The following is a 224,263-nucleotide window of genomic DNA, read 5'->3' as shown; positions in this document are numbered from 1 at the left end:
GGCGCAGGCGGATGCGCGAGCAGTCCACCACGAAGGACTGCGACAGGCGGTCGGCCAGGTCGCCGCGCCCGCCGGCGCGCAGGCTGCCGGCCAGGAATTTCTGCGGAAAGGGAAACAGCCCCGGGCGGCGGCTCTGGCCCCCGCGCATCATTTCCACCAGCTCGGCGACGGTGGGGGGCTCCTCGTCCGCGAGCAGGAAGGTCTCGTCGCCGGCGGCCGGGTGCCCGCGCACCAGGAGCAGCGCGTCCACGAGATTGTCGACCGAAAGCACGCTGCGGCGCGAGTGAAGGTTGGCGAAGGGAAGGGGCAAATGGCTGGCCGCCAGCCGCGCCAGCGCCGCGATGCCCCCGCGCGCGCCGGCGCCGAAGACCGGCGCCGGGCGCAGGATGGTGAAGCGGGTGGCGGTGCCGGCGAGCTCGGCCCGCACCATCTCCTCCGCGCGCAGCTTGGAGCGCGCATAGGCGTCTGCGGGGGCGGGTTCGTCCTCCTCCACCACGGGGCGCTCGCTATGGGCGCCGTGAATCTTGGCGCTGGAAAGGAACAGGAAGCGCGAGACGCCGCGCGCGGCCGAAAGGCGCGCCAGCGCGGCGGTGCCTTCGGCATTGGCGCGCATGAGCGTGGCCTCGCTCACGCTCATGCGAGTGCGCCGGTCGGGGTTGCGCGCCGCCAGATGGATCACCGCCTCGATGCCCTCCGGCCATTCGGCCGTCTTGTCGATGGCGGCAAGGTCTGCCGGCGCCGGCACGGGCACCGCCCCCGGCCGCTTCTCGCTGGCCCCTTCGCGCGCCAGCACGAACACCTCGTCTCCCTCATCCAGGAGGCGGGGAACCAGGTAGCGGCCGATGAAGCCCGAGGAGCCGGTGACGAGAACGCGCATGGATTTAGAACAGAACGAAAAACCTTAACGGCTTCCTTGCCCTGTCGCAGCGTTTGCGGCAATCGCTCGTTTGGATGAAACGGTGTGCTTTGCGCCACACGAGAACGGCCGATTCAACGGTCCGGGAGAGAAGATGCCCATCATCGAGCCTATCGGATTTGCCGCCGACCTCGCGGCGTGGACGGCACGGCACGGCCCGGTGACGGTAGGCCTTGCCGGCGCCGGGCAGATGGGCACCGACATCGTGGTGCAGGCGGCGCTGATGACAGGCATCCGCATCGGTGCCATCGGCGCGAGCCGCCCCGCGCGCCCGCTGGAGGCCATCGCCATGGCCGGCCACGGCGAGGGCCACGGGCGCATCGCCTCGAACGCGGCGGGGATCGACGCGGCCATCGAGGCGGGGCGCATCGCCGTCACCGACGATCTCGACGCGCTGTGCGCGGCGGGGCGAATCGACGTCGTGATCGATGCGACGGGCAGCCCGGAGATCGGCGCGCGCCTGGCGCTCCAGTCCATCCGCAACGGCAAGCATATCGTGATGCTGAACGTGGAGGCCGACATCACGGTGGGCCGGCACCTGAGCGCGGAGGCGAAGAAGGCCGGCGTCGTCTACACCGGCTCGGCGGGGGACGAGCCCGCCGCCACGCTGGAGCTGATCTCGTTCGCGCAGTCGCTCGGCATGGAGATCGTCGCCGCCGGCAAGGGCAAGAACAACCCGCTGGACTTCGCCGCCGTGCCCGAGAGCTACGAGGAGGAGGCGCGCGCGCGCAACATGAACGCCCGCATCCTCGTGGAGTTCATCGACGGTTCCAAGACCATGGTGGAGATGACCGCCATCGCCAACTGCACCGGCCTGGTGCCCGACGTGCCCGGCATGCACGGGCCGGAGGCGACGCGGGAGAATCTGGCGCAGGTGCTGTGCGCGGCCGAGGACGGCGGCGTCCTTTCCGCGCCGGGGCGGGTGGACTACACGGTGGGAAAGGGCGTGGCGCCGGGCGTGTTCTGCGTGGTGAAGCCGCGCCATCCGCGCGCCATAGAGCGCATGGCGGACTTGAAGGTGGGGCCCGGCCCCTGCTTCTCGCTCATCCGGCCCTTCCACCTCACCAGCCTTGAGACCCCGCTTTCGGCCGCGCGGGCCGTGATGTACGGGCGCGCCGACATGGAGCCGCTGGAGCGGCCGGTGGCCGAGTGCGGGGCGCGCGCCAAGCGCGACCTTGCGCCCGGCGAGGTGCTGGGCCGCATCGGCATGTCCGATTATCGCGGCTTCGCGATGACGTGGGCGGATGGCCGCGCCCGGCGCGCCCTGCCTCTGGGCCTGGCGGAAAAGGCGAGGGTGGTGAAGCCCGTCTCAAGCGGCGAGCTTCTCACGCACGACAATTGCGAGGCGGACGCTTCGCTCACCGTCACCAGCCTGCGCCGCGCGCTCGACGAGGCCGATACGCGCTTTCTTTGAGGTTTGGAGCACAGCCAGCTCAGCGGCCGATCCATTCCAACCGCAGACAACGAAAAAAGGGCGAGGAATTTCTTCCTCGCCCTTCCAGTGACGCTCCCGAAGGGAGCCTCGTCTTACTGGGCCGGAGCGGCCGGGGTGGTCGCGGGCACACCGCTGTCCGTATCGTCGGCCATGTCCTCGGGCTCACCGTAAGCGGGGGCCGCCTCGAGTTCCTCGCGGGTGACGTTGAGGACGATGCGGTCGGGCAGGTTGTCGTCACCCACCGTCGGCGTCGCAGGCGCGGCCGCTGTGTCCGCGGCAGGCGCGGCCGTGTCCATCGTGGCCGCCGGCGCGGTCGTGTCGGCCGCCGCTGCGGACGGCAGCGAAGCGGCGTCCAGCGGGCCGAACTCGAGCGATTCCATGGACACCGCCACGTCCTTCTGGCCGATGCCGAGGAAGCCGCCGACGCCCACGAGAACCGCGATCACCTGGCCGTTCTCATCGACGAGCGTGTCCGAAATCGAGCCGATGCTCTCACCGTTCGCGTCCTCGACCGACTTGCCTTCGAGGTCGGAGGTGCGCCATGCGCCCATCGGCGGAACGGTAACGAACGGGCCGTCGGCCGTAGCCGTGGTGCCCATCGCGGTTCCGGTGGGCGCCGTCGTCTCGGCTTCCTCACCCATCGGGCCGGTGTCGGTGGCGGGGGCGCCGCTCTCCGGAGCGTCGGAATCCATGGTGCCCGTGGCGGGCGGCGTGGTGCCCATTGCGGGATCGGTCGCTTCCCCGGTGGTGGCCGGCGGGGTGGTCTCCGGCGTGGCGGTCTGTGCGCCGGCCGCGAACGGAATCATCGCCGTCGCGAGCAGGGCGGAATAGATCGTCTTCTTCATCCTTGAGGTCTCCCGATCAAAATGCTGATGTCGGATAAATGGCCGGCTCAAGGGATCGTTCCGCTTTTCGTGACATTTCTGGCACGCTTTTGTCTCCCGGATGCATCGTCCAGCGGCATTTGATGGGTTTTTTCAATGGAATGGCGTGATCGCGCCCTTGTCCTGGGGGTGCGTCGGCATGGCGAGACGAGCGTCGTCGCGGAGCTGATGACGCGGGAGCGCGGGCGCCATCTCGGGCTGGTGCGGGGCGGGCGCTCGCGCCGCCAGCAGCCGGTGCTCCAGCCCGGCAACGAGGTGGAGGCGACGTGGCGCGCGCGCCTCGACGAGCATCTGGGAACGCTGACCCTCGAGCCGGTGACGCTGCGCGCCGCCCAGCTCATGTCCGATCCGCTGGCTCTCCATGCAGTGCAGCTCCTGGCCGCGCATCTGCGCCTCCTGGCCGAGCGCGAGCCCCATGCGCGGCTCTACGAGGCGCTGCGCTTCCTCCTGGAGGAGATGGGGGATGCGCGCGTGGCCGGGGAGGGCATCCTGCGATTCGAGGCCGCGCTTTTGGAGGAGCTGGGATTCGGCCTCGACCTGGAAAGCTGTGCGCTGACCGGCGCGCGCGAGGGGCTGGCCTATGTCTCGCCACGCACCGGCCGCGCCGTGACGGCCGCCGCCGGCGAGCCCTGGAAGGACAAGCTCCTTCCGCTGTCCTCGGTGCTGGCCGGGCGCGGGGGCGCCGTGGAGGCACGGGACCTGGCCGCCGGCTACCGCGTGACCGGGCATTTCCTGGCGCGGCACTTCTGGGAGCCGCGCGCGATGGAGGAGCCGGGCCCCCGCCACGCCTTCCTCGCCGAGCTTGCGCGGCGTTTGGCGCGGGAAGGGGCGGAAGCGCTTGAAAGAGGCGCGGCAAACGATTAATTGGGGTGCAACGCGCCAATACACCGGTGTGTTTTCTTCGGGCCGACTTTTGCTCTTTTTGAGCAAAATAGGTCCGGGCCGGCCCTTGAAGGGAGTGCCGCTATGTCCAGTCTCGCCCGCTTCGCCTCCGTCGTAGGGGAAGGCCGCAGCCCGGCCGTGCCCGCCTGGCTCTCCCGGCCCGCGCACCAGGCGGGGCCGAGCGCCGCCGAGCGCTTCGGCGTGCTGGAGCGCCCCTCGCTCGACTTCACGCCCGAGGTCGCGGCGGAGGTGGAGCCGATCTACGCCAAGGTGGCCCATCACATCCCGCGCATCGAATGGCCGATGCACGCGCCCTACATCGCCGCCATCAACCGGCTGAAGAAAGAGCGCGGCGCGGTCATCCTCGCGCACAACTACCAGACGCCCGAGATCTTCCACGGCGTGGCCGACATCGTGGGCGACAGCCTGCAACTGGCGCGTGAGGCGGCCAAGGTGGAGGCGAAGATCATCGTCCAGTGCGGCGTGCACTTCATGGCCGAGACCTCCAAGCTGATGTGCCCGGACAAGACGGTGCTGATCCCGGACATGCGCGCCGGCTGCTCGCTGGCCGAATCGATCACCGGGGCCGACGTGCGGCTGCTGCGCGAGGCGCATCCGGGCGTTCCCATCGTCACCTATGTGAACACCTCGGCCGAGGTGAAGGCGGAATCGGACATCTGCTGCACCTCCTCCAACGCCGTGCAGGTGGTGGAGAGCCTGGGCGTGGACACCGTGCTGATGATCCCCGACGAGTATCTGGCGCAGAACGTCGCGCGCCAGACGAATGTGAAGATCCTGACCTGGAAGGGCCATTGCGAAGTGCATGAACGCTTCACGGCCGAGGAGCTTCTGGCCTACCGCCGGGCCGACCCCGGCATCCGCATCGTGGCGCATCCCGAGTGCCCGCCGGAGGTGGTGGCCGTGGCCGACTATGCCGGCTCGACCAGCGGCATGATCGACTATGCCACGGCCCAGGCGCCCGGCTCGCGCGTGCTGCTCGTCACCGAGTGCTCCATGGCCTCCAATGTGGAGACGGCGGCCAAGGGCGTTCAGTTCGTCAAGCCCTGCAACATGTGCCCGCACATGAAGCGCATCACGCTGCCCAAGATCCTCGACACCCTGCTCACCATGCGCGAGGAGGTGACGGTGGACCCGGCGCTCGCCGCGCGCGCCCGAGCGGCGGTGGAGCGGATGGTGAACCTGAACAACTGACGCCCTTTCCGGAGCCGTCCCCATGAGCGCCCCTACCGAGGCCGCCGGCCGCCTGGCCCCTGTCGTCATCGTCGGCGGGGGGCTTGCGGGCCTCTTCTGCGCGCTGAAGCTCGCGCCCCGTCGCGCGGTGGTCATCGCCGCCGCGCCCATCGGCCAGGGCGCCTCCTCGGCCTGGGCGCAAGGGGGCATCGCCTCCGCCATGGGCGAGGGCGATACGTTCGAGAAGCATCTGGCCGACACGCTGGCGGCGGGAGCGGGAATCGTGGACGAGGCGATGGCCGCCGGCATGATCGCCGAGGGGCCGGACCGCGTGCATGACCTCCTCTCCTACGGCGTGCCCTTCGACCGCGACCTGGAGGGGCGCCTGAACCTCTCTCGCGAGGCGGCGCATTCGGAGCGGCGCATCGTGCGCGTGCGCGGCGACATGGCCGGGCGCGCCATCATGGAGGCGCTGGTGGCGCGCGTTCGCCAGACCCCCTCCATCGAGCTTTGCGAAAACGCCGTCGCGCAGGATTTGATCGTGGAGGGCGGGCGCGTCACGGGCGTGCGCTTCGCCCATGACGGGCACCTGAACGAATTGCGCGGCGCGGCCGTGGTGCTGGCGTCCGGCGGTATCGGCCAGCTCTATGCCGTCACCACCAATCCGAGCGAAGCCTGTGGGCGGGGGCTCGGCATGGCGGCGCGGGCGGGCGCGCGGATCGCCGATGCAGAATTCGTTCAGTTCCATCCGACCGCCATCGACACGGGGGCCGACCCCGCGCCGCTGGCGACGGAGGCCCTGCGTGGCGACGGCGCGACGCTGATCGACCGCGCCGGGCGGCGCTTCATGTTCGACGTGCACCCGGATGGCGAGCTGGCCCCGCGCGACATCGTGGCGCGCGCGATCTTCCGGCAGGTGGCGAGCGGCGAGGGCGCCTTCCTCGATTGCCGGCAGGCGGTGGGCGCCGAGTTCGCGCAGCGCTTTCCCACCGTCTACGCCTCCTGCATGGCGGCCGGCATCGACCCGGCGGTGGAGCCGATCCCGGTGGTGCCGGCGGTGCATTACCATATGGGCGGCGTGCTGACGGACGAGCACGGGCGCACGTCGCTGCCGGGCCTGTGGGCGTGCGGCGAGGTGACATCCACCGGCGTTCATGGCGCCAATCGCCTCGCGTCCAACTCACTGCTGGAGGCGGTGGTCTTCGCCGCCCGCGTGGCGGCCGACCTGCCGGCCGACCCGGGCATCGGCACGCCGATCTCGCGCATCGGGGCGGCCGAGGAGGGCGAGGGCGACAAGGCCCCGCCGGCCTTGCGCCGGGTGCTGAGCCGCCATGTCGGCGTGGTGCGGGACGCGCAGGGCCTGGCCGAAGCGCTGCTGACGATCGGCGAGTTGCGCGCGGCGCACGGGGCCGGCGCCCACGCCAACGCCACCGCCGCCGCGCTGCTGATCGCGGCCGGCGCCTACCAGCGGCAGGAAAGCCGGGGCGCGCATTACCGCACCGATTTTCCGCAGGCCGAGGAGGGCTGGCACCGGCGCACCGTCATGACGCTGGCCGAGGCAGAGGCGGTTCTCGCCGCGCTTCGCCAAACACGAGGAACGAGCCTTTGAGCATGGCCTACAGACCCGAGCTTCCCGGCCCGATCGTGCGCGAGGCCGTGCGGCTGGCGCTGGCCGAGGATATCGGCCGCGCGGGCGACATCACCAGCCTTGCCACCATCGCGCCGCAGGCACGGGCGCGGGCCACGCTCTCCGCCCGGCAGGACGGGGTTCTATGCGGCCTGCCCTTCGCGGTGGAGGCCTTCGCCCAGATGGACGGCGCCCTGGTGGTGGAGGTGCTGAAGAGCGACGGGGACAGGCTGGCCCCCGGCGAGATCGTGGCGCGGATCGAGGGCCATGCGCGCGCGCTGCTGACGGCCGAGCGCACGGCGCTGAACTTCCTGATGCACCTTTCGGGCGTGGCGAGCCTGACGGCGCGCTACGCGGGCGCTATCGCCCACACGCCGGCGAAGGTCGTGTGCACCAGAAAGACGATCCCCGGCCTCCGCGCGGCCGAAAAATACGCCGTGCGCTGCGGCGGCGGGGCCAACCACCGCTTCGGCCTGGACGACGCCATGCTCATCAAGGACAACCATATCGCCGTGGCGGGCGGCGTGGCGAAGGCCCTGAGGGCCGCGCGGGCCTATGCCGGCCATCTCGTCGCCATCGAGATCGAGGTGGACACGCTGGAGCAGCTCGCGGAGGCGCTGGAGGCGGGGGCGGATGCGGTTCTGCTGGACAATATGGACGCGGGTACGCTGCGCCGCGCGGTGGCGCTGAACGCGGGCCGCGCGCGGCTGGAGGCTTCCGGCAATGTGAGCATCGAGACCATCGCGGCCATCGCGGAGACGGGCGTGGACCTCATCTCGACCTCGAAGATCACCATGTCCGCACCCGCGCTGGATCTGGGGCTCGATATCGCCGTGGACTGAGCGGGTCGGTCCCGGCAGGGACCTCGACACTCCTCCTCACGCCCGCCCGAAGCGGATGCCGGGCGAGGGGCGCTCGCGTGTGACTTCCGGGCGGAAGCGGAAGAGCGCGGCGGGGCGGCCGCCGGTGGCGGCGCTGACCCCGCCGGTGGGCTCCACCAGGCCGGTGTTCTCCACGAAACGGCGGAAGTTCTGCTTGTGCACGGGCCGGCCGGCGATGGCTTCGGCCGCCTTCTGCAATTCGCTCAAGGTGAACTCGGCGGGCAGGAGCTCGAAGATGACCGGGCGGTATTTCAGCTTGGCGCGCAGGCGGGCGATGGCGGTCGCCAGAATGCGGCGATGGTCGAAGCGCATGGGCGTGCCCAGCCTGTCGCATCCCGCGCCCGCCGCCCGGCCGTCGCGCGCCGCCTCTTCCACGAGGCCCGCCTCGTAGAGCATCTCGTAGCGGTCGAGCGCCCGCTCCTCGTCCCAGCCGACGCCGTCCTGCCCGAAGGCGACGGAGAGGCGATCCGTCCACGCGCCCGGGCGCGACGGGCCCGAGGCCGGCGAGGGGGAGAAGGCGGCGAGCGCCGGCACGATCAACTCGTCGATCATCGGCGGGCGTCCCTCGCGCCAGTCCTCCCATGGCAGGTAGCGGTAGAAGGGCTGCCAGCGCGCGCCGGTGGCGGCGAAGGCCTCGTCCTCCTGCGCGTCCGGCCGGGTGAGCGCCAGATAGCCCACCGAGACGACATGCGGCCCCCGGTCGCCCGCCATGCGGTGCCGGCCCCGGTCCCCGAAGGTGTAAAGCTGCTCGACATAGCCCAGAGACAGGCCGGTCTGCTCCCCGACCCAGGAGCGCAGGCCCGTTTCGAAGGTGCGGTGGTTGAGCGGGTCGAAGGGGCCGAAGGGCAGGCCGTCCTCCCCGCCGTCCCCCTTGGGGGCGATGAGGATGCGGGGCGCCGCGCCCGCGACCGAGACGATGGCCGCGTTCAGCCCGACCTCGACCGCCTGCGCGCCGAGGCTCACAGCGCCAGCGGCAGGACGAAGGGCGTGCCGGTGAAGGCGTTCTCGCCCCGCCCGATGCGGCGGATCGCCTCCACCATGCGCCCGCCCCGGCCCAGCCGGAAATCGGCCAGGGCGACGATCAGCGGATTGGGCGTGGCCGAGGGCGCGCGGGCGCGCAGCTCGCGGGCCAGCGCTTCCTCGTCCAGCTCGGGATTGATCGACAGGGCCAGCACATAGGCCGCGGCGGTAGAGCGGGAGATGCCCGCCCAGCAATGGACCGCCAGCGGCGCGCGCCGGTCCCAGCGATGGCCGAACGCCAGCAGCCGGTCGAGATGGTCCTCGCCCGGATGGGTCATGCCGTCGATGGGCTCGGCTATGTCGTTCATGCCCAGGAACAGGTGGCGCTCGGGCCGGATGCTGGAGGGCCGCTCCACGGCGGTGCCCTCGTTGATGAGGGTTACGACATCGAGCGCGCCATGCTCTGCCACGGTATCGGACAGGGCGGCGAGGGAGGAGACGACGAGATAGGTCATGGAAGCTTGATGGCCTTTGTGAAGGAGAGGGCGCAGCCTGCCGCTTCAGCGCGGATGCAGGAGGGCGTCGATCTCCTGAAAGCGGCTGAGATAGGCCTCCTGCGCGCGGCTTGCAGCCAGCGGAGCGAAATCCTGTGGTTCCATGCCGTTGGCCGGGCCGAAGAACGAGGCCGCCTCGGCGGCCGAGAAGCCGGCCAGAAGCACCGCCTCGTAGTAGGCGGAAAGGCGGTCGGCCTTCTTGATGCGCCTTTCCAGCGCGGCCGGCAGGTCGGGGCTGAGGCCGAAGCGCAGATGGATGGCGCGCTGGAGCCGCTTCTCCACGCTCTTGTAATGCTCGCCCAGCACGCTCTTGAATGGCGAGATCATGTCGCCGATCACATATTCCGGCCCGTCATGCAGAAGCGCGGCGAGGCGGCAGCGCGGGTCCGGCTCCTCCTGCGCCACGATCCGCTCCACGATCAGCGAGTGCTGCGCCACGGAGAAGGCGTGGTCGCCCTTGGTCTGGCCGTTCCAGCGCGCGACACGCGCCAGCCCGTGGGCGATGTCCTCGATCTCGATGTCGAGCGGCGAGGGATCGATGAGGTCCAGCCGGCGGCCGGACAGCATCCGCTGCCAGACGCGGGAGGTCTTCGCCTTCAGGGCGCGGCTCACGAGGCGTCCCCGGCCGGGGCCTCCTCCGGCAGGGCGTAGCCGGCCCATTCGGGAATCTCGGCCTGTGCCGGCACGCCGTCCACCACCAGCTCCTCGCCGGCCCGCAGCGCGCCGGCCACCTTGTCGATCCGCACCAGCGCGGCCGCCACGGTGCCGGCGGCGGCCAGCACCGTGCCCACGGTACGCCCGCCAACTTCCACATTGGCGCCGGGCGTGATGTGGCTCTCGGCCCGCAGCACCATCACGCGCCGGCGCGCCGTGCCGCGATGCTGCATGCGCGAGACGACCTCCTGGCCCACGTAGCAGCCCTTCCTGAAGGAGACCCCGTCGTTCTGGTCCAGAAGCACGTCATGGGGAAAGACGTCGGAGGCGGGGAAGTCGGCCTCCGCCTCCATGATACCGGCCGCGATGCGCAGGGCATGGAAATCCTGCGCGTCGCCGGCCAGCGGCTCGCCATAGTGCCGGCGCACATTGCCCTGCGTGAAGCGCCTGTCGACGAGGCCGTCCTCGCCCGCCTCCTCCCATGAAACGCCCACCGCCTCCTCGCCGGGCGCCAGCGCCACCTTGGAGCGCAGCTTGTAGAGGGTGAGACGCTTCAGAAGATCGGCGCGCGCCACGCCGGCTACATCGAGCCGGAAGCCGCCCTCGATGCGGCTGACGAGGAAATCGAACAGGATCTTGCCCTGCGGGGTGAGGAGCGCGGCCGGGCGCGCCTCGCCCTCGCCGAGCATGTCGAGATCGGCGGTGATCAGGTTCTGCAGGAAGTGCCCGGCATCCTCGCCGGTGACGGTGAGGATCGCGCGGTCGGGCAAGGGGGCGGAGGGCATCGGGTGCGACCTTCGGATTCGTTTGTGCATGTCCTTGGGCAGAGATATGCGCGCGCGGGCTTGCTCCCGCAACCGCACCGCCTTATCGCCACCCCAGCGGAAGGGGATCGGCATGGCACAGACATTCGAGCGCGTCCTGAGAGGCGGAACGGTCGTCAACCAGGACGGGGCGGGTCTTCGCGACATCGGCATCGCGGGCGGGCGCATCGTGCATATCGGCGAGATCGGGGCGGGCAGCGCGGGCGAAGTCGTGGACTGCACGGGCCTGCACATCCTGCCCGGCGTGATCGACAGCCAGGTGCATTTCCGCGAGCCGGGGCCGACGCACAAGGAGGACCTCGAATCGGGCTCCCGCGCGGCGGTGCTGGGCGGCGTGACCACCGTGTTCGAGATGCCGAACACCGACCCGCTGACCACCAGCGAGGCGGCGCTGGCCGACAAGCTGGCGCGCGGGCGCCACCGGATGCATTGCGACTTCGCCTTCTGGGTGGGCGGCACGCGGGAGAACGCGGCTGATGTCGCGGAGCTGGAACGCCTGCCCGGCGCGGCCGGCATCAAGGTGTTCATGGGCTCCTCCACCGGCTCGCTGCTGGTCGAGGACGACGAGGGCGTGCGCGAGATCCTGAGGCGCACCCGCCGGCGCGCGGCCTTCCACTCCGAGGACGAGTTCCGCCTGCGCGAGCGCCTGGGCGAGCGGATCGAGGGCGACCCCGCCTCGCATCCCGTGTGGCGCGACGAGGTGGCGGCGCTGCGCTGCACGCAGCGCCTGGTGCGCATCGCGGAGGAGACCGGCGCGCGCATCCATGTCCTGCATATCTCGACGGCCGAGGAGATCGCCTTCCTCGCCGGCCACAAGGACCTCGTGACATGCGAGGCGACGCCCCATCACCTGACCATGGACGCCTCGGACTATGCGCGGCTCGGCACCAAGCTCCAGATGAACCCGCCGGTGCGCGAGGCGCGCCATCGCGAGGGCCTGTGGCGCGGCCTTGCCGAAGGCGTGGTGGACGTGCTCGGCTCCGACCACGCCCCCCATACGCTGGAGGAGAAGGCCAAGCCCTATCCGGCCTCGCCCTCCGGCATGACGGGCGTGCAGACGCTCGTGCCGATCATGCTCGACCATGTGGCGAACGGCCGCCTTTCCCTGGCGCGCTTGGTGGATCTGACCTCGGCCGGCCCGCAGCGCCTTTTCGGCCTGGCCGGCAAGGGGCGGATCGCGCCCGGCTACGATGCCGACTTCACGGTGGTGGATTTGAAGCGCCGCGAGACCATCCGCGACGGCTGGATCGGCTCCAAGTCGCAATGGACGCCGTATGACGGCAAGCCGGTGACCGGGTGGCCGGTGGGCACCTTCATCCGTGGCCGCAAGGCGATGTGGGAGGGCGAGTTGGTGGAGACCGCGACGGGCGAGCCGGCGCGCTTCGCGGAGACGGGGGCCCGGCGCGTTTAGCGCGCCCGGGGCCGCCCCTCACGGGCGCTCTCAGTCTCCGGCGAGGAAGAATTCCAGGCGGCCCTCCGGCGAGATGCCGACGCGGTAGAAATCATAGGCGCCGTTGGCCACCATGTTCTGGTAGTCGCCGGCGGTAACGATCTCGAACAGCTCCACGAGCTGCGGGTTCGTCAGCTCCTCCAGCGGAACCTGCGTGAAATAGGGCCAGACATAGATCTCGTTCTCGCCCCCGGGGTCCATTCGCACATGGCCCGAGAGCAGCACTTCCAGAAGGATCGCCAGGATTTCGACGCCCTCGCCATCGCCGGACGCCCGCTTGAGGAAGGCGACGGGGTCCTCGTCCACCGGCACCACGGACAAGGCGGTCGGCCGGGAGCCGGTCTCCAGATAGGGGCGCAGCGCCTCGATCTCGCCCGCCCGCGCGATCTCGATCAGACGCTGGCGAAGATCGCGCGCGGGCGCGCTCAAGCCCTCGTCGCCGTAGCGGACGGGAAGCGGCGCGGTATCGGGCGCGGCCGCCTCCGCGGAGTCCGGCTCGCCGGGAGCTACGTCCGGTTCGGCCGGGCTCTCCTCGCCGGGGAGGGGCGGCAGGGGGACGGAGAGAATGCCGTCCAGGCTGCGGGTGCCGCCGTTCTCGCCGGATATCTGGGAGAAGGCCAGAACGGACGGAACCGCCGCTGGCGACAGGTGCGCCACGGCGGTGATCGCGGACAGGGAAGCGGTGCGGATGAGTCTCATCACGCCTCGAATGCGGATTTCGGGCCGGGGCTACTGGAGGGTTCTGTCGGCGATGAATTCGCCCGCGACGATGCGCTGGCGAAGCTGGTCGAGAAGCTGCAGAACCTCGTCCTCGCCATGCCGGCGCACAAGCTCGGTCAAGGCCGTCGAAATGGCGGTCTCGGCCAGAATCTCGGCCTCGATGCCGTCCGAGAATCCATCGGCCCAGGCTTCGCTGTGATACTCGAACGCCACCTGCTTCTTCTCGGCGGCGATCATCTCGTCGAGCTCTGTGCCCTGCATGTCGATCATTCGCGAAACCTCCAATTGAGCCGTCGCGATTCACGGCCCGTTAAATGTTTAGCACGTCGCAGGCCTGTTCGCGCGGGGGAGCGCGGCGCAACCTTAACGAAATCTTAATTCCCGTACCTTGCGGCAATATCGCGCGAGAGCTGCTCGCCTTCGTCGAGATAGCGGCGAATCGCGACGTTCGCCGCAGGCGTACAACTGCGGTAAGTCGATTCGAAGGCACGATAGCCGCCGTTGAACCGCGAGATCAGGATGCGTCGGTCCGCCTCGTTGGGATTTTGCGCCGCGATCAACTCGTTCATCTTGTCGCGCCACAGATCCGCGTCCTCCTCCTCGCACAGCCGGCGCAGGAAGTGCATGGAGCCCAGAATGCTGGACAACCGGCCGAGAGGCTGCATGAAAGCCGCGCCGGAGGGGCGCGTGGGCGAGGTGGCGGCCGCCTCGCCCTCCTCGGCCACCGGCGCCTCCGCGGGCGCCTGCGCGTGCGCGGGCAGGGCGGTGGCCAGAAGGCCGGCGAAGAGGACCGGTAGAAGCGTAGGGCGGCGAGGCAGGAGCATGGTGTGACTCTGACGCCTGCATGCCGTCATTTCAAGGCAAGTTGCGCTTTATGGTTGCCGCGCGGCCTCGGCCAGCGCGGCCACGGCCGCCAGCCCCGGTGTCGTGCGCCCCGCCGCCTCCAGAGCGCGGACCTCACCGGGGGCGACGAAGCGCAGCGAGGCGGCGTCGTCGCCCGCCCGAGGTGCGGCATCGGGCGGAAGCTCGCCCTGGAAGACGGCAATGACGGCGTGGGAGCCTTCGGCGAGGGCGATGGCCTGATGAAGGTGCAGGAAGGAGAGGCGGCGCGGCGCAAGGCCGGTTTCCTCTGCCACTTCCCGCAGGATGGCGGCGTCCAGCGTCTCGCCGAACTCGACCCGTCCGCCCGGCAGGCTGAGAAGGCCGGCAAAGGGCGCGCGGCCGCGCTCCACCAGAAGCAGGTCGCCGCCGCGGAAGAGGCAGGCCGAAACGGCGAGGACGGGACGCGGCGAATTCATCGCGGCAGACTGCACGGCGAGCGCGCGGGCGCAAGCTTGACACGGGGACGCGGCCAGCCGAACCAGAGGCCATGTGCGGACGATTCACGCTGACGAGCCCGGCGCAGGCGCTGGAAGAGCTGTTCGAGACGGAAGTCGAGCCTTTCCCGCCGCGCTACAATATCGCGCCGACGCAGCCGATCCTGATCGTCATCGGCGCGGAGCGCCGCGCCATGCTGGCGCGCTGGGGGCTGATCCCGGCTTTCGCCAAGGACCCGTCCAGCCTGCCTCTCATGTTCAACGCGCGTTCGGAAACGGCGGCCGAGAAGGCCTCCTTCCGCGCCGCGATGCGCTATCGGCGCTGTCTGGTTCCGGCGGATGGCTTCTATGAATGGCGCAAGTTGGGGAAGGGGCGCTCGCAGCCCTTCTTCGTCCGGCCGGCAGACGGGCGACCGCTGGCCTTCGCCGGCCTGATGGAGACTTTTCTGGCGCCCGATGGCAGCGAGATCGACACGGCCGCCATCCTGACGACGGGCGCGAACGAGACGCTGCGGCCGATCCATGAGCGGATGCCGGTGGTGATCGGGCGCGCGGACTTCCCGCGCTGGCTGGACTGCCGGGAGGTGGGGCCGGCGGGCGTGGCAAGCCTGCTGCGCCCGGCCGAGGAGGCGTTCTTCGAGGCGGTTCCGGTTTCGGCGGCCATCAACAAGGTCGCCAATATGGGCCCCGAGGTGCAGGCGCCGGCCGTCGAGAAAGGGGAGCGGGCGCAGGAGATCGCGCCCGCCGCACAGGGAACCCTGCCGTTCTAGCCGTGCGCGGCCGCCGGAAGCGCTTTCAGTCCGCGTGGCGGAAGGTGAGGGCCTGCGGCTGCATCAGCGGGCGGGAAACCTCCGTCCGGCGGCGCACGGCGGCGCACGCGGCGGCGATCGAGGCGATGCCGATGGCCTTGTAATGGGCCAGAAGCTTGGTTTCCTTCTCGCGTTCCCTCTTGGAGCGGAAGGCGATGTTGTGCGGGGCCATTTTCGTGCGTCCTGTCGATGCGCGGTGCGATGAAGAGAAGATGGTGGCCGAATGCGGCGGTTCGGCGACGATTTAAGGTAAAGACCATGGATTTATACTTAAGAAAATATGTCCACGCCGTTCATCCTGGCGACAGGATTCGCCTAATAGCTGTCAGAACCCCTGGTTGCCGGCCTTGTGCGCCTGCGGCGAAGATGAACGCAACAAGAAGCGGTTCTCATCGGCCCACCGATACACGACGGCCTGTTTCCTTTTCGCCACAGAGCCGGTTTGTGGATTTCGGGAATTGCCGTTAGCAAACGGCTCGCAGGCGGCAGGAGCATTCCACGTTGGACGACGGTTTTCGCGGACTTTCCCTCACCAACACCCTCACGCGGCGCAAGGAAGCCTTCCGGCCGCTCGACTGGGCGGACGGTGCGCTCGCGCCCGCCGACCGGCGCGTGCGCATGTATGTGTGCGGGCCGACGGTCTACGACTTCGCCCATATCGGCAATGCGCGGCCGGTCATCGTGTTCGACGTGCTCTTCCGCCTGTTGCGCCATCTCTACGGGGAGAGCCATGTCGTCTATGCCCGCAACATCACGGACGTGGACGACAAGATCAACGCGCGGGCCGCGCGCGACTTTCCCGGCCTGCCGCTGAACGAGGCCATCGCGCGCGTGACGGAAGGCACGGCCGCGCAGTTCCACAGGGATGTCGCCGCGCTCGGCAACCTGCCGCCCACGCATGAGCCGCGCGCCACCGCTTTCGTCAGCCCACGCGCCGACGGGCTGCCGGACATGATCTCGATGATCGGCACGCTTCTGGAGAAGGGCCACGCCTATGTGGCCGGGGGGGAGGTGCTGTTCGACGTATCTTCCATGCCGGCCTATGGCGCGCTGTCGCGCCGCCGGCTGGAGGAGCAGCAGGCCGGCGCGCGCGTGGCGGTGGAGGCCCACAAGCGCGACCCGGCCGATTTCGTGCTCTGGAAGCTTTCGAGCGAGGCGGAGCCCGGCTGGGAAAGCCCCTGGGGCCGGGGGCGGCCGGGCTGGCATATCGAATGCTCTGTGATGAGCGAGGCCTATCTCGGCCGCGTCTTCGACATCCATGGCGGCGGGCTCGACCTCATCTTCCCGCACCATGAGAACGAGCTGGCGCAATCCTGCTGCGCCCACGGCACGGACCGCATGGCGCAGGTGTGGATGCACAACGGCTTCCTCCAGGTGGAGGGGCGCAAGATGTCGAAGTCCGAAGGCAACTTCCTGACCATCGCCGATGTCCTGGAAAAGGAGAGCGTCGGCGGGCGGCGCTGGCCGGGGGAGGCGGTACGGCTGATGATGATGAAGACGCATTATCGCGAGCCGATCGACTTCACCCTCGCCAGGCTCGAGGAGGCGGTGCGCGAGCTGGACCGGTGGGAGCGCATGGCCCGCGCCGCGCCCGCCGCACCGGCGCGCGCGCCGGACGAGGCGTTCCTCGCCGCGCTGTGCGACGACCTCAACATCGCCGCCGCCATCGCGCGGGTGCATGAGCTGTTCGACGCGGGGCAGATCGCCCCGGCGCTGGCGAGCCTTGCTCTCCTCGGCCTCGACCCCGTGCGCGAGGAGGGGCTGGACGCGGGCTCGCTCGCCCGGATCGAGGAGCGGCTGGCGCTTCTCAAGGCGCGCGACTTCGCGGCCGCGGACGCCATCCGCGCCGAGCTGGGTGCGAAGGGCATCCAGCTCAAGGATGGCAAGGACCCCGCCACGGGCGAGCGGACCACCAGTTGGGAGGTGAGGCGATGAGGGGAGACGAGGCGAGGCTGTATCCCTCCATCGAGCCCTTCGCCTCCGGCCGGCTGCCGGTGGGGGACGGGCATGAGCTTTACTGGGAGCTGTGCGGCAACCCGGAGGGCAAGCCGGCCGTGTTCCTGCATGGCGGGCCGGGCAGCGGCTGCGGCCCGGTGCATCGCCGGCTGTTCGATCCGGCGCGCTACAAGGTGCTGCTCTTCGACCAGCGCGGCTGCGGGCGCTCCACGCCGCTGGCGACGCTGGAGGCCAACACGACCTGGCATCTCGTGGCCGATATCGAGCGGCTCCGCACGCATTTCGGCGTGGAGCGCTGGATGGTGTTCGGCGGCTCCTGGGGCGCGACGCTGGGCCTCGCCTATGCGCAGAGCCACCCGGAGCGGGTGAGCGAGATGGTGCTGCGCGGCGTCTTCTCCGGCCGCAAGGCGGAGCTGGACTGGTTCTACCGCGCCGGGGCAAGCCGCCTCTTTCCCGACGAATGGGAGCTGTTCCTCGCCCCGCTGGAGGAGGGCGAGCGGGCGGACCCCATCGCCGCCTATCGCCGGCTGCTGACGCATGAGGACCCGGCCGAGCGCGGCCGCGCAGCGCGCGCATGGACACGCTGGGAGGCCCGTACCGTCTCCATGCGCACGCTGCCGGTCCTGCCGGTGGACGGGACGGCGGCCAGCGCCGCGACGCTCGCCTTCGCGCGCATCGAGAACCATTATTTCGTGCACGACCTCTGGCTGGAGGAAGGCCAGCTCCTGCGGCAGGCGCACCGCCTTTCCGGCATTCCGGGCGTGATCGTGCAGGGGCGCTACGACGTGGTGACGCCGCCCATCACGGCCTGGGAGCTGCACAAGGCGTGGGCCGGCTCGCAACTGACCATCGTGGAGGATGCCGGCCACGCCTTCTCCGAGCCGGGCACGCTGAAGGCGCTGGTCGCGGCGACCGACAGGCTTGCCGGTTGACCCGAACGGGCGCTCGCCCATTCTTCGAAGAACGAAACGCCGGAGGGAAGCGCCATGAGCCTCGACAACAAGCCCGTCTATGCCGGCGGGTGCCAATGCGGTGCGGTGCGCTTCCGAATCGAGGGCGCGCTTTCCGCCTCCATCTGCCATTGCCGCATGTGCCAGAAGGCGTTCGGCGCCTTCTACGCGCCGCTCGTCTCCACCCGTGGCGCGCGCCTGGAATGGACGAAGGCGGAGCCGAAGCGCTTCCGCTCCTCTTCGCTCGCCGAGCGCGGCTTCTGCCCCGAATGCGGCACGCCGCTGACCTACGAGACGCCGGCGGGCCTCTCCCTGGCCCATGGCGCGTTCGACGACCCTTCGGCGGTATGGCCGGACAGGCAATACGGGCTCGAAGCCAAGCTGCCCTTCGTCGACGAACTGGGCCACCTGCCGGGCACGACGACGCAGGAGGACGCGGAAACGGACCCCGCGCTGCGCGATCTGCGCTCGTACCAGCACCCGGACCACGACTGATCCATCAGCGCGGTGAATGACTGGGATCAGGGAAATCGGGTGTCCCCGGCCGCGCGCGGCTGGTAAAAGGGGCGCCTGACGAAGCGCGTGCCTTGCGGCCTTCTTCGCGCTTGACCTCGATCACGGCGAACGCTTGCTTGTCCGACCCTGCGATCCCCCGTCCCGCCCCGGCCGAGCCGGTGCGCGGCTATGTCTTCGCCGGCGGCGCCTATCTCATCTGGGGCCTTGTCCTGCCGGTGTTTCTCAAGGCGCTGAGCGGCGTGGATGCGCTGGAAGTGGTGGCCCACCGCATTCTCTGGGCGTGGCCCTTCGCGCTCCTCCTGCTCCTGCGGCTGTCGGGGCGCCACGCTCTGCGCCCCTATCTCAACGCCCGGACGCTGGCGGTCGCGGCGCTGTGCGCGGCGATCATCTCGGTGAACTGGGGTGTCTATGTCTACGCCATCGCGGCGGGGCACGGGGTGGATGCAGCGCTCGGCTACTATATCAATCCACTGCTCAGTCTCGCGCTGGGAGCCATCTTCCTGAAGGAGCGGCCCAGCGGCCTTCAGCTCGTCGCCATCGCGCTCGCCTGCGTCGGCGTCGTATTCCTGACCGTGGCCACAGGCGGCCTGCCATGGGTGTCACTGATGCTGGCGCTCTCCTTCGGCCTCTATGGGCTGTTGCGCAAGGTGACCCCCTATGGCGCGGTGGAAGGCTTCTTCCTGGAGGTGACGATCCTGTTCGCGCCCGCGCTCGCGCTGGCCCTGTGGGTGGGCAGCCGGGGAACGGCCCATTTCGCCAATGACGGCTGGGAGACGCTGCTTCTGGTGCTCTCCGGCCCGCTCACGGCGATTCCGCTCATCCTGTTCGCCGCCGGCGCGCGCCTGCTGCGGCTCTCCACCATCGGGATGCTGCAATATCTGACGCCGACCCTGCTGGGGCTGACGGCGGTGTTCGTGTTCGGCGAGCCGTTCGGCCTCGAGCAACTCGTGGCCTTCGCCTTCATCTGGACGGCGCTGGCGATCTACACAGCCTCGCTCCTGGGCGAGCGCGGCAGGCGCCGCGCGGGGAAGGTCAAAGACGCTCGATGATCTCGCCGGCCCCTTCGCGATGCGCGGGGGCCGTTTCCAGGATGGCGGGCAGGATATCCTCGACGCGGTCGATCACCAGCGGGCGAACCTGATGCTGGGTGTGGATGAAGCCCTCGTCGCGCATGTGGTCGAGCAGCCCGGCCAGCGGATTCCAGAAGCCGCCCACATTGGCGATGACGATGGGTTTCCTGTGCCGGCCGAGCTGGCTCCATGTCATGATCTCGATCAGCTCCTCCAGCGTGCCGATGCCGCCGGGCAGGGCGACGAAGGCGTCGGAGCGCTCGAACATGGCGTGCTTGCGCTCGTGCATGTCCTCGGTGACGATCAGTTCGTCCAGCCGCTTCAGCTCGCTCTCGGTCGCCTCCATGTCCACCAGGAAGCGCGGGATGATGCCCGTGACCTGGCCCCCGGCGCGGATCACCGCGTCGGATACCGCGCCCATGATGCCGCGTGTGCCGCCGCCATAGACGAGGCGGATGCCGGCCTCGCCCATCGCGGTGCCGAGCGCCTCGGCGCTGGTCATATAGTCAGGATTGCGCCCGGCGGAGGAGCCGCAATAGACGCAGACGGATCGAATCGAACTCATGGGTGGAAAGTCGGATTTCGAAGGCCGCCGGTCAAGCATCGAGGCGCGATTTATCGTCTCGCGGGCGTCAGCTTCGCGCGTCGATGGCGTCGGCGATCTCGTCTGTCATCTTCAGGGCCCGCAGGATCACCGGCACGGCGAGGGCGAATGTGCTGCGCTCCGCGCCGCGCGCCTTCTGCGCCTCGCGCACCTCCTCCAGCACGCCGGCCAGAAGCGGCACGAAGCGGATCGTCATGGACAGGGCAAGGCCCACCTTCGCCGGATCGACGCCGAGCGGGCGCAGGGGCGCCATCGACCATTCGATCGTGTCCACCATCGCGGCCGTGCGCGTGGTCAGCGTCACGAGGCTGGCGAGCAGAAGCAGTGCGACAAGGCGCAGGACGACGGCGAGGGCGGCGGCAATATCCGCCATCCAGACCTGCGCGGCGAAGATCGCGAGAAGCAGAAGCAGCGCGGGGCGAAGCTGAGTGGCGGCCAGGCGCATCGAAAGGCGGGCGAGGGGGAACAGCGCCAATGCGCCGAGGAAGGCGGCCCCAAGGACGAAGAGGTCGGCGGTGAGGAACAGGAGCGTTGCCAGAACGGGCAATGCGAGGAGCTTGGCCCCCGGCCGCAGCCGGTGCATCGCGCTGTCTCGATGGGCGTAAAGGCCCCGGATCACGAAACGAGCGCCCGGTAGAAGGCGAGGGCCTCGGCGGGCTTTCCATCGAAGGCGAGCCGGCCGGCCTCGAAGACGAGGACACGGTCGAACGCCGGCAGAAGCTCCAGATCGTGCGTGACCAGCACCACGCGCCGTGCGGTGGCCTCCACCGTGTCCATCACGCGGCGGCGGTTGCGCAGGTCCAGAAGCGTCGTCGGCTCGTCGAGCACCAGAAGCTCCGGGCGCATCGCCAGGATGCCGGCCAGCGCGACGAGCTGGCGTTCGCCGCCCGAAAGCTCGTGGACGAGCCGCTCCTCGAAACCCCGCAGGCCGCAGCGTTCCAGCGCGGCCCCGACACGTGCCCCGATCTCGCCCTTGCCGAGCCTTTCGCGCTTGAGCCCGAAGGCCACGTCCTCGCCGACCGTGGGGTAGACGATCTGGTTGTCCGGGTTCTGGAACAGGAAGCCGACCTTGCGGCGCACGTCCTTGCCCTGCGTGGCCGTATCCAGCCCCGCCACCGTGACGGTGCCGGAACTGGGGCGGACAAGGCCGTTCAACAGCCGCGCGAAGGTGCTCTTGCCCGAGCCGTTGGCGCCGATCACGCCGACGCGCGGCTCGTCCAGCGATAGCGAAAGGTCCGACAGGGCAGGGCGCTCTCCCCGGAGGACGCTGACCCGATCGAGAACGATCATCGGCGCAGGAGGGGCGCCTGCGGCCGGATGAGCGGATAGGCGCGGCGCACCGCCACGACCACGGCCGCCGCGACGCCCGCCTTCACCAGGTCGCCCGGGATGAAGGCCACGGCCGATGCGCTGAAGGCCTGGAGCAGCGGAACGCCCGACAGCGCGGCGAACCAGGGCACTCCAACGCCGTAGACCACACCGACGCCCCCAAGGACGGAGAAGGCGAAGGAGTGAACGAGGCCGAGACGCGCGAAGAAGCGTTCCGTCAGCCAGCCGATGAGGAAGGCGGCCAGGACCCAGCCGAAGATGAAGCCGCTCCACGGCCCCATGAGTGCGCCGAGGCCGCCGCGTCCGCCCGAGAGGAGCGGAAGACCGACCGCCACGAGCGCTACGAAGAGCAGCATGGACAGCCCGCCACGCCTGGCACCGAGTATGCCGCCCGCCAGCATCGGCCCCATGGACTGGGCCGTGACGGGAATGCCGAGACCGGGAATCATCAGCGGCGGGAAGATGCCGAGAACCGCCATCAGGGCGGCGAAAAGGGCGATCTGCACGATGTCGCGTGTCGTCACTGGAAGTTCCCCCCGGCTGGCGGCGCGGTCTGCCCCGCCCCGCGATTTGCGCCTGTTTAGCGCCCGACGCGCCGGAGGAAAAGCGGTGGCGCGAAGCCAGGCAAGGGAAAGCCCCGGCGCGCGGCGCCGGGGCTTGCGGAAGGTCGGCGTGCCTTTACTGGGCGGGCGTTGCCGGCTCCACGTCCGCCGCGGCGGTCTCGACATAGTCGTAGGTGCCGTCGGACCACTCGTAGACGACATAGCCCGGCAGGGTGACGTCGCCCACATCGTCGAAGGCGAGCTCGCCGATGACCGTGTCGAAGGTGCCTTCGTTCAGCGCGGCGACCACCGGCTCGAAATCCGTGGAGCCGGCCGTGTTGACGGCCTGCGCCCAGGCCTGGATGGCGGCGTAGGTGTAGAGGGCGTAGCCTTCGGCCGACTTGCCGGCGGCCTCGATCTTCTCCACCACCGGCGCGGCCACCTCGTTGCGGCGCGGGTCGGGCGAGAAGGTCATCAGCGTGCCTTCGCCCGCCTCGCCGGTGATGGCCCAATACTCGTCGCTGACCAGCGCGTCGCCGGACATGATGAGCGCGTCCATGCCCTGCTCGCGCATCTGGCGCGCGATGAGGCCGGCTTCGGTGTGGTAGCCGCCGATATAGACGAGGCCGACATCCTCCTGGTTCATGCGGGTGACGAGGGCCGTATAGTCACGCTCGCCGGCCGTATAGGCCTCGACCACGGTGGGGTCCTTGCCGGCCGCGCGCAGCACGCGCTCGGTCTCCGCGGCCAGGCCCGCCCCGTAGGCCGTGCGGTCGTTGAGGATCGCCACGTTCACATCGGCGAAGTTCTCCGCGATGTAGGCGCCCGCGACCTCGCCCTGCTGGTCATCGCGCCCGCAGACGCGGAACACGCCTTCACCCGGCCTCTCCTCGGTGAAGGCGGGGTTGGTGGAGGCCGGCGAGATCATGACGATCTCCTCGTCGGCATAGACCTGGCTGGCCGGGATGGAGGAGCCGGAGCAGAAATGGCCGGCCACGAAGGTGACGCCCTCGGAGGCGAACTGGTTGGCCACCGCCACCGCCTGGCGGGGATCGCAGGCGTCGTCGCCGATGGACAGGCGCAGCATTTCGCCGTTCACGCCGCCCGCTTCGTTGATGTCGGCCACCGCCTGCTCGGCGCCGGTGCGGAACTGCTCGCCGAAGGAGGCGTACTGGCCGGTGATGGGCCCGGCGACGCCGATGGTGATCTCGGCCATCGCCATGCCGGACATGACGAGGTTGAGGGCGACACCGCCCAGGAGGACTTTCTTCATGACGACCTTCCCGTTTGACTGACCAGCGCGACGGCGGCGTTCTGCCTATCGGTTAAGCGCTGCTCCCAAGTGATTAAAGACGAGGATGATCCCGGAGGGAATGGGGTCCGGATGAAATCTTTCGTTGCACGGCGCGTATCGTCAACAACCGAGGCGAAAAGACCTTGGCGCGCGCGAAAACGCGCCCGCATGCAAGGCAGGCGGGCATACCGGAGAGGGCGCCCGGGCCTCAGGCCGCGCGGTCGAGGAAGCCGTATTGACGCTGCGTCTGGAGCTTGCGGGTCCACATGCGCCCGGCCGCCGCGAAGGCCATCAGGACGATGAAGTCGATTCCCGCGTAATAGGCGGCCGTGCCCAGTGTCTCGAGCGGCAGGAAGAAGGTGCCGTCGAACAGGCTGAAATGGATGAAGCGGGCCGCGATGGTGAGAAGCAGCGTGTAGAAGGTCATGAGGCCCCAGCCGCTCCATGTCAGCGCCGTGGAGCGGCCGATCATGTAGGCGAGGGCGCCGCCCAGGACCATGGTGACGAGGACGAACTCGAAGACCGAGACCTCCCAGAGAAGCGCCATTTGCGGCTGCATCAGTGCCGTCCTCCCTCGAGATAGGCCGCCCGCACCTCCTCGCGCGACAGAAGCTCGCGCCCGGTGCCGCTCATGGTGATCGCGCCGTTGACCATCACATAGCCGCGATGGGCCAGCCGCAGCGCGTGGAAGGCGTTCTGCTCCACCAGGAAGACGGTCAGCCCCTCATTGACGTTCAGCTCCCGCACCACCTCGAAGATCTGCTTGACGATGAGGGGCGCCAACCCGAGCGAGGGCTCGTCGAGAAGCAGGAGCTTGGGGCGGCTCATCAGCGCGCGGGCGATGGCGAGCATCTGCTGTTCGCCGCCCGAGAGCGTGCCGCCGCGCTGGTTCGCCCGCTCCTTCAGGCGCGGGAAGAGCGTGAAGACGCGCTTCAAATCCTCGTCGAAATGGTCCTGGCCCACAAGGGTCGTACCCATCTGGAGGTTTTCCATCACCGTCATGCGCCCGAAGATGCGGCGTCCCTCCGGCGACTGGGCGATGTGGCGGGTCATGATGGAATGGGTGGGAAGCTGGGTGATGTCCTCGCCGCGATAGAGGATCTGGCCCGAGCGGGCGCGGGGACTGCCGCAGATCGTCATCATCAGCGTCGACTTGCCGGCGCCGTTGGCGCCGATGATCGTGACGATCTCGCCTTCGTACACGTCGAGATCGACGCCGCGCAGCGCCTGGATCTTGCCGTAGAAGGTCTCGACCCCGCGAATCGACAGGAGCGGCGCGGCGGCCGGGGCGCCGGATGGCAGGGCGCTCATCGTGCGCCTCCTTCGCCTGGCTCCGAGAGCGGGGCCGCGACGCCGGCCACCTCGGCGGCGCCGGCCAGATCGCCGTGCTCCAGCTTCTCCTCCACCGCTTCCACCTCCTCGTCGTCCACGCCCAGATAGGCGGCGATGACGCGCGGGTCGTTCCTCACCTCCTCGGCCGTGCCGTCGGAGATCTTCTTGCCATAGTCCAGCACCACCACGTGGTCGGAAATCTCCATGACGACCCCCATGTCGTGCTCGATCAACAGGATGGAGACATCGTCCCGGTCGCGGATCGAGCGCAGGAGGTCGTTCAGCTCGGCCGATTCGCGCGGGTTGAGGCCCGCCGCCGGCTCGTCCAGGCACAGGAGCGCGGGCTTGGTGCACATGGCGCGGGCGATCTCCAGCCGGCGCTGGTCGCCGTAGGAGAGGTCGGCGGCCGGGTCGTCCGCCCGGTCCAGAAGCGCGGTGCGCCGCAGCCAGTCGACGGCCAGATCCTGCGCCTCCTGCCTGGCGCGCCGGTAGCCCGGCAGGCCGAAGAGGCCCGCGAAGGTCATGCCGGAGGCCACCATCAGCTCGTTGTGCTGGGCGACGAGAAGGTTTTCGAACACCGTCATGCCGCCGAAGAGGCGGATGTTCTGGAAGGTGCGCGCCACGCCCGCCTTGTGCGTGATGCGGAAGTCGGCCATCCGCTCCAGCAGGAACAGCTCGCCGCCGTCGGCCCGCGCGCTCTGGCGGCCCGAGCGGGTGAGCTCGGCCACCGATTCGGGACGGATGCCGCGGCCGCGCCGAAGGGTGATGCGCCCCTCCGTCGGCTTGTAGAAGCCCGTCACGCAGTTGAAGACGGTGGTCTTGCCCGCGCCGTTGGGGCCGATCAGGGCGGTGATGTCGCCGCGCCCGACCTCAAAGGAAAAGTCGTTGATGGCCACGAGGCCGCCGAAGCGCATGGTCAGGTGCTCGACGGTCAGGACCGGATCGTGGGTCCAGCGCTGCTCGGCCGTGGCGGGCTTGGGGGCGAGGTTCGACATCGGCGTCAGTGTCCCTCGCCCTGGGCGACCATGTCGGCGCCGATCTTCTTCTTTTCCTTGTAGATCGCCGAGGGCGTTCGCGAGGAGACCAGCCCGCGCGGCTTCCACACCATGATCGCGACCATGGCGAGGCCGAAGATCAGCATGCGGTACTGAACAGGGTCGAAGCCCTGGCCGAAGACCGCCTGAAGGAAGGTGAGGTTTCGAAGAAGCTCGATGCCGCCGATCATCACCACCGAGGCGATGACCACACCGATCTGCGAGCCGAGGCCCCCCAGCACGACGATGGCCAGGATGATGGCCGACTCCAGGAAGGTGAAGCTTTCCGGCGAGATGAAGCCCTGGCGGGTGGCGAAGAAGGAGCCCGCGAAGCCGCCGAACATGGCGCCGGTCGCGAAGGCGGTGAGCTTGACGTTGGTGGTGTTGATGCCGAGCGCGCGGCAGGCGATCTCGTCCTCGCGCATGGCCTCCCACGCCCGGCCGATGGGCAGCTTGCGCAGGCGCAGGGTGACGAAGTTCGTCAGGAGCGCGAGCGCCAGGATGATGTAGTAGAGGAAGATGAAGCGGTGGATCGAGGAGGGCTCGATCCCGAAGAAGTCCGCGAACGAGCCTTCGCCGCGACCGAAATCCAGGCCGAAGAAGGTGGGGCGGGGAATGCCCAGAAGCCCGTTCGGCCCGCCGGTGAAGTCCGACCAGTTGAGCAGGACCACGCGGATGATCTCGCCGAAGGCGAGCGTCACGATGGCGAGATAATCGCCACGAAGCCGCAGGACGGGAAAGCCCAGGATCACGCCCCAGCCCGCGGCGAACAGCCCCGCCATGGGCAGGCAGACCCAGAAGCCCAGGTCGAAATTGATGGCCAGAAGCGCGAAGGAATAGGCCCCCACCGCGTAGAAGGCCACATAGCCGAGATCGAGCAGGCCCGCGAGCCCGACCACGATGTTCAGCCCCCAGCCCAGCATGACGTAGGTGAGAATGAGGATGGCGAGGTCGATGAGGTAGCGCTCGCGAGAGGGCACGAGGCCGCCGACCACGAACGGGAAGGTGAGCGCAAGAGCGAGGAGGGCGACCCCCAGGCCCCTGGCGAAGAGGCTGCCGGCGCGGCCGGTGCCTCCCCGGGCTGAACGCAGCCCCTCGAACAGCGGGCGCTCCCGCTGGAAGACGAAGTAGGAGAGCAGGAAGCGCACGCCGAAGGCGATGGCGATGGCGGTGAACCACAGGCCCCAACGCGGCGTGAGGGTAAGGCCGCGCGAGGCCGTGTCGGAGCGCACGGCGAGGAAGAAGAAGGTGAGCCCGGCCACGATGAGGGCGGTGACGACGGATTCCTTCAAAGCCTTCGCGAGGCGGGCCCCGGCGGTGGGCGGCTGGCGGAACGGCGGCTCGCCGCCCAGCGCCTCGGCGCGCCGCTCGGCTTGCCCCTGCGCGCCCTCGGGCGTGACGGCGGTCGGCTGGATCGTGCTCGACATGGGGCTTCAGACCTTCTCGACGGCGGGGCGGCCGAGCAGGCCCGAGGGGAGGAAGATGAGGACGATGGCCAGGATCGAGAAGGCGGCCACGTCCTTGTATTCCACCGAGAAATAGCCGGACCAGAAGGTTTCGATCAGGCCGATGAGAAGGCCGCCCAGCATGGCGCCGGGCAGCGAGCCGATGCCGCCGAGAACCGCCGCGGTGAACGCCTTAACGCCCGCGAGGAAGCCGATATAGAAGTCGATCACGCCGTAGTAGAGCAGATACATGAGGCCCGCCACGGAGGCGAGCGAGGCGCCCATGATGAAGGTCAGCGAGATGGTGCGGTCCACGTTGACGCCGAGCAGCGAGGCCATCTTGGCGTCCTGCTCGCAGGCGCGTTGCTGGCGCCCCAGCGCCGTCTTGCCGATGACGAGCGAGAAGCATGTCATCAGCACAAGCGTCGTCACGATGATGACGATCTGCATGTAGGAGATCTGCGCCCCATCGGTGAGCTGGATCGCGCCCTGGACCTGCGGGGGCAGGGGCTTGACGCGGGCGCCCTGCGTGACCTGCACGAAATTCTGCAGGAAAATGGACATACCGATGGCGGTGATGAGCGGGGCGAGGCGGAAGGAGCCGCGCAGGGGCCGGTAGGCCACCCGCTCCACCGTCCAGCCCCATATGGCGGTGAAGAGCATCGCCACCACGAGCATGAGAAGCAGGACCAGCGGCAGGAAGGTGAGCCCGAGCCCGGCGATGATGAGAAAGGTCGTCAGCGCTATGAACGAGCCCAGCATGAAGATCTCGCCATGGGCGAAGTTGATCATGCCGATGATGCCGTAGACCATCGTGTAGCCGATGGCGATCAGCCCGTAGATCGATCCCAGCGTGATGCCGTTGACGAGCTGCTGAACAAAATAATCCATAAGGTCGCTGTCCCCGCAGGCGTGTCATCCTCGCGCCCCCATTGCCGAGGATGACAGCATGTTCGGTTTATTAGCAATGGCGCGGCGGGAAGCCAATCCTTGCGATTGAAAGGCGGCTGATGATCACTCTCTTCGCGTGTGGTGGCGGTGATCCGGGCCGGAGCACCCTTTTCCTGAGATTGGAATTATTCTAATAAGGTGTCCGCCCTTTGCGGGCCAAGGCACCCGGAGACGCCCCATGCGCCTGACACGCCAGACCAACTACGCGTTGCGAATGCTGATGTATTGCGCGGCGAACGAGGGGCGTTTGAGCCGGGTGGGCGAGATCGCGGCGGCCTATTCGGTTTCCGAGCTCTTCCTTTTCAAGATTCTCCAACCCTTGGTGGAGGCCGGCTTCGTGGAGACGGTGCGCGGGCGCAATGGCGGTGTCCGGCTCGCCCGCCCGGCGGGCTCGATCACGCTTCGCGCGGTGGTGGAAGTGACGGAGGAAAGCTTCGTTCTGGCCGAATGTTTCGAGCCCGGCGCGGCGGACTGCCCGCTGATCGACAGTTGCTCGCTGAATGCCGCGCTCCGGCAGGCGCTGGAGGCGTTTCTGGGCGCGTTGGGCGAGCACACGATCGCCAGCCTCGTGGGGGGCAGCAACTCGATCCACCATCGGCTGGGTCTGGCCGAGCCGACCGGGGCCCCCGCCGGGCCGGTGCCCGGCACCGCGCGCTTGCGCAGCATCGCCTGACATTCCGCCCGGCGAATCGGGCCTGCGCGCGATTCGAGGCGACCTTGTTCTTGATCGCATGGCTGCCATGCATCTGCGCCGCTGGCGCGAAGGGCGGGGCCGTGCGACATCCATCCGCGCAGGCATTCCTCCCAATGGCCTGCATCTTTAAAACCCGCTCGGTCCTCCCCCGAGCGGGTTTTTTCGTGCCCGCTCGATCTATTTGACGACCAGCACCGGCACGGGGCTGTGGGTCAGAACCTCGACCGTCTGGCTTCCGAGGAGAAGCCGGCCGAGGCCGCGCCGGCCGTGCGAGGTCATCACGATGAGATTGCACCCCTTTTCCCGTGCCGTCGCCAGAATGCCATCGGCGGCGCGGCTGTCAGGCACGTGCACTTTTTCGCACGCGACGCCCCATTGCGCTGCCTGGTTATGGGCCGCGTCGAGGATGGCCCCGGCGGATTTCTCGCACCGCTCGTTATAGACCTCGATGGCGTTGCGGGCGGCAAACGAGCCCTCGCTCGGCACGGCGTGGATCGGGAAGGGCTCCGTCACGGCGACGAGGGTGACTTTCGCGTTCGTCTCCTTGGCAAGGGAAATCCCGTGATCGACGCCCTTCTTGGCGAGGTCCGATCCATCCGTGGCAATCAGAATATGAGTGTACATGCGCCCTCCTTTCAGCGCCCCCTCGATACACGGTTTCGCGCGCGGATGCCTTGATCGCGATCAAACGCGCCGATGCCGGCGGGAGGCGGGGCGCGCCGGCCTTCATGCGGGCGCGGAAGGGCGGGAAGCCGAGCGGCCCGGCGCTCAGGAGCCCAGAACGCGCACCTGCTCCGGGTTTTCGTTCTCGGACCGCCAGGCGAGGTGGAAGAAGGGCTCGAGAAACGCCTGCCATTGCGGCGATGAGACCTTCACGATCAGCGTTCCGCGCTCGTCATGCAGGGAATGGACGATCGTGGCGGGCAGGGGGCGGTGCTCGACGGTGAGGAAGAGCTGCCGGGCGGTGCCGTAGACCCGCGCCAGACGTGGGAGCCGCCATTCCTGATCGGTGCCGTTCAGGGCCGAAAGCTCCGGAACGTATTCGCGATCGTCATGGCGCTGGTCCCACGAACTCTCCTCATCCATCCATCGATCGAGGGACGTAGGGCGCGCGGCACTGCGAGCTGTCATTTCCGTCTCCCTGAATACCGCAATCGATACTTGCACCGATTAATCGTTTTGGCGAGCCCGGGGGCCGGCTGTGCGCTCCCTCGGGTCGTTCACCCATAAGCCTCGCGGGTCGCCGCAAGAACACGTCGGGGTTAATTCCCCGGCGCTCTTCTAGGCGGGAATGCCTACCCGCCGATGATGCCCTCCGGCACCTCGCCATGCTGCGCCAGGATGACGGGGTCCTCCAGCGTCTCGCCCGTCTCGGTGTCCACCGTCACCGTCACGGCGACCACGCCGGCGAATCGAACCGCATCCCGCTCCGCGCGCGCCACCGCTTCCGCCGCGCTCCGGAAATCGAGCGCACGCCCCTTCACCAGCTTGCGGCCCTGCTTCTCGAACTGCTGAACGATGTAGAGGGTCTGTACGGGCAAGGCGCTTCCAATCAGGTTGTTCGGGGACCGGGCAAGGGCGGCGGCAGGGAGCGACTTCGCGCCGCGGGCGGGTTCCCCACCGTCAACGCGTTTTCCGGACCTTGCTCATTCTGTTCGAAAGAGTGCCTGTTTCCCCCAAATGCGTGCCTTGCCTGCGCGAAAGATGCGCTCGGGCCGCTGGAGGAGAGGAAGGGATTCGAACCCTCGAAACCATCGCTGGTTTACTCCCTTAGCAGGGGAGCGCCTTCGACCACTCGGCCACCTCTCCACGGCGCTCCTACTACCACGTGAAGGCCAGAGTTCAAGCGGATTTCCGGCGGCAGTCCAATTTCGGGCCGGCGGCATCGCGGCGTGTCCAGGAGGGCGGAAAATCGCGGCGGGGCCGGCCTTGCCCTGGTGTTCGGTCCCAGGTCCGTGGCTTCGGCGAGGGGGCTGGCCGAAGGGCAGGCTGGCCCCATCTTGCAGAGGCGACAGGAGATCCGCACCGTGCCCGAGACCCTGACAGCCTACATGATCTCCGCCCCTCCACGCGAGGACGATCCTGAGCCGCGCGAGGGAACGAGGATGTTCGCCGTGCTCGCGCCGTCCGCCTCGGAGGCGCAGGAACTGGTTCGCAAGGCGATGGGAGAGGGAGAGGTGCCGCTCGTCCTCCATGACGACGCGGGTGCCAGGGCCTATCTGGCGCTGATAAAGCTGCGGCCGGGCGAGCCGCTGGAGTTCTCCGTGAACGCCGCCGCGCGCATTCCGCGCTGACGGCGGCCCGGGCCCTCGGGGGGCCTCCTTGAACTTGCCCCTTGCAAAGGCTCGCGTCCCACCCATATGATGGTCGTGTTGCGCGTCCCCGACAGGGTCGATGCGCGAAGGGCTCTCAAACCCTCGACCGACCACGGATGTACTGGCGCGTCGACGGGTGAGAGCCGCACATCTCGAAAGAGACGCAGAGCCGTTGGGTGTCATGCCCGGCGGCTTTTTCGTGCCGGCAAGGGGGCGGCCTTTCCTAGACTTGCCCCTCCAGCCGCTCGCGCAGCCCATCCGCAAACAGGCGCAGGGCCGCCGCCACGTCTGCGAGATGGCGCTCCTCTCCCTCGTAGCCGGAGCGCGGCGCGTCTTCCACCGAAGCCACGATACCGTGGATCTCCTCCTCGGCCTCCTTCGGAAAGATCGCCCGTTGCGTGGCGCGTTCGGCATAGAGCGCTTTCAGCAACAGGTCCTGCGCCTGCACCTGGCTCTGAAGCTTCATGATCGCGCCAGCCATGAATTTAAGTGCCGTCTCGTTCTGCGACATGCGAAAGACCTCGTTCCTCGATCGAGGTGTTCTGTCACATGTCCGGCGCGCAGGGAACGAGATCAGGCGCGAGGCGCTGCTCGAGCGGCAATACATCACAATAGAGAATGGCTGGGGCGCCTGGATTCGAACCAGGGAATGGCGGTACCAAAAACCGCTGCCTTACCGCTTGGCTACGCCCCAAAATGCCAAGTTCGATCGGCGCTCCCTATAGCCTTTCGGCTCGGCAGGCGCAATCTGGATGGAGGGGAGATAATTTCGCTCGGCGCAGGTCGGCATGGCTTGCGGCGGGGGATGTGGCCCGCTATACAGCCGGCGGCTTCGGAGTGTAGCGCAGCCTGGTAGCGCACCTCGTTCGGGACGAGGGGGTCGCAGGTTCGAATCCTGCCACTCCGACCATTCTTTCAGATCAAAGATTTTATCGGGCGGCTTTCGTAGCCGTGCCTTGGGATGGGCTCTGGCGAGCCTGTGAGGGCCTCGTTTGCCGGCTCGGCTTCCTTGCCGAGGCGGTCGCTCTGCCAGGGTTCGGCCGCAAGACGCGTTGTGAGAGCGACCTGTTCGGGAGCCCCGGAATCAGCGGTGGATCTCGTTCACCGTGTCCGAAAGATCGAGATACTCGTTCGCCACATCCTCCAGAATGCTGGCAAGCTCGCGGGGCGGGGTTCCGCCGCTGGCGATGAAGGAGGAGAGAAGCGAGGCGAAGGCTTCGGTCGTCGAGCGAACGACGCGCTGGAAGGACGGCGCGTCGAAATGCTCCTCGTCAAGTGTCTCGGCAAGGGAAACGATCACGGTGTGGGGCATACACGTCATCCTCTTGTTCGTGCCCATAATAGTAGACGCTCTCTAAGCTTGCGCGGGCCATTAGGCATACAAAGGCAATCGTTTGGATCAGCCCGTAATGTTGCTCCACGCTCGTCGGAGCACGTCTCGAAAGGTGTTTCGCCAAGATTAACGCGCTGACGGCCGATTTGTGCCACATTGCCGCGTCCTGCTTGAGAAACTACGCGCGACGGCATCGGGTATGCGAGGCTGGCGCGTGAGGAAGGGCGCGCTTGGGCTGGCCGCTTTGCCCCTATTCACCGCGGGCCCGCGGGGCGGGCGGTTTACAGGCTGCGCGCGGTCGGCTAGGTCGGCGGCAGAGCAATCTCCGGTCGCAGCCTACCCGGTCAAAACAAGGACACTCGAATGAAAACCCTCGTCGTCTGCTCGGGCGGACTCGACTCCGTTTCGCTCGCGCACATGATCCATGCGGCCGGCTATCTCGCCGGGCTCGTGACCTTCGATTACGGACAGCGGCATCGCAAGGAGATCGGCTTCGCCGCGTCCTGCGCGGCGCGGCTTGGCGTGCCCCATCACATTATCGACATCGGCTCCATCGGCGCGGTGCTTTCCGGCTCGGCGCTGACGGATGGCGTGGACGTGCCGGACGGGCACTACGCCGAGGAGACGATGAAGGTCACGGTGGTGCCGAACCGCAACGCCATCATGCTGGCCGTCGCCTTCGGCCTTGCCGCCGCGCAGAAGCTGGACGCGGTGGCCGCGGCCGTGCATGGCGGCGACCACTTCATTTATCCTGACTGCCGCCCCGATTTCATCGACGCTTTCCGCGCCATGCAGCGCAGGGCGCTGGATGGATACGCGGCGGTCGATCTCCTCGCGCCCTTCGTCGAGCGCTCCAAGGCGGACATCGTGGTGGAGGGCGCGCGCGTGGGAACACCGTTCGCGGCGACATGGTCGTGCTACAAGGGCGGCGAAAAGCACTGCGGCCGCTGCGGCACCTGCGTGGAGCGGCGCGAGGCCTTCCATCTGGCGAAGGTGGAGGACCCGACGGAGTACGAGGACCGCGACTTCTGGATCGGCGCCGTTGGCGGGCGGGCCGGCTGATGTACCGGATCACCAAGGAATTCCACTTCTCGGCCTCCCACCAGCTCTCCTCTCTGCCCGGCGACCACCCTTGCGCGCGGCTCCACGGGCATAATTACGTGGTCGAGGTGGAACTGAGCGCGCCGGAGCTGAACGAGCACGGCTTCGTTCGCGACTATCGGGAGTTGACGGTGCTGAAGGCCTATATCGACGGCAGCTTCGACCACCGCCATCTCAACGACGTCCTGGGGCACGATCGCGTCACGGCCGAGTGCCTCGCCCGGCACTTCTACGAGTGGTGCCGCGCGCGCCTGCCCGAAACATCGGCCGTGCGGGTTTCGGAGACGGCCAAGACATGGGCCGAATATCGCCCGTGAGCGCCGCTCCGACGCTGCGCATCGCCGAGATCTTCGGCCCGACGATCCAGGGAGAGGGCGTCCTGATCGGCGAGCCGACCGTGTTCGTGCGCGCGGGCGGGTGCGATTACCGCTGCGTCTGGTGTGATACGCTGCACGCCGTGGAAAGCCGCTTTCGCGACGAGTGGGCGCCGCTCTCGACCGAGGCGGTGTGGGCCGAGGTGGTCGCGCTTTCGGGCGGGCGGGCGCTCACCGTGTCGCTGTCGGGCGGGAACCCCGCCATCCAACCCTTCGGGCCGCTCATCGCGCGGGGGCGGGCGGAGGGATACCGCTTCGCGCTGGAAACGCAGGGCTCGCTCGCCCGCCCCTGGTTCGCCGAGCTTTCGACGCTGGTCCTCAGCCCGAAGCCGCCTTCCTCGCGAATGGAGACCGACTGGTCGGCCCTGGACGACTGCCTGAAGGCTGCGGGCGCGGGGCCGAGGGTGGTTCTTAAGTTCATCGTCTTCGACCAGGCCGACTACGAATATGCAAGGGACGCGGCGGCTCGCTACCCCCGCCTGCCGGTCTACCTGCAACCGGGAAACCATACCCCGCCGCCCCCGGAGGCCGAGGACGCGCCGATCGACATCGACGGCCTGATGGAGCGGATGCGCTGGCTGGTGGACAGGGTGATCGAGGATCGCTGGTTCGAGGCCCATGTGCTGCCGCAGCTTCACGTGCTGATCTGGGGCAACAGGCGCGGCGTCTAGGTCCGGCGGGCAAGGAGGGCGGCAGCCTCACTCCTGTGCCGGAGCCGGCGGCGGCGCGCCAATACCTTGCGCGGGTTCCTGCGCGCCCTGCATCCTGTCGGTCTCGCGCGCCTCGCGTCCGTCGCTGGCATCCCACCAGAACAGGCGGATGAGGGCGGCGGCCATCAACAGGCAGGCGGCCAGCAACGCCCACCGGATGGCCACGCTCGCAGTACGGCGCTTTTGCATCGTGCCATTTCCTCCAAGGCGAGAGCATAGCATCGCGCGCGGCCTGTCGGGGCGCATTTTCCGGGCGATGTGCGTTTTCGCGTGAGTCGAAACTTCCCGGGCCGGAGGCTCGTTACCTTTCATTCGGGAGATGAGGGCTTCACCTTGGCAATCGATCTCGGCAGCGGGCAGGCGAAAGGCGCGCGACACGGCCCCCGATCCGCCCCGTCGCGCCTGTGGAGCTTCTACGTGAGACATCGTATCGGCATACAGGATCTCGGGGCGCTTGCCGGCCTCCTGCTCGTCCTCGCCTACGTCGCGTTCGAGATCGAAGTCTTCCGCACCGAAGGGGCCATGAGCGACGCCCAGAGGCGAATCGCGCTGAACGAGAGCCTGCTTCTGGGCGGCATCCTCGTCCTGGGCCTGCTCATCTTCGCCATTCGTCGCTATCGCGACCTGCGAAGCGAGATCGCGCGGCGCAGCGCCGCCGAGTGCAAGGCAAGGGAGCTTGCCTATCGTGACCCGCTGACCGGACTTGCCAACCGGCGCGAGTTCGAGGACTCGCTGCGCCGGGCTGCTGCCGCGCCGCCCGAGGCAGGGTGCAGCCATGCCGTGTTCCTGCTCGACCTCAACGGCTTCAAGCAGATCAACGATACCTATGGGCACGGCGTCGGCGACGAGGTGCTGGTGATCTGCGCGCAGCGGCTGATGAGCGCGGTCCGGCAGGACGCCTTCGTAGCGCGAATCGGGGGCGACGAGTTCGTCATTCTCGCCGAGCATCTCTTGGGGCCGGAAGCGGCCGCAAGCATCGCGATGCGCATTCTCCATCGGTTCGAGCGGCCTGTCGCCACCGGTCATGCCGAGCATCCGGTGAGTGTGGGGATCGGCATCGCGCTCATGCCGGGTGATGCGCAGGAGGCGGAGGAGGCCCTGCGCAAGGCGGATGTGGCGCTCTACCGGGCCAAGGCGGAGCGGCGCTCCGCCTTCCGCTTCTTCGAGGAAGAGATGGATAGGCTCCTGCGCGAGCGCGAGGCCATGGAGCGCGATCTGAAGCGGGCGATGCAGGGTGGCCGCATCGAGCCGCGCTACCGGCCATCCTTCGATCTGGGCACCGGAGGCGTGGTGGGCTTCGAGGCGGTGCCGTGCTGGACCGGCGACAGCGGGGAGGAAATCCCGCCCGAGCGCTTCCTGCCGATCGCGCAGGAAACCGGGCTGATCCACGAACTGGCCGCCCAGGTGCTGGAAGCGGCCTGCCGCGCGGCGACCCGCTGGCCCGACGCGATCACCCTTTCGATGGACGTCCTGCCCGGACAGATCAAGGATCGCAATCTCGGGCAGTCGATCCTCGCCACGCTGGAGCGCACCGGACTCGATCCGCGGCGGTTCGAGGTCGAGATCGCCGAAAGCACGATCGTCCATGATCTGGAGGCGGCCAAGGCCGCGCTCGGGCCGCTGAGATCGGCGGGGGTGGGCATCGCGCTGGACAATTTCGGCACCGGCTACTCCAACCTCTACCACATGCGCGAATTTCGCATCGACAAGGTCAAGATCGCCCGCCGGCTGGTGGAAAACATGGGAGAGGAAGAGGCGGACCGCATGGTGCGGGCGCTGGCGGGGCTCGGCCACGGCCTGGGCCTGGCGGTGAGCGCGGACGGGCTGGACAATACCGAGGAACTGGGCCTCCTCCTGGCCTCGGGCGTGCGGGAGGGGCAGGGAAGCGGCGAGCTGGTGACGGGCGCCGAGGCCGACCGCCTGGTGTCCCGCGTGCCGGCGTGAGGGGCGCGTCTTAGTCTGGCACGTCCCACGCCTCTCCGGGCCGTAGCGGGCGGAAGCGGTCCGGCTCGATCCGCGAGGAGGCAAGCGCCGCGCGCAGGGCATCCAGCGGACGGGTGATGCCCTCGTCGGTCAACTGGAATGTGCCCCAATGGTGCCCGGCCGCGAAGCGCGCGCCGGCAAGCCGCATCCCCTCCACCGCCTCCGCAGGGTTCTGGTGCTGGCCGCTCATGAACCAGCGCGGCTCGTAGGCGCCGATGGGCAGAAGCGCGAGGCGGAAGCCGCCGTGCTTTTCCCGAGCGTCCCGATAATTGCTTCCGCCGCCGAAGCCGGTATCCCCGATATGGTAGATCTTGCCGGCGGGCGTCTCGATCACGAAGGCCGCCCATAGCGCCATGCGCCGATCCGTCAGGCCGCGCGCCGACCAGTGATGGGCCGGCTCGCAGTGGATCGTGGCGCCGCCGTGCGAAAGGGCGCCGCCCCAGTCCAGCACCTCGATGCGCATGCCCGGCGCGCGGGCGCGGATGATCGTGTCGTTGCCCAGCGGCGTGACCACCAGCGGGTCGTGCCGCGCCGCAAGCCTTGCGAGCGTATCCACATCCAGATGGTCGTAGTGATTGTGGCTGACGAGGACGATGTCGATAGGCGGCAGGGCGTCGAAGGCGATGCCCGGCCGGTTGACGCGCCGGGGCCCCGCGAAGCTGGCCGGCGAGGCCCTTTCGGAGAAGACCGGGTCCGTCAGGATGTTGAGGCCGGCCGTCTGGATGAGCATGGTCGCGTGGCCGACCATCGTCACGCGCAGGCTCTCGCCCTCCACCCGCGCGGCCGGGCTGGCCTCCAGCGCGTCCTCCGGCCAGCGCGCGGGCCATGTCTCCCGCTCGCCCGAGAGGCGCCAGCGCATGAGGTCCGCAAAGCCGAGCGGCTCCTCGCCGCCGGGATTGAAGAAGACGCGGCCGTCGAAATGGTCGCTCACGGGCCCCTTGTAGTAGCGGTTGCCCGAAAAGACGGACCTTGCGGCCGCGCCGCCGGACAGCGTGGCAAGCGCGCCGGCGGTCAGGAGCCTGAGGATGCGTCTTCTGTCCATGTGGTGCTCCCATGCCTGCGGCTGGCGGATCGGTCGGTTCGTTACCGGATGGCGTCGTGGCGCACCATGGCGAGGTTCTCGAGGCCGTGGGTGAAGGAAGACAGGAGCTGGGCCACGAAATCCTCCGTGAGGGAGGACACGGGCGAGAAGTTCGGCACGATCATGGACCACTCGAAGGTGATGGCGGGGCGGAAGGGGCGGGCCTGGAGATTGCGCCACGGCATGTAGGAAGCCGTGAACGGATCGACGATGCCGCATCCGAAGCCGGCATCCACCAGGCCGCAGATAATGGTCGTGAGCGGGCTTTCCATGCGAATCTTCGGTGCGCATTTATGCGTGATCATCACCGCATCGAAGCGCCGGCGCATGGAGGAGGCGGAGGCGAGCGCGACGATGTCCCGCTCGTGCAGGTCCTTCGGCTCCACGAAATCCCTCTCCAGCAGGGGATGGCCGGAGGGGGCGATGAAGACGGCTTCCATCGCGGGCAGGTCGTAGGTGGTGATGGCGGAATGGGGAATGCGCTCGTGGACGATGCCGAGGTCGCACCGCCCCGCCGTCACCCAGTCCAGCACCGAGGGCGAGGTCATGCCGTAGAGGGTGATGTCGACGGCGGGCCTGGTTGCGACGAAATCCGCCGTCGCCTTCGGCAGGAAGCTCGTGGCCAGGGCGGGGAGGGCCGCGACCCGCAACGTGCCGCCCCGCCGCTCGCGGATATCCTTGGCCGCCTTCTCGATGCGCTCCAGCCCGATGAAGGAGCGGTCCACCTCGCGATAGAGGGTCACCGCGTCGGCGGTCGGCAGCAGCTTGCTGCCGCGGCGCTCGAACAGGCTGAAGCCGAGATGGAATTCCAGATCGCCGAGGAGGCGACTGACGGCAGGCTGGGTGATACCGAGAAACTTCGCCGCCTCTGTCGCCGAACCGCTCAGTATCACGGCACGGAACGCCTCAACCTGCCTACTTTTCAGCACTCCTGAACACCATTCATTCGATATAACATTTATGCATGAGAGGCTCAAATAAACGCATTTGACGAATGGGAGCAAGTTTCGAAAGGTTACAGGGTGACTGGTTTTGGACAGGGGTCGAAAGATGAGCAAACCACGCAGCGCCCTTCTTGCATCCGCCGCCATGTCGCTCGTTTGGGCCATCCCCGCGAGCGCTCAGGACAATGTCCTCTACGTTGCCGCCTATGGCGGTTCCTATGAGGAACTCATGCGCCAGCAGGTGTTTCCAGCCTTCGAGCAGGAGCACGGCGTTCGCATCGAATACACCGCCGGCAACTCGACCGACACTCTCGCCCGCCTGGTCGCGACGCGCTCGAGCCCGCAGATCGACGTCGCGATCATGGATGACGGGCCGGCCTACCAGGCCATCGCGCTCGGCCTGTGCGGCGACCTGGAGGCGGCGCCGGTCTATGACGATCTGTACGACATGGCCAAGATCAGCGGCAACCAGGCGGTCGGCCTCGGCGCCGTGGCCACCGGCCTCATGTACAATACCCAGTATTTCGAGGAGCAGGGCTGGGAGCCGCCGACCTCGTGGGCGGACCTGAAGGACCCGAAGTTCGCCGGCAAGCTGGTCATCCCGCCGCTGTCGAACACCTACGGGCTGCACGCTCTGGTGATGCAGGCCGAACTCGGCGGCGGGGACGAGCGCAACATCGACCCGGGCTTCGAAGCCTTCGTCAACGAGATCGACGCGAACGTCCTGGCCTACGAGGCCTCTCCGGGGCAGATGACCGCGCTGTTCCAGAGCGGGCAGGCCGTTCTGGGCGTATGGGGCTCGGCGCGCGTCAACTCGCTGGCCAATACCGGCTTTCCGGTGGAGATGGTGTATCCGCAGGAGGGCGCGGTGTCGCTCGGCATCGTCGGCTGCCCCGTCGCGGGGCGGGACAATCCGCTTGCGCAGCAGCTTCTGCAGTATCTCGTGTCTCCGGAGGTGCAGGAAACCGTGGCGCGCGGTTACGGCTACGGGCCGGTGAATCGCAACGCCTCGCTCACCGAGGAAGAGGCGGAGGGCATTCCCTACGGCCCCGAGCAGGTCGGCCAGTTGCGCGTCATCGACTGGGACTACGTCAATCCGGTTCGCGAGGAATGGAACACGCGCTGGACGCGCGAGGTCGAAGGCTGAGCCGAACCACGCCAGAAACCAACTGCGTGCCCCGCCCCGCCGGGGCGGGGCACATCCAATCGAACGGTTTTCCGCCATGAGCTTTCTTACGATCGAACGGCTGACCAAGACCTACGACCAGATCACGGCGGTCGACGCCATCTCGCTCGATATCGAGCGCGGCGAGTTCGTTTCCCTGCTCGGCCCGTCCGGCTGCGGCAAGACGACGACGCTCCAGATGATCGCCGGCTTCGTGGAGGTCACGTCGGGCCGCATCCTCCTCAACGGCCGCGATCTCTCGCAAGTCCCGCCCGCCGAGAGGGGCCTTGGCATCGTCTTCCAGAGCTACGCGCTGTTCCCGCACATGACCGTGGCGCAGAATGTGGGCTTCGGCCTGGAGATGCGGCGCGTGGGCCGCGCCGAGCGCGACAGGAGGATCGCCGCCGCGCTTCAGCTCGTCGGGCTCCAGACGATGGCCGACCGCTACCCGCGCCGGATGTCGGGCGGCCAGCAGCAGCGCGTCGCGCTTGCCCGCGCGCTCGTGATCGAGCCCGATCTCCTGCTTCTGGACGAGCCGCTTTCGAACCTCGACGCCAAGCTGCGCGAGGAGATGCAGGGCGAACTGCGCGACATTCAGGAGCGCACCGGCCTGACCACCATTCTCGTGACCCACGACCAGGCCGAGGCGATGGCGCTTTCGGACCGCGTGGTGGTGATGAACAAGGGCGCGATCGAGCAGGTCGCCCCGCCTGAAACGGCTTACCAGACGCCGACGACCCGGTTCGTAGCCGATTTCCTGGGCCGCACCAACACGCTGGAGGGCCTGTGCGACGGACGCAGCGTCACCGTGCGCGGGCAGGTCTGGTCGCTTGCGGAGGCGCGCGAGGCGGGGCCGATCTTCGTCGCCGTTCGGCCGGAGCGCGTCGCCTTCGGCGGGACGGGGCTTGCCGGGAAGGTGCGCAAGCGCGTCTTCCAGGGCAGCCAGTGGTTCTTCGCGGTGGAGAGCGAGGCCGGGCCGATCTTCGTCCTGGCCCCCAATGGCAGCGGCACGCTGCCGGCGGTGGACGAGGACGTTCATCTGGCGTGGAGCATGGAGGACATGCGCCTTCTCTCCCGCGAGGAGGCAAGGGTCGGATGAGCGTCGTCGCAACCGAGCCCGCCAAGCCGGCGCCCGCCTCCGCGCCCCGTCGCCGCCTTCTTTTCGCGCCTTACCTCCTGAACCTTCCCGCGCTCCTCGTCGTCGGCACGCTCCTGCTCGTGCCGCTGGCGATGACGCTGATCCTCTCCCTGCACTCCTTCGGAATGTACACGGGCGTCTCCAGCGACATCTCGCTCAAGAACTATGCCGAGATCGTCCGCGACCCGTATTTTCACGAGATCTTCCTGCGCACGCTCAGGATATCGTTCCTGACGACGCTTCTGGCCGCCGCCCTGGGCGCGCCGGAAGCCTATATCCTGCACCGCATGAAGGGGGGCTGGCGCGCCTTCTTCCTTCTCGTGATGCTCGGCCCGCTTCTGATCTCGGTGGTGGCGCGCACGCTCGGCTGGGCCATGCTCCTGGGGTCGACGGGCGTCATCAACCAGATGCTGCTCGGCCTCGGAATCCTCTCCGCTCCCGTCCAGTTCATGTATACCGAGACGGGCGTGGTGATCGCGCTGGCCCATGTGCTGATGCCCTTCATGGTCATCTCGGTCTGGGCCGCGCTCCAGAGGCTGGACCCGCAGGTGGAGAATGCGGCGATCTCGCTGGGCGCCTCGCCCTTCACGGTCGTGCGCCGCATCGTGCTTCCGCAGATCATGCCGGGCATCCTCACCGGCTCCATCATCGTCTTCGCCCTTGCGGCCTCCGCCTTCGCGACCCCAGCCATCATCGGCGGACGGCGGCTGAAGGTGGCGGCGACGCTGGCCTACGACGAGTTCCTCTCGACGCTGAACTGGCCGCTCGGCGCGGCCATCGCGGTGCTGCTGCTCCTCGCCAACATCGTGATCATCCTCGGCTGCAACAGGCTGGTGGAGCGTCGCTACTCGCAGGTGTTCCAATGAACCGAAACGGACCGCTGGCGCTCGCCTTCCACGCCTTCGTGGTGACGTTCACGCTCGCGCCCATCCTCATCGTCTGCGTGGTGGCCTTCACGCCCCACGGCTACCTGTCGCTGCCCACCGACGGCCTCTCGCTGCGATGGTTCTACGCCATCGCCGACCGGCCCGAGTTCCTGGCTTCGTTCCGCACGAGCCTGTGGCTCGCCGCCGTCGCCTCGACGATCGCCGTGGTTCTGGCGATCCCCGCGGCCCTCGCCATCGGGCGCATGCAGTTCGCCGGGCGGGGGGCGCTGCTCAGCCTGTTCCAGTCGCCGTTGATGATCCCGCATCTGGTGCTCGGCATCGCGCTGCTGCGCTTCTTCACCGAGGCCGGGCTCGGCATCTCGGGCTGGACGCTCGTCGCCGGACATCTCGTCGTGGTGTTTCCCTTCGCCCTCAGGCTGATCCTGACGACGACCGTGGGGCTCGACCGGCAGATCGAGAACGCCGCCGTCTCGCTGGGCGCCTCGCGCTGGACGACCTTCCGCCGGGTGACGCTGCCGCTGATCCTGCCGGGCGTGGTCTCCGGGTGGATCCTCTCCTTCATCCAGAGCTTCGACGAGGTGACGATGAGCGTGTTCATCTCCACCCCGCAGACGACGACGCTGCCAGTGCGCCTCTTCCTCTACATCCAGGACAATATCGACCCGCTGGTCGCCTCGGTCTCGGCCATCCTGATCGTTCTGACGGTGATCGTGATGGCGGTGATCGACCGCATCTTCGGGATGGAACGGCTCCTGGTCGGCCCCGGCCGCAGCTAACGGACGTGATGATGACCAAAGACTACGACTTCGCCGTCGTCGGCGGCGGGCTGGTCGGCTCCGCCATCGGCTACGGCCTCGTCCAGCGCGGGCTCAAGGTGCTGATGCTCGACGAGGGCGACGTTGCCCGGCGCGCCTCGCGCGGCAATTTCGCGCTCGTCTGGGTGCAGAGCAAGGGCCTCGGCATGCCGCGCTACGCGACCTGGACGCGCCAGTCCTCCGACGGCTGGGCCGCCTTCGCCTCGCAGCTCGAAGGCCATGCGGGCTTCCCGCTGGCCTACCGGCGGCCGGGCGGCTTCCATCTGTGCCTGTCCGAGGACGAGCTGGAGCGGCGCGCGGCCAACATCAACCGCCTGCACAACCAGGCCGATGTCGAGCCCTATCGCATCGAGATCATGGACGGCGACGAAATCCGGCGTCATCTGCCGGAGGTCGGGCCGCAGGTCGTGGGCGGCACCTATTGCGCGCTGGATGGCGACGTGAACTCGCTGAAGCTCTTCCGCGCCCTCCATGCGGGTTTCGCCGCACTGGGTGGCACCTACCGCCCGGGCGCGCTGGTGGAGGCCATCGCGGGCGGGGCGGGCGGTTTCGCGCTGAAGACGGCGGAGGAGACCTTCCACGCCTCGCGCGTGGTGCTGGCGGCGGGCCTCGACAATCTGCGCCTCGGCAAGATGGTCGGCCTCGATGTGCCGGTGCGTCCGTTGCGCGGGCAGGTCATCGTCACCGAGAAGACGGAGCCCTTCCTGGACGTGCCCCTCTCCACCGTGCGCCAGACGGACGAGGGCGGGGTGATGATCGGCGACAGCCAGGAGGAAGCCGACGATCACGGTGTGATGCGCCCCGGCATCAACGCGGTGATGGCGGACCGGGCCGTGCGCATGTTTCCCCGCCTCGGGCGCCTGAACGTCGTCCGCTCCTGGTCGGCCCTGCGCGTCTACAGCCGCGACGGCTTCCCGATCTACGAACAGTCGCCGAGCCATCCGGGCGCCTTCGTCGCCTCGTGCCACTCCGGCGTCACGCTTGCCGCCGCCCATGCGCAGGTGCTTGCCGGACATTTCCATGATGGCGCCCTGCCTGCCGATTTCGATGCCTTCTCCACGAGACGCTTTCATGTTCCAACGGCTTCCTGACCTTTCCGGCGCGCCGGTTTCCTTCACGCTCGACGGCCGAACGGCCGAGGGGCGGGAAGGGGACACGGTGGCGGCCGCCCTTCTTGCCGCCGGTGTCGAGACCTGCCGCACCAGTGCCGTCGGAGCAGAGCCCCGGGCGCCCTACTGCCTGATGGGCGTGTGCTTCGAATGCCTCGTGACCATCGACGGCGTGGGCAACCAGCAGGGCTGCCTCGTGCCGCTGCGGGCGGGAATGGCGGTGGAAACGCAGATCGGACGCGGAAAGAGGGAGCTGGCCCGATGACGCCGCTCGGCCATGTGGGCGAACTTGCCGGAACCTATGACCTCGTCGTGATCGGCGCCGGGCCGGCGGGCATGGCGGCCGCCACCCTCGCCGCCGAGGGCGGGGCCTCCACGCTTCTGGTGGACGAGAATGCGGCGCCCGGCGGCCAGATCTACCGGGGCATCGGGGCCACGCCGCTTCAGCGGCGTGAATTGCTCGGCGAGGACTACTGGAAGGGAGAGGCGCTCACGAAGGCCTTCGCCGCGAGCAAGGCCGCTTACTTCCCGCGTGCCTCCGTCTGGCAGCTTTCTCCCGATCTCGAGCTCGGCATCTCCTCCGGCGGCCGGACGGCGGTGGTCCAGGCGCGGCGCGTGGTGATGGCGACGGGCGCGATGGAGCGGCCGTTCCCCGTCAAGGGCTGGACGCTGCCCGGCGTGATGACAGCCGGGGCCGCGCAGATTCTCCTGAAGACGTCGGGCCTTGCTGCGGACGGCAAGGTCGTCCTCGCCGGCAGCGGCCCGCTCCTGTGGCTCATCGCCGCCCAATATCTGGAAAGCGGCAAGCGCTTCGAGGCCATCCTCGACACGACGCCCGGATCGAACTGGGCCGGAGCGCTTGCCGACCTGCCGCGCTTCCTCGCCTCGCCCTATCTGGCCAAAGGGCTGAGGCTGATGGCCAAGGTCCGGCGCAAGGCGCGCGTGCTGACCGGCGTGACCGCGCTGGAGGCTCTTGGCTCGGGCCGCCTGTCGGGCGTGCGATACACGCGCGGCGGCAAGACGCGGGAGATCGAGGCCGACCACCTCTTCCTGCATCAGGGCGTGGTGCCCAACATCAACATGGCGAGCGCGAGCGGTTGCGAGCTGGACTTCGATCCCCGCCAGCTCGCCTGGAAGCCGAAGCTGGACGAATGGGGCCGCACGAGCGTCGCCGGCATTTCCGTCGCCGGGGACGGCGCCGAGATCGCGGGGGCGGAAGCGGCTGCCGAGCGGGGGCGGATCGCCGGGCTCGACGCCTTGGCGGCGCTGGGGCGGATATCGGCCGCGGAGCGCGACCGCCGTGCCGGCCCGGTGCGGGCCGTGCTCTCCCGCTACGACCGGGGGCGCGCCTTCCTGGACCGCCTCTACCAGCCGGCGCAGCATTTCCGAGTGGCGGGCGACGACACGTTGGCCTGCCGCTGCGAGGAGGTGACGGGGGGCCAGATCCGCGACGCGGTCAAGGCTCTCAACATCACCGGGCCCAACCAGCTCAAGTCCTTCCTCCGCTGCGGCATGGGGCCGTGCCAGGGCCGGCTTTGCGGCCTGACCGTTTCGGAGACCATCGCCGAGGCCCGGTGCGTCTCTGCCGAAACGGTCGGCTACTACCGCCTCCGCGCGCCGGTAAAGCCGATCACACTGGCCGAGCTCGCCACGCTCGAGAAGAGCGAGAGCGACGTTCGCACCGTGGCCCGGGGGTGAGCGTGAGCGACGTCCTGATCATCGGCGGCGGCCTGCACGGCTGCTCGGCGGCTCTGCATCTGACGATGCGGGGCGCGTCTGTGACGCTGGTCGAGAAGGACTATGCGGGCCGTCATGCCTCCGGCGTGAACGCAGGCGGGGTGAGGCGTCTCGGCCGTCATCTGGCCGAGGTGCCGCTCTCCGTCGCCTCGATGGAGCTCTGGCACCGCATCGAGGACCTGGTGGACGACGATTGCGGCTTCGAAAGCCACGGCCAGATCAAGCTGGCCGAATCCGAGGCCGATCTCGACGCGTGCCGGCGCCGTTCGGCCGAGCTGCGGGCCGCGGGCTTCGACCATGAGGAGGTGATCGGCGAGAAGGAGCTGCGCGAGCTCGTGCCGGCCGCCGCTCCCCATGTCGTCGGCGGCCTGATATCGCGCGCGGATGGCGCGGCCTTGCCCTTCAGGACAGTGCAGGCCTTTCGCAACAAGGCCCGGAAGCTTGGCGCCCGCATCATCGAGGGGACGGCGGTGGACGACGTGCGCCGGGAGAGAGCGGCCTTCGCGGCGCGCCTTGCGGACGGGCGCACGCTTCGCGCGCCGGTTCTCGTCAATGCCGCCGGCGCATGGGGCGGCCGGATCGCGGCGCGATTCGGCGAGACGGTGCCGGTCGATGTCGTCGCCCCCATGCTGATGATCACGGAGCGGCGGGCGCCCTTCCTCAAGCCCGTGGTGGGCGCCACCTCCCGGACGCTCTCCTTCAAGCAGTTTTCCAACGGCACCGTGCTGATCGGCGGCGGCTATCTCGGCCACGCGGACCCGGACACGAACCGCACTGTGCTGGACTATGCCAGGCTCGGACAGAATGCCCGCACCGTGCGCGAGCTCTTTCCGGCAATGCGCGACGCCCAAGTCGTCCGGGCCTGGGCGGGCATTGAGGCGCGGACGGCCGACGGCATTCCCGTGATTGGGCCGAGCGCCACCGAGGAGGGCCTTTTCCACTCCTTCGGCTACTCGCTGCACGGCTTCCAGCTCGGCCCGGTCTGCGGGGCCATCCTCGCAGAGCTCGTCTCGACGGGCCGCACGAACCTTCCGATCGCGCCCTTCTCTGTCGAGCGCTTCCGCACCGCCCGCACGGCGTGAACGCGCCCGCCCGGTTCCACCCACGCGCCGCGCGTCCGCCTGGCGCGCCATCCACCGAAAGACCCAAAGGAGATTTCCATGGTCAACCGCATTCTCCAGACGCCGATCATGCATCGCATCGTGGAGCACAACGGCATCGTCTTCCTCGGCGGCCTCATCGCAGATGACCTGTCGCAGAGCATGGGCGGGCAGACGGCGCAGATCTGCCAGAAGCTGGACAAGCTCCTGGCCGAGGCGGGCACGGACAAGAGCAAGCTCCTCTCCGCCATGCTCTACGTTACCGACATGTCGCAGAAGGGCGAGATGAACGAAGCCTGGACGAGCTGGATCGAGGCGCCGGACCTTCCGACCCGCGCGACGATCGGCGTTGCCGATCTGGGAAAGAACGTCCTGATCGAAATCGTCGTCACCGCCGCGCGCTGACGAACGCGCCACGAAGCAGGCCGGGCTCCCCGGCCTGCTTCCGATCACCGTCGCGTCCGCCGCCAGGCTGGCGCCATGGGGCGCGAGCGGAGCCCGGCTTCGGCTCTCTCGATGGCTGGAATCACCTGCATGACAGGCCCTTTGTCCGGGGCGACGTCGCAGGGCTGGCGGACGCCCCGGCCGCGATTTCACGCGCGGGCCGCCAAGGGCCCGACGAGGCAGGTGGCCCCGATCACGATCCGGCCGAGAACTTGAGAAGGAGTGGCTGGGGGACCTGGATTCGAACCAAGACTAACGGAGTCAGAGTCCGCTGTTCTACCCTTAAACTATCCCCCAGCAGGGGCGCCGAAGCGGCGTGCCGCCCGGACGAGGTCTACATACTGCCTCGTGCGGGCGATGCAAGCCCAAAATGCATCGACATGCGCCATGTGCTTCGCCCGGCCTCGCGAACGCGCCTTGTGAAAGCCGGGCAGCTTGCTAAACTCATCGCTAACGAAGAACTTCGCCTCCTGCGCGCTGCAAGGGCTGCGCACGAGGCTGATATGCGAGCGGCCATGTACGGGAACGACACAGCCCGGCCTCGGCGACCGTGAGGGACAGCGGATCGGGGCGGGAAGGCAGCCTGCCGTCGACGACGGCGCAGGGGGAGGGCGATTCGAAAACGCGCCCTCGCCCTGACGGGAGACCGACACGAAAGCGCAAGAAGCGCGCGCGTTCGTGCGCGGCCGAGAATCGGACCGCAACCCAGCGTGCGCCGAAGCCGGCGGGCGACGAGATGCTCGTTTCGGATTCGAATGCGGCCATATCGGGGCAGGAAAAGGCGCGCGCCTCCAAGCGTCGCCGCCGGCGGCGGCGGCGAAAGGGCGAAGGCGTTCCGCCCCATATGCCGGAGGGGCGCGAGCTGCCGGCCGAACTCTCCAGGAAGCTTCGCCAGGCGGAGGAGGCTCTCGGCCGGGCGGTGCGCCGGTCGTCCGAGCCGGAGAGGGCGGTGGCCGGCCGAGGGGCGGTTCCGGGGCAGGCGCGCGCCGACGCGGCCAACGGGCCCGCGCGCGACGGCGGCCGTGCGGGCTGCGCCCCGGCGGCGGGGCGGGCATCGCTGGCCGCCTCCCAACGGGGCGGCGGGCAAGGCCGGGAGAATGGCGAGCAAGGCCCCGCGCCGGTCTATGCGGCGCTGGATCTGGGCACCAACAATTGCCGGCTGCTCGTGGCGGTGCCAACGCGGCCGGGGCAGTTTCGGGTGATCGACGCGTTTTCGCGCATCGTGCGGCTCGGCGAGGGGCTGAGCCGCAGCGGCAGCCTCGGCTCGGCCGCGATGGACCGGGCGCTCGGCGCGCTGGAGATCTGCAGCCAGAAGCTCTCGGCGCGCCAGATGGCCGGCGCGCGGCTCATCGCAACGGAGGCGTGCCGCGCGGCCGCGAACGGGCAGGAATTCCTGGACAGGGTGCGGCGCGAGACGGGGCTGGAGCTGACCATCGTCAGCCGCGAAACGGAGGCGCGGCTGGCCGTCTCCGGCTGCGGCTCGCTGGTCGACCGCTCGGCCCGGGGCGCGGTGCTGTTCGACATCGGCGGAGGCTCCTCCGAAGTCGCGCTGCTCGATTTGCGCGAGGGCCATACGCGCCGGCTCTCGAACCATATCGTGGCGTGGACCTCGCTGCCGGTCGGCGTGGTTTCCCTGGCTGAGCGCTTTGGCGGGCGACATGTCACGCCCGAGCTTTTCCAGGCCATGATCGACCATGTGGGCGAGAAGATCGAGGCCTTCCCCGAGCGCAACCGGCTGGCCGACATCGTCGGCAAGCCCGGCTTCCACCTGCTCGGCACCTCGGGAACGGTGACGACGCTGGCAGGCGTTCAGCTCGGCCTGGAGCGATATGACAGGCGGCAGGTGGACGGGCTTTGGCTGACCGAGCCGGAGGTGGACCGGCTGGTGAGCACGATCGCGGGATGGAGCTTCGAGGAGCGTATCGCCAATCCGTGCATCGGCAGCGAGCGGGCTGACCTCGTGCTGGCCGGCTGCGCCATCCTGGAGGCCATCAGGCGGGTCTGGCCCGCGCGCTCCCTGCGGGTGGCCGATCGCGGGCTTCGCGAGGGGCTGTTGACGGAAATGATGGTGGCCGACGGCGTGTGGCGCCGCGGCGCCCGGACGAGATCGAAAGCAGGCGCATGAGTGGACGGGGTGATGACCGTGGACTGACCGTCCGCGTCAAGAAGAAGCGCGGGATCAAGGAATCGTCCCGCCGCTGGCTGGAGCGCCATCTGAACGACCCGTATGTGCGCCGCTCCAAGGCGGACGGCTATCGCTCGCGCGCGGCCTACAAGCTGATCGAGATCGACGACCGCTACAAGCTCCTGAAACCGGGGATGCGGATCGTGGATCTGGGCGCGGCGCCGGGGGGATGGTGCCAGGTGAGCGTGGAGCGCACGAGGAAGGGCGCCGAGGAGCCGCATGTGGTGGGGATCGACTATCTGCCGGTCGAGCCCATTCCCGGTGCGACCCTGCTGGAGATGGATTTCCTGGACGACGCGGCGCCGCGAAAGCTGCTCGACGCGCTGGGCGGGATGCCCGACATCGTTCTCTCCGACATGGCCGCGCCGACCACGGGGCACCGGCGCACCGACCATTTACGCACCATGCATCTATGCGAGGTGGCCGCCGACTTCGCCGTGCGCACGCTGAAGACCGGCGGCCATTTCCTGACCAAGACCTTCCAGGGCGGCACGGAGGGCGAGCTTCTGGCCATGCTGAAAAAGAATTTCACCAGCGTGCACCACGTCAAGCCGCCTGCCTCGCGAGACGGCTCGGTGGAGCTTTACCTTCTGGCCAAGAGCTTTCGCGGGGCGCGTGGGCGGGCAGTGGACGAGAACGTGGGAGCGGGCGGCGAGGCGTAAGGGCTCGGGCGCCGCGCGACACCTCGCGGGGCCGGCCTGTCGTCGAGCGGGAGCGGCGGCCCGGCCCGCTCACCCGACCGGCACCTGCCGGCCGGCGATCTCGGCCCCCGCATGGGGCGAAAGGCGCAGGAAGAACAGCGACGCCAGCATGGTCAGCCCGCCGACGATGTAGAAGGCGATGGCGAAATTCTCCACGCTCGGAACGGTGCGTCCTTCCAGAACCAGGCCGGCCTCCAGAATCGCCCCCGCCACGGCGACCCCCGCCGCGACGCAGACCTGCTGGAACGCCGCCAGGATCGCCGTCGCATCGCCGGTGCGCGGCCCGGAGACGTCCGCGAAGGCGATGGCGTTGATGGAGGTGAAGACGAGCGAGCGGAAGAAGCCGCCCACCAGCAGCAACATCACCAGAAGAGCCACCGGCGTCTCGGGCCGGACGAGCCCGATCATGCCCATGAAGGCCCCGCCGATGAGCGATGTGGCGACGAGCGTGGAGCGGAAGCCGAAGCGCTTCAGGAGCGGCTTGGCGCACAGCTTCATGGCAATGGCCCCGCCGATGGAGATGGATGTGACGAGGCCGGACTGGAAGGCGCTGTAGCCGAAGCCGAGCTGGAGCATCAGCGGAAACAGGAACGGCACCGCCCCGGCGCCGAGGCGGAAGACACCGCCGCCCGTCACCGCCGCCCGCAAGGTGGGAATGCGAAACAGGGAGATGTCCAGCAGCGGGCGCTCGCGCACCCGCGCGTGGCGCACATAGAGGAGGGCGAAGAAGGCTCCGCCCGCCGACAGGAGAAGGCCGGTGATCGGCGGCAGGGCCGGCAGGGAGATCACCGAAAGGCCGAACACCAGCCCCGCGCAGGCAAGGCCGGACAGGGCGAAGCCGGGCCAGTCGAAGCGCACGTCCCGGACCTTCTCGATCCAGGGCAGGTATCGCTGGGCAAGCAGGATGCCGACGAGCCCTATCGGCAGGTTGATGACGAAGATCCAGCGCCAGTCGGCATAGGTGGAGATCGCGCCCCCCACCGGCGGGCCGACGAGCGGGCCGATCATGGCGGGGATGGAGAACCACGCCATGGCGGAGACGAGCTCGGACCGGGGCGCCGCGCGCACCAGCAGCAGGCGCCCCACCGGCGTCATCATGGCCCCGCCCATGCCCTGGAGGAAGCGCGCGGCCACGAAGCCCTCGAGCGAGGTGGCGACGGCGCAGGCGAGCGACCCCAGCATGAAGACGCCGATGGCGCACTGGAAGATCGCCCTGGCACCGAAGCGGTCGGCCATCCGGCCGGAGATGGGGATGAAGATCGCCAGCGAGACGTAATAGCTCGTGAGCGCCAGCTTGAGGGTGATGGGGCTCGTTCCGATGTCGTCCGCGATGGTGGCCAGCGAGGTCGCGATCACGGTCGAATCCATGTTCTCCATGAACAGGGCGACGGCGAGGACAATCGGGACGATGCGTTTCAAGAAGGCGGCCGGGCGGCTGAATGGGAAGTGCCCCTTATTATCCGGCTCGCCCTTCTCCTGCAACGCCCGCGCGCCAGTTGCGCGTGAAACGGCAACGGAGGACCATCGTCATGGCGCGCAACTCGATCGACCGGCGAAATGCCCTAAAGGCCGCCGCGGCAAGCCTGGCCATCGGCGGGCTCTATCACACGCAGGCAAATGCGCAGGAGGGATCGCAGGAGGCGGCCATGGCGGACGACAATCCCTTCGCACCCGGCTGGCGGCGCTTCCGGATCGGCGAGATCGAGGTGACGCAGGTGCTCGACGGCATCCGGCCCGGCGAGGGGCCGCACCCGACCTTCGGCGAGGACCGGAGCGCGGAGGAGGTGGCGGCCCTGATGGCTGAAAACCTCTTGCCGGAGAATCGCTTCGTCAATTTCTTTCAACCGACGATTCTGCGGATCGGCGGGGAGGTGATCCTCGTCGATACGGGGTTCGGCGCGAGCGGGCGTGAGAACGGCATGGGCCTTCTCGTCCCGCGCATGGCGGCGGCGGGCTTTCGCCCCGAGGACGTGACGATCGTCGTCCTCACCCATCTCCATGGCGATCATATCAATGGCTTGATGGAGGACGGCTCACCCGTTTTCTCCAATGCGACGCTGGCCGTGGGCCGCGTGGAATACGAGTTCTGGACCTCCGACGAGGCGCGGGGCGGTCCGGCCGCCGGCAATGCCGAGGCCGTGGCCGCGCAGGTCGTGCCGCTGGAGCAGGATATCCGCCTGCTGGAGGACGGCGAGGAGGTGGTGCCCGGCCTGCGGGCCCATGCCGCCTTCGGGCACACGCCGGGCATGCTCGTGTTCGAGGTGGGCGCCGGGGCAGACCGCCTGTTTCTCACCGCCGATGCGCTCAGCCAGTTCGTGGTCTCCTTCCAGCGCCCGGACTGGCATGTGCGATTCGACATGGACAAGCAGGCCGCCGTCGATACGCGCCGCCGCCTGCTGGAGATGCTGGCGGAGGAGGGAGTGCCGATGACCGGCTATCACCTGCCGTTCCCCGCGCTCGGCTATGTGATGGCGGAGGGCGAGGCCTACCGCTTCGTGCCCGCGAGCTACCAGCTCGAGGTCTAGCGCCGCGCTTGCTTCCCAAGGCGGCGCGGAAGTGCTAGCAGCCCTTGCCATTCCTTGTCCGGCGGGCGCCCGATGCGCCCGCCCTTTGCCTGCTTCAAGAGGACTGGCCATGGCGCGCATCATCGAAACGGCTACCGGCGCGACGGCGCTCACCTTCGACGACGTGCTGCTTCAGCCGGGTCATTCGGAGGTCATGCCCGGGCAGGTTGACGTGCGCACGCGCATCACCCGCACCATCGACCTCAACCTGCCCATCCTCTCGGCCGCCATGGACACCGTCACGGAGGCGCGGCTCGCCATCGCCATGGCACAGGCCGGCGGCATCGGCGTGATTCACCGCAACTTCACGCCCGTGCAGCAGGCGGAGGAGGTGCGGCAGGTCAAGAAGTTCGAGAGCGGCATGGTGGTCAATCCCGTGACCATCGGCCCGGAGGCGACGCTGGGCGACGCGCGCGCGCTGATGGCCGCGCACCGCATCTCGGGCATTCCCGTGGTGGAGAACGGCGGCGCGGGCGGGCAGACGCGCGGCCGGCTCGTCGGCATCCTCACCAATCGCGACGTGCGCTTCGCCTCCGACGACCGGCAGAAGATCTTCGAGCTGATGACGCGCGAGAACCTCGTCACCGTGCGCGAAAGCGTGGATCAGGACGAGGCCAAGCGCCTGCTGCATCGGCACCGCATCGAGAAGCTTCTGGTCGTGGACGGGCAGGGCCACTGCATCGGCCTCATCACCGTGAAGGACATGGAGAAGTCGCAGCTCAACCCCAACGCCTCGAAGGATGCGCAGGGGCGGCTTCTGGCGGCGGCCGCCACGAGCGTGGGCGACGACGGCTTCGAGCGCGCCGAGCGGCTGATCGAGGCGGGCATCGACCTGATCGTGGTGGACACCGCGCACGGCCATTCGCAGAAGGTGCTCGACGCGGTGGCCCGCGTGAAGCGCCTTTCGAACGAGGTGCAGGTGATCGCGGGCAACGTCGCCACCGGCTCGGGCACGCAGGCGCTGATCGACGCGGGCGCGGACGGCATCAAGGTGGGCATCGGCCCGGGCTCCATCTGCACCACGCGCATCGTGGCCGGCGTAGGCGTGCCACAGCTCTCCGCGATCCTCGACGCGGTGGCCGTGGCCGACAAGGCCGGCGTGCCGGTGATAGCCGACGGCGGCATCAAGTTCTCGGGCGACCTCGCCAAGGCGCTGGCGGCCGGTGCCTCCGCCGCCATGGTCGGCTCGCTGCTGGCCGGCACGGAGGAGAGCCCCGGCGAGGTCTACCTGCATCAGGGCCGCTCCTACAAAGCCTATCGCGGAATGGGCTCCGTGGGCGCCATGGCGCGCGGCTCGGCCGACCGCTACTTCCAGGCCGAGGTGCGCGACACGCTGAAGCTCGTGCCGGAGGGCATCGAAGGGCAGGTGGCCTACAAGGGCGCGGTCTCCACCGTGCTGCACCAGCTCGCGGGCGGCCTGCGCGCCGCCATGGGCTATACGGGCGCGGCGACCCTGCGGGACTTCCGCGAGAACGCGACCTTCGTGCGCATTTCGAACGCCGGCCTGCGCGAGAGCCACGCGCATGACGTGACCATCACCCGCGAGAGCCCGAACTATCCCGGCTTCGGCGCCTGAGGGGCCGAGGGCAGGCACTCGCGGATCATCTCGGCCAGGCGCTCGAAATCGCGCCTGCGCCCGGAAGAGGTGCGGAAGGTCAGTGCCAGCGTACGCGAGGGCGCCGGATCGGCGAAGGGCAGGAAGGCGATGCCCGCATCGCGCCCTTCCGCCTCCAGCGCGCTGCGGGGCACCAGCGTGACGCCGAGCCCGCCCGCCACCATACGGAGCAGCGTCGTCAGGCTGGTCGCGCCCAGCGTGGCCAGGTCGCGCGACTCGGCGATGCGGCACACGTCCAGCGCCTGATCGCGCAGGCAATGGCCTTCCTCCAGGAGAATCAGGCGCTCTCCCTGCAATTGCTGCGGCGAGGCCGGCGTGGCGATCCGCGCCGCCTCGGCCTTCGGCACGGCCAGCAGGAACGGGTCCTGCGCCAGAGGGATCGTCTCCACGCCCTTGCGCTCCACCGGCAGGGCCTGCACCACGCAGTCCAGCTCACCGCGCGCCAGCTCATCTCCCAGCACGGCCGTCACGTTCTCGCGCACGCCGATGGTCAGGCGAGGGTAGGAGCGCGACAACTCCTTCAGCAGGCCGGGCAGGAGATAGGGCGCCAGCGAAGCGATGATGCCGAGGCGCAACTGGCCCGAGAGCAGCTCCTCCCCCGCCTGCGCCAGCGCCTCCAGGTCCCGCACCTCCATCAGGATGCGCCGGGCGCGCGCCCGCACCGTCTCGCCTTCGGGCGTGAGCGCGACGCCCGTGGGGCGCCTTTCGAACAGCGTGGTCCCGAAATCTGCCTCCATCTGCGCGATCTGCGCGGAAAGGGCGGGCTGCGAGATGTTGAGCTTGCGGGCGGCGCGGCCGAAATGCAGCGTTTCCCCGAGAGCCTCGAAATAGCGGAGCTGGCGCAGTGTGAGCATGGCGATAGGATAAACTGATCGGCTCGGCTTGGAAATACGATTGGAAATTATCAAAAGAATCGGTTGGAATGGTTCTGAACTCAAGTCCATGGAGACCGTTATGACCGATAGACCGCGGCTTACGACAACCGCTGGCGCGCCTGTGTCCAGCAACCAGAACTCCAAGACGGTCGGCCCGCGCGGTCCGGTGCTTCTCGAGGATTACCAGCTCATCGAGAAGCTGGCGCACCAGAACCGCGAGCGTCTTCCCGAGCGCGTCGTCCACGCCAAGGGCTGGGGCGCCTACGGCACGCTGACCGTGACCGAGGACATCACGCGCTACTCGCGCGCCAAGGTGTTCTCTGAGGTCGGCAAGAAGACCGAGATGCTGGCCCGCTTCTCGACCGTGGCCGGCGAGCAGGGCGCGGCGGACGCCGAGCGCGACGTGCGCGGCTTCGCGCTGAAATTCTACACCGAGGAGGGCAACTGGGACCTCGTCGGCAACAACACGCCGGTCTTCTTCGTCGGCGACCCCTACAAGTTCCCGGACTTCATCCATACGCAGAAGCGCCATCCGCGCACCAATCTGCGCTCCGCCACCGCCATGTGGGACTTCTGGTCGCTCTGCCCCGAATCGCTGCATCAGGTGACGATCCTGATGTCGGATCGCGGCATCCCGACCGACCCCAGCCGCATGAACGGCTACGGCTCGCACACCTTCTCGCTGTGGAACGACAAGGGAGAGCGCTTCTGGGTAAAGTTCCACTTCAAGACCCGGCAGGGCCACGCCCATTTCACCAACGAGGAGGCCGAAGGCGTCATCGCCAAGTCGCGGGAGAGCTACCAGGAAGCGCTCTACGGCATGATCGAGGCCGGCAAGTTCCCGCAGTGGGACTTCTTCATCCAGGCGATGCCGGAAGCCGAGGCCGAGGAATTCGAGAAGAAGACCGGCTGGAGCGCGTTCGATCTCACCAAGGTGTGGCCGCACGGCATGTATCCGCTGATCAAGGTCGGCGTCATGGAACTGAACCGCAACCCGGAGAACTATTTCTCCGAGATCGAGCAGTCCGCCTTCAACCCGTCCAACGTGGTGCCGGGCATCGGCTTCTCGCCGGACAAGATGCTGCAGGGCCGCCTGTTCTCCTACCCGGACGCGCACCGCTACCGCATCGGCACCCATTACGAGCAGCTTGAGGTCAACAAGCCGCGCTGCCCCGTGGCGCACTACAACCGCGATGGAACGATGCCCTTCGGCCTGAAAACCAACCCGGATGCCTATTACGAGCCGAACTCGTTCAACGGCCCGGTGGAGGACCCCAGCGTGGAGGAGCCGCCGCACCGCTATGCGGGTGAGGTGGGCCGCTACGACTTCCGGGGCGAGGCGGACCATTACAGCCAGCCGCGCGCGCTGTTCGAGCTGTTCGACGACGGGCAGAAGCAGCGCCTGTTCGCCACCCTCGCGGGGGCGATGCAGGGTGTGCCGCAGTTCATCGTGGACCGCCAGCTCGCGCATTTCGACAAGGTCCATCCGGACTATGGCGCGGGCGTTCGCAAGGCTATCGAGGTGCAGACGCGCGACGATGCCGAGCAGAGCCTGACCACCAGCCACAGCGCCGCCGCCGAGTAACGAAAGCGCGATCCATCCGCGAAGGAAGGCCGGGAGCGATCCCGGCCTTTTCTCATTCCGCCCTTGGCCGCTTGTGATCGGACGCGTCCGAAACTACCAAGCGAGGAAACGGGGGCTGAAGAGACCATGCGACTTGGAGGGCGGATCGCGGCTGCGGTCGAGGTGATCGAGGATATGGACGCGCGCCGCAGGCCCGTGGCCGACGCGCTGAAGGACTGGGGCCTGGCGCATCGCTTCGCCGGCTCGGGTGATCGGGCGGCCATCGGCAACCTGGTCTACGACGTGCTGCGCCGTCGCCGCTCCCTGGGCTGGCGCATGGGGGCGGAGGATGCGGCCAGCCTCGTCTTCGGCACGCTTCTGGATGGCGGCCGGGACGCCGGCGGCCTGGCGGGGGAGCTGGAGGGCGACCGCTTCGCACCTGCCTTGCCGCCGGAGGAGCGGATCGAGCGGTTTCTCACCGCCGATGTCGAATGGGCGCCAGCGGCCGTCCAGGCGGACGTGCCGGACTGGCTGGTTGAGCCGTTGCGCGCCGCGCTGGGCGAGGAATGGATCGAGGAAGCGCGCGCCTTCTCGGCCCGGCCGCCGCTCGACATGCGCGCCAACCGGCTGAAATCCTCGCGCGAGGCGGTTCTGGCCGCGCTCGCGCCCTTCGGCGCGGCGCCGACGCCCATCGCCCCGCAGGGCCTGCGCATCCCGCCGATCGAAGGCGAGGGCCGCCATCCCAATGTCCAGGTCGAGGGCGCCTTCCAGACCGGGCTTTTCGAGATCCAGGACGAGGGTTCGCAGATCGCCGCCGAGCTGTGCGGGGCGCGGCCCGGCGAGGCGGTGCTGGACTACTGCGCCGGCGCCGGGGGCAAGACGCTGGCGCTCGCGGCGGCCATGGGCGGGGAGGGAGCCGTCCACGCCTTCGATTCCGACCGCCAGCGTCTGGCGCCGATCTGGGAGCGGCTGAACCGCGCGGGCGCCGCGAACGTCACCGTCCACTCTCCGCGCGACGACCTGTCGCCGCTTGCGGACGCCATGGACCGCGTGGTGGTGGATGCGCCCTGCACCGGGGCCGGCACCTGGCGGCGCCGGCCGGACGCCAAATGGCGCCTCGGCGAGAAGCAGCTCCTGCGCCGGCAGGAGGAACAGGACAATGTCCTGGACGCCGCCTGCCGTTTCGTACGCCCCGGCGGCCACCTCTTCTACGTCACCTGCTCGCTGTTGCGGGCCGAGAATGCCGAACGCGTGGAGGCCTTCCTCGCCCGGCATACCGGCTTCGCCCTTCTCGACGCGCGCCTTCTGTGGGCGGACCGTTTCCCGCAGGCCGGGCCGCGCTATCTGGCCGAGGAGATCGGGGAGGGGGCCGTCCTCACCCTCACGCCGCGGCGCACGGGCACCGACGGCTTCTTCTTCGCCGCGTTGGAGAGACGGGGATGAGCAGGAAATACGGGGTTCTCGCGCTGTTCCTGGTGGTAAGCGTGGGCGGCGGGCTGCTGATCGGCTCGCAGACGCAGACGGCGGGCTGGTATCGCTCCCTGCGCAAGCCCGCCTTCACCCCGCCGGACCTCGCCTTCCCCATCGCCTGGACGATCCTCTACGTGCTCATCGGCTTTGCCGGCTGGCGCGTCTGGCGCTCGCGCAACCGGCCGGCGCTGGCCGCCTGGGCGGGGCAGCTCGCGCTGAATTTCGCCTGGACGCCCGTCTTCTTCGTCGCCCACGCCATCCTGCCGGCGCTGGCTGTCATCCTGACCCTGCTCGGCACCATCTTCGGCTTTCTCGCCACCACCGCCAGCCGCGACCGCGCTGCCTTCTGGAGTTTCGTGCCCTACGCGCTCTGGGTCGCCTACGCCACGCTCCTCAATGCCTCGATCTGGTGGCTGAACTGAGCACCGGTGGCCATGCGCCGGTCATGCTCGCCGGGCGGCGCGTCCTGTTCGTCATGGCCGCGCCGGCCGAGTTCGGCCCCGCCCTCCAGGCGCGCGTCCGCCCGCTGATCACGGGCGTCGGCCCCATCGAGGCGGCGCTCAACACGGGCATCGCGCTCCAGCGGCTGGCCGTTGCGGGCCAGGCCCCCGATCTTGTCGTGTCGATGGGTTCGGCCGGCTCGCGAACGCTGGAGCAGGGAGCGATCTATCAGGTCTCGTCCGTCTCCTGGCGCGACATGGATGCCTCCGCGCTCGGATTCGCCAGGGGCGTGACGCCCTTTCTAGACCATCCGGCCGAGATGGCGCTGCCGGTTCTCCTGCCCGACATGCCGGCCGTGCGCCTTTCGACGGGCGGCAATGTCGTGTCCGGCGCGGGCTATGACGGCATCGACGCAGACATGGTCGATATGGAGACCTTCGCCATCCTGCGCGCCTGCCAGACATTCGGCGTGCCGCTCGCCGGCTTTCGCGGCGTTTCGGACGGCGCAAAGGAGCTTGCCCACTACGACGACTGGGCCAGCCTCCTGCATGTGATCGACGAAGGGCTGGCCCTCGTCGTGGACCGCCTTGCCTCGGCGGCTTCCGGCTTCGCTTCTTCCGCCTGAAAGAGGCTTGCAAATTGCGGGCCTTGGGGCAAAAAGCCTCCATGACCCAGCATCCCGACACCATCCTCATCGTCGACTTCGGCAGCCAGGTGACGCAGCTTATCGCGCGGCGCGTTCGCGAGGCGGGGGTCTACTCGGAAATCGTGCCCTTCCAACTGGCCGAGGAAGGATTTGAGCGCCTGAAGCCGAAGGCGGTGATCCTCTCCGGCTCGCCCGCTTCCACCATCGAGGAGAACAGCCCGCGCGCGCCGCAGGCTATCTTCGATTCGGGCCTGCCCGTTCTGGGCATCTGCTATGGCCAGCAGACCATGTGCGCGCAGTTGGGCGGCAAGATCGAGGGCGGGCTGCACCGGGAGTTCGGCCGTGCCTTCGTGGAGGTGCAGAAGGCTTCGCCGCTCTTCGACGGCATCTGGGCGGAGGGCACGCGCCATCAGGTCTGGATGAGCCACGGCGACCGCGTAACCGCGCTGCCCGAAGGCTTCGAGATCATCGGTGCCTCGCCGGGCGCACCCTTCGCGGCGATCGCCGACGAGCAGCGCCGCTTCTACGGCGTCCAGTTCCACCCTGAGGTGATGCACACGCCTGACGGGGCCAAGCTCCTCTCCAACTTCGTCCACAAGATATCCAGCCTGCCCGGCGACTGGACGATGGCCGCCTTCCGCGAGCAGGCGGTGGCGGAAATCCGCGCCAAGGTGGGCGATGGAAAGGTCATCTGCGGCCTTTCGGGCGGCGTCGACTCCTCCGTGGCCGCGATCCTGATCCACGAGGCAATCGGCGACCAGCTCACCTGCATCTTCGTGGATCACGGGCTCCTGCGGATGGGGGAGGCGAGCCAGGTCGTCGGCATGTTCCGCGACCACTACAACATTCCGCTCGTGCATGTGGAGGCGCAGGACCTGTTCATCGGCGCGCTGGAGGGCGAGAGCGACCCCGAGGTCAAGCGCAAGACCATCGGCCGCCTCTTCATCGAGACCTTCGAGGCCGAGGCCGAAAAGCTCGGTGGCGCGGACTTCCTCGCGCAGGGCACGCTCTACCCGGACGTGATCGAGAGCGTCTCCTTCACCGGCGGCCCCTCCGTCACGATCAAGAGCCACCACAATGTCGGCGGCCTGCCCGAGCGGATGAACATGAAGCTCGTGGAGCCGCTGCGCGAGCTGTTCAAGGACGAGGTACGCGAGCTTGGCCGCGAACTCGGCCTGCCGGAGCAGTTCGTGGGCCGCCACCCATTCCCCGGCCCCGGCCTCGCCATCCGCTGCCCCGGCGGCGTGACACGCGAAAAGCTCGACATCCTGCGCCAGGCGGATGCGATCTATCTCGACGAGATCCGCAAGGCCGGCCTCTACGACGCCATCTGGCAGGCCTTCGCCGTGCTTCTGCCGGTGCAGACCGTCGGCGTGATGGGCGACGGGCGCACCTACGAATTCGTCTGCGCGCTGCGGGCCGTGACCTCGGTGGACGGCATGACGGCCGACTTCTATCCCTTCGACATGGACTTCCTCGGCAACGCCGCAACCCGCATCATCAACGAAGTCCGCGGCATCAACCGCGTCGTCTACGACGTAACATCAAAACCGCCCGGCACCATCGAGTGGGAGTGAATTAAGGTCGTTTCAGACCGTCTCGCTCCGTGCCGAAAATCGCACCAACTCTTTGACTGACAAGGATTTTTCTTCCTACCCCGTATCACTGCATGTCACCCCAGCCGAGCCACTTTGTTGGTATCGATGATGGTATGGCGCAGGATGGTCGAGAAACGGGCTTCCGGTACCAACAGCGCCTGTTGATGGTATCCGTTCGCCCCCTGACCGGATGCGGATTTATGAGCGAACTCACTGATAAACAACTGAAAAATCTGAAGCCAAGGGCCAAGCTCTACAAGGTGGCGGACCGCGACGGGATGTATGCGGCTGTCACCCCAACCGGGGTCATCTCGTTCCGGTATCAGTACCGGGTGAACGGGCGGCAGGAGGTCTTGACTATCGGCCGGTATAGCGCCGACGCGGCGCGCAAGCTGACACGGGCGCCCGCCGCGCTGGAATACGGAATGGAGGTATCGCTTGCGGAGGCGAGAGCGCTGCTGGCGCGGGCGCGGCGTCAGGTCGAGCGGGGCGAGTCCCCGTCGAAAGCCAAGGTGGAAAAGCGCACCGCGTCAGCCGCAGCGGTCACGTTTGGCGGGTGGGCGGAAGCCTATTTCAAGCACAAAGCCGATCCCAAGTCGGGAGCCGAGAAACTGGCTGACAGCACCTTGGCGATGCGCCGATCCGTCTATAATCGCGCCATTGCGGGAGATTTGTCGAAGCTCAAGCTGGCGGAGGTGACGCCACAGCGTCTCAAACGTCTGTGCGACGAGGTTAAGGAGAAGCGCGGGCCGGCCGTCGCCGTGCATGTCCGCGAGGTCGTATTGCTGGTGTTCCGCCATGCGCAAGGAAGTGGGCTGGATGTGAGCAACCCGGCCGAGTCGATTCGCACCAGCGCCATCGCCACTTTCGAGCCGCGCGACCGCGCCCTGTCCCCGTCAGAGGTCCGCGCGGTCCTGACGGCGTTGGATCATGTGGCGGCGGCTCCCACGTTACGTTCGGCGGTGAAGTTTGTCCTGCTGACCGGCGTCCGTAAGTCGGAGTTCATCGATGCAACATGGAAGGAAATCGACTTCGCCGCCGCGCGGTGGACTATCCCGGCCGAGCGCATGAAGGCCGGCAAAGCGCATATCGTCCCGCTGAGCGATCAGGCGCTCGACATTCTGACGGCGTTCCGCACCATGTTCGGTGCCAGCCGATACCTCCACCCCGGCCGATATGACGGCGATACGCCGATCAGCAACGCCACGCTCAACCGCGTGATCGACACGGTCGTGGAGCGCATCCGGGAGACTGATCCTGATTTTCAGAGCTTTGGTGTTCACGACCTGCGCCGCACGTTCTCGACCGGCCTAAATCGCGCCAAGTTCGACGATCGTTGGATCGAGATGAGCTTGGCCCACGCGCCCCGGAACCGGATCGCGGCCGTCTATAATGTGAACCGCTACCTCGCCGAGCGGAAGATCATGCTTCAGTGCTGGGCTGACATGCTCGACGCTTGGGTGAAGGGGGAATCCGCAAAAGACCTGATCGCCGACGCGAAGCGACGTGCCGCCGAGGTCCACGACGACGAACTGGACGACGATCTCTGAACGCGTTGTCTCTCGCGTCCAGTCTGTCAGGCGTTGTCATTGGTGGCCGCCAGCCGGCGGGATCGGCGATCCAGCGGTCGATGTCGGATTCATGCCATCCCGCGCCGTTGGTGCTGATCCTGAGCTGGGCGGGAAAAGTGCCCTCAGCGATCTTGCGGTAGATAGTGGAACGGGACAGGCCGGTGCGGGCGAGGACGGTCTTCAGGCGGACGATACGGTCTGGTTCACGCATGGTTGCGCTACCTCCTGCTGGTTGTTTCTGACGATTGCAGAGACCAGTGAGAGCAACGAATTATCGTTGTGCAATAGATATTTAGCTGGCGTAGTGCTGTGGCGTAGAATCGGCGGTAAAAAGGAAAATCCTACATGCCGATCCCGAGACCCCGGCCCCTGCCGAGGCCGTGGCTGAGGGCGAGGTCGCGACGGATTCCCACGCCTGATTCGAACGAGATGCCGAGGTCTTTCTTGCGGCCTTCGAGCAGGGATTCGAGCTGCGGGTCGCGCTTGAGGCTGGCCACCATGTTGCCCATCTCCACCCGCGCTGGCCTGTAGCCGGAATAGTCGCCCGCCGCATACTGGCGCTCGCCGGTCTGTTTGAGGTCGCGAAAGCGTTCGACAAAGCGGTCGGCGCGGCGCTCCGGGCTGGTGCGAATCTCCGTTTCCAGTTGCAGGGCTCGGATGGCGCGATTGACCTTGCCCGATCCCGCCTCATCGGCAAGTCTCTCATCCTTGGCATAGGCCGCTTCCGCGTCCTGCCAGCCATAGGGCCGCACCGCGTCGAATGTTCTGCGGGCATCGACCAGTTCATCCCACTGCGCGGGGCTTGCCTTGCTCCCGGCATCCTCGGCGTTGAAGACTTGGCCAACGGCATGGGCATGACGAATGAGCGCCATTCTGCGGGCGTGGCGCATGGCATCCTCCGAATCTATTCCGGCATCCCGCGCCACCGCCCCGATCTCCTGCCTTATCTCCCTGCCGGCCGTCTCCCTTTCCGGCCCTTCCGCGCGGTCGCCGGGCGCGCGCACGTTGAAAGTGATGCCGTCGATCCGGTCGAGGGCATTGCCCGGCGCGCGTGAATGTTCAACCGCGACATCGCGCTCGCGGACGGTGATGCCGCGCCGCTCGGCGTAGCTCTGCGTCGGGTCGGCGCGGTCGTAATCCGTCGCCATGTCCTTCGACCTGTCACGCGATAGGGTGCTGACGAGCTTGTCCTGCGTGGCGAAGTCCTCACGGCCATAGTGCAGGTCCGTGCCGTCACGGTGCCGTGACAGGGCAACATAGCTGCCGTGGGCGTCCATGCCCGGTGTCGCCAGCACATGCGTCCGGTCCACGGTCATGCCCTGCGCCTTGTGGATGGTGGCGGCATAGCCGTGGTCGATGCGGTCGTAGTCCTTGAGGTCGAACCTGACGCCGCGCCCGTCATCGGTGCGGACCGACATGGATTGTTCGCTGACCTCTTCGATGGTGCCGAGCGTGCCGTTCTTCACACCAAGTCCGCGCTCGTTTTGCAGGAACATCACGCGATCCCCGCTGGCGAAATCTCTCGCGCCCCGTTCGACCGTCACGCGCATGTCCTCGCCCAGATCGCCCGCCGCCCGCATTCGGTCGCGGGCGGCCTCGTTCAACTCTCGCACCTCGGCATTGGTGTGGGTGAGGATGATGCGGCTGCTGTCCGGTGCGGCCTGCCGGTCGCGGTCCCAACGGTCGATTAGATCGTCGCGCGCCTGCTCGCGGGATGCGGCCTCATGCACCATGTCGTGCACGTCATAGGCGCCGATCGCCGCGCCGGTCCTGCCGCTTGCCAGATCGCGCGTGGCGTCGCGCTGCCAGTCCTCGCGCTGGCGGCGCACCTCGCCGATTTCCGCGCCGCCGTGGCGGTCATGGATCGAGCGGAAGGCTGCGCCCGCCTCGATGGATTGCAACTGCTGCGGATCGCCAACCAGCACGACCTTGGCCCCGGCCTCGGCGGCATGGGACAACACGCGCTCCAACTGCCGCGTGCCGACCATACCCGCCTCGTCAATGACAAGCACATCGCCGGACGTGAGCATGTCGCGCCCGTTCTTCCAGCCGTGTTCCATGCTGGCGATGGTGCGCGATGCGATACCCGAGCCGCTTTCCAGATTCTCGGCGGCGATACCGGACAGGGCAACGCCGCGCACCTCGAAGCCTGCCGCCTCCCATGCCTCACGTGCCACGCCGAGCATGGCGCTCTTTCCCGTCCCGGCATAGCCGACGACGATGCCGAGATCGCGCCCGTCCGTGACATGCGCCAGCGCGTCGGCCTGCTCGCCCGAAAGAACAAGGCCGCACTGCTCTGCGCGCGCAAGTGCGGCCTCTCTGTCCCTGTCGCTGACCTCATGCAATTCCTTCTCGGCCATCAATTCCGCCGCGCGATGCAAACGCTGTTCGGCCTCGATCATCTCGCGGGTGGTGAACCGATCCTCGCCGCGTCCGTCTTGACCGAGTTCGACCAGGTCGGGCGAGCCGCGCATCGCGCCCATGACCTCGTTGAACTGGTCGATGCCGTCGCTTTGGCGATGGGCGAACTTCGCCATGTCGCGGCGGGTGAAGGTTGATTGCTGCTGTGTGATCGCGTCCAGCGCCACGGATGGATCGGCGATGATGCGCGCGCCGTTGTTGCGGGCGATCTCCCGGTGCATGTCGGCGCGGTCGGCGGCCTCGATGCCTTCGCCCTCGATACGCTGCGCTGGTGCGCCGATCTGGCTCTGCGGCTCAAGCCCGATGCCCTGCGCTTCAAGGCTGCGATGGTCGATACGGGCGTCGATGTCGAGTTCGGCCAGCCGCTCGTTGACATGCTCGGCCCAGCGTTCGCGCCAGCGCTCGATCATCTGGGTCGCATTCCAGTCCCGCACCTTTTTGCCGAACCCGTCTTCATCGACTTCGCGCATGGTGAGCATGACATGGGCATGGGGTTTGGGGCTTCCGTCCTCGCCGATGTCCCAATGTACGTTGAGATCGGCGATCATGCCCTGATCGACGAATTCGCCCTGCGCGAAGTCGCGGGCAAGCTCGATGCCCTGCGCCTGTGTCATTTCGCGCGGGATTGCGAACTCCACCTCGCGCGCAAGCTGCGCGTCTTTCCTGACCTCGAACGCCTCGACATCGTTCCAGAGCCGTTCGCGGTCGCTCCATTGCTCGGGTGCGCTCTCCGGCAACAGCACCTCGGAATGGACGACGCCGCGCTTGTTGGAGAAATCCTGCACGCGGTCGATGCGTTCGTCGCGCATCCGCGAGGCAGAGCGATAGGCGGCAGAGGCTACCGCGCTCGATCCGGCCTTGCGGCCAATGACCTTGACGTGAAGATGATAGATCGCCATAGCGATCAAGCATTGCCATGGCCAAGCGCACGTCGGAACGACGTATAAGCGCGCCCTCCCTCGAAAAATTCTCGGGATGGACCAACCCGTGCCAGACCGTCCCGGCAACATTACAGCATTCGGTGAAGCGCTCAACTATCATCGCGGCATCAACCACTTGCGACCGGGAAAGGACACGATGATGCGCAAGCCACGGGACTTTGATGCGGAATTGAAGGCGTTGGAAGACAAGGCGCTGGAACTCAAGATGCGCAAGGTGCAGCAGCTTGGCGAACTGGTGATCGCCACCGGGGCGGACAACCTCACTGTCGAGGAACTGGCCGGTGCGCTGGTCGCGCTGGCCGAGACGAAAGATGCCGGAAAGAGGGAGGCATGGGCGAAACGCGGTGCCGCGTTCTTTCGTGGGAAATCACGGCGATCTGCTCCGGCACCTGACCGCAACGCTGGCGGCGCTACGACGCAACCGGGCAGCGCGCAACCGGCTTCAGGCGCAACGGGCACGGAATGATATGCGAAGCTGGCAGGTCGAGCGCCGCAAGCGCACACGCCACCTCATCGAACTCGGCGGCCTCATGGTCAAATCGGGCATCGTGGACCTGACAGGCGACGACCGCGCCCCGATCTACGGCGCGTTACTATGGATGGCCGACAAGCTCACAAGCGAGGACGGCGAACGGGCGCGGGAACTGTGGGCCGGAAAAGGGAAAGAGGCGTTCGCGGCCGAACAGGAAACCAAAACGCCAACGACATCGCACCCGCAGCAGGATCGGCCGTGACCGATGGCGGGCGGCGCGGAGACATCAAATATCGCAGCGCCGCCCGCCATCGCGCGGCAACGCCGCGCAAAGACGACGAAAACGAAGCGGGACAAGCAGGAAATGTGCCTTTGTGGCCGGTCATTGAGCGGCAGTTCGCGCTTCCTCCTCCGCGATCATCTGCGCAACGAACTCTCGTAACAGAGGAACCCTGTGCGGCCGGAAACTCTCGCCGGTCGCGGTCGCCTCGGAAATACGGTCGATCCTGAATCGGCGGAAGGCGTTGCGCTCGCAGCATCGTGCCAGCAGGATGAGAGCACGTTCCAGATAGACGATGGAGAGCGGCCAAATTTCCCGTTCCGTCTGCTGCCGCTCGCCATCAATATAGACGATCCTCAGCACCTGTTCCTCCCAGCACACCCGCCGCAGAAACGGCATGTCCACGGCAGGTTCTGCTGGCGGCGAGGGCTTGTAGATGCGGTTGACGGCATGGACCGCCTGCAGTTGCAATCGCTCGGGCAGAGTGGCGGTAATTTTGGCGAAAGCGGTTTCGGCTGCCCTCGCCAGTTCCCTGTCGCCGGCATGTCTAACTTCGCCGAGACCGAGCACCAGCGCCTCGATCTCGGTGCGCGTGAAGGTCTGCGGCGGCAGGGCCATGTCCTCGACCAGCCGATAGCCGAACCCGGTTTCGCCGTCGATGGTGGCGCCCGCCGCGCGTAAGCCTTCGATGTCGCGATAGATGGTGCGGATGGAAACGCCGGTTTCTTCCGCCAACCGCTCGGCCGTGACTGGCGACGGCAAAGTGCGGAGGGTCTGGAGCAAACGCAAAAGCCGGTCGCTGCGTGCCATTGGAAATGCCCTACTGCCGATTTTTGTCAGTAAGGGTAATCTATATTCCTATGCGGCTCCATAGCCCGTCTGCCACGAGGCAGGCGCACCCTCCGAAGCAGATCAGGAGAACCGATGACTTTCCGTCCAAGCAGCCTCATTCTCTATGTCGATGACGTCGATGCCAGCACGGCCTTCTACAAGGCAATTCTGAACGCCGATCCCATCCAGACCTTCAAGGACTTTTCGGTCTTCGCCCTGAGCGGGGATTTCGTGGTCGGCTTGCAGTCGAAGCACACGATCGACCCCAAGCCGCAACCGGCGTTCGGCGGCTTTGAGATTTCCATGAGCTACGCGACAAACACCGAAGTGGACGACCTCTATCGCGAATGGAAAGCAAAGTGCATCGCCATGGTGCTCGAACCGACCGTGCTGGATTTCGGCTACACCTTCGTTGCAACCGACCCGGACGGCCATCGGCTCCGCGTCTGCGCCACCGACACCACCAACGTCACCTGAAACACGCGCGGCGTGTCACATTTCCGGGGCCATCGTTGTCATGTCTTTCGTAACGGCAGTTCCCGAAGGAGATGACGATGGCCGACAAGACGACAGCGACGATTGACTCCCAGGCAGAGCGCCTGACGCTCATCAATGTGTATGAGGTCGAGCCTGCAAAACAGGCCGAGTTGGCGAAGGCTCTCACGGAAGTGACCGAAAGTACGATCCGACATCAGCCCGGCTTCATCTCGGTCAGCATTCACAGCAGTTTCGACGGCCAGAAAGTCGTCAACTACGCGCAATGGGTGTCGAAGGAGCACTTAGAGGGCTTCATGAAGAAGCCCGAGACGCAGGAGCAGCTCAAGCAATTCGCCGGGTTGGCGAAGTCCGTAGCACCCAGCCTCTACAGGGTGAACTCGGTTATCGCGGAGTAACAACAGAACGGTGTTGGAATGAACGACATACAGTCAGAACCCTCATTCGCCGATTTGCGACCGCGCCTTGTCCGGCTGGCATATCGGATGCTGGGATCGGTGGCGGACGCCGAGGATGTCGTTCAGGATGCCTGGGCACGGTGGCTGGCGACGGATCGCGATGCGGTGCGTGAACCGGCTGCCCTGCTGCGAACCATCGTCACACGCCTTTGCCTCAACGAGTTGAAATCCGCCCGGCGTAGGCGCGAGACCTATATCGGGCCATGGCTCCCCGAGCCCATATTTGACGACGGGGAGCCAGACGCCGGCGACGATATCACGCTTCCGCTGATGATCGCGCTGGAACGGCTGTCGCCACTGGAACGCGCCGCCTTCCTGCTCCATGACATTTTCGGCATGAGCTTCGATGATGTAGCCAGCGCCATCGGCCGCGAACCGGCGGCATGCCGCAAGCTCGCCAGCCGGGCGCGGGAGCATATCCGGGCCGCCCGGCCGCGTTTCGCGATGACGAAGGAACATGGGCTGGAAATTGCCGCCGCGTTCTTTGCTGCATCCCGCAATGGCGACATGGGCGCGCTGCGGTCGCTTCTGGCCGAAGACATTACCGCCTGCACGGATGGCGGCGGCAAGGTTCCGGCCTCGCCGCGTCTGCTGATAGGCATCGCCGAGGTCATGGCGCGGCATGTCCAGCTGGCGCAGGAGTTCAGCCAGTCGCCGTCGCTTCTCATCCGCTACGCGGTCATCGACGGACTTCCCGGCTTCATCAGCATCGAAGGCGGTGGGATCGTCCAGACCACCGCGCTGCTGATCGCGGAAGACAAGATCGTCGCCATCTATATCACCAGAAACCCGGACAAGCTTCAGCACTTGGACGGCGTCTCAATGCAGTGAGCCGGAAGGCGCGGCATGGAGGGCGCGACGCCATGCTGAATATCGAATGGTGGCACCATGCGGCCTACGGGTACATATGGCAGCTTGCCGCTTCCGGTTTCGCTTGGGAATATCTGCGCCGCAACGACGATTATCGCCATGACTACCAGACGCTGGCGCTGGCCCGCAGGCAGGACGCGGAACAACTGGAATCGTTTGCGGACCGCTGGGGTTTGCTCTTTCCCAAGCGACCCCGACACGGCGGCTGATTTGCAAGCTCCGCTCTGGTCGCCGCGCGTGCATCCGAATACCTTCATGCTGTTGCCTGTCGCGCATATAACCGACGCCAGTGGTCCGACGATCAAGCTCGCCCATCTCGACGGCTTCGACCTGCGCCGCGCGGCCGATGGCTGGCACGGCGTCTGGCGGGCCGATGGCATCGCGCATCAATTGTGGCTGCCCCGTGCCGCTCCTGACACCACGGCTTTCTACGGCACGTTCCTGCCGTTGGATGCCTTCTACGAACTGCGATCACATGCCGCCCGGCGGTTCTGGCGCTCCGTCGAAGGCCGCCGACCGGGGCCGGAGTTTCGGGTCATGCCCGACCAGCTCCGGCAATGGCACATGCTGTCGCTACGCGCCCTGGATGCACGGCTGCACGGCGCGAGCTATCGCACCATCGCCGAAGTGCTGCTCGGATTCAGCGGCACCAAGCAGGATTGGGAAGTCGATCCGCGCAAGAACAAGGCCCGTCGCCTCGTCGCCCACGGCATCAAGATGATGCGGGGCGGTTATCGTCTCTTGTTGCATTATCCCATAAAACCCGACGCTCAATGAGTGCGCCCGGTTTTGGCACGGAATCGTCGGACAGGCGGCTGCCCTCCATCGCGTGGCAACGCCGTGCAAGAGCAACCTGTATCAGGGTATTTGTGTTTCGCGCACCTCGCGCAAGGCCCGGCTGAAGAGGTGGTTGAAGATGCGATCGCGATCTTCTGCATTCGTCATGATGATGCTTTGAAGGCTGCTGTCGCGCTGATATTGCTTGATCGTCTCTTCGAGAAGGCGGCGCACGAAGGTCGGGCGGGAGACATCGGGCGGATTGTTCCGCAACACCGCCGCCATTTCCTCATCAAGCGCCTTGCGCTTCACCTGTTCGAGGCGGATGAAATCCTCTTCCGTGAACTGCGTCCCGTGCCGGTCATTGAAGGACCGGACAATCTCCGAAAGAGCCTTCGCTTCATCTTCAGTATAGGGCTTGGCCCCAAATTCACTGATCGCGGTGAGCGGCACGGTGTCGCCCGCTGCAAGCGACGCGGAGCCAACTTCTTTCTGTTGAACGCGGAAAGCGCGCAGGCGCAGCATTTCATCCGTGATCTCGACTTCCGGCGGTTGTTCCCGATTGGGCAACATCCGGTCCAGCCAGTCGGTGTAGGCATAGAGCTTTTCCAAGCTGGTATCTCCCAGCCGGACAATTTGCGCGACGAAGCTGTAGAACCGCTTGTAGCTTCTCAAAAGCTGCCTGAACTCTTCCTGCCGGCCTTCGTCGTCCTCGGCTTCAAACCGCGCCACGGCGTTGCGGACCAGAGATTCCAGCGTTACGCGATCCTGAGTGGCCAGCGTTCCCTTGAAGAAGGTCGTGGCAAATCGCTCGATCTCGCTGCTGTCGAGATAGCCGAACGTACGGATGCGCGTCTCCAACTGATAGATCTGGTTCTTGTCTGAAACCGCTTCGAGGCTGGATACCTCGTAGAAGGGGCGGAACGCTTCCTTGATATCATCCATCGTGTTCTGGAAATCGAGGATGAAGGTTCGTTCCTTACCTTGGTAAATCCTGTTCAGCCGGGACAGGGTCTGGACCGCCTGCAACCCCGCCAGCTTCTTGTCGATATACATCCCGGACAATTTCGGCTGGTCAAAGCCGGTCTGATATTTCTCCGCGACGATGAGGATTTGATATTCCGGGGTATCGAAGCGCTTGGGCAACTCGCTTTCGCCGAATCCGTTCAACTCAGCCTCGGTGTAGGTATTGCCATCGACGTGCAACTCGCCGGAGAAGGCGGTGAGCGCCCTGAGGTCGCTATATCCCTTGTCTTCGATGTAGGTCTTGAGCGCGAAATAATAGCGAAGGGCGCTTTCCCGGCTTGAGGTCACGATCATGGCCTTCGCCTGGCCATCCAGTTCCGGCCTGACATGGCGCTGGAAATGCTCGACCATCACCTCGACCTTCTGGCTCAGGGCGGTCGGGTGCAGGGCCGCGAACCGTGCGACTTTCCGTTGCGCGCGGCGCGTATCCAGTTCGGGGTCATCGTCGATAGTCTTTTCCAGGGCGTAATACGCCTTGTAGGTCATATAGTTCTGAAGCACGTCCAGGATGAAACCCTCCTCGATTGCCTGCCGCATGGAATAGAGGTGAAACGGATGCGGGAGGCCGTCCGTGCCGGTCGAGCCGAAACGCTCAAGCGTGACGTTGCGGGGCGTCGCCGTGAAGGCGAAGTAACTGATGTTCGCCTGCGGGCCACGTTGGCGTTGGTATTCCGCGATCAAGACTTCGATCTCATCGGGCGTCCCGGCCTCTTCATCGCGGCTGAGGGCGTCGCTTAACGCCTGGGCGCTCTTGCCGGACTGAGAACCATGCGCCTCGTCGATCAGCACGGCGAACCGCCGCGTTCCCTGTCCACTGATGACGCGAAGATGCTCGGTCGAAAACTTCTGGATCGTGGTGATGATGATCTTCGCCTGCCCCTCGATCGCCGCCTTCAACTGCCGTGAGGTTCCGTCGATCTTGCGGACGACGCCGGGCGTCTGCTCGAACTGGGCAATGGTATTCTGAAGCTGGCGGTCGAGAACGACGCGATCCGTCACCACGATCGCGGTGTCGAAAATCGGCTGGTCGGACGGATCGTGCAGCGTCACCAGCCGATGCGCCGTCCAGGCGATCGTGTTGGATTTTCCCGATCCCGCCGAATGCTGGATCAGATAGTTGTTGCCACTACCGTTGACGCGGGCATGGGCCAGCATTTTCAGAACCGCGTCGATCTGATGGAAACGCGGAAAGATCAGCGCTTCCTTGCCGTTCGTGCCGTCGAGGTGGAGAAACCGCCCGATGATATCCAGAAGGATTTCGCGGGAGAAAATCGCCCGCCCTTCGGGCTGGTCGGCCCAGAGATAGGCAACGCGAAACTCCCCGTCGACATCCGGGTTACCCGCGCCGCCATCATGCCCACGATTGAAGGGCAGGAACCGGGTCTTGCCGTTCTGTAGGCGGGTGGTCATGGACACGTTGTCCTGATCCACCGCGAAATGGACCAAGGCCCCTCGCTTGAACGTCAGCAGAGGTTCATTGGCGGGCGCTCGATCATGGCGATACTGGCGCTCGGCATGACGGAAATTCTGGCCGGTCAGGGTATTCTTCAGTTCCAGCGTCGCCACGGGCAAGCCGTTGACGAACAATCCCACGTCTATAGCGTTCTCGTTCTTCGCGCTGTAGCGGAACTGATTGATGACGCTGAGGATATTGCTCTCGAACAGTGCCACCAAAGCCGGGTTGACGCCGGACGCCGGTTTGAAGGCGGCAAGGAAGAACTTCAGGCTTGGAACCAGCTTCAGCCCGTTGCGCAACACATCCAACGTGCCGCGCTGCTTCAATCCCTGCTCAAGCTGCTTGAAGAACTCGGTTTCGGCGGAAGGACCGTAATGGCCTTCCAGCTTCGCCCATTCGTCAGGTTGCGTCGCCTTGACGAACTCGATCACCAGGGTCTTGTCGAGCGCGGAGGCGCGGTCATAGTTCTCGGGACGGCGCGAACGATAACCTTGGTGTTCCACCAGCGCCTTGCACAGATGAACCTCCAGCACTTCCTCCCGGTGGACGTTGTCTTCGTAAAATCCCTTGGCGTAAGGGTGGGAGATAGATGGCTGTTCGTAATTCATGCTGACGCCGCCGCAATCTTGGCTGGGTCGATCTGAAATCCACCTCCTTGGAGGCGCTGGGCTAGTTTTGGGACGATCTCGCGCACATGGTCGTTGAACTCAATGTAGAGAATTCCGTTCGCATCTGACGGCAATTCGAGCGCTCCCTTTTTCAGGATCACCATGCGTGCGCGACCGAGCGCCGCCATGATCATTCCCATTTCAAGAATTACGTTCTGTCGAGCGCGAGGCTGTCTGTCCGCTTCGCCTTTCGTCTTTGGGTAGCCGAAGTCATCGGGCGTCAAAAGAACGATGCCGAAGGCAGCTTCTTCGTAGATATGCTGCTCCAGCGCCTCAATGATCGTCTTGCTGCCTCCGTCTGCATTCTGAAGGATAAAGGGCTGAAGCCCAAGGCGCATCAACACCAATTCAAGCTGGTCGCGGGCTTCTCGATCATGCCCATGAACAAGGAAAATCTTTGCGGTGGCCGTGGTGGAGACTGGTTTTGGCGTAATCGGAGCACCTGAAGCACTCGCGAGCTTATCGCGAAAATCATCCGGGTTTTTACCCTGAATCTGCACGGTCCCCTTTGAAGGCCACCAGTTAAGTATTTCGCCAGTCTTGGCCCGGTAGCAGTGCAAGCCGTTTTCGGGCCTTTCCGACCACTCTCCGGCCAATCCGCAGGTTTCGATCAATGCCTTCAGCTCTTCAATGGTCCCATGGAATTGCTTCATCGAAATCACCTCACACGAACAAGCGTCCAGTTGTTGTTCTTGGCCCTTGGCCGCGCGGAATCAGGTTACGGCGTCTCATCCATGCAAGCCAAATGTTCAAGTCGGCGGCGGTGAACTTCTCGCCCTTCTCTGTATGCCACTCGTGCAGCACACCGTTGATGATCGCTGCGTCGTCAGGTGTTTCGCCGTCAATCAAGGCGTCGTTCCAGACAGCGTAGAGCGTGGCGACAGCTTCGGTTGCGCGGCGGTCAAGGTCGGCGAGCATAGCGATCAGTTTGCGTAGCGCCTCGGCCTTGGAGCCTAACAAGGTGGCAAGTTCAGCTTTGTGCTGCCCAGCCTTCGCGAGCGGCGAATAAGTAACGGCGGTGCCAGTTCCATCCGTCTGATTGGCTCGATAGTAGCCTGCGGCTTCAAGGCTGCGTTCCGTTTCTTCTCTCAAAGCACGGTCGAGCGGCCCCGCTGCCTCGCGGAGATAGTTCCCCCGAAGCGCGTCGATGCCGAGATGCGTTTCGGCAAGGTAGGTGATCTTATGCACCTTCACTCGCGCGCGCTTCGGATTGTCGGGTAGTCGGTGGATGATCTCCGCTCCAACGACGAGGCGGAATCTGTCCCGGTCTGACGTGGATGTAACGGCCGGCAGATTTTCGCGGATGTCGATCTGGCCCGCGACGGCTGCGGTAATGAGGGCGGCGCGGTGTTCTCTCAGCAGGGACAGCGATTGGATAATGGCCTCGCGGCCGTCTTCAATGCACTTTCTTACTGTCAGATAGGTTCCGATGGCCTGATCCTGAATCTCAATCGGCGGCACGAGAAGGCGGAACGTGCCGATTGTCTCACGATTTATTTTCGGCATCGCCACACGCATGGACTCAGTCGTTGCCCAGTCGGTGAACTTTCGTGAAAGAAGCTGCATCAGCAGGAACATTGGCCGCAAACGTGCGGCAGGAATGATGGGATACATATCCGCGCTACACAGACCTGCGTGAGGCACAATGCACGCTTTGGCCAAATTAGGTCTGATCTTACTGTATACAACGGTGTCAGCAGGGAACGCATATTTCCCACTATCTGCACCCTGCTCGCGAGCTGTTTCGGTGTAGAGGAGGCGCCCGGTTCCTTGCTCAATGTGATTTGGAGCGACAAGTGGGAGATCAGCCCAGTCGGGGTCGGTTGGATCAACCTGACCATTCGGGATTCTGCATATCCACTTGAATGGGACGAGTTGACCCGGCGTGGCCGTCCGCGCTCCAAAAGTCAAATCGTCAAGCCAACTGGCTGATTTTTGAAGAAGAAGTTCGACTTGGCGCTCCTTCTTCGCGATCAGCTTGTCGATGCGGGCGGCTTCGCGGTCGAGGAAGGCGGCAATGGCCTTCTGGGTGGCGAGGTCGGGAAAGGGAACCTTGATCGCCGCAAGAGCCGAAGGGTTGATCGCTGGATAGCTCACGCCCGTTGATCGGGCCTCTACGTCTGAGACAAAGGCATTTGCTTGGCAAAGCCGATAGAGATAACCCGCATCAACATCGGCGTTCGGTCGAAGCACGGCGAAGCCGGTGGAGACGATTGCACCGTTATGGGTTTCGTCGATCCTGGCGACGGCCTTGAGGTATGTTCGGACGGTGGAAACGATCACATCGCCCGAGCGGACTGGCTTTCTCGCCCTGCTCGGCGCAGTTTCAAAGCGCATTGTCTCCTTGTGGCGCACACCGTCTTCGAGCGTAACGCCTCCAATGTCGATATAGTCGAACTCGAAATCCGGGTTTGTATCCTCGGACAACACTTCGGGATTGAACCGCGCCAGGTATTTGAGCGGCCTCAGTTCCGTTGTCTCTTTCGCTGACCAGAAGCTCATCCCGCCACCTCCTTCAAGAGGTTGGCGATGTCCGTCTCCAGCGTCTTTAACTCGGCGTCGATCTCCGCCAGCGGGCGCGGCGCGACATAGCGATAGAAGTAGCGGTTGAAATTGATCTCATAGCCGACGCGGCCCACGCCCTTGTCGGCGTTATCCCGATAGGTCTCGTCAACCCATGCGTCCGGCATGAACGGCGTCACCTCGCGGGCGACATAGTACTTCCAATCCGTCTTGAGCGGCACAAGCTCATGGTCGCGCAGTTCCGGGTCCGGCTCCGGCTTACCGTCGCCATCGAGGCAGATGGCGGCAGTTTCGTCCCGCTCCGACAGCGCGGAAAGGATGGCTTTTCTGACCGGTGCGCCGATCTTCACGCCCGCGCCCTTGAGCGCCTTGGTCAAGGCCGCCTCGAATGCAGGGCGTTCCTTGAACAGGGTGGTCGGCAGACGATTGGCGATGACGTTCAACACGTCATCCTGGTCGGCAGGGTCCAGCTTCAGGAACGCCTTGGCGAGCTTCAGCCGCTCGATGCGTTCGGGGCTGGACTGGAAATTCAGCCGGAGCGGCCGCTCGACCCTGATCTCGCGATAGCCAAAATCAGTGGCGTCGAAAATCTTCGACACCGCGCTCCACGGCCCACCCCCGTTCGCCATCTCGTGGAAGATATGCGTGATGGTCTCGCGCCCGTCGTCGCGGATTTCTCGGCGCTTCGAGCCAAGGCTCTTGCGCATGGGTGTCCAGAACCGTTCGCCCGACGCGTCGATGAGTTGGACCTTGTCGCGCCGCTCCCGCTCCTTGCGGTTGGTCAGCAGCCAGACATAGGTTTGGATGCCGGTGTTGTAGAAAAGATCGGTCGGTAGCGCGACGATAGCCTCGATCCAGTCGTTTTCCAACATCCAGCGGCGGATTTCGCTTTCGCCCGATCCGGCCCCGCCGGTGAAGAGCGGCGAGCCGTTCATGACGATGCCGATGCGCGAACCGACCTCATCGGTCCGCATCTTGGAAATCATATGCTGGAGAAAGAGAAGCTGGCCGTCCGAGATGCGCGGCAGGCCTGCGCCGTAGCGGCCGTCCTTGCCCAGAGTCGCCTCCTCCTCCCGGATCGGCTCCTGATACTTTTTCCAATCCACGCCATAGGGAGGATTGGACAGCATGTAGTGAAAGCGCCGGTCCTTGTGGGCATCCTGCGTCAGCGTGTTGCCGAAGGCGATGTTTTCCGGGTCGTGGCCCGTCACCAGCATGTCGGACTTGCAGATGCCGAAGGACTCGCCGTTCAGCTCCTGGCCGAAAAGCTCGACGCGGATATCGGGGTTGAACTCCTTCAGGGCTTCCTCTGCGAGCGCGAGCATCCCGCCTGTGCCGCACGCCGGGTCGTAAATCTGCCGGATGATTCCTTGGCCCCGGAGTTTTTCATCGTCGTTGACGATGATGAGGTCCACGATCAGCCGGATCACCTCGCGCGGCGTGAAGTGCTCGCCAGCGGTTTCGTTGGAGATTTCCGAGAAGCGGCGGATCAGGTCTTCAAACAGATAGCCCATCGCCAGCGTGGAGACGGCTTCCGGCCGCAGGTCGAGCGCGGCGAACTTCTCGAACACCTTCCATAGGATGGTGGCGTCGGCGAGCCGCTTCAGTTGGTCCGTAAAGAGGAACTTGTCGAGAAATACATCCCGAACCGAGTCCGAGAAGGCCGTGATGTAGGCAATTAGGTTCTTGTGAACGTCGCTCGGGTTCTGCGCCCTGATTTTGGCAAATGTCAGCGGGCTGGTGTTGTAAACGCGGATGCCACCACCGATGGCGCCATACAGCATCATATCGCGGGTTTGTTCGTCGATGCCGGGCGGCAATCCGGCATGAGCCTTCAGGACGGCATCTTTGGTGGGTTCGAGGATGCAATCGAGGCGGCGCAGAACAACAAAGGGCAAGATAACCTTGCCGTACTCCGACTGCTTGAAGTCACCACGAAGGGTTTCGGCAATCTGCCAAACAAAATTCGATAGAACTTTCGCCTTCGATGCTACGGCCTGATCCACGCAAATCACCCACCCTTTGGCCGATTCGCGCGGAAGTGAGCATCGGGACGACGATCGCCTCGGCCCGACCGGACTTAACGCATTCTACAATAGCGCGCCAATGCTTAACAAGCCGGAAATGTCAAGTGGCGCGGCGGGGTCGAGCACACCTTTCCGGTGGGCGGGCGCTTCAGGCAGGATGGTGATTGAACTGTGCCAGAAGTGTGTTCTGGCAGAAGGCGGCGTCTGGACCGTGAAAGGGAAGCAGGCATTCGACGATGACTAGACCCCAAACCGCTCCCGCATTTCCCCGGCCTTCGCCCATTCTTCGCCGGGTATCCGGTCGATCAGTTCGTTCATCACCCTGACGAAGGTGGCCTTGGTCCAATAGCGGTCTGATGGGACCGGCCGTCGTCCGCACAAGGTCGATGTCTTCCGAATAGCGCAGCGGCGCGGGGAAATGCAGCTTGTTGAGCGCCGTGCCGCCACGGAAGCGCAGTTCACCGCGCAGGAACGGATCGGAGAAGATGGCGACGAGCGCGCGGCTGATGATGAGGTCTTGCTCGACCTGCCGCTGGCTTGCCCACGGCGCGACGCGGCTCCAGGCGGTAATGTAGTCCTGCGGGATCATTCGTCGATCTCCGGCGGCCGGCGAACGATCACGCGCCAGCGGTCATCGCGTTCGGATGGCGGCGGCGACAAATCAGGATCGCCCGCCTGTTTAGGATCGAATTCGACCCACGGCAGTTTGCCGCGCGCCGACAGCGCGGCAAACATTGCTTCAGCTATCTGCGGGTGCCCCAGCCTTCTAAGAAGATGTCCAAGGCGCTGCACGACCGCTTTCTCGAAAGCGCCCGACAGGGAGGCGAGCTTTTCCGGTTGCAGCCGTTCGGCCAGTTCGGAAAGCACCGTCGCAATGTTGTCCAGGCCCGCGCCGGATTGCGGGTAGCGCACCAGATCGAGCACCGTTAGCTCCGGCGAGGACAGCTTCATATAGCCCGATTGCGTCTTGCGATCCTCGATCCCCGCCGACACCGTCGCCATGTCCTTGCGATAGGAAAAGGCGATCCGCGTCCGTCCGGCCTCGATGTCGGGCAGGAGCTTGTTCGTGATGACCTGAAACTCCATGACGGCCTGATGGGAAGCTCCGTGGGCCGCCGCTGCCGCCAGCAGCCCCACATAGTAGGGTCGCTTTTCATGGCGCATCAGGGCGTCGATATACCACTCCGGTGGCGGCGCTCCCGTCGTGGCGTGCTGAGGCGGCACGACCACGTAGAAGCCTCGCCGGGGTCGTATGAGCTGGCCGCGGCGTTGCAACCGCTCGGCGGCGTCGAGGAATGCGCCCTGGCTGATGCCGATTGCCTTCTGCGCTTCGTCTGCGGAAAAGACCCCTTGGCCCGCAGCAAGCAGGCTGGAAGCGTAGGAGGACAGGGCGGATCGTTCGACTCGGATCATATCTTATTATCCGCTCTTAGTGCGGAATTTTCAATATGATTCCATCGTCTAATCATCCTCAAAAATCCGCTTTTAAGGCGGACTTTTCCATATGATGCGGTGGCTGCTCAGACTCTTTTGGTCTGCATTCTCGCGACGCTTGTTTATGATGCGCGCGCGTTTATGGCGGGAAGGATCGCCATATAGAATCCGAGAATCCTGAGCCCTTGGCTTGGTGGTATCGCAGTTGGTATGAGTTTGGAGCACGAGCGGAAAGCCCAACAACTACAATGCGAACTCAAGCCTATTGACCATCGAGTGGGAGTGATTTTTGCCCCTCCGGCAGTATCCGTTTGTACGCTACAGCACACCATAAGACATTGAAAAATAACAATGATCATATCATTGTCTATCGCCCCCCGTTGGTCAGCAGCCCCCTGATCTCGAAGTCGAAACCGGCGAGCCAGGTGACGCCGACGGCAGTCCAGCTCGGATAAGGGGCTTGCGGGAAGGCTTCACCCTTCACCGCCATGATGGTGTCGAACTGTGTCTCGGGGTCCGTGTGGAAGGTCGTGACGTCGATGACATCGTCGAAGGTGCAGCCGCCTGCCGCGAGCACCGCCTTGAGATTCGTGAACGCCTGCTGGACCTGAGCGGCGAAATCCGGCTCGGGTGAGCCATCTGAGCGGCTGCCGACCTGGCCGGACACGAACAGCAGATCGCCGGAGCGGATCGCGGCCGAATAGCCGTGCGCCTCGTAAAGAGCGTGGCGGTCCGGGGGGAAGATGGCGTCGCGTTGGCTCATGTCATGCTCCTTTCAAATGTTTTCGCGCCGCGCGAAGGGGATCGCGCCCTTGCAAGTCACGGCTTCACAAGGAGCGGCGGGATTTGATATACGCTGCGTATGTAGAGGTAATTCAGATACGGCGCGTATGTCAACTCGCATGCATCCCGTATCCAGAGATCAGGTGAGCCATGGCCGCGAGGCGCCGTATCGAAACGATGGAGGAAAACCGCGCCAAGCTGATCGCCGCGGCACGCAGGGCTTTTGCCGAAAAGGGCTTTGCGGCAGCGTCGATGGACGAACTGACGGCGGATGCCGGCCTCACGCGCGGGGCGCTCTATCATAATTTTGGCGACAAGAAGGGGCTGCTCGCCGCCGTGGTGGCCCAGGTCGACGGTGAGATGGCCAAGCGTGCTCAGGAGGCGGGCGCGGCATCGGGAGGCGGCTGGGAGGGGCTGCTTGCAGAAGGGGCCGCCTATATCGAGATGGCGCTCGAATCCGAAGTGCAGCGGACCGTGCTCCTGGACGGGCCGGCCTTCCTTGGCGATCCGTCGCAATGGCCAAGCCAGAACGCCTGTCTGGAAGCGACGAAGCAGGCGGTCGCCAAGCTGATCGGCGAGGGCGTCCTGAAGCCCGTCGACGTCGAGGCCGCCGCTCGCCTTCTCAGCGGCGCGGCGCTGAACGCGGCCCTGTGGGTGGCGGCAAGCGAAGAGCCGCGGTCAGCCTTGCCCAAAGCCGTAGAGGCGTTCCAACTCATGGCGGCAGGCTTGCTGGCCGATCGCGGATAGTTGCCTGTCCAACGGGTCAGTCCATTCCGAGCGGAAATGACGGTCCGCAGCGTCAATGGCCCGGCCAAGCGGTGAAACGTGCTGCGGCGCTGACCGCGGCGATCGCGGCCCAGACAAGCCGGCTTCGGCGTTATCCGCCTCTTCCTGATGCTCGTAGAGCGCTATGAACAGCGTCGACCCTCTCCCAAGCGGCTGGCCAGCGATCCATCTCGCCATGGGTCGGTTCGCTTTCAGTTCGGAATGGCACGATACCGAACGTTAAAACGGGTTTTTCAGGAGGATCGACAACACACCGTCCGACATCAACAGGCGAGCGCCCGCGCAAGGGCGGCCCCGAATGCGACCCGGAAGCTGTCGGCATTCGCGCCAGCAAACATGTCGAACCCGTGGATCGCGCCTGGATAGACATGTGCCTCGATCGGCACGCCGACGCGCGACAGGCGCTGGGCATAGGCAAGGCTCTCCTCGAGAAAGAGATCGAGCGAACCCACGGCGACGAAGGTGGGCGGCAGACCGGAAAGGTCATCAGCCTCCGCCGGCGAGAAATAGGGCAGGCTCTCCGACGATGGGACAGCCTCCCCGCGCAGCGCGGACCATCCGAACCGGTTGGACTCGCGCGTCCAGCCGAAGGCGCCCGTCACCGGATTGTCGATCGGCGCCTCGGGTGTGCCGGTGCGTTCATCGAGCATGGGATAGAGCAGGAACTGGGCCTTGAGCGCGGGCCCACCGCGATCGCGCGCGAGCAGCGCCGTGGCCGCCGCCAGACCGCCACCCGCGCTCTGGCCGAAGATCACGATGCGCGTCGGGTCGATCCCCAGGGCGTCGGCCTCGGCCTCCATCCACCGTAGTGCAGCGTAGCAATCCTCCACCGGCCCGGGAAACACGGTCTCCGGCGCAAGACGATACTGCACGGCGACGACGACGGCCCCCTGCTCACGCGCCAGCTTCGCGTTGTCGGCCGCCATCATGTCCGGCGTCCCGGCGATGAAGCCGCCGCCGTGGAGGTACAGGATGGCCGGAGGGGCGTGCCCGTCCACCGGCGGCCGGTGAACGAGGACCCGCACCTCGGGTGCGCCCTCGGGGCCCGGTATATGCCGCTCCTCGAATGGCGTATCCGCCGGTGGATAGAGCCCGACCACGGCCTTGCGAAGCGCTGGCAGGCTTTCCCGGGTGGGGGCTAGCGGCGGAAACTGCGCGACGATGTCGCGCATCTCGGGATCGACCAGATGCAGCGTGTCCATGGTCAGGCGAGTTCCTCCGCTGGATAATCGGTGGAGAATGCGATGGCGCGCTGAGCGTCGAGCGCCTCGATGCGCGCGGTCAGCGCCTCGCGAATGGCATCGTAGGATGTGCCTCCCAGCGCCAGCCGCAGCGGCGGATGCGTCTTATCGGCGACGGCGATCATCGCGTCGGTCATGCGATCGGGGTCGCCGGTGATGATCCAGTCTCCGCCCAGCGCCGCGTCGCGCGTGATATGCGCCGGCGTTCCGTCATAGGCCGCGATCGGCTCCGGCTGCACAACGCCGTGGACGAAGTTGGTCCGTGCCGGACCGGGCTCGACCAAGGTGAAGTCGATGCCGAAGGGCGCCACTTCCTTGGCGACCGCCTCGACGAAGCCCTCGATGCCCCATTTCGTCGCGTGATAGAGGCTGAACCCCGGATAGGCGATCTGGCCGCCTTCGCTCGACACCTGAAGCACGCGACCGCCACCCTGCGCGCGCAGATGCGGCAGGGCCGAGCGGATCAGCGCGATGGAGCCGAGCAGGTTCGTGTCGACGATATCGCGCAGGAGTTCGTCGGTGGTCTCCTCGGCGGCGCCCAGCACGGCGTAGCCTGCATTGCTGACGAGGATGTCGATGCGGCCGAGGTCGCCGAAGGCCCGGTCGACCGTCGCGCGGACCTGATCCAGATCGCGCACGTCGAGCACCGCGGTCCACAGGCGATCTCCGTATTGCGCGCGAAGATCGTCCAGCGCCTCGGATCTGCGGCTGGTCGCCGCGACGCGGTCTCCGCGGGCGAGCAGCTTTTCCGTGAGCCCCCGGCCGAAGCCGGAGGATGCCCCGGTGATGAACCATGTCTTGGTCATATGTCATTCCTCAGGTGAGTGGCCGAAGACAGGCGCTTCGGCCAAGAGCTGTTACGATTGCTCGACCGGACCCAGCATGTAGCCGCCGTCCGCCAGCCATTCCGCGCCGGTGGTGTACGCGGCGTCGTCGGACGCCATGAACAGCACGTACTTGGCCACTTCCGCGGTTTCGGCGTTTCGGGGGATGGCGAGTTTGTCGGTCGGAGCCCACTGCTCTCCGGTCTCGGGATTGTATGCGAGCGGCGTTTCGATGATCCCGGGATGGAACGCATTCACGCGAATCTTGTCCCGCGCTAGTTCCCAGGCCGCCGTTCGCACCAGCCCTCTCAGGCCCCATTTACTGGCACCGTACGCGACAAGACCTGGCGCCTTTCCGAGGGCGGCGACGGACGACACGATGGTGATAGAGCCACCGCCAGCCTTGCGCATCGAGGGTGCAACCGCGCGGATTCCGAGGAAACTTCCCGTCAGGTTGGTCTCGATCGACTTCTGCCACTCCGAAGTCTCGACCTTCTCGACACCTCCGTTCGCCGCATAGGCCGCGTTGAGAACAAGCGCCGATATCGGACCGAGGCGATCCTCGATGCGGGCGACGGCGTCCGCCCAACTCGCCTCGTTCGTCACGTCGAGCGAAACGAACAGGGACTTGTTGCCGATCTCGGCCGCCAGTCGGGAGGCCTTCTCCTCGTGGTGGTCTCGCGCCGCCAGCGCGACTCTCGCGCCTTCATCGGCAAATGCGCGAGCCATGGCTTCACCCAGCGCGCCAGCGGCGCCGGTGATCAGTACGACTTTGTTTTCGAATCGAGACGTCATCGCAACGATCCTTTCTTTGTTTCAGGCAATGGCGAATTGGCGACGAATATCGGCGAGGAAGGTCGCTTCATCTTCCGCTTTGCGCTTGGCGACCTTGGCGACGGAATCTTCACCCGCCGGATAGCGGAGCTGGTCCGTGCCGTCGGTTGCCGCTTTGAAGATGACCTCGGCGATGACGATGGGCTCGGAACCTGCCGCCTTGATCGGCTTGTAGCCTTCCGCGAACTTCTCGATGACCGGTTGGTACTCGGGCATCGCGTCGTCCGCAGCGAAGTCGACCTTGAAGTCCGTCAACGTGTCGCCCGGCTCGATGATCTTCACGGTGACGCCGATTTCGCGCATCTCGAAGCTCAGGGCTTCCGAGAAGCCTTCGATCGCGAACTTGGTGCTGTGGTACATGGTCCCGAGGGGGAAGGTGAGGATTCCGCCGATCGACGACACGTTGAGGATCATGCCCGCGCGATTGTCCCGGAAATGGCTCAGTAGGGCCTTGGTCGTCTCCATGACGCCGATGACGTTGGTGTCGTATTGCTTGCGAATGGCGTCCGCAGACACAGCTTCAAGCGGCCCCCAGACGGCGTAGCCGGCATTGTTCAACAATGCGTCGACGCGCCCGAAGCGGCTGAGGGCAGCTTCCACTGCTGACCGGATGGACGCCCCGTCCGTCACGTCGAGCCGGGTTACGAGGACGTTATCGAACGCGCGCAGTTCAACTTCCTTTTCAGGGGTGCGCATCGTGGCAACAACGTTCCATCCGCGCTCCGCGAAAAGCCTGGCGGTTGATTTTCCGATGCCGCTGGAGGCACCCGTAATAAGAATTGTCTGGGGCATGATGTTCTCTTTTCAGATTGGGTCATGGGCGGAACTTACTGATCATACTGATCGGGGTTCCGTGGAAACTTCGAGCACCACGTCCGTCCCTCGGGGATGCCATTGCGGCGTGGAGGAACAGTTGGGTTTTCTTCGGCGACAGGGTTGGAGACGGCGCAGGTGCCGACGGCATACCGCCGTTCACTTCATGGCGAAGGCATCGATTGCCAACGTGATGGGGGGTAAAGATCCGTCAGCAGAGCCGTGTTTTGTCATGCGGCATTCCTTCCTTGTTCCCGACTAAGGTAAGGAATCGATTTGCTGGCATTAGAGGCTGGAATCAGCATGCGGTGCTGTGTATTTTTCAGCAATGAACCGACCGACCTTCAGTGATCTGACAGCCTTACTCGCCGTCGCCTCGCACCGCAGTTTCCGTCAGGCGGCGGACGAACTGGGGGTAGCGGCCTCGACTCTCAGCCATGCCGTTCGCGGGCTGGAGGAGGAATTGGGTGTCCGTCTGCTCCATCGCACCACACGCAGCGTGTCTCCGACCGAGGCAGGGGCTGAACTCGTTTCGCGCCTGGGGCCGGCGCTCGAGGGGGTGGACGCCGCCTTACAGGCGGTTGCCGCGTTTCGTGGAAGCGTGGCCGGAACGGTGCGGATCAACGCCCATCGGTCGGCGGCGCGGCTGCTCGTCGCCGAGGTGGTCCCGCAGGTGATCGCTCGCCACCCACAGATCGTGGTCGACATCGTCACCGAGGGGCGGCTCGTCGATATCGTCGAGGGCGGCTTCGACGCCGGTGTGCGGCTGGCCGAGGCGGTGCCGCGCGATATGATTGCGGTTCCCCTGGGCGGGTCGCGGCGCTTCGTCTGCGTGGCGGCCCCGGCCTATCTCGATAGCGCGGGCGCACCGCGGGTGCCGGAGGATCTGAAGGATCATCGCTGCATTCGCCACCGGATGCCCGGCGGCAAGATCTATCGCTGGGAGTTCGAACGGCACGGCAGTGAAGCCGCGGTGGATGTGAACGGCAGCATCGTCCTCGACGATCACGATCTGATGCTCGAGGCCGCGCTCGCCGGCCTCGGCATCGCCTATGTCGTGGATCTGGTCGCCGAGCCGCATATCGCGGCGGGTCGGTTACGGACCGTGCTGGACGAGTGGTGCGTGCCGATCGACGGGCTGAAGCTCTATTACCCCGGCCATCGGCGTGTGCCGCCGGCGCTGCGCGCCTTTCTCGATGTGGTGCGGGAGATGCCGAGAGTCGATCGGTAAATCGCCAAGGCTTCGTACGCTACAGCAGCTTTTCGGCCATGGCCTGATGGACGGTCCTGACCTTGGGCTGGAAGCCGAGGCTGCGGGCAAGCGAGCCGTCCACGTGGAGATACCATGGGTTGGAAAGCGGCTCGGATGACGATTCCATCGTCTCGCCGACCAACTGTAGCAGCTCATAGACTGAGGTCGGGGCCTCGTCGGAGATGTTGACGACGCGGCCGTCCATCGCGCCGGAAAGCGCTAGGTTCACGGCGGTGGCGACGTCCAGATGATGGATCGTGCTCATGCGCTGGGCGGGATGCCATTTTCCCGCGACCACATGCTTGGGAAGCTCTTCCAGATGCCCGTCGCCGTCGCCGTAGACGAAAGGAAACCGCAAGACCGACCAGTTGAGACCGCTCTCGCGCAGTTCCTTCTCGACCGCGACCTTGCTGGCCGGATAGGCATGCTCCGGGTTGACCGCGTCATCCTCGCGGCCCGGGTGCGGATTGTCCTTGTCATAGACGTTGCTGGTGCTCGCGAGGATGAAGCGCGCGTCCGGCGCATTCGCCTTGACCGCGGCGATGAGACTGCGCGTGCCCTCGAGATTGCTTTTCCAGATCAGATCCTCGTCCCGCGTGCGAAACACCGCCGCGAGATGGATGACCGCCGACACGCCTTCCAGCGCGGGCGCGAGCGATGCGGGATCGAAGAGGTCGCCTTCGACCGCCGTCGCGGGGGCAGGAACCGTCTTTCCGTCGCGCACCAGCGCGCGGCAGTCCGCGCCCGCGAGGCGCGGCAGGAGGCGTGAACCGACAAGGCCGGTGGCGCCAGTGAGCAGAATCGTCATTCTTTCGTTTCCTTCTCTGAATGTTTGTTGAGCCGCTCGGTCGCGACGCGCAGCACCCGGACTGCGGTTGCGATGTCGGCATTGTCGATGCCAGCGAACGCCGCGTCGTGGATCAGGGTCGCCAGGTCGGGCAGCTCCTGCCAAAGGCTCGCGCCTGCCGGCGTCATGCGAAGCAGCTTCTGACGCTGATCGACGCGGTCCGGAATTTGCTCCACCAGACCCTTCCGGACGAGCGCGCCGATGATGGCGCTCAACGTCGCGCGTTCGACCTCGAGCGTCCGCAGCAGATCGCGCTGCATCGTCGGTCCGTCATGGGCGAGCTGGTAAAGCACGTACCATTGGGTCGCGCCGAGGCCGTATGGCCGAAGCGTGGTCTCCATCATCGCGCGACCGGCGAAATAGCACCGCTTCGCCCACGCTCCGACCGCACCGTGATTGGATGTCTTCATTTTGCTAGGCACCTGACAATCATGTTAGGTTGCAGACAAAATGTCAAGGCATGCAGGCCGAGGCCGGTAGCTAAGTTCAGCTTGCCGCAATGGGGGGTATCAGAGTGACGCCGCATCGGGATGTAGCCTTCATCGCCTCTGCATGCCGTCAGACGTTCGCGAGCAACGGATATAGTGTGCTTGTCCTATCTGGAGTCGGCGAAAACCGTCCGCCCCGACACGGTGGGGGAAGCCCGTTCCGACAACCAAGCGTCTTTTACAGATGGCGGTTCAGCGTCCTGAGATAGGCGCAGAACATGTCGGCCATGGCGTCGGCGTAGCTTTCGATCTCCCCCGTTGTTCGAGGCTTCTCCGAGAAGCGTTTCCCCGCCGAACTCATGGCGGTGAAGATCAGACTGCCCGCCAGCCTGCGCGTTTCTTTCGGCGCATCGGGCAACGTCTCGTGCATGAAGTCCGAAATCGCCCGGTCGCCGTCTGCCCGCGCTTCCTTGGTCTCGGGGGCGTCGCGGTAAAGCGGCGCGGCGTCATCGAGCGCGACACGGATGGCGGCTTCGTCGCATTCGGAGCGAATGAAAGCGTGGACGAAGCGCCGCAGCCGCTCCAGCGGATGCCTGGTCGCATCGCCAAGGATCGATCCCATCTGGTCAGTCGTTTGACGCCACTCGTCGCTTTGCAGCCGGAACAGGATGGCCGCCTTGTTCGGGAAATATTGGTAGAGCGAGCCCACGCTGACGCCGGCCCTCTCGGCCACCCGCGCGGTGGTGAAGCGCTGGGCGCCCTCCGTCGCCAAAACCTGAACAGCGGCTTCCAGAATCGTCGCAACCAGTTCCGTGGAGCGGGACTGCTTTGGCTGCTTTCGCGAGGAAATCCGCGGTGTTGCGCGATCGGTCATCTGGGCTTCCGGGAATGCGATTAGAAAATGCGACGAACTCATCGTATTTTCATTTGGACCACTGAACAACGTTTTTCGCCGATCGGACCCCCGTTGATGACCACCCTGACGACCGCACCGCTCGCGCCTCTCCTGGAGCGCTTGTTCGCACAGGCCGGCGCGGCGACCAGCCCCGCGCTGGCCGAGATATCCGCTGACGAGCGCGCGCGGCTTGTGCGCAGCAAGACCGAGTATCTCGACTTCTACGAGCGCGTGAAGGACCTCTGGCTGCCGGTGTCGCGGGAGACGGGCAGGCTGCTCTACATGCTGGCCCGCGCTTGCCGTGCGCGGACGGTCGTCGAGTTCGGAACGTCGTTTGGCATTTCGACCCTGCATCTGGCCGCAGCCCTCAGGGACAACGGTGGCGGTCGCCTGATCACCACCGAATTCGAGCCCGGCAAGGTGGCGCGGGCGCGCGAACACCTGATCGAGGCCGATCTCGGCGACCTGGTGGAGATCAGAGAGGGCGACGCGCTCAAGACACTCAGCGCCGGCCTTCCCGAAACGATCGACCTGCTGCTGCTTGACGGCGCCAAGGCGCTCTACGGCGATGTCCTGACCCTTGTCGAAAGCCGGCTCAGGCCGGGCTCGATCATCATCGCCGACAACGCCGATTTCAGCCCGGACTATGTGGAGCGCGTGCGCTCACCGACAGGGCCGTACCTCTCGCTCCCCTTCGCCGAAGACGTCGAGTTGTCCGTCCGGCTCGGCTGACGCCGATCGGTCCGGGCGGTCAACGGACTACTAAACAAATTTGCGCGGATCGCCATCCGGTCTCGCGGATGAATAAGGAGACAAAGCCCATGCCCGGAATCCTTGCCGAAGCGAGCCGGATAACGCTTGCGAGCGCGCTCATCTTCCATCTCGGCCTAAGCGGATGCAACGCCGCCGACAGGCCCGACCAGGCGGAGCGCTCTTCAACGTCATCGCCCGTGGCCGGGACAGCCGCCCTTCCGATCAGCGACCCGTCCGCGAACTCCGGGACCGTCGTGCTGGAGAGAGCGAACGCCTTCATGGCAGCCCTCAGCGCCGAACAGCGCGCTAGCCTTCTCCAGCCCTATACGTTCGCCAACGCCGCCCGGTGGCACACCTATCCGCAGTGGGGGCTTCGTGGGAACCAGGCGCGGATCGGTCTGGCCCTGGGCACTCTGTCCGCCCCCCAGTGGGAGGCCTTCAATGCGCTGCTCGCGGCCGCCACGGGCAGCGGGCGGAACGAAGGCTTTGACGAGATCCAGCAGCACCTAGCTGCTGATGACTGGATCCGGCAGAATGGCGGTAGGTCCGGCTACGGCCGCGGCGCCTTCTATATCGCTTTCCTCGGGGAGCCTTCGAACACGGGCCTGTGGCAGCTCCAATTCGGCGGCCACCATCTCGCGGTGACCAACACCTATCGGGACGGGTTCCTGGTCGGAGCCACGCCGTCCTTCCGAGCCATCGAGCCGCAAACCGAAATTGAATTCGAGGGCGGGACCCTGCGGCCCCAGCTTGACGAGTGGGAAGCATTCGTGGCGCTGCTCGCCTCCCTCACGCCGGAGCAGGTCGCGTCGGCCAGGCTTCCCCGCCGCCAGAATGCGCTTCTGCTTGGCCCCGAAGCGTCGAACAAGGACTGGAACTTTCCGGACAGGGCCCAAGGCGTTCCGGTGTCATCGCTGAACGACCAGCAGCGCGCCCGCCTGATGCGGGCGATCAGCCTTTACGTGAACGACATCTCCGAGCCGGAAGCCGCAGCGATCCTCGCCCACTACGAAAGCCAGCTTGGCTCCACCTATCTTGCATTCTCCGGTTCGACCTCGCTGACCAATGAAGGGGATTACGTCCGCATCGACGGACCTTCCGTGTGGATCGAGCTGGTCATGGATCCGGCCTATTCCACCGACCGGCCTCACGTCCACGCGGTCTGGCGGGACAAACAGACGGATTACGGCGGCACCAGACGGTAGCGGCGGCGGCCACGGCCAGCTTCCCTCCTTCCCGGGACATGGCGGCGCCGGCCGACTGATCCGGCAGGATCAGTCGAAACCTCCACTCCTACGAACTTACCGGAGACCCCGACCATGCACGTATTCCTGACAGGCGCCACCGGCTGGGTCGGGTCGCGGAGCGCTGGCAGAAGCTCGACCGGGCCAGCGGCACAGATATGCGGCGGGAGACTATTCCGGCCACCGGGCGGCAAGGGCAGAGATGGGCAACATGGCGATGAACCTCGAACGCGATCCGCAACTGGAATCCATCCTCGCCGGACGCAGGCAGCAACTCGGCATCACGATGGATTTTGCGCCGGGGAGGAGACTCGGTCAGGCCCCGGCCGATGTGCCGGACGTGCACCCCAACATCGCCGCCGTCTAACGTCGGAACGTGGAGCGGTTCACCGAAGCCCTCAATGATCCCGATGGCGGGAGGCAGGCCGCCGAGGCGCTGCGCTCGCTTATCGGCGAGATCGTTCTGGCCCCCGGCCCGAAGCGCGGCGAGGTCCACGCCGAGCTACGCGGCGAACTCATGGGCATCCTTGCCTTCGCCACCGATCAGAAGCCCAAGCAGAACATTCGTTTTATGTCGCCAGTAGCATCTTCGTGCGTAATCGGAAACGCACACCAGACGCTGCATAGACAGTTCCTCATCTGCGATGGCGGCTTTCGGGACATCGAGACTAAATGCCGATGTCGGAATTCGTCGGAGAACGAATCCGCTCAAGCGGGATAGGCGGCGGCTTCTCCGTCTGCGGAATGAGGCGTGCCGTAGACGATGGCGCCACCTTATGGGGAGTTCATATGTCGGGCGGCTCAGGTAGTCGCCCCCGAATGAGCCGCTCTGGAAAGGCCTATACTTTCGCCGCGTTGAGATACGCACGTGACATCCGAGCAAGCTGCTCACGGAAGATCGGTAAGCGCTCGATCGTTTCATCCTCCTCGAAGATTTGACGTGTACCGCCCGTCACCACCGCGACCCAACTGAAGACCACGCCGTCGAGATTTTCAAACCGGCTGTCCTGTGCGCTGGCCAGCAGATCGCGTGCCGCACCATGCAGCCGCTTGATCGTCGTATCGGTGAGGTCCTTCATATCGAGCGCGGTTGAGGCGTGATACAGGGCACGGGACGCCTCCGGATCACCGATCTTGGCATCGATGTAGGCATTGACGAAAGCGTCACTGCAATCCGCCAGCGGCATCGACCGATGGGCTCGGCAAGCCAGCTCCACAGCGGCACTCGCCTTGTCGAGGTGTCGGCCGACCAGAGCATAGAGCAGGGCCTCTTTCCCCGGATAATATTGGTACAGCGTGCCGATAGAGACCCCGGCCTTCTCGGCGATGCGGTTTGTCGTCAGCGCACGCGCGCCGCCCTGCAGCAGAACCTGAATGGTCGCCTCGAATATGGCCTCCACCGTCGCCTGCGAGCGCGCCTGAGACGGCTGTTTGCGGGACTTCAGCCTGCCCGGCGGGAGCGCCGTCATATGCGAGTATCGAACCTGAGCATTCATTCATATAATCCAGAGAGACCAACAATCTCAACAGGAAAGCTTCATGACAGACCATGGAAGCCACATTGCCTTGATCACGGGAGCCAACAAGGGGATCGGATTTGAAACGGCGCGCCGGATCGGCCAGCAGGGACATGTGATCCTGCTGGGCGCGCGCGATCCCTCGCGCGGCGAACCGGCCGCCGTGAAGCTGAAGGAGGAAGGGATCGATGCCCGTTTCCTTCATCTCGACGTCACGGATCGCACGACGATCCGCGCCGCCGCGCAGGAAATCGAAAGCAGCTTCGGCAAGCTCGATGTTCTCGTGAACAACGCCGGCATGGGCTCGCCATCGGACGGCCCTGTCGGCAAAGCGGATCTTTTGGAAGTCCGCCGCATCTTCGAGACCAATTTTTTCGGCGCCCTGGAGGTCACTCAGGCGATGCTGCCCCTTCTGAAGAAGGCGCCCTCGGCCCGGATCGTCAACGTTTCAAGCGGCCTCGGCTCGCTCGCCCGACACAGTGATCCTGAATGGGAGTTCGGGGCGGTGCAGTTGACCGGCTACAACAGCACGAAAGCGGCCCTCAACATGGCGACCGTTCTTTTGGCGAAGGAGTTGAAGGACACCGGCATCAAGGTGAACTCGGTGGCGCCCGGCTTTACGGCGACCGATCTGAACGGCGGGGGACCGGGAGCGCAAACCGTGGAAGAAGGGGCCGAGGCGTCCGTGCTGGCGGCGCTGCTGCCGGACGATGGCATGACAGGCGGCTTCTTCGGCCGGGAGGAGCCTGAACCCTGGTGATCGGCCGGGAGACCATCGACCGCTGAGGCAGTTCGTCAATGCGCCAGCGCCTCGTCTCGAAGTTTCGGCCTTCTCCGCCTTCGTATTGCGCTGACGCGGAGCGGAAACCAGCGAGGCGTCGACGATCTGCCCGGACATCGGGATGTAGCCGGCCTCTCGCAGCATCCGGTCGAAGCGCTCGAACAGCGGTCCGATCGCGTCCGCTTTCGTCAGCCGCTCGCGAAACAGCCAGATCGTCTTGGCATCGGGCATCCGATCCGACAGCCCCAGCCCGAGAAAACGCATGGTCAAAAAATCCCGGCTGCCGCATTCCGATCTCCACCAAAATCGTCGGAAAACGGAAACATGCGACGGCCCTCAAAGAAAGAGGCTTTTCGAACCCTCCAGCTGGCCGCAAACTTCCTTTCAGCCGTGGCAATCGCTACCGCCGTCGCATTCTGGTTCTGATTGAGTCTGAGCCCTAGCGTTCGATAGACTCGTTCAATTCGCTTGTCGTCTGGCATTTCAGGAAGGCCCAGTCGATCAATGCCTCGAGGGATGGACCGAGCGCCAAACCCATCTTGCTCAACGCGTACTCCACTTTCGGTGGCACCTGCGGATAAACCGTGCGGATGACGATACCATCTTTCTCCAGCTCTTTCAGTTGCTGGATCAGCATCTTCTGATTCACCCCCTCCACCCGTTTTTCAAGTTCGGAAAAGCGCAAAGGCGACTTGGCGGCAAAGAGCTGGCAGATGATGACGATCTTCCATTTACCCTCCAGCACCCGCAGCGTCTCGCTCGTCGCGGTTGCCCAGATGAGCTGCTGCTTCGAGTCCTCGCACCGCCAATCCCGGTCCATTATACTTGCCTTTTGGTGGGTTACCCACCTCCGGGTGGGTTCTTGCTCGTTTCTCCGTTTACCCCTAATCCCGACGGTGAAGCAACAATTGGTTGAAGGGCTATCGAATGAAGAACGGCGCCATCGGAACCGATGATATTGACCGCGCGCTCGCACGCAAGCCGAGCGCATCGGGACACGATGTCCACGTTGCGAAACTGGAAGGTGCGGATGACGCGCAGCCTTTCGGCAACGAGATCCATGCCATTGCCAAAGAGGGCATGTTGTCCTTCGAAGAAACAGCACGGACACGCCGGTCTTTTCGCGGCTTTCAGAGGACGCCCGTCCCGGAGAGCATCATTCGCGAGGTACTCGAAGACGCCCAATGCGCCCCTTCCAACTGCAACACCCAACCGTGGAACGTCCACATTGTCTCGGGCGCAAAGCTCGAGGGCCTGTCTCGGGTGCTGCACGCCAAGAGCGACGCGGGTGACTTCACGCCCGACTTCCCCTTCGACATGGACGAGTTCTACGGACCCTATGAAGAGCGCAAGAACGCACAGGGCAAGGCCTACTACGAAGCCATGAACGTCATGCGGGATGACAGGGAGGGCAGGCAGCGGGCGGCTGCAATGAACTACTCGTTCTTCAACGCACCGCATGCCGCCCTGCTGTTCATGCCTTCGTTCGGCGACAACGTGCGCGTCGCCGGCGACGTCGGAATGTATGGCCAGACCTTCTTGTTGTCGCTGGCGGCGCGGGGGCTAGGCGGCGTCCCGCAAACGGCGCTCGGGTTTTTCGCGGGCGCGATCCGTGACTATCTCGGCATTCCAGAAGAGTTGAAAATGCTGTTCGGCATCTCGTTCGGCTACCCGGATGAAGAAGCGCCCGGGAATCGAATTCGCATGGATCGCGCGCCCATTTCGGAGAGCGTCACCTTCCATCGGTGATGGTTGGTGCACCTTCTCAGGCATGAGAAGCAACGTCTGCATGATCGGCCGGTCTCTTTGAAGCCGCAGTCAGCAGACGACTATGCATTGTCTTCCGACTATAGACCTATTTTGGAAAGTCTGAGAGGGCTATGGCGTAGACGTAGTTTTCCGTTTCTTCGTTCTCAGCCTGGCGTGTGGGCTCGCGCCCGTCGCCTATCTCGTCCTCGGCACAAGGAGGCCGCGCATCTGGAATCGCTGTTCGGCCAGAAGATTCGAGACTATGCCCGCCAGACCCCCGGCTTCTGGCCAAAGCCGTCGCTTTACCGCGATGTCGAGGAGGTCACGTTTTCACCTGCCGCGCTCAAACGGACGCTCCGCGACGGATTGCTCTTCATCGCGGCGCTTCCGGCGATCGAATTTTTGGAAAAGGTGCGGCACAGCGATTTCGTTCCGGTCCTCTTTCCGCTGCTCTGACGCCGTGTTTCACTGGTGAGGCGGAACGCGGCGCGGAAAGTGGATGCCATTCAGCCGAGCGTAGTTTTCGCCAGCGCGCCTGCCTGCGTCGGCTGTGTGCCGGCATCAGGCAAGTGTAATCGAGTGTCTCAGCCGGCGTGCAACAGGCCGAATTACACTCCGCTCCGGGAACATTCTGCCAGCATGGCGCTCAAGAGCTCAGAGCGCTGGCACATGTTCCACATTTGGCCGGCGGCGCCCCCGGGATGATGCGCGCTCGACCAGGACATAGACCACCGGAATGAGGAACAGCGTCAGCAAAAGTCCGAAGCTCAGTCCGCCGGTTATGACAAGACCGACGGCGCGGCGGCTTTCGGCGCCGGGACCGCTCGCAAGCGCGAGCGGCAGCGCGCCGAGCACCATGGTGATCGTCGTCATGATGACCGGCCTCAGCCGCGTGACGGCGCCCTCGAGCGCGGCGTCGTATAGTGAACGGCCTTCTTCCCGAAGCTGATTGGCGAACTCCACGATCAGGATGCCGTTCTTCGCCAAGAGCCCGACCAGCAGGACGAGGCCTACCTGACTGTAGATGTTGATCGACGCGCCGGCGAGGAAAAGCGTGCCCACCGCTCCCGCAAGCCCGAGAGGAACGGTCAGGAGGATGGTGAGCGGTGTCGTGAAGCTTTCGAACTGCGCCGCGAGGACGAGATAGACGATCACGAGCCCGAGCGCGAACACCATGACGATGCCGGAGGACGCCCGCAGATAGTCGTCCGCCTGTCCCTGCCATGCTATGGTCGCGCCGGCCGGCAGCTCCCTCGCGGCAGACTCCACCGCGGCGATGGCGGCGCCGAGATCCGCGTCCTCGCCAAGGTCGGCCTCCATCTCCACCGAATGCGCCCGGTCGAAACGGATGATCTCGGGGACGGCGGCGCCGGTCTCGACCGATACGAAGCTCGACAGGGGAATGAGATCGCCGCGCTCGTTGCGGATCTGCACCCGGTCCAGCGCCGCAAGCGAGGCGCGATCCCCGGCAGCGGCCTGGAGAATGACCGGATACTGGCGTCCGTCCCTGGCATATTCGCCGACACTGTGGGAGGCGAAAAGCACTTGCAGCGTCTGCGTGACGGCATGCGCATCCACGTCGAGATCCTGGGCGCGCGCCCGATCGATGGTGATCATCGCCGCCGGCTGGTTCACGGCATAGTCGATCTCCACCTCCTCGAACCTGCCCGTCTCCTCCAGGAGCTCGGCCAGCTCTTCCGCCCACTCCGCGGCCGTTTCCACGTCAGGCCCGCCGAGCATCCACTGCAAGCCGTCCTCGGCACCGCCCCCCAGGCCGCCGGTCACGCGCGTCATGAGCATGGCGTCGGTGACCGCGTCGAGCTGCGGGCCAAGCTCGGCGAGAACGTCCTCGACGGTGACGCTGCGCTCGTTCCACGGCACGAGGTTCACCTCGATCTGGGCGCGGCGGATGTCGCCGGTATGACCGACGATGGTCGACACGCTTTCGATGACCCCTTCCGGCGACCGGGTCCGCCGCAGGGGGTCGAGAATGGCCTCGACCTGCGCGGTGATGACATCCGTTCGTTCGAGACTGGTGCCCTGCGGCGCGGCGAGATAGATGCGGAACTGGCCGCGGTCTTCGTTCGGGATCAGCTGCTGCGGAAGCTGGCCGTAGACGACCCAGGCCATCCCCATGACGAATCCGGTCAGTGCGAGCAGGGCCACGGGCGCATGGAGAAGGCGCGACAGGATTGCGCGATAGGTCCGCTCCAGCGCGCCGAGCACCCGTTCGCTCGTCCGGGTGAGAAGATTGGCGCGCTCGTCGTCGCGCATGACCAGGGATGCAAGCACCGGCGACAGGGTCAGCGCAACGAAGCCGGACACCAGAACCGCGACGGTGAGAACGATCCCGAACTCCGCGAACAACTGGCCGATCTCGCCTTCCATGAAGCTGACCGGCAGGAACACGGCGGCGAGCACGGCCGTGATCGCGATGACCGCGAAGTTCACCTGGTTCGTGCCGCGCCGGACGGCCTCGATCGTGGTGACACCCTCGCGTTTGTGCCGCTGGATGTTCTCCAGCACGATGATCGCGTCGTCGACCACGATCCCGATGGCGAGAATGAGCGCGAACAGGGTCAGGATGTTGATCGAGAAGCCGAGGATGAGCATGCTGATGGCGGCGCCGAGCAGCGAAATGGGGATCGTCACCACCGGGACGAGCGACAGCCGCACCGAACCGAGGAAGAGGAAGATCACGACCATGACGAGCACGATGGCTTCCACGAAAACCCGCAGGACCTCCGCGATCGTGCTTTCGATGAAGACCGCCTCGTCGGAGGTGATTTCGAGAGTCATGCCGTCGGGCAGGTTCGGGACGATGCGGTTCACCTCGGCGCGGACCGCTTCGGAGATGAGAACCGTGTTCGCCTGAGCCTGCGCCTGTATGCCGATCCCGAGGCCCGAAACGCCGTTCGTGCGGAAATTGCTCTCGGTCGCCTCCGGCGCGACTTCCACGCGTGCCACGTCGCCGAGCAGGAACGGGCGCGCGCCCTGATCCCGCACGACGATCTCGCTGAATTCCTCGGGCGTGCCGAGACGGGTTCGGGCCAGAAGCTGGATCTGGCGGGCGCCCGTCTCGATGTCGCCCGTGGGCAGTTCGAGATTCCATGACCCCAGCGCGGAGATGACATCCTGTGCCGTAACCGAATGCTCGGCCATGGCGCTCGTATCCAGCCAGATGCGCATCGCGGGATCGCGTGCGCCGAAGATCGACGCGCGCGCCACGCCGGGCAGGCGCGAAAGCCTCTCCGTGAGGTTGCGCGAGGCCCAGTCCGTCAGCTCCATCGGGGTCATGGACGTCGACGACAGGCTTAAGCGAAGCACGGGCTCGGCCTGGCTGTTGTTCTTCTCGACAACCGGGGGATCGGCGTCATCGGGCAATTCCGCGACGATGGTGTCGATGGCCGAGCGGACGTCGTTCGCCGCGAAATCGATATCGATACCCGGATCGAAGGTCAGCACGGTCCGCGTGCTGCCTCGTTCCGTCTCGGACATCATCGAGCGCAGGCCGGTTATGCCCGCCAGCGCGCCCTCGACGACCGAGGATATCTGGGCGTCGATCACCTCGGGCGAAGCGCCGGTATAGGCGACGGTGACCGTGACCTCGGCGGAAATTATCTGGGGAAGCTCCCGTACCGGCAGGCGCGTGAGCGCGACGACGCCGATCAGGACGATGAGCAGGTTGAGGACCGTGATGAAAACAGGGCGCTTGAGCGAAAGCTCGGGGAGCGTCATGGCTGGTCCCCGAGTGTTTGGCGTCGCGCGGCCTCCAGCCTTTGCGCGGGCATGCCCGGTTCGACCCGGTGAAAGTTCGTGACGATCACATCCTCGCCCACAGCGATTCCCTGAAGGATTTCGACATGGCCGCCGACAGTGTCGCCCGCCTCGACGGTGACGCGCTCGATCGTGCCGTCACGCAGCACATGCAGAAGGGTCTCCATGCCCTCGACGGTCAAAGCATATTCCGGTACGGCCGGACTTTCCCGGTCGTCCAGAAGCACCTCGATCCGGACGAACATCCCGCCGGTGAGGACACCATCGGAATTGTCGATCTCGGCGCGGACGGCCAGCGAACGCGTGCTGTGATCCACCCGGCCGTCGATCGCCGTCAGTCTCCCCTCGAATGTACGGTCCGGCCAGGCCGACGAGGTCAGATGAACTTGCTGCCCGATCTCGATCTGCGTCATGAGGTTTTCGGGAACGTGGAAGTCGACCTGTATGGTGGATGTATCGTCGAGCGTCGCGATCACCGCGTTCGCCTCGATCCGCGCACCCACCGTGACCCCTGAAAGGCCGACCCGCCCCGCGAACGGCGCCGTCACGCTTCGATTGGCGAGGTTTGCGGCCGCGATATCGCGTTCCGACGCAGCGCGCAGCAGCGCCGCCTCAGCCTCATCGAGACTGACACGGGATGTGGCGTTGTTCGCATGCAATCGGGAAAGGCGGTCGAAGGCCGTCTGCGCTTCGGTCAGCGTCGCTTCCGCGGCGTTCAATGCCGCGATCTGGCTTCTCGCGTCGAGTTCCAGGAGGAGCGCACTCTCCTCGACATGCTCTCCGGGCTCGAAATGGATGCGGGTGACGAGCCCGGCGTCCTCCGGGCGCAGCTCGATCGCCCGGTGGGCCCGGGTTGATCCGACAGCCCGGACGCGCGTCGAGAAGCGCCGGACCTCGGCCTGAACGGTCTGCACGTCCGTAGCTTCCTCGTCGTCCGGATCATCACCTGCCTGGTCGGCCGGCTCCGCGAAGAAGGACGCAGCGAGATGCTGCCCCGCGAACGGCATACCCGTCACGAACACAACGGCAAGAAGCATCCTGAGCAGTCTCATTGCGTGCCTCACGTCGTCTTTTCTTCGCCCGTTGCGGTGTGCAGACTAAGGAAGGGTGATGGCGGGAAGATCGGGCACCCAGGCCCGCACAGTCCCGAGCGACCGGACAAGCGGCACCAGAAGCAGGAACCACATGCTGTCCAGCACCGTGCGTCTCCAGAGGAACGGGTTTATCGTTATCTCCCGTTCTTCATTCCATAGGCCGAACCGTGGCAAGAGACGGGGAACGGTTCGACAATGCTCCTCGAAGTCTGCACCGTGGACATGTCGCAGAACCTCTTCTTCCCGGCGGATGACCGGTGTGAAGATTGCATAGGCGACCAACACCACTATGAGAGTGAGGACGAGGCTGCCCGTTTGCATGCCGACTCCGGCAGCAGCCGCTAGGGAGATCAGGTAGAGCGGATTTCGCGTGACCGAGTATGGTCCCGCTCTGACCAGCCTCTCGACCTTGCGCCCACCGATGTAGAGCGTGCACCAGGATCGGCCGAGAATTGCGAGCACGATAAAAAGGACGCCGGTCGCCTCGATCCAGTCGCGCTGCCAGGAGCCTGGTTCGGCCGCCGCCTCCGTGACAAGAAGCAGCGGCAGCATGAGAGCCAATGCGATACGGATGGCGATCTTGCGTCGTGATTGGGTTAGTCCAAGGGTCTGCTGCCCCCGAAACCGTATCCAGCATAACAACTCCAGCAGCTATGTGCCGGGACACCACTGGAGCGGTCTCGGCAGCACCTTTCGTTGATCGCGGTTGGCGGCTCTTCAAGCGAACGGATCGGCGGGAACACCGACGCGTTGCCTCTTGGCCGGCGTGTTGCCGCGACGTACGACGCAAGCTGGGGGAGCAGTGTCGTGTCTGTGTGCCAGCAAAGTGCTTAAGTGTAATCGACTGTCGCAAAATCGCCTTGCGGGACGGTGGGTTACAACGAGACGACTTCGACAGACGCAGGCCTTGCGGTAATGTTTGCTCCATGAGCACCGCACCGAACATCCTGATCGTCGACGATCACCGCGAGATCCGCGATGCGCTCAAGCGCTATCTCGAGCGGAACGGCTTCCGGACCAGCGCCGTGGACAGCGCCAGGGCCATGGACAAGGCCATGTCCGAGAGCCGTTACGATCTGGTCGTTCTCGATGTCATGATGCCGGGCGAGGATGGCTTGTCCGCCTGCCGGCGCCTGCGCGTCGAGAGCGACGTCGCCGTCCTGATGCTGACGGCGCTCGGCGAGGACACGGACAGGATCATCGGCCTCGAGGTGGGTGCCGACGACTACCTGCCCAAGCCGTTCAATCCCCGGGAGGTGCTGGCGCGCATCAAGGCGATCCTGAGACGAACCGAGCGCGCGCCTGTTTCCCTCGGCGGACAGTATGGCGGCAAGAAGCTGCTGTTCGACCGCTGGACGCTCGACGTCGATCGGCGAATCCTGATCGACGCCGGTGGTGAGGAAGCGGTCCTCACGACGGGAGACTATCAGCTTCTGGTGGCGTTCCTCGAGCGGCCCAGGATCATATTGTCCCGCGACCGCCTGCTCGACCTGACGAGCGGGCGCGAGGCGGCTCCATTCGACCGGGCCATCGACAATCAGGTCAGCCGCCTCCGGCGCAAGATCGAGCGGGATGCAGCCAGTCCCGAACTCATCTCGACGGTCAGGGGCGGCGGATACTGCTTCATGTCCGACGTCACGGAGAGCGCGTGAAGATCCTGTCGGCAGCGCCGCGCACCATCCGCGGCCAGTTCATCGTGCTGTTGATGCTGGCATTGACGGTGGTGCAATGCGTCAGCATCGCGCTGTTCATCCACGAACGCCAGCGTTCGATCCTAGCGGCTTTGGCCAAGGACGGCGTGAGCCGGATCGCGTCCGTCGCCGGTGCAGTGGACGCTGCACCGGACGGGGCGATCGCCTCGATCCTGCGGTCTGCGGAATCGATCGATTTCCGGCTGAGCGTCGACGGCGCGCCCCTCACAGATGCCGACGGCGCGGATGCGCTCGACTACCTGTCCGGACACATCCAGTCGGCGCTTGCGAGCGTCCCCGACCGTTCCGTCGGTGTGGCCCTGATCGACAACGAGGTGGCATCGTCGCCCCGTCCGGGTCCGGACGGGGACGAGGACGGTGATCCGACACACCTCGCCATTTCCACGGAGCTGCGCAACGGATCCTGGCTGAATGCGCGCGTCGACACCGGCGGGCCGCCCCTGCAATGGGCCTGGCCGGCTTTCGTCTCGATCCTCCTGACGATGGCAGCGGTGATCGCCACGGTCTGGCTTCTCGTCGGCAGGGTTTCACGTCCGATGCGACGGCTTGCCGAAAATGCCGAACGTCTCGGCCGGGGGGCAGCGATCGAGCCGCTCGACAGCACCGGGCCGGACGAAATACGCCGGCTGACCACGACATTCGAAGAGATGGCGCAACGGCTGACGAAACTGCTTTCGGAACGTTCGAACATGCTGGCGGCGCTCGGCCACGACCTTCGCTCGCCGATAACCGCCATGCGGCTCCGGCTCGAGATGGTCGACGACGAAGAGACCCGCGAGCGCATGAACAACTGTCTCGATGAAATGCAGACGCTGGTCGAATCCGCCCTGGCGCTGGCGCGCGGGGCCGATACGGGCGAACCGGTCACGGTTGTGAACCTTGGCCGGATGCTGCGGACGCTCGCCGAGGAAATGCAGGAGGCAGGCGGCGATATCAGTATATCCCTGGAGGGCGACCTCAACGTCAAAGCCCGGCGGACCAGCCTGAAAAGAGCACTGCGCAACATCGCGGAGAATGCGATGCGCTACGGGGAAGAGGCGCGCATTACGCTTCAAAGCGCCAATGATGTCGCCCTCATCATCGTCGAGGACAATGGGCCCGGCATTCCAGGCCATGAGCGCGAGCGGGTCTTCGAACCTTTCGTGCGGCTGGAAGCGTCGCGCAGCCGGGACACCGGTGGTTCGGGACTCGGCCTCGCCATCGCAAAGGTCGCAGTCGAGGCCAATGGCGGCTCGGTGAGGGCCGAAGATGCCTGCACCGGCGGGGCACGTCTCGTGGTCAGCCTCCCGGCTGTACACAGTTGAGCATTCGTCCAGTCACTGTCCGCCAAGCTACGGTCAGCGACTTGAGGTCGCTCATCATACATTTCTTATAGTTGAGGTTCGATTCCTTCAGCAGCCTACCGGGTTCGCTTTGTAATCGAGCGTCCCGGACGGCGATTTTGCGACAGTCGAATACATTTGAGCGGCCCGTCAGCATACGGCTGCGACACTGCTTCTCCATCCTCGTGCGGCGATGAAAGCAATCCAGTCCAGGGGTGTCGCATGACGAAGAAGGAATCCGATTCCGTGGCCCATCAAGGGCCATATGGCATCGATCGTCGCCGCTTTATGATTGGCGGCCTCGCGCTTGGCGCGGGAGCGTCCGCCCTCGGGGCGGGCACCCTTGCCGCCAGGGCGCAAGACGCCGTCTCGACGGCGGACCGGCGCACGATCGTCGTCACCACGCCCACCGGGAAGATCGGCCATCGGGTCGTTCGGCACCTTCTCGACAGCGACGTCAACGTCCGGATCATCGCGCGTTCCCAGTCATCGCTTCCTCCCGAATTGCTGGTCCGGCGGCTCCCCCCGTACATTCTCGAGCGCGTCGAAGTCGTTCGGGGATCTCACAGCGAGGCCGACGTGGTGAACCGCGCTTTCGAAGGAGCCGATACGGTTCTTTGGATATGCCCGCCGGAGGACACCGCCGAGAATCCGATGGCGGCCTATGTGGATTTTTCCCGCCCCGCCAGCGAGGCGATCGTCAGTCAGGGCGTGCAGCGCGTCGTCAGCGTCACCGGGCTCGGTCGCGGCACGCCGATGGCGGAAAACGCCGGTTTCGTCACGGCGTCGCTGGCGATGGACGATATGATCGCGGACACCGGCGTTGCGTTCCGGGCGCTGGCCATGCCCGCCTTCATCGACAACATCGCCGAACAGGCGCAATCCATCAGGGACGACGGCGTCTTCTTCTCCGCGATCGACGGAGATCTGAGAGTTCCGGCCTGTGCGACCCGGGACATCGCCGTCAGCGCGATCCGCTCGCTGCTCGATACCAGCTGGACCGGCCGGGATCAGCTCGCGGTGCTCGGGCCGGAAGACATCTCGTTCAACGAGATGGCGCAGATCATGACCGAGGTGCTCGAAAGGCCGGTTCGCTTCGATCGGATCACTTTCGAGGAATACGAGGCCCGGTTCGAGAGCTTCGGTTCGTCCCCGGGAATGGCCAGGGGCCAGACGGACCTCGCGCGGGCCAAGAACGAGGGCCTCGACAACGCCGAGCCTCGAACGCCCGAGAACACCACGCCCACCAGCTTCCGCCTGTGGTGCGAGGACGAACTGCTCCCGCTCATCCGCACCTGAAGGACGTCGCTGCCGGACCGGGCAGCGGGTTCGGCTGAATGCTCGGTCGACACCGCGCCCGCTTTGAGCGCAGCCAGTTTTCGTCTCGATGCTGCTGACGACCGTAGCCATCAACCAAAGAGCAAACGAAGGACAGCGTATGGATTTCGACCCGGTCGGTGCAGCCATGGCATGGATCAGCGCCTATGGTCTCATCGGCCTCTTCGCCGTCGCCCTGGCCGAGCGTTTCGTGCCGGTGATGCCATCCTACGGACTGCTTCTGGCGGTCGGCATCGGGGCAGCGGAGGCGGTGTGGTCGCTGCCGGCGGCGTTCATCGCGACCACCCTGGGCAGCATGCTCGGCTGTACGGTCTGGTTCTGGGCGGTCCGCGGCCTGGGCGACGTGCGATCCATGCGGCTCCTCGGCACGGTCGGCCGCCTCTTCGGGATGTCCGCCGATCGCATCGAGCGCTGCATCGCCTCGTTCCAGAGGAACCAGACGGCCCTGAGCTTCTCGCTCCAACTCGTGCCCGTCGTCAGGTTGTTCGCGCCCGCTTTCGCCGCCCTTCTTCGCGCGACCTCGCGCAGCTTCCTGATCGCGTCGGCGGCGGGCGTCGCGGTCTGGAACGGCCTCTTTATCGGTGTCGGATACGCGGCTTCGCACGCGATCGAGACAGCGAACACGACCGTGCTCGCGCTGGCCGCTCTCGGCTGCCTGCTTGGTGCGGAGGCGTCCCTGTTCTGGATCGGGCGGCGGGTTTCGAGCCGGCAGACTGGAGGCCGTGTCATGCAGGATGTGAGGTCTCCTTGCGACGGCGGTCAATCGGCGGCGCTGCCGCCTCAATTCAAAAATGTTCGAGATCGTCTCCCATGAACCAACAGCGTATGGCCGAGACGTTCGGCTTCTTCAAGGCATGGCTTAGAAACCCGCTGCGCGTTGCCGCCGTCGCGCCTTCGGGGCGCGCGCTCGCGAACCTCATAACTTCCGAAATCTCGCATGAGATCGGGCCGGTCATCGAGCTGGGACCGGGAACCGGCGCGTTCACCCGCGCGCTGATCGCTCGTGGCGTCAGACAGGAAGACCTCACCTTGGTCGAGTTCGGATCGGAGTTCGCCGCCACGCTCCATTCTCAGTATCCCGAAGCGGACACGATCTGCATGGATGCCGCCCGCCTGCGGAAGCTTAACCTTTTCAACGGGAGGCCGGCCGGCGCCGTCGTCAGCGGACTGCCGCTGCTGTCGATACCACAGCGCAAGGTGCACGCGATCCTGAGCGGGGCGTTCCGGCAGATGAGACCGGACGGCGCCTTCTACCAGTTCACCTATGGCCCGCGTTGCCCGGTCCCGGTCAGGTTGCTGGATCATCTCGGGCTCGAGGCGGAGCGGATCGGCGGGACAGTCGCCAACATTCCTCCTGCGGCGGTCTACCGACTCCGCCAAAGGGCTCCGAATACGCGTTTCCGGTCGAAGCGTGAGCGCTTGCTCCTGACCTCGCAGTCAGCACCAATTTCCGCGACAGAGAACGGCTGACAAATGCCTGCCACTCCGCTGACAATCGAGTTGCGGCATCTGCGCTACTTTGTTGCGACGGCGGAGCATGGCACCTTTCGCAAGGCAGGGATCGTCCTTGATCTCGACCACTCGGCGGTGAGCCGCCGCATCCGGGACCTCGAAGACCATCTCGGCGCATCTTTGTTCAACAGGTATAGCGGCGGCGTCTGCCTGACGCTCGCGGGCGAGCGATTTCTGCGGCGGGCACGGCGAGCGCTCAGAAGCATTGGTGATGGCGAGAGGGACGTCGCAAGTATCGGTCGGAGTGAAGAAGGGCTTATTCGGATCGGTATCTTCACGTCGCTGGCTTCGGGCTATCTGACCGATCTGGTGCGGGTATACTCCGAGCGGCATCCGAGGGTCAGGATCGAGTTCTTTGATGGCGACCCTGCCGAACACGTTGCTGCGGTACGCCAGGTTCGCATCGATGTGGCTTTTGCAACGGGCGTCATCGAACGAGCGGGATGCGACATGACGCACCTTTGGTCCGAACGTGCGTTCGCGGTGCTTCCCGAAAGCCACCGTCTTGCGTCGAGGTCCGAACTCGACTGGGCCGATCTGTCGAGGGAAAGGTTCATCGTCAGCGACATCGCGCCTGGACCTGACGTTCGGGACTATCTGGTTCAACGGCTCGCCGATCTCGGGCATTGACCTGACATCGAACTCCAGGCTGTGGGGCGCGACAATCTTCTCCCTCTGGTCTCCCTGGGGCGCGGACTAACCCTGACCAGCGAAGCGACGACTGCCGCGCGTTTTCCAGGCATCGTCTATCGACCGATCCGCGGTGAAAGCCTGCCATTCAGCGCAGTCTGGTCGCCGGTCAACGACAATCCCTCGATGCGACGGCTTCTCAGCCTGGCACGGACGATGGCCAGCGCGAGAAAGAGCGGGCAGCAATTGAATGGCGCCGCTGTCACCTCCTGAGCCTACTGGCACCGTACTGACACAGGCGGCTTAGCCGACTGACGGAGTTCGCCGCGCCTTGGCGAAACCGCGATCCGTGGCAACGAAGCGTTCCAGCATCGGCACGATGAGCTTTACCGGCCAGCTCCGTGCCGGCTGCAAGCAGCGTGGACAGCGCTGCGGCCTTCATCAGATCCCACCAATGATAATCGACGCCATCCTCAAGGCCGGCGTAGCCGCTGGTGTCCGCGCCCGGCAGGCGCTCCAGAACGATAGAACGGCCGCCCGGCAGGATCAGGCGGTTCCAGACAAGCAGCCCCCGGCGCTGGCCGAAGGTCACGCCATCATCATACTGGCCGATGACAAGGCATTTGACGCCAACTGGATCGTCGAAGAACTCAGTCAGCGCGGGGCAAAGGTCGTCATTTCCCAGCGCAAGAACCGCATAGCGCCGCTCGAAATCGACAAGGAGATGTACAAATGGCGGCGCCTCATCGAAAATTTCTTCCGCAAATTCAAATAGTTCAAGCGCATCGCCATGCGCGCTTGCAAAATCGATCGGAGCTTCAAGGCCATGATCTACCTCACCGCCGCCGTTATAAACTCACAATGAATCCCCACAATCCCTAGTTGTTTGATCCCGGGCTTTGATGGTGCATTATTTTCTTCAGAATGGAGGGATGCGCTATGGGCCAGATTTTGCACGGGAGCGCCACGACGACAGAGGCGGTGCGTCGAGCGATACAAAATAGTCAAGAGAGCTTGAGAGCTCTGGCCAAGCGCTACGGGATCAACCAGAAGACTGTCGCCAAGTGGAAGAAGCGAACTTCAGTAGCCGACCTACCCACTGGGCCGAGAGACCCGCATTCGTCGGTGCTCTCGCTTGATGAGGAGGCGATCATCGTCGCCTTCCGCAAGCACACGCTGCTGCCGCTTGACGACTGCCTGTATGCGCTCCAGCCGACGATCCCGCACCTGACGCGCTCTTCATTGCACCGCTGCCTGCACCGTCACGGGATCAGCAGGCTTCCCGATGTCGAAGGCGACAAGGAGCCGAAGAAGAAGTTCAAGAGTTACCCGATCGGCTATTTCCACATCGACATTGCCGAGGTGCAGACGGCCGAGGGCAAGCTCTATCTCTTTGTAGCGATTGACCGCACATCCAAGTTCGCCTTCGCTGAGCTCTATGCCAAAGCCGGCAAGATGAATGCAGCCCAGTTCCTGCGCAATCTCATCGCAGCGGCTCCCTACACCATCCATACAGTGCTGATCGACAACGGCATCCAGTTCACCAATCAGGCCCGCCACAAATACGCTTTCCACCACATCTTCGATCGGGTCTGCGACGAGAACGGCATCGAGCACAGGCTCACAAAGCTCAAGCATCCTTGGACGAACGGACAGGTCGAACGCATGAACCGGACCATCAAGGACGCCACCGTCAAGCGCTTCCACTACGACGATCACGCGCAACTGAAAAAGCATCTTGCCGACTTCATCGACGCCTACAACTTCGGGCGAAGATTGAAGACGCTCAAGGGTCTCACGCCCTACGAGTTCATCTGCAAGCAGTGGACATCCGAGCCGGATCGATTCATCATCGATCCAATCCATCAAATGCCGGGACTAAACACCTAGTTTTGAAACTTCGCCCAACAGTCGCCAATCACAAACCCTCGCTCACCGGACGCTTACGCTTCGATGGCGGGGACATGAGGGGCGGAGGGGCCTAGACTGGGCGGGCGGGTACGAGTCGGCTGGGTGCGGGCTGGGGCCGCTTTTTGCGGGAAGGTCTTGGCATGATGTCGAACGAGGATCGCCATAACGCGCATGATCATGCGGCCCATGGCGGGGGCTCCGGGCATGAGGAGCCTGCGGACGGCATGGCTCGCGACCCGGTCTGCGGAATGTCGGTCGATCCGAAGACGGCGAAGCACAGCCTCGTGTACGAAGGGCAGACGCAGTATTTCTGCTCGGCTGGCTGCAAGGCGAAGTTCGAGGCCGGGCCGGGCCGCTATGGCGCGGCCGCCGCGTCGGTGCCAGACGCGGCCGGTCATGCGCATCACCATCATGATGCGAACCATGCCCGTTATGGGAGGGCGACGGCGGTCGATCCGCAAGCCGTTCCCGACGGTGCGATCTGGACTTGCCCCATGCACCCGGAAATCCGCCGGGACGGACCGGGAAGCTGCCCGATCTGCGGCATGGCGCTGGAGCCCTTGGTGGCGACGGCGGACGTGGGGCCCAGCCCCGAGCTGAAGGACATGACCCGCCGCTTCTGGATCGGGCTGGCTCTCGCGCTGCCGGTGTTCCTCCTGGAGATGGGCTCGCATCTGGTGCCGGCGCTGCATCACCTCGTGCCCACGAATGTCTCGACCTGGATTCAGTTCGCTCTTGCGACGCCCGTCGTGCTGTGGGCGGGATGGCCGTTCTTCGAGCGGGCATGGGCATCGCTCGTCCATCGCAGCCTCAACATGTTCACGTTGATCGCAATGGGGACGGGCGTCGCCTGGGCCTACAGCGTTGTCGCTACGGTAGCGCCCGGTATCTTTCCCGCTGCCTTCCGCGCAGGGGACGGGACGGTCGCGGTGTATTTCGAGGCGGCGGCGGTCATCACCGTGCTGGTGCTGCTCGGCCAGGTTCTCGAGCTGCGGGCTCGCGAGCAGACCTCCGGGGCGATCAAGGCGCTGCTCGATCTGGCGCCGAAGGTCGCGCGGCGGATTGGCCCGAACGGCGCGGAGGACGACGTGCCCGTCGAGGAAGTCGCGCTCGGCGACCGGCTGCGCGTGCGCCCCGGGGAGACGGTGCCGGTGGACGGCAGTGTGGAGGAGGGGCGCTCCTCGCTCGACGAGGCGATGGTGACGGGCGAATCCATGCCGGTGACGCGCGAGGCCGGCGACCGCGTCATCGGCGGCACGTTGAACCAGACCGGCGCTCTGGTGATCCGTGCCGAAAAGGTGGGGCGGGACACGATGCTGTCCCGCATCGTGCAGATGGTGGCCGAGGCGCAGCGTTCGCGCGCGCCCATCCAGCGCATGGCGGACCAGGTATCGGGCTGGTTCGTGCCGCTGGTGATCGCCGTTGCGGTACTGGCCTTCTTCGCCTGGGGGTTCTGGGGGCCGGAGCCGCGCTTCGCCCATGGGCTGATCGCCGCCGTCTCGGTCCTGATCATCGCCTGCCCCTGCGCGCTTGGGCTCGCCACGCCGATGTCGATCATGGTCGGCGTCGGCAAGGGGGCGGGCGCGGGCGTGCTGATCAAGAACGCCGAGGCGCTCGAGCGACTGGAGAAGGTGGACACGCTGGTCGTCGACAAGACGGGCACGCTGACCGAGGGCAAGCCGTCGGTGACGCAGGTGGTGGCCGCTCAGGGTTTCGGGGAGGACGATATCCTCCGCCTTGCGGCCAGTGTGGAAAAGGCCTCGGAGCATCCGCTCGCCCTCGCCATCGTGGCGGCGGCCGAGGGAAGGGGCCTTGCCTTGCCGCCTGTCGACGGCTTCGATTCTCCTACGGGCAAGGGTGCGCTCGGCATGGTCGAGGGGCGGCGCATCGTGCTCGGCAACGCGGCTTTCCTGGCGGAGAACGGCGTGGACGCGTCCGTTCTCTCCCAACAGGCCGAGGCCCTCCGTCATGACGGTGCGACGGCCATCTATATCGGCGTGGAGGGCGCGGCGGGGGGCATCTTCGCCATCGCCGACCCGGTGAAGGCGACGACGGCGGAGGCGCTGAAGGGGCTGCATGCGGACGGTATCCGCATCGTCATGCTGACCGGCGACAACCGGACCACGGCGCAGGCGGTGGCGCGCAGGCTCGGCATCGACGAGGTGGAGGCCGACGTGCTGCCGGACCAGAAGAGCGCCGTGGTGAACCGCCTGAAGGGCGAGGGCCGCGTGGTGGCCATGGCCGGCGACGGCGTCAACGACGCCCCGGCGCTCGCCGCCGCCGATGTCGGGATCGCCATGGGGTCCGGCACGGACGTGGCCATCGAAAGCGCCGGCGTCACGCTGCTGAAGGGCGACCTCATGGGGATCGTGAAGGCGCGGCGGCTCTCCGAGGCGACGATGAAGAACATCCGCCAGAACCTCGTCTTCGCCTTCATCTACAATGCCGCCGGCATTCCCGTGGCCGCGGGCCTTCTCTATCCGACCTTCGGCCTGCTCCTGTCCCCGATCATCGCGGCGGCCGCCATGGCGCTCTCCTCGGTCAGCGTCATCGGCAACGCGTTGCGGTTGCGGGGCCTGACGCTCGATCGGCCGGGCTGACCCCCGCCGCGCGACTTCGGCGCGTGGCAATTCTTCTCTGGATTGCGGCTATGACGCGCTGAATGCGCGGCCGGAATGAGGCATAGTCGCCGGACGACCCACGGGACGGGGGAGATAATCGATGCCGATGATGCGCTCAATGCTGGGGGCTTTGGCCGCCATCTCGCTGGCGACGAGCGTCGCCTTGGCCCAGGAGATCGAGCGCCCGGCGCCGGAGGCCGCGACGGGTTTCGCCGAGCGGCAGGCCGTTTCGTCTGTCAAGGACATGGTGGTGGCGGCCCATCCCCTGGCCGCCGAGGCGGGCGCGAGGATGCTGGCGGCGGGGGGCACGGCCATCGATGCGATGATCGCCACGCAACTCGTGCTCAATCTGGTGGAGCCGCAATCCTCCGGCATCGGCGGCGGGGCCTTCCTGCTCTACCGCGATGCCCGCACCGGGCGGATGACGGCCTATGACGGGCGCGAGACCGCGCCGGCGGCCGCAATGCCCGACCTTTTCCTGGACGATCTCGGCCAGCCGCTGTCCTTCATGGACGCGGTGGTGGGCGGGCGTTCGGTGGGAACGCCGGGCACGCTGCGCCTTATGGAGTTGACGCATCGCCTGCACGGCAGGCTGGCCTGGGCCGAGCTGTTCGAACCGGCGATCCGGCTGGCCGAAGAGGGCTTCGAGGTCGGTGAAAGGCTGGCCGGGCTCGTGGCCGGCGATGAGGCACTGACCCGGCAGGAGGCCGCGCGTGACTATTTCCACCCGGAAGGGCGCCCCATCGAGGCCGGCGACACGCTGAGGAACCCAGAGTTCGCCGCCACGCTGCGCGCCATCGCGGAGCGTGGGGCGGAGGCATTCTACCAGGGCGAGATCGCCGAGGACATCGTGCAGGCCGTGCAGGGCTTCACGGACAATCCCGGCACGCTGGCGCTGGAGGATCTGGCCCACTATCGCGTCGTCCCGCGCGAGCCGGTCTGCGCGCCGTTCCGCGTTTATGAAGTCTGCGGCATGGGGCCGCCGTCCAGCGGCGGGCTGACGGTCGGCCAGATCCTTGGCCTGCTCGATCATTTCGACCTGGAGGCGCTCGAGCCGCTTTCGCCCGCGGCCACGCATCTCTTCGTCGAGGCGTCCCGTCTCGCCTATGCGGACCGCGCGCTCTACATCGCCGATTCCGATTTCGTGCGGGTGCCCGCCAAGGGCCTTCTCGATCCCGGCTACACGACAGCCCGCGCGCAGCGCATCGACCGGGCGCAGGCGGCGGAGGCCGTTTCGGCGGGCAACCCGCCCTGGCGAGAGGCGGGTTTGCGCGCGCCGGACCGAAGCCTCGAAATTCCCTCCACCAGCCATGTCTCCATCATGGACGGGGAGGGCAACGTCGTTTCCTTGACCACCACCATCGAGGCCGGCTTCGGCTCCCGCCTGATGGTGCGCGGCTTCCTGCTCAACAATGAATTGACCGATTTCTCCTTCGTGCCGGAGGAGGGCGGCCTGATGGTCGCCAACCGCGTGGAAGGCGGCAAGCGGCCCCGCTCCTCCATGGCGCCGACGATCGTGCTGGATGCCGGCGGCGAGCCGGTTCTGGTCGTCGGCTCGCCGGGCGGGGCGCGGATCATCCCCTATGTCGCGCGCACGATCCTGGGCGTGCTCGTCTGGGGGCTCGACCCGCAGGAGGCCGTGTCGCTGCCGCATGTCGCCACGCTCGGCGGCCCGGTGGACCTGGAGGAAGGGCTGGCGCCCGAAGGACTGGCACAGGCGCTGGAGGCGCTGGGGCACGAGGTTCGCATGATGGAGCTGAACAGCGGCCTTCATGCCATCTCGCTGGAGCGCGGCCGGCTTTCCGCCGGCGTCGATCCGCGGCGCGAAGGGGCCGCCCGCTCCTCGGGCGAGGTGGAGGCGGCTGCGCAATAAGGCCGCCCTCAGGTTTGACTCCCGGCCGGGGCGCGCCAGCTTTCCGACCAGTCGCACATGGTGGAGTGCTCTTCATGAAATTCTCTCTTCCGGCCTCGGTCGCCGTCTTTCCCGTGCTCCTCGCCATGCCCGCCTCGGCGCAGGACGCGGCGCCCGAAGCCTGCGGCACGATCCGCATCGCGCAGATGAACTGGGCCTCGGCGGAGACCATGGCGTCGATCGACCAGTTCATCCTGGAAAACGGCTATGGCTGCGACGCGCAGCTCGTGCCGGGCGATACGATGCCGACCTTCACGTCCATGACTGAGCGCGGCGAGCCGGATGTGGCGCCGGAGATGTTCGTGAACCAGTTCCGCGAGCAGATCGACGCGGCCGTGGCCGAAGGGCGCATCGAATACGCCGCTAAGGTTCTGACGGATGGTTCGCAGGAAGGCTTCTGGATCCCGCAATATGTCGCCGACGCCAACCCGGATATCCGCACGCTTGGCGACGCGCTCCAGCGCCCCGACCTCTTCCCTTCGCAGGAAAACCCGGAACGGGGCGCCGTGCACAACTGCCCGGCGGGCTGGGGCTGCCAGATCATGGTGGGCAATCTCTTCCGGGCCTATGGGGGCGGGGAGAACGGCTTCGACCTCGTGGACACCGGTTCCTCGGCCGGGCTCGACGGGTCCATCGCCAACGCCTTCCAGGGCGAGCGCGGATGGATCGGCTATTACTGGTCGCCCACGCCCATCGTCGGGCGATACCCGATGAAGCTCCTGGAGTTCGACGTGCCGTTCGACCAGGAGGAGTGGACGAACTGCACCACCCAGCCCGACTGCGCCGAGCCAGCCCGCAACGCATGGACGCCGGCCGATGTGTTCACGCTCGTCACGCCGGGCATTGCGGAAACGTCCGAGGCGGCCGCCGAGTACCTGAATACGCGTGCCTGGAGCAACGAGACCGTGAACGCGGTGCTGGCCTGGAAGGACGAGAACCAGGCGACGGGGGAGGACGCGGCATTGCACTTCCTCGAAACCCGGCCGGAGGTGTGGAAGGCGTGGGTGAGCCCGGAGGTGGCCGAGAGGGTGGAAGCGGCGCTCTGAAGGCTGACGGGCGCAGGTGCCCTTTCGCTCGCCGTAAAATCCGTTAGAAAGCGGCCAACGTCTTTTATGGCGCGCGGGGACTCTCGTCTCCGCGCGCCTCGTCTTTGACAGGTTGATGCGAGCGATGAGCAACGACACCTTCATTCGCGAAGTGAACGAGGAGTTGCGCCAGGAGAGGGCCCAGGCGATCTGGTCGCGCTTCGGCAAGCTCATCATCGCGCTCGTGGTGCTCGGCGTCCTCGGCACCATCGGCTACGTCGTCTGGGATCGAAGCGTGAGCGCGCGGGCGGCGGCGGACGGCGCGCGCTATATCGAGGCCGTGGAGCTTGCCGAAGGCGGAGATACGGCCGCCGCGCTCGCCGCCTTCGAGGCGCTGGCGGCGGATGGCGTGGGCGCCTATCCCGAGCTGGCGCGCCTCCAGATGGCGGCAGCGCAGGACATGGCGGGCGAGCGCGCGGCGGCGGTGGAAACCTTCGACGCGGTGGCCGGCTCCTCCGCGCCGCGCCCCTTGCGAGACCTTGCCGCCATCCGCGCCGCCTATATCCTCGTCGACACCGGCACGCCGCAGGATGTGCGGGCGCGGGTGGAGCGCCTGACCAATGAGGCCGAGCCGCTGCGCTATCCCGCCCGCGAGGCGCTGGGCCTCTCCCTCTGGCGCGCCGGCGAGACGGAGGAGGCGCGCGGCTTCTTCCAGTCGCTTGCGGACGATCTGGGTGCGCCGCAGGGAATCGCGGAGCGAGCCCGCCTGATGCTGGAACTCATCGACGCCGGCTCGGCGCAGGCTCAGGCGCCGGCCACCCCGGCCGAGCCCTCACCCGAAACGCAGGCCCCGGCGCCGGAGGCGCCCGCCATCGAAGCGCCGCAGGCACCGCAGGATGCAGCGCCTGACGCTGCCCCCGAAGACGGCGCCCTGCCGCCTTCCTGATCGAAAGGGCGCTTGGCGTCATGGTCACCATCGCGATCATCGGCCGGCCGAATGTCGGCAAGTCGACGCTCTTCAACCGCCTCGTGGGCAAGCGCCTCGCGCTGGTCGACGACCGCCCGGGCGTGACGCGCGACCGGCGCGAGGGCGACGCCACGCTGCTCGACATCGAGTTCACCGTCGTCGACACGGCGGGGCTCGAGGATGCCGGCGCGCAAACGCTCGAAGGGCGAATGCGCGCGCAGACGGAGGCGGCCGTGGACGCGGCCGATCTCTCGCTCTTCGTGGTGGACGCCAAGAGCGGCCTGACCCCGCAGGACAGCTTCTTCGGCGAGCTGCTGCGCCGGCGCGGCCGCCCTGTCATCCTCGTGGCCAACAAGGCCGAGGCGCGGGGCTCCGATGTCGGGTTCTACGATGCGTTCTCGCTCGGCCTCGGCGAGCCTGTGGCGATCTCGGCGGAGCACGGCGAAGGCATGGGCGACCTGCGCGACGCCATCGTGGCCGCGCTCGGGCCGGAGGTCTTCGACGTCGAGGTGGATGAGGCGGAGGCCGATGTCGAGGTCGTTCTGGACGAGGAGGGCGAGCCGGTCGAGGTCTATGACGAGACCAAGCCGCTGCGCATCGCCATCGTGGGACGGCCCAATGCGGGCAAGTCCACCCTGATCAACCGCTTCATCGGGCAGGACCGGCTGTTGACGGGGCCGGAGGCGGGCATCACGCGCGATTCCATCTCGGTGGAATGGGAATGGCGCGGGCGGCGCGTGAAGATGTTCGACACGGCCGGGCTCCGGCGCAAGGCGAAGATCCAGGAAAAGCTGGAGAAGCTTTCCGTGGCCGACGCGTTGCGCGCCATCAAGTTCGCCGAGGTGGTGGTGATCGTGCTCGACGCGACCATCCCGTTCGAGCGGCAGGACTTGCAGATCGCCGATCTGATCGCGCGAGAGGGCAGGGCGCCCGTCATCGCCTTCAACAAATGGGACCTCATCGAGGACCGGCAGGAGGTTCTGGCCGACCTTCGCGAGAGAACCGAGCGGCTGCTGCCGCAAATCCGCGGCATCCAGGCCGTTCCGATCTCGGGAGAGACCGGAACGGGCCTCGAGCGCCTGATGAAGGCGATCGCCGAAACGCACGAGACGTGGAACCGCCGTGTTTCCACCGCCAAGCTGAACCAGTGGCTGGAGCGCATGGTGGCCCACCATCCGCCGCCAGCAGTGGCGGGGCGGCGCGTGAACGTGAAGTACATGACGCAGGTGAAGACGCGCCCGCCGACCTTCATCGTTTCCACGACGAGGCCCGAGGCGCTGGGGGCGAGCTATACACGCTACCTCGTCAACGGCCTTCGCGAGGATTTCGGGCTCGCGGGCGTGCCGATTCGGCTGAATCTGCGCAAGCCCGCAAATCCGTATGCGTCTAGAAAAAAAAGATCACACTGACGGAACAAAGTTCCCACTCCCGTCGCGGCCGCCCGGAGATGGCCGCATTTGCCGGGCGTTAACCAAGAAACAAGGTTAATGCTCGACCATACCCCCTCGTTAATGAGATTGGAGCGGGGCATGGCGGCGGGGGAAAAGAGGGGCGCGTCAGTGGGGCAGCAGAAGAACGCCATCGTGGGCCGCGCGGCCCGCTTCACGACGCTCGCTGCCCTTTCCATCGGATTTGCTTCCGTCACGTCCACCACGCCCTCTCCCGGCGACCGGCCGGGTTTCGTGGCCGAGGCCAAGGCGGCGCTGATGAGCGAGGCGCTCTCGCTCGAGGCGGAGGCCTTGTGGCGTGACAGGCCGCTTTCACCCATGGCCGAGCGCGGCGGGCGCGTCGTGGCGGAGCGCAAGGCGCCGACGGAAGGGCGCGTCGCGCTTCGGCTGAACGAGGGAGGCAGCCTCCTTCGCGCCGGCATCGTGGGCGGCGACGACCTGATGCGCACCGCGCTGGCCGGCCCCCAGGACTTCACCAGCCGCATGTCGCTGGCCAAGGCGTTCGTTTCGCCCGCCCAACGGATGGACCCGGCCGAGCAGACGGTCATGGCCTCGCTGGCGCTGCCGTCCGGCCCGGGCGCATCTGCCGACGATGCCGAGATGGCCTACGCTCCTTCCGGCGCGCCCTCCGTGTCCTCGCGCTTCACGGACATTCTGCGCGACCGACAGCCGGGCAAGGGCTTCGTCCCGCCCATCGGCGCGAAAGACCACTCCTGGGCGGCCACCCCGCTGCCGGCGGCCGCCTTCTCCAAGAAAGAGCAGACGTGCCTCGCGACGGGCATCTATTTCGAGGCGCGCGGCGAGGTTGCGCGCGGGCAGGAGGCGGTGGCGCAGGTCATCCTCAACCGCGTGCGGGCGCCTTCCTATCCCGATACGATCTGCGGCGTGGTCTACCAGAACAAGCATATGCGCAATCGTTGCCAGTTCTCCTTCGCCTGCGACGGCATTCCGGACCGCATCACCAACAAGCGCGCCTACGCCAAGGCCGAGCGAATCGCACTCGCGGTGACGCGCGGCGAAATCTGGCTGCCCGAGGTCGGGTCGGCGACCCATTACCACGCGACTTACGTGGCCCCGCGCTGGGCGCGCGCGATGGAAAAGATGGAGAAGATCGGCCTGCACGTCTTCTACCGCACCTTCAACGGCGGTTGGAACTGAGCACCGGGCCGATCGGGTTTGACCTTTCCCCGCCTCTCGTGACAATCGCGGGAACGCCGGGCCGGCCTCATGGCCGGGCCGTATCCGGGAGCGCGGGATGAGCGACAGGGACACCGATTCTCCGCCCGAGGGCGAGCCGCTGACGGACGCGCAATGGCGCGCGCGCCGCGCTTCGCTGGATGAGCGCCTGAACCAGCATCTGACCCGCCGCGAGGTGGAGGCCCGTGCGGCCAAGGGTGGGCAGGGCTCCATGCAAGGCATGGCTCAGGGGCTCAAGATCGCCAGCGAGTTCATCTCCGGCATCGCCGTGGGTGCGCTTCTCGGCTACGGGATCGACCATTTTCTGGGCACCAGTCCCTTCGCGCTGATCATCTTCCTGTTTCTCGGGTTCGGCGCCGGTATTCTCAACGTGGTGCGCGGCGCCGCTTCCTCCACCCCGCCAAAGAGCGGCGAGGATAAGGCCCCGGACCGGGATTGATGAGTGCAGGGTGTTGCGAAGAGGGGGCCGGGACGTTAAGGGAGTGGCGCCCGCGAGAGGCACGAGACGAGAGGACCTGACGTTTGGCGACCGATCCGCTTCATCAATTCGAGATTTCTCGGCTTGTCCCGATCGAAATCGGCGGTGTCGATTTCTCCTTTACGAATTCCTCCCTTTTCATGGTCGCCACGGTCGCCGTTACGACGGCCTTCCTGTTCTGGTCCACGCGTGGTCGCGGGCTGGTGCCCAGCGCCTCGCAGTCGGTGTCGGAGCTGGCCTATGAATTCATCGCCAAGATGCTGCGCGACGGCGCTGGGTCGGACGGGATGCGATTCTTCCCCTTCGTCTTCTCGCTCTTCCTCTTCATTCTCGTCGCCAACCTCTTCGGGATGTTCCCTTATTTCTTCACGGTGACGAGCCACATCATCGTCACCTTCTCGCTGGCCATGCTGGTGATCGGCACCGTCGTGGTCTACGGCATCTGGCATCATGGCCTCGGCTGGTTCCGCATCTTCATTCCCTCGGGCGTGCCGGCCGCAGTGGTCCCCTTCGTGTCGCTGATCGAGGTGATCTCGTTTCTCTCGCGGCCCGTCTCGCTCTCGGTGCGTCTCTTCGCCAACATGCTGGCCGGGCACATTACGCTCAAGGTGTTCGCCGGCTTCATCATCTCGCTGGGCAGCCTCGGGGCGGTCGGCATCTTCGGTGCGGTGCTGCCGCTGATCATGACGATCGCGATCACCGCGCTGGAATTCCTGGTCTCGTTCCTGCAAGCCTATGTCTTCGCGGTCCTGACCTGCATGTATCTCAACGACGCGCTTCACGTGCATCATTGACGACAGAGTTGCGCGGCGTTCGCCGCGCCATCACCCGCACAATCCAATCGAAGGAGTTTACTATGGAAGCGGAAGCTGCACGTTACATCGGCGCGGGCCTTGCCACCTTCGGCATGGCCGGCACGGCGCTCGCCCTCGGCAATATCTTCTCGAGCTTCCTCACGGGCGCTCTGCGCAACCCCTCGGCAGCGGATGGCCAGTTCGGCCGCCTCGTCTTCGGCTTCGCCGTGACGGAAGCTCTCGGCATCTTCTCGCTGCTGATCGCGCTGCTCCTCCTCTTCGTCTGATCGACGAATCAGAGGATTGTGCATCCGGCCGCCCAACGCTGGGCGGCCGGCCCGTATCGCCGGAGTGACAGATGTTTGTCCGTGACGCACTTGCGCAGACAGAGGCGCCGACGGTCGGTGAGGCTCCGGTCGTAACGGACGGCCCTCCGCCGCCCACCGCCGAGGCCATCCTCGTCGAAGAACTCGAAACCGGCGGATTCCCGCCGCTCGAGAGCGAATTCTTTGCCTCCCAGATTCTCTGGCTGGCGATTACCTTCGGCCTGCTCTACTGGGTCATGTCCAAGACGCTCGTTCCGCGTCTGGCCGGGATCATCGAGAACCGGCGTGACCGAATCGCGCTCGACCTCGATGCCGCGCACCGGATGCGCGCCGACGCCGACGAGGCGCAGGCGGCCTATGAGCAGGATCTGGCCGAAGCGCGCGAACGCTCCCACAAGATCGCCCAGGACGCGCGCGACAGCGCCCGTGCGGACGCGGATGCGGAGCGCAAGCGCAACGAAGCCGAACTTGACCAGAAGCTGGAAAGCGCTCAAGGCCGGATCGCGGAGATCAAGGCCAAGGCCCTGGCCGATGTCGATACCATCGCCGAGGAAACGGCCCAGGCGATCATCACCGAACTGACCCGGCTCGACGTTTCCCGTGAGGAAGTGGCCAATGCGGTGAAGGCGGCGGGTGCAGGCCAGGAGAAGCGCGATGCTTGAAGATTCCAGCTTTTGGGCTCTCGTCGGGCTCGTTCTCTTCCTCGCCCTCGTCGCCTATCTCGGCGTGCCGAAACTCGTGTCGAAGTCGCTGGACGAGCGTGCGGAGCGTATCCGCCGCGAACTCGATGAAGCGCGGGAGCTGAAGGAAGAGGCCAAGCAGCAGCTTGCCGAATATCAGCGCCGCCGCCGCGAGGCCGAGGCCGAGGCGCGCGACATCGTGGCCGGGGCCGAGCGTGACGCGCAGGCGATCGTGGAGGAGGCGCGCGCCAAGAGCGCCGAATACATCACCCGCCGCACGCGCACGGCCGAGCTGAAGATCGCGCAGGCCGAATCCGACGCCATCGCGGAGGTTCGCGCCGCGGCCGTCAACCTCGCCATCCAGGCGGCGGCGGGCGTCATCTCCGACAGGAATCTCGGAGCGGACACGGGCACCACCGAGCGCTCCATCGAGGAAGTTCGCCGTCGTCTGAACTGACGTTCGAGCCCCGTATCATCTACGAAAACGCCGGCTTTCGAGCCGGCGTTTTCGTTTGCGGGGCATGGGCCGGGCGACCGCGCTCAGACGAGCAGCGATTCCGGCGGCCTGATGGGGCGGAAGCTCATGCGGTGGTAGGGGCAGGGGCCATGCTGCTCCAGGGCTCCAAGATGCTGCTTCGTCGCGTAGCCCATGTGGCGGCTGAAACCGTACGCCGGAAAGCTGGCGCACAAGCGGGCCATGATCCGGTCGCGCGTCACCTTGGCGACGATGGAGGCGGCGGCGATGGAGAGGCTTCGCGCATCCCCGCCGACGATCGCGCTCGCCTTGGCCAGCAGCGGCAAGGGCACGTCGCGCCCGTCGATCAGCGCATGGCAGGGCGCGGTTCCCAGGCCGGCAAAGGCGCGGCACATGGCCAGCAGCGTCGCCTGGCGGATGTTCAGGCGATCGATCTCGCCCGCGCTCGACGAGGCGACCGATACGGTCGCCCAGCGCAGGATTTCCGGAAACAGGCGCTCGCGATCCTCTGGCGCCATCTTCTTGGAATCGTCCAGCCCGTCGGGAATCGCGCCCGCCTTCAGGATGACTGCCGCGGTGACGACCGGGCCGGCCAGCGGACCGCGCCCGGCTTCGTCGATACCCGCGACAAGCCGGGCGCCACGGGCCAGCCGGGCCTCCTCCAGGGCGTAATCCGGTCCCGGATGAGGCAAAGGCGACGCCGGCTCGCCGGGGACGGGCAGGGAAGGGAGGAGCGGAGAATCGGAGCAAGGGCGAGTCATGTTGCGGCGAGACTCTTCCATCGTCCGATTCTCCGCAAGCCTTCCGCCCATAGGCGGGCGGAAGGCTTGCCACCGGCGACGAGGAACGCCGGAGGCAATCGAGTGCTAGAGGAGGGCGAGTTGCACTCCCGCGCTCTTCGGCGCGTGAAACAAATCGCAGCGCAAGGGCGCGCGCTCCTGATCGAGGCCGAGGCGCCTGGAGGCCAGCTCGAAGCGCCGGCGGATCTGCATGGCGTAGGGGCCGCTGCCGCGCATCCGCTTGCCCCATTCCGCGTCGTAATCCTTGCCGTCTCGCATGGAACGCAGAAGGTTCAGGACGTGGCGGTATCGATCCGGGTAGTGGCGCAGCAGCCAGTCCTTGAAGAGCGGCGAAACCTCCAGCGGCAGGCGCAGCAGCACATAGCCGGCGTGGCGCGCCCCGGCTGCGTGCGCCGCCTCCAGCAGTCGCTCGATCTCGCAATCGGTCAGGCCCGGAATGATCGGTGCGGTCATGACCATGGTGGGAATGCCGGCCTCGCTGAGGGCCTTCACGGTTTCGAAGCGCTTGGCCGGCGTTGCCGCGCGCGGCTCCATCACGCGGGCCAGCTTCCGGTCGAGCGTCGTCACCGACAGCGCCACGCGCACCAGGCCCTTGGCCGCCATCCGGGAGAGAATGTCGATGTCGCGCGTGACGAGGGCGGACTTCGTCACGATGCCGACCGGATGATTCGCCGCCTCCAGCACCTCGAGAATACGGCGCATGACGCCCCACTTCTTCTCGATCGGCTGGTAAGGATCGGTGTTCGTGCCGATGGCGATCGACTTCACCTCGTAGCCGGGCTTCGAAAGCTCCGCCTCCAGAAGCTCAGGCGCGTTCGGCTTCACGAACAGGCGCGATTCGAAATCGAGGCCGGGCGACATGCCCATATAGGCGTGCGTGGGCCGGGCGAAGCAATAGACGCAGCCGTGCTCGCAGCCGCGATAGGGGTTGATCGAGCGGTCGAAGGAAATATCGGGCGATGCGTTCCGCGTGATGATCGTCTTCGGTTTCTCGACCTGAACCTCCGTCCTGAAGGGCGGCAAGTCCTCGATCGTGCCCCAGCCATCGTCGAAGGCCGCGCGGGCGAAAGGCTCGAAGCGACCGCTGGGGTTCAGCCCCGCGCCACGGCCGCGCCGACGGTCCATCCCCACGCGCAGGCCGGACTCCTCGACCATTCGGTTGGCGATGTCGATCCCGTTCGCCCGGGAGAAGGCGGCCTTGTCGGCCGTCGCGATCTCCTGCATGGGAACACTCCCTTGGCTGTTGTGAACAAAGTCCTAACGCGAACAAAAGAACAATACAAGAACAAAAATGGTGTGCCGCTTTTGCTGGCGCAAGGGGGCGTCCTCGGTTAATCGGGTGGCCATGCTCAGCGCCTTCATCCAGTCGCGGGATGAGCCCGCCCGCCTCGCTTCGACCCTAGCGAGCCTCGTGCCCGGTGCGGTGGAGGGGCTGTTGCGCGATGTGACGGTCGTGGACGAGGGGATGGGAGAGCAGGCGCGCGTGGTGGCCGATCATGCCGGCTGCTCCATCTGCCGTCCGCCCGATCTTTCGGCCGCCCTCCTCGGCGCCAAGGGGGAGTGGGTGCTGCTTCTCTCCGCCGGCGCGCGGCTCGGGCAGGGGTGGACCGATGCGGTGGCGCTTCACATCGCGTCCGGCCGAGGGCGGCCCGCCAGCTTCTCCCGCAGCCGCTTCCTGGCCTTTGCACTCCCCCTGCGAGGGCCCGCCAGTCTCGCTTCGGGCGTCCTCGCACCCAAGCGTCTCCTCGTCGAGGCGCGGGGCGCCTCGCCCACGCTGGCGGATCTTGCTCGCTCCTGGGCGGCCGTGCGGATCGACGTGGGGCTGACGCAGGCCGCTCCCGAGCGGCGCTGAGAGCGACCGCCAGAGGCCTTCGTCAGGCCCCGCTGAGCCTCTCCCGCGCCTTCAGGCGGAACGTCCGTCCCGGCGCAGGTGCTCGTCCAGCCTCGGCATGATTTCCACGAAATTGCAGGGCCGGTGGCGGTAGTCGAGCTGGTCCTTGAGGATATGGTCCCAGCCATCGCGGCAGGCGCCGGGAGAGCCGGGCAGCGCGAAGACGAAGGTCGCGTTCACCAGGCCGGCCGTGGCGCGGGACTGGATGGTCGAAACCCCGATCTTGTCGAAGGAAATGCGGTGGAAGACGGCGGAGAAGCCGTCCATCCGCTTGTCGAACAGCGGCTCCAGCGCCTCGGGCGTCACGTCGCGGCCGGTAAAGCCTGTGCCGCCCGTCGTCAGGACGACGTCCACGGCCGGATCCTTCGTCCAGGCCACCACCGTTTCGCGGATCGCCTCGACATCGTCCGGCACGATCCGCCGGTCGGCCACGCGGTGCCCGGCCTCCGCGATCCGCGCCGCGAGTGTCCCGCCGGAACGGTCGTCGTCCATGGTGCGGGTGTCCGACACGGTGAGGACCGCGATGGACAGGGCGATGAAGGGGCGATCATCGGTGCTCAAGCTCTCGTCTCCTCGCTTCGCGTGGCGCGCACCCACCATCGGGGCCGGTTCCGCGCGATGGCATGCGCCGCGCGCGCCGCTTCGGCTTCGCTCGCATAGAGGCCGAAGACACTCGCGCCCGAACCCGACATGCGTGCCAGCAGCGGCCCTGTGGCGGTCAGCTCTTCCACGACCGTGGAGATCGCAGGCACGAGGCGCCGCGCCGGCTCCTCCAGATCATTGCGGCAGGTGGCGAGATAGGAGGCGAGCGCGGCAATATCCTGAAAGCCGCCGGCGGGAAGGGGCGGGGGCTCGTGCGCGACACGCCCGGCCAGCGCCCGGAAGACGGCGGGCGTCTCCATCGCGATGCCCGGATTGACGAGGACCATCGGCAGGGCCGGCAGGGCGGCCAGCGGTTCCAGCACCTCGCCGATCCCGCGAATGCGCACGGGGCGGCCCGCCAGGCACATCGGCACGTCCGCGCCGAGACGGATGGAGGCGCTTGCGATCTCGGCGGCCAGCGAGGGATGGAGCACGCCCAGATGGCGCATGAGCGAGGCCGCATCCGAGGACCCGCCCCCGATGCCCGAGGCGACGGGCAGGTTCTTCTCCAGCGTCAGCGAAAGGGCGGGAATCGTGATGCCGCGCGCGCGGGCGATCTCGCGCGCCAGCTCCAGGGCCTTGAAAAGGCTGTTGCCGGCAACGGGAACATGGGCCGCGAAAGGCCCGCGCACCTGCAACTCGTCCTGCGCGGCGGGCCGGGCGATGAGCCGGTCGCCCTCGCGCGCGAAGACCACCAGCCCATCCAGAAGATGATAACCGTCGGCCCGGCGGCCGACGACATGCAGCGACAGATTGATCTTGGCAGGGGCGAGCAAGTCGTGCGCCGCCGCGCCCGTCATGGAAGAGGCGTCCATGCCGGCCTCAGTTGGGGCGGCTGGCGTCGCCCTGCTCGGCCGGCGTGTTCGCGGCCCGCTCGGCAGGCGCCTCGTTCTCGTGCCCGACGTCGGAGCCCACCGGGCCGAGCCCGTCGGCCAGCTTGGCGCGAATCTTCTCCGCCACGTCCGGCTCGGGCTCTGGCGTGCCCCTCAGTGCGCGCTCCCACTGGAAGCGGGCTTCGCGCTCGCGCCCGACGCGCCAGTAGGCATCGCCCAGATGGTCGTTGATCGTGGGGTCGGCGGGGGTGATGAGCACGGCGCGCTCCAGTTGCTCCACCGCCTCCTCGAAGCGCTCCAGCCGGTAATAGGCCCAACCGAGCGAATCGATGATGTAGCCGTCGTTGGGCCGCAGGTCGACGGCGGTGCGGATCATCTCGAGGCCCTCCTCGAGATTGCGGTTCATGTCCACCCAGGAGTAGCCGAGATAGTTCAGCACCTGCGGCTGGTTGGGCGAAAGCTCCAGCGCCCGGCGGAAATTGGGCTCGGCCTTGTCCCACTCCTTCAGGCGCTCATAGGCGATGCCGCGCTGGTAGTAGATGTTCCAGTTGTTCGCCCCGTCCTCGGGCGCGATCTTCAGCGCCCGCTCCAGGATCTCGGCCGCGCGCGCATATTCCTTGCTGGCGGACAGGACGTCGGAGAGCGCCAGATGCGCCTGCAAATCGTCCGGATAGGCCGCGACCGCCCGCTCCAGATGCTTCAGGGATTCCTCCTTACGGTCGGCATACCAGAGGTCGAGGCCCATCTGGAGTTCGGCCGTGCGCCGGTAGGGTGAGGTTTCGGGAATCTGCTCGTAATAGGAGATGGCCAGATCGATCCGGCTCGCGCGCTCGGCAATGCCGGCCAGGGCCGTGAGGAGCTTGGGCGAGGAGGTGTCCGCCACCGCCTGCGCGAACTGGAAATACAGGAGCGCGACCTGCTGCCCGTCGCCGCGATTGATCGCCTGGCCGAGGATGTACAGCGCCTCGGCCGCGCCGTCGCGGGCGGAGGCCAGCGTGGGAGCGATCTCCTCGCCGGCCTCGATCTGCCCGCGAAGATGCAGGAGCGGGTCGTAGGTGGGGGCCAGTTCCAGCCCGCGCTCGGCCGCGGCCAGCGCCGCCGCCTCGTCGCCCGCGCGCGCTTCCACCCGGGCCAGCGCCTCGGCGGCGGCCAGATAGGCATCCGGCGAGGTCTGGACGGAGGCGGCGTCGTCGAGAAGCAGGGTCAGCACCCGGCGCGCCTCGGCCGGCTCGCCTTGCAACTCGGCCAGAAGCCCCTTCTGGTAGAGGTTGAAGATCGCGAACCACGGCGCGCCGTTGATCTCGTCCACCCGCTTGATCGCGTCATCGAAGCGGCCGTCGCCGGCCTCCGCCCAAGCGGCCAGATGGCCCACGAGCAGGCTGTCGAGCTCGCTGGGGTCGGAGATGGCGAGCTGCTCCACCGCCTCCTGCGCCCTTGCGTCGCGCAGGGCGGCGAGGCCGAGCGCGATCCGCGCGACCTTGCCCGCGTCGGGATCGTCGCGCAGCTCGGCGGCCAGAGCCACGCCATCGTCGAAGCGACCGTCGGCGAGGAAGGCGAACATGGCCTCCTGCCGCAGCAGGTCGGAGTCGGGATCGAACTCGAGGGCGAGGTCGAAATAGTCCGTCGCCACATCCAGCGCGCCTTCCGACTGCGCGGCCTTGGCGGCAAGATAAGCGCCGGGGAGGGACTGCACGTCGCCGGTGGCCCGCGCGGGCTGCGCGCTCTCAACGGGTTCGCTGGCCGCGCCCGCTGCGGTCGACGCCATGCCCGCGGCCAGGGCGGCGGCAAGCGCCAAGCGAGAAATGCGCAATGTCCGCACGAATTTGTCCCTTCCAGAAAGGTCGAGCACGCCGAGGAATCCGGCTTTCAGGCATTTTGCACCGCGTGCCCGCGAATTGGGAGCGCCGGCAGGCGTGCAGATGTCAGAATCGGCGCCCAGAGTGACGTTTTTACGGCCGGGCCCGGTCAAACGATCCGGTCTATGCAGAAATCGACCACATCGGCCAGCGCCTGGCGGGCGGGAGACGGCGGCAGGCTCTCCACCGCTTCGCGCGCGCTCGCGCCGTAGCCGCGCGCCCGCGCCTTCGTTTCCTCCAGCGCGCCGTGGCGGCGCAGGAGGGCGGCGGCCTCCTCGAGCGCCGCGTCGTCGTTGCGCCCTTCCTCCATCGCGCGGCGCCAGAAGGCGCGCTCGCCCTCGTCACCCCTGGCGAAGGCGAGGATCACGGGAAGCGTGATCTTGCCCTCGCGGAAGTCGTCGCCGACATTCTTGCCGAGCGCCTGGGCCGAGCCATCATAGTCCAGCACGTCGTCCACGAGCTGGAAGGCGAGGCCGAGGTCTCGCCCGTAGCGGCGCATCGCCACCTGCATGGCCTCGTCCGCCCCGGCGATGACGGGGCCGACCTCCGTGGCAGCGGCGAAGAGAGCGGCCGTCTTGGCGTCGATCACGGCGAGATAATCGGCCTCGCTGGTCGTCATGTGCTTGGCGGCGGAAAGCTGCCAGACCTCGCCCTCCGCGATCACGGCCGAGGCGTTGGAGAGGATGGCGAGCGCGCGCATCGAGCCGACCTCCACCATCATCTTGAAGGCCTGGCCGAGCAGATAGTCGCCCACCAGCACGCTCGCCTGGTTGCCCCAGATCGTGCGCGCCGTCTCGGTGCCGCGCCGCAGGTCGCTTTCGTCCACCACGTCGTCGTGCAGCAGGGTCGCGGTGTGCAGGAACTCCACGCTGGCGGCGAGCTTGACGTGATTGCCGCCCTCGTAGCCGAAGGCGAGGGCCGAGGCGATGGTCAGCATGGGGCGCAGACGCTTGCCGCCAGAGGAAATCAGGTGCTCCGCGATCCGGGGGATCAGTTCGACATTCGACCCCGCCATCGACAGGATCAACGCGTTGACGCGCTCCATGTCCGGGCGGGTGAGGCCGACGATCCCTTCGATCGACGCACGCCGCCGGTCTTGGGCGAGGGGTGTGGCTGCGCTCACGACGAACCTCCATTGCTGGAGCGGGGGATAGCTGCCCACAGGCCGGGCGGCAAGGGCACAGAAAGCAAAGGCTCGCTTGCGGCCGGGCGCGAATCGGAGGACACCTCGCTGATGCTCGAGCTCCTGCGCACCACCGACGCCGTTCTCATCTCCTTCGTGGACGCCCTCCTGAAGGACGCCGACATCCCGCATATGGTGGCGGATGGCCATATGAGCGTGCTCGACGGCTCCATCGGCGTCCTGCCCCGCCGCGTGCTGGTGGAGGCGGAGCGCCTCGACCAGGCGCGGCGCCTGTTGAGGGACGCCGATCTGGGCCATGAGCTTTCCTGACACCGGCCCCACGCGGATCGATGCCTTTTTCGGCGGCGCGTTCCACCTGGTTCAGCCGGATGGCTGGGGATACCGCTCCGGCCTCGATGCGATGCTGCTGGCGGCCTGCGTCGATGAGGCACAGGGCGGGCGGGCGGCCGATCTCGGCGCCGGCGCCGGCGCCGTGGGGATCGGCGCCGCGGCACGGGCGCAGGGCCTGCATGTGACCTTGGTGGAGAAGGAGGCGGCGATGGCGGGGCTGGCGCGGGCTTCGCTCGGTCTGGCGCAGAACGCGGCGCTGGCCGGCCGCCTTCACGTTTGCGAGATGGACGCGCTGGCCCCGCGCCCGGCGCGGGAGGCGGCCGGGCTTCCCGATGGCGGGTTCGGCCTCGTCCTCACCAATCCGCCCTTCTACCCGGCCGGCCATCGCGCCTCGCCGGACGCGCCGCGCCGCGCGGCGCTGAGCGCGCCGGATGAGGATTTTCTCGTTCGCTGGGTGCGGGTCGCGGCGGCATTGCTCGAGCCTCGCGGCCGGCTGGCTCTTTTGGCCAGGCCGGCGGACCTGCTCGCGGTGCTGGAAGGCGCGCGCAACCGCCTCGGCTCCCTGGCCGTGCTGCCGGTGCACACGCGGCCCGGCCCGGCGACGCGAATGCTCGTCAGTGGCGTGCAGGGTTCGCGGCGGGAGATGGCCGTCCTGCCGGGGCTCGAACTCTTCGGGCAAGGCGGGCGGGAGAGGCTCGACGCCATCTCGGCGGGGCAATACCGGATCGACGGCCTGTCCGCCTAGCGAGCGGCCCGATGCAACCCTACATCGGCGCGACCGACAATCGACCAAGAGGCGTTCTTGCGTGGCCAGTTCCCTGACGAGATTCCTTCCCGCGCGCTTCCGGAAGAACGAGGTGGTCATTCCCGTGGTGCGGATTCACGGGGCGATCATGGCCGGCGGCGGGCCGCTGCGGCAGACCGTTTCCATGGCCGCCGTCGCGCCGCTTCTCGAAAGGGCCTTCGCTAACAAGGCAGCGCCGGCCGTCGCCATCCAGATCAATTCGCCCGGCGGCTCGCCGGTGCAGTCGAGGCTGATCCACAAGCGCATCCGCGACCTCGCGGCCGAGAAGAACAAGGAGGTCGTCGTCTTCTGCGAGGACGTGGCGGCGTCCGGCGGCTACATGATCGCCTGCGCGGGCGATGTCATCGTGGCGGACCCCTCGTCCATCGTGGGCTCCATCGGCGTGGTTTCGGGCGGTTTCGGCTTCGTCGACCTCCTGGGGAAGATCGGCGTCGAGCGCCGCCTGCACACGGCCGGGCAGAACAAGGCGACGCTCGACCCGTTCAAGCCCGAGAGGCCGGAGGATGTGGAGCATCTGAAAAGCCTTCAGCTCGACATTCACAAGGTCTTCATCGACCTGGTGAAGGAGAGCCGGGGTGCACGGCTTTCCGATGACCCGCAACTCTTCACCGGCCTCTTCTGGTCCGGCGGCCGGGGCGTGGAATTGGGCCTCGTCGATCGCCTCGGCGACCTTCGCTCGGTCCTGCGCGAGCGCTACGGGCCCAAGGCCAAGCCCGTGGTGATGCAGGCCAAGCGCAGCCTGTTCGGCACCCGGCCCGGCGGCCCCGGCATCCTCGCCGATCCGGCGGCCCTCGGAGGCGGCGCGGTGGAGGCGCTGGTGTCCGTGGCCGAGGAGCGGGCGCTCTGGGGGCGCTACGGCCTCTAAGAGCGTCCTCAGTCGCCTTTACTTCGCCGTTCTCCCCCAACATAGTCGCAGGCGAAGGGTCATCATGGTCGAACTCATGCCTCCGTTTGTGCTTCTAGGGATTGTCGGCGCTGCCGCCTATTACGGCTTGCAGCGGATGAAGAAGGACGCCGTGCGCGTGATGGAACGCAACCGGCGCGCCGAGATGGAGACGCGCACCGGCGCCCACGGCACACTGGTGCGCGGCGAGGACGGGGTGTACCGCATCCGCAAGGATTGACCCCTCGCGGCTCGCCGTGGCAACGAGCGGCCAGACCGCCCGTTTCCCAGCCGAAAGCGCTCCCATGTCCGATCCCGCACCGCATATGCGGCCCGAACGCTCCTTCCAGGGGCTGATTCTCGCGCTGCATCGCTACTGGGCCGATTACGGTTGCGTCGTGCTTCAGCCCTACGACATGGAGGTGGGCGCAGGCACCTTCCATCCGGCCACGACGCTTCGCGCGCTGGGGCCGAAATCGTGGAACGCGGCCTATGTGCAGCCTTCGCGCCGCCCCAAGGACGGGCGCTACGGCGAGAATCCCAACCGTCTCCAGCATTACTACCAGTATCAGGTGATCCTGAAGCCGAATCCCACCAACCTGCAGGAGCTTTATCTCGGCTCTCTGAAGGCCATCGGCATCGATACGGGCCGCCACGACGTGCGCTTCGTGGAGGACGACTGGGAAAGCCCGACGCTGGGCGCCTGGGGGCTGGGCTGGGAGTGCTGGTGCGACGGCATGGAGGTGTCGCAGTTCACCTATTTCCAGCAGGTCTGCGGCATCGAATGTGCGCCTGTGGCGGGCGAGCTGACCTACGGGCTGGAGCGTCTGGCCATGTATGTGCAGAATGTCGACAACGTCTACGACCTCAATTTCAACGGCCGCGAGGGCGATGAGAAGGTGACGTATGGCGACGTCTTCCTTCAGGCCGAGCAGGAATATTCGCGCTTCAATTTCGAGATCGCGGACACGGCGATGCTGCTGAAGCATTTCGACGATGCGGAGCGGGAGTGCGCGGCGATCCTGGCCGCCGGCGCGCCCTCGGCTTCGGCCAACGTCGCCCTGCACCGCTGCGTGCTGCCGGCCTACGACCAGGCCATCAAGGCCAGCCACGTGTTCAACCTCCTCGATGCGCGCGGCGTGATCTCCGTCACGGAGCGGCAGAGCTACATCCTGCGCGTGCGCACGCTGGCCAAGGCTTGCGGCGAGGCATTCCTGCTGACGGAAGCGGGCGGCGCGAAGATTGCGGCCTGACCCCCGTCGCCGTCCGGCGCCGGCGCGCTAGTTTCGTCTCGTCCCGCAGACAAGGAAAAGTGCCATGCAGTGGAGAGGCCGTCGCCAGAGCAACAATGTCTCCGACCGGCGCGGGAGCGGCGGGGGCGGTTTTCCCGGCGGCCGGGGCGGGGGAATGCGCATCCCCATCCGCGCGGGCGGCGGCGGGGGCATCGGCTTCCTGCTGATCATCGGTGCGATGTGGCTGTTCTTCGGCATCAACCCGCTGGCTCTGCTCGGAATGGACGATGGCGGGGGCCAGCAGCAGACCTCCTCCACCGGGCCGGGCATCCAGGGAACGCCCGATGAGACGGACGACTTCATCGCGACCGTGCTGGCCGATACGGAGGACGTGTGGAACGCGCGCTTCCAGGCCATGGGCGAGACCTACCCGGAGCCGACGCTGGTGCTGTTCACCAACAGCGTCTCTTCCGGCTGCGGCTTCGCGGGCTCGGCGACGGGGCCGTTCTACTGCCCCGCCGACCAGAGCCTCTATCTCGACCTCGGCTTCTTCCGGCAGCTCGCGCAGGATCTCGACGCGCCGGGCGAGTTCGCGCAGGCCTATGTCATCGCTCACGAGGTGGGCCATCACGTGCAGAACGTCACCGGCATCCTGCCCCGCACGCAGCGGGTGCGGCAGCAGATGTCGCAGGCCTCCGCCAACCGGGTTTCGGTGCTCACCGAGCTTCAGGCCGATTGCTACGCGGGCATCTGGGCGCACGATGTGGGCGGGCTCGGCTATCTGGAGGCCGGTGATATCGACGAGGCGCTGAATGCGGCGAGCCAGATCGGCGACGACAGGCTCCAGCGCCGCAGCCAGGGCGAGGTGGTGCCCGATTCCTTCACCCATGGCACTTCGGAGCAGCGGCAGACCTGGTTCCGGCGCGGCTATGAAAACGGCGACATGGAAGCCTGCGACACGTTCGAAGGCCAGCTTTAGAGCCTGTTGCTTGCAATCGGGCGAGGGGCGTGGTGTTTGCCGGTGCAATCGCACACCCTTTCATAGCGTAGCTTTCGATGCCCGATCTGCTTCTCGAACTTCGATCCGAAGAAATCCCCGCGCGTATGCAGCGCAAGGCGGCGGGTGACCTGAGGAAGCTCGTCACCGACGCGCTGGTGGAGGCGGGGCTGACCTATGAGGGCGCGCGCGAATACTGGACGCCTCGTCGCCTGACGCTCGACATTCGCGGGCTCGAAGCGCGATCCAAGGACATGCGCGAGGAGCGCAAGGGCCCCAAGGTCGGCGCACCGGAAAAGGCGATCGAGGGCTTCCTGCGCTCGGCGGGACTCTCCTCTATCGACGAGGCGCAGGTCCAGTCCGACAAGAAGGGCAAGTTCTACGTCGCCGTGGTTCACAAGCCCGGCCGCACCGCCGAGGAGGTGGTCGCGCAGGCGATGCCGGCTATCCTGCGCGATTTTCCCTGGCCGAAATCCATGCGCTGGGGCGCGGCCTCGCGCCAGCCCGGCTCGCCGCGCTGGGTGCGCCCGCTGCAATCGATCCTGTGCGTTTTCGGGCCCGAGGTGGGCGAGACGGCGGTGGTGGATTTCGAGTTCGCCGGTGTGCGCTCCGGCGACACGACCGTGGGCCACCGCTTCCACGCGCCGGGCGAGATCAAGGTGCGGCGCTTCGACGACTATATCGCCAAGCTGGAAAAGGCGCGCGTGGTGCTGGATGCCGAGCGCCGCAAGTCCATCATCCGCGCCGATGCGCAGAACCTTGCCTTCGCGCAGGGCCTCGACGTGGTGGAGGATGAAGGCCTCCTGGAGGAGGTCTGCGGCCTCGTGGAGTGGCCCGTGGTGCTCATGGGCGAGTTCGAGGAAGCCTTCCTCGCCATCCCGCCCGAGATGATCCGCCTGACCATCCGCGCCAACCAGAAATGCTTCGTCACGCGCCGGCACGGGCAGGAGGGGCTGGCCAACAAGTTCCTGCTGGTCGCCAATATCGAGGCGGATGACGGCGGCGCGGAGATCGCGCGCGGCAACGGCAAGGTCGTGCGCGCCCGCCTTTCCGACGCGCTCTATTTCTGGCAGACCGACCAGCAGGACCTGCCGGACCTTGCCGCGCTCGAGACGTCCGGCGAGGCGCTGGGCCTCGATCTCGCCAAACCTCTCGACCAGCGCATGGCCAAGCTCGACGCGCTCGGCGTCACCTTTCACGCCCGGCTCGGCACGCAAGGGGCGCGGGTGCGGCGCATCGCGGCGCTGGCGCAAACCATCGCCCCGCTCGTCGGCGCCGATCCGGCGCTCGCCGCCCGCGCCGCCGTTCTGGCCAAGGCGGATCTGACGACCGAGGCGGTGGGCGAGTTTCCCGAATTGCAGGGCCTGATGGGCCGCAAATATGCCGGCCTGCAAGGCGAGCCGGAAAGCGTGCAGGCGGCCATCGAGGACCATTACAAGCCGCTCGGCCCCGGGGACCGCGTGCCGGCCGAGCCGGTGGCCATCGCCGTGGCGCTCGCCGACAAGCTCGACACGCTGGTGGGCTTCTGGGCCATCGACGAGAAGCCGACCGGGTCGAAGGATCCCTATGCGCTGCGCCGCGCCGCGCTGGGCGTCATCCGCATCGTGCTCGACAACGCGCTCCGCGTGAAGCTGGGCAGCCTCATCCCCTCCGGCGACCTCCTGTCCTTCTTCCATGACCGGCTGAAGGTGCAGCTTCGCGAGCAGGGCGCGCGCCACGATCTGGTGGATGCCGTGCTTTCGGGCGAGGCGGGCGGCGGGGCCAATGACGACCTCCTGGATATCGCCACGCGCGTGGAGGCGCTGGGCCAGTTGCTGGGGTCGGCCGACGGGCAGAACCTTCTGGCCGCCTATCGCCGGGCCGCCAACATTCTCGCCGCCGAGGAGAAGAAGGGCACGCGCATTGCCGGGGAGCTCGACCTTGCGCGCCTCGTGGAAGAGGAGGAGCGCGTCCTCGCAGGCGCCGTCGATCGCGCCGAGATCGAGCTGGACGAGGCCCTGAGCACGGAGAGCTATCCCCACGCCACCGCAGCGCTGGCGCGCCTCCGGGCGCCTGCGGATGCGTTTTTCGAAACGGTTCTCGTTAATGCGGAAGATGAGGACTTGCGTGCTAACCGACTGGCTTTGCTATCTCGCATACGGGTTGCCACCCACCGCGTCGCGGACTTCTCGAAGATCGCTGGCTGACGACCGCCCTCCCGAATCTGTGAACGCCATCCGTTTCGAAGGCCAGCCCGGCGCAAGCCGTGGCTGGCCTTCTCGATTCGTGGGTTCGTGAACGGAACAGCGGGTCGTTCCACGCTCACGGGAACGTGATTGCAGCGCCCGCAGGTTGACAAAAACCTGCGTCATCAAAAGCACTTATCGCAGTCGCGAAGCGCCGAGCGGGCTTCGTGAACGGAAATCTCTGTACGCATCCGGCTGCCCCTTGCGGGTGCCAAGCATGGGGCAGATCGCCCGGCAGGGGAGCCAGTTTCGCTGGCTCTTCGAGCCTTGCCGCGCGACGACGAGGGGAACTCCTGTATGCTGAAGTTGAGCGCGGCCGTTTCGGCCGCCGCCCGATGGTCTTTCGCTCTGACGGTGGGCGGCCTTCTGATGGGGGCGCCGGGCGCCCAGGCGGAGTGGAACGAGCCGTGGAAGAGCGAGGATCGCGCCCTCGTCATCGACGCCTATGAGTTCAACCCGATCAACTGGGCCGAGATGACCAGCGACGAGCGGATCGCCGGCTTCATCAACAAGGCCTCGGACGGCCTGCCGCCCTCCTGGACCTGCCGTGGCCTTTCAGGCGACGATGAGCGGCTTTGCAAGAACCGCTGGTGGAAATATTCGGTCACGCAGGAGCTGTATTTCACCCGTCGCGAGATGGCCAAGATGCTGGGTCTGAAATGGGGTGCCTATCATCTCGGCCGGCCCGGCAACCCGCGCGAGCAGGCCGACCATTTCGTCGATTTCGCCAAGCCCGAACCTGACGAATTGATCGCCATCGACATCGAGGACAACGATCCCGAAAAGTGGATGTCGCTGGAGGACGCGGAGATCTTCGCCGATCAGATCCGCGTGCGCCTCGGGCGCTATCCGGTGCTCTACACCAATGGCTCTACGGCCGAATACGTCTCGCGGAACGCGGAGAAGTATCCGCTGCTGTCGCGCCTGCCGCTCTGGTATGCGCGCTACCGCAACGACATCACCGGCCTCTTCCCGGAAGAGACATGGCCGAGCTACGCCCTCTGGCAGTTCGCCTCCATGCACAATTGCGGGCCGCGTAGCTGCCCTTACCGCGTGAAGGGCACGAAGACGGATATCGACGTCAACGTCTCGCCTCTGACGGTGGCCGAGCTGAAGGAGGCTTGGCCGTTCGACGACCTGATCGGCGACGCACCGCCGCCCGCGCCCATGGTGGACGAAGGCGCCCTGATCGCCGAACTGGCGAAGGAGGGCGGGGATACGGTCGAGATCGTCGGCAGCATCGTCGCCGATGCTGCCGCAGCCTCCAACAATGCAAGTCCCGAGGAGGTCGACGAGGCCCGCGACATGATGCTGGCTGCTTATGGGCCGCCCGCGGAGCGCTCGACGCTCGATCCGCTGGCCCTGCTCACCGAAGTCGCCCGGCAGGAGCATCGCGGCTCCACGGTGCAGCCCGCGCTTTCGGCGCTCACAGGCACGCCGCGCGTCGAGCCGGACATGCCGGCCGATACAAGGCGTCGCTTCGCCCCCTTGCGCACCCATGAGGTCTCGGCCGGCCTGATCGACGCGTTCGGCCAGTTGCAGGACGAGATGAAGGGCGTGACGCAGGTTCTGAACCCGCCCGCAGATGCGCCCCACGGCGATGAAGCGTCCGATCTGCAAGCCACGGCGCCGCAGTCGTCACCGGGCCTTGCTGCCGATGCTCCTCAGGCGGCGACCTTGGCCAGATCGCGGATCGCCGAGCGGCTGCGGCGGGGCGAGGGCGTGCTCGGCTCGCCGGCGGAGGAGGAGGCGCAGGACGGCCCGCGCGCCGAACGAACCGGCGAACTGGCGGGGGGGCGCGCTCTTCTGGCTTCCGTGGAGGCGCGTATCGCGCAGGCCTTCACCGCCACGCGGTGATCTGCCCGGTTCACCCTGATCGCTTGCCTGCGGGAACCATGCGCAGGCTCGGTTGTTTTCGCTGCCGAGCCAGCCGCTCATCCGGCGGCGGCAATGCGTAAAGGTGTATCATGGGTAGAGCAGTTGGGTGGATCATCGGCCTCGTCATCGTCGTCGCGGTGGCATGGATCGCGTTCATGATGGTGGATGTGGACGTGACGCAGGAAGGCCAGCTTCCCGAGGTGAGTGTTTCCGGCGGCCAGATGCCGGAAGCGGACGTCAATGTCGGCACGGTCGATGTGGGCTCCGAGCAGCGCACGGTCGAGGTGCCGAGCATCGAGGTGAACCCGCCGGCCGATAATTGAGCTTGCTCTCCCGTTAGGGAGGCGAACGCCGGGCCTTCTTCGGGGGCCCGGCGTTTTCGTTTTCGCGCCCGCCCGCCTTGGAGGCGGGCACGCGCCGGTCTATGGCACGGGGATGGATACGCGAATTCTTTCCGCGCAAGCGCAGGGCGCTATTGATGAGGCGGTGCGGTGCCTCGGCGCCGGGGGGCTCGTTGCCGTTCCCACCGAGACGGTCTACGGCCTCGCGGGCGACGCGATGAACGGGCAGGCGGTGGCGCGGATCTTCGAGGCCAAGGGGCGGCCCTCCTTCAACCCGCTGATCGCGCATGTCTGCGACCTGGACATGGCGCGGCAGATCGCAGCTCTCGATGCCGTCGCACTCGCGCTGGCCGAGCGCTTCTGGCCGGGCCCGCTTACGCTCGTCCTGCCGCTGGCCGCCTCCGCGCGCGTGCATCCGCTGGTGACGGCGGGCCTTTCCACCGTCGCGGTGCGTATGCCGAAGGGGCCGGCTTCGGAGATCATCCGCCGGCTAGGCCGTCCGCTCGCCGCGCCCAGCGCCAACCGCTCCGGCCGCGTCAGCCCCACCACGGCCGATCATGTGAACCGGAGCCTCGGCGGGCGCATCGAACTCATTCTCGATGCCGGGCCATGCGCCTTCGGGCTCGAATCCACCATCGTGAAACCCGAGGGCGGGGAGCTTCTCCTGCTGCGTCCGGGCGCCGTGACGGTGGAGGAGATCGAGGACGCCATCGGCTTGCCGCTGAGGACCGCTTCCGGGAGCGGAATTCAGGCGCCGGGACAGATGGCCTCGCACTACGCGCCGGCCGGGCAGGTGCGGCTCGAGGCTCGCCATGTCGAGGCGGGGGAGCACCTTGTCGCCTTCGGGTCGGGCCGGGTCGAGGGAGAGGAGAAGGCGGCCTCGCGGATCGACCTGAGCCCCGACGGCGACTTGCGGGAGGCCGCCGCGAACCTCTTTGCCGCCCTGGCCCGGCTCGACGCGCCGGACGTGGAGCGCATCGCGGTCATGCCGATCCCGCGCCATGGCCTCGGCCTTGCCATCAACGATCGGCTCGCGCGTGCCGCCGCCCCGCGTTGAAGGCTCGACGCGGCGGGTGACCGAGCTATGATGCGCGCCATGACGAATATGCCTGATTCTCCTCCGCTGTCCCCCGACCTCATCGCCCGCTTCGCCGCCGTCGTCGGCGAGGGCAACGCGCTGACCGATCCGGACCTGATCGCTCCCTATCTTCGCGAGGAGCGCGACCTCTACGAGGGCCATGCGGGCCTCGTGCTGCGCCCCGGCTCGGTGGAGGAGGTCTCGGCCATCCTGCGGCTGGCGAGCGAGACGCGCACGCCCGTGGTGCCGCAAGGCGGCAATACGGGCCTTGTCGGCGGGCAGGTGCCGCTCTCGGCCGGCGAGGTGGTGGTGTCCCTCTCGCGCATGAACAGGATTCGCGAGGTCGATGCCGTCGGGCGCACGATGACGGTGGATGCGGGCGTGGTGCTCCAGCGCGTGCAGGAGGCGGCGGACGAGGAGGGGCTCCTGTTCCCCCTGTCGCTCGGCTCCGAAGGCTCGTGCCAGGTCGGCGGCAATCTGGCGACCAATGCGGGCGGCACCGGTGTTCTGGCCTATGGCAATATGCGCGAGCTGTGCCTTGGCATCGAGGCCGTGCTGCCCTCGGGGGAAATCCTGCACGGCCTGCGCAGGCTGAAGAAGGACAATCGCGGCTACGACTGGCGTCAGCTCCTGATCGGCGCGGAGGGCACGCTCGGCATCATCACCGGAGCGGTCCTCAAGCTCGTGCCACGCCCGATGGGGCGGGAGGTGGCCTATATCGGGCTGGCCTCGCCGGAGGCGGCGCTGGAGCTTCTGAAGCGGGCGGAGCGGAGGGCGGGAAGCCAGCTCACCGGCTTCGAGATCGTGCCGCGCATCGGTATGGAGTTCACCATCCGCCACACGCGCGGCGCGCGCGATCCGATGGGCGAGCCGCACGATTGGTACATCCTCATGGAAATCTCCTCCTCGCGCTCTGCCGAGGACGCGCGCGAGACCATGGAGGCCATCCTCGAGGCGGCCTTCGAGGCCGGCGAGGTGGAGGACGCCGCCATTGCCCAGTCGGTCTCGGACGCCAAGGACTTCTGGCGGATGCGCGAGGAGCTGAGCTGGGCGCAGAAGCCGGAGGGCGGCTCGATCAAGCACGATGTGTCCGTGCCGGTGGCGCTCGTACCGCAGTTCCTGCGCGAGGCGGGCGAGGCGGTGATGGCCGCCATCCCCGGGGCGCGCGTCGTTTCCTTCGGGCATCTGGGCGACGGCAACATCCACTACAACGTCTCCCAGCCCGTCGGCGCCGACAAGGCCGCCTTCCTGGAGCGCTGGGGGGAGGTGAACGGCATCGTCCACGCCATCGTGGCGCGGCTGGGCGGCAGCTTCTCGGCCGAGCACGGCATCGGCCAGCTCAAGCGGGACGAGCTGGCGCGCACCAAGGAACCGGCGGAGATGGACCTGATGCGGGCCATCAAGGGCACCTTCGATCCTTACTCGATCATGAACCCGCGAAAGCTGATTTAAGTTTTCCGCAAAGTGTCGAAATGATAACCTTGAATTTGGTCAGCTTCACTTAACCGACTTTCTTAGCCTGCCTGCAAGAGGCGGCCTGTAGTTTCGGCTCAACAAGGCCGGGAACACATCGGCCGCACCGACAGGACCGGATGCAAGTCCGGACAACAGGCAGAGGCTTCGATCATGAGCTCGGTCATCAACAGCAGCGCCCCGCGTCCCGAATGGACCAACGTTCCCATCCGCCTCGATCCGGCGTTTGCCGACAAGCGCCAGACCTTCGAGATGATGGACGGGGAGGAACTCGTCAGCTACCGCGTCGATCGCCGCGGCGCGGTGGTCCGCCGGCGGCTGGAGAATAGCAGGGTGCCCGTCTCGGTGGCGCTCGCGCCCCGCGCCTTCAAGGGCGTGGCCGCCCGCGCCATGGAGGACGGCGCCGGCAAGGTAACGGTGACGCTGGAGCTGCACCATGCGGACCCGAAGCTTTCCGTGCCGTTGCTGGTCGCTTGCGACCTCTTCGACGTCGCGGCCGACTGGCGCGGCTGGTCCGAGCTGTTCAGCCTTCCGATGCTGATGGTGGAGGCGGACGGCAGCGTCACGCCGCTGGAGGAGACGCTGGGCCGCGTGCGCGCCGGTGAGCCGCGCGAGCGCCGCCGCAACGCCTCGCGCCAGCGTCGCCCCCGCTTCCTGGCCCGGCGCAAGCCCGGCGGGCTGGGCCTGCGCATGATGGTGAGCGGCGAGGAGATCATCGCCCGCTCCTGATGCTTAGTAAGCGAAGGGGAAGGACAGCATCCACAGGGCGGAAAAGACGAGGCCCAGGAAGATGATCCAGCCGAAGAGGGCGTTCGACTTGAAAAGCTTCAGGCACTGTTCCCCGTCGTCGATGTCGAGCGTCCGAATCTGCCAGATCATCTGGCCCGCGCCGATGGCCAGGCCCGCATAGGCGGGCCAGGTGGGGCCGCCGCTGCCCGCGCCGGTCAGGGCGAAGGCCGTCGCGAAGCAGAGGATCGCGCCCAGATAGAGGATCGCGAGCGCCGGCTTCGTGCGTTCGCCGAACAGGCGCGCGGTCGAGCGCACGCCGACGAGCGCGTCGTCCTCCCGGTCCTGATGGGCGTAGATCGTATCGTAGCCGATGGTCCACAGGATGGACCCGGCATAGAGCGCCAGCGCCGCCAGGCTCAGCGAGCCCCAATAGGCGGCCCAGCCCATCAGTGCGCCCCAGGAGAAGGCGAGACCGAGGCCCAGTTGCGGCCAGTCCGTCACCCGTTTCAGGAACGGATAGATCGCCACGGTGGCGAGCGAGAGAATGCCGAGGCCCACCGCGAACAGGTTGAACTGCAACAGGACGGCCAGTCCGGCCAGCGACTGGAGCACCAGGAACATTTTTGCCCGCCCGCGAGAAACACGGCCGGAGGGCAGGGGACGCGAACGGGTGCGCGCGACCTGTGCGTCCACCTTGTGGTCCACCAGGTCGTTATAGGTGCAGCCGGCCCCGCGCATGGCGATGGCGCCGATGAGGAAAAGCGCCAGGTGCCACAGGCTGGGAAGGCCCGTATGCACGGCCGAGGGCGCGGCCCATTGCGGTGCCAGCGCGGCCGACCACCAGCACGGCCACATGAGGAGCTGCCAGCCGATGGGACGGTCCCACCGCGCCAGTTGCGCATAGGGCCAGAGCACGCGGGGCAGCGCGCGGTAGACCCAGTTGTACGAGGGCGCGTCGGCCACGCGCTCGCCGGAGTGGACCATTCGGTCGGACCAGTTCTGCATGGTTGTGAGAAAGGCCGGAACGGCGGGGGCGTCAAGCTCTTTCGGCCCGCAAATGCTTGACCGCCGCCCGCCGTCCCCCGTAATCGGGCCGCGACGACCGCTTACCGCAAAGGGCATGCAATGGCGCTGGACGTGCTTCTCATCGGCTCCGGAGGGCGCGAGCACGCGCTGGCCTGGAAGATCGCCCGTTCACCGCAGCTCGGCCGCCTCTATGCCGCGCCCGGCAATCCCGGCATCGCGCAGGAGGCGCGGATCGTCGATCTGGACATCGCCGACCATGCGGCCATCATCGACTTCTGCGTCTCGAACGGCATCGGCCTCGTGGTCGTGGGCCCGGAAGCGCCGCTCGTCGCCGGGCTGGCGGACGATCTGGAGGCCGCTGGCCTGACCGTCTTCGGCCCCAGCCGGGCTGCGGCCCAGCTCGAAGGCTCCAAGGGCTTCACCAAGGAGCTGTGCGACAGGAAGGGCATTCCCACGGCGGCCTATCGGCGCTTCGATGCGCTGGAGCCGGCGCGCGCCTATGTAAGCGAGACGGGCGCGCCCATCGTGATCAAGGCGGACGGGCTGGCCGCCGGCAAGGGCGTGACCGTCGCCGAAACGGTGGAGGAGGCGCTGGCGGCGCTGACAGCCTGCTTCGCCGAGCCAGGCGCCTCGGTGGTGGTGGAGGAGTGCATGGTGGGCCCGGAGGCCAGCCTGTTCTGCCTCTGCGACGGAACGCGGGCGGTGTTCTTCGGCACGGCCGAGGACCACAAGCGCGCCTTCGACGGCGACAAGGGGCCGAACACGGGCGGCATGGGCGCCTACTCGCCCTCCCTGCTGATGACGCCGGCGCTGATCGAGCGCGCCATGGCGGAGATCGTGCGCCCCACGATGGAGGGCATGGCCGAGGCGGGCACTCCCTTCAAGGGCGTGCTCTACGCCGGCCTCATGCTGACCGCCGACGGGCCGAAGCTCATCGAATACAATGCGCGGTTCGGCGACCCGGAGTGCCAGGTGCTGATGATGCGGCTGGAAAGCGATATCCTGCCGCTGCTGCTGGCCAGCGCCAGGGGCGACCTCTCGGGCGCGCAGCCCGTGTGGAGCGAGGACGCGGCGGTCACGGTCGTCCTCGCCAGCCGGGGGTATCCGGGCGCCTACGAGAAGGGCACCCCGATTCTCTCGCTGCCGGAACCGGGCGAGGGCGCCCTCGTCTTCCACGCGGGCACGCAGGCGGCCGGCGGGGCGCTGGCCGCGCAGGGCGGGCGCGTCCTGAACGCCACCGCGCGCGCCGCCGGCGTGCCGGGCGCGGTGCGCAAGGCTTACGAGCTGGTCGATGCGGTGGACTGGCCGGGCGGGTTCTGGCGCACCGACATCGCCCACAGGGCGGCGGGCGGCTGAAACGGCAGAAGATGTTTTACCCGCTGGACATTTTTTCCGCTCTCTTACGTTAACGGGAGAACAGCACGGGAGAGAGCGCCATGTCGTTTCGCAGGGAAAGGCTGACAAAGCCCATCTATCGGTGGGCCAAGGGCGCGCTGCCGTCCATCTCCGAAACGGAGGCCAAGGCGATCGACGCCGGCACCGTGTGGTGGGACGGGCAGATCTTCTCCGGCGCGCCCGACTGGGACAAGCTCCTCTCCATGCCGCCCGCGAGGCTGAACGAGGAGGAGCAGGCCTTCCTCGACGGGCCGGTCGAAGAGCTGTGCGGGATGATCGACGACTGGAAGGTCGCCCATGAGGACCACGACCTTTCCCCAGAGGTCTGGGACTTCCTGAGGGCGAAGAAGTTCTTCGGCATGATCATCCCGAAGGAGTATGGCGGCCTCGGTTTCTCCAACACGGCTCATTCGGAGGTGGTGCGCAAGGTTTCGTCCGCCAGCGTGGTGGCCGGCGTGACGGTGATGGTGCCGAACTCGCTGGGGCCGGGCGAGCTGATGCTGCATTTCGGCACGCAGGAGCAGCGCGACCACTGGCTGCCGCGCTTGGCCGACGGGCGCGAAATTCCGTGCTTCGGCCTCACTTCCCCGCAGGCGGGCTCGGACGCCGCCGCGATGACAGATACCGGCGTGGTCGAATATGGCGAGCACGAGGGCGAGCGGATGCTCGGCATCCGCCTGAATTTCGAGAAGCGCTACATCACGCTTGCGCCCGTCGCGACGGTGATGGGCCTTGCCTTCAAGATGCGCGACCCCGACAATCATCTGGGCAGGGGGACCGAACTCGGCATCACCGTGGCGCTGATTCCCACCGACACGCCGGGTGTCACGACGGGCGAGCGCCACGTGCCGCTTTCCACCTATTTCCAGAACGGGCCGATCCACGGGCGCGACGTTTTCATTCCCATGGAGTGGATTCTGGGCGGGCAGGCGCAGATCGGCGAGGGCTGGACCATGCTGATGACGGCACTGGCGGCGGGGCGCGGCATCTCGCTGCCTTCCCAGTCCGCCGCCGCCTGCGCCATGGCCGCGCGCGTGACCGGCGCCTATGCGCGGGTCCGCACGCAGTTCAACATGCCCATCGGCCTCTTCGAGGGCATACAGGAGCCGCTGGCCGAAATTGCCGCCAACACCTACCAGGTGGACGCGGCCCGCCGCCTGACCGTCGCGGCGCTGGACGAGGGGCATCGGCCCTCCGTCGTCTCGGCCATCATGAAGTACAACGCCACCACGCGAATGCGCGAGACCATCACGCACGCGATGGACATCCATGGCGGCAAGGGCATCATCGACGGGCCGAGGAACTATCTCGGCGCGCAGTACAAGTCGCTTCCCATCGGCATCACGGTGGAAGGCGCCAATATCCTCACCCGCAGCCTGATGATCTTCGGGCAGGGCGCCATCCGCGCCCATCCCTTCATGCTGAAGGAGATGAAGGCGCTGACCGAGCCCGAGGAGGACAAGGCGCTCGACGCGTTCGACAAGCACTTCTGGGCGCATGTGCGCCACGCGGTGACGAATGCGGGCCGGGCGTTCCTTCAGGGCTGGACCGGGGGGCTCGTGGCCCCCGCGCCGCGCCATGCGGCCTTTACGGGCCATTGGCGGCAGCTCTCGCGCCATTCGGCTGCCTTCGCGCTTCTGGCCGACCTGTCGCTCCTGACGCTGGGCGGTGCGCTGAAGCGGCGCGAGATGATTTCCGGGCGGCTCGGCGATATCCTGTCCGAACTCTACCTCCTCGCCGCCACGCTGAAGCGCTTCGAGGGGGACGGGCGGCCTGAGGTGGACAAGCCGCTGGTCGAGTACGTCATGCAGCGCGGCTATAACCGCATCGGCCTCGCCTTCGACGGCGTGCTCGACAACCTGCCCTCCCGCACGGCGGCGCTTGCCACCCGCTTCATCGCCTTTCCGCTGGGCATCTCCTACGCCGCACCGCCGGACGAACTGGTGACGGAGGTGGCCAGCATCCTCATGCGGCCATCCAGCCAGCGCGACAGACTGACGCCGGACCTCTATCTCGGCGCGCGCCATGGCGCGCATCCGATCAAGGATCTGGAAGCGGCCTTCGAGCTTGTCGCACGCGCCGCGCCCGCCGCCGCCAAGCTGCGCGAGGCGAGGATAGGCGATCCGGCGAAGGCGCTGGAACAGGGCATCATCGCGCGGGAGGAGGCCGATCTCCTGCGGGAAGCGGCGGCGGCGACGGCGAAGGTCATCGAGGTGGATGCCTTCCCGATGGCCGACGTCTCGCCCATTGCCGCCCAGCACGGCCGCGAGACGCGAGGGGAGCGGGGGCGCGCGGAAGCGGCGGAATAGGCCCTAAGGGGGCGGAGCAGCCGCCCGTGCGCCCGATTGACGTTTACGTTCACGTGCATTAGCGCTCGTGTTGTTGGCACGGATCCGGGGAGGATTTCATGTACAAGGCGCCCGTCGAGGAAATCGGCTTTGCCCTGAACAAGGTGGTCGGCCTGGAGGACGCGCTCGCGCGCGGGCTTCATGGCGAACTGACGCCCGATCTGGTGGATGCGATCCTGATCGAGGCCGGCAAGTTCGCCGAGGACGAGATCGCGCCGCTGGCCGAGACGGGCGACCGCGAGGGCGCGCGCCTGGAGGATGGCGCCGTTACCACGCCCAAGGGATGGGCCGGGCTCTATACGCGCTGGCGCGAGGCGGGGTGGAACGCGCTGACGGGGCCGGAGGCCCATGGCGGGCAGGGGTTGCCCACCGCGCTTTCGGCGGCGGTGACGGAGATGTGGAACAGCGCCTCGATGGGCTTCGCCATCGGCCCCACGCTCACCATCGGCGCGGTGGACGCACTGGAGACCCATGGCTCGCAGGCGCTGAAGAGCATCTATCTCGACAAGCTCGTCTCCGGCGAATGGATGGGCACGATGAACCTGACCGAGCCCGGCGCGGGCTCGGACCTCTCGGGGCTGCGCACCCGTGCCGAGCGGCGCGAGGACGGCACCTACCGCCTCTTCGGCCAGAAGATCTTCATCACCTATGGCGAGCACGACTGGACGGGGAACATCGTCCACCTCGTCCTCGCGCGGCTTCCCGACGCGCCGGCGGGGGTAAAGGGCATCTCGCTGTTCCTGGTGCCGAAATTCCTGGTGAAGGACGACGGTTCGCTCGGCGCGCGGAACGATGTGAAGTGTCATTCCATCGAGCACAAGATGGGCATTCACGGCTCTCCCACCTGCACCATGATCTATGGCGACGGCACCGGCGAGACGGGCGAGGCGGGAGCGGTCGGCTGGCTGATCGGCGAGGAGAACAGGGGCCTCGCCTGCATGTTCACCATGATGAATTCCGCGCGGCTCTATGTCGGCATACAGGGCCTGGGCGTGGCCGAGGCGGCTTTCCAGAAGGCGCTGGATTACGCAAGGGAGCGGCGGCAGGGCCGCTCGACGCTTCTGGCGAAGACCCCCGAGCGCGCGGGCGAGGTTTCGGCCATCATCGAGCATCCCGATGTCGCGCGGATGCTTCTGACCATGAAGGCGCTGACGGGCGCCGCCCGCGCCATCGCCTATGCCTGCGGCCATGCCATCGACCTGGGCCGGGTGCACGAGGGCGAGGAGGCAAGGCGCTGGAGCGAGCGGGCGAGCCTCCTGACGCCGCTGGCCAAGGCCTTTCCGACCGATGTCGGCGTGGAGGTGGCTTCGCTCGGCATCCAGGTGCATGGCGGCATGGGATATATCGAGGAAACGGGTGCCGCGCGCCTCCTGCGCGACGCGCGCATCGCCCCGATCTACGAGGGCACGAACGGTATCCAGGCCATCGACCTCGTCATGCGCAAGCTGCCTCTCTCCGATGGCGGCGCCGTCTCGGCTTATATCGAGGAATTGTCGGCGGTGGCGGAGGAGGTGCGCGCCTCCAACAGCCCGGCTTTCGGCGCGAGCGCTGAGGCGCTGGCGGAAGCCCTCGCCGACTTGCGCGAGGCGACGGGCGTTCTGCTCGACCGGTTGCGGGGCAAGGAAACGGATGCGGCGCTGGCGGGCGCGACGGCGTATCTGCGCCTTTTCTCGCTGACGGCGGGCGCGGTCTATCTCGCCAAGGGCGGGCTGGCCGAGCCCGCGCGCGAGGACCGTATCGCGCTGGCGCGCTTTGCCGCCGAGAATCTGTTGACCGAGGTCACGGGCCTGAAGCGGCAGGTTCTCGCCGGGGCCGCCGGCCTCGATGCCGCGCGCCGCGCGCTGAACTGAGCGGACGGGTCCCATGAGCGATTTCATCACCACCGCGCAGGATGCGGGCGTCCTGACCGTCGGCCTTAACCGGCCGGACAAGAAGAACGCCATCGACCGCGCCATGTACCGCGCCATGGCCGATGCCTTGCAACGGGCCAGCGCCGATCCGGCCGTGCGCGCCGTTCTGGTGAAGGGCGTTCCGGGCGCCTTCTCCTCGGGCAACGACATCACGGACTTCCTGGCGATCGCCACGGGCGGTGAGAAGACGGACGAGGTGGAGGCGTTTCTCTTTGCGCTTGCCGATTGCCGCAAGCCGCTCATCGCGGCGGTGGACGGGCTCGCCATCGGCATCGGCACCACGATGCTGATGCATTTCGACCTCGTTCACGCCAGCCCGTCCTCGATCTTCCGCACGCCCTTCCTCGATCTCGGGCTGGTGCCGGAGGCGGCCTCCAGCCTCTTGGCCCCCCGCCTCATGGGGCACCAGCGCGCCTTCGCGCTTCTGGTCGCGGGCGAGGGTTTCGATGCGGAAGCCGCCAGGGCCGCGAACCTCGTGACCGCCATCGTGCCCGGCGGCGAGGTGGAGGAGGTGGCGCTGCGCGCCGCGCACGCCCTTGCCGGCAAGCCGCCCGAGGCGCTGGCCATCGCGCGCGACCTCCTGCGCGGGGACCGCGCGGAAATCCTCGACCGCATCCGGCTGGAAGCGGATCACTTCCACAAGCGCCTGCGCTCCGAGGAGGCGCGCGCCGCGTTCATGGCCTTCATGGCGCGGGGCAAGCGCTCCTAACGCGTGAACAGCGCCACGGCCTCCACGTGGTGCGACCAGAGGAACTGGTCGATGGGCGTCACCGAGACCAGCCGGTAGCCACCGTCGATCAGGATTTTCGCGTCGCGCGCCAGCGTTGCCGGGTTGCAGGACACGGCGGCAACGCTGGAGACCTTGGAGGCGGCAATCTCGCGCGCCTGCGCCTCCGCGCCGGCGCGGGGCGGATCGAAGACCAGCCCCTCGAACCGTGCCAGTTCCTTTACCGTGAGAGGGCGGCGGAAGAGGTCGCGCCGCTCGATCGCGATGGGCCTGAGGCTGCCGGCAACGCGGCTGGCCTTGTCGAGGGCGGCGAGAGCCGGCGCATCGCTTTCCAGCGCGTGCACGGCGTGCGAGCGCGCCAGCCTGAGCGCGAAGGTGCCCACGCCGCAAAAGAGGTCCGCCACGGCCTTCGCGCCGGCCAGATGGCCTCCCACGAGCCGCGCCATGGCCGCCTCCGCCGAGGCGACGGCCTGAAGGAAGGCACCCGGCGGCACTTCGACAGCCATGCCGCCGAGATCGACGAGAGGCCGGCGCGACTCGACGAGGGATTCGCCCGAGACCGTCAGCCGCGCCAGATCGGCCTCCAGAGCCAGGGAGACGGCCTGCCGGCGCAGCGTCTCGTTCATCTTCGCCGTGTCGTCCAGCGAAAGGTCGAGCCCCATCGGCCCGGCGAAGACGGTGAGGCGCAGGGGGCGCTTTCGGTCCACCATGAGGGCCGCGAAGCGGCGCAGCAGCGGCAGGGCCCGCTCGATCTCCGGCACCACGACGAGGCAGGTCTTCAGGTCCTCGATACGGTGGCTCTGGGCTTGATGGAAACCGAGGAGCACGCGGTTTCCGGCGCGTAGCGCGGTGAACACGGCGCGGCGGCGCGTGGCGGGCGCACACGGGACGAGCGGGAAAACCTCCGTCTCGATGCCCGCGCGGCGAAACGCTTCCGCCACGACATCCTGCTTGAAGGCGCGATAGAGACCGGGCGAGGCATGTTGCAGGTCGCAGCCGCCGCAGGCGCCGAAATGCGGGCAGGGTGCCTCCTGCCTCTCGGGCGAAGCGCGCAGGATCGAACCGATCCGCGCTCGCTGGCCATCGCGCAGGATTTCCAGCTCCTCGCCGGGCAGCGAGAAGGGCACGAAGAGAGGCCCGGCCGCGACGCCGTCCCCCTTGGCGCCGAGGCTTTCGATGCGCACGATCTCATTCATGCCTTGCGCGCTCCGAGCAGGAACTCGCGATTGCCGTCGCCGCCCTCGATGGGGGACGGGACAAGGCCGAGCACGCGCCATTCCGGCTGCGCCCCCAGCCAGTCGGCGAGCGATTGCGCGACGGCGGGCGCCGAGGAGGGGTCGCGCAGCATACCGCCCTTGCCCACGGCCTCACGCCCCGCCTCGAACTGCGGCTTGACGAGGAAGACCCCGGCGGCGCCGGGCGAGGCGAGGGCGAGCGCCGGCGGCAGCGCCAGCCTCAAGGAGATGAAGGACACATCGGAAACCACCATGCCGATGGAGTGCCCGCCAAGGTCGCCGGCTTCAAGAGCGCGCGCGTTCAGTCCCTCCAGCGAGGTGACGCGCGGGTCGCCCGAAATCTGCGGATGCATCTGCCCGTGGCCGACATCGACGGCGACCACATGGGCGGCGCCGCGCTCCAGCAGCACCTGCGTGAAGCCGCCGGTGGAAGCCCCGATGTCGAGCGTGTCCAGCCCGGCCGGGTCGAGCCCGAATGCATCGAGCCCGGCGATGAGCTTCAGCGCGGCGCGGGAGACGTAGCCGCCCACCGGATCGTCCACGGCAAGCGCGGCGTCGGCGGCCACCATCTGCGAAGGCTTGCGCACGAGGGCGCCTTCCACGTGCACGTGGCCGCGCAGGACCGCATCCCGCGCCCGGGCGCGGGAGGGAAACAGGCCGCGTTCGGCCAGAAGCCCGTCGAGGCGTTGTCGGCCGGGCTCGCTCACGCGTTGAGGACGCGGCGAGCGCCATCGCCGAGGGCCCGGAAGACGGCATCCACGATGCCGGCCTTGTCGAGCCCCACCTGCGCGATCATCGCCTCGGGGGCAGCGTGGTCGACGAAGCGGTCGGGCATGGTCAGCGGACGCACCTTCAGGCCGTGGTCGAGAAGGCCGTTGCGCGCCAGATGCTCCAGCGCATGGGCCGCGAAGCCCCCGGAGGCGCCTTCCTCCAGAAGGATCAGCACTTCGTGGTTCTGCGAGAGGCGGCGCAGGAGATCGACGTCCAGCGGCTTGGCGAAGCGCGCGTCGGCCACGGTGGTGGACAGGCCGAACGTATCCAGTTCCTCGGCCGCCAGCACTGCGTCGGACAGGCGCGAGCCGAAGGAGAGGATGGCGACCTTGGAGCCCTCCTTGACGATACGGCCCTTGCCGATTTCCAGCGGCTGCCCGCGTGCCGGCATGTCCACGCCCACGCCGTTGCCGCGCGGGTAGCGGAAGGAGATGGGCCCCTCGTCATAGCCGGCGGCGGTGCGGACCATATGCACCAGCTCGGCCTCGTCGCTGGCCGCCATCACCACCATGCCGGGTAGGGCGGAGAGAAAGCCGGTATCGAAGGAGCCGGCATGGGTCGGCCCGTCGGCGCCCACGAAGCCCGCTCGATCGATGGCGAAGCGGACGGGCAGTTCCTGGATCGCCACGTCGTGCACGATCTGGTCATAGGCGCGCTGGAGGAAGGTGGAATAGATGGCGCAGAAGGGTTTGTAACCCTCGCTCGCCAGCCCGGCCGCGAAGGTGACCGCGTGCTGCTCGGCAATGCCGACATCGAAGGTGCGAGCCGGAAAGACCTCGCCGAAGAGATCGAGGCCGGTGCCGTTCGGCATGGCCGCGTTGATGGCGACGATCTTCTCGTCGTCCCGTGCCTCCTGGATAAGGCTCTGCGCGAAGACTTTCGTGTAACTGGGCGCATTCGCTTTGGCTTTTGCCTGGGCGCCCGTCACCACGTCGAACTTGGAGACGCCGTGATACTTGTCGGCGCTGGCCTCGGCCGGGGCATAGCCCTTGCCTTTCTTGGTGACGACGTGAACGAGGATCGGGCCCTCCTTGGCGTCGCGCACATTCTTCAGCACGGGCAGCAGATGATCGAGGTCGTGGCCGTCGATCGGCCCTACATAATAGAAGCCCAGCTCCTCGAACATGGTGCCGCCGGTGAAGAAGCCGCGTGTGAACTCCTCCGTGCGGCGGGCGCCCTCACGCATGAAGTCCGGCAGCTTCTCGGTGATCGCCTTTGCATGGTGACGCAGGGAACGATAGGCCTTGCCCGAGACGAGCCGCGCGAGATAGGCGCTCATCGCGCCGGTCGGCGGGGCGATGGACATGTCGTTGTCGTTCAGGATGACGATCAGGCGCGCATCGAGCGCGCCGGCATTGTTCATCGCCTCATAGGCCATGCCGGCCGACATCGCGCCGTCGCCGATCACCGCCACGACGTTGTTCCGCCCGCCCGAAAGGTCGCGCGCCACGGCCATGCCGAGGCCGGCCGAAATGGAGGTGGAGGAGTGGCCGGCGCCGAAGGGGTCGTACTCGCTCTCCTTGCGCTTAGCGAAGCCCGAAAGCCCGCCCTCCTGCCGCACGGTGCGCATGGCCTCGCGCCGGCCGGTGAGGATCTTGTGGGGATAGGCCTGATGGCCGACATCCCAGATCACCCTGTCGCTTGGCGTATCGAAGACGTAGTGCAGGGCAACCGTCAGCTCGACGACGCCGAGCCCCGCGCCCAGATGCCCGCCCGTGCGCGAGACCGCATCGACGAGGTCGCGCCGCAACTCTTCGGCGAGCTGGGGCAGGTCGCTTTCGGAAAGCTCCCGCAGATCGGCGGGTGAACGGACCCTGTCGAGGAGCGGCGTATTGGTCGTATCCGTCACCGGGCCTTGCACCTTCTCAATAGCTTCGGAGCGCCTGCCCGCCCTCTGGCGCGCGCAATCGGCTCCGATTGAATGACCATAGATCGTCGCCGCGCCGGACTGTTCAAGTCGCCACGCCCGTTCGACGGGTGATTTCCCGCTCTCAATCCGGGTCCAGCGGCTCGACGCCCGCCGGCTTGCCGGCCCGCGAGAGCTTGATCTTCTCCACCTTGTCCTCTGCCGCGCCCAGCAGGCGGTCGCAATGGCCCTTCAGCTTTTCGCCGCGTTCGAAGATGCGGATGGATTGTTCCAGCGGCACGTCGCCGCGCTCCAGGTCGGAGACGATCTTCTCCAGCGCGTCGAGCGCCTCCTCGAAGCTCATGCGCTTGATGTCGGCGTCGTCCGCCGGCGGGGTGCTTGGGGTGTTGGACATCGAGTTTCCCGGAAAATCGGTCGGTCAGCCGACGATGAGGCGCTTGACGTGCGCCGAGACGGAATTGGCCAGGCCGGTGAGGTCGTAGCCGCCTTCCAGCAGCGAGACGAGGCGGCCGCCGGAATGGCGGTCGGCGACCTCCAGAAGCTGGCCGGTCGCCCAGTCGAAATCGTTCTCCGTCAGTTTCAGCCCGCCCAGCGGGTCGCGATGATGCGCGTCGAAACCCGCCGATACGATGACGAGGTCCGGCGCGAAGGCGTGCAGCGCGGGCAGCACCATGTCGTGGAAGGCCTCGCGGAAGAGATCGCCCCCGTCTCCCTCGGAGAGCGGCACGTTGACGATGTTGCCGGCGCCCGTCTCCGACGCTGCTCCGGTGCCGGGATAGAGCGGCATCTGGTGCAGCGAGACGTAGAGGACGGACGGGTCGGACCAGAAGATGTCCTGCGTGCCGTTGCCGTGGTGGACATCCCAGTCCACGATGGCAATGCGGGGCAGGCCGTGGCACGCCTGCGCGTGGCGCGCGGCGATGGCGGCCTGGTTGAAGAGGCAAAAGCCCATGGCGCCCAGGCGCGTGGCGTGATGGCCGGGCGGGCGCGAGGCCACGAACACGTTGGAGGCACGCCCCTCGGCCACGTCGTCCACCGCAAAGCACGCCGCCCCCACGCCGAAGAGCGCCGCCTGGAAGCTCCTCGGGCTGACGACCGTGTCGCCCTCCACCCGCACCATGCCCTCGCGCGGCACGACCTTGGCGAGACGGCGCACGTAATCGTGCGGGTGGCACAGGAGAAGCTGCGCGGTGGTGCCTTCCGGCGCCTCTGCACGGTCCAGATGCTGGAAGGTCTCCGCCTCCAGCGCGGCCTCCACCGCCGCCATCCGCTCCGGCCGCTCGGGGTGCCCTGGCCCCGTCAAGTGCTCGGTAAAGATCGGATGGTGGTAGAGCCGCGTCGTCATCCGCGGCCTGTCTGGCCGCGATGGCGCAGATAATGGTCGGCGAGGGCACAGGCGACCATGGCTTCGCCGATCGGGACTGCGCGAATGCCGACACAGGGGTCGTGCCGGCCCTTGGTCATCACCTCCACCTCCTGCCCCTCGGCATCGATGGAGCGGCGCGGGGTGAGGATGGAAGAGGTCGGCTTCACCGCGAATCGCGCCACGATGGGCTGGCCGGTGGAGATGCCGCCCAGAACGCCTCCGGCATTGTTCGAAAGGAAGGCGGGCTCGCCGTTCTCGCCCATGCGGATTTCGTCGGCGTTCTCCTCGCCGGAAAGCTCGGCCGCCTCGAAGCCGTTGCCGATCTCCACGCCCTTCACGGCATTGATCGACATCAGATGGGCGGCGATATCCTGGTCCAGCTTGCCGTAGAGCGGCGCGCCGAGACCGGCCGGCACGCCCTCCGCCACGACCTCGACCACCGCGCCGATGGAGGAGCCGCGCTTGCGCGTATCGTCCAGAAGCTGCGTCCAGCGCTCGGCGGTCTCAGCGTCCGGGCAGAAGAAGGGGTTGCGGTCCACCTCGTGCCAGTCGAAGCGCGCCCTGTCGATCTTCACCGACCCGATCTGGACCAGCGCGCCGCGCACCCTGACGCCGGGCACCACGAGCCGCGCGATGGCGCCGGCGGCCACGCGCGTGGCCGTCTCGCGCGCGGAAGAGCGCCCGCCGCCGCGATAATCGCGCAGGCCGTACTTGATGTCGTAGGCGATGTCCGCATGGCCGGGCCGATAGCGCTGCGCGATCTCCGAATAATCCTTGGAGCGCTGGTCGACATTGCGGATCATCAGCGAGATCGGCGTGCCGGTGGAAATCAGCTCGCCTTCCGCATCGCCGGACACCACGCCGGAGAGAATCTCCACTTCATCCGGTTCGCGCCGCTGCGTGGTGTAACGGGACTGGCCGGGGCGGCGCTTGTCGAGAAGGGCCTGGATGTCGCTCAGCCGGAAGCGAAGGCCCGGCGGCGTTCCGTCCACCACGCATCCGATGGCCGGCCCGTGGCTTTCGCCCCAGGTGGTGACGCGGAAGAGATGGCCGAAGCTGTTATGTGACATGAGCGATCCGCAGACAGATAGTGCCGTTTCTTATGGCAGGGCCGGCGCCGCGGTCAAACTTCGATTTATTCCAATCCTGAGCGGGGACGTGCGGGAAAAGGCCATATTCGCCGAAAACTCTGGATGAATGCGTTACCCGTGCCCGGTTGCGGGCCGGCCGCGTTCCTTGGTTGCAGGAGGTGCTGCATGTCGGCCCGCATCGTCGCGTTGTTCGGCTGTTCCGCTCTCGCGGTCGCCGCCTCCATCCCGGACAGCGCGCAGGACGCTTCCGGCCGCGTGGCGCTGGTGGGCGAGGACTTCCTCGTCTTGGATGACGGGCGGCGCTATGCGCTGCCGGATACGCTCGGCTCACAGGCGCTGAGGCCCGGAATGACCGTCCACCTCATCGTGGTGGAAGCGGCTTAGACCCAGACGGCCGTGCCGTCCTGCCAGCGCAGCACGCGGTCCTGCAGGATATCGGCGTGCGCGGCATCCGCCTGCGGTACGCCGGCATGGAGATGGAGGAAAGCGCGGGTGATGCCGCCATGGGCGACGAGGATGGTGGGGCGCTTCAGCCTCTCGAAGACCGGGCGGACGCGGCGGGCCAGAAGGCCGTAGCTCTCGGCCTGCGCGCCCGCCGGCAGATAATTCCACTTGTCGCGGTTCCGTGCCGCGACGGCGCCGGGCTCGCGCTTTTCCATCTCGGCCAGGGTGAAGCCCTGCCATTCGCCGAAATGAAGCTCCTTCAGCCGCGCGTCGGTTGAGAAGCCTTCCTCCGGCAGTCCCGCGTTGCGCCGGAGAATCCGCATGGTCTCCATCGTGCGCCCGAGGGGGGAGGCGATGAAGTCGAACTCCCGCACCGCGTCGCCCAGGATTTCGCGCAGCGTGGCGCCGTTGCGCGCGGCCTGCGCGCGGCCCGTGTCGTTCAGCGGGATATCGCGCTGGCCCTGTATGCGCCCTTGCGCGTTCCAGTCCGTCTGGCCGTGCCGGCAGAGGAAGAGCAACGGGAGCGCCGCCGGCTCGGCGGGCGCCTGAGCCGACACGGCGATCAGTCCTTGACGACGGAGATGTCGGGCGCGTCCACCGCCTTCATGCCGACGGTGTGGTAGCCCGAATCGACATGATGCACCTCGCCGGTCACGGCGGTGGACATATCGGACAGGAGGTAGAGCGCCGACTGGCCGACTTCGTCGATGGTGACGGTGCGCTTGAGCGGCGAGTTGTACTCGTTCCACTTCAGGATATAGCGGAAATCGCCGATGCCGGAGGCCGCGAGCGTCTTGATCGGCCCGGCCGAGATGGCGTTGACGCGAATCGCCTTGCCGCCGAGATCGACGGCCAGATAGCGTACCGAGGCCTCCAGCGCGGCCTTGGCCACGCCCATGACGTTGTAGTGCGGCATCACCTTCTCGGCGCCGTAATAGGTCAGCGTCAGCATGGAGCCGCCTTCCGTCATCAGCTTCTCGGCGCGCTGGGCCAGCGCCGTGAAGGAGTAGACGGAGATCAGCATGGTCTTGGAGAAATTGCCCTCGCTCGTGTCCACGTAGCGGCCGGTCAGCTCATCCTTGTCGGAAAAGCCGATGGCGTGGACGAGGAAGTCCAGCTTGCCCCACTTCTCTTCCAGAAGCGCGAAGACGGCGTCCATGCTGGCCGCGTCCGAAACGTCGCAATGGCCGGCCAGCGTGGCGCCCAGCTCGGCGGCCAGCGGCTCGACCCGCTTTTTCAGCGCGTCGCCCTGGTAGGTGAGGGCAAGCTCCGCCCCCTGCGCGGCGAGAGCCTTGCAGATGCCCCACGCGATCGACCTGTTGTTGGCCACGCCCAGCACGAGACCGCGCTTGCCGGCCATCAGGCCGCTCGTTTCCGTCATGGGGACGCTCCCTGTTACCACTCCATCGGGTGCGGGGCGGTATGGCATAGGCGCCGGGGAGCGACAAGCGCAGGGCCGATCACGCTCTTCGCAGGAATGTTTCTATTCGGCCGCGGCCTTGCGCCGCTCTTCCAGAAAGGCGGCGAGGGCCGGGTCGGGCTCGCGGTCCAGCGATATCTGGAGGGTGACGAGCAGATCGCCACGCCCGCCGTCCTTGGTTGTCAGCCCCTTGCCGCGCAGACGCAGGACGCGGCCCGAATTCGTCCATGGCGCGATTCGGGTGGCCACGCGCCCGTCCAGTGTGTCCACCATCAGCCGGCCGCCGAGCACGGCGTCTGCGAGCGGCAGCGGCTGCTCCATCAGAAGGTCGCGGTCCCGCACCTTGAAGCGGGGATGCTCCGCGAAGACGATCGTGACCAGCGCGTCGCCGGCCGGGCCTTCATCGAAGGCGGCAGGCTGGCCCTGGCCGCGCAGGCGAATGGTCTGCCCGTCCTCCACCCCGGCCGGCAGCTTGATGGCCAGCCGCTTGCCGGTGGGGAAGATCGCTTCCACCTTGTCCTGTGAGACGACGTCCTCCAGCGCGACCTTCAGCGTGGCGCGGATGTCCTCGCCCTTCACCGGCGTGCTCCGCGCGGCGCCGAAGCCGGATCGACGGCCGGCACCGCGCCCCATGGCGCCCCCGAAGGCCTGTTCGAAAAAGTCAGAGAAACCCGATTCGCCGAAACCGGCCCCGCCACCCGGCGAGGACCGGAACTCGAACCCGCCGGAGCGGGCGCCCCCGCCGAAGGGGCTGCCGCCGCCAGGAAAGCCCTGGAACTTGGGCTTTCCCTCGCCGTCGATCTCGCCGCGATCGAACTGGGCGCGCTTCTCCTTGTCGCCCAGGATCTCGTAAGCCTGATTCGCCTCGTTGAATCGGGCCGCGGCCGAGGGGTCGTCCGCATTGGTATCGGGGTGATAGGTCTTGGCCAGTTTGCGGAAGGCCGATTTGATCTCGGCCTCGCTCGCGGTCTTGGACACGCCGAGAACAGCGTAGGGGTCGCGCATCGCGGGTTTCTTCCTGTTCGCAAGGGCGGAGCGGGCGCGAAGTGGCCCGCCAGAGCGTTCGCCGCCTATATGGCGAGCCGGAAGCCGAACTGGAAGGGAGTGAACGTCAGTCGTTCGTGGTGAATCGCGTCAGCGTCCATTCGCCCTGGCCGGCCGTGCATGCCTCCCCGGCATAGAGCGCGATCCCGTCGAAGCGCTGCCGGGAGGTGGTGAAGGCGCGGCAGATGCGGCCGCCGGCGCGCTCTTCGGTAATCGCGGTGATGGAGCCCGTCGCGCCGGTCTGCGGGTTGGCCCAGGCGAGGGGCCGCGCCTCGACGGTGGAAAGGTCCGCCGCCGAAACCGCGTTGCGCACGGCCCGCCCGTCCGAATCGATCTCCGGATCGGAGATCGGCGGCGCGATGGAACCGGTGACGAGCGAGCGGTCCACCATGTCCTCCAGCCCCTGGCCGCTGATGACCGTGCAGCCGGAGACGGCGATGCACAGGGTGAGGAAGAGGGATGGGCGGATCGAAATCATCGCGCTCAAATCTTTGCCGTCGGGGCCGGGAGAAGAGTATGAAGGCGCCGTCACGCGAGTGGAGAACGACGAGAATGGCTGCCGAACCCCTAAAATTGGATGAAACCGACGATCCCTTCGCGATCTTCGCGCAATGGCTCGACGCGGCGACGCAAACCGAGCCCAACGATCCGAACGCGATGACGCTCGCCACTGTCGACGCGCAAGGATTGCCCAATGCGCGCGTGGTCCTTCTCAAGGGGTTCGACCAGCGCGGATTCGTCTTCTACACCAATTTCGAAAGCGCCAAGGGGCAGGAACTTCAGGCCGCGCGTAAGGCCGCGCTGTGCTTCCACTGGAAGAGCCTGCGCCGGCAGGTGAGGGTGCGCGGCGCGGTGGGGATCGTGAGCCCGGAGGAGGCCGATCTCTATTACGCCTCGCGCCCGCGCGGCAGCCGCATCGGCGCCTGGGCATCCCGCCAGTCGCACCCGCTCGATTCGCGCGGAACGCTGGAGGCGCGGGTGGCGGAGGTGGAGGCGCGCTTCGGTTCCGGCGACATCGCGCGGCCGCCGCACTGGTCGGGCTTCCGCGTGGAGCCGGTCGAGATGGAGTTCTGGCAGGACGGCGCCTCCCGCCTCCACGACCGCTTCCGCTTCACCCGCGAGAGCGCGGGGGATGCCTGGGCGGTGACGCGGCTCTACCCTTAAAGACCGTTTATGCGTTCGGACGGGTCGCCGAATTCTCAAACGGTCTCTTAAGCCTGTGTGCCGCCCACGGTGACCGCGTCCATGCGCAGATGCGGCTGGCCGACGCCGACCGGCACGCTCTGGCCGGCCTTGCCGCACATGCCGACCCCCATGTCGAGCGCCAGGTCGTTGCCGATCATGGACACGCGATGCATCGCCTCGGGCCCGTTGCCGATCAGCATGGCGCCCTTGATCGGCTCCTGCACGAGGCCGCCGCGAATGCGGTAGGCCTCCGTGCAGCCGAAGACGAACTTGCCGGAGGTGATGTCCACCTGCCCGCCGCCGAAGGACACGGCGTAGATTCCGTCCTTCACTGAGGCGATGATCTCGGCCGGCGTCCTGTCGCCGGCGAGCATCATCGTGTTCGTCATGCGGGGCATGGGGGCGTGGGAGTAGGATTCACGCCGCCCGTTGCCCGTGGCGGCCACGCCCATGAGGCGGGCGTTCTGCCGATCCTGCATGTAGCCGACGAGCTTTCCGTCCTCGATCAGCACATTGCGGGCCGTGGGCGTTCCCTCGTCGTCCACCGAGAGCGAGCCGCGCCGTTCCGCGATGGTGCCGTCGTCCACCACGGTCACGCCCCTGGCGGCGACCTGCTGGCCCATCAGCCCGGCAAAGGCCGAGGTCTTCTTGCGGTTGAAATCGCCTTCCAGGCCGTGGCCGACCGCCTCGTGCAGCATCACGCCCGGCCAGCCGGAGCCGAGCACGATGTCGAAGCTGCCGGCCGGCGCGGGAACGGCCTCGAGATTCACCTTGGCCTGGCGGAGCGCCTCGTCGGCGATCGCCTTCCAGTTGCGCTCCTGCATGAATTCGGCGAGCCCCGTGCGCCCGCCGCTGCCTTGCGAGCCCGACTCCTGCCGCTCGCCACGCCCGGCGACCACCGAAACGTTGAGCCGGACCAGCGGGCGCACGTCGCGCACCAGCCGCCCGTCCGCCCGCAGGATCTCCACCACCTGCCACAGGGCCGAGATCGAAACGGAGACCTGCCGCACCTCGGCATCCTTGCCGCGCAGATAGGCGTCGATCTCCTGCAGAAGACGGACCTTGGTCTCGAAGGGCGGGGAGGGGATGGGGTTCTCGTCTCCGTAGAGGCGCATGTTGGTGCCGGCCGGCGCTTCCGCCATGATGCCGTGATGACCGGCGCGCACGGCCGATACGACACTGGCCGCACGCTTGAGCGCCGCCAGCGAAAGCTCGCCCGAATGGGCGAAGCCCACCGCCTCGCCGGCCACGGCCCGGAGCCCGAAGCCGCCATCGGTCGAGAAGTTTCCGGCCTTCAGGCGGCCATTGTCGAAGACGAGAGACTCCTGTTCCCGATATTCGACGAAAAGCTCCCCGTCGTCCGCGCCGCGCAGCGTGTCGCCCAACAGGGCCTCGATCTCGGCGCGCGAAATGTCGAAGCGTTCGATCAGCGAAGCGGTCATTCCACTCTCCTTGCGGCAGGTACGAACGGGGCGGGAGGCCTGTTCAGGGGAGGGCGGCGAAGCCCTCTCCGAAGCCGACGAGGTCGACCGGGATGCCGATCCCCTGCTCCGGCGTCTGAAAGACGATGAAGGTGGCCTGCTCGCCGTCCGAAAGCGTGGAGAGAAGCGTAGGATCGAGAATGACCTCGGCGTAGCAGCCGTCCTCGAAGCAACGCACGAACTGCGCCCGGCCGATATCGCGCCCGTCCACATAGAGGCCGAGGCCGTTCGGCAGGAGGATGCCGAGCGGGGCGAGAACGCGCAGGATCTGCGCCTGCCCGTCCGCCGTCTTCAGCGCCAGGACCGAGAGGCCGATCTCGGGCCGGTCGTCCGCGACCACGTTCTGGAGCAGGGCGCATTGCTCCCCGGCGGCGCCGGCCGGCTGGTCGCAGACAACGGCCCACGCGCCGTGCTCGGAGCGGACCGCGCCGGTCGTGCCCGACTGGGCAGAGGCGGAAGCCGCCAGGAGCGGCAGGGTGGCAAGGGCGGCAAGGGCCCTGACGGCGAACATTGTCATCATCGAACAATCCGAATCACGATCGTGGCGACCTGCGCCGCTTATGGCAAACAATTGATGCGATGGGCACCTCGCCGCCGGCGATCTTCGTTCCGAAGGGCCGGACGGTGGATATGCCGCCGCGATCCCGCGAGGCTTGGCGGCAGGCTCCCGGCAAAGGGGCGTCCCGGCCGCGCCCTGCGGCCAAATACCGTCCTCAAAACACCTATCCATGCGTCACGGCAGCCTCTAAACTGGGGCTTGAGTCGAGGAGGGCTTATGTTGCGGAAGCGGCGGTTTCGTGGTTGAAGCGAGCGCCAGATGCACATTGGCGGCATTCGAATTCGGGAAGCATTTCCCGTTCCCCGGGGCGGACATTGCTGCTCGGCTCGGTGCACGGCAGTCCATCATACGGGGAGAGCATTCGTGAAAAGACCGATCCTTGCAGCCGCAACGCTTCTGGGCACGACGGTCACGGTGCTTGCGCAGGAGGCGCAGCTCCCGCCCGGCCAGCCGCATCCCTGGCAGATGGGGCTGCAGGAGGCTCTCTCTCCGCAGAAGGCGCAGATCGACTGGTTCTCGAACTACACGCTCTGGTTCATCATCCCCATTACCGTCTTCGTGGCCGCGCTCCTGGCCTGGTGCGTCTTCCGCTACCGGGCCAGCGCCAATCCCACACCCTCGCGCACCAGCCACAACACCGCCATCGAAATCGTCTGGACGCTGGCGCCGGTCCTCATCCTCCTGGCGCTCGCCATTCCCTCGTTCCAGCTTCTGACGGCACAGTACAACCCGCCGCGCGAGCCCGAGCTGACGGTGAAGGCGACCGGCTACCAGTGGTATTGGGGCTACGAGTACCAGCCGGCCGAGACGGGCTCCGCCCCCTCGGCGCCCGCCTCGGCCGCCGACGGCGCGCTGGCGGCCGAGGCGGGCGCCGAGGGGGCGGAGCCCGTCTCCTTCCTCTCCTACATGCTGCAGGACGGCGACCGCGCCGCCATCGGCAAGGAGGACCGCACCCTCTATCCGCGCCTTCTGGCCGTGGACAACGAGATGGTCGTGCCGGTGAACACGGTGGTGCGCCTGCTGACGACCGCGGGCGACGTGATCCATTCCTTCGCGCTTCCCTCACTGGGCGTGAAGGTCGATTCCATTCCGGGCCGGATCAACGAGTATTATTTCGAGGCGGTGCGCGAGGGCATCTTCTACGGGCAATGCTCGGAGCTTTGCGGCCGTGACCACGCCTTCATGCCCATCGCCGTGCGCGTGGTAAGCCAGGAGCAGTTCGACAACTGGCTGGCGGCGGCGGCCGACAGCGTCGAGAACGCCAACAGCCTGCTGACCGCCGAGATCGAGGCCGCGGGGGCGGTCGTCGCGTCTCGCTGATCCTTCAGAATACTCCCGTTTCCACGGAGACAGCCATGGCTCACGCCGCCGAACACGACGCCCATCACGATCACAAGCCGAGGGGCTGGGTGCGCTGGGTCTACTCGACCAACCACAAGGATATCGGCACGCTCTACCTGATCTTCGCGATCTTCGCGGGCATCGTGGGGGGCGGATTGTCGGTCGTCATGCGCATGGAGCTGCAGTCTCCGGGCCTTCAGATCTTCGGCGACCCGCAGCTCTTCAACGTCTTCGTCACCGCGCACGGCCTCATCATGGTGTTCTTCATGGTGATGCCGGCGCTGATCGGCGGTTTCGCCAACTGGATGGTGCCGATCATGATCGGCGCGCCGGACATGGCCTTTCCGCGCCTGAACAACATCTCGTTCTGGCTGCTGCCGCCGGCGCTGCTCCTGCTCGTCATGTCTCTCTTCGTGGAGGGCGCGCCGGGCTCGACGGGCGCGGGCACGGGCTGGACGGTCTATCCGCCGCTCTCCGAATCCGGCCATCCGGGGCCGGCCGTCGATCTTGCGATCTTCTCGCTGCACATCGCCGGCGCCTCCTCGATCCTCGGCGCGATCAACTTCATCACCACCATCCTGAACATGCGCGCGCCGGGCATGACGCTGCACAAGATGCCGCTCTTCGCCTGGTCGGTCCTCGTGACCGCGTTCCTGCTGCTCCTGGCCCTGCCGGTGCTGGCCGGCGCCATCACCATGCTTCTGACCGACCGCAATTTCGGCACCACCTTCTTCGTGCCCGAGGGCGGCGGCGACCCGATCCTGTACCAGCACCTATTCTGGTTCTTCGGCCATCCCGAAGTCTACATCATGATCCTGCCGGCCTTCGGCATCGTCAGCCACATCATCTCCACCTTCTCGCGCAAGCCGATCTTCGGCTATCTCGGCATGGCCTACGCCATGGTGGCCATCGGCGTCGTGGGCTTCGTGGTGTGGGCTCACCACATGTACACGACGGGCATCTCCCTCAACACGCAGCGTTATTTCGTGTTCGCCACGATGGTGATCGCGGTGCCGACCGGCATCAAGATATTCTCCTGGATCGCGACCATGTGGGGCGGGTCGATCAGCTTCCGCACGCCCATGATCTGGGCGATCGGCTTCATCTTCCTGTTCACGGTGGGCGGGGTCACGGGCGTCAAGCTCGCCAATGCCGGCATGGACCGCGTGCTGCACGATACCTATTACGTGGTCGCCCACTTCCATTACGTCCTGTCGCTGGGGGCGGTGTTCGCCATCTTCGCGGGCTGGTACTACTGGTTCCCGAAGATGAGCGGCTACATGTACAGCGAGAAGATCGCCAACACGCATTTCTGGCTCACCTTCTTCGGCGTCAACATCCTGTTCTTCCCCCAGCACTTCCTTGGCGCCGCCGGTATGCCGCGCCGCTACGTGGATTATCCGGATGCGTTCGCGGGCTGGAACTTCGTCTCCTCGATGGGCTCCTACCTCTCCGCTTTCGCCTTCCTCGTCTTCCTCTACGGAGTGTGGGACGCCTTCGCCAAGAAGCGCATCGCGGGCCCCAATCCGTGGGGCGAGGGGGCGACGACGCTGGAATGGCAGCTCTCCTCGCCGCCGCCCTACCACCAGTGGGAGCAGCTTCCGCGCATTCGCTAGGAGGCGCCTGCGCCTTGCCCTTCGTCCCGGCCTCGCAAGGGCCGGGACGTTCACTTCGGCGGCCGCGAGCCGCCGGTCGGCCGCGCGGGGCGCCATGCCCTTTCGCGGCCAAAGCATGAGGTGACGAATTGACCGCAGTCGACATCAGGCCGGAGGAAGCGCGCCCGGCGATCAGCCTTGCGGAGCCGGGGGACTTCCTGAGCCTTCTGAAGCCTCGGGTGATGTCGCTCGTCATGCTCACCGCCGTCACCGGCTATGTCCTGGCGCCCGGCGGGCTTCATCCGGTGCTGGCGTTCGTCTCGCTCATGGCCATCGCCATCGGCGCGGGCGCCTCGGGCGCGCTGAACATGTGGTACGACGCCGACATCGACATCCTGATGAGCCGCACCGCGCAGCGGCCCGTCCCCACCGGCCGCGTGACGCCGGAGGGGGCGCTCGCCTTCGGCCTGTCGCTTTCGGTCTTCTCCGTCATCCTGCTCGGCCTGGCGGCCAACTGGTTCGCGGCGGGCTTCCTGGCCTTCACGATCTTCTTCTATGCCGTCATCTACACGATGTGGCTGAAGCGCTCGACGGCGCAGAACATCGTCATCGGCGGCGCGGCGGGCTCCTTTCCGCCCATGGTGGGCTGGGCGGTCGCCACGGGCGGCGTCAGCCTCGAATCCGTCGTCCTCTTCCTCATCATCTTCCTGTGGACGCCGCCGCATTTCTGGGCGCTCTCCCTGTTCAAGATGAAGGATTACGGCCGCGCGGGCATTCCCATGCTGCCGAATGTGGCCGGGGAGCGCTCCACCCGCCGGCATATCTTCGCCTACAGCCTGCTGCTCGTGCCGGTTGGCATCCTGCCGTTCGCGCTCGGCTTCGCGGGGCCGGTCTACGGCGCGGCCTCCATTCTTCTCGGCGCCAACTTCATGCGCCATGCGTGGCGGGTGCTGAAGATGGCGGATGGCGATGCCGCGATGGTGCCGGCCAAGAAGCTTTTCGCCTTCTCCATCGTCTATCTCTTCGCGCTCTTCATGCTCCTGCTGCTGGAAGGCACGGCCACCGATCTTCTCATGGCGGCGAGGGGCTGAGGCATGGATGAGGACAGGGTGAGCGTCTCCCCGGCCGAACTGAAGGCAAGACGCCGCCGGTCGCTCGCTATCGCCGGCGCGCTCGTGGCGGTGGTCGTGCTCTTCTATGTTGTGACCATCATCAGGATCGGGAGCTGAGAGGATGGACGACTCGACGCAAGGACCGGCCCCGAGGCCCTTCGATCCGAGGCGAGCGCGCCGTATCGCGGCCGGCTGCATCGTCTTCTCGCTGGCGATGCTCGGCGCGGCCTATGCCTCGGTGCCGCTGTACGAGCTGTTCTGCCAGGTCACGGGCTATGGCGGAACCACGCAGCGGGCGGAGGCGAACGCGGCGGGCGTGAGCGACCGGGCGATCACCGTGCGGTTCGATTCCAACGCCTCTCCCGGCGTGCCCTGGCGCTTCCAGCCCACCGAGCGGCAGGTGAGCGTGAAGCTCGGAGAGACGCGCCAGACCGCCTATCGGGTGAAGAACACCTCCGACCGGCCGGTAAAGGCGATGGCCACCTTCAACGTCACGCCCCACGCGGCGGGGGTCTATTTCAACAAGCTCTACTGCTTCTGCTTCGACGAGCAGACGCTGCAGCCCGGTGAGGAAGTGGACATGCCCATCGTGTTCTTCGTCGATCCGGCCATGCTGGAGCGCGAGGAGCTGAGGGACGCGCCGACCATCACCCTCTCCTACACCTTCTTTCCGGTCGGGCAGCCGGCCTCGCCGGTGGCGGACGCGGCGGGGGCGAGCGGCGGGGACAGCCTCTAGCCTCGCCTCTCGCCGGCCGGTGGAAAGCGGGCGGGGCGAACGAGACGCGCGGGAGCGATGGAAACCACATTGGAACCGCGCTAGAAACTTTGGGGACGGGAGAGAGGGCGAGTCATGGCCGATACGCACCAGAAGCATCACGACTACCACATCATCGACCCCAGCCCCTGGCCGGCGCTCGCTTCGCTCGGGGCCTTCATCCTGATGCTGGGCTCGGTCTGCCTGTTCCGCTACATGAACGGCTCGCCGTTCAACTTCCTGGGCATGAACTGGGCCAATCCCTGGCTCTTCTTCATCGGCCTCGCGCTCGTCCTCTACGTGATGTTCGCGTGGTGGTCGGATGCCATCAAGGAGGGGCAGGAGGGCGCCCATACGCCGGTGGTGCAGATGCATCTGCGCTACGGCATGATCATGTTCATCGCCTCCGAGGTGATGTTCTTCGTGGCGTGGTTCTGGGCCTTCTTCGACGCCAGCCTCTTCGCCAACGAGGCGGCGCAGGTGGCGCGCGTTCAGGCGCTGGGCGGGCAGTGGCCGCCGGCCGACATCGAGGTGCTCGACCCGCTGCACCTGCCGCTCTTCAACACGATCACGCTGCTGCTCTCGGGGACGACCGTGACCTGGGCGCACCATGCGCTGCTGGAGAACGACCGCAAGTCGCTGATCACGGGCCTCGCGCTCACGGTTGCGCTCGGCGTCATCTTCTCCTTCGTGCAGTACCTGGAATATGTGCACGCGCCCTTCGCGTTTTCCGGCTCGATCTATGGCGCGACGTTCTTCATGGCGACCGGCTTCCATGGTTTCCACGTCATCGTCGGCATCATATTCCTGACCGTCTGCCTGCTGCGGGCCATCGCGGGGCATTTCACGCCCGAGAAGCATTTCGGCTTCGAATCGGCGGCCTGGTACTGGCACTTCGTCGACGTGGTCTGGCTCTTCCTCTTCTTCGCCATCTATGTGTGGGGAAGCTGGGGCGCGCCGATCCACTGATCGCAGGCGGCGATCCGCGGAATCCTATGGCGAGGCGGCCGTTCCTGCGGCCGCCTTCTTCCGTTTCGAAAGGGGCCGATCATGCTCGACGAATCCCGATATGCCGGCGTCGATTCGGCCAAGGCGGGCCTGCGGGGCCGCTGCCCGCGTTGCGGGGAGGGGCCGCTTTTCGCCGGCTTCCTGCGGCTCGACAAGCGGTGCGAGGAGTGCGGCCTCGACTACACGCCCTTCGATACGGCCGACGGGCCGGCCTTCTTCGTGATGTCGCTGGTCGGCTTCCTGATCGTGGGCCTCGCCCTCTATGTCGAGGTCGCCTACTCACCCTCGGTCTTCGTGCACCTGCTGCTCTGGCCTATCCTCGCCGCCGGGTTGACGCTGCCGACCCTGCGGCTTTCCAAGGGGCTGCTGATCGGGCTGCAATACAGGAACAAGGCCGAAGAGGGCCGGCTGGTGCGCCGTGGCGAAGACTGAGCCGATGGGTGAGAGCGAGCCGCTGGCCGAACGGGCGCCCATGGCACGTGGCCGCTACTGGGCGGCGCTGATCCTCGGCGCGCTCGGCCTTGCCGTGCTCGTCAATCTCGGCCTGTGGCAGGTGGACCGGCTGGCCTGGAAGGAGGCGATCGTCGCGCGGATCGACTCGCGCATCCACGCCCAACCCATCGACCTTGCGCGGGCCATCGCGATAGCCGACGAAACGGGCGATATCGACTATATGCCGGTTTCGGCACGGGGGCGCTTCCTGCACGGCGGCGAGCGCTATTACCTTTCCACGCGCGAGGGCGAGGCCGGCTGGAACGTCTACACGCCCCTCGTGGTCGAGGGAGCGCAAGCGGCGATCATGGTCAATCGCGGCTTCGTTCCCTATGCGCGGCGCGACCCGGCGACGCGCGCCGAGGGGCAGGTCGCGGGCGAGGTCGATCTCGTGGGCCTTGCGCGAGAGGCCCCGGCCGAGAAACCGGCCAGCTTCCTGCCGGACAACGACCCGGCCGGCAACAATTTCTACTGGCGCGGCCTCGCCGACATGAGCGCCGGGCTCGACCTGCCGGAGGGCGTGCGGCTCCTGCCGTTCTTCCTGGATGCCGGACCGGGCGAGGCGCCGGGGGGCTACCCGGTGGGCGGCGCGACGGTGGTCGATATCTCCAACAACCACCTGCAATACGCGATCACCTGGTTCGCGCTGGCGGTGATCCTGGCCGGAATGCTCGCCATCCTTATCGTGTCCCAAGCCCGCCGCCGCGCTTGACAGGGTGGGGCACGATCCCTTCATTCCGCGTGAGCCTGCTCAGGAGTACCGATTGTCCGTTGCCGCTGAAAAACCCAGCCTGACCGTTCGCCTTTGCGAACCGCGCGGCTTTTGCGCGGGGGTCGACAGGGCGATCCAGATCGTCGTGCTGGCGCTCAAGAAATACGGCGCGCCCGTCTATGTGCGCCACGAGATCGTCCATAACAAATATGTGGTCGAAGGGCTGAGGAGCATGGGCGCGGTCTTCGTGCGCGAGCTGACCGACATCCCCGACGACGGCCAGCCGGTGGTGTTTTCCGCGCATGGCGTGCCCAAATCGGTGCCGGCCGAGGCCGAGCGGCGCGAGATGCTTTATCTCGATGCCACCTGCCCGCTGGTGTCGAAGGTGCACAAGCAGGCGATGCGCCATGTGCGGCTGGGCCGGCAAGTGCTGCTCGTGGGCCATCGCGGCCACCCGGAGGTGGTGGGAACCATGGGGCAGTTGCCCGAGGGCTCCGTAGTGCTGATCGAGACGGAGGAGGACGTGGCGGCCTTCGAGCCCGCCGGCGAGCAGGCGCTCGGCTTCGTCACGCAGACGACGCTTTCGGTGGACGATACGGCGGGCATCCTTTCCGCCCTCCAGGCCAAGTTTCCCGAACTCCAGGCACCGTCCTCCGAATCCATCTGCTATGCCACGACGAACCGGCAGGATGCGGTGAAGGCGTCGGCGCCCGGCACCGATCTGTTCCTTATCGTGGGCGCGCCGAACTCGTCCAACTCGAAGCGGCTGGTGGAGGTGGCCGAGCGCGCCGGCTCCATGATGGGCCTTCTGGTGCAGGGCCAGCACGAGCTGCCCTGGGACTCCATTCCCCCGAACGGCACCATCGGCATGTCGGCCGGGGCCTCGGCGCCCGAAATCCTGACGGACGAGATCCTGGACGCCTTGCGTGCCCGCTTCGACGTGCGGATCGAGCTCGTCCAGACCGCCATCGAGAACGAGAATTTCCCCGTCATGCGCTCCTTGCGCGACACGCCGCTGACGGCTGCCGACATGGCGTTCGTCAATGGGGAGCCAGCCTGATGGCCGTCTATACCGATGTGCCCGAACCCGATCTGGCGGCCTTCCTGGCGCGTTACGACGTCGGGCGCCTCCTGTCCTACAAGGGCATCGCTGAAGGGGTGGAGAACTCCAACTTCCTCCTGCGCGCCGAGGGCGGCACCTTCATCCTGACGCTCTACGAGAAGCGGGTGAACAGGGACGACCTGCCCTTCTTCATCGGGCTGATGGAGCATCTGGCCGGCAAGGGGCTTTCCTGCCCGCTGCCGGTGCAGCCGCGCGAGGGCGAGACGCTCGGGGAACTGGCCGGGCGTCCCGCCGCGCTCTTCACGTTCCTGGAAGGCATGTGGACGCGGCGTCCCTCGGCCGAGCACTGCCGCGCGGTGGGCGCCGCCCTGGCGGGGATGCATCTCGCCGTGCGCGACTATGCCGGAGAGCGCCGCAACGCGCTGTCAGTCGATGCCTGGCGCGGCTTGTTCGAAGGGGCGGGGCCGCGCGCCGGCGAGGTGGAGGAAGGGCTGCCCGCCGAGATCGAAGGAGAGCTGCGGGCCCTCGAATCCGGCTGGCCGCAAGGGTTGCCGAGCGGCGTCATCCACGCCGACCTCTTTCCCGACAACGTCTTCTTCCTGTCGGGCGAGCTGTCCGGGCTCATCGACTTCTATTTCGCGTGCAACGACATCCTGGCCTATGATCTGGCGATCTGCCTCTGTGCGTGGTGCTTCGAGCAGGACGGCGCGTTCAACGTGACCAAGGCGCGGGGGCTGATCGACGGCTACCGTTCGGTGCGGCCCTTGTCGGAAGCCGAGCTGGACGCCTTGCCGATGCTGGCGCGGGGGGCGGCGATGCGCTTCCTGCTGACCCGCCTCTACGACTGGATTCACATTCCCGACACCTCCTTCGTGACCAAGAAGGACCCGAGGGAATATCTTCGCAAGTCGCGCTTCCTGCGGCAGGTGAGGGATGTGCGGGAATATGGCATCGAGCGCGAGGGACTGCCGGCATGAACGACAAGACGACCGTCGAGATCTACACGGACGGCGCGTGCTCGGGAAATCCCGGCCCCGGCGGCTGGGGAGCGATCCTCGTCAGCGGCGGGACGAGGCGGGAGATGATGGGCGGCGAGGCGCTGACCACCAACAACCGCATGGAGCTTCTGGCCGCCATCGAGGCGCTGGGCGCGCTCAAGCGCCCTTGCGTCGTCGATCTTCATTCCGACTCGCAATATCTGCGCGACGGCATCACCAAGTGGATCTTCGGCTGGAAGCGGAATGGCTGGCGCACGGCCGACAAGAAGCCGGTGAAGAATGTCGAGCTGTGGCAGCGGCTGGATGCGGAGCGGCTGCGCCATGAGGTGCGCTTCCACTGGGTGCGCGGCCATGCGGGGCATGAGATGAACGAGCGCGCCGACGAGCTGGCGCGTGAGGGAATGGCGCCCTTCAAGAAGGGCAAGGGCAAGCCGGCCGCCGCGCTGGCGTAACCGGCCCGCCCGGCGCTCCTAGAGCGTTTCGAGGATGGCGTGGGCGGACGACTTCTCGGCCTGCCCGGGCGCGTCCTCGATGTTGAGGGACTTCACCACCCCGTCCTCCACCAGCATGGAATAGCGCTTGGAGCGGGTGCCGAAGCCGGCGCCGGAAAGGTCGGCCTCGAGCCCCGCCGCGCGTGTGAACTCGGCGTTTCCATCCGCCAGGAACAGGATCTTGCCGCCGGCCTCGGTCGATTTCTCCCAGGCCTTCATGACGAACACGTCGTTCACCGAGACGACAGCGATGGTATCGACGCCCTTGGCGCGAAGCTCGTCGTTCAGCTCGATGAAGCCGGGCAGGTGGTTCATCGAGCATGTGGGCGTGAAGGCGCCGGGCACCGCGAAGAGCACCACCTTCTTGCCGGCGAAGATCTCGTCGCTCGTGATGTTGGCGGGCCCGTCCGCCGTGGGGGTGCGGAAGGTTGCGCTCGGTATCTTGTCGCCAGGTTGGAGGGTCATGCCTGTCCGTTTCACTGTATCGGGCTTTCCTTTGAGCCCAGTGCGCCAAGATTAGCGAGTCGTCAGCGGATGTCGATGCGCAAATCGCGAGACGGTTCGCCGATGAGGACCGCGTCGAGGCGTTCCAGCGGGGCGGGGCCGCGCTGGTGCACGGGCAGTTCGTAGCGCGTGCCCCCGGGCGAGGCGGCCGCTTGCGACGGGCCGAAGCGCCAGCCGGCGTGGCCGGCAACGAAGAGGTCGCGAGGCGCCGTGTCCCCGGCCAGATCGACGACGAGCCGCTCGCCCTCCAGCCGTCCCTCCAGTTTCGTTTTCCCACCGCGCGGAAGGGCCAGGAAGGCGCGGTCGATCGCCATGGCGTCCGTCATCGAGAGCGGCGCGGCCGGATCGGCCGCCAGCTCGACGCTCAGCGGCACGCAGATTTCGCGACACAGGCCGATCGTCGCGCTCAGCTCGATCCGCGCCGTCCGATCGTTCGCCAGCGCGGTGAAGGCGAAGGCGGGCGAGTTGGTATAGCCGTTCGACACCATATCGCCCTCGCGGAAACGGACGGGCGGGGGAAAGCGGATATCGGGCGTTTCGATCCCCTGGCTTCGCGAAAAGTCGAATTGGGGCGCCAGCCCGCTTTCGCCGGGGTCGATCCAGTAGGTTTTCCATCCCGGCTCCAGCTCCACGACAAGCGCCCCGCGCAGCGTTCCATCGGCGGCCGGCGGTTCGGCAAGAAGCGTCAAGACCGCGCCCGTCGTCTCGACGGAGGCGCCGGCGGGAGCGGCGGACGCCGGGCCGGCCGAGACGAGAAGGCCGCAGGCGAGGAAAAGGGGGGTGATGGAAGCGATCTTCGTCACTCTTGCGCCATGCCTGTTTCGTGGAGGATGAAAAGCGGCCGAACGTCGTCTATCTTCATGGCATGGACGAGTTGAAAACCAAAAACAGTGCCCCCGAGCATCCTTCGCTGGAAGGCCATTTTCTCATCGCCATGCCGGGCATGTCGGATGAGCGTTTCCAGCGCAGCGTCGTCTATCTGTGCGCGCATTCGCCCTCCGGGGCCATGGGGTTCATCATCAACAAGGCGCAGCCCCTGAGCTTCGCGGACCTCCTGACGCAGCTCGAGATCGTGGAGAGCCCGGACGAGATCCGCCTGCCCGAGAAGGGAAACGAGATTTCCGTCTGCCAGGGCGGGCCGGTGGAGCGCGGGCGCGGCTTCGTCCTGCATTCGGGCGACTACGATTCGGAATCGACGGTGACGGTGGATGACGACGTATCGCTTACGCCCACGCTCGACATCCTCAAGTCCATCTCCCGCGGCATCGGGCCGCGCTCGGCGATGATGGTTCTGGGCTATGCCGGCTGGGGCGCCGGCCAGTTGGAGGACGAGATCGCTTCCAATGGCTGGCTCACCTGCCGGGCCGATGTCGACATCATCTTCGACCGGCGGCTGGACGAGAAATACGGCCGGGCGCTGGCCATTCTGGGCGTCGATCCGGCCTTCCTCGCCAGCGAGGCGGGCCACGCCTGAACGCTTTCGGGCGCTGCGAGCCTCAGCTCGCCTTGGGCAGGGTCTGGTGGCGCTCCTGAAGCAGGCGGCGCGCTTCCTCCGGCGCCAGCGGTGGCGCGAACATGAAGCTTTGCGCGTATTCGCACTTCATCGCCTTCAGCCGCTTCACGTCCTCCTGCGTCTGCACGCCCTCGGCCACCACGGAAAGCCCCAGCTCGTTCGCCATGGAAACGATGGACTGCACGATGATGGGCCGTTGCGGCTGGGAGTCGGGAGCGAGGAAGGACTGGTCGATCTTCAACGTGTCGAAGGGAAAGCGCATCAGGTAGGACAGGGATGAATAGCCGGTGCCGAAATCGTCCAGCGACAGGCCGACGCCCAGCTCGCGCAGCTTGTCCAGAAGCTGGCTGGAGCGCTCCGGATTGTCCATCACCATGGATTCGGTCAGCTCCAGCTTCAGGGTCTGGGGCTTCAGCCCGTAGCGCTTCGTCACCGCCTTCACGTCGTTGACGAGGTCCTGGCGGATGAGCTGGCGGCTGGAGATGTTGACCGAGACGGTGAGGTTCGCGCGCCCCGGCAGGCGCTGCCAGTCGGACAGGCGGCGCACCGCCTCGTCCAGCGCGAACTGGCCGAGCTGCACGATGAGGCCGCTGGTCTCGGCGATGGGGATGAACTCGGCGGGCGAAACCATGCCGCGCTTGGGGTGCTCCCAGCGCAGGAGCGCCTCGAAGCCGGCGATCTCGCCCGTGGCGATGCGCACGATGGGCTGGAAGGCGAGCGACAATTCGCGGCGCGCGAAGGCCCGGCGCAGGTCCGATTCCAGCTCCAGCCGGCCCGAACCGACCGTCTTGAAGGCGGGGCGGAAGGGCTCGACACGGTCTCCGCCCATGCGCTTGGCCTGATACATGGCCAGCTCGGCTTCCTTCAGCACCTCCTCGGCGCTGGAGCCTTCGCTCCAGCCGGTGAGACCGATGGAGGCGGTCAGGATGATCTCCCTGTCGGTGAAGCCGATGGGCGCGCGCACCACGGTGCGCAGGCTCTCCGAGAGCTGCGCCACCTCCGCCACGTCGGTGCGCGACATCAGGATCAGGCCGAACTGGTCGCCGGAAAGGCGCGCGAGCGAATCCTGCGGCTTGAGGACGCGCTTGAGCCGCCGGCCGATGGTGAGCAGGATCGTGTCGCCGGTGGCGATGCCGAAATCGTCGTTCACCTGCTTGAAGCGGTCGAGGTCGATGAGGAAGACGGTGGGCCGCACGTCGGGGCGCATCGCGGCGAAAGAGGACAGGGAGTCGAGCCGGTCGAGAAACAGCTCGCGGTTCGGCAGGCCGGTGAGCTGGTCGTGCAGCGCATCGTGCAGCAGGCGCTCCTCGGCCTTCTTGCGTTCCGTCACGTCCTTCAGCGTACCCACGCAGCGCACCACCTCGCCGTCGCTGCCCAGCACGGGGCGCGCGCGCAGGTTCATCCAATGGTAGTGGCCGTCGGTGCGCCGCACGCGGAAATCCTGCTCGATGCGCCCGCGCCGGTGCTCCAGAACGGTGTCGAGCGTGACCTTGAACCGGTCGCGGTCGTCCGGGTGCAGGATCGGCAGCCAGTCGCGCGCGGGGCCGTTCATCGCGCGCACCGGCATGCCGGAGAGGCCGCCGGTGTCGGAGGCGGCGAAGATGCGGTCGCGTGTCACGTCCCAGTCCCATATGGCGTCGCCGGTGCCGGCCAAAGCGAGCGAGCGCCGCTCCATGTCGGAGATGATGCCGCTGGCGAAGGAGCCGCCGGCGAACGCATGCTGCATGACGATGAAGCCGAAGAGCAGCACGATGAGAACGAGGCCGCCGCCCAGCGCGGGCTGGATGATGTCGTTGTCGATCCGCCCGGTCAGCGTCATCCAGCCGGCGAAGAGCCAGACGCCGAGAAGCAGCCAGGCCGGGATCAGCATGATCGCGCGGTCGAAGCGGCGGATGGCCAGCGCCAGGATGAGGATGAGGCCGATGCCCGCCGTGGCGGCCATGGAAAGCCGTGCGAAGCCCGAGGCGAACGCGGGATCGAAAACCACCATCACGCCGAGCCCGACCAGCCCCGCCAGCCAGAGCACGGTGAAGGCGGAAAGCGCGCCGTGCCAGCGGTTGAGGTTTAGGTAGGCGTAGAGGAAGACGATGAGGGTGAAGGCGAGCGCGACCTCCGTGGCCGCGCGCCAATTGGCCTCCTGTCCCGGATTCATCGGCACGAGGCGCTGCCAGAAGTCGAAGTCGATGCAGATATAGGCCAGCACCGCCCAGGCGAGGGCCGCCGTGGCGGGAAACATCGGCGAGCCCTTCACCACGAAGAGGATGGTCAGGAACACCGCCAGAAGACCCGCGATGCCAAGCACGATGCCACGGTAGAGGGTGTAGGCGTTCAGCGTGTCCTTGTAGGCGTTGGGCTCCCACAGGCGGATTTCCGGCAGCCTGTCGGAGGACAGCTCGGCCACGAAGGTGACGACGGAGCCCGGATCGAGCGTGACGAGGAAGAGGTCCGCCTCGGCGCTCTCCTGCCGCTCCAGCGCGAAGCCTTCCGACGGGGTGATGGCGGCGATGCGACGCGAGCCGAGATCGGGCCAGACGGTGCCCGAGCCGGGCAGCTTGAAGTGCGGCGCGACCACGAGCCGGTCGATCTGGGTATCGGCGTTGTTGGCGAGCGCGAAGACGGCCCATTGCGCGTCCGCCCGCCCGGACGCCGATTCGACCTCGATGCGCCGCACGATCCCGTCCGCCCCCGGCACGGTGGAGACCTGGAAGCTCGTGCCGCTCGCCTGCTGGATGAGGACGGCCGGCAGGAGGTCGATCGCCGTGTCGTCCCGCGAGATCCCGACCGGCTGCAATTCGGCGGCCAGCACCGGGGAAAGCGAGGCGACGGCCGAGCCCAGGAGCAGAAGGATCGCAAGAAGGAGGCGAAGGGGCTGCGGCATGGAGGGTGGGCGGAGCCTCTGCGTTCTGTGCGGGCGGGGCGGACGGGCGAATGTCACGACATCACCGCCGGGGCCGGCATTCGCGAATCCGCTCCGCTCCTCGCCGGGGAAGACGACCATTCTTCGGCAAGCAGCGCATAAAGATGGTGGTCCTCCCACGTTCCCGCGATCATCAGGTATTTACGCAGAAGCCCCTCGCGGCGAAAACCGGATTTCATCAGGAGCGCGTTGGAGCGCTGGTTGGAGGGAAGGCACGCCGCTTCCAGCCGATGCAGGCGTTCCACCTCGAAGGCGAAGGTGCAGACGAGGTCTATGGCGCGGCCCATATGGCCTTGCCCCGCATAACGCTCTCCCATCCAGTAGCCGAGCGTCGCGGTCTGCGCCACACCCCGGCGCACGAGGCCGAGCGTGAGCCCGCCATAGAGGGTGCGCCCGCTCTCGTCGAAGATGAAGAAGCCGTAGCCGGTGCGTTCGCGCGCATCCTGCCGGTAGCGCATGAGGCGCAGGCGATAGCTTTTCGCGCTCAGCTCGTCCTCGCTCCAGGCCGGCTCCCACGGGGTCAGGAAGTCCCGGCTTTCATAGCGCAGCGCGCTCCATTGCCGGTAGTCCGAGCCGCGCGGCAGGCGCAGGACGAGCCCGTTTCCCCGCAGGACGGGTAAGGGGGCGCCGGTCAGCCAGTCGAGGAGACGCACCGGTGGGACGCCTCAGCCGACCGCCGCCGCCGCCGTTCGGGCCCCCGGCCCGGCCTGCGCGCCCGAGCGATGCCGCAATTCCTCCAGGCTCGGCAGCCGGTTGAGCGGACCGATGGCCGCAAGGGTCGGCGTGCCTTGGGTGAAGATCGTGCCGGCCAGACCCGAAAGGCGCTCGGGCGTGATCGCCGAAAGCCGGTCCAGAAGCTCCGTGTTCTCGATGATGGCCCCGTTGAACAAGAGCTGGCGGGCGATCTGGCCCGCGCGCGAAGCGGGGCTTTCCTGGCTCATCAGAAGGCTGGAGCGCATCTGCGCGCGGGCGCGCATGACCTCCTTCTCTCCGATGCCCTCTGCCGCGCGCAGGAGCTCGTCCACGATGACGGGCGCCAGTTCCGCCAGTTCCTCTTCGCCCGTCGCAGCGTGAATGCCGAAGATGCCGGTGTCGGAGAAGCTCCAGTGGAAGGCCGAGATGGCGTAGCAGAGCCCGCGCTTCTCGCGCACCTCCTGGAAGAGGCGGGAGGACATGCCCCCGCCGAGAATGATGGAAAGGACCTGCGAGGCGTAGAAGTCGCGCTTGTAATAGGCCCGGCCCTCGAAACCGAGAACGAGCTGCGCGTCGGCAAGGTCGCGCTCCTCGCGGAACTCGCCTCCGGTGTAGAGCGCCGGCGCGCGCGCTTCGGGGCCGGGAATGCCGGAGGAAGCGGGCAGGGTGCCGAAATCGGCCTCCACACGGCGCACGACTTCGTCGTGATCCACGGCCCCCGCCGCCGAGACGACCATGCGATCAGGCGTGTAGTGGCCGCCCAGATAGGAGCGCAGGCCGTCCGAGGTGAAGGAGCGCACCGTCTGCCGGGTGCCCAGGATCGGCCGGCCGAGAATCTGGCCGCGATAGGCCTGTTCCTGGAAATGGTCGAAAACGATGTCGTCGGGCGTGTCCTCCGCCGCGCCGATCTCCTGGAGAATCACGTGCTGCTCGCGTTCCAGCTCCTCGGGCTCGAAGCGCGAATCCAGGATGATGTCTGAGAGGATGTCGAGCGCCAGCGGCACGTCCTCGCGCATCACCCGCGCGTAATAGGCGGTCGTCTCCACGCTGGTGGAGGCGTTCAGCTCGCCCCCCACATCCTCGATCTCCTCGGCGATGCGCTGGGCGGAGCGGCGGGTGGTGCCCTTGAAGGCCATATGCTCCAGAAGATGGGCGATTCCGTGCTCGCCCTCGGCCTCGTCGCGCGCCCCCGCCTTCACCCAGATGCCCAGCGCCGCGCTTTCCAGCGAGGGCATCTCCTCCGTGGCGATGGTCAGGCCGTTCGAAAGACGTGTGATGCGAACGCTCATGCGGCGGCCCCGAGCGTCACCGCACGGCTGCGCTCGGCGATGTACCGCTCCACCGCATCCAGATCGTTCGGCAGGACGTCGAAGCTCTCCTTGCGTTCCATGAGGTCCGCATGGGTGGGCGGAAGCGGCGGCTCTATGCCGCAGGCGGCCTTGACCGCCGCGGGAAACTTGGCCGGATGGGCGGTGGCCAGCGCGATCATCGGTTCCGTGCCCTCCTGCCGGCGCGCCACGTTCAGCGCGATGGCGCTGTGGGGGTCGAGAAGATAGGCGGAGGCGTCGAGCGTCGCGCCGATGGTCTGCGCCACTTCCTTCTCATCCGCCCGCCCGGCGGCGAACTCGGCACGGATGGCGGCCAGCGTCCCGGCCGGCACGTCGAAGGCGCGGGACTGCTGGATCTGCGCCATCAGCCGGCGGACTTCCTCCGCCTGCCGGCCGCTCGCCTCGAAGAGCAGGCGCTCGAAGTTCGAGGAAATCTCGATATCCATGGAGGGCGAGGTGGTGGCGTGCACGCCGCGCATCTCGTAGCGTCCGCTGACAAGGGTCCGTTCCAGGATGTCGTTGTCGTTGGTGGCGATCACGAGCCGCTCCACGGGCAGGCCCATGCGCTTGGCGGCGTAGCCGGCGAAGATGTCGCCGAAATTGCCGGTCGGCACGGTGAAGGAGACGGCCCTGTCGGGTGCGCCGAGGCTGGCGGCGGCGGTGAAGTAATAGACGATCTGGGCCATGATGCGCGCCCAGTTGATCGAATTCACGCCCGAGAGCGCGCTGGCCTTGCGGAACCGCCGGTCGTTGAACATCGCCTTCACCAGCGCCTGGCAATCGTCGAACGTGCCCTCCAGCGCCACCGCATGGACGTTGACCGCCCCGGACGTCGTCATCTGGCGCTGCTGCACCGGCGAGACGCGCCCCTTGGGGAAAAGGATGAAGACGTCGGTGCGCTCGGACCCGGCGAAGGCCGAGATGGCCGCCCCGCCCGTATCGCCCGAGGTCGCGCCCACGATGGTGGCGCGCTGGCCGCGCTCCTTCAGCACATGGTCCATCAGCCGGGCCAGAAGCTGCATCGCCACGTCCTTGAAGGCCAGCGTGGGGCCGTGGAACAGCTCCAGCACGAAATCGCGCGGGCCCGCCTGCACCAGCGGCGCGACGGCGGGATGGCGGAAGGTGCCATAGGCTTCGTCCACCATGCGCTTCAGGTCCGCGCGCGAGATGTCCTGCCCGACAAAGGGCGTCAGCACCTCCAGCGCGACCTGCGGGTAGGGGCGGCCGGCAAAGCCGCGGATCGCCTCCGGGGAGAGGACGGGCCATTCCTGCGGCACATAGAGGCCGCCATCTTCCGCCAGCCCCGTCAAAAGGACATCGGAGAAGGAGAGGACGGGCGCTTCGCCCCGCGAGCTGAGGTACTTCACGGCAACTCCCCTTGGCCGGCTTTGCGCGAATTCGACGATCCTTCGGCGGTGGATGGGATGTCCGTCCCCGTCGCCTCGTCTGCGCCGACCTGATATAGAACGGCACACTACGATAAGGGAAGAACCGCGCCCATGCCTCTCCATAAACGTTCCAGGCTCGCCCTCCTGTTCAGCGCTCTCGCCGCACTCTCCGCCTGTTCGACCACGGGCGAGGAAGCCGCGCCCCAGTTGGCCGCGGCTCCGGCGCAGATCGAGGGAACCGAAGCGCGCTTCTGCCCGCAGGTGACGCTGCGCGAGGGCACCTCCATCCTGCGGCGCGGCGAGGGGGACGCCCAGCAATTCGTCGCCTCCATCGCCGAAACGACGCGCTCGTGCCGCGTGGTGAACGGCGAGCTTTTGATGGAAGTGGGCGTCTCCGGCCGGCTCGTGCCCGGGATGGCCGCGCGCGGCGGCTCCGTGGAGCTGCCGGTCCGCGTCGCGGTGTCGCGGGGGGCGGATGTCCTCTACTCCAATCTCGGCCGCGTCAGCGTTTCCACCGCGCCGGGCCCCGCGCAGACCTTCGTCTATGTCGATCGCGCGGTTCGCATTCCCGAGCCGACCTCGCGGGGCGTCTCGATCTTCATCGGCTTCGACGACCAGGCCCGCTAAGCCCGGCCGGGAGCGCGCTCAGGCGTGCTCCCATTCCCCGAACGCCTGCACCACGGCGGGAAAGTCAGAAAGGCGCGCGATCACTGTCTCTGCGCCCGCGTCGCTCAGCGCCTCGGAATGGCCGGGATGGGTGTGGCCGGCGCCGGTGAAGCCGACGACGCGGCAGCCTGCCGCCACGCCCGCCGCCACGCCATGGACCGAATCCTCCAGGACGATGGCGCTGCGCGGCTCGACGCCGAACTCCTTGCACGCATACAGATACACGTCCGGCGCGGGCTTGATGCGCTTGGTGCCGACCTCGCGGGAAGAGAAGACGTAGGGGCGGAAGCGGTCCCAGAGCTGCACATGGGTCAGCATCAGCTTCAGCCGCCCCGTCATGGAGTTGGAGCAGATGCAGCGCGGCAGCTCCAGCCGGTCCAGCATCTCCTGGACACCGGGAATGGGATCGACCCTGGCCAGCCTGCGGTCGTTCTCCGCCTCGACGCGCTCGGCGAAGTCGTCCGGGAAGACGACTCCGGTCTGCTCGGCCAGGGCGGCGAGGATGCGTGCCTGGGTGAGGCCGGCAAAGCGCTCCGACAACTCCTCGGCCGCGATCTCGATGCCGACCTCCTTCAGCATCTCCGACTCGACCCGGGCGGCCACGATCTCCGAATCGACCAGAACGCCGTCACAGTCGAAGATGACGAGGGAAAGCGGCATGGAGGTCTCCGGGTTCATGGCTTGAAGCGCAAGGGCGGCGCGTAGCACGGGAAGGCACGGTGCGCCAAACGACGCGGGCTTCATCGGTCGTTAAGCTCGTTCGGTAACTATGATCCCGGTTGTTCAGTTCTGCGTCAGACCGGTGATCGAATGTCTCAAGTCGTCCTCGCAAGCCCCGCCGTCCCGTCCGCTCCGGCCTGGCTGGATACGATCATCAAGGGCGATTGCGTGGCCAAGATGGAGATGCTGCCCGAGAAATCGGTCGACGCCATCTTCGCCGATCCGCCCTACAACCTCCAGCTCGGCGGCGACCTCATGCGGCCCGACCATTCCAAGGTCGACGCGGTGGACGACGCCTGGGACCAGTTCGAGAGCTTCCAGGCCTACGACGCGTTCACGCGCGCCTGGCTGCTGGCGGCGCGGCGCGTGCTGAAGCCGAACGGCACGATCTGGGTGATCGGCTCCTACCACAACATCTTCCGCGTCGGTGCCACGATGCAGGATCTCGGCTACTGGATGCTGAACGACGTGGTCTGGCGCAAGGCGAACCCGATGCCGAACTTTCGCGGCCGCCGCTTCCAGAACGCGCACGAGACGATGATCTGGGCGTCGCGCTCCAGGGAGGCCAAGGGCTACACGTTCAACTACGAGTCCATGAAGGCCGCCAATGACGACCTTCAGATGCGCTCCGACTGGATTTTCCCGATCTGCTCGGGATCCGAGCGGCTGAAGGACGGCGAAGGCAGGAAGGCGCACCCCACGCAGAAGCCCGAGGCGCTGCTTGCCCGCGTGATCCTGTCGTCCACCAAGCCCGGCGACACGATCCTCGATCCCTTCTTCGGCACCGGCACGACCGGCGCGGTGGCCAAGCGCCTCGGCCGCCATTTCGTCGGCATCGAGCGCGAGGACGCCTATATCGAGGTGGCGCAGAAGCGCATCGACGAGACGGTGCAGCTCGATAACCTCTCCATCAGCGTCGCCACGCCCAAGCGGGCCGAGCCCCGCGTGCCGTTCACCACGCTGATCGAGGCAGGACTCGTCTCGCCCGGCGCGGAGCTGGTGGACGCCAAGGGCCGTTATTCGGCGCGGGTGCGGGCGGACGGAACCATCGCGGTCGGCAACGAGGCCGCGTCGATCCACCGCATCGGCGCGCGGGTGCAGGGCGTCGAATCCTGCAACGGGTGGGCCTTCTGGCACGTGCGGGAGGGCGCGCAGCTCACCGCCATCGACGCCTTGCGCGACGAGGTGCGCCGGCGCATGGCCGGCGCCTGAGGCCTATCGGGCCAGGGCGACGCCTATCGCCTTGCGCATCAGGGTCGGCAGGGCCTCCGCCGCCAGCGTGTCGGCCGGCGCCCACCATCCCTCGCCGGGAGCGGGGGCGGATGTGCGGGCGTGCCAGACCTCCAGCGTCAGGTCGAAATGGGTGAAGCCGTGGCGAACCTCGCCCGCCAGCCGCCAGTCGGCGGGGAAGGGCGCGGCATCCTCGCCCGTCTCGCCGTCCGTGCGGGCGCTCCACCGGGTCGAGGGCGGCTCGGCCATGCCGCCCAGCATCCCCTTGTCCGGCCGCCGGCGCAGCCAGAGCGCCCCGTCCGGCCGCTCCGCCACGAAGATCGCGCCGATCCGCTCCGGCTTTTCGCGCTTGGGCGCCTTGACCGGGAAGGCCTCCTGCCGCCCCTGCGCCCGTGCGAGGCAAGGCCCGGTGAGCGGGCAAAGGACGCAGGCGGGCTTCCTGGGCGTGCAGATCGTGGCGCCCAGGTCCATCATCGCCTGCGCGAAGTCGCCCGGCCGCTTGCCGGGCGTCATCGCGTCGACATGATCGCGGATCACGGGGCGAGCGGCGGGCAGGGGCGTTTCGATGGCGTGAAGGCGCGTCGTGACGCGCTCAATGTTGCCGTCCACCACCGCCACCCGCTCACCGAAGGCGATGGAGGCGATGGCGGCGGAGGTGTAGTCGCCTATGCCGGGAAGCATCTTCAACTGAGCGGCGCTGCCGGGAAAGCGCCCGCCATGCTCGCCCGCCACGCGGCGCGCGCAGGCCAGAAGGTTTCGCGCGCGGGCATAGTAGCCGAGCCCGGCCCACGCCCCCATCACCTGCCCGTCCTCGGCCGCCGCCAGCGCCTCCACGGTCGGCCAGCGCGCCGTGAACCGCTGGAAATAGGACTTTACGGCCGCCACCGTGGTCTGCTGGAGCATGATTTCCGAAAGCCAGACGCGATAGGGGTCCGGCCTCACCCCGCGAGCCCCCTCGGCCGGGCCGACGCGCCAGGGCAGGGCGCGGGCATGCCGATCGTACCATTCGAGCAGGGAAGGTGCGATATGTCGTGAGATGTCGGCCAACAGGGCGGTCTTCCGAACTTGACTTACTCGTGTCATCCGTCCATCCGACCCGCACCCCAAGTCCCGCGCAGGTCGAACAGCTTGAAGCTTGCAGCTTACGTCATCAATCTCGACCGCTCGCTGGATCGTCTTGCCGCATTCTCCGCCGATGCGAAACGGGCGGAACTGGAGTTCACCCGCGTCGCGGCCGTCGATGGGCGCGAGATACCCGTGACCGAGCGAACTCTCCTGGACGAAGCCGGCTTTCGCCGCGATCACGGCAAACGGCCCATGCCGGGGGAATACGGCTGCTATGCGAGTCACATCAAGGTCTTGCAGCTTTTTCTTGAGGGCGGAGCGGATGTCGCTCTGATCCTCGAGGACGACGCAAAGGTTCCTGCCGATCTCAACGCGCAGCTCGATGATATCCTTTCCAGGGACGATTGGGATCTCGTGAAGCTGACGCATCACCGCATGACGCATCTCAAGGCCGAGCGCCGGCTTGCCTCCGGCCGGACGCTGGGGCGCGCGAGCTTCGGGCCGACCGGCTCCTCGGCGGCCTATCTGGTGAAGCGGGCGGCGGCCGCGCGGCTGGTGGAAAGCCTCGTGCCCATGACGCTGCCCTACGACGTGGCGCTGGAGCGCGGCTGGGCGCACGGCATCCGCGTGCGCCATGTGCGCCCGGACGTGGTAAAGCCCAATATCGAGACGGGCCGCAGCCTGACGCAGGAAGAAGGGAACTACCGCCGCATGCGGCTGAAGCCGTGGCGGCGGCTGACGACGCTGCGCTTCCGCACCATCGACTTCGTTCGCAGGCTGGCCGGCGCGTGGGCGCGCCCGTGACGATCCGCCGCGCCCTGCTCCTGCGGCGGCACATCGACCCCTGGTTGCTGGCGGCGGGCTTCGGGTTCCTCGCGCTCCTGCAGGGGCCGGGCAAGGTGATCTTCCTCGTCTTCGCCGCCTGCGGGTTCTACCTGGCGCTGGCGCGCCATCGCACCTGCCGCCATCTGCCCCCCGTCTATACAGCCGTGCTGATATCCTACTGCCTGTGGGGCGTCATCCTGTCCCTCGGTCGGGGAGAGCCGATGGATGGCAACAGGCTCCTGGGCTATGCCGCCATCCAGCTCGCCGCCGTCTTCCTTCCGGTGGGGCTCTGCCTCGTGCGCCGGCCGGTGGACGCCATGGTGCTCGGCTGCCGCGTCGCGGTCGTCGTCCTGCTCGGCGCGACCACGGTGGAGTGGTTCATGACGGGGGAGCGCGTGGGGCTCGGGCGCAACGAGGCGATCCTCGGCTTCGTCATCGCCGCGGCCGCCCTGATCGCGCGGATGCAGGCCGATTTCCCGCCGCGCTTCGTGCCGAACGGGCGGTGGTGGAGCTATGTCGCGCTGCTTCCGGTCTTGCTGACCCAGACCCGGGCGGCATGGATCGTGTTCGTTCCGCTCATCGTCTTCGACCTATGGGCGGTGGTGCGCGAGCGCAGCGGCGGCAGGCCGCCCATGGCGGCGATGGCTGTGGCGGCCATCGCGATGGCCGTGGCGGCCGTTCCGATCTGGAAGATCGTGACTGCGCGGGTGGTCGACGGGATGGCGGAGATCGCCAATCTGCGCGAGACGGGCGTTGCGTCCGGCTCCATGGACGTGCGGCTGGTGATGTGGAACCATGCGGCGGAGCTGATATCGGAGCATCCGCTGCTGGGTGTCGGCCCCACGCAGCGCATGGCGCGCGTGGCCGAGGCGGCCGGAGCGGAAAATGCGGCGCTGATCGGCAGCTATACCCATTTGCACAATCTCTTCATCGACGAGGCGCTTTCCAGCGGGCTGGTTGGTCTTGCGCTGATGCTGGCCGTCTTCGCGACCTTCCTCGTCGCGGTCTTCCGCGCGCGCTCGCCCACTCTCACCAAGGAAAGCTCGCTGCTCTTCGTGGTGCTGATCGTGTCGTTCGGCGCGTTCCACGGCGTTCTGATCAATGAGTGGACGATCATCCTGATCTTCGGTTTCATGGCGGTCGTGATGACCGGCATGCGCCGGCGCCGACTGGCCGAGACCGGGCGGCGCCTCGGCCCTGCGGGCTGATGTTGCGGAGAAGCGTGCGATGACGTCCGAGCGATCCTTCCGCAAACCGCCGCGCCGCCCGGCCGTGCGCCCGCTGGCCGATCTCGTCGCCGCGCTGGTGGACCCGATGCTGGCGCGCAAGGCGGGTCTCACCAGCGGCCTCGTTGCCGCGTGGCCCGAGATCGCCGGGCCGAGGCTCGCGGCCGGAACGCGGCCGGAAAAGCTCATCTGGGCCGCCCGCCGCTCCGACACCGATCCGTTCGAACCGGCGACGCTCGTCGTGGCCTGCGAGGGCGCGTCGGCGCTGCGTCTCCAGCACGAGGCCGGCGAGCTTCTGCAACGGATCGACGCCTTCTTCGGCTATCACGCCGTGGGGCGCCTGAAGATCGTGCAGAAGGCGTTGCCGGCCCCCGCGCCCAGCCGCAAGCCGCGCCTTGCCGATATCGGCGAGCAAGGCCGGCAGACGATCGCGGAGGCGACGGCGCGCATCGAGGACCCGCGCCTGCGTGCGGCGCTGGAGCGGTTCGGGCACACCGTTCTGGGCCGAAACCGCGCCGGCGACTGACCGTTCAGCCGCCGTTCACCCGATTTCATGAAGGATCGCGCCCGGCCTGCATTGGAATTGCCGTTTTCCATGGCTACAGACGGGAATGGGATGGGCCGCCATCCGCCACAAGGACGAAGGGTTTTGTCAGAGATGATCTCAAGGCAAGCGACGGACATGGACACCAACGCCCGCCAGCCGGTGATGAAGGCGGCACGCCACGCCTCGGTGCTGCTCGCGAGCGCGGCTATGCTGGCGCTGGCCGCCTGCTCCGACAACGACGCGCCGGGCTCCGTCATCGTCGGTTCCGCCGAGGCCCAGACCCCGGAGGCGGCCGCCGAGGGCGAGCGCCGGACGAACCCTTCCGCCGTGACCGCGCCGCGCGCGCAGGGCAGCGTCGATGTGGCGGCGCTGATGGAGGAGGGGCCGCTGCCTGATATCGTGATCGGCGATCCGGACGCGCCCGTGACCATCGTCGAGTATGCCTCGCTGACATGCAGCCATTGCGCCAATTTCCACGTCAACAGCCTGCCGGCCGTGAAGGCGGACTATGTCGATACCGGCATCGCCAAGATCGTGGTGCGCGAGTTCCCGTTCGATCCGCGCGCGCTGGCCGGTTTCATGCTGGCGCGATGCGTGCCCGAGAACCAGCGTGAATCGATGATCGACGTGCTCTTCCAGCAGCAGGCCAACTGGGCGCGCGCGGAGAACGCTTCCGCCGCGCTTCTCTCCATCGCCCGCCTCTCCGGCATGTCGCAGGACGAGTTCGCCGCCTGCCTCCAGAACACGGAGCTTCAGGGCCAGATCACGAGCGTGAAGGATCGCGGCGAGAACGAGTTCGGCGTCAACGCCACGCCGACCTTCTTCATCAACGGCGACCGTTACGCCGGCGCGCTCTCGGCGGACGAGATGGCCGCCGTCATCGAGAGCCACCGCTGAGCCCCTTTCGGGCCGGCCCGCCATCATCTTTCGCGCCGCGGCGTAGGCGGCGCGGATTTCTCCGCTAGAATGATGGCGTGGTTGAGCGGCCCGAGGGCGGGAAGCGGCCGGAAAGGCGCGATCTGAAGCAATGGCCAAGCGGGTCTTCACGTTCAAGCGCGGCGCCGCCGAGAGGCCCGCCGACGCGGCTGAGGCACTCGGCCTGAAGGGCGCGAACCTTGCCATGCTCGCGTCTCTCGACCTGCCGGTGCCGCCGGGCTTCACCGTCTCCACCACCGGCTGGCGCGAGACCGCGACGGTCAACGGCGCGCTTTCGCAGAGCCTGCGCTCGGAAATCCTCTCCGGGGTGGAATGGCTGGAGGCGGCGACGGGCCGGGCGTTCGACGGCAAGGCGCGGCCGCTGCTCCTGGCCGTGCGCACCGGCGCGCGCTCGCAGATGCCCGGCCTGGCCGACACCGTGCTCGATATCGGCCTGAACGACCGCACGGTGGAGATCTTCGCCGAGGAGTTGGGCGATCCGCACTTCGCGTTTCGAAGCTACCGGCGCTTCATCGAGAGCTTTGCCACGCTCGTGCACGGCGCCGACCCCGGCGAGTTCGAGGAGCTGATGGACGCCGAGCGCGTCCATAATGGCTGGCGGGGGCCGGAGCCGGACACGCTGGACGGGTGGCGCTCGCTGATCGCCGGCCATCTGCGCCTCGTGGAGGACGTGGCCGGCGAGGCGATGCCGCAGACGCCGTTCGAGCAGCTCGTGGCGGTGGTGGGCGGGGCGTTCGCGAGCTGGCGCAGCCCGGTGGCGCGCGCCTTCCGGGTGCTGCACGGCATCGCGGAGAATGCGGGCCTTGCCGTCACGGCCCATGCGATGATCTTCAACGAGCGGGGCGAGAATTCGGGCACCGGACGCGCCGTCTCGCGCGACCTTTCCACGGGCCGCGCGCAATTGACCGGGGAGTTCATCCTTCGCGGCCGCGACGAGCCGCGCGAGATCGGGGAGCGCGGCACCGTCATTGATCTGGCGGCGATGGGGCCGACTTCCGCCTCGCCCTTTCCCGCCGACCGCGAGGCGCTGGCCGACCATGTGCGGCGGGTGGAGGAGCATCTCGGCGATGCCTGCGAGGTCGACTTCATGGTCGGCGATGGAGAGCTCTTCATCCTCCAGTCGCGCCCGGCGCGGCGCGGAGTGGACGAGGCGATCCACGTCGCCGTCAGGATGGTGGAGGAGGGGCTAATCGCGGAGGAGGAGGCGCTGCTGCGCATCGACCCCGCCTCGCTCGACCAGCTCCTGCACCCCACCATCGAGCGCGGCGAGGCGTTCGACCTCATCGCGCGCGGCGTGCCGGCCTCTCCCGGTGCGGCAAGCGGGCAGATCGTCTTTTCCGCGCAGGCGGCCCTCGACCTGGCGAACGAGGGGCGGCGCACCATCCTCGTGCGCACCGAGACCCTGCCGGACGACATTCACGGGATGCATGTCACCGAAGGCGTGCTGACCATTCGCGGGGGCACGACGAGCCACGCGGCGGTGGTGGCGCGCGGCATCGGCAAGCCTTGCGTGACCGGGGCGGGCTCGCTGCGGATCGACCAGGACGCCGGGACGCTGACCGCCTCCGGCCGGGTGCTTCGCGAGGGCGACGTCATCACCATCGACGGCACGTCGGGCGAGATCATCGCGGGCGCCTCGCGCCTGACGCGCCCCATGCTGACGGGCGATTTCGCCATTCTTCTGGAGTTCGCCGACCGCGCGCGCCGCCTGCATGTGCGAACCAATGCCGAAACGCCGCTGGAAGCGCGCGCCGCGCGCGCCTTCGGCGCGGAGGGCATCGGCCTTTGCCGCACGGAGCATATGTTCTTCCAGGGCGAGCGCGTGGGCGCCATGCGCGAGATGATCCTGGCCGAGGGCGAGGACGGCCGCCGCGCGGCGCTGGCGCGCCTTCTCCCCATGCAGCGTTCCGATTTCGTCGAGCTGTTCGAGATCATGGCCGGTCAGCCGGTGACGATCCGCCTGCTCGATCCGCCGCTCCATGAATTCCTGCCCAAGGGGGAGGCGGAGATCGCGGAGACGGCCGCGCATCTCGGCGTGCCCGAGCGCAAGCTCATCGAGCGGATCGAGACGCTGCGCGAGTTCAACCCGATGCTCGGCCACCGTGGGTGCCGGCTGGCCATCTCCTATCCCGAGATCGTGGAAACGCAGGCGCGGGCCATTTTCGAAGCCGCCATCGAGGCGGGCCAGAAGAAGGGCAAGGACGTCGTTCCGGAGATCATGATCCCGCTCATCAGCCTGCGGAAGGAGCTGGACTTCGTGAAGGCGCGCATCGACGATATCGCCGAGCGCGTGGCGCAGGAGCGGGGGCGGCGCGTTTCCTATCTGGTCGGTGCGATGATGGAGCTGCCGCGCGCCATCCTGCGTGCCGACCTCATCGCCCAGGTTGCGGATTTCTGCTCCTTCGGCACCAACGACCTGACGCAGACCGTCTACGGCATTTCGCGGGACGATTCGTCCAACTTCCTCTCCACCTACGAGCGCCTCGGCATCATCGACCGAGACCCGTTCCAGTCGATCGACGTGGAAGGAGTGGGCGAACTCGTGACGTTGGGGGTGGAGAAGGCGAGGCGTGTGCGACCCGATATCACGCTGGGCGTCTGCGGCGAGCAGGGCGGCGATCCCGCGTCCATCAACTTCTTCGAAAAGGCGGGGCTCGACTACGTGTCCTGCTCGCCCTACCGCGTGCCCATCGCACGGCTGGCGGCGGCGCAGGCGGCCATCCGCTTCGAGCGCTCCCTGCGCGGGGCCGGCGCCTCCAAGGCGCGTGGCAGGGCGTAGCGAGGCCGGCAACCGCAGGAAGGCCGTTCCATGGGGTTCAACGAAGCCTTGCGGCTCAGGCCATCTCCCCGGTGGCGGGAGCGCGGCGCTTCAGCCGGTCCATGAGGCTGGCATAGGCGGTGGCGAAGGAGTAAAGCCGCTCGCCAACGTCGCGCCTGTCCGCCACGCGCACCTGGCCTGTCTTCTCATCCAGAAGTGCGAAGAGGATGGTCGGGCGGGAATGTCCGCTGGCGGCGGGGATGCGCACCCCGCATATACGGGAGGCGTCCTCGATCTGCCCTTCCGCCGGCATCTCGAACAGCACCTCGCCCCCGATGCTGGCCGCAGCCCATTGCACGCCTTCGCGGAACGAGCGGTCCGCGTGCTGGAAGTCGAGCGCAAGCTCCAGCTCCAGGGCTGCCATGGAGGCGGCGAGCGGGTCCTGCGACGCGCGGCCGATCTGGATGTTCTTTTCCGACATCATGTCGTTCATACCCTTCTGCACGGGACGAACGGCCAGACTGCCGCGTGGTTCCGGCACGCCTGCATTGCGCCGGACGCAAATCTGCCGCTTTTCCGCCATGGCCGGGCGGGCAGGGCTTCTGTATGTTCGGTGCCTTGAGCCGTTGGGCAGCGAGGCGGGATTTGAGCGGACACTATATTCGCAAGCGTGCGCGCAGCGCGGGCTGGGGCTTTTCCCTCGCGGTCTTCGCGGCCGCGCTACTTCTCGTGGGGCTGACCTTCTTCCGAATGGGCGCGGTGGATCTCGACGCTTTCACGCTGACGCTTCTCTTCGCGGCCGCTCTCGTCGCCCTTTCGCTCGTCTTCTCGCTCTTCGCGATCTCCCGGGCCTGGGGCTACGGCCACCGGGGCGGCGGAAGGGCGCTGGCGGCGCTTCTCGTAGGCCTTGTCGTGGTGCTGCCCTACGCGCTGGGGGCCGCGCTGGCCATCGAGTATCCCGCCGGGAACCAGGCGGCCACGCGCGGCTTTGCGACAACCGCTCCTACCGCCACAGACATGCCCGCCTCCCTGCTGCCGGGCCGGGACTACCGGGCGACGGCCGCCGACGTCTACGAAGCGGCGCAGGGCGCCATGAGCGCCAGCGGCTGGCAGGTGCTGGAAGTGGAGACACGCCAGCCCCCTGAGCCGGCGGATGGGAATCTGGGCATCAGTGGCACGGTGCTGGCGCCCGTGCCCACCTTGCGCGATACGCTGGAAGCGGCCGAGGACGCCGACCCGCTGGTGGCCATGGATTCGGACGAGTACACGATCACGGCCGTCGCGACCGCGCCCATCTTCGGCTTCCCCAGCGATGTGACATTGCGCATCGTGGAGGAGGACGGCACCAGCTATGTGGACATGCGCGCGGTCTCGCGCGGACTTTCGCGCGATCTGGGCCAGAACCGCCGCTTCATCCATGCCTTTTTTGCCCGCCTCGACGAGGCGATGACGCTTCTCCAGACCGGCGCGCTGGAGGAGTAGGCCTCTCAGACCCGTTCGTACCGACTTTCCAGCAAAGGCGGGCCGTCCGTGCGCACGAGGCCGCGTTCCACGAGATCCTCGAGCTGGGCCAGCACCGAAAGCGCCGCCGCGCCGTGGAGGCGCGGGTCTGTCGAGCGGTAGATGCTGGCGACGATGCTCCCGATCGCCCGGTCCCCGGCCGCCAGCCGCTCAAGGATCGCCGCCTCGCGCATCCGGCGATGCGACCTGAGGGCGCGCAGGAAGGGCGGTGCGTTTTCCACCGGGCCGCCATGGCCGGGCAGATAGCGCTTTTCGGGGCGGGCCATCAGCCTTTCCAGCGAGTGCATGTAGCTGGCCATCGAGCCGTCCGGCGGCGCGACAACGGTGGTGGACCAGGCCATTACATGGTCGCCGGAAAAGAGAAGGTCGCTTCCCGCCAGCGCGAAGGACAGATGATTGGCCGTGTGTCCAGGCGTCGCCACCACCTCGAAGCGCAGGCCGCAAAGTTCGATCGTCTCTCCATCGGCAAGGGTTCGGTCGGGCCGGAAGGCCTTATCGCCGGCCGCGTCCAGCCCATTCACCTCGCCCTCGTGCAGCGCCCGCGCGGCGCGGTGCGGGCCTTCGGCAAGCACCGGCGCGCCGGTTGCCTCCCTCAGCCGGTCGGTCAGCCCCGTATGGTCCAGATGGGTGTGCGTGACGAGGATCGCCTCCACCGCCCGCCCGCCGAGCGCATCCAGGATCGCGCCGAGGTGCCGCTCGTCCGCCGGCCCCGGGTCGATGATCGCGACGCTCCTGTCCCCCACCAGATAGGTGTTGGTGCCATGGAAGGTGAAGGGGCCGGGATTGGGCGCGGTGAGGCGCACGACCCCTTCCGCCACCGTCTGCGGCTGGCCTGGAGTGGCATGGAACGTCATGTCGAACTCGATTGTCATCGTGGATCAGGCGAAGGCGAAGCGGCCGGCCTTGTCAAGCGCTTCAGGCCGCCGACAGCCGCCGGCCCTCCTCGTCGGACACGAAACACAGGTCGAGCAGCTTCTGGATGTTCGCGGCGTGGCGGAAATCCGGCTGGCCGTTGATGTCCGAAAGCAAGGCGAGGGCGAAGCGCTCCTCGTTGCGCGGCGTCTGCGGGCAGTCCACCGGCTTCCAGCGCGCGGTCTCTATATCGGCTCCCGCGCAGATCTCGAGCCGCGAGGCCGCGTGGTTGGCCCAGATGCGCAAGGCGCCTTTCTCGCCGTAGACGGCCAGGTTCAGGTCGTTGAGATTGCCGGTCGCGTAGCGCGTCATGTGCACCACGCCGAGCGCGCCGTTGCTCATCTCCACCGTCATCGCCACGCTGTCGTTCACGTCGAGGCGGTAGGGGCCGAGGGCGCCGCCGTCGGCCTTTTCGAAGGTCTTCATCCGGGCTTGCAGGGAGGCGATGTCGAGCCCCGTGCCGAAGGTGACGAAGTCGAGGATATGGATGCCGATATCGCCGAGCACGCCCCTGGAGCCGTGCGCGGAGGAGAGGCGCCAGAGCCAGCGCTCGTCGGTGCGCCAGTCGCCCCAGGTGCGGGCCGTCAGCCAGCTTTGTAGGTAGCTCGCCTCCACATGGCGTATCGGGCCGATCTCGCCGGCCTCCACCATGCGGCGCGCCATCTGGATAGCGTGCGCGTTGCGATAGGTGAGGTTCACCATGTTGATGACCCCCGCGGCCTCCGCCGCCAGCGTCATCTCCATCGCATCGGCGTGGTTCACCGCCAGCGGCTTTTCGCAGAACACCGACTTGCCGGCGGCGATGAGCTTGAGCGATGTCGCCTTGTGCACGCCATCGGGCGTGGAGTTCACCGCCGCATCGAACGCGCCCCATTCCAGCGCCTCATCAAGGCTGCCGAAGGCATGTTCGATGCGATGCGTGGCCGCGAAGCTCGCCGCGCGGTCGTGAACGTTGTCGGCCGCCGCCACCAGCCTGATGCCGGGCAGGACTGCGAAATGCTCGGCATGGCGCGCCGCGATGGCGCCCGTCCCGAGGATGAGGAGCCGCTGCTCGCGGCTCATCGGTAGCCGGCCTCGCCCGCCTTGTGCAGCGAGGCGCCCTTGGGCTCCAGCGTCTCGCGCGCCTTGTCGTACGGCACATTGGGCGCGTCCGATACGTCCACCCAGGCGGGTGCGGGGTTGTGGGCCCAGCGCACGGCGTTGCGCAGCACCGTCTGCACATCCGGGTCGTGGTAGATCGGGTAGGTCTCGTGGCCGGGCTCGAAATAGAAGATGCGGCCCGCGCCGCGCTGGTAGGTGAGGCCGGAGCGGAAGACCTCTCCGCCCTCGAACCAGGAGAGGAACACGGTTTCCAGCGGCTCCGGCACGAGGAAGGGCTCGCCGTACATTTCCGAATTCGCGATCTCGATGGCGGGGCCGAGCCCGCGCGCGATGGGGTGGGAGGGGTTGACGACCCAGGCGCGCTCCCGCTCGCCCGCCTCGCGCCAGCGCAGCGAGCAGGGGGTGCCCATCAGGCGCTTGAAGATCTTGGAGAAGTGCCCCGAGTGCAGGACGATCAGCCCCATGCCCTCGAAGACGCGCTGGGCGACGCGCTCGACCACCGCGTCATCCACCTGGCCGTGGGCCTTGTGGCCCCACCAGAGAAGCACGTCCGTGCGCCCGAGCCGTTCGGCGGGCAGGCCATGCTCGGGCTCGGGCAGGGTGGCGGTCGAGACCTCCAGTCCGGCATCCGCGCGCAGGGCGGCGGCGATGGTCTCGTGGATGCCGCCCGGATAGAGGCCGCGCACGACATCGTTCTCCCGCTCGTGCAGAAACTCGTTCCAGACGACCGTCCTGATGCCCATGCTCTTGGCTCCCGCGCTGCACCTCCTCCAGACGTATCGCCGATTCCGCCGGCGGCTAGGGCTGCCCCATACCCCGTTCGACACGAGCCCGTGCCCGCGCTACAGCGTGCCGGACAAAGGAATCCAGCAAGGCGAGTGCCATGAGCGAGGCGGCGGAGTGGAAGAGGCAGGCGGCGAGGGAGGCCCTGTCGCAGGTCGAAAGCGGCATGACGCTCGGTATCGGCACAGGCTCGACCGCCGAGGCCTTCATCCGCCTTCTGGCCGAAAAGGTGAGCGCGGGCCTGAAGATCGTCGGCGTGCCGACCTCCGAGCGCAGCGCGGCGCTGTGCCGGGAGCTGGGCGTTCCCCTGACCACGCTGGACGAGACGCCTGAACTCGATCTGGCCGTGGACGGAGCCGACGAGGCGGATGGCGCCCTGAGGCTGATCAAGGGCGGCGGCGGGGCGCTCCTGCGCGAGAAGATCGTCGCGGCTGCCGCCGGGCGCATGGTCGTGATCGCCGACGAGGCCAAGCTGGTGGAAACGCTCGGCGCCTTCCCGCTGCCGGTGGAGGTCAACGGGTTCGGCGTCACGGCCACCTATCTGGCCGTGGAGAAGGCCGCCTCGCTTCTGGGCCTCACGGGCGCGCTCACCTTGCGGCAGGAGGGCGGCCGGCCCTTCATCACCGATGGCGGGCACCTCATCATCGACGCATCATTTGGCCGTATTCCCGATCCAGAAGCCCTTTCGATCGCGCTGCACGCCGTGCCCGGGGTGGTCGAGCACGGCCTCTTCATCGGGCTGGCCTCCTCCCTCGTCCTCGCCGGGCCCGGCGGCGTGCGCCGGCTCGAAAGGTGAGGGCGCAGGAAGCCCGCTGAAGGGTTGCAGCGCAACGCCGTTCGACATAGTGAGCTTTGACCGGATCGGCCGAAGACGGATGGAGATAGAACTTTGATGGCTCTCACGACACATCTGCGTCGCGGGTTTCTTGCCGTTGTGGCCCTCGGCGCCCTTTCGGCGGCCCCGGCCATGGCGCAGGAGCCGAGCGCCTCTCACCTGAGCGCCGCGCGCGAGGCGGTGGCGGCGATCGATACGACCAACCAGTTCGACGAGATCCTTCCCAACGCGGCCACGCAGATCAAGGCGGAGCTGATCGTCAACAACCCGAACCTGCAGTCGCAGATCTCGGACATGGTGGACGACAACGCCATCGCGCTGGCGCCGCGCCGCGCCGACTTGGAAAACGAGATCGCGCGCATCTATGCGCGCATGTTCACCGAGCAGGAGCTGCGCGAGATCGCCCAGTTCTACGCCTCGCCGGCAGGCCGCAAGCTGATCACCCAGGGGCCGGGCGCCACGCGCGAGACGATGGCAGCCGCCGAAATCTGGGCCAACGGCATCGTGCGCGACCTTCGCAATACATCGGAGACCGCAATGCGCGAGCTGGCCCCCGCCGCGCAGTGACGAATCCCGTTCCATTGCTGTAAGGACCGGGGCGGCCTTCGGGCCGCCTTTTCTTTTGCCCGGAGGACCGGCATCCGTGAGCGACAAGCGCTTCGACTACGACCTCTTCGTCATCGGCGGCGGCTCCGGCGGCGTGCGCGCCGCGCGCCGCGCGGCCGCCCTCGGCAAACGCGTCGCCATCGCGGAGGAGTTCCGCTACGGGGGCACCTGCGTCATTCGCGGCTGCGTGCCCAAGAAGCTGCTCGTCTACGCTTCGCAATTCTCCGAAAGCTTCGAGGACGCGGCCGGATACGGCTGGTCGGTCGGGCCGCGGAGCTTCGACTGGGCGACGCTGATCGCCAACAAGGACAACGAGATCGACCGGCTGGAGCGCATCTACCGCTCGAACCTGGAAAAGGCGGGCGCCGAGCTTCTGATGTCGCGCGCGGTGATGGAGGGGCCGCACCACATCCGCCTTCTCTCGACAGACGCGGTGGTCACGGCCGAGCGCATCCTCATCGCGGTCGGCGGGCGGCCGAACCCGTTTCCCGGCCTTCCGGGCGCAGAGCACTGCATCACCTCCAACGAGGCCTTTCACCTGAAGCGGCTGCCGAAATCCATCGTCATTCTCGGCGGGGGCTACATCGCGGTGGAGTTCGCCAACATTTTCCTGGGGCTCGGCTCGGAGGTGACGCTCGTCTATCGCGGCAAGGAGATTCTCCAGGGCTTCGATGACGACCTGCGCCACGAGCTGCACCAGGCCATGGTGAAAAAGGGCGCGCGCATCCTCTGCGAGGATACGCTGACCGAGGTGGTGCAGAAGCCGGACGGGCGGTTCGAGGCGCATCTGAAGAGTGGAGACAGGCTCGATGCCGACGAGGTGATGCTCGCCGTCGGCCGGATGCCCAACACCGAGGATCTGGGCTGCGAGAAGGCGGGCGTGGAATTGGGGCCGAAGGGCGAGATCGTCGTGGACGACTATTCGCAGACCAGCGTTGCTCATATCCACGCTATCGGCGACGTGACCAACCGCGTGCAGCTCACCCCCGTCGCCATCCATGAGGCGATGTGCTTCGTGGAGACGGTGTATCACGGCCGCCCGACCAAGCCGGATTTCGAGACGGTGGCGACAGCCGTCTTCTCCCAGCCGGAAATCGGAACGGTCGGGCTCACCGAATCGGCCGCCGCCAGGTCACACGGCGATCTCGACATCTACCGCGCCCGCTTCAAGCCGATGCGCCACACGCTGTCCGGCCGCGACGAGGCGATGCTGATGAAGCTCGTGGTGGACGCGACCAGCCGCAAGGTGCTGGGCGCCCATGTGCTGGGGCCGGATGCGGGAGAACTGGCGCAGGTGCTGGGCATCTGCGTGAAAGCGGGGCTGACCAAGGAAGATTTCGACCGCACCATGGCAGTGCACCCGACCGCCGCCGAGGAACTCGTGACGCTTTACGATCCCAGCTATCGCGTTCGGGACGGGCAGCGGGTCGAGACATAGAAAAGGGGCCGAACGGCCCCTTTCTTCTGTCCGGCTTGCGGCGCGGCCTCAGGCCGCGCGATGCATCAGTGCCCGATTCTCGCCCAGAAGCGCCTGCGTGACCTTGGGCCACAGCGAGTCGGAGAAGCGGCGGCGGAAGAAGCCGTTGTGCCCGATGGGCTCGCCATTGCCATCGGCCGGCGTCAGCCAGGCTTCCTCGACATCGGCGTTGGGGAAGCGCTTCAACAGGTCGGAGACGGCCTTCGGGGTGCCCCAGGCATCGTCCGAGATGCCGAGCGCCAGAACCGGGATGCGCACGTCCGAGAAGCGGCTGACCTCCGGCACCTTCGGGTCGGTGAAGAAGAACTCGGGATGCCGGCACCACTTGGCCCAGTCGCGGAAGATCGTGCCCGGCAGTTCCGTGCCCAGGCCCACCGCGCGCGGCAGCTTGCCCAGGAGCATCGCCATCGGCACGCCCAGAAGGTTCATCTGCGCGTAAACCTTCAGCGGCTCGCGGGTGCGCCCGTAATAGCCGTTGAGCGATGCGACCATCACGTAGCGCTCGAACTGGTCCGAGACGCCGCACAGGCCGAGCGCCACGCCGCCGAAGGAGTGGCCGATGCCGACCACCGACTTGCCGGGCGCCAGCTTCTTCAGCGCGCAGAGCGCGGCCGGAAGGTCGAGGACGCCCCAATCCTTCATGTGCAGCGCGCGGCGGCAGCGGGGCTTGGACGAGCCCACGCCGCGATAGTCATAGGTCAGCACCGCGGAGGCGCCGCTCTCGATCAGACCTTCGGCGAAAGCGCGATAAAAACGTCGCTCCACGGCCGCAGCGGAGGAGATGAGGATCGCCGGGCCGTTGCCGGACCCTTCGAAGAAGGTGCCGACCAGCGTCAGCCCATCCTTCGTCGGGATTGCGACGTTGCGAGATCGATTCATCAAGGGAATTCCCAAGCCGTTTCGGAAAAACTGTCGGAAGAATTAAGCAGCAAGTGGCGACTGCGCCTATGCCGTTAAAGCCTTTTTAAGGTTGGTCGGGCATTCTTTGAGCGAGTGTGAAGGGCCGATCTTGCGCGAAAGTCACCAAATGGCGGCCCAGGCGCAAAAAACCGCCGTCAGGCGGCCGGTTCCGGTATCATCCTCGTTCTGATGCTGTCGTGTCTTGAAGGCGCTCCGGCCCCGTGAACCTCGTATATGCGCAACGGCGCCGTGACTCTTGCATCGCACGTCCGTTCCGTTACAGCCCCGCCCATGAACATCCATCCAGACCATCCAGAGCTCGTTCGCCTTGCCAGCGAAGGGCGGGTGATTGCCTACTTCGGTTATGGCTCGCTCGTCAACAGGCAGACCCTGCGCACACGCTTCCTAGGTATGCGCAAGGCGCATGTCTTCGGGTGGCGGCGGTTCTGGATGCCGCGCGGCGTGGGGGAGCCGGCCCTGCTCTCCGTCAAGCCGGAGGAGCGGCATGTGACGCAGGGCGTCGTCGTCTACGACCTTGCCGACCACCTGCCGGCGGTGGACGAGCGGGAGGCCGGCTATCTGCGCCGCGTCGTGACGCCCGAGCATGTCACCATCGATTCCGCGCCTGTGGATAACGTTCCGCTTTTCATCTACGAGGCCACGCCGGACGAGGAAACGGCGGCCGAGACGAACGCCTTCATCCTCCAATCCTATCTCGACGCCGTGCTCCAGGGCTTCCTGACCCTTTACGGGGAGGAAGGCGTGTCTCGCTTCGTGGATGAGACAGAGGGCTTCGAGACCACCGTTCTGCAGGACCGCGCGTCGCCCCTCTATCCGCGAGCGGTGCGGCTGGAGGGAGAGGAAGCGCTGTTCGACCGGCTGGTGGCGCGGCGCGGCGCCCGCTTCGCCGCGATGACGGGTGGCTGACCCCCTCGCGGGATGACAAAGCGCACCATAGATGGTTAAAGGCGGGCGCCCGGCGGCCAAGAGACGGTTGCGGGCGATCGCAGGATTTCCGTGAGACATGACGGCGACACGACCGCTCTCCGGATGACCCTTGCGGCAAGGAGCGGACAATGGCGAAGAACTGGACCCCCAAGAGCTGGCGCGACAAGCCGATCATGCAGGTGCCCGATTATCCCGATCCGGCGGCGCTTGCGGAGACGGAGAAGCGTCTGGCCTCCTTCCCGCCGCTCGTCTTCGCCGGCGAGGCGCGCAAGCTCAAGCGCGCGCTCGGCGCGGTGGCCGAGGGGCAGGGCTTCCTGTTGCAGGGCGGCGACTGCGCGGAGAGCTTCGCCGAGCACGGCGCGGACAATATTCGCGACTTTTTCCGCGCCTTCCTCCAGATGGCGGTGGTGCTGACGTTCGGCGCCGCGCAGCCCGTGGTCAAGGTGGGGCGCATTGCCGGCCAGTTCGCCAAGCCGCGCTCCTCGGGCTCGGAAACGGTGAACGGCAAGACGCTGCCCTCCTACCGGGGCGACATCATCAACGGCATCGAGTTCGATGAGGCCTCGCGCATTCCCAACCCCGAGCGGCAGGAGATGGCCTATCGCCAGTCGGCGGCCACGCTGAACCTCCTGCGCGCCTTCGCGCAGGGCGGCTACGCCAATCTGGAGAACGTGCACCAGTGGATGCTGGGCTTCGTGGCCGACGGGCCGGAGGCCGCGCGCTACCAGGCGCTGGCGGACCGCATTTCGGAGACGATGGGCTTCATGCGCGCCATCGGCATCAATGCCGAGACGCATCCGGCGCTGCGCGAGACGGATTTCTTCACCAGCCACGAGGCGCTTCTCCTCGGCTATGAGGAAGCGCTGACGCGCGTCGATTCCACTTCGGGGGACTGGTATGCGACCTCCGGGCACATGATCTGGATCGGCGACCGCACGCGGCAGGACGACCACGCCCATGTCGAATACTGCCGGGGCATCCGCAATCCGCTGGGCCTGAAATGCGGCCCGAGCCTCGAAGCGGACGATCTCCTGAGGCTCATCGACACGCTGAACCCGCAGAACGAGCCGGGCCGGCTGACGCTGATCAACCGTTTCGGCCACGAGAAGGTGGAATCGCACCTGCCCAAGCTCATCCGCGCGGTGGAGCGGGAAGGGCGCAAGGTCGTATGGTCGTGCGATCCCATGCACGGCAACACCATCACCCTCAACGGCTACAAGACGCGGCCCTTCGACCGGATCCTGTCGGAGGTCGAGCGCTTCTTCGACGTTCACCGGGCCGAGGGCACCCATGCCGGCGGCATTCATGTGGAGATGACGGGCAAGGACGTGACGGAGTGCACGGGCGGTGGGCGGCCGGTTCTGGCGGAAGACCTGTCGGACCGCTACCACACCCATTGCGACCCGCGCCTCAACGCCAACCAGGCGCTGGAACTGGCCTTCCTCGTCGCCGAGCTTCTGAAGAAGGAGCATCGCGCCGAGGCACCCCGCAAGGTTGCCGGCTTCTAGGCACGCGGCCCCAGGCGCTTCGAAGAGACAGGCGGGCGGCGGAAGCCGCCGCTCGCGGGCATCTGGCGTGCGGCGCGGCATGGTCCGCCAGCCGGGCGTTGAGCCGAGGGTTTACGGGGAGTTGCGCGGCGGGCGGCCGTCATTCGTAGCCACGGGCGGTTTGCGCGTTCGGTTCGGGGCGCTGCTCAGACCTTCTCGCGTTCCTCACGCTCCTGCCGCTTGCGCTCGCGTTCCGCCCGTCGGTCGGCGGCTCCGGGGCCCCAGCGGCTCCAGGCGAACCAGCCCGCCACGGCGACGAGGATCGTCAGGAGCGCGGCCAGGAGGCCTTCCTCCACCATTTCCAGGCGGGCGAAGACCGTGGAGATGGAATAGCCGAAGACGTAGCCGATGGTCGTGAAGAGCGTTGCCCACAGGGCGGCGCCGATGAGGTTGAGGAACAGAAAGCGCGGGACCGTGATGGAGGAAAGGCCAAGGGCGATCAGGCCCGGCATCCTCAGCCCGTAGACGTAGCGATTGACGATGACGAAATAGGCCTGGAACCGGTCCACCAGCGAGAGCGCGCGGGCAAAGCGTGGCCTCTGGGTCCAGCGCACCACGAAGCGCGAGTCGGAGAAGTAGCGGGAGAAGAGGAACACCGCCAGATCGCCGAAGAAGGAGCCGACGAAGGCGAGCGCCAGCATCATCTCGATCGGATGCGCCCCGCGATAGGCCAGGAACCCGCCGACGATGGCGAACACCTCCCCCTCGAAGAATGTGCCGATCAGCACGATCACGATGCCGAAGCGGTCTATGAGCCCGAGAATCTGGTCCAAGTCGTCTCCGTGTGCGGAACGGCCGCGCCGGGCGCCGGGTGGGCGCATGGCGGGCAAGCACGTCCGGCGGTTCGCTCTAAGGACGCCGCGCGCGTCTCGCAAGTCGTTCCTAGACGGAAGCGGCGCGGAATGCGAACGGTCTCGCTTCGCGCGGCCTCTGTGTTATGGGAGCCACGCGCCGCAAAGGGCCTTGCCCGCAGGCCGCGCCGAACGAGGTCCGGATGACGCAATACGAACTGCCCTCCGCGCCGGAAGTGGCCTTGACGCTCCTGGTGGTCGGACTCCTGTTCCTCGTGCGCTTCGTGCTGGCCATTCGCCGGCTGGAGCCGCAGGGCGGCCAACCGATCCTCCAGCAATGCCGCCGCGTGAGCCGGCCGTGCGCCTTCGGCGCCGATCTCGAGCCGGAGCGTCGGCACGCCCTGCGCCAGCTCGTCACGGGCATTGCCGTCAGCGGCGCCGGGCTGGCCTTCGGCGGCTGGCTCCTCCTGTCGAGCGTGCTCGGCCCGTTCTTCGCTCAAGCCTTCGGACGCTGAATTCATGACGCCGCTTCTTCGCTTCGCGCCATCGCCCACGGGCTATCTGCATATCGGCAATCTCAGGCCCGCCTTGTTCAACTGGCTGTTCGCCGCTCGCCACGGTGGCCGATTCGTGCTGCGCTTCGACGACACGGACACAGAGCGCTCGCGCGAGGAATATGTGCGGGCGATCGTGGAGGATCTGGCCTGGATCGGCATCCACCCGCATGAGACCGCGCGGCAGAGCGAACGCATCGCGCTCTACGAGCGCGCGGCGCGCGTCCTGCGCGAAAAGGGGCTGCTCTACGCCTGTTACGAAACGCCGGACGAACTCGACCGGCGCCGCAAGCGCGCCGCTGCGCGGGGACTGCCGCCGATCTACGGGCGCGACGCGCTGCGGCTGACGCAAGGTGAGCGCGCGGAGCTGGAAGCGGCCGGGCGCCGGCCTTACTGGCGCTTCCTCCTGCCCAATTTCGACAGCGACCCCTTTCAGACGCGCCGCTCCGAGGTGGTCTGGGACGACATGATTCGAGGACGCCAGACGGTGGACCTCGCCTCGCTCTCCGATCCTGTTCTGGTGCGCGAGGACGGCAGCTTCCTTTATACGCTGCCCTCGCTGGTCGATGACGGCGAGATGGGCGTCACCCATGTGATCCGGGGCGAGGATCATGTGACGAACACAGGCGTGCAGATCTCCATCGCCGAGGCGCTCGGCTATGCGCGGCCGATCTTCGGGCACCACAATCTCCTGACCACCATAGACGGAGAGGGGCTGTCGAAACGCTCCGGCGCGCTTTCGCTGCGGACCTTGCGGGAGGAGGGCGCCGAGCCGATGGCCGTAGCGTCGCTGGCCGTTCTCACCGGGGCGGCCGGGGCGGTGGAAGCGGTGCCCGATCTTGCCGCGCTGGCCGAGCGGGTGGACTTTTCGGCCATCTCCGCCTCCAGCGCGCGCTTCGACCCCGCCGAGCTTTGGCGGCTCAACGCCGAACTCGTCCACGCGCTGCCCTACGAGGCCGTCGAGGGCCAGTTGCGCGCGATGGGCGCGCCGGAGAGCCGGGCACGCGCTTTCTGGGACGCGGTGCGGGGGAACTGCGGGCGGGTGGCGGATGCCGCGCTGTGGAAGGCCGTGGTGTTCGACGAACCGCAGCCGGCCGCGCGCGCGCCGCAGGACGAGGACTTCCTGCGCACCGCAGCCGGCTACCTGCCGGACGAGCCGTGGGATCGCGCCACCTGGAAGCTGTGGACCGACGCGCTGAAGGAGGCGAGTGGCCGCAAGGGCAAGGCGCTGTTCCTGCCGCTGCGCCGGGCGCTGACAGGGCTCGAACACGGCCCCGAGCTTGCCGATCTCCTGCCGCTGATCGGACGCGGGGAGGTTCTGCGGCGCCTCGGCTAGGAGACGCCGGCCGTCTTAGCGAGGGGTCTGCTGCACGGCCTCGGCCACCGCGATGGCGGCCATGTTGACCACGCCGCGCGACGTGGCGGACGGCGTGAGGATGTGCGCCGGCGAGTTGGTGCCCAGCAGGAGCGGGCCCACATGCAGCGCGTCCATCGCCACCTTCACCACGTTCATGGTGATGTTGGCCGAATCGATGGTGGGGAAGACGAGAAGATTGGCCGTGCCCGAAAGGGTCGATTCCGGCATGACGCGCCGACGCATCTCCTCGGAAAGCGCCGCGTCTCCATGCATCTCGCCGTCGATCTCGATCTCGGGCGCGCTGCGGCGCACCAGCGTCAGCGCCTCGCGCAGCTTCACCGCGTCCGGCGTGGTGTCCGTGCCGAAGTTCGAGTGGGAGACCAGCGCGACCTTGGGCACGATGCCGAAGCGCGAGATTTCGATGGAGGCCAGGCGCACGATTTCGGCGAGGTCTTCCGCGCTCGGGCTCTCCTGCACATAGGTGTCGGTGAGGAAGAGGGTGCCCTCGCCGGAGATGAGAAGGCTCATCGCCGAAATCTTCGAAACGCCGGACGCCGCGCCGATGACCTGCTGGATATCGCGGATATGGCGCGAGAAGCGCCCCGAGAGGCCGCAGATCAGCGCATCCGCCTCGCCGCGCGAGACCGAGACGGCGCTGATGACGGTGGTGTTGGTGCGCACGATCAGGCGGGCCGTGTCCGGGTTCACGCCGAGGCGGCCGACCTTCTCGAAATAATGATCCACATAGTCGCGGTAGCGCGGATCGTCCTCCGGGTTCACTACCTCGAAATCCGTTTCCGGCCGGATGCGCAGGCCGAAGCGCTTCAGGCGCGTCTCGATGACGCTCGGGCGGCCGACGAGGATCGGCTCGCAGAGCTTCTCCTCCAGCATCACCTGCGCGGCGCGCAGCACCCGCTCGTCCTCTCCGTCCGCCAGGATGACGCGCTTGCCGGAATTGCGCGCGATCTGGAAGATCGGCTTCATGACGAAGCCGGAGCGGAAGACGAAGCGGCTCAGCCGCTCGTTATAGGCTTCCATGTCCTCGATGGGGCGCGTGGCGAAGCCCGCGGCCTCGGCGGCCTTCGCCACGGCGGGGGCGATCTTCAGGATCAGGCGCGGATCGAACGGCGAGGGAATGAGATATTCGGGGCCGAAGACGGGCGTTTCCGTGCCGTAGGCGCGCGCGGCCACCTCCGACACTTCCTCGCGGGCAAGGGCCGCGATGGCATCCACCGCCGCGATCTTCATCGTTTCGTCAATGGAGGTCGCCCCGCAGTCGAGCGCGCCGCGGAAGATGAACGGGAAGCAGATGACGTTGTTGACCTGGTTGGGGAAGTCCGAGCGGCCGGTGCAGATCATCGCGTCCGGGCGCACGGCGCGCGCCAGATCGGGCATCACCTCGGGCGTCGGGTTCGCCAGCGCCATGATCAGCGGGCGCGGCGCCATCTTCTCCAGAAGCTCCGGCTTGAGGACGCCGCCGGCCGAAAGGCCGAGGAAGATGTCCGCCCCCTCGATGGCTTCGGACAGGGTGCGCATGTGCGTCTCGCGCGCATAGACCGACATCCAGCGGTCCATCCGCCCCTCGCGCCCGGCATAGACCACGCCGTCGATATCGGTGCAGGTGATGTTCTCCACCCTGGCGCCGAGCGAGACGAGGAGGTTGAGGCAGGCGATGGCCGCGGCGCCCAGGCCCGAGGTCACGATCCGCACGTCCTCGATCCGCTTCTCCGCCAGGAGAAGGGCGTTGCGAACGGCGGCGGCCACGATGATGGCGGTGCCGTGCTGGTCATCGTGGAAGACGGGAATGCCCATCCTCGCGCGCAGCCTCTCCTCGATATCGAAGCACTCGGGGCTCTTGATGTCCTCGAGATTGATCCCGCCGAAGGTGGGCTCCAGCGCGGCGACCACCTCGACCACATGGTCGATCTCCCGCGCGTCGATCTCGATGTCGAACACGTCGATATCGGCGAATTTCTTGAAGAGGACTGCCTTGCCCTCCATCACCGGCTTGGAGGCCAAGGGGCCGATGTCGCCGAGGCCGAGCACGGCCGTGCCGTTGGAGACGACGCCCACGAGATTGGCGCGGCCGGTGTATTCGGCCGCCAGGGACGGGTCGGCCTCGATGGCCTTGCATGGCGCGGCCACGCCCGGCGAGTAGGCGAGCGCCAGGTCCCGCTGGTTGCCCACGGGCTTGGACGGCTTGATCTCCAGCTTACCGGGCTTGGGATACCGGTGGTAGAAGAGGGCCTGCTCGTCGAGGTCGCGGTTCATTCGACGCGGCTGGCTGTCTTCGGTCTCCGGCATCTGTGCCTCCATGTCCCTCGTTTGCCCCGTCTTATCGGAAAGAACGCAGGGAGCAAGCGCTCGCCATGCTGCGCTGCGGCGTCATCCCCAGAGCGCCCGGGGCGGCGGCGAGACGGTGGAGGACGAGTAGAACAGCCCGTTGGGCCGGTCCTGGCGCAGGAGCAGGGGCCCGTCCAGATCGACAAGGTCCGCGCCCTGCGCCAGCAGCACGGCGGGCGCCATGGACAGCGAGGTACCCACCATGCAGCCGACCATCACGCCGAAGCCCAGTTCCCTCGCGCGATTCAGGAAGGCGACGCCTTCCGTCAGGCCGCCGGTCTTGTCCAGCTTCAGGTTCACATAGTCGTATCTGTGCCGCAGCGCGTCCAGGTCGCCCGTGGAATGCACGGATTCATCGGCGCAGACGGGCACCGGATGCGGGATTTCGGCCAGAAGGCCGTCCTGGCCCGCCGGCAGTGGCTGCTCCACCACGCTCGCGCCGATGGCGGCGGCCGCAAGGAGGTTCTCGCGGATGTTCTCGGGCGTCCAGCCCTCGTTGGCGTCGATGATGAGCCGGGCGCCGCGCGCGGCAGCCCGCACGGCGCGCATCCGCTCGGCATCGTTCCGGCCCCCGACCTTTACCTTCAGCACGCCGCGATGCGCCACCGCCCGCGCGGCCTCCGCCATGTCCGCCGGGGAGGCCAGCGAGATCGTATAGGCCGTTTCGACCGGCCGGGCCGGGAAGCGGCAGACCAGTTGTTCCACCTGCCGGTTGGTGGACTTGGCCTCGATGTCCCACAGTGCGCAGTCCAGCGCATTGCGTGCAGCGCCGGCGGGCAGCAGCTCCTGGATGGTATCGCGCGAAGCGCCCCCCTCCACGGCCTCGCGCACGCCCTCCAGCGCTGCGACGACGCTTTCCGGCGTCTCTCCGTAGCGGGTATAGGGCACGCATTCGCCCCAACCGCGGCCGAACTCGTCCTCCACGCTCGCCACGACCACGACCGCTTCCGTCTTCGAGCCTCGCGAGATGGTGAAGGCGGAGGCGAGGGGGAACCTCTCCACTGTGACCGAAAGACGACGCGCCATCTGAAAACCTTTCGCGAAGCTGCAACTGGAGGGCGATGCGCGATGACAAGACGATTGCCGGGCGTTAACCTTTCGCCGCAGGAGGCCTTTCGCGTCTCATCGCCACTTCCGACCGGCATCGCTGCGATGCCGGCTTTCGGATAACGCACCGCAGGGCCGAAATCGAGACGATGCTGGATGTCGTAGACGCCGAGGAACGGAGCAAGGGCGACCAGCGCCGCACGACCCCTCCCGCGATGGCGGCCGAAAAGCAGGATGGCAACGTCGTCCTGCGCTTCTCCGGTGACTGGCTGGCCCGCACGATCGGCGAGATCGAGGCGGACGTGACCAAGGCGCGCGGGGCCGATCTGGGCCGCTCCGTCTCGTTCGACTGCGGCTCGATCGGGCGGCTGGACACGTCCGGCGCCTATCTGATCGAGACGCTGGCCCGGGCGCTGGCGGAAAAGGGCGTCGAAAGCTCATTCCAGGGGATCGAGGACAGCAAGGAAGCGCTGTTCGGCGCCGTGCGCAAGGCGCTGGACAGCGAGCGGCCCGCCGCCGTGCCGCGCAAGCGCAACTGGAACCCGCTGATTCTCCTGGAGGCGATCGGGCGAAGCGTGGCGGGGCTCGGCTCGGAATTCGTGGCCGGCCTCAATATCGTGGGCGCTTCCCTCTACGGCGCGGGCAGGCGGCTGACGGGCAAGACACAGTTCCGCCCCGCCGCCATCGTGCACCAGATGGACCGGATGGGCGTGAGGGCGGTGCCGATCATCGCTCTGATGAGCTTCCTGATCGGCGGCATCATCGCCCAGCAGGGCGCTTTCCAGCTCCGTTATTTCGGCGCCGAGATTTTCGTGGTGGACCTCGTCGGCATCCTCACCCTGCGCGAGATCGGCGTTCTCTTGACCGCCATCATGGTGGCCGGCCGCTCCGGCAGCGCCATCACGGCCGAGATCGGCTCGATGAAGATGCGCGAGGAGGTGGACGCGCTGACCGTCATCGGGCTGAACCCCATCGGCGTCCTCGTCTTTCCGCGTCTGGTGGCGCTCACCGTCGTGCTGCCGCTCCTCGCCTTCATCGCCAATCTCTGCGGGCTGGCCGGGGCCATGGTCGTGGTGTGGCTCTATTCGGGCATCACGCCGGACGCCTTCATCCAGCGGCTGCGCGAGGCTATCGACGTCGCCACCGTCTTCGCGGGCCTTATCAAGGCGCCGTTCATGGCGATCATCATCGGCGTCATCGCCTCGGTGGAGGGAATGCGCGTGGGCGGCAGCGCCGAGAGCCTGGGCCGCCACGTCACCTCCTCGGTGGTGAAGGCGATCTTCCTCGTCATCCTCGTCGACGGCATCTTCGCCGTCTTCTACGCGGCCATCGGATACTGACATGAGCAGCGCCTCCCATGGCAAGACGGGCGGTGAACCCGAAATCATCATCACCGCGCGGGACGTGTCCGTCTCCTTCGGCTCGAAGCAGATCCTCGACGGGTTGACGCTCGACGTGCGGCGCGGCGAGATCCTCGGGTTCGTGGGCGCCTCGGGCACCGGCAAGTCGGTGCTCCTTCGCACCATCCTCGGCCTCAACCCCAAGCAGGGCGGCACCATCGAGGTCTTCGGGGTGGACTACGAGCAGGCCTCCGACGCCGAGCGCCTCTCCGTGGAGCAGCGCTGGGGCGTGCTCTTCCAGCAGGGTGCGCTGTTCTCCTCGCTCACGGTGCTGGAGAACATCCAGGTTCCCATGCGCGAATATCTCGACATCTCGCCCAAGCTCATGGAAGAGCTGGCGCGGCTGAAGATCGACCTCGTGGGGCTTGCGCCGGACGCCGCCGGCAAGTTCCCGTCCGAGCTTTCCGGCGGAATGATCAAGCGCGCGGCACTCGCCCGCGCGCTGGCGCTCGACCCCGACATCGTTTTCCTCGACGAGCCGACCTCGGGCCTCGACCCTATCGGCGCGGCCGAATTCGACGAGCTCATCATGACGTTACGGGACACGCTGGGGTTGACCGTCTACATGGTGACGCACGATCTCGACAGCCTCTTCCAGGCCTGCGACCGCATCGCGGTTCTCGGCAAGAAGCGTGTCCTGGTGGAGGGGCCGCTGGAAACCATGCTGGAAAACGACGACCCCTGGGTCCAGACCTACTTCCACGGCAAGCGCGCGCGCACCATCGTGCCGGCCGGGCGGCGGATCGTCTCCGGCAACGGAAATCCCTCTTCCGACGGGGAACAGTAAATGGAAAACCGCGCCAACTACGTCCTCGTCGGCGTCTTCACGCTTGTCGTCCTCGCGATGAGCTTCGGCTTCGTCTACTGGTCGGCCAATGTCTCCGACTCCAACACGCGCGTTCCGCTGATCGTACGGATCGAGGGCTCGGTCAGCGGGCTGAGCCAGGGCAGCCAGGTGCTGTTCAACGGCCTGAACGTGGGCACCGTCACCAATCTGCGGATCGATCCGAACGATCCGCGCACGGTGATCGCCACCACGCAGGTGGACCGCAACGCGCCCATCACCACCTCCACCCAGGCGTCCATCGGCTTCCAGGGCCTGACCGGCATCGGCTTCATCGGCCTTGCGGGTGGCAATGTGAACGATCGCAACATCATCCAGTCCGCGCTGGAGCAGGGCGCCACGCCCGTTATCCGCGCCAATCCCTCCGACGTGACGGATATCCTGGCGACGGCGCGCGACATTTCCGACCGCGCCAACAACATTCTGGGCGAGTTCGAGCGGCTCGTGCATGAGGTCGGCCCAGCGGTGACGACGACGGCCGAGAACATCGCCCGCACCTCCGGCAATGTGGACGTGTTCACCGCCAGCCTTGCGGCCAACGCGGACCAGATCGAAGGCTTCGTGGCCAGCCTGGGGCGGCTTTCGGAAAGCGCGAACAACGTGGCGCTGGAACTGCCGGGCCTCATCGAGGAGGCCTCCACCTTCATCTCCGCGCTCGATTCCGAGTCCATCAACGCGTCGCTGGAGAACGTGGCGGCGATCACGAGTGCCGTGCGCGAGCAGACGCCGGCCATCGCCAGCGCCATCCAGTCCGCGACGGTGGCGATCGAGAGCTTCGGCGAGGTAGGCGCGACGATCGACCGGAACCTGGCAGCGGTCGACCGCTTCCTGGCGGCGCTCGGGCCCATTTCCGAAACGGCGCAGAGCGTGGCCACCCGACTCGATTCCACGCTGGAGTCGGTTCAGAACGTGACCGACGCCATCGATATGGTCAATATCGACCGGGCGATCGACAATATAGCGGAGATCACCCAGACCTTCCGCAACCAGAACGACGACATCGCGCGCGCCGTCTCCTCCATTGCTGACGCGGCGGAGAATTTCGGCGCGTTTGGGGAGTCCGTGCGCCAGAACATCACCGGCATCGGCCAGTTCCTGAGTGCGCTCGGCCCGGTGGGCGAGCGCGCGACGAGCGTTGCGGAAAATCTCGACGAGACGCTGGTTTCGGCCCGCGAGATCGTCGCGGCCGTCGATCCGGCGCAGGTCCGCTCGACGGTGGACAGCGTCTCCGGCTTCACCACCGCGCTCAATGAGCGGGCGCCGCAGGTGCAAACCTTCATCTCGGGCGCCAACGTGGTCGTGACCTCGCTTCAGCAGGCCCTGACCGGGCTGGACGAAACGCGCGGACTGGTCGATCAGATTCTCGCCGGCATCGATCCCGCATTGGTCAGCCAGGCCGTCACGGATGTGTCCGCCGCGTCCAACAACATCGCGAGCGCCGCCGACGAGATCGGCTCCATCGCTCGCGACATCGGCGCACGGCGCGAGGACATCGATTCCATCATCACCAATGTGGAGGAGACGAGCTCCAACCTGCGCGTGGCCTCCGCCCAGGTGCAGACGCTCATCAACTCGGTGGACGGTTTCGTCAACAGCCCCGACGCCGACAGCCTGAGCGAGGAGGCGCGCCAGACCTTGCAGGCAATCCGCTCGGCGGCGCTCTCGATCCAGGCGGGCATCGATCCGATTTCGGCGAGCGTCACCAACCTGTCGGACCAGTCCCTGCGCGAGGTGCGCGGCTTCCTGCGCGAGACGACGGGCGCGATCAGCCGCGTGGAGCGCGCCATCACCGACCTTGCCAACAATCCGAGCCGGGTCATCACCGGCGGGAGCGGGGGCGGCGACGTGCGCCAGTTCGACGGGCGCGTGCGGCGTTGACGAGGAAGAACAATACCGGGCCGGGCGCGGGGCGCCCGGCTTTCCCCTTGCAGAGGAAAGACAAGACGATGGCCAAGGCTGCCCGACCGTTGTTCATCGGCCTGTGCGCCGTGCTCCTGGCCTCCTGTGCCTCCTTCTCGACCCCGCCCGAGACCTTCGATCTCGCGCCGCCGCGCACGGCCTCCATCCAGGGGGCGAGCCGCGCGCAACTGCTCATTCCCGAGCCGACGGCCATCCGCACGCTGGACAGCCAGCAGATCGCCATCATGCCCACCAGCCTGACAGTGGAGTACCTGCCGCGCGCCCAGTGGACGGACCGGTTGCCGCGCCTTGTCCAGCTTCGCCTTCTCGAGGCTTTCCAGAACACCGGCCGCGCCGGCGCCGCTGGCGTGCCGGGCCAGGGGCTGGCCATCGATTACCAGATCGTCACGGAGCTTCGCCGGTTCGAGATTTCTCTGGAGAGCGGCTCGGCGGTGGTGGAAATCTCGGTCAAGGCTCTGAACGACCAGACCGGACAGGTGCGGGCGGCGCAAATCTTCCAGTCGAGCGTGCCCCTGACTGGCAGCGGAAACGCCGCCTCCGTGCTGGCGCTGAATGCCGCCTTCGCGAACGTCACGGACCAGATCGTCGGCTGGACCCTTCGTCTGGTCTGACCCTGCCATCCCGATTTCGGAAAATCGCGTAAATAGCTGAACTGTCGATCCTTTCCGACCCGCCATGAGGTGCGTGCGAGGATGAAAAAAAGGCGGGCGCCGATGGCGCCCGCCTTTTCTCATTCAAGCTGCTCCCAGCCGCCAGATCAGTCGAAGCGGCCCGAGGCGTGGGCGAGCATGGTGTAGACCTTGCCGGTGTCGGAGGCGATATAGCCCTTCGTCCGGCTGTGATCCGTGTCCTTCTTCGACACGTCCGCCAGAAGCGCCTCGAAATCCGCGATATAGCGGTCCACGGCCTGCCGGAAGTCGCCGTCGCGCTGATACTTGCGGCGGATTTCGTCGAAGGTCTGCTGCCCCTTGATCGTGTAGAGGCGGCGCGTGAACACGTTCCGCTCACCGCTGCGATAGCGCTCCCAAAGCTCCATCGAGACCTCGTGGTCGATGGCGCGGGCGATGTCCACCGAAAGCGAGTTCAGCGACTCTTCCACATGCTCGACACTGCGCGGCTGGCGCTCGCCGGCCCGCGCGCCGGGCGCGGACGGAGCGGGTGCCGAGGCGATCGCCTCCTCGTCGGAATCCTGCGACGCACGCCGCAGGAGATCGGAGACCCAACCGCCGCCAACACGCTGCGACAGGGGTTCGGACGCCGTCGGGGCGGCCGGCGCGGGCTGCGCGGGCCGCAGCGGCGCGGCCGGGCGATGGCCGGCGGTCAGGCCCGTCGGCGCCTGCGACGGGTAGGAGCCGCGCATGTCCCGCGCGAGATTGCCTTCCGAGAGGATGGCGCCGACGGCGGCGCTCAGATCATCCTCGGCCTCCTCGACGCGGGCGGCACGCGGCGCAGGCGCTGGCTGCGGCGCCGGCCGTGCCGGCTCCTCCTGGCGAATGCTCGGCGCGGCCGCGCGAGCCGGGCGCATGTCGATGGCGCGGCCGGATTGGGCGACGATATCGCCCAGCTCGCGCAGGGCGCGAATCTGGTCGGTCACGGCCCGGCGCATGGCCTGCGTGCTTTCGCGCGCCTCTTCGGGAAGCTCGAACACGCCGCGCTTGAGCTCTTGCCGGGTGGCATCCAGCTCGCCGCGCAATGACGAGGCGGTACGGCGCATCTCCTCCGTCGCTTCCGCGAAGCGCGTGTTGGCCTCCTCGATCACGGAGCGAACGGCCTCGCGAATCTCCTCGGCCGCCTCGCGCGAGCGCTCCTCGGTGGTCTCGATGCGGCGGCCCGCCTCGTCCAGCGTCTCGGTGAGGCGCGAGGACAATTCGCTCGTCAGCGCGCGCGAGCGCTCGCCCGTGCCGTCGAAGACGCGTTCCACGACCTCCTCGAAGGTGCGGATCGTCGCGCCGATCTCCTCGGAGCGTTCGACCAGGCCGGACGAAAGCGATTCGAGGCTCGCCCGGCGCTCGTCCAGAGAAGCGGTGAGGTTGGACTGGGTGGCGTCGATGAGGCGCGTGGCCTCGTCCAGCATCCGGCCGTGCTCCCCGAAGCCTTCGGCGATCTCGGCGATCCGCTCCAGTGCGCCGCCGGAAATGGCGCCGAGCTGGCCGACCTGGTTCTCCAGCCGCTGCGCCGTGTCGGCGATGGTTCGCGAGGCGCGATCGGCTCCGTCGCCGAAGCGCCCGCTCGTCTCGGCCAAGGTGGCTTCGACGGACGAGAAGTCCTCTGCCGCCCGCTCGACCAGTTCGCGCAACGAGGAGCCGGCATCGCCGAGTCGCTCGATCAGCGCACCGGCGGCGCGGGAGAGTTCGGCATGAGCGCCCGAGATGCGCTCGGCCGCCGCATGGGAACGGTCGTCGAGCGAGGAGGCGATCTCGGCGGTCGATTCGGCGATCTGCTCGACAGCCGTGCGCGCGTTGCGGGCAAACTCGGCCGCGATGCGCTCGTTCTCGGCGCGCAGGCGCTCGGTGGCCTGCCGCGCGCTGGCATCGAGCGCCGAGACCGCTTCGGCCCCGCTCGCCGCAAGCCGGTCGGCCATCGGCCGCGCTTCCTCGTCGATGAGCCGCGCGATCTCGTCGTTGCGGCCCTTCAACAGGGATTCCAGCTCCTGGACGCGCGCGGCGAACTCCTCGCCGAGGCTGCCGGCCCGGGCCGAAAGCGCGACTTCCGAAGCCATGATGCGCTCGGAAAGCTCCTCGCTGAAGCGGCCCGCGCTGTCCAGCATCTCGCGATTGGCGCGCTCGGCCTCGATCCGCATGGCGGTGGAGACGCCGGCCAGACGCTGCGAAATCTCGCCCCCTTGCGCGAAGATCGCCTCACGGGCTCCCTCGATGTCGCGGACGAAGGCCGCCGAGACGCCGGTCGCGTCCTCGCGCAGGCCCTCGGTCAGGCCGGCGAGGTCGCCGCGCAGCGACTGGGACAGCCCGTCCATCTCGGAACGCAGGGCGCCCGTGGCGGCGCGAAGCTCGTCGCGCAGCGCCGCGGAGGTGCCGCCGAGCGCCTGCGACAGTCCGGCCGAGAACTCGGAGAGCTCGCTCGTGAACCGCGTGGTCCGCTCGTCCAGCGCTCCGGCGGAGCGATCGCTCGCCTCGCGCATCGCGGCGGTTGCCGCGGCGAGCTGGTCGGCGAAGCTGCGCGCATCCTCGGCGAGCATCTCACGCGCGGCCCGGGCGCGTTCGTCGAGCGTGCCGGAAACCTCCTGCATCCCGTCCGCCAGGGCGGCCGCCTCCTGAGAGAAGCGTTGGCGCGAGAGCTCTGCAATCTCGCCGATCCGGCTGGCGGCCGCCTCCACGTCGCTCGACAGCCCTTGCGACTGGGCCGCAATGTCGCCGCGCACGGTCTCCACGCGCTCGGCGAGAGCGCGCGAGGCCGTCTCCAGCGCCGAGGCCATGAGCGCGGCGTTGTGCGAAAGGTTCTCGCGCGATTCGGTGCCGGCCTGGCGCAGGAAATCGCTCGCCTCCCGGATCGAAGCGACGAAGGAGGAGGAACCCCGGCCAAGCTCGCGGCGGGCGCCCTCCGATTCCTCCAGGAAGCGCTCGGAAAGACCGCCCAGCGTTTCCACGAACTCGCCGGCCGCCTCCGCGAGGCGACCCCGGGCGGACTCCGCTTCCGTGCGCATCGCAAGCGATGCGCCGCTGATCTGCGTGACGAACTGCGCGCCATCCTCCGAAAGGGCCGTGCGCACGTCCTGCGCCTCGCGGCGAAGATCGGCCGAGACCTGCGCGAGGCGCTCGGCAAGGGACGTCGCGTCCGTGTCGAAGCCCTCACGTGCTTCCTGGGCGATGGTGCGCAGGGACTGGCCAGCCTCGGAGAAGCTCTCCGCCAGCTTCGAGCCTTCCTCCGACAGGAGGCCGCGCATCTGCGCCGTGCGCCCACCCACATCCTCGGCGATGCCGCCCAGAAGCGTGGAGAGCTTCTCGGCCTCGCCGGCGAAGGCTTCGCGCGCCGCCTCGCTCGAACGATCGAAGACGGTGCCGATCTCGCCGACGCTGAGGGCGAGGCGCCGCGTCTGCTCTTCCAGCCCCTCGCGGGCGCGCTCCGCTTCCTCACCCATCAGGCCGGTGGCCGACACGATGGATTCGCGCAGCGCCTCGGCGATGAGCTGGGCGCGGTTGGAGAGGGTGCGCTCGACATTGCCGAGGCCGCGCTCCAGCGTCGTCGCGATGGCCTGCGTGCGCTCGTCGAAGGCGAGGGTGATGCTGTTGGTGCCGCCCTCCAGAACCGCCGCGATCTCGTCGCGCCGCGCTTCCAGCGACTGGCCGACCGTGCCGGCGCTTTCCTCCAGCGAGCGGCGAAGGTCGTCCGCGCGGTCGCCCAGCGTGGCGGCGATGGAGCGCGAGGCCTCCTCGACGGTCGCCGTGATGTCGATCCGCTGCTCGTCGAGCGCGGAAGCAAGCTTGCGGTCCACCTCCACAAGCGTGGCGCGAAGAGCGTCCAGCCGCGCGTCGAGCGAACCGAGAACGGTGGCGCCGTGCGTTTCGATGGCGCCGGAGAAGAGTTCGGCGCGCTCGTCGATGCCGGTGAGGAAGCCCGACTGCGAGCCCTCCAGAAGCTGCTGCACCGTGGTGAGGCGCTCCTCCAGGCCGGCCAGGACCGTGCCGCGAATGTCCTCGCCAACGGCGCGCAGGCTCGCTGTGCGGTTTTCGAGCCCTTCCAGAAGCATGGAGAGCGCGCTTTCCATCGCGCCCAGCGCGGCGGAGGTGCTCTGGTCGATGCCGCGCGAGAAGCTTCCGGCGCGCTCTTCCAGCGTGGTGCTGAGGCGCCCGGCATTCTGGTCGATATCGGCGAGCATGCGAGTGCGCGCCTCCTCCACCGCGGCCGACAGGCTCTCGATACGGGCCGAAAGCTCGTCCGCGATGCGGCGGGCGGCGTCGTCGAAGGTGTCGCGTGCCGTCGCGCTCTCGGCGTTCACACGCTCGATGAAGCGCTCGCGGCCCTCGTCGGAGCGCGCCAGCGCCTCTTCCAGCCGCTGGACGACGTCCTTGTCGAGCGTGGCGGCATGGCTTTCCAGCGAGGACAGGATGCGCTGGCTGTTGTCGCGCAGGGCGCTGTCGCTGGCCGCAACGGTTTCGGAGAGCGAGCGTGTGAGATCGCGCGCGCGCTCCTCGATGCCGCCGAAGAGGGCGGCGGAACGCTCGTCCAGCGCGCTTTCCAGGCGGCGGCTTCCGTCGTCCAGCGAGACCGCGATGGCCTGGCTGCGGTTCGCCAGAAGCTCCTGGATCGAGGCGATGCGGCCGTCGAGCCCCGCTTCGATGCGCTCGCGATTCTCCTCCAGCGTGCCCGCGATGCGGCCGCTGCGCTTGTCGATGGCCTCGGCCAGCGCCTGCGTCTTCTCCTCCACGCCGATCGCCAGCTTGCCCTCGGCGCCGTCGAAGATGCGGGCTAGGCGCCCGATATGCTCCTCGACCGCCTCAGTGATGGCGTTGCCGCGCTCCTCCAGCGCCGTGGTCATGGTCGCCTGGGCGAAGGCGAGCGAAGTGTCGAGGTCGCTGCTGCGGTCGGCCAGGAGCGCAGCGATGGTCTCGACGCGCTGGCCGAAGGTGGTGCGGATGTCCTCCGCGCGGCTTTCCAGGCTGGCATTGGCCAGCGCCACGGCGTCGCTGGTGCGCGCCGAAAGCTCCGAATGGCCCTGGCTGAAGGCCTGGACGATCTCCGTCGTGCGCTCGGCCAGGGAGCGTGCGAACTCGGTGGTGCGCTCGCGCAGGCTTTCGGAGATGCGGTCGGTCGAGCGCTCGATGGCGCCGGCGCGATCCTCGATGGCCTGAACCAGGCGTTCGCCTCGCCCGCCGACGATCTCCTCCAGCGAGGCAAGCCGGCTGTCGAGTTGCGAAACGATGTCTTCGTTCCGCTCGCCCAGAAGGGCGCCGGCGCGCTCCATGCGCTGGTCCAGCGCCTCTTCCAGAAGGCGCAGGATGCGGTCGCCCTCGGCCCCGAGGCGCGCGGCGCGCTCGTCCAGCCGCTCGCCCACGCCATCCAGAAGGCGCGCGCCATCGGCGTCGATGCGCTCGCTGCGCTCCGAAAGGGTGGCGCCGAGCGTGGCGAGGAATATGGCATTCTCCTCGCTGAAGCTCTCGGTGCCGGCACGAAGAGCCGACGAGACGCTCTCATTGGCCGAATTCACCTGTTCGACGAGCGTGCCGGTGGCCTCGGCCAACGTGCGCTCCATCTCGGCGGCACGCTCGGAAAGCTCGGCCGAACGGGCGGCCACGAGGCTCTCCGTTTCCTCTGCGCTGCTGCGCAGGCGCGCGGCAGCGTCCTCGGCGGCGGAGGCGATCTTCGTGGAGAGGGATTCGCCGGTCTCAGACAAGCGCTCCTCGGCGAGGCGGGTCTGCTCGGCGAAGGCTTCCACCAGCCTGTTGGCGCGGCCCTCGTGCTCGTCCGTCAGCGCCGTTCCGCGCTCCGCGAGCATGGCGTCGAAGCGGGCGCCGGCCTCCTCGATCCGCCGCAGCACTTCGCTGGAGGCCGAATCGACATCCTCGATCAGGCTCTGATGCGAGCCGACGAGCGAGCCGCGCAGCTTCTCCGCATGGTTCAGCATGGATTCGCGCTCGGCGGCGAGGTCCGAGACCAGCGTGCGAATGCGTGCCTCGTTATCGGCATAGGCTCGCTCGAGCGAGCCCACTTCGTCGCGCACCAGAGATTCCAGCTCGCTCATGCGCGAGAGGGAGCGCTCCACGCCCTCGCCCAGCGCGGACACCTCGCGGCGAATGGCCTGGCCCAGAGTCGTGATGCGCTCGCCGGCCACCGATTCGGGCTCGGCCAGCCGCAACGCGACTTCCGCCAGCGAGCGCGTGGCAAGGCGCAGGTCCTGGCCGCGCTGCACCATCAGGGCCGTGCCCATGATGGGGAAGACCGGCAGCAGGCCGGCGGCGACGAGAATGCCCATGAGGAGGCCGTCCACTCCCATGGCGCCGGCCGCGCCCGAGCCGACCCAACCGGCCGTCGCCGCACCCACCAGCGCCACCCAGGCCACGGAGGACATCGCACCCACCACCAGCGGGCGGCGGGAGGCGCGGCGCGAGAAGAGACCCTCGGCAAGGGCGTGGGCGGAGCGGGCCTCGTCATTGGCCGCGCTCTTGCGGAAGGAAGCGGCGGCGCGCGTGCCGGCGTCCTCGCCGCCGCGCCGGGCCGGGCCGCCATCCCGCTCGCGCGAGACGAAGGACGCGGCAGCCGCCGTCGCGGCGGCCTCGCTTTCCTGCGCGAGATCGGTTTCGGGCAATTCGGGCTCGGGCATCTCGAAGCCGGCGGGGTCGCTCGCCTGTGGCTCGGCCTCGTGGCGTATGGCGCCGGCGGCCTCCTCGAAATTGCGGTCGAACTCCTCGAAGGCGCGCTCCAGCTCGCTGTCGCGATCCGCCGAGGCGGTTACCGGCTCCCGGGGCGCTTCGCCACCGGCCTCCATGAAGTCCGCGTCGCGCAGTGCCTCTTCAAGCTCGAACAAAGCCTCGTCCGAAAGCTGCTCGGCCGTCTTGATATTCGACATCTTGCGCCGCCTCGATACTCGTTACCCATTGCCGTCGGCGAAACTGGCGCGGGCGCGTACCCGCCCATCCATGCCGCCGACGCTCCAGAGCGCCCCAATAGATGACGCGGACGCACTGGCTCATCGGTTATGGTAGTGACCACCCGGATCGAAAGAAACAGTAAAACGGCGCGATACCTACAAGTTTAAACATAAGGTTAACGATACCGCGAAATTTCGAGCGGATGTGGCCCCGGAACCCCGGAACGCAGGGCGGTCGCCCCATGAAGATCGCTGCGGACTGCCTCGCATCCGCATGCCGTTCTTAGCGCAACATACACCAAGCGGGCCAAAAGGTCGTCCTCGATTCGCCCGTCGCGCCGCTTGGCGGGCCCGTTGACAGGGCAGGGGCCGGACGCCAAACGGTGAGTCATGACGACGATTACCTTCGTGACCATGGACGGCGCGCGCTATCCGATCGAGGCGCCGGACGGCTCGACGGCGATGGAGAACGCGGTTCGCCACGACGTTCCGGGCATCGATGCCGATTGCGGCGGGGCCTGCGCCTGCGCGACCTGCCATGTCTATGTCGCGGAGGATTGGCGCGAAGCGGTGGGCGAGCCGGCGGAGATGGAGGAGGACATGCTCGACTTCGCCTACGACGTGAGGCCGAACTCGCGCCTTTCCTGCCAGATCCGCGTGCGCCCCGAACTCGACGGGCTGGTGCTCAACGTGCCAGAGCGCCAGGGCTGACGCCTACTGCGCCGCAGTCTGGCGAAGGGCGCGGCGCAGGCGAAAGCCGATCTCGCGGCCTTCCAGCGTATCGAAATCGTTCTGCGCCTTCTCGTGCCATGCGAGATAGCGCCCCGTCGCGGTCCTCACGCGCTCTTCCATCCTGGCGCAGTCGCGCTCCGGGCGCAGGTTGCGCAATGCGCTTTCCATCCGGCGAAGCCAGTGGCGGGCGATCGTCGCGTGCTCGCGCTCGTGGCGCTCGATGTCGCTGGCCAGCGTGTTCCAGATCAGCGCCGTTTCCGGCGAGGCATCGCGCGGGGCGGTCCAGCGGGGCAGGGTCATCTGCAGGTCGAGGGCGAGCTGGACCTCGTCGACGCGGCACAGGCCCTCGTCCGCCGCATAGGTCACCTGCCCATCGAAGCTGACGGTCGTGGAGCCGGGATGGCGCATGCCCGAGGACGCGAGCAACGGCCCCCTGGACGCCAGATCCTCGTCGATCTCCTCCAGCGTGGAGCCGCGGACGGAGAAATAGGTGGTGCTCTCGCGCACCTCCGCGGCCCATGCGGGGGCGGCCAGCGCCACGGTGGCGGCAACGAGACATGCGATGGACCGCATCATCGGCGCCCCCTTTGTTCTGGCGAAGCTTTGAATCCTTGCGGTGGAACGCTATCCCGGCCCGCAAACGCCACAAAGCGCATATCAGCCACAGGCCCGGCGACAAACCATGACATGCTCAACAAATCGGTGATCATTCGATGAAACTCGTTCTGCCCCGGCCGCGTCGGTGGCTGCTGGCCCATGGCCGGGAGTTGGAACTCGGCGCGCGCTCCGTGGTCATGGGAATCGTGAACGCCACGCCCGACAGCTTCTCGGACGGCGGAGCCTATGGCGGAGACGTCGAGGCGGCGTGCCGGGCGGGGCTGCGGATGGTGGAGGAGGGGGCGGACATCCTCGATATCGGCGGCGAATCGACCCGCCCCGGTGGAGAGGCCGTTTCGGCGCAGGAGGAGCAGGCACGCGTACTGCCCGTCATCGAGGCCCTGGCCGCGCGCACCTCCGCGCTGATCTCGATCGATACCTATCGCGCCGAGACCGCCCGGCTCGCGGTGGCCGCCGGCGCCCACATCGTCAACGACGTGTGGGGCGCGCAGAAGGAGCCCGCCATCGCCCGCGTGGCGGCCGAGACGGGCGCGGGGCTTTGCCTGATGCACACGGGCCGGGAGCGTGAGCGCCTGCCCGACGTGATCGAGGATCAGCGCGCGTTCCTCTCCCGCTCCCTTCAGATCGCGGGAAAGGCGGGCGTGGCGCGCGAGCGGATCGTGCTCGATCCCGGCTTCGGCTTCGCCAAGGACGTGGACGAGAACGTCGAGCTGATGCTGCGCATGGAAGAGCTGCAAGCCTTCGGCCTTCCCATCCTCGTCGGCACCTCGCGCAAGCGATTCGTGCGCGCGCTGAGCGGGCGGGCGGATGTGCGGGCCGACGCCGGCACGGCCGCCACCTCCGTGCTGCTGCGCGAGCGGGGCGCCTCAATCTTCCGCGTACACGACGTGGTGATGAACCGCGAGGCGCTGGCCGTTGCCGATGCGCTGCTGGCTGCGGCCGGGAAGGGCGCATGACGCTCTCCTATCTTGGGCTCGGCGGCAATCTCGGTGACCCCGCCGCCGCCATGTCCGCCGCCCTCCAGGCACTCGATTCGCAGGCCGGGACGCGCGTCGTCTCCGTCTCGCGGCTCTATTCGACGCCGCCCTGGGGGATGCTGGACCAGCCCTCCTTCCTCAACGCCTGCGCCAGCCTGGAAACGTCGCTGGAGGCGGAGGCGCTGCTGCGCCTGTGCCTGCGGGTGGAAAAAGACTTGAAGCGCGAGCGCCGCGAGCGGTGGGGGCCGCGCATCATCGACATCGACATTCTCGACCATGGCGGAATCGTCCGAAACGGGGCGGCGCTGACGCTGCCCCATCCGAGACTCACCGAGCGCGCCTTCGTGCTGGTGCCGCTGGCCGAGATCGCGCCGGCGCTGACGATCCGCGGCAGGCCGATCGAGGCATGGGCGCGGCAGGCCGACCTGTCCGGCATCGCGCCCGCGAGCGTCGATGGGGAGTGGTGGCGGGGCTAGTTCCGCAAGGCGGTCTGGCGTACCGGTGCGCCGTCCCGCTTCAGGTTCATTCCGATGACGGGGACGAGCTCCTCGCCGACGCGCACGGAGACCGTTACGTTCATCGTGTCGGTGCCCTCGAGGCGCGCGACCATGGCGCCGTTGAGCTGCTTGCGATCGAGCCCGAAGACCATGCGCTCACCGTCCAACTGGCCGGAGACGATGTCGAGGCCGGCGCCCTCTGCACCGTCGAGGAAGGCGCCGACAAGGCGGCCGTCGCGCCGGTTGATCTCGGCGCTCATGCGTTGGGAGAAGAGGCCGACGCGGCACGAGCCGTCCAGCGCCATGCCCACGTCCGTGGACGGGACATTGCCCGCCAGGTCGCATGAAAAGCGCGTGCCCTTGTACTTGCCCGCCACGATCTCCCCCGCGCCGGTCCAGCGGCCGACGACATTGTTGAAGAACGCCGCTTCCGGGTCGGCAAAGGCCGGCACGGGCGCGAGCGCCGCGGCGCTGACGAAAAGACCAAGTCCGGCGGCGAAGGAACGGAACATGAGCGGGCTCTTCTGGTCCTGAAATGCCACGGGAAACAGACGCGGCTGACCCATTCTTTATCGCTCGTAAGGGTTAACCGATCCTTGCGGGGCTGATCACGATGGCGGGCGCACGGGCTCGCGTGTCCCTGACAAACCCGTGAGATCGCTCATGAAATCTCCGATGGCCGGGCGTTTGACCGTCAGGAAGGGCATGGGCCGGCACAGGTCCATGGCCGCCAGGCCGATGCGGGCGGTCAGAAGGCCGTTGACGACGCCTTCGCCGAGCTTGGCCGAGAGCCGGGCCGCGAGGCCATGGCCGACCACCTGCTGCACGAGGCTGTCTCCCACGGCGATCGAGCCCGTCACGGCCAGATGCGCCAGCACGTCGCGCGTCAGCCGCACCAGGCCGATCGTGCCCGGCCGCGCACCGTAAAGCTCCGACATCTTGCGGATGAGCCGCACCGTTTCGAAGAAGACGAAGGCGAGGTCCACCAGCGCGCGGGGGCTGACGGCCGTGACCACCGAAACGCGCTTGGCCGAGCCGAGGACGAGAGCCCGCGCCTTGGCGTCCAGCGGCAGCAGGAGCTCGCGTTCGGCCAGCGCCACCAGATCGCGCCCGTCGATCACCTCATCCTTGAGGCTCTCCATCCGTGCGCGCCCGGCGGCGATCTCCGTTCGCCCGGCGAGGATGCCGCCCAGCCCGGCCACGGCGGCCTTCGCCTGCGCCTCGTCGTTCTTCTCAAAGGCCGTTAGGGCCGCCCTTCGTTCGGCCTCCACGGCGCGCAGGCGCATGAGCCCGATGATCTCGCGCATCACGACACCCAGCGCCCCGACCACCAGCAGGGCGGAGGCGGCGAGCGCGACCCAGCCGAGCCAGTCGGCGCGGGCGAAGAGATCGCGAACGAGGCTGTCGAGCGTGAGACCGATGGCAAGGGAGACGACGGCGCCGAGGGCGGTAAGGAACACCTTGCCGAAGGTGAGCCCGCCGGCGCGGGGCCGCCGCCGGGCGGGTGCCGCGTCGAGCGCATCGAGAGCCTCTCGTTCCAGCGCCTCGTCCGGCTCGATCTCGACGCGCTCGAGGTCCGTCACCGCGCGCGGGGCACGTGGGGCGGGCGGCGCTTTGCCTGGCGCGCCCGGCGCGTCGAACACGCGGGGGCCGCGCGGCGGTGTCTCGCTCATGCCAGCCGGTCTCCCACGAGGAATTGAAGCGCCCTGTCGAGCCGGATGTGGGGAAGAGACAGGGTCAGGCCCTCGGCGGTGCGCTCCAGCCGGGGCGGGCGGAAGCGCACGAAGGTCAGCGGATCGGCGCGGACCTCGCCCTTGAGGAGGCGCGCCGGGTCTTCCGGCAGGTCACCGGGGAACACGGCTGTTTCCGTCTGCCCGTCGAAGCGCCGCCCCGCGATCTCCTCGCCCGCCATGGGCGTGCCGACGATGACGGGCAGTCGCTCGCCGCCGTCCTCCACATTGGCCTCGCGCGTCGCGCGGATCGCAGCCATGGCGACGATATCAACCTGTGCCCCGGAAAACTCCGCCCGGCGAATGGCGTCCTCCACGAGGCGGCGCACCACCGCCTCCAGGCGGCGGTGGCTTTCGCGATGGAGATGATCCGCCTTGGTCGCGGCCACGAGGATGCGGTCCATGCGCCGGGAGAGGAGGGAGCCCAGCCAGCTTGCGCGGCCCGGCCGGAAGCAGGCGAGGATATCGGCCAGAGCCGCTTCGAGGTCGCGCACCGCCGCAGGCCCGGCATTGATGGCCTGCATCACGTCGACGAGGAGGATCTGCCGGTCGAGCCGGGCGAAATGATCCCGGAAGAAGGGCTTCACCACCACGCTCTTATAGGCTTCGTAGCGGCGCGCATGAACGGCGCCGAAGCTGCCCTTCGGATAGGGGGCGGCCGCCGGGTCGACATTCAGCGGGCCGAAAGTGAGGGCGGGCGATCCCTCCAGATCGCCCGGCATGAGGAAGCGGCCGGGCGGCAGGGTGGAGAGCGCCGTGGTATCCGCCCGGCAGCGGCGCAGATATTCGGCGAAGGCGGAATGGAGACGGGCGCTCGTGACCTCGTCGGCCTCGGCGGCCGGGTCTATCCCGTCAAGGATGGCCAGGAAATCTCCGGCCAGTGCCTCACGGCCCGGCAGGCGGGCCCGCTCCACGGCCTCCTTGGAGAACCGGGCGAAGTCCTTCTCCAGAAGCGGCAGGTCGAGAAGCCATTCGCCGGGGTAGTCTACGATGTCGAGCGAGAGCTTGCCGGCCGAGAACATGCGCGACCAGCCGGAGGCAGACTCGAATTCGATGGTCAGCCGCAGCTCGGAGATCGCGCGGGTGGAATCGGGCCAGAGCCGATCCTCCAGAAGCGCGCGCACATGCTCCTCGTACTGGAAGCGGGGCACGGCATCGTCCGGCTGCTCCTCCAGATAGGTCCGGCCGATCCGCCCGCCCGCCTGCGCGGCAAAGAGCGGCAGCCGGCCGCCATGCAGCAGATTGTGGACGAGCGCGGTGATGAAGACGGTCTTGCCGGCGCGCGAGAGGCCGGCCACGCCGAGCCGAAGCGTCGGATGGAAGAGGCCGGTGGCGCGCTCGGAAAGATTGTCGAAGGCGATCCGTGCTTCGTCGGCAATGGAGGTCATGGGGCGGGCGGCGTCCTCAAGCTGGCGGGAGGCCGGATATAGGGGGCCGTCGCCCCTCGCGACAGGAGCCGGCGCCGGCATCCTCCGGATCAAGCATCTCTTCGAGATAGCCGGCGCCGCTGAGATCGACCCGCAGCACGGCCAGCGCACAGGTTGCAAATCCCGCGTGAAGCGCCTGCAACGCGGCCGCTTCGCCCTGCGCCGCCAAGTCTATGGCGAACTGCTCGATCATCGGATTGTGCCCGAGGAGCAGGATCGTGCCACCGCCTGCACGCCCGAGCGCTTCGCGATAGGCCTGCGGCCCTCCGTGATAGAGCGCATCGTCGAACACGGGCTCGGTTCGCAGGGATGCCTTGTCCAGGGCCGCCAGCGTCTGGCGGGCCCTGACCGCGCCGGAGCAGACCACCGCGTCATAGGCGATCCCCCGTTCGCGAAGGATGCGGGCCAGCGCGCGGGCCTGCTGCCGGCCCGCCTCATCGAGGCTGCGCTCGTAATCGTCACCGCCCGGCAGCGGCCAGGCGGCGGATGCGTGACGCAAGAGATGCAGGCGACAGGGGAACGACATGGAGACCAAATAGGGCAGAACTCGCGCCCTTCGGCAACCGGCCGCGAAGCGAGCGAAGGTCGCATCCACGGTGCGAGGCAGGCGATGCAAGAGGGCAACGCTCACGCAAGCGTCATCGTCGATTTTTAGGCAGCGGCCGCTAAAGGGCTTGAATCCTAGTCGTTTAGCACAGGCGCGTGCATGGGGCTGGGGTGGCACAACCGCCTTGTTCCCTATGGAAACCGTGGGTATAAGCACCGCCACTTGCAGCTTGGAGGATGAGATGAGCGAAACCTTGCCGTTCGGCGACCCTCTCTCCGATGAAGGCGCGTTCATGAACGACCGCCAGCGGGAGTATTTCCGCCGCAAGCTGCTTGCCTGGAAAGCCGATATCCTGCGCGAGGCGCGCGAGACGCTGGAAACCCTGGCGCGCGAGAATTCCAATCTTGCCGATGCTGCCGACCGCGCCTCTTCGGAGACCGATCGCTCCATCGAGCTGCGCGCCCGCGACCGCCAGCGCAAGCTGATCTCCAAGATCGACGCGGCGCTGGAACGGATCGAGGAGGGAACCTACGGCTATTGCGAGGAGACCGGAGAGCCGATCAGCCTCAAGCGCCTAGACGCAAGGCCCATCGCGACCCTCTCGCTCGAAGCGCAGGAGCGCCACGAGCGGCGCGAAAAAGTCTATCGCGACGAATAAGGAACTGCTTTCATTACATTGAAAAGGCCCGGCTTTCGCTGGGCCTTTTTCGTTCGCGGTAATCTGGAGCTGGCCACCCGATTTGTTCCGGGCGCCGGTTCGCGGAACGCGCTCTTAACGGCGGTCTCCGGTCTGGAGGGTGAAGTCGCGCAGCAGGCGCTCCATCTCTTCCTCCAGCGATAGCTTCGGCTCGGCATCCGCCTGCGCGCGAGCTTCGCCGGTCGATTCGCCGCTTGCCGCCGGGGGCTGCGGAGCGCGCTCAGGCTCCGGGGAAGCCGGGCCGTCGTCCTTGCCCAGAACATCCTCGAGGAAGCTGGCGAGATCGTCGTCGTCGTCCTGCGGAGCCGGCGAGGGCGGCGCGACGGCGGGCGCCTCCGGGCGGCTCGGCTCGCGCCGGGCCTCGGCCGCAGCCTCCGGCGCTCGGGCAGGCGCTGCTTCCGCAGGGCTCGACCGATTCTGGATCGTGGAAGCAAAGCTGCGGACGCTCAGCGGCGCGGGGGCCGATTCGTCCACGACAGGCTCGGCGGGCGGGGCAGGCGGCTTGGGCTGCGCTGCTTCCTCCGAGGGCTGGGCTGAGGCGGCCGGCAGAACGGGCGTCGCGCGCCCGAGCGGGAAGCTGGGCGCCACCGGCGGGCGCTCCGGCTGCGGGGCGGGCTGCGCACGGGGCGCGGCAGGTGCGGGGGGTGAGGCGCGTTGCGGCTCGCCCTGCGCCGGCTTCTGCACCTCCCTCTGGGGCGCCTCGCGCGGCTCGGGGCGTGGAGCAACGACTCGCTCGGCCGGTCCTACGACCGGAGGCGCTGCGACCGGCACGTCGAGGCGCGGCTCGCTTCTGGCATGGCCGGGCGTGCCGGCGCGCGGCGCAGAGGAGCCTGCGGGCCTGTCCCGAGGCTCGACCGAAGGGGCGGGGGCGGGTTTCGGCTCCACGACGACCGCGGCCGGCTCCGGCGCGCGGGCAGGCTGCTCGGCCGTTGGAGCGGGCCTGGCGCGCGGTACGTCGCGGGCCGGCGGCGAGACCGGCATTTCGTTCACCGGGGGCGCCGGACGTGTAGTGGCTGCGATGGCGGGAGCGGTTTCGGCCAGCGGCGCGCGCTCGGGACGCGGCGCCTGCGGAGCGGGAACAGCGACCGGCGCCGGTGCGCGGGGCGCAGGCGGGACCGCGAGTTCGGGCTCACGCCGCTCCGCGGGGCGCGGGGCCGGCACGCGGCCGATATTGTTCTCGACGAGGAGGTCGTTCGGCCCGCCGATGAGCACCAGATGTTCCACGCCGTCGCGACGAACGAGCACCAGCTTTCGCCGCTGGTCGACGCCGACGGCGTCCACCACCGCCAGGCGGGGGGCCTGCGAGGACCCGATGCCGATGCGCCCGCCCAGGGCGCGGCGCGTCAATCCGATGACGAGAATGGCCAAGACAACGACCAGAATCGCCGCCAGGATGACCGAAACGATCGGAGCGAGGCTTTCGCCCACGAGACCGGCGAGCATGTCCTGCATCTTATTCCTTCTCCCGGGAACTTCTTCGCGAAGAATCGGCAAGCCGCCTCCGGGCAGCCTCAATCGTTCATGAAGCCTTCCAATCCCGTCTTCAAGGGTCGATACAGCTTCGGCCCGTATGGACTTCGATATCATGTCGGACGAAGCTGCCGCGCGCAATTCGTGCGGCGGTTCGTGGGATTCGTCTCCAGGTCTTCGCACGGGACATCGATGAAGGGACGCCGGACGGGCGTTCTGTTACATTCTTCTCCCGTTCGAGGCTGCAAGGCTCCACGAAACCTTGCACAGGAGCGGGCCAGCCGACCCATGGGAACCATGACGATCGAAACGCCCGGCACGAGCGAGAAGGCCATGATCGACAGAGGCGCGGGGGCGCGGGGCGTCAGGCGCCTTCTTTTCCTGGGCGCCTTCCTTTTCGTCTTCTCCGCCACGCTGGCGCTGTTCGGGCATGTGTACGGCGCCATAGCGCTTCTGGCGATCTTCGGCGTCCTGTCCGTGGTGGGGATCGCCGCGATCTTCGCGCTGTCCCTCGGCCTCCTCCAGTTCGCCGGGCGCCCGGCCGACGAGGGCATCGCCCGCGCCTTTCTCGATTCGCTGCCGACAGGCACGCTCGTGACCGACGGCAAGGGGCGCATCATCTATGCCAACCAAGCCTATGGGGAGGCCACCGGCGCGCAGACCGCCGGGGACGTGCGCACGCTGGAGAAGCTCCTCTCGCGCGAGCCGGAGGCGGCCGAGGCCATCTACCGGCTGGGAAACCTGGCCCGCGAGGGGCGCGAGGGGCAGGAGGAGTTCCGCCTCTCGCGCAGCCTGGCGGGCGGCTACGACGCCGCGCCGCGCTGGTATCGCGCCTCCGTACGCCCCCTGCCGGGCAGCCGGGCGCCGCTGCGCGCCTGGCAGATTGCCGATATCAGCACCGAGCGGCGCGAGCAGGAGAGCTTCTTCCAGGAGCTTCAGCACGCCATCGACTATCTCGACCATGCCCCGGCCGGTTTCTTCGCGGCGGACGAGGACGGGAAGCTCGCCTATATCAACGCCACGCTCGCCGACTGGCTCGGCCTCGACCTCGCGGCCTTCCAGCCCGGCACCATCGGCATAGAGAGCTTCGCCGGCCCCGAGGCCGCCACCTTCCTGCGGGGCGAGGCGAAGGGCGGGGAAGCGCGAACGCAGGTGCTGGACCTCGACTTCGTCAAGACGAGCGGCCAGCGCCTCCCGGTGCGCCTGCTGCGCCAGTCGGCGCGCGCGCCGGACGGGGCGCCGGGCCCCACGCGCACCCTCGTGCTCAACCGCGCCATGGAGGCGGAGGGCGCGCGCAGCCTGGAGGCGGCCGAGCTTCGC

At 67.2% G+C, this 224,263-nt stretch carries 220 protein-coding genes, 4 tRNA genes and 3 pseudogenes (2 of these 227 cut by a window edge); 126 read left to right on the top strand and 101 right to left on the bottom strand.

Features of this window, described 5'->3' with window-relative positions:
* Window positions 1–877, bottom strand: the 5' portion of a protein-coding gene (locus J7654_RS15490; RefSeq protein ID WP_209736765.1) for an NAD-dependent epimerase/dehydratase family protein. Its footprint begins 50 nt before the window's first position; 877 of the gene's 927 nt are visible here — the first part of the coding sequence; its start codon is at window positions 875–877; the stop codon falls past the left edge of the window.
* Between the two features lie 133 nt (window positions 878–1,010).
* Between J7654_RS15490 and J7654_RS15485 the strand changes: the two genes are divergently transcribed.
* Window positions 1,011–2,330: an NAD(P)H-dependent oxidoreductase gene (locus J7654_RS15485; RefSeq protein ID WP_209736764.1), complete on the top strand. Its 1,320-nt coding sequence runs from the start codon at window positions 1,011–1,013 to the stop codon at window positions 2,328–2,330.
* A gap of 113 nt (window positions 2,331–2,443) precedes the next feature.
* Here the strand turns inward: J7654_RS15485 and J7654_RS15480 are convergent, their stop codons facing one another.
* Window positions 2,444–3,196 (bottom strand): PRC-barrel domain-containing protein, encoded by a 753-nt coding sequence (locus J7654_RS15480; protein ID WP_209736763.1) that lies wholly within the window; start codon window positions 3,194–3,196, stop codon window positions 2,444–2,446.
* Window positions 3,197–3,331: 135 nt separating this feature from the next.
* Between J7654_RS15480 and recO the strand changes: the two genes are divergently transcribed.
* From recO to nadC, 4 genes are all read left to right on the top strand, one after another.
* On the top strand, window positions 3,332–4,099 hold the full coding sequence (recO, locus tag J7654_RS15475; RefSeq protein ID WP_209736762.1) for a DNA repair protein RecO: 768 nt from the start codon (window positions 3,332–3,334) through the stop codon (window positions 4,097–4,099).
* Window positions 4,100–4,201: 102 nt separating this feature from the next.
* Window positions 4,202–5,329, top strand: coding sequence for a quinolinate synthase NadA (nadA, locus tag J7654_RS15470; RefSeq protein WP_209736761.1), 1,128 nt, complete (start codon window positions 4,202–4,204; stop codon window positions 5,327–5,329).
* 22 nt (window positions 5,330–5,351) lie between these two features.
* Window positions 5,352–6,917 (top strand): L-aspartate oxidase, encoded by a 1,566-nt coding sequence (locus tag J7654_RS15465; RefSeq protein WP_209736760.1) that lies wholly within the window; start codon window positions 5,352–5,354, stop codon window positions 6,915–6,917.
* Window positions 6,918–6,919: 2 nt separating this feature from the next.
* Window positions 6,920–7,777: a carboxylating nicotinate-nucleotide diphosphorylase gene (gene nadC, locus J7654_RS15460; protein WP_209736759.1), complete on the top strand. Its 858-nt coding sequence runs from the start codon at window positions 6,920–6,922 to the stop codon at window positions 7,775–7,777.
* A gap of 36 nt (window positions 7,778–7,813) precedes the next feature.
* On the opposite strand, the gene J7654_RS15455 is transcribed toward nadC, so the two are convergent.
* Genes J7654_RS15455 through ygfZ form a run of 4 tightly spaced genes read right to left on the bottom strand, consistent with a single transcriptional unit; the run spans window position 7,814 to window position 10,769 of the window.
* Window positions 7,814–8,779, bottom strand: a complete 966-nt coding sequence (locus J7654_RS15455; protein ID WP_209736758.1) for an NUDIX hydrolase — start codon at window positions 8,777–8,779, stop codon at window positions 7,814–7,816.
* A complete protein-coding gene (locus J7654_RS15450) occupies window positions 8,776–9,291 on the bottom strand; it encodes a tyrosine phosphatase family protein (protein ID WP_209736757.1) in 516 nt (171 codons plus the stop codon). Before J7654_RS15450 ends, J7654_RS15455 begins: the two co-directional genes overlap by 4 nt.
* A gap of 45 nt (window positions 9,292–9,336) precedes the next feature.
* Window positions 9,337–9,897 carry a YfbR-like 5'-deoxynucleotidase gene (locus tag J7654_RS15445; protein WP_245195783.1) on the bottom strand — a complete coding sequence of 187 codons (561 nt, stop codon included), beginning with the start codon at window positions 9,895–9,897 and terminating at the stop codon, window positions 9,337–9,339.
* Window positions 9,898–9,938: 41 nt separating this feature from the next.
* On the bottom strand, window positions 9,939–10,769 hold the full coding sequence (gene ygfZ / locus J7654_RS15440; RefSeq protein ID WP_209736755.1) for a CAF17-like 4Fe-4S cluster assembly/insertion protein YgfZ: 831 nt from the start codon (window positions 10,767–10,769) through the stop codon (window positions 9,939–9,941).
* Between the two features lie 112 nt (window positions 10,770–10,881).
* On the opposite strand from ygfZ, the gene J7654_RS15435 reads away from it, so the two are divergent.
* The gene (locus tag J7654_RS15435; RefSeq protein ID WP_209736754.1) at window positions 10,882–12,219 is read left to right on the top strand and encodes a dihydroorotase; all 1,338 of its coding nucleotides are present in this window, start codon (window positions 10,882–10,884) and stop codon (window positions 12,217–12,219) included.
* A gap of 30 nt (window positions 12,220–12,249) precedes the next feature.
* Here J7654_RS15435 and J7654_RS15430 read toward each other — a convergent pair whose 3' ends face one another.
* The 4 genes from J7654_RS15430 to J7654_RS15415 all read right to left on the bottom strand — a co-directional run bounded on the left by J7654_RS15430 (window position 12,250) and on the right by J7654_RS15415 (window position 14,276).
* Window positions 12,250–12,957, bottom strand: a complete 708-nt coding sequence (locus J7654_RS15430; protein WP_209736753.1) for a hypothetical protein — start codon at window positions 12,955–12,957, stop codon at window positions 12,250–12,252.
* 30 nt (window positions 12,958–12,987) lie between these two features.
* Entirely contained in the window at window positions 12,988–13,248 is a 261-nt protein-coding gene (locus tag J7654_RS15425; RefSeq protein ID WP_209736752.1) for a hypothetical protein, read from the bottom strand.
* Window positions 13,249–13,352: 104 nt separating this feature from the next.
* Window positions 13,353–13,802, bottom strand: a complete 450-nt coding sequence (locus tag J7654_RS15420; protein WP_209736751.1) for a TIGR02301 family protein — start codon at window positions 13,800–13,802, stop codon at window positions 13,353–13,355.
* Window positions 13,803–13,850: 48 nt separating this feature from the next.
* A complete protein-coding gene (locus tag J7654_RS15415; RefSeq protein WP_209736750.1) occupies window positions 13,851–14,276 on the bottom strand; it encodes an NUDIX hydrolase in 426 nt (141 codons plus the stop codon).
* 71 nt (window positions 14,277–14,347) lie between these two features.
* Here J7654_RS15415 and J7654_RS15410 point away from each other — a divergent pair, with 71 nt between their 5' ends.
* Complete coding sequence (locus tag J7654_RS15410; RefSeq protein ID WP_209736749.1) at window positions 14,348–15,064, top strand: SOS response-associated peptidase; 717 nt, start codon at window positions 14,348–14,350, stop codon at window positions 15,062–15,064.
* Window positions 15,065–15,089: 25 nt separating this feature from the next.
* Here the strand turns inward: J7654_RS15410 and J7654_RS15405 are convergent, their stop codons facing one another.
* The gene (locus J7654_RS15405) at window positions 15,090–15,275 is read right to left on the bottom strand and encodes a hypothetical protein (RefSeq protein WP_209736748.1); all 186 of its coding nucleotides are present in this window, start codon (window positions 15,273–15,275) and stop codon (window positions 15,090–15,092) included.
* A gap of 329 nt (window positions 15,276–15,604) precedes the next feature.
* On the opposite strand from J7654_RS15405, the gene cysS reads away from it, so the two are divergent.
* The 4 genes from cysS (at window position 15,605) to rarD (ending at window position 19,574) form a co-directional block, all read left to right on the top strand.
* The gene (cysS, locus tag J7654_RS15400; protein WP_209736747.1) at window positions 15,605–17,038 is read left to right on the top strand and encodes a cysteine--tRNA ligase; all 1,434 of its coding nucleotides are present in this window, start codon (window positions 15,605–15,607) and stop codon (window positions 17,036–17,038) included.
* Window positions 17,035–17,991, top strand: a complete 957-nt coding sequence (pip, locus tag J7654_RS15395) for a prolyl aminopeptidase (RefSeq protein ID WP_209736746.1) — start codon at window positions 17,035–17,037, stop codon at window positions 17,989–17,991. The genes cysS and pip overlap by 4 nt, the downstream gene beginning before the upstream one ends.
* 54 nt (window positions 17,992–18,045) lie before the next feature.
* Window positions 18,046–18,504: a GFA family protein gene (locus J7654_RS15390; protein WP_209736745.1), complete on the top strand. Its 459-nt coding sequence runs from the start codon at window positions 18,046–18,048 to the stop codon at window positions 18,502–18,504.
* Window positions 18,505–18,641: 137 nt separating this feature from the next.
* Window positions 18,642–19,574 (top strand): EamA family transporter RarD, encoded by a 933-nt coding sequence (gene rarD / locus J7654_RS15385; RefSeq protein WP_209736744.1) that lies wholly within the window; start codon window positions 18,642–18,644, stop codon window positions 19,572–19,574.
* Here the strand turns inward: rarD and J7654_RS15380 are convergent.
* The 10 genes from J7654_RS15380 to J7654_RS15335 form a co-directional block, all read right to left on the bottom strand.
* Window positions 19,558–20,160 (bottom strand): LOG family protein, encoded by a 603-nt coding sequence (locus J7654_RS15380; protein ID WP_209736743.1) that lies wholly within the window; start codon window positions 20,158–20,160, stop codon window positions 19,558–19,560. The two genes, rarD and J7654_RS15380, sit on opposite strands and share 17 nt — an antisense overlap.
* 67 nt (window positions 20,161–20,227) lie before the next feature.
* Window positions 20,228–20,782: an energy-coupling factor transporter transmembrane component T family protein gene (locus J7654_RS15375; protein WP_245195526.1), complete on the bottom strand. Its 555-nt coding sequence runs from the start codon at window positions 20,780–20,782 to the stop codon at window positions 20,228–20,230.
* A gap of 32 nt (window positions 20,783–20,814) precedes the next feature.
* Window positions 20,815–21,489, bottom strand: coding sequence for an energy-coupling factor ABC transporter ATP-binding protein (locus tag J7654_RS15370; RefSeq protein WP_209736741.1), 675 nt, complete (start codon window positions 21,487–21,489; stop codon window positions 20,815–20,817).
* Window positions 21,486–22,052: a biotin transporter BioY gene (locus J7654_RS15365; protein WP_209736740.1), complete on the bottom strand. Its 567-nt coding sequence runs from the start codon at window positions 22,050–22,052 to the stop codon at window positions 21,486–21,488. Before J7654_RS15365 ends, J7654_RS15370 begins: the two co-directional genes overlap by 4 nt.
* Before the next feature lie 154 nt (window positions 22,053–22,206).
* Window positions 22,207–23,343 (bottom strand): branched-chain amino acid ABC transporter substrate-binding protein, encoded by a 1,137-nt coding sequence (locus tag J7654_RS15360; protein ID WP_209736739.1) that lies wholly within the window; start codon window positions 23,341–23,343, stop codon window positions 22,207–22,209.
* Between the two features lie 229 nt (window positions 23,344–23,572).
* Complete coding sequence (locus tag J7654_RS15355) at window positions 23,573–23,923, bottom strand: DUF6867 family protein (protein WP_209736738.1); 351 nt, start codon at window positions 23,921–23,923, stop codon at window positions 23,573–23,575.
* Complete coding sequence (locus J7654_RS15350; protein ID WP_209736737.1) at window positions 23,923–24,675, bottom strand: ABC transporter ATP-binding protein; 753 nt, start codon at window positions 24,673–24,675, stop codon at window positions 23,923–23,925. The genes J7654_RS15355 and J7654_RS15350 overlap by 1 nt, the downstream gene beginning before the upstream one ends.
* Window positions 24,672–25,691, bottom strand: a complete 1,020-nt coding sequence (locus J7654_RS15345; RefSeq protein WP_209736736.1) for an ABC transporter ATP-binding protein — start codon at window positions 25,689–25,691, stop codon at window positions 24,672–24,674. The genes J7654_RS15350 and J7654_RS15345 overlap by 4 nt, the downstream gene beginning before the upstream one ends.
* Window positions 25,692–25,696: 5 nt before the next feature.
* Complete coding sequence (gene livM, locus J7654_RS15340; protein ID WP_209736735.1) at window positions 25,697–27,157, bottom strand: high-affinity branched-chain amino acid ABC transporter permease LivM; 1,461 nt, start codon at window positions 27,155–27,157, stop codon at window positions 25,697–25,699.
* 6 nt (window positions 27,158–27,163) lie between these two features.
* Window positions 27,164–28,066: an ABC transporter permease subunit gene (locus J7654_RS15335; RefSeq protein WP_209736734.1), complete on the bottom strand. Its 903-nt coding sequence runs from the start codon at window positions 28,064–28,066 to the stop codon at window positions 27,164–27,166.
* 238 nt (window positions 28,067–28,304) lie between these two features.
* Here J7654_RS15335 and rirA point away from each other — a divergent pair, with 238 nt between their 5' ends.
* Window positions 28,305–28,799 (top strand): iron-responsive transcriptional regulator RirA, encoded by a 495-nt coding sequence (gene rirA, locus J7654_RS15330; protein ID WP_209736733.1) that lies wholly within the window; start codon window positions 28,305–28,307, stop codon window positions 28,797–28,799.
* Between the two features lie 198 nt (window positions 28,800–28,997).
* On the opposite strand, the gene J7654_RS15325 is transcribed toward rirA, so the two are convergent.
* The 4 genes from J7654_RS15325 to J7654_RS15310 form a co-directional block, all read right to left on the bottom strand.
* The gene (locus tag J7654_RS15325) at window positions 28,998–29,444 is read right to left on the bottom strand and encodes a universal stress protein (RefSeq protein WP_209736732.1); all 447 of its coding nucleotides are present in this window, start codon (window positions 29,442–29,444) and stop codon (window positions 28,998–29,000) included.
* Between the two features lie 144 nt (window positions 29,445–29,588).
* Window positions 29,589–29,906, bottom strand: coding sequence for a hypothetical protein (locus tag J7654_RS15320; RefSeq protein ID WP_209736731.1), 318 nt, complete (start codon window positions 29,904–29,906; stop codon window positions 29,589–29,591).
* A gap of 209 nt (window positions 29,907–30,115) precedes the next feature.
* On the bottom strand, window positions 30,116–30,361 hold the full coding sequence (locus J7654_RS15315) for a hypothetical protein (RefSeq protein ID WP_209736730.1): 246 nt from the start codon (window positions 30,359–30,361) through the stop codon (window positions 30,116–30,118).
* A gap of 178 nt (window positions 30,362–30,539) precedes the next feature.
* A tRNA-Ser gene (locus J7654_RS15310) sits at window positions 30,540–30,629 on the bottom strand.
* 191 nt (window positions 30,630–30,820) lie between these two features.
* Here J7654_RS15310 and J7654_RS15305 point away from each other — a divergent pair.
* Window positions 30,821–31,114, top strand: a complete 294-nt coding sequence (locus J7654_RS15305; RefSeq protein ID WP_209736729.1) for a hypothetical protein — start codon at window positions 30,821–30,823, stop codon at window positions 31,112–31,114.
* Between the two features lie 244 nt (window positions 31,115–31,358).
* Here the strand turns inward: J7654_RS15305 and J7654_RS15300 are convergent, their stop codons facing one another.
* Both J7654_RS15300 and J7654_RS15295 read right to left on the bottom strand, forming a co-directional pair.
* A complete protein-coding gene (locus J7654_RS15300; RefSeq protein WP_209736728.1) occupies window positions 31,359–31,646 on the bottom strand; it encodes a hypothetical protein in 288 nt (95 codons plus the stop codon).
* Between the two features lie 108 nt (window positions 31,647–31,754).
* A tRNA-Gln gene (locus J7654_RS15295) sits at window positions 31,755–31,829 on the bottom strand.
* Between the two features lie 139 nt (window positions 31,830–31,968).
* Between J7654_RS15295 and J7654_RS15290 the strand changes: the two genes are divergently transcribed.
* Window positions 31,969–32,045 (top strand) — tRNA-Pro (locus J7654_RS15290).
* A 174-nt stretch (window positions 32,046–32,219) separates the two neighbouring features.
* Here J7654_RS15290 and J7654_RS15285 read toward each other — a convergent pair.
* Window positions 32,220–32,447: a hypothetical protein gene (locus J7654_RS15285; protein WP_209736727.1), complete on the bottom strand. Its 228-nt coding sequence runs from the start codon at window positions 32,445–32,447 to the stop codon at window positions 32,220–32,222.
* 384 nt (window positions 32,448–32,831) lie between these two features.
* On the opposite strand from J7654_RS15285, the gene queC reads away from it, so the two are divergent.
* From queC to queE, 3 genes are read left to right on the top strand one after another with little or no spacing between them, the layout of a single operon-like run.
* Complete coding sequence (queC, locus tag J7654_RS15280; RefSeq protein WP_209736726.1) at window positions 32,832–33,530, top strand: 7-cyano-7-deazaguanine synthase QueC; 699 nt, start codon at window positions 32,832–32,834, stop codon at window positions 33,528–33,530.
* Complete coding sequence (gene queD, locus J7654_RS15275) at window positions 33,530–33,886, top strand: 6-carboxytetrahydropterin synthase QueD (RefSeq protein ID WP_209736725.1); 357 nt, start codon at window positions 33,530–33,532, stop codon at window positions 33,884–33,886. The genes queC and queD overlap by 1 nt, the downstream gene beginning before the upstream one ends.
* Entirely contained in the window at window positions 33,865–34,614 is a 750-nt protein-coding gene (gene queE / locus J7654_RS15270) for a 7-carboxy-7-deazaguanine synthase QueE (RefSeq protein ID WP_209736724.1), read from the top strand. Before queD ends, queE begins: the two co-directional genes overlap by 22 nt.
* Before the next feature lie 27 nt (window positions 34,615–34,641).
* Here queE and J7654_RS15265 read toward each other — a convergent pair whose 3' ends face one another.
* A complete protein-coding gene (locus J7654_RS15265; RefSeq protein WP_209736723.1) occupies window positions 34,642–34,842 on the bottom strand; it encodes a hypothetical protein in 201 nt (66 codons plus the stop codon).
* A gap of 228 nt (window positions 34,843–35,070) precedes the next feature.
* Here J7654_RS15265 and J7654_RS15260 point away from each other — a divergent pair, with 228 nt between their 5' ends.
* Complete coding sequence (locus tag J7654_RS15260) at window positions 35,071–36,597, top strand: putative bifunctional diguanylate cyclase/phosphodiesterase (RefSeq protein WP_209736722.1); 1,527 nt, start codon at window positions 35,071–35,073, stop codon at window positions 36,595–36,597.
* Window positions 36,598–36,607: 10 nt separating this feature from the next.
* On the opposite strand, the gene J7654_RS15255 is transcribed toward J7654_RS15260, so the two are convergent.
* Window positions 36,608–37,678 carry an MBL fold metallo-hydrolase gene (locus J7654_RS15255; RefSeq protein WP_209736721.1) on the bottom strand — a complete coding sequence of 357 codons (1,071 nt, stop codon included), beginning with the start codon at window positions 37,676–37,678 and terminating at the stop codon, window positions 36,608–36,610.
* A 41-nt stretch (window positions 37,679–37,719) separates the two neighbouring features.
* Entirely contained in the window at window positions 37,720–38,610 is an 891-nt protein-coding gene (locus tag J7654_RS15250; protein ID WP_245195525.1) for a LysR substrate-binding domain-containing protein, read from the bottom strand.
* 157 nt (window positions 38,611–38,767) lie between these two features.
* Here J7654_RS15250 and J7654_RS15245 point away from each other — a divergent pair, with 157 nt between their 5' ends.
* The 9 genes from J7654_RS15245 (at window position 38,768) to J7654_RS15205 (ending at window position 47,017) form a co-directional block, all read left to right on the top strand.
* Complete coding sequence (locus J7654_RS15245; protein ID WP_209736719.1) at window positions 38,768–39,808, top strand: ABC transporter substrate-binding protein; 1,041 nt, start codon at window positions 38,768–38,770, stop codon at window positions 39,806–39,808.
* A 76-nt stretch (window positions 39,809–39,884) separates the two neighbouring features.
* Window positions 39,885–40,925 carry an ABC transporter ATP-binding protein gene (locus tag J7654_RS15240; RefSeq protein ID WP_209736718.1) on the top strand — a complete coding sequence of 347 codons (1,041 nt, stop codon included), beginning with the start codon at window positions 39,885–39,887 and terminating at the stop codon, window positions 40,923–40,925.
* Window positions 40,922–41,830, top strand: coding sequence for an ABC transporter permease (locus J7654_RS15235; RefSeq protein WP_209736717.1), 909 nt, complete (start codon window positions 40,922–40,924; stop codon window positions 41,828–41,830). Before J7654_RS15240 ends, J7654_RS15235 begins: the two co-directional genes overlap by 4 nt.
* The gene (locus J7654_RS15230) at window positions 41,827–42,627 is read left to right on the top strand and encodes an ABC transporter permease (protein ID WP_209736716.1); all 801 of its coding nucleotides are present in this window, start codon (window positions 41,827–41,829) and stop codon (window positions 42,625–42,627) included. The genes J7654_RS15235 and J7654_RS15230 overlap by 4 nt, the downstream gene beginning before the upstream one ends.
* An 11-nt stretch (window positions 42,628–42,638) precedes the next feature.
* Window positions 42,639–43,757: an NAD(P)/FAD-dependent oxidoreductase gene (locus tag J7654_RS15225; protein ID WP_209740604.1), complete on the top strand. Its 1,119-nt coding sequence runs from the start codon at window positions 42,639–42,641 to the stop codon at window positions 43,755–43,757.
* Window positions 43,738–44,040, top strand: a complete 303-nt coding sequence (locus tag J7654_RS15220) for a (2Fe-2S)-binding protein (RefSeq protein WP_209736715.1) — start codon at window positions 43,738–43,740, stop codon at window positions 44,038–44,040. Before J7654_RS15225 ends, J7654_RS15220 begins: the two co-directional genes overlap by 20 nt.
* A complete protein-coding gene (locus J7654_RS15215; protein WP_209736714.1) occupies window positions 44,037–45,473 on the top strand; it encodes an FAD/NAD(P)-dependent oxidoreductase in 1,437 nt (478 codons plus the stop codon). Before J7654_RS15220 ends, J7654_RS15215 begins: the two co-directional genes overlap by 4 nt.
* Complete coding sequence (locus tag J7654_RS15210; RefSeq protein ID WP_209736713.1) at window positions 45,470–46,594, top strand: NAD(P)/FAD-dependent oxidoreductase; 1,125 nt, start codon at window positions 45,470–45,472, stop codon at window positions 46,592–46,594. Before J7654_RS15215 ends, J7654_RS15210 begins: the two co-directional genes overlap by 4 nt.
* Window positions 46,595–46,672: 78 nt before the next feature.
* Window positions 46,673–47,017 carry a RidA family protein gene (locus J7654_RS15205; RefSeq protein ID WP_209736712.1) on the top strand — a complete coding sequence of 115 codons (345 nt, stop codon included), beginning with the start codon at window positions 46,673–46,675 and terminating at the stop codon, window positions 47,015–47,017.
* A gap of 262 nt (window positions 47,018–47,279) precedes the next feature.
* On the opposite strand, the gene J7654_RS15200 is transcribed toward J7654_RS15205, so the two are convergent.
* Window positions 47,280–47,353: transfer RNA gene (locus J7654_RS15200), tRNA-Gln, on the bottom strand.
* A gap of 547 nt (window positions 47,354–47,900) precedes the next feature.
* Here J7654_RS15200 and J7654_RS15195 point away from each other — a divergent pair.
* Window positions 47,901–49,181: a Ppx/GppA phosphatase family protein gene (locus J7654_RS15195; RefSeq protein WP_209736711.1), complete on the top strand. Its 1,281-nt coding sequence runs from the start codon at window positions 47,901–47,903 to the stop codon at window positions 49,179–49,181.
* Window positions 49,178–49,903 (top strand): RlmE family RNA methyltransferase, encoded by a 726-nt coding sequence (locus tag J7654_RS15190; RefSeq protein ID WP_209736710.1) that lies wholly within the window; start codon window positions 49,178–49,180, stop codon window positions 49,901–49,903. The genes J7654_RS15195 and J7654_RS15190 overlap by 4 nt, the downstream gene beginning before the upstream one ends.
* A gap of 69 nt (window positions 49,904–49,972) precedes the next feature.
* Here J7654_RS15190 and J7654_RS15185 read toward each other — a convergent pair whose 3' ends face one another.
* Window positions 49,973–51,361, bottom strand: coding sequence for an MFS transporter (locus tag J7654_RS15185; RefSeq protein WP_209736709.1), 1,389 nt, complete (start codon window positions 51,359–51,361; stop codon window positions 49,973–49,975).
* A 110-nt stretch (window positions 51,362–51,471) separates the two neighbouring features.
* On the opposite strand from J7654_RS15185, the gene J7654_RS15180 reads away from it, so the two are divergent.
* Both J7654_RS15180 and guaB read left to right on the top strand, forming a co-directional pair.
* Window positions 51,472–52,467, top strand: a complete 996-nt coding sequence (locus tag J7654_RS15180) for an MBL fold metallo-hydrolase (RefSeq protein WP_209736708.1) — start codon at window positions 51,472–51,474, stop codon at window positions 52,465–52,467.
* Window positions 52,468–52,576: 109 nt separating this feature from the next.
* Window positions 52,577–54,082, top strand: a complete 1,506-nt coding sequence (guaB, locus tag J7654_RS15175) for an IMP dehydrogenase (protein WP_209736707.1) — start codon at window positions 52,577–52,579, stop codon at window positions 54,080–54,082.
* On the opposite strand, the gene J7654_RS15170 is transcribed toward guaB, so the two are convergent.
* A complete protein-coding gene (locus J7654_RS15170; RefSeq protein WP_209736706.1) occupies window positions 54,061–54,975 on the bottom strand; it encodes a hydrogen peroxide-inducible genes activator in 915 nt (304 codons plus the stop codon). The genes guaB and J7654_RS15170 overlap by 22 nt on opposite strands.
* Window positions 54,976–55,075: 100 nt before the next feature.
* On the opposite strand from J7654_RS15170, the gene J7654_RS15165 reads away from it, so the two are divergent.
* The 6 genes from J7654_RS15165 to J7654_RS15140 all read left to right on the top strand — a co-directional run bounded on the left by J7654_RS15165 (window position 55,076) and on the right by J7654_RS15140 (window position 62,265).
* Window positions 55,076–56,581 (top strand): catalase, encoded by a 1,506-nt coding sequence (locus tag J7654_RS15165; RefSeq protein WP_209736705.1) that lies wholly within the window; start codon window positions 55,076–55,078, stop codon window positions 56,579–56,581.
* Between the two features lie 126 nt (window positions 56,582–56,707).
* Window positions 56,708–58,003 (top strand): RsmB/NOP family class I SAM-dependent RNA methyltransferase, encoded by a 1,296-nt coding sequence (locus J7654_RS15160; RefSeq protein WP_209736704.1) that lies wholly within the window; start codon window positions 56,708–56,710, stop codon window positions 58,001–58,003.
* Window positions 58,000–58,452, top strand: coding sequence for a TspO/MBR family protein (locus tag J7654_RS15155; RefSeq protein ID WP_209736703.1), 453 nt, complete (start codon window positions 58,000–58,002; stop codon window positions 58,450–58,452). The genes J7654_RS15160 and J7654_RS15155 overlap by 4 nt, the downstream gene beginning before the upstream one ends.
* A 23-nt stretch (window positions 58,453–58,475) precedes the next feature.
* Window positions 58,476–59,096: a 5'-methylthioadenosine/S-adenosylhomocysteine nucleosidase gene (locus J7654_RS15150; protein WP_209740602.1), complete on the top strand. Its 621-nt coding sequence runs from the start codon at window positions 58,476–58,478 to the stop codon at window positions 59,094–59,096.
* 41 nt (window positions 59,097–59,137) lie between these two features.
* A complete protein-coding gene (gene guaA / locus J7654_RS15145; RefSeq protein ID WP_209736702.1) occupies window positions 59,138–60,694 on the top strand; it encodes a glutamine-hydrolyzing GMP synthase in 1,557 nt (518 codons plus the stop codon).
* A gap of 221 nt (window positions 60,695–60,915) precedes the next feature.
* Complete coding sequence (locus J7654_RS15140) at window positions 60,916–62,265, top strand: tyrosine-type recombinase/integrase (RefSeq protein WP_209736701.1); 1,350 nt, start codon at window positions 60,916–60,918, stop codon at window positions 62,263–62,265.
* A gap of 43 nt (window positions 62,266–62,308) precedes the next feature.
* On the opposite strand, the pseudogene J7654_RS15135 reads toward J7654_RS15140, so the two are convergent.
* Both J7654_RS15135 and traA read right to left on the bottom strand, forming a co-directional pair.
* Window positions 62,309–62,497 (bottom strand): annotated as a pseudogene (locus J7654_RS15135) (helix-turn-helix transcriptional regulator); the annotation flags it as partial.
* A 130-nt stretch (window positions 62,498–62,627) separates the two neighbouring features.
* Window positions 62,628–65,606 (bottom strand): Ti-type conjugative transfer relaxase TraA, encoded by a 2,979-nt coding sequence (traA, locus tag J7654_RS15130; RefSeq protein WP_209736700.1) that lies wholly within the window; start codon window positions 65,604–65,606, stop codon window positions 62,628–62,630.
* 181 nt (window positions 65,607–65,787) lie between these two features.
* Between traA and J7654_RS15125 the strand changes: the two genes are divergently transcribed.
* Both J7654_RS15125 and J7654_RS15120 read left to right on the top strand, forming a co-directional pair.
* Window positions 65,788–66,114 (top strand): conjugal transfer protein TraD, encoded by a 327-nt coding sequence (locus J7654_RS15125; protein ID WP_209740600.1) that lies wholly within the window; start codon window positions 65,788–65,790, stop codon window positions 66,112–66,114.
* Window position 66,115: 1 nt separating this feature from the next.
* A complete protein-coding gene (locus tag J7654_RS15120) occupies window positions 66,116–66,382 on the top strand; it encodes a conjugal transfer protein TraD (protein ID WP_209736699.1) in 267 nt (88 codons plus the stop codon).
* Window positions 66,383–66,502: 120 nt separating this feature from the next.
* On the opposite strand, the gene J7654_RS15115 is transcribed toward J7654_RS15120, so the two are convergent.
* Window positions 66,503–67,210: a helix-turn-helix transcriptional regulator gene (locus J7654_RS15115; protein WP_209736698.1), complete on the bottom strand. Its 708-nt coding sequence runs from the start codon at window positions 67,208–67,210 to the stop codon at window positions 66,503–66,505.
* Window positions 67,211–67,324: 114 nt separating this feature from the next.
* Between J7654_RS15115 and J7654_RS15110 the strand changes: the two genes are divergently transcribed.
* The 5 genes from J7654_RS15110 to J7654_RS15090 all read left to right on the top strand — a co-directional run bounded on the left by J7654_RS15110 (window position 67,325) and on the right by J7654_RS15090 (window position 69,831).
* Window positions 67,325–67,708, top strand: a complete 384-nt coding sequence (locus J7654_RS15110) for a VOC family protein (RefSeq protein ID WP_209736697.1) — start codon at window positions 67,325–67,327, stop codon at window positions 67,706–67,708.
* A 77-nt stretch (window positions 67,709–67,785) separates the two neighbouring features.
* Entirely contained in the window at window positions 67,786–68,124 is a 339-nt protein-coding gene (locus J7654_RS15105; protein ID WP_209736696.1) for an antibiotic biosynthesis monooxygenase family protein, read from the top strand.
* An 18-nt stretch (window positions 68,125–68,142) separates the two neighbouring features.
* Window positions 68,143–69,015, top strand: coding sequence for a sigma-70 family RNA polymerase sigma factor (locus tag J7654_RS15100; protein ID WP_209736695.1), 873 nt, complete (start codon window positions 68,143–68,145; stop codon window positions 69,013–69,015).
* Window positions 69,016–69,047: 32 nt separating this feature from the next.
* The gene (locus J7654_RS15095) at window positions 69,048–69,263 is read left to right on the top strand and encodes a transcriptional regulator domain-containing protein (RefSeq protein WP_209736694.1); all 216 of its coding nucleotides are present in this window, start codon (window positions 69,048–69,050) and stop codon (window positions 69,261–69,263) included.
* Between the two features lie 46 nt (window positions 69,264–69,309).
* The gene (locus J7654_RS15090; protein ID WP_209736693.1) at window positions 69,310–69,831 is read left to right on the top strand and encodes a DUF2285 domain-containing protein; all 522 of its coding nucleotides are present in this window, start codon (window positions 69,310–69,312) and stop codon (window positions 69,829–69,831) included.
* Between the two features lie 81 nt (window positions 69,832–69,912).
* On the opposite strand, the gene J7654_RS15085 is transcribed toward J7654_RS15090, so the two are convergent.
* The 7 genes from J7654_RS15085 to J7654_RS15055 all read right to left on the bottom strand — a co-directional run bounded on the left by J7654_RS15085 (window position 69,913) and on the right by J7654_RS15055 (window position 79,728).
* Window positions 69,913–72,921 (bottom strand): type I restriction endonuclease subunit R, encoded by a 3,009-nt coding sequence (locus J7654_RS15085; protein WP_209736692.1) that lies wholly within the window; start codon window positions 72,919–72,921, stop codon window positions 69,913–69,915.
* Window positions 72,918–73,634 carry a TIR domain-containing protein gene (locus J7654_RS15080; RefSeq protein WP_209736691.1) on the bottom strand — a complete coding sequence of 239 codons (717 nt, stop codon included), beginning with the start codon at window positions 73,632–73,634 and terminating at the stop codon, window positions 72,918–72,920. Before J7654_RS15080 ends, J7654_RS15085 begins: the two co-directional genes overlap by 4 nt.
* A gap of 10 nt (window positions 73,635–73,644) precedes the next feature.
* Window positions 73,645–75,483, bottom strand: a complete 1,839-nt coding sequence (locus tag J7654_RS15075) for a restriction endonuclease subunit S (RefSeq protein ID WP_209736690.1) — start codon at window positions 75,481–75,483, stop codon at window positions 73,645–73,647.
* The gene (locus J7654_RS15070) at window positions 75,480–77,510 is read right to left on the bottom strand and encodes a type I restriction-modification system subunit M (RefSeq protein ID WP_209736689.1); all 2,031 of its coding nucleotides are present in this window, start codon (window positions 77,508–77,510) and stop codon (window positions 75,480–75,482) included. Before J7654_RS15070 ends, J7654_RS15075 begins: the two co-directional genes overlap by 4 nt.
* A gap of 169 nt (window positions 77,511–77,679) precedes the next feature.
* Entirely contained in the window at window positions 77,680–78,120 is a 441-nt protein-coding gene (locus tag J7654_RS18390) for a nucleotidyl transferase AbiEii/AbiGii toxin family protein (RefSeq protein ID WP_245195523.1), read from the bottom strand.
* Window positions 78,117–78,944 carry a type IV toxin-antitoxin system AbiEi family antitoxin gene (locus J7654_RS15060; RefSeq protein WP_209736688.1) on the bottom strand — a complete coding sequence of 276 codons (828 nt, stop codon included), beginning with the start codon at window positions 78,942–78,944 and terminating at the stop codon, window positions 78,117–78,119. Before J7654_RS15060 ends, J7654_RS18390 begins: the two co-directional genes overlap by 4 nt.
* A 388-nt stretch (window positions 78,945–79,332) precedes the next feature.
* A complete protein-coding gene (locus tag J7654_RS15055; protein WP_209736687.1) occupies window positions 79,333–79,728 on the bottom strand; it encodes a RidA family protein in 396 nt (131 codons plus the stop codon).
* Window positions 79,729–79,898: 170 nt separating this feature from the next.
* Between J7654_RS15055 and J7654_RS15050 the strand changes: the two genes are divergently transcribed.
* The gene (locus J7654_RS15050) at window positions 79,899–80,495 is read left to right on the top strand and encodes a TetR/AcrR family transcriptional regulator (protein ID WP_209736686.1); all 597 of its coding nucleotides are present in this window, start codon (window positions 79,899–79,901) and stop codon (window positions 80,493–80,495) included.
* A gap of 302 nt (window positions 80,496–80,797) precedes the next feature.
* On the opposite strand, the gene J7654_RS15045 is transcribed toward J7654_RS15050, so the two are convergent.
* From J7654_RS15045 to J7654_RS15030, 4 genes are read right to left on the bottom strand one after another with little or no spacing between them, the layout of a single operon-like run.
* Window positions 80,798–81,736, bottom strand: coding sequence for an alpha/beta hydrolase (locus J7654_RS15045; protein ID WP_209736685.1), 939 nt, complete (start codon window positions 81,734–81,736; stop codon window positions 80,798–80,800).
* Between the two features lie 2 nt (window positions 81,737–81,738).
* Window positions 81,739–82,581, bottom strand: coding sequence for an SDR family oxidoreductase (locus tag J7654_RS15040; RefSeq protein ID WP_209736684.1), 843 nt, complete (start codon window positions 82,579–82,581; stop codon window positions 81,739–81,741).
* A gap of 51 nt (window positions 82,582–82,632) precedes the next feature.
* On the bottom strand, window positions 82,633–83,394 hold the full coding sequence (locus J7654_RS15035; protein ID WP_209736683.1) for an SDR family NAD(P)-dependent oxidoreductase: 762 nt from the start codon (window positions 83,392–83,394) through the stop codon (window positions 82,633–82,635).
* A gap of 21 nt (window positions 83,395–83,415) precedes the next feature.
* The gene (locus J7654_RS15030) at window positions 83,416–84,225 is read right to left on the bottom strand and encodes an SDR family oxidoreductase (protein ID WP_209736682.1); all 810 of its coding nucleotides are present in this window, start codon (window positions 84,223–84,225) and stop codon (window positions 83,416–83,418) included.
* 349 nt (window positions 84,226–84,574) lie between these two features.
* On the opposite strand from J7654_RS15030, the gene J7654_RS15025 reads away from it, so the two are divergent.
* A complete protein-coding gene (locus J7654_RS15025; RefSeq protein ID WP_209736681.1) occupies window positions 84,575–85,477 on the top strand; it encodes a LysR family transcriptional regulator in 903 nt (300 codons plus the stop codon).
* A gap of 19 nt (window positions 85,478–85,496) precedes the next feature.
* Here J7654_RS15025 and J7654_RS15020 read toward each other — a convergent pair whose 3' ends face one another.
* The 3 genes from J7654_RS15020 to J7654_RS15010 form a co-directional block, all read right to left on the bottom strand.
* Window positions 85,497–86,306, bottom strand: coding sequence for an NAD-dependent epimerase/dehydratase family protein (locus J7654_RS15020; protein WP_209736680.1), 810 nt, complete (start codon window positions 86,304–86,306; stop codon window positions 85,497–85,499).
* Window positions 86,303–86,755: a MarR family winged helix-turn-helix transcriptional regulator gene (locus tag J7654_RS15015; protein WP_245195522.1), complete on the bottom strand. Its 453-nt coding sequence runs from the start codon at window positions 86,753–86,755 to the stop codon at window positions 86,303–86,305. The genes J7654_RS15020 and J7654_RS15015 overlap by 4 nt, the downstream gene beginning before the upstream one ends.
* A 256-nt stretch (window positions 86,756–87,011) precedes the next feature.
* Complete coding sequence (locus tag J7654_RS15010; RefSeq protein WP_209736679.1) at window positions 87,012–87,647, bottom strand: TetR/AcrR family transcriptional regulator; 636 nt, start codon at window positions 87,645–87,647, stop codon at window positions 87,012–87,014.
* 96 nt (window positions 87,648–87,743) lie between these two features.
* Here J7654_RS15010 and J7654_RS15005 point away from each other — a divergent pair, with 96 nt between their 5' ends.
* From J7654_RS15005 to J7654_RS14990, 4 genes are all read left to right on the top strand, one after another.
* The gene (locus tag J7654_RS15005) at window positions 87,744–88,400 is read left to right on the top strand and encodes an O-methyltransferase (protein ID WP_209736678.1); all 657 of its coding nucleotides are present in this window, start codon (window positions 87,744–87,746) and stop codon (window positions 88,398–88,400) included.
* Window positions 88,401–88,489: 89 nt separating this feature from the next.
* Complete coding sequence (locus tag J7654_RS15000) at window positions 88,490–89,626, top strand: DUF3500 domain-containing protein (protein WP_209736677.1); 1,137 nt, start codon at window positions 88,490–88,492, stop codon at window positions 89,624–89,626.
* Between the two features lie 250 nt (window positions 89,627–89,876).
* Complete coding sequence (locus J7654_RS14995; RefSeq protein WP_209736676.1) at window positions 89,877–90,032, top strand: hypothetical protein; 156 nt, start codon at window positions 89,877–89,879, stop codon at window positions 90,030–90,032.
* A 9-nt stretch (window positions 90,033–90,041) separates the two neighbouring features.
* Complete coding sequence (locus tag J7654_RS14990) at window positions 90,042–90,386, top strand: hypothetical protein (RefSeq protein WP_209736675.1); 345 nt, start codon at window positions 90,042–90,044, stop codon at window positions 90,384–90,386.
* 118 nt (window positions 90,387–90,504) lie between these two features.
* Here the strand turns inward: J7654_RS14990 and J7654_RS14985 are convergent, their stop codons facing one another.
* A complete protein-coding gene (locus tag J7654_RS14985; protein ID WP_209736674.1) occupies window positions 90,505–91,161 on the bottom strand; it encodes a TetR/AcrR family transcriptional regulator in 657 nt (218 codons plus the stop codon).
* Window positions 91,162–91,204: 43 nt separating this feature from the next.
* Between J7654_RS14985 and J7654_RS14980 the strand changes: the two genes are divergently transcribed.
* Window positions 91,205–91,942 carry an SDR family oxidoreductase gene (locus J7654_RS14980; RefSeq protein WP_209736673.1) on the top strand — a complete coding sequence of 246 codons (738 nt, stop codon included), beginning with the start codon at window positions 91,205–91,207 and terminating at the stop codon, window positions 91,940–91,942.
* A 66-nt stretch (window positions 91,943–92,008) separates the two neighbouring features.
* On the opposite strand, the pseudogene J7654_RS18385 reads toward J7654_RS14980, so the two are convergent.
* A pseudogene (locus J7654_RS18385) lies at window positions 92,009–92,224 on the bottom strand (IS5/IS1182 family transposase); the annotation flags it as partial.
* A 178-nt stretch (window positions 92,225–92,402) separates the two neighbouring features.
* Window positions 92,403–92,783, bottom strand: a complete 381-nt coding sequence (locus tag J7654_RS14970) for a winged helix-turn-helix transcriptional regulator (RefSeq protein WP_209736672.1) — start codon at window positions 92,781–92,783, stop codon at window positions 92,403–92,405.
* A gap of 107 nt (window positions 92,784–92,890) precedes the next feature.
* On the opposite strand from J7654_RS14970, the gene J7654_RS14965 reads away from it, so the two are divergent.
* Window positions 92,891–93,712 carry a nitroreductase gene (locus J7654_RS14965; RefSeq protein ID WP_209736671.1) on the top strand — a complete coding sequence of 274 codons (822 nt, stop codon included), beginning with the start codon at window positions 92,891–92,893 and terminating at the stop codon, window positions 93,710–93,712.
* 174 nt (window positions 93,713–93,886) lie between these two features.
* Window positions 93,887–94,168, top strand: a complete 282-nt coding sequence (locus tag J7654_RS14960) for a hypothetical protein (RefSeq protein ID WP_209736670.1) — start codon at window positions 93,887–93,889, stop codon at window positions 94,166–94,168.
* Window positions 94,169–94,366: 198 nt separating this feature from the next.
* Here the strand turns inward: J7654_RS14960 and J7654_RS14955 are convergent, their stop codons facing one another.
* The 3 genes from J7654_RS14955 to J7654_RS14945 are packed head-to-tail and all read right to left on the bottom strand — an operon-like array spanning window position 94,367 to window position 99,135.
* A complete protein-coding gene (locus tag J7654_RS14955; RefSeq protein WP_209736669.1) occupies window positions 94,367–97,450 on the bottom strand; it encodes an efflux RND transporter permease subunit in 3,084 nt (1,027 codons plus the stop codon).
* A complete protein-coding gene (locus tag J7654_RS14950; RefSeq protein ID WP_209736668.1) occupies window positions 97,447–98,541 on the bottom strand; it encodes an efflux RND transporter periplasmic adaptor subunit in 1,095 nt (364 codons plus the stop codon). Before J7654_RS14950 ends, J7654_RS14955 begins: the two co-directional genes overlap by 4 nt.
* A 45-nt stretch (window positions 98,542–98,586) precedes the next feature.
* Window positions 98,587–99,135 carry a methyltransferase family protein gene (locus J7654_RS14945; protein WP_209736667.1) on the bottom strand — a complete coding sequence of 183 codons (549 nt, stop codon included), beginning with the start codon at window positions 99,133–99,135 and terminating at the stop codon, window positions 98,587–98,589.
* 374 nt (window positions 99,136–99,509) lie between these two features.
* Between J7654_RS14945 and J7654_RS14940 the strand changes: the two genes are divergently transcribed.
* The 6 genes from J7654_RS14940 (at window position 99,510) to J7654_RS14915 (ending at window position 105,097) form a co-directional block, all read left to right on the top strand.
* Window positions 99,510–100,235, top strand: a complete 726-nt coding sequence (locus J7654_RS14940) for a response regulator (RefSeq protein ID WP_209736666.1) — start codon at window positions 99,510–99,512, stop codon at window positions 100,233–100,235.
* Window positions 100,232–101,599, top strand: coding sequence for an ATP-binding protein (locus tag J7654_RS14935; RefSeq protein ID WP_209736665.1), 1,368 nt, complete (start codon window positions 100,232–100,234; stop codon window positions 101,597–101,599). Before J7654_RS14940 ends, J7654_RS14935 begins: the two co-directional genes overlap by 4 nt.
* Before the next feature lie 240 nt (window positions 101,600–101,839).
* The gene (locus tag J7654_RS14930) at window positions 101,840–102,916 is read left to right on the top strand and encodes an NAD(P)H-binding protein (protein WP_245195521.1); all 1,077 of its coding nucleotides are present in this window, start codon (window positions 101,840–101,842) and stop codon (window positions 102,914–102,916) included.
* A 139-nt stretch (window positions 102,917–103,055) separates the two neighbouring features.
* Window positions 103,056–103,769, top strand: a complete 714-nt coding sequence (locus J7654_RS14925) for a DedA family protein (protein WP_209736664.1) — start codon at window positions 103,056–103,058, stop codon at window positions 103,767–103,769.
* The gene (locus tag J7654_RS14920; RefSeq protein WP_377946369.1) at window positions 103,766–104,425 is read left to right on the top strand and encodes a class I SAM-dependent methyltransferase; all 660 of its coding nucleotides are present in this window, start codon (window positions 103,766–103,768) and stop codon (window positions 104,423–104,425) included. Before J7654_RS14925 ends, J7654_RS14920 begins: the two co-directional genes overlap by 4 nt.
* Before the next feature lie 3 nt (window positions 104,426–104,428).
* Entirely contained in the window at window positions 104,429–105,097 is a 669-nt protein-coding gene (locus tag J7654_RS14915) for a LysR family transcriptional regulator (protein ID WP_342451376.1), read from the top strand.
* Window positions 105,098–105,400: 303 nt separating this feature from the next.
* Here J7654_RS14915 and J7654_RS18530 read toward each other — a convergent pair whose 3' ends face one another.
* Complete coding sequence (locus J7654_RS18530) at window positions 105,401–105,469, bottom strand: DUF2274 domain-containing protein (RefSeq protein WP_377946378.1); 69 nt, start codon at window positions 105,467–105,469, stop codon at window positions 105,401–105,403.
* Window positions 105,459–105,689 (bottom strand): annotated as a pseudogene (locus J7654_RS14910) (TrbI/VirB10 family protein); the annotation flags it as partial. The gene J7654_RS18530 and the pseudogene J7654_RS14910, both read right to left, overlap by 11 nt.
* Window positions 105,690–106,036: 347 nt before the next feature.
* Between J7654_RS14910 and J7654_RS14905 the strand changes: the two are divergent.
* From J7654_RS14905 to J7654_RS14850, 12 genes are all read left to right on the top strand, one after another.
* Window positions 106,037–106,987 carry an IS481 family transposase gene (locus J7654_RS14905; RefSeq protein WP_209736663.1) on the top strand — a complete coding sequence of 317 codons (951 nt, stop codon included), beginning with the start codon at window positions 106,037–106,039 and terminating at the stop codon, window positions 106,985–106,987.
* A 164-nt stretch (window positions 106,988–107,151) separates the two neighbouring features.
* Window positions 107,152–109,608: a heavy metal translocating P-type ATPase gene (locus J7654_RS14900; protein ID WP_280842363.1), complete on the top strand. Its 2,457-nt coding sequence runs from the start codon at window positions 107,152–107,154 to the stop codon at window positions 109,606–109,608.
* Between the two features lie 127 nt (window positions 109,609–109,735).
* Entirely contained in the window at window positions 109,736–111,502 is a 1,767-nt protein-coding gene (gene ggt, locus J7654_RS14895; protein ID WP_377946379.1) for a gamma-glutamyltransferase, read from the top strand.
* A 74-nt stretch (window positions 111,503–111,576) separates the two neighbouring features.
* Window positions 111,577–112,587, top strand: a complete 1,011-nt coding sequence (locus J7654_RS14890) for a glycine betaine ABC transporter substrate-binding protein (protein WP_209736660.1) — start codon at window positions 111,577–111,579, stop codon at window positions 112,585–112,587.
* 124 nt (window positions 112,588–112,711) lie between these two features.
* The gene (locus tag J7654_RS14885) at window positions 112,712–113,512 is read left to right on the top strand and encodes a tetratricopeptide repeat protein (RefSeq protein ID WP_209736659.1); all 801 of its coding nucleotides are present in this window, start codon (window positions 112,712–112,714) and stop codon (window positions 113,510–113,512) included.
* 20 nt (window positions 113,513–113,532) lie between these two features.
* Window positions 113,533–114,942: a ribosome biogenesis GTPase Der gene (gene der / locus J7654_RS14880; protein ID WP_209736658.1), complete on the top strand. Its 1,410-nt coding sequence runs from the start codon at window positions 113,533–113,535 to the stop codon at window positions 114,940–114,942.
* Between the two features lie 150 nt (window positions 114,943–115,092).
* Window positions 115,093–116,139 (top strand): cell wall hydrolase, encoded by a 1,047-nt coding sequence (locus J7654_RS14875; protein WP_245195520.1) that lies wholly within the window; start codon window positions 115,093–115,095, stop codon window positions 116,137–116,139.
* A gap of 97 nt (window positions 116,140–116,236) precedes the next feature.
* Window positions 116,237–116,617: an AtpZ/AtpI family protein gene (locus J7654_RS14870; RefSeq protein WP_209736656.1), complete on the top strand. Its 381-nt coding sequence runs from the start codon at window positions 116,237–116,239 to the stop codon at window positions 116,615–116,617.
* Window positions 116,618–116,700: 83 nt separating this feature from the next.
* Window positions 116,701–117,450: a F0F1 ATP synthase subunit A gene (locus J7654_RS14865; RefSeq protein ID WP_209736655.1), complete on the top strand. Its 750-nt coding sequence runs from the start codon at window positions 116,701–116,703 to the stop codon at window positions 117,448–117,450.
* Window positions 117,451–117,512: 62 nt separating this feature from the next.
* Window positions 117,513–117,737 (top strand): F0F1 ATP synthase subunit C, encoded by a 225-nt coding sequence (locus tag J7654_RS14860; protein WP_209736654.1) that lies wholly within the window; start codon window positions 117,513–117,515, stop codon window positions 117,735–117,737.
* Window positions 117,738–117,808: 71 nt separating this feature from the next.
* Window positions 117,809–118,438, top strand: coding sequence for a F0F1 ATP synthase subunit B (locus J7654_RS14855; RefSeq protein WP_209736653.1), 630 nt, complete (start codon window positions 117,809–117,811; stop codon window positions 118,436–118,438).
* Window positions 118,431–118,913 carry a F0F1 ATP synthase subunit B family protein gene (locus J7654_RS14850; protein ID WP_209736652.1) on the top strand — a complete coding sequence of 161 codons (483 nt, stop codon included), beginning with the start codon at window positions 118,431–118,433 and terminating at the stop codon, window positions 118,911–118,913. The genes J7654_RS14855 and J7654_RS14850 overlap by 8 nt, the downstream gene beginning before the upstream one ends.
* Before the next feature lie 83 nt (window positions 118,914–118,996).
* Here the strand turns inward: J7654_RS14850 and J7654_RS14845 are convergent, their stop codons facing one another.
* Both J7654_RS14845 and J7654_RS14840 read right to left on the bottom strand, forming a co-directional pair.
* A complete protein-coding gene (locus J7654_RS14845; protein WP_209736651.1) occupies window positions 118,997–119,692 on the bottom strand; it encodes a ribonuclease HII in 696 nt (231 codons plus the stop codon).
* Between the two features lie 105 nt (window positions 119,693–119,797).
* Window positions 119,798–120,955: a PA0069 family radical SAM protein gene (locus J7654_RS14840; protein ID WP_209736650.1), complete on the bottom strand. Its 1,158-nt coding sequence runs from the start codon at window positions 120,953–120,955 to the stop codon at window positions 119,798–119,800.
* 115 nt (window positions 120,956–121,070) lie between these two features.
* Here J7654_RS14840 and J7654_RS14835 point away from each other — a divergent pair, with 115 nt between their 5' ends.
* On the top strand, window positions 121,071–121,583 hold the full coding sequence (locus J7654_RS14835; protein ID WP_209736649.1) for a glycosyltransferase family protein: 513 nt from the start codon (window positions 121,071–121,073) through the stop codon (window positions 121,581–121,583).
* Window positions 121,584–121,634: 51 nt separating this feature from the next.
* On the opposite strand, the gene moaB is transcribed toward J7654_RS14835, so the two are convergent.
* From moaB to J7654_RS14815, 4 genes are all read right to left on the bottom strand, one after another.
* Window positions 121,635–122,183, bottom strand: a complete 549-nt coding sequence (gene moaB, locus J7654_RS14830) for a molybdenum cofactor biosynthesis protein B (RefSeq protein WP_245195519.1) — start codon at window positions 122,181–122,183, stop codon at window positions 121,635–121,637.
* The gene (locus J7654_RS14825; RefSeq protein ID WP_245195518.1) at window positions 122,180–123,079 is read right to left on the bottom strand and encodes a 4-(cytidine 5'-diphospho)-2-C-methyl-D-erythritol kinase; all 900 of its coding nucleotides are present in this window, start codon (window positions 123,077–123,079) and stop codon (window positions 122,180–122,182) included. Before J7654_RS14825 ends, moaB begins: the two co-directional genes overlap by 4 nt.
* Window positions 123,080–123,086: 7 nt before the next feature.
* Window positions 123,087–124,862, bottom strand: coding sequence for a tetratricopeptide repeat protein (locus J7654_RS14820; RefSeq protein ID WP_245195517.1), 1,776 nt, complete (start codon window positions 124,860–124,862; stop codon window positions 123,087–123,089).
* Between the two features lie 200 nt (window positions 124,863–125,062).
* A complete protein-coding gene (locus J7654_RS14815) occupies window positions 125,063–126,076 on the bottom strand; it encodes a polyprenyl synthetase family protein (RefSeq protein WP_245195516.1) in 1,014 nt (337 codons plus the stop codon).
* Window positions 126,077–126,187: 111 nt separating this feature from the next.
* On the opposite strand from J7654_RS14815, the gene J7654_RS18375 reads away from it, so the two are divergent.
* The 12 genes from J7654_RS18375 to J7654_RS14760 all read left to right on the top strand — a co-directional run bounded on the left by J7654_RS18375 (window position 126,188) and on the right by J7654_RS14760 (window position 138,068).
* The gene (locus J7654_RS18375; RefSeq protein WP_245195515.1) at window positions 126,188–126,406 is read left to right on the top strand and encodes a putative signal transducing protein; all 219 of its coding nucleotides are present in this window, start codon (window positions 126,188–126,190) and stop codon (window positions 126,404–126,406) included.
* The gene (locus tag J7654_RS14810; protein ID WP_209736645.1) at window positions 126,393–127,172 is read left to right on the top strand and encodes a methyltransferase; all 780 of its coding nucleotides are present in this window, start codon (window positions 126,393–126,395) and stop codon (window positions 127,170–127,172) included. The genes J7654_RS18375 and J7654_RS14810 overlap by 14 nt, the downstream gene beginning before the upstream one ends.
* Before the next feature lie 61 nt (window positions 127,173–127,233).
* Window positions 127,234–128,097 carry a S49 family peptidase gene (locus tag J7654_RS14805; RefSeq protein WP_209736644.1) on the top strand — a complete coding sequence of 288 codons (864 nt, stop codon included), beginning with the start codon at window positions 127,234–127,236 and terminating at the stop codon, window positions 128,095–128,097.
* 64 nt (window positions 128,098–128,161) lie between these two features.
* A complete protein-coding gene (locus J7654_RS14800) occupies window positions 128,162–128,356 on the top strand; it encodes a hypothetical protein (protein WP_209736643.1) in 195 nt (64 codons plus the stop codon).
* Between the two features lie 64 nt (window positions 128,357–128,420).
* Window positions 128,421–129,368: a glycine--tRNA ligase subunit alpha gene (locus J7654_RS14795; protein WP_209736642.1), complete on the top strand. Its 948-nt coding sequence runs from the start codon at window positions 128,421–128,423 to the stop codon at window positions 129,366–129,368.
* Window positions 129,369–129,432: 64 nt separating this feature from the next.
* On the top strand, window positions 129,433–130,326 hold the full coding sequence (gene ypfJ, locus J7654_RS14790) for a KPN_02809 family neutral zinc metallopeptidase (protein WP_209736641.1): 894 nt from the start codon (window positions 129,433–129,435) through the stop codon (window positions 130,324–130,326).
* Window positions 130,327–130,403: 77 nt separating this feature from the next.
* Window positions 130,404–132,530 carry a glycine--tRNA ligase subunit beta gene (gene glyS, locus J7654_RS14785; protein ID WP_209736640.1) on the top strand — a complete coding sequence of 709 codons (2,127 nt, stop codon included), beginning with the start codon at window positions 130,404–130,406 and terminating at the stop codon, window positions 132,528–132,530.
* Window positions 132,531–132,866: 336 nt separating this feature from the next.
* Complete coding sequence (locus J7654_RS14780) at window positions 132,867–134,426, top strand: glycoside hydrolase family 25 protein (protein ID WP_245195514.1); 1,560 nt, start codon at window positions 132,867–132,869, stop codon at window positions 134,424–134,426.
* 110 nt (window positions 134,427–134,536) lie between these two features.
* Window positions 134,537–134,770, top strand: a complete 234-nt coding sequence (locus tag J7654_RS14775; RefSeq protein ID WP_209736639.1) for a hypothetical protein — start codon at window positions 134,537–134,539, stop codon at window positions 134,768–134,770.
* 112 nt (window positions 134,771–134,882) lie between these two features.
* Window positions 134,883–135,845 carry an L-threonylcarbamoyladenylate synthase gene (locus tag J7654_RS14770; protein ID WP_209736638.1) on the top strand — a complete coding sequence of 321 codons (963 nt, stop codon included), beginning with the start codon at window positions 134,883–134,885 and terminating at the stop codon, window positions 135,843–135,845.
* A 48-nt stretch (window positions 135,846–135,893) separates the two neighbouring features.
* Window positions 135,894–137,318 carry an FAD-binding oxidoreductase gene (locus J7654_RS14765; protein ID WP_209736637.1) on the top strand — a complete coding sequence of 475 codons (1,425 nt, stop codon included), beginning with the start codon at window positions 135,894–135,896 and terminating at the stop codon, window positions 137,316–137,318.
* A 174-nt stretch (window positions 137,319–137,492) separates the two neighbouring features.
* The gene (locus J7654_RS14760; protein ID WP_209736636.1) at window positions 137,493–138,068 is read left to right on the top strand and encodes a DUF6101 family protein; all 576 of its coding nucleotides are present in this window, start codon (window positions 137,493–137,495) and stop codon (window positions 138,066–138,068) included.
* Window positions 138,069–138,071: 3 nt separating this feature from the next.
* On the opposite strand, the gene ubiA is transcribed toward J7654_RS14760, so the two are convergent.
* Window positions 138,072–139,052: a 4-hydroxybenzoate octaprenyltransferase gene (gene ubiA, locus J7654_RS14755; RefSeq protein ID WP_377946371.1), complete on the bottom strand. Its 981-nt coding sequence runs from the start codon at window positions 139,050–139,052 to the stop codon at window positions 138,072–138,074.
* 147 nt (window positions 139,053–139,199) lie between these two features.
* Here ubiA and purD point away from each other — a divergent pair, with 147 nt between their 5' ends.
* From purD to J7654_RS14735, 4 genes are all read left to right on the top strand, one after another.
* Window positions 139,200–140,450: a phosphoribosylamine--glycine ligase gene (gene purD / locus J7654_RS14750; RefSeq protein ID WP_209740590.1), complete on the top strand. Its 1,251-nt coding sequence runs from the start codon at window positions 139,200–139,202 to the stop codon at window positions 140,448–140,450.
* An 80-nt stretch (window positions 140,451–140,530) separates the two neighbouring features.
* On the top strand, window positions 140,531–142,798 hold the full coding sequence (locus J7654_RS14745; RefSeq protein ID WP_209736634.1) for an acyl-CoA dehydrogenase: 2,268 nt from the start codon (window positions 140,531–140,533) through the stop codon (window positions 142,796–142,798).
* A gap of 98 nt (window positions 142,799–142,896) precedes the next feature.
* Window positions 142,897–144,687, top strand: a complete 1,791-nt coding sequence (locus J7654_RS14740) for an acyl-CoA dehydrogenase family protein (RefSeq protein WP_209736633.1) — start codon at window positions 142,897–142,899, stop codon at window positions 144,685–144,687.
* Between the two features lie 13 nt (window positions 144,688–144,700).
* Entirely contained in the window at window positions 144,701–145,456 is a 756-nt protein-coding gene (locus J7654_RS14735) for a crotonase/enoyl-CoA hydratase family protein (RefSeq protein ID WP_209736632.1), read from the top strand.
* Here the strand turns inward: J7654_RS14735 and J7654_RS14730 are convergent.
* From J7654_RS14730 to aroC, 6 genes are all read right to left on the bottom strand, one after another.
* Complete coding sequence (locus J7654_RS14730) at window positions 145,453–146,670, bottom strand: class I SAM-dependent RNA methyltransferase (RefSeq protein ID WP_209736631.1); 1,218 nt, start codon at window positions 146,668–146,670, stop codon at window positions 145,453–145,455. The genes J7654_RS14735 and J7654_RS14730 overlap by 4 nt on opposite strands.
* Window positions 146,667–147,416, bottom strand: coding sequence for a TlyA family RNA methyltransferase (locus J7654_RS14725; protein WP_209736630.1), 750 nt, complete (start codon window positions 147,414–147,416; stop codon window positions 146,667–146,669). The genes J7654_RS14730 and J7654_RS14725 overlap by 4 nt, the downstream gene beginning before the upstream one ends.
* Window positions 147,413–149,329, bottom strand: a complete 1,917-nt coding sequence (dxs, locus tag J7654_RS14720) for a 1-deoxy-D-xylulose-5-phosphate synthase (protein ID WP_209736629.1) — start codon at window positions 149,327–149,329, stop codon at window positions 147,413–147,415. The genes J7654_RS14725 and dxs overlap by 4 nt, the downstream gene beginning before the upstream one ends.
* 142 nt (window positions 149,330–149,471) lie before the next feature.
* Window positions 149,472–149,741: an exodeoxyribonuclease VII small subunit gene (locus J7654_RS14715; RefSeq protein WP_209736628.1), complete on the bottom strand. Its 270-nt coding sequence runs from the start codon at window positions 149,739–149,741 to the stop codon at window positions 149,472–149,474.
* A gap of 24 nt (window positions 149,742–149,765) precedes the next feature.
* Entirely contained in the window at window positions 149,766–150,692 is a 927-nt protein-coding gene (locus J7654_RS14710) for a histone deacetylase family protein (RefSeq protein WP_209736627.1), read from the bottom strand.
* Window positions 150,689–151,783 carry a chorismate synthase gene (gene aroC, locus J7654_RS14705; RefSeq protein WP_209736626.1) on the bottom strand — a complete coding sequence of 365 codons (1,095 nt, stop codon included), beginning with the start codon at window positions 151,781–151,783 and terminating at the stop codon, window positions 150,689–150,691. The genes J7654_RS14710 and aroC overlap by 4 nt, the downstream gene beginning before the upstream one ends.
* A 186-nt stretch (window positions 151,784–151,969) precedes the next feature.
* Here aroC and J7654_RS14700 point away from each other — a divergent pair, with 186 nt between their 5' ends.
* A complete protein-coding gene (locus J7654_RS14700; protein WP_209736625.1) occupies window positions 151,970–152,188 on the top strand; it encodes a hypothetical protein in 219 nt (72 codons plus the stop codon).
* Here the strand turns inward: J7654_RS14700 and J7654_RS14695 are convergent.
* The 4 genes from J7654_RS14695 to J7654_RS14680 form a co-directional block, all read right to left on the bottom strand.
* Entirely contained in the window at window positions 152,185–152,805 is a 621-nt protein-coding gene (locus tag J7654_RS14695) for a histidine phosphatase family protein (protein WP_209736624.1), read from the bottom strand. The genes J7654_RS14700 and J7654_RS14695 overlap by 4 nt on opposite strands.
* Window positions 152,806–152,810: 5 nt before the next feature.
* A complete protein-coding gene (gene fabI, locus J7654_RS14690; RefSeq protein ID WP_209736623.1) occupies window positions 152,811–153,629 on the bottom strand; it encodes an enoyl-ACP reductase FabI in 819 nt (272 codons plus the stop codon).
* Between the two features lie 102 nt (window positions 153,630–153,731).
* A complete protein-coding gene (locus J7654_RS14685; RefSeq protein ID WP_209736622.1) occupies window positions 153,732–154,673 on the bottom strand; it encodes a DnaJ C-terminal domain-containing protein in 942 nt (313 codons plus the stop codon).
* 106 nt (window positions 154,674–154,779) lie between these two features.
* On the bottom strand, window positions 154,780–155,190 hold the full coding sequence (locus tag J7654_RS14680) for an RT0821/Lpp0805 family surface protein (RefSeq protein ID WP_209736621.1): 411 nt from the start codon (window positions 155,188–155,190) through the stop codon (window positions 154,780–154,782).
* Window positions 155,191–155,264: 74 nt separating this feature from the next.
* On the opposite strand from J7654_RS14680, the gene pdxH reads away from it, so the two are divergent.
* Window positions 155,265–155,876, top strand: a complete 612-nt coding sequence (pdxH, locus tag J7654_RS14675; RefSeq protein WP_209736620.1) for a pyridoxamine 5'-phosphate oxidase — start codon at window positions 155,265–155,267, stop codon at window positions 155,874–155,876.
* A gap of 47 nt (window positions 155,877–155,923) precedes the next feature.
* Here pdxH and tldD read toward each other — a convergent pair whose 3' ends face one another.
* Together tldD and J7654_RS14665 are read right to left on the bottom strand one after the other, a co-directional pair.
* A complete protein-coding gene (gene tldD, locus J7654_RS14670; protein WP_209736619.1) occupies window positions 155,924–157,339 on the bottom strand; it encodes a metalloprotease TldD in 1,416 nt (471 codons plus the stop codon).
* 43 nt (window positions 157,340–157,382) lie between these two features.
* Window positions 157,383–157,898 (bottom strand): invasion associated locus B family protein, encoded by a 516-nt coding sequence (locus J7654_RS14665; protein ID WP_209736618.1) that lies wholly within the window; start codon window positions 157,896–157,898, stop codon window positions 157,383–157,385.
* 402 nt (window positions 157,899–158,300) lie between these two features.
* On the opposite strand from J7654_RS14665, the gene coxB reads away from it, so the two are divergent.
* The 11 genes from coxB to rnhA all read left to right on the top strand — a co-directional run bounded on the left by coxB (window position 158,301) and on the right by rnhA (window position 167,464).
* Entirely contained in the window at window positions 158,301–159,257 is a 957-nt protein-coding gene (gene coxB / locus J7654_RS14660; RefSeq protein WP_425340251.1) for a cytochrome c oxidase subunit II, read from the top strand.
* 35 nt (window positions 159,258–159,292) lie between these two features.
* Window positions 159,293–160,894 carry a cytochrome c oxidase subunit I gene (gene ctaD, locus J7654_RS14655; protein WP_209736616.1) on the top strand — a complete coding sequence of 534 codons (1,602 nt, stop codon included), beginning with the start codon at window positions 159,293–159,295 and terminating at the stop codon, window positions 160,892–160,894.
* Between the two features lie 128 nt (window positions 160,895–161,022).
* Entirely contained in the window at window positions 161,023–161,964 is a 942-nt protein-coding gene (locus tag J7654_RS14650; RefSeq protein ID WP_209736615.1) for a heme o synthase, read from the top strand.
* A 3-nt stretch (window positions 161,965–161,967) separates the two neighbouring features.
* A complete protein-coding gene (locus tag J7654_RS14645; protein WP_209736614.1) occupies window positions 161,968–162,102 on the top strand; it encodes a protoheme IX farnesyltransferase in 135 nt (44 codons plus the stop codon).
* 4 nt (window positions 162,103–162,106) lie between these two features.
* Entirely contained in the window at window positions 162,107–162,721 is a 615-nt protein-coding gene (locus J7654_RS14640) for a cytochrome c oxidase assembly protein (protein ID WP_209736613.1), read from the top strand.
* 114 nt (window positions 162,722–162,835) lie between these two features.
* Entirely contained in the window at window positions 162,836–163,708 is an 873-nt protein-coding gene (locus J7654_RS14635) for a cytochrome c oxidase subunit 3 (RefSeq protein WP_209736612.1), read from the top strand.
* A gap of 81 nt (window positions 163,709–163,789) precedes the next feature.
* The gene (locus tag J7654_RS14630) at window positions 163,790–164,179 is read left to right on the top strand and encodes a DUF983 domain-containing protein (RefSeq protein ID WP_209736611.1); all 390 of its coding nucleotides are present in this window, start codon (window positions 163,790–163,792) and stop codon (window positions 164,177–164,179) included.
* Between the two features lie 4 nt (window positions 164,180–164,183).
* A complete protein-coding gene (locus tag J7654_RS14625) occupies window positions 164,184–164,951 on the top strand; it encodes an SURF1 family protein (protein ID WP_209736610.1) in 768 nt (255 codons plus the stop codon).
* A gap of 52 nt (window positions 164,952–165,003) precedes the next feature.
* Complete coding sequence (gene ispH, locus J7654_RS14620) at window positions 165,004–166,011, top strand: 4-hydroxy-3-methylbut-2-enyl diphosphate reductase (RefSeq protein ID WP_209736609.1); 1,008 nt, start codon at window positions 165,004–165,006, stop codon at window positions 166,009–166,011.
* On the top strand, window positions 166,011–166,991 hold the full coding sequence (locus J7654_RS14615; protein WP_209736608.1) for a homoserine kinase: 981 nt from the start codon (window positions 166,011–166,013) through the stop codon (window positions 166,989–166,991). The genes ispH and J7654_RS14615 overlap by 1 nt, the downstream gene beginning before the upstream one ends.
* Window positions 166,988–167,464: a ribonuclease HI gene (gene rnhA, locus J7654_RS14610; protein ID WP_209736607.1), complete on the top strand. Its 477-nt coding sequence runs from the start codon at window positions 166,988–166,990 to the stop codon at window positions 167,462–167,464. The genes J7654_RS14615 and rnhA overlap by 4 nt, the downstream gene beginning before the upstream one ends.
* Window positions 167,465–167,482: 18 nt before the next feature.
* Here the strand turns inward: rnhA and J7654_RS14605 are convergent, their stop codons facing one another.
* Both J7654_RS14605 and J7654_RS14600 read right to left on the bottom strand, forming a co-directional pair.
* Complete coding sequence (locus J7654_RS14605) at window positions 167,483–167,968, bottom strand: peroxiredoxin (protein ID WP_209736606.1); 486 nt, start codon at window positions 167,966–167,968, stop codon at window positions 167,483–167,485.
* A gap of 62 nt (window positions 167,969–168,030) precedes the next feature.
* Entirely contained in the window at window positions 168,031–168,810 is a 780-nt protein-coding gene (locus J7654_RS14600) for a protein-disulfide reductase DsbD domain-containing protein (RefSeq protein WP_209736605.1), read from the bottom strand.
* Window positions 168,811–168,872: 62 nt separating this feature from the next.
* On the opposite strand from J7654_RS14600, the gene J7654_RS14595 reads away from it, so the two are divergent.
* Window positions 168,873–169,481 carry a YqgE/AlgH family protein gene (locus J7654_RS14595; RefSeq protein WP_209740588.1) on the top strand — a complete coding sequence of 203 codons (609 nt, stop codon included), beginning with the start codon at window positions 168,873–168,875 and terminating at the stop codon, window positions 169,479–169,481.
* 22 nt (window positions 169,482–169,503) lie between these two features.
* Here the strand turns inward: J7654_RS14595 and J7654_RS14590 are convergent, their stop codons facing one another.
* The 4 genes from J7654_RS14590 to thrC are packed head-to-tail and all read right to left on the bottom strand — an operon-like array spanning window position 169,504 to window position 175,825.
* Complete coding sequence (locus J7654_RS14590) at window positions 169,504–172,398, bottom strand: putative bifunctional diguanylate cyclase/phosphodiesterase (protein ID WP_209736604.1); 2,895 nt, start codon at window positions 172,396–172,398, stop codon at window positions 169,504–169,506.
* A 53-nt stretch (window positions 172,399–172,451) separates the two neighbouring features.
* Window positions 172,452–173,090 carry a GNAT family N-acetyltransferase gene (locus tag J7654_RS14585; protein WP_209736603.1) on the bottom strand — a complete coding sequence of 213 codons (639 nt, stop codon included), beginning with the start codon at window positions 173,088–173,090 and terminating at the stop codon, window positions 172,452–172,454.
* Between the two features lie 12 nt (window positions 173,091–173,102).
* Complete coding sequence (locus J7654_RS14580; protein ID WP_209736602.1) at window positions 173,103–174,419, bottom strand: M16 family metallopeptidase; 1,317 nt, start codon at window positions 174,417–174,419, stop codon at window positions 173,103–173,105.
* Window positions 174,416–175,825: a threonine synthase gene (gene thrC, locus J7654_RS14575; protein WP_209736601.1), complete on the bottom strand. Its 1,410-nt coding sequence runs from the start codon at window positions 175,823–175,825 to the stop codon at window positions 174,416–174,418. The genes J7654_RS14580 and thrC overlap by 4 nt, the downstream gene beginning before the upstream one ends.
* Window positions 175,826–175,957: 132 nt before the next feature.
* On the opposite strand from thrC, the gene J7654_RS14570 reads away from it, so the two are divergent.
* Window positions 175,958–176,473 (top strand): hypothetical protein, encoded by a 516-nt coding sequence (locus J7654_RS14570; protein ID WP_209736600.1) that lies wholly within the window; start codon window positions 175,958–175,960, stop codon window positions 176,471–176,473.
* An 18-nt stretch (window positions 176,474–176,491) separates the two neighbouring features.
* Here the strand turns inward: J7654_RS14570 and J7654_RS14565 are convergent, their stop codons facing one another.
* Window positions 176,492–177,172, bottom strand: a complete 681-nt coding sequence (locus J7654_RS14565; RefSeq protein ID WP_209736599.1) for an HAD family hydrolase — start codon at window positions 177,170–177,172, stop codon at window positions 176,492–176,494.
* Window positions 177,173–177,322: 150 nt separating this feature from the next.
* On the opposite strand from J7654_RS14565, the gene J7654_RS14560 reads away from it, so the two are divergent.
* A complete protein-coding gene (locus J7654_RS14560; RefSeq protein ID WP_209736598.1) occupies window positions 177,323–178,444 on the top strand; it encodes a site-specific DNA-methyltransferase in 1,122 nt (373 codons plus the stop codon).
* Between the two features lie 3 nt (window positions 178,445–178,447).
* Here the strand turns inward: J7654_RS14560 and mutY are convergent, their stop codons facing one another.
* The gene (mutY, locus tag J7654_RS14555; protein WP_209736597.1) at window positions 178,448–179,545 is read right to left on the bottom strand and encodes an A/G-specific adenine glycosylase; all 1,098 of its coding nucleotides are present in this window, start codon (window positions 179,543–179,545) and stop codon (window positions 178,448–178,450) included.
* Between the two features lie 45 nt (window positions 179,546–179,590).
* Between mutY and J7654_RS14550 the strand changes: the two genes are divergently transcribed.
* The 5 genes from J7654_RS14550 to ppdK all read left to right on the top strand — a co-directional run bounded on the left by J7654_RS14550 (window position 179,591) and on the right by ppdK (window position 185,840).
* Complete coding sequence (locus J7654_RS14550) at window positions 179,591–180,331, top strand: glycosyltransferase family 25 protein (RefSeq protein WP_209736596.1); 741 nt, start codon at window positions 179,591–179,593, stop codon at window positions 180,329–180,331.
* Window positions 180,316–181,560 (top strand): O-antigen ligase family protein, encoded by a 1,245-nt coding sequence (locus tag J7654_RS14545; protein WP_209736595.1) that lies wholly within the window; start codon window positions 180,316–180,318, stop codon window positions 181,558–181,560. The genes J7654_RS14550 and J7654_RS14545 overlap by 16 nt, the downstream gene beginning before the upstream one ends.
* A gap of 19 nt (window positions 181,561–181,579) precedes the next feature.
* Complete coding sequence (locus J7654_RS14540; protein ID WP_209736594.1) at window positions 181,580–182,104, top strand: DUF721 domain-containing protein; 525 nt, start codon at window positions 181,580–181,582, stop codon at window positions 182,102–182,104.
* 156 nt (window positions 182,105–182,260) lie between these two features.
* Window positions 182,261–183,022, top strand: a complete 762-nt coding sequence (locus J7654_RS14535) for a DsbA family protein (RefSeq protein ID WP_209736593.1) — start codon at window positions 182,261–182,263, stop codon at window positions 183,020–183,022.
* Window positions 183,023–183,152: 130 nt separating this feature from the next.
* Window positions 183,153–185,840, top strand: a complete 2,688-nt coding sequence (gene ppdK / locus J7654_RS14530) for a pyruvate, phosphate dikinase (RefSeq protein WP_209736592.1) — start codon at window positions 183,153–183,155, stop codon at window positions 185,838–185,840.
* Between the two features lie 55 nt (window positions 185,841–185,895).
* Here ppdK and J7654_RS14525 read toward each other — a convergent pair whose 3' ends face one another.
* Window positions 185,896–186,303, bottom strand: a complete 408-nt coding sequence (locus J7654_RS14525) for a hypothetical protein (RefSeq protein WP_209736591.1) — start codon at window positions 186,301–186,303, stop codon at window positions 185,896–185,898.
* Between the two features lie 161 nt (window positions 186,304–186,464).
* Between J7654_RS14525 and J7654_RS14520 the strand changes: the two genes are divergently transcribed.
* Complete coding sequence (locus J7654_RS14520) at window positions 186,465–187,301, top strand: DUF1499 domain-containing protein (RefSeq protein WP_209736590.1); 837 nt, start codon at window positions 186,465–186,467, stop codon at window positions 187,299–187,301.
* Window positions 187,302–187,306: 5 nt separating this feature from the next.
* On the opposite strand, the gene J7654_RS14515 is transcribed toward J7654_RS14520, so the two are convergent.
* The 3 genes from J7654_RS14515 to J7654_RS14505 form a co-directional block, all read right to left on the bottom strand.
* A complete protein-coding gene (locus J7654_RS14515; RefSeq protein WP_245195513.1) occupies window positions 187,307–188,194 on the bottom strand; it encodes an MBL fold metallo-hydrolase in 888 nt (295 codons plus the stop codon).
* 61 nt (window positions 188,195–188,255) lie between these two features.
* Entirely contained in the window at window positions 188,256–189,314 is a 1,059-nt protein-coding gene (locus tag J7654_RS14510) for a Gfo/Idh/MocA family protein (protein ID WP_209736588.1), read from the bottom strand.
* Window positions 189,311–190,096, bottom strand: coding sequence for a ThuA domain-containing protein (locus tag J7654_RS14505; RefSeq protein WP_209736587.1), 786 nt, complete (start codon window positions 190,094–190,096; stop codon window positions 189,311–189,313). The genes J7654_RS14510 and J7654_RS14505 overlap by 4 nt, the downstream gene beginning before the upstream one ends.
* Window positions 190,097–190,236: 140 nt before the next feature.
* On the opposite strand from J7654_RS14505, the gene rpiA reads away from it, so the two are divergent.
* The 3 genes from rpiA (at window position 190,237) to gor (ending at window position 193,015) form a co-directional block, all read left to right on the top strand.
* The gene (rpiA, locus tag J7654_RS14500) at window positions 190,237–190,932 is read left to right on the top strand and encodes a ribose-5-phosphate isomerase RpiA (protein WP_209736586.1); all 696 of its coding nucleotides are present in this window, start codon (window positions 190,237–190,239) and stop codon (window positions 190,930–190,932) included.
* A gap of 96 nt (window positions 190,933–191,028) precedes the next feature.
* Complete coding sequence (locus J7654_RS14495) at window positions 191,029–191,538, top strand: DUF2059 domain-containing protein (protein ID WP_209736585.1); 510 nt, start codon at window positions 191,029–191,031, stop codon at window positions 191,536–191,538.
* A 76-nt stretch (window positions 191,539–191,614) separates the two neighbouring features.
* On the top strand, window positions 191,615–193,015 hold the full coding sequence (gene gor, locus J7654_RS14490; protein WP_209736584.1) for a glutathione-disulfide reductase: 1,401 nt from the start codon (window positions 191,615–191,617) through the stop codon (window positions 193,013–193,015).
* Between the two features lie 48 nt (window positions 193,016–193,063).
* Here gor and J7654_RS14485 read toward each other — a convergent pair whose 3' ends face one another.
* Entirely contained in the window at window positions 193,064–193,933 is an 870-nt protein-coding gene (locus J7654_RS14485; protein WP_209736583.1) for an alpha/beta hydrolase family protein, read from the bottom strand.
* A gap of 312 nt (window positions 193,934–194,245) precedes the next feature.
* On the opposite strand from J7654_RS14485, the gene J7654_RS14480 reads away from it, so the two are divergent.
* Together J7654_RS14480 and J7654_RS14475 are read left to right on the top strand one after the other, a co-directional pair.
* Window positions 194,246–194,881: a gamma-glutamylcyclotransferase family protein gene (locus J7654_RS14480; RefSeq protein ID WP_209736582.1), complete on the top strand. Its 636-nt coding sequence runs from the start codon at window positions 194,246–194,248 to the stop codon at window positions 194,879–194,881.
* Window positions 194,882–195,030: 149 nt separating this feature from the next.
* A complete protein-coding gene (locus tag J7654_RS14475; RefSeq protein ID WP_209736581.1) occupies window positions 195,031–196,410 on the top strand; it encodes a class II 3-deoxy-7-phosphoheptulonate synthase in 1,380 nt (459 codons plus the stop codon).
* Between the two features lie 185 nt (window positions 196,411–196,595).
* On the opposite strand, the gene J7654_RS14470 is transcribed toward J7654_RS14475, so the two are convergent.
* Window positions 196,596–197,222 carry a DedA family protein gene (locus tag J7654_RS14470; RefSeq protein ID WP_209736580.1) on the bottom strand — a complete coding sequence of 209 codons (627 nt, stop codon included), beginning with the start codon at window positions 197,220–197,222 and terminating at the stop codon, window positions 196,596–196,598.
* Between the two features lie 221 nt (window positions 197,223–197,443).
* On the opposite strand from J7654_RS14470, the gene J7654_RS14465 reads away from it, so the two are divergent.
* Both J7654_RS14465 and gltX read left to right on the top strand, forming a co-directional pair.
* Window positions 197,444–197,755 carry a hypothetical protein gene (locus J7654_RS14465; protein WP_209736579.1) on the top strand — a complete coding sequence of 104 codons (312 nt, stop codon included), beginning with the start codon at window positions 197,444–197,446 and terminating at the stop codon, window positions 197,753–197,755.
* A gap of 4 nt (window positions 197,756–197,759) precedes the next feature.
* On the top strand, window positions 197,760–199,130 hold the full coding sequence (gltX, locus tag J7654_RS14460) for a glutamate--tRNA ligase (protein WP_209736578.1): 1,371 nt from the start codon (window positions 197,760–197,762) through the stop codon (window positions 199,128–199,130).
* 15 nt (window positions 199,131–199,145) lie between these two features.
* Here the strand turns inward: gltX and J7654_RS14455 are convergent, their stop codons facing one another.
* Window positions 199,146–201,455, bottom strand: coding sequence for an NADP-dependent malic enzyme (locus J7654_RS14455; RefSeq protein WP_280842341.1), 2,310 nt, complete (start codon window positions 201,453–201,455; stop codon window positions 199,146–199,148).
* Window positions 201,456–201,536: 81 nt separating this feature from the next.
* Window positions 201,537–202,520 (bottom strand): N-acetyl-D-Glu racemase DgcA, encoded by a 984-nt coding sequence (gene dgcA, locus J7654_RS14450; protein ID WP_209736577.1) that lies wholly within the window; start codon window positions 202,518–202,520, stop codon window positions 201,537–201,539.
* Window positions 202,521–202,690: 170 nt separating this feature from the next.
* Between dgcA and J7654_RS14445 the strand changes: the two genes are divergently transcribed.
* The 4 genes from J7654_RS14445 (at window position 202,691) to J7654_RS14430 (ending at window position 207,316) form a co-directional block, all read left to right on the top strand.
* Entirely contained in the window at window positions 202,691–203,881 is a 1,191-nt protein-coding gene (locus J7654_RS14445) for an ABC transporter permease (protein WP_209736576.1), read from the top strand.
* A 1-nt stretch (window position 203,882) separates the two neighbouring features.
* Complete coding sequence (locus tag J7654_RS14440; protein ID WP_209736575.1) at window positions 203,883–204,728, top strand: ABC transporter ATP-binding protein; 846 nt, start codon at window positions 203,883–203,885, stop codon at window positions 204,726–204,728.
* Window positions 204,729–206,663: an MlaD family protein gene (locus J7654_RS14435; protein ID WP_209736574.1), complete on the top strand. Its 1,935-nt coding sequence runs from the start codon at window positions 204,729–204,731 to the stop codon at window positions 206,661–206,663.
* Window positions 206,664–206,731: 68 nt separating this feature from the next.
* Complete coding sequence (locus tag J7654_RS14430) at window positions 206,732–207,316, top strand: ABC-type transport auxiliary lipoprotein family protein (protein WP_209736573.1); 585 nt, start codon at window positions 206,732–206,734, stop codon at window positions 207,314–207,316.
* Window positions 207,317–207,462: 146 nt separating this feature from the next.
* On the opposite strand, the gene J7654_RS14425 is transcribed toward J7654_RS14430, so the two are convergent.
* Window positions 207,463–214,227 (bottom strand): apolipoprotein A-IV repeat region-like domain-containing protein, encoded by a 6,765-nt coding sequence (locus J7654_RS14425; protein ID WP_209736572.1) that lies wholly within the window; start codon window positions 214,225–214,227, stop codon window positions 207,463–207,465.
* 411 nt (window positions 214,228–214,638) lie between these two features.
* Between J7654_RS14425 and J7654_RS14420 the strand changes: the two genes are divergently transcribed.
* A complete protein-coding gene (locus J7654_RS14420; RefSeq protein ID WP_209736571.1) occupies window positions 214,639–214,959 on the top strand; it encodes a 2Fe-2S iron-sulfur cluster-binding protein in 321 nt (106 codons plus the stop codon).
* 3 nt (window positions 214,960–214,962) lie between these two features.
* Here J7654_RS14420 and J7654_RS14415 read toward each other — a convergent pair whose 3' ends face one another.
* The gene (locus J7654_RS14415) at window positions 214,963–215,556 is read right to left on the bottom strand and encodes a DUF922 domain-containing protein (RefSeq protein ID WP_209736570.1); all 594 of its coding nucleotides are present in this window, start codon (window positions 215,554–215,556) and stop codon (window positions 214,963–214,965) included.
* A 137-nt stretch (window positions 215,557–215,693) separates the two neighbouring features.
* On the opposite strand from J7654_RS14415, the gene folP reads away from it, so the two are divergent.
* Window positions 215,694–216,554, top strand: a complete 861-nt coding sequence (folP, locus tag J7654_RS14410; RefSeq protein WP_209736569.1) for a dihydropteroate synthase — start codon at window positions 215,694–215,696, stop codon at window positions 216,552–216,554.
* A complete protein-coding gene (gene folK / locus J7654_RS14405; RefSeq protein ID WP_209736568.1) occupies window positions 216,551–217,051 on the top strand; it encodes a 2-amino-4-hydroxy-6-hydroxymethyldihydropteridine diphosphokinase in 501 nt (166 codons plus the stop codon). The genes folP and folK overlap by 4 nt, the downstream gene beginning before the upstream one ends.
* On the opposite strand, the gene J7654_RS14400 is transcribed toward folK, so the two are convergent.
* The 4 genes from J7654_RS14400 to J7654_RS14385 form a co-directional block, all read right to left on the bottom strand.
* Complete coding sequence (locus tag J7654_RS14400) at window positions 217,048–217,584, bottom strand: hypothetical protein (RefSeq protein ID WP_209736567.1); 537 nt, start codon at window positions 217,582–217,584, stop codon at window positions 217,048–217,050. The genes folK and J7654_RS14400 overlap by 4 nt on opposite strands.
* Before the next feature lie 96 nt (window positions 217,585–217,680).
* Window positions 217,681–218,745: a YcjF family protein gene (locus tag J7654_RS14395; RefSeq protein ID WP_209736566.1), complete on the bottom strand. Its 1,065-nt coding sequence runs from the start codon at window positions 218,743–218,745 to the stop codon at window positions 217,681–217,683.
* Window positions 218,742–220,190 (bottom strand): YcjX family GTP-binding protein, encoded by a 1,449-nt coding sequence (locus J7654_RS14390; RefSeq protein WP_209736565.1) that lies wholly within the window; start codon window positions 220,188–220,190, stop codon window positions 218,742–218,744. The genes J7654_RS14395 and J7654_RS14390 overlap by 4 nt, the downstream gene beginning before the upstream one ends.
* Before the next feature lie 16 nt (window positions 220,191–220,206).
* Window positions 220,207–221,070 carry a SixA phosphatase family protein gene (locus tag J7654_RS14385; RefSeq protein ID WP_245195512.1) on the bottom strand — a complete coding sequence of 288 codons (864 nt, stop codon included), beginning with the start codon at window positions 221,068–221,070 and terminating at the stop codon, window positions 220,207–220,209.
* Between J7654_RS14385 and dksA the strand changes: the two genes are divergently transcribed.
* Window positions 221,018–221,434: an RNA polymerase-binding protein DksA gene (dksA, locus tag J7654_RS14380; RefSeq protein WP_209736563.1), complete on the top strand. Its 417-nt coding sequence runs from the start codon at window positions 221,018–221,020 to the stop codon at window positions 221,432–221,434. The genes J7654_RS14385 and dksA overlap by 53 nt on opposite strands.
* A 114-nt stretch (window positions 221,435–221,548) precedes the next feature.
* Here the strand turns inward: dksA and J7654_RS14375 are convergent, their stop codons facing one another.
* Window positions 221,549–222,925, bottom strand: a complete 1,377-nt coding sequence (locus J7654_RS14375) for a flagellar biosynthetic protein FliO (RefSeq protein ID WP_209736562.1) — start codon at window positions 222,923–222,925, stop codon at window positions 221,549–221,551.
* Between the two features lie 315 nt (window positions 222,926–223,240).
* Between J7654_RS14375 and cckA the strand changes: the two genes are divergently transcribed.
* Window positions 223,241–224,263: the start of a cell cycle histidine kinase CckA gene (gene cckA / locus J7654_RS14370; protein ID WP_209736561.1), read on the top strand. The gene runs 1,512 nt beyond the window's last position; only the first 1,023 of its 2,535 coding nucleotides appear in the window; it begins with the start codon at window positions 223,241–223,243; the stop codon falls past the right edge of the window.

The organism is Aureimonas populi (genome assembly GCF_017815515.1).
In the GTDB taxonomy this organism is placed as follows: Bacteria; Pseudomonadota; Alphaproteobacteria; order Rhizobiales; family Rhizobiaceae; genus Aureimonas; species Aureimonas populi.
Note: the sequence above shows the minus strand (reverse complement) of the source record. Positions and strands in the feature narration are given on the sequence as shown.

Coding starts and splice junctions, on each gene's coding strand:
- J7654_RS15485 (WP_209736764.1), top strand. CDS start 1,011: ATGCCCATCATCGAGCCTATCGGATTTGCCGCCGACCTCGCGGCGTGG.
- J7654_RS15480 (WP_209736763.1), bottom strand. CDS start 3,196: ATGAAGAAGACGATCTATTCCGCCCTGCTCGCGACGGCGATGATTCCG.
- recO (WP_209736762.1), top strand. CDS start 3,332: ATGGAATGGCGTGATCGCGCCCTTGTCCTGGGGGTGCGTCGGCATGGC.
- nadA (WP_209736761.1), top strand. CDS start 4,202: ATGTCCAGTCTCGCCCGCTTCGCCTCCGTCGTAGGGGAAGGCCGCAGC.
- J7654_RS15465 (WP_209736760.1), top strand. CDS start 5,352: ATGAGCGCCCCTACCGAGGCCGCCGGCCGCCTGGCCCCTGTCGTCATC.
- nadC (WP_209736759.1), top strand. CDS start 6,920: ATGGCCTACAGACCCGAGCTTCCCGGCCCGATCGTGCGCGAGGCCGTG.
- J7654_RS15450 (WP_209736757.1), bottom strand. CDS start 9,291: ATGACCTATCTCGTCGTCTCCTCCCTCGCCGCCCTGTCCGATACCGTG.
- J7654_RS15445 (WP_245195783.1), bottom strand. CDS start 9,897: ATGCTGTCCGGCCGCCGGCTGGACCTCATCGATCCCTCGCCGCTCGAC.
- ygfZ (WP_209736755.1), bottom strand. CDS start 10,769: ATGCCCTCCGCCCCCTTGCCCGACCGCGCGATCCTCACCGTCACCGGC.
- J7654_RS15435 (WP_209736754.1), top strand. CDS start 10,882: ATGGCACAGACATTCGAGCGCGTCCTGAGAGGCGGAACGGTCGTCAAC.
- J7654_RS15430 (WP_209736753.1), bottom strand. CDS start 12,957: ATGAGACTCATCCGCACCGCTTCCCTGTCCGCGATCACCGCCGTGGCG.
- J7654_RS15425 (WP_209736752.1), bottom strand. CDS start 13,248: ATGATCGACATGCAGGGCACAGAGCTCGACGAGATGATCGCCGCCGAG.
- J7654_RS15420 (WP_209736751.1), bottom strand. CDS start 13,802: ATGCTCCTGCCTCGCCGCCCTACGCTTCTACCGGTCCTCTTCGCCGGC.
- J7654_RS15415 (WP_209736750.1), bottom strand. CDS start 14,276: ATGAATTCGCCGCGTCCCGTCCTCGCCGTTTCGGCCTGCCTCTTCCGC.
- J7654_RS15410 (WP_209736749.1), top strand. CDS start 14,348: ATGTGCGGACGATTCACGCTGACGAGCCCGGCGCAGGCGCTGGAAGAG.
- J7654_RS15405 (WP_209736748.1), bottom strand. CDS start 15,275: ATGGCCCCGCACAACATCGCCTTCCGCTCCAAGAGGGAACGCGAGAAG.
- pip (WP_209736746.1), top strand. CDS start 17,035: ATGAGGGGAGACGAGGCGAGGCTGTATCCCTCCATCGAGCCCTTCGCC.
- J7654_RS15390 (WP_209736745.1), top strand. CDS start 18,046: ATGAGCCTCGACAACAAGCCCGTCTATGCCGGCGGGTGCCAATGCGGT.
- J7654_RS15380 (WP_209736743.1), bottom strand. CDS start 20,160: ATGAGTTCGATTCGATCCGTCTGCGTCTATTGCGGCTCCTCCGCCGGG.
- J7654_RS15375 (WP_245195526.1), bottom strand. CDS start 20,782: ATGCACCGGCTGCGGCCGGGGGCCAAGCTCCTCGCATTGCCCGTTCTG.
- J7654_RS15370 (WP_209736741.1), bottom strand. CDS start 21,489: ATGATCGTTCTCGATCGGGTCAGCGTCCTCCGGGGAGAGCGCCCTGCC.
- J7654_RS15360 (WP_209736739.1), bottom strand. CDS start 23,343: ATGAAGAAAGTCCTCCTGGGCGGTGTCGCCCTCAACCTCGTCATGTCC.
- J7654_RS15355 (WP_209736738.1), bottom strand. CDS start 23,923: ATGCAGCCGCAAATGGCGCTTCTCTGGGAGGTCTCGGTCTTCGAGTTC.
- J7654_RS15350 (WP_209736737.1), bottom strand. CDS start 24,675: ATGAGCGCCCTGCCATCCGGCGCCCCGGCCGCCGCGCCGCTCCTGTCG.
- J7654_RS15345 (WP_209736736.1), bottom strand. CDS start 25,691: ATGTCGAACCTCGCCCCCAAGCCCGCCACGGCCGAGCAGCGCTGGACC.
- livM (WP_209736735.1), bottom strand. CDS start 27,157: ATGTCGAGCACGATCCAGCCGACCGCCGTCACGCCCGAGGGCGCGCAG.
- J7654_RS15335 (WP_209736734.1), bottom strand. CDS start 28,066: ATGGATTATTTTGTTCAGCAGCTCGTCAACGGCATCACGCTGGGATCG.
- rirA (WP_209736733.1), top strand. CDS start 28,305: ATGCGCCTGACACGCCAGACCAACTACGCGTTGCGAATGCTGATGTAT.
- J7654_RS15325 (WP_209736732.1), bottom strand. CDS start 29,444: ATGTACACTCATATTCTGATTGCCACGGATGGATCGGACCTCGCCAAG.
- J7654_RS15320 (WP_209736731.1), bottom strand. CDS start 29,906: ATGGATGAGGAGAGTTCGTGGGACCAGCGCCATGACGATCGCGAATAC.
- J7654_RS15300 (WP_209736728.1), bottom strand. CDS start 31,646: ATGTCGCAGAACGAGACGGCACTTAAATTCATGGCTGGCGCGATCATG.
- J7654_RS15285 (WP_209736727.1), bottom strand. CDS start 32,447: ATGCCCCACACCGTGATCGTTTCCCTTGCCGAGACACTTGACGAGGAG.
- queC (WP_209736726.1), top strand. CDS start 32,832: ATGAAAACCCTCGTCGTCTGCTCGGGCGGACTCGACTCCGTTTCGCTC.
- queD (WP_209736725.1), top strand. CDS start 33,530: ATGTACCGGATCACCAAGGAATTCCACTTCTCGGCCTCCCACCAGCTC.
- queE (WP_209736724.1), top strand. CDS start 33,865: ATGGGCCGAATATCGCCCGTGAGCGCCGCTCCGACGCTGCGCATCGCC.
- J7654_RS15265 (WP_209736723.1), bottom strand. CDS start 34,842: ATGCAAAAGCGCCGTACTGCGAGCGTGGCCATCCGGTGGGCGTTGCTG.
- J7654_RS15255 (WP_209736721.1), bottom strand. CDS start 37,678: ATGGACAGAAGACGCATCCTCAGGCTCCTGACCGCCGGCGCGCTTGCC.
- J7654_RS15245 (WP_209736719.1), top strand. CDS start 38,768: ATGAGCAAACCACGCAGCGCCCTTCTTGCATCCGCCGCCATGTCGCTC.
- J7654_RS15240 (WP_209736718.1), top strand. CDS start 39,885: ATGAGCTTTCTTACGATCGAACGGCTGACCAAGACCTACGACCAGATC.
- J7654_RS15235 (WP_209736717.1), top strand. CDS start 40,922: ATGAGCGTCGTCGCAACCGAGCCCGCCAAGCCGGCGCCCGCCTCCGCG.
- J7654_RS15230 (WP_209736716.1), top strand. CDS start 41,827: ATGAACCGAAACGGACCGCTGGCGCTCGCCTTCCACGCCTTCGTGGTG.
- J7654_RS15225 (WP_209740604.1), top strand. CDS start 42,639: ATGACCAAAGACTACGACTTCGCCGTCGTCGGCGGCGGGCTGGTCGGC.
- J7654_RS15220 (WP_209736715.1), top strand. CDS start 43,738: ATGTTCCAACGGCTTCCTGACCTTTCCGGCGCGCCGGTTTCCTTCACG.
- J7654_RS15215 (WP_209736714.1), top strand. CDS start 44,037: ATGACGCCGCTCGGCCATGTGGGCGAACTTGCCGGAACCTATGACCTC.
- J7654_RS15205 (WP_209736712.1), top strand. CDS start 46,673: ATGGTCAACCGCATTCTCCAGACGCCGATCATGCATCGCATCGTGGAG.
- J7654_RS15195 (WP_209736711.1), top strand. CDS start 47,901: ATGCCGGAGGGGCGCGAGCTGCCGGCCGAACTCTCCAGGAAGCTTCGC.
- J7654_RS15190 (WP_209736710.1), top strand. CDS start 49,178: ATGAGTGGACGGGGTGATGACCGTGGACTGACCGTCCGCGTCAAGAAG.
- J7654_RS15180 (WP_209736708.1), top strand. CDS start 51,472: ATGGCGCGCAACTCGATCGACCGGCGAAATGCCCTAAAGGCCGCCGCG.
- guaB (WP_209736707.1), top strand. CDS start 52,577: ATGGCGCGCATCATCGAAACGGCTACCGGCGCGACGGCGCTCACCTTC.
- J7654_RS15170 (WP_209736706.1), bottom strand. CDS start 54,975: ATGCTCACACTGCGCCAGCTCCGCTATTTCGAGGCTCTCGGGGAAACG.
- J7654_RS15165 (WP_209736705.1), top strand. CDS start 55,076: ATGACCGATAGACCGCGGCTTACGACAACCGCTGGCGCGCCTGTGTCC.
- J7654_RS15160 (WP_209736704.1), top strand. CDS start 56,708: ATGCGACTTGGAGGGCGGATCGCGGCTGCGGTCGAGGTGATCGAGGAT.
- J7654_RS15155 (WP_209736703.1), top strand. CDS start 58,000: ATGAGCAGGAAATACGGGGTTCTCGCGCTGTTCCTGGTGGTAAGCGTG.
- J7654_RS15150 (WP_209740602.1), top strand. CDS start 58,476: ATGCTCGCCGGGCGGCGCGTCCTGTTCGTCATGGCCGCGCCGGCCGAG.
- guaA (WP_209736702.1), top strand. CDS start 59,138: ATGACCCAGCATCCCGACACCATCCTCATCGTCGACTTCGGCAGCCAG.
- J7654_RS15140 (WP_209736701.1), top strand. CDS start 60,916: ATGAGCGAACTCACTGATAAACAACTGAAAAATCTGAAGCCAAGGGCC.
- traA (WP_209736700.1), bottom strand. CDS start 65,606: ATGGCGATCTATCATCTTCACGTCAAGGTCATTGGCCGCAAGGCCGGA.
- J7654_RS15125 (WP_209740600.1), top strand. CDS start 65,788: ATGCGCAAGCCACGGGACTTTGATGCGGAATTGAAGGCGTTGGAAGAC.
- J7654_RS15120 (WP_209736699.1), top strand. CDS start 66,116: ATGCGAAGCTGGCAGGTCGAGCGCCGCAAGCGCACACGCCACCTCATC.
- J7654_RS15115 (WP_209736698.1), bottom strand. CDS start 67,210: ATGGCACGCAGCGACCGGCTTTTGCGTTTGCTCCAGACCCTCCGCACT.
- J7654_RS15110 (WP_209736697.1), top strand. CDS start 67,325: ATGACTTTCCGTCCAAGCAGCCTCATTCTCTATGTCGATGACGTCGAT.
- J7654_RS15105 (WP_209736696.1), top strand. CDS start 67,786: ATGGCCGACAAGACGACAGCGACGATTGACTCCCAGGCAGAGCGCCTG.
- J7654_RS15100 (WP_209736695.1), top strand. CDS start 68,143: ATGAACGACATACAGTCAGAACCCTCATTCGCCGATTTGCGACCGCGC.
- J7654_RS15095 (WP_209736694.1), top strand. CDS start 69,048: ATGCTGAATATCGAATGGTGGCACCATGCGGCCTACGGGTACATATGG.
- J7654_RS15090 (WP_209736693.1), top strand. CDS start 69,310: ATGCTGTTGCCTGTCGCGCATATAACCGACGCCAGTGGTCCGACGATC.
- J7654_RS15085 (WP_209736692.1), bottom strand. CDS start 72,921: ATGAATTACGAACAGCCATCTATCTCCCACCCTTACGCCAAGGGATTT.
- J7654_RS15080 (WP_209736691.1), bottom strand. CDS start 73,634: ATGAAGCAATTCCATGGGACCATTGAAGAGCTGAAGGCATTGATCGAA.
- J7654_RS15075 (WP_209736690.1), bottom strand. CDS start 75,483: ATGAGCTTCTGGTCAGCGAAAGAGACAACGGAACTGAGGCCGCTCAAA.
- J7654_RS18390 (WP_245195523.1), bottom strand. CDS start 78,120: ATGATCCCGCAGGACTACATTACCGCCTGGAGCCGCGTCGCGCCGTGG.
- J7654_RS15060 (WP_209736688.1), bottom strand. CDS start 78,944: ATGATCCGAGTCGAACGATCCGCCCTGTCCTCCTACGCTTCCAGCCTG.
- J7654_RS15055 (WP_209736687.1), bottom strand. CDS start 79,728: ATGAGCCAACGCGACGCCATCTTCCCCCCGGACCGCCACGCTCTTTAC.
- J7654_RS15050 (WP_209736686.1), top strand. CDS start 79,899: ATGGCCGCGAGGCGCCGTATCGAAACGATGGAGGAAAACCGCGCCAAG.
- J7654_RS15045 (WP_209736685.1), bottom strand. CDS start 81,736: ATGGACACGCTGCATCTGGTCGATCCCGAGATGCGCGACATCGTCGCG.
- J7654_RS15040 (WP_209736684.1), bottom strand. CDS start 82,581: ATGACCAAGACATGGTTCATCACCGGGGCATCCTCCGGCTTCGGCCGG.
- J7654_RS15035 (WP_209736683.1), bottom strand. CDS start 83,394: ATGACGTCTCGATTCGAAAACAAAGTCGTACTGATCACCGGCGCCGCT.
- J7654_RS15030 (WP_209736682.1), bottom strand. CDS start 84,225: ATGCCCCAGACAATTCTTATTACGGGTGCCTCCAGCGGCATCGGAAAA.
- J7654_RS15025 (WP_209736681.1), top strand. CDS start 84,575: ATGAACCGACCGACCTTCAGTGATCTGACAGCCTTACTCGCCGTCGCC.
- J7654_RS15020 (WP_209736680.1), bottom strand. CDS start 86,306: ATGACGATTCTGCTCACTGGCGCCACCGGCCTTGTCGGTTCACGCCTC.
- J7654_RS15015 (WP_245195522.1), bottom strand. CDS start 86,755: ATGAAGACATCCAATCACGGTGCGGTCGGAGCGTGGGCGAAGCGGTGC.
- J7654_RS15010 (WP_209736679.1), bottom strand. CDS start 87,647: ATGACCGATCGCGCAACACCGCGGATTTCCTCGCGAAAGCAGCCAAAG.
- J7654_RS15005 (WP_209736678.1), top strand. CDS start 87,744: ATGACCACCCTGACGACCGCACCGCTCGCGCCTCTCCTGGAGCGCTTG.
- J7654_RS15000 (WP_209736677.1), top strand. CDS start 88,490: ATGCCCGGAATCCTTGCCGAAGCGAGCCGGATAACGCTTGCGAGCGCG.
- J7654_RS14995 (WP_209736676.1), top strand. CDS start 89,877: ATGGCGATGAACCTCGAACGCGATCCGCAACTGGAATCCATCCTCGCC.
- J7654_RS14985 (WP_209736674.1), bottom strand. CDS start 91,161: ATGAATGCTCAGGTTCGATACTCGCATATGACGGCGCTCCCGCCGGGC.
- J7654_RS14980 (WP_209736673.1), top strand. CDS start 91,205: ATGACAGACCATGGAAGCCACATTGCCTTGATCACGGGAGCCAACAAG.
- J7654_RS14970 (WP_209736672.1), bottom strand. CDS start 92,783: ATGGACCGGGATTGGCGGTGCGAGGACTCGAAGCAGCAGCTCATCTGG.
- J7654_RS14965 (WP_209736671.1), top strand. CDS start 92,891: ATGAAGAACGGCGCCATCGGAACCGATGATATTGACCGCGCGCTCGCA.
- J7654_RS14955 (WP_209736669.1), bottom strand. CDS start 97,450: ATGACGCTCCCCGAGCTTTCGCTCAAGCGCCCTGTTTTCATCACGGTC.
- J7654_RS14950 (WP_209736668.1), bottom strand. CDS start 98,541: ATGAGACTGCTCAGGATGCTTCTTGCCGTTGTGTTCGTGACGGGTATG.
- J7654_RS14945 (WP_209736667.1), bottom strand. CDS start 99,135: ATGCTGCCGCTGCTTCTTGTCACGGAGGCGGCGGCCGAACCAGGCTCC.
- J7654_RS14940 (WP_209736666.1), top strand. CDS start 99,510: ATGAGCACCGCACCGAACATCCTGATCGTCGACGATCACCGCGAGATC.
- J7654_RS14930 (WP_245195521.1), top strand. CDS start 101,840: ATGACGAAGAAGGAATCCGATTCCGTGGCCCATCAAGGGCCATATGGC.
- J7654_RS14925 (WP_209736664.1), top strand. CDS start 103,056: ATGGATTTCGACCCGGTCGGTGCAGCCATGGCATGGATCAGCGCCTAT.
- J7654_RS14920 (WP_377946369.1), top strand. CDS start 103,766: ATGAACCAACAGCGTATGGCCGAGACGTTCGGCTTCTTCAAGGCATGG.
- J7654_RS14915 (WP_342451376.1), top strand. CDS start 104,429: ATGCCTGCCACTCCGCTGACAATCGAGTTGCGGCATCTGCGCTACTTT.
- J7654_RS14905 (WP_209736663.1), top strand. CDS start 106,037: ATGGGCCAGATTTTGCACGGGAGCGCCACGACGACAGAGGCGGTGCGT.
- J7654_RS14900 (WP_280842363.1), top strand. CDS start 107,152: ATGTCGAACGAGGATCGCCATAACGCGCATGATCATGCGGCCCATGGC.
- ggt (WP_377946379.1), top strand. CDS start 109,736: ATGATGCGCTCAATGCTGGGGGCTTTGGCCGCCATCTCGCTGGCGACG.
- J7654_RS14890 (WP_209736660.1), top strand. CDS start 111,577: ATGAAATTCTCTCTTCCGGCCTCGGTCGCCGTCTTTCCCGTGCTCCTC.
- J7654_RS14885 (WP_209736659.1), top strand. CDS start 112,712: ATGAGCAACGACACCTTCATTCGCGAAGTGAACGAGGAGTTGCGCCAG.
- der (WP_209736658.1), top strand. CDS start 113,533: ATGGTCACCATCGCGATCATCGGCCGGCCGAATGTCGGCAAGTCGACG.
- J7654_RS14870 (WP_209736656.1), top strand. CDS start 116,237: ATGAGCGACAGGGACACCGATTCTCCGCCCGAGGGCGAGCCGCTGACG.
- J7654_RS14860 (WP_209736654.1), top strand. CDS start 117,513: ATGGAAGCGGAAGCTGCACGTTACATCGGCGCGGGCCTTGCCACCTTC.
- J7654_RS14855 (WP_209736653.1), top strand. CDS start 117,809: ATGTTTGTCCGTGACGCACTTGCGCAGACAGAGGCGCCGACGGTCGGT.
- J7654_RS14850 (WP_209736652.1), top strand. CDS start 118,431: ATGCTTGAAGATTCCAGCTTTTGGGCTCTCGTCGGGCTCGTTCTCTTC.
- J7654_RS14845 (WP_209736651.1), bottom strand. CDS start 119,692: ATGACTCGCCCTTGCTCCGATTCTCCGCTCCTCCCTTCCCTGCCCGTC.
- J7654_RS14840 (WP_209736650.1), bottom strand. CDS start 120,955: ATGCAGGAGATCGCGACGGCCGACAAGGCCGCCTTCTCCCGGGCGAAC.
- J7654_RS14825 (WP_245195518.1), bottom strand. CDS start 123,079: ATGGACGCCTCTTCCATGACGGGCGCGGCGGCGCACGACTTGCTCGCC.
- J7654_RS14820 (WP_245195517.1), bottom strand. CDS start 124,862: ATGGCGTCGACCGCAGCGGGCGCGGCCAGCGAACCCGTTGAGAGCGCG.
- J7654_RS18375 (WP_245195515.1), top strand. CDS start 126,188: ATGCTCGAGCTCCTGCGCACCACCGACGCCGTTCTCATCTCCTTCGTG.
- J7654_RS14810 (WP_209736645.1), top strand. CDS start 126,393: ATGAGCTTTCCTGACACCGGCCCCACGCGGATCGATGCCTTTTTCGGC.
- J7654_RS14800 (WP_209736643.1), top strand. CDS start 128,162: ATGGTCGAACTCATGCCTCCGTTTGTGCTTCTAGGGATTGTCGGCGCT.
- J7654_RS14795 (WP_209736642.1), top strand. CDS start 128,421: ATGTCCGATCCCGCACCGCATATGCGGCCCGAACGCTCCTTCCAGGGG.
- ypfJ (WP_209736641.1), top strand. CDS start 129,433: ATGCAGTGGAGAGGCCGTCGCCAGAGCAACAATGTCTCCGACCGGCGC.
- glyS (WP_209736640.1), top strand. CDS start 130,404: ATGCCCGATCTGCTTCTCGAACTTCGATCCGAAGAAATCCCCGCGCGT.
- J7654_RS14780 (WP_245195514.1), top strand. CDS start 132,867: ATGCTGAAGTTGAGCGCGGCCGTTTCGGCCGCCGCCCGATGGTCTTTC.
- J7654_RS14775 (WP_209736639.1), top strand. CDS start 134,537: ATGGGTAGAGCAGTTGGGTGGATCATCGGCCTCGTCATCGTCGTCGCG.
- J7654_RS14770 (WP_209736638.1), top strand. CDS start 134,883: ATGGATACGCGAATTCTTTCCGCGCAAGCGCAGGGCGCTATTGATGAG.
- J7654_RS14765 (WP_209736637.1), top strand. CDS start 135,894: ATGCCTGATTCTCCTCCGCTGTCCCCCGACCTCATCGCCCGCTTCGCC.
- J7654_RS14760 (WP_209736636.1), top strand. CDS start 137,493: ATGAGCTCGGTCATCAACAGCAGCGCCCCGCGTCCCGAATGGACCAAC.
- ubiA (WP_377946371.1), bottom strand. CDS start 139,052: ATGGTCCACTCCGGCGAGCGCGTGGCCGACGCGCCCTCGTACAACTGG.
- J7654_RS14745 (WP_209736634.1), top strand. CDS start 140,531: ATGTCGTTTCGCAGGGAAAGGCTGACAAAGCCCATCTATCGGTGGGCC.
- J7654_RS14740 (WP_209736633.1), top strand. CDS start 142,897: ATGTACAAGGCGCCCGTCGAGGAAATCGGCTTTGCCCTGAACAAGGTG.
- J7654_RS14735 (WP_209736632.1), top strand. CDS start 144,701: ATGAGCGATTTCATCACCACCGCGCAGGATGCGGGCGTCCTGACCGTC.
- J7654_RS14730 (WP_209736631.1), bottom strand. CDS start 146,670: ATGAATGAGATCGTGCGCATCGAAAGCCTCGGCGCCAAGGGGGACGGC.
- J7654_RS14715 (WP_209736628.1), bottom strand. CDS start 149,741: ATGTCCAACACCCCAAGCACCCCGCCGGCGGACGACGCCGACATCAAG.
- J7654_RS14710 (WP_209736627.1), bottom strand. CDS start 150,692: ATGACGACGCGGCTCTACCACCATCCGATCTTTACCGAGCACTTGACG.
- aroC (WP_209736626.1), bottom strand. CDS start 151,783: ATGTCACATAACAGCTTCGGCCATCTCTTCCGCGTCACCACCTGGGGC.
- J7654_RS14700 (WP_209736625.1), top strand. CDS start 151,970: ATGTCGGCCCGCATCGTCGCGTTGTTCGGCTGTTCCGCTCTCGCGGTC.
- fabI (WP_209736623.1), bottom strand. CDS start 153,629: ATGACGGAAACGAGCGGCCTGATGGCCGGCAAGCGCGGTCTCGTGCTG.
- J7654_RS14685 (WP_209736622.1), bottom strand. CDS start 154,673: ATGCGCGACCCCTACGCTGTTCTCGGCGTGTCCAAGACCGCGAGCGAG.
- J7654_RS14680 (WP_209736621.1), bottom strand. CDS start 155,190: ATGATTTCGATCCGCCCATCCCTCTTCCTCACCCTGTGCATCGCCGTC.
- pdxH (WP_209736620.1), top strand. CDS start 155,265: ATGGCTGCCGAACCCCTAAAATTGGATGAAACCGACGATCCCTTCGCG.
- tldD (WP_209736619.1), bottom strand. CDS start 157,339: ATGACCGCTTCGCTGATCGAACGCTTCGACATTTCGCGCGCCGAGATC.
- J7654_RS14665 (WP_209736618.1), bottom strand. CDS start 157,898: ATGATGACAATGTTCGCCGTCAGGGCCCTTGCCGCCCTTGCCACCCTG.
- ctaD (WP_209736616.1), top strand. CDS start 159,293: ATGGCTCACGCCGCCGAACACGACGCCCATCACGATCACAAGCCGAGG.
- J7654_RS14645 (WP_209736614.1), top strand. CDS start 161,968: ATGGATGAGGACAGGGTGAGCGTCTCCCCGGCCGAACTGAAGGCAAGA.
- J7654_RS14640 (WP_209736613.1), top strand. CDS start 162,107: ATGGACGACTCGACGCAAGGACCGGCCCCGAGGCCCTTCGATCCGAGG.
- J7654_RS14635 (WP_209736612.1), top strand. CDS start 162,836: ATGGCCGATACGCACCAGAAGCATCACGACTACCACATCATCGACCCC.
- J7654_RS14630 (WP_209736611.1), top strand. CDS start 163,790: ATGCTCGACGAATCCCGATATGCCGGCGTCGATTCGGCCAAGGCGGGC.
- J7654_RS14625 (WP_209736610.1), top strand. CDS start 164,184: ATGGGTGAGAGCGAGCCGCTGGCCGAACGGGCGCCCATGGCACGTGGC.
- J7654_RS14615 (WP_209736608.1), top strand. CDS start 166,011: ATGGCCGTCTATACCGATGTGCCCGAACCCGATCTGGCGGCCTTCCTG.
- rnhA (WP_209736607.1), top strand. CDS start 166,988: ATGAACGACAAGACGACCGTCGAGATCTACACGGACGGCGCGTGCTCG.
- J7654_RS14605 (WP_209736606.1), bottom strand. CDS start 167,968: ATGACCCTCCAACCTGGCGACAAGATACCGAGCGCAACCTTCCGCACC.
- J7654_RS14595 (WP_209740588.1), top strand. CDS start 168,873: ATGGACGAGTTGAAAACCAAAAACAGTGCCCCCGAGCATCCTTCGCTG.
- J7654_RS14590 (WP_209736604.1), bottom strand. CDS start 172,398: ATGCCGCAGCCCCTTCGCCTCCTTCTTGCGATCCTTCTGCTCCTGGGC.
- J7654_RS14580 (WP_209736602.1), bottom strand. CDS start 174,419: ATGAGCGTTCGCATCACACGTCTTTCGAACGGCCTGACCATCGCCACG.
- J7654_RS14570 (WP_209736600.1), top strand. CDS start 175,958: ATGCCTCTCCATAAACGTTCCAGGCTCGCCCTCCTGTTCAGCGCTCTC.
- J7654_RS14565 (WP_209736599.1), bottom strand. CDS start 177,172: ATGCCGCTTTCCCTCGTCATCTTCGACTGTGACGGCGTTCTGGTCGAT.
- J7654_RS14560 (WP_209736598.1), top strand. CDS start 177,323: ATGTCTCAAGTCGTCCTCGCAAGCCCCGCCGTCCCGTCCGCTCCGGCC.
- mutY (WP_209736597.1), bottom strand. CDS start 179,545: ATGACACGAGTAAGTCAAGTTCGGAAGACCGCCCTGTTGGCCGACATC.
- J7654_RS14540 (WP_209736594.1), top strand. CDS start 181,580: ATGACGTCCGAGCGATCCTTCCGCAAACCGCCGCGCCGCCCGGCCGTG.
- J7654_RS14535 (WP_209736593.1), top strand. CDS start 182,261: ATGGACACCAACGCCCGCCAGCCGGTGATGAAGGCGGCACGCCACGCC.
- ppdK (WP_209736592.1), top strand. CDS start 183,153: ATGGCCAAGCGGGTCTTCACGTTCAAGCGCGGCGCCGCCGAGAGGCCC.
- J7654_RS14525 (WP_209736591.1), bottom strand. CDS start 186,303: ATGATGTCGGAAAAGAACATCCAGATCGGCCGCGCGTCGCAGGACCCG.
- J7654_RS14515 (WP_245195513.1), bottom strand. CDS start 188,194: ATGACGTTCCATGCCACTCCAGGCCAGCCGCAGACGGTGGCGGAAGGG.
- J7654_RS14510 (WP_209736588.1), bottom strand. CDS start 189,314: ATGAGCCGCGAGCAGCGGCTCCTCATCCTCGGGACGGGCGCCATCGCG.
- J7654_RS14505 (WP_209736587.1), bottom strand. CDS start 190,096: ATGGGCATCAGGACGGTCGTCTGGAACGAGTTTCTGCACGAGCGGGAG.
- rpiA (WP_209736586.1), top strand. CDS start 190,237: ATGAGCGAGGCGGCGGAGTGGAAGAGGCAGGCGGCGAGGGAGGCCCTG.
- J7654_RS14495 (WP_209736585.1), top strand. CDS start 191,029: ATGGCTCTCACGACACATCTGCGTCGCGGGTTTCTTGCCGTTGTGGCC.
- J7654_RS14485 (WP_209736583.1), bottom strand. CDS start 193,933: ATGAATCGATCTCGCAACGTCGCAATCCCGACGAAGGATGGGCTGACG.
- J7654_RS14480 (WP_209736582.1), top strand. CDS start 194,246: ATGAACATCCATCCAGACCATCCAGAGCTCGTTCGCCTTGCCAGCGAA.
- J7654_RS14475 (WP_209736581.1), top strand. CDS start 195,031: ATGGCGAAGAACTGGACCCCCAAGAGCTGGCGCGACAAGCCGATCATG.
- J7654_RS14465 (WP_209736579.1), top strand. CDS start 197,444: ATGACGCAATACGAACTGCCCTCCGCGCCGGAAGTGGCCTTGACGCTC.
- gltX (WP_209736578.1), top strand. CDS start 197,760: ATGACGCCGCTTCTTCGCTTCGCGCCATCGCCCACGGGCTATCTGCAT.
- J7654_RS14455 (WP_280842341.1), bottom strand. CDS start 201,455: ATGCCGGAGACCGAAGACAGCCAGCCGCGTCGAATGAACCGCGACCTC.
- dgcA (WP_209736577.1), bottom strand. CDS start 202,520: ATGGCGCGTCGTCTTTCGGTCACAGTGGAGAGGTTCCCCCTCGCCTCC.
- J7654_RS14445 (WP_209736576.1), top strand. CDS start 202,691: ATGCTGGATGTCGTAGACGCCGAGGAACGGAGCAAGGGCGACCAGCGC.
- J7654_RS14440 (WP_209736575.1), top strand. CDS start 203,883: ATGAGCAGCGCCTCCCATGGCAAGACGGGCGGTGAACCCGAAATCATC.
- J7654_RS14435 (WP_209736574.1), top strand. CDS start 204,729: ATGGAAAACCGCGCCAACTACGTCCTCGTCGGCGTCTTCACGCTTGTC.
- J7654_RS14430 (WP_209736573.1), top strand. CDS start 206,732: ATGGCCAAGGCTGCCCGACCGTTGTTCATCGGCCTGTGCGCCGTGCTC.
- J7654_RS14425 (WP_209736572.1), bottom strand. CDS start 214,227: ATGTCGAATATCAAGACGGCCGAGCAGCTTTCGGACGAGGCTTTGTTC.
- J7654_RS14420 (WP_209736571.1), top strand. CDS start 214,639: ATGACGACGATTACCTTCGTGACCATGGACGGCGCGCGCTATCCGATC.
- J7654_RS14415 (WP_209736570.1), bottom strand. CDS start 215,556: ATGATGCGGTCCATCGCATGTCTCGTTGCCGCCACCGTGGCGCTGGCC.
- folP (WP_209736569.1), top strand. CDS start 215,694: ATGAAACTCGTTCTGCCCCGGCCGCGTCGGTGGCTGCTGGCCCATGGC.
- folK (WP_209736568.1), top strand. CDS start 216,551: ATGACGCTCTCCTATCTTGGGCTCGGCGGCAATCTCGGTGACCCCGCC.
- J7654_RS14400 (WP_209736567.1), bottom strand. CDS start 217,584: ATGTTCCGTTCCTTCGCCGCCGGACTTGGTCTTTTCGTCAGCGCCGCG.
- J7654_RS14395 (WP_209736566.1), bottom strand. CDS start 218,745: ATGAGCGAGACACCGCCGCGCGGCCCCCGCGTGTTCGACGCGCCGGGC.
- J7654_RS14390 (WP_209736565.1), bottom strand. CDS start 220,190: ATGACCTCCATTGCCGACGAAGCACGGATCGCCTTCGACAATCTTTCC.
- dksA (WP_209736563.1), top strand. CDS start 221,018: ATGAGCGAAACCTTGCCGTTCGGCGACCCTCTCTCCGATGAAGGCGCG.
- J7654_RS14385 (WP_245195512.1), bottom strand. CDS start 221,070: ATGAACGCGCCTTCATCGGAGAGAGGGTCGCCGAACGGCAAGGTTTCG.
- J7654_RS14375 (WP_209736562.1), bottom strand. CDS start 222,925: ATGCAGGACATGCTCGCCGGTCTCGTGGGCGAAAGCCTCGCTCCGATC.